200 protein-coding genes, 2 tRNA genes, 1 other RNA gene, 2 pseudogenes and 2 riboswitches (1 of these 207 running past the window's edge) are annotated in these 230,686 nt (G+C 43.9%); of the genes and pseudogenes, 57 read left to right on the plus strand and 148 right to left on the minus strand.

Features of this window, described 5'->3' with window-relative positions; all coding sequences use genetic code 11:
• The 3 genes from trxB to mtnA all read right to left on the minus strand — a co-directional run.
• Window positions 1–387: the start of a thioredoxin-disulfide reductase gene (gene trxB, locus MM817_RS01860; RefSeq protein ID WP_272879671.1), read on the minus strand. It extends 555 nt beyond the left edge of the window; only the first 387 of its 942 coding nucleotides appear in the window; its start codon is at window positions 385–387; its stop codon lies beyond the left edge, outside the window.
• Window positions 388–692: 305 nt separating this feature from the next.
• A complete protein-coding gene (locus MM817_RS01865; protein WP_241711736.1) occupies window positions 693–1,802 on the minus strand; it encodes an HD-GYP domain-containing protein in 1,110 nt (369 codons plus the stop codon).
• Between the two features lie 42 nt (window positions 1,803–1,844).
• On the minus strand, window positions 1,845–2,870 hold the full coding sequence (mtnA, locus tag MM817_RS01870; protein WP_241711737.1) for an S-methyl-5-thioribose-1-phosphate isomerase: 1,026 nt from the start codon (window positions 2,868–2,870) through the stop codon (window positions 1,845–1,847).
• A gap of 261 nt (window positions 2,871–3,131) precedes the next feature.
• Here mtnA and aceA point away from each other — a divergent pair, with 261 nt between their 5' ends.
• Window positions 3,132–4,418, plus strand: coding sequence for an isocitrate lyase (aceA, locus tag MM817_RS01875; protein ID WP_241711738.1), 1,287 nt, complete (start codon window positions 3,132–3,134; stop codon window positions 4,416–4,418).
• A gap of 169 nt (window positions 4,419–4,587) precedes the next feature.
• Here the strand turns inward: aceA and MM817_RS01880 are convergent, their stop codons facing one another.
• From MM817_RS01880 to MM817_RS01900, 5 genes are all read right to left on the minus strand, one after another.
• Window positions 4,588–4,869, minus strand: coding sequence for a ferredoxin family protein (locus MM817_RS01880; protein WP_272879672.1), 282 nt, complete (start codon window positions 4,867–4,869; stop codon window positions 4,588–4,590).
• A complete protein-coding gene (locus tag MM817_RS01885; RefSeq protein ID WP_241711740.1) occupies window positions 4,866–6,173 on the minus strand; it encodes an FAD-dependent oxidoreductase in 1,308 nt (435 codons plus the stop codon). The genes MM817_RS01880 and MM817_RS01885 overlap by 4 nt, the downstream gene beginning before the upstream one ends.
• Before the next feature lie 89 nt (window positions 6,174–6,262).
• Window positions 6,263–7,297, minus strand: a complete 1,035-nt coding sequence (locus tag MM817_RS01890) for an electron transfer flavoprotein subunit alpha/FixB family protein (RefSeq protein WP_241712261.1) — start codon at window positions 7,295–7,297, stop codon at window positions 6,263–6,265.
• A gap of 109 nt (window positions 7,298–7,406) precedes the next feature.
• Window positions 7,407–8,237, minus strand: a complete 831-nt coding sequence (locus MM817_RS01895) for an electron transfer flavoprotein subunit beta/FixA family protein (RefSeq protein ID WP_241711741.1) — start codon at window positions 8,235–8,237, stop codon at window positions 7,407–7,409.
• A 164-nt stretch (window positions 8,238–8,401) separates the two neighbouring features.
• A complete protein-coding gene (locus MM817_RS01900; RefSeq protein ID WP_241711742.1) occupies window positions 8,402–9,877 on the minus strand; it encodes a class I SAM-dependent methyltransferase in 1,476 nt (491 codons plus the stop codon).
• A 123-nt stretch (window positions 9,878–10,000) separates the two neighbouring features.
• Between MM817_RS01900 and acs the strand changes: the two genes are divergently transcribed.
• Window positions 10,001–11,953, plus strand: coding sequence for an acetate--CoA ligase (gene acs, locus MM817_RS01905; protein ID WP_241711743.1), 1,953 nt, complete (start codon window positions 10,001–10,003; stop codon window positions 11,951–11,953).
• An 8-nt stretch (window positions 11,954–11,961) separates the two neighbouring features.
• Here the strand turns inward: acs and MM817_RS01910 are convergent, their stop codons facing one another.
• Window positions 11,962–12,288, minus strand: a complete 327-nt coding sequence (locus MM817_RS01910; protein WP_241711744.1) for a hypothetical protein — start codon at window positions 12,286–12,288, stop codon at window positions 11,962–11,964.
• 92 nt (window positions 12,289–12,380) lie between these two features.
• On the opposite strand from MM817_RS01910, the gene MM817_RS01915 reads away from it, so the two are divergent.
• Window positions 12,381–14,720 carry a universal stress protein gene (locus MM817_RS01915; RefSeq protein ID WP_241711745.1) on the plus strand — a complete coding sequence of 780 codons (2,340 nt, stop codon included), beginning with the start codon at window positions 12,381–12,383 and terminating at the stop codon, window positions 14,718–14,720.
• A 198-nt stretch (window positions 14,721–14,918) separates the two neighbouring features.
• Here the strand turns inward: MM817_RS01915 and MM817_RS01920 are convergent, their stop codons facing one another.
• On the minus strand, window positions 14,919–16,043 hold the full coding sequence (locus tag MM817_RS01920) for a hypothetical protein (protein WP_241711746.1): 1,125 nt from the start codon (window positions 16,041–16,043) through the stop codon (window positions 14,919–14,921).
• 241 nt (window positions 16,044–16,284) lie between these two features.
• Between MM817_RS01920 and MM817_RS01925 the strand changes: the two genes are divergently transcribed.
• Window positions 16,285–16,614 carry a hypothetical protein gene (locus MM817_RS01925; RefSeq protein ID WP_241711747.1) on the plus strand — a complete coding sequence of 110 codons (330 nt, stop codon included), beginning with the start codon at window positions 16,285–16,287 and terminating at the stop codon, window positions 16,612–16,614.
• Window positions 16,615–16,671: 57 nt separating this feature from the next.
• Here MM817_RS01925 and MM817_RS01930 read toward each other — a convergent pair whose 3' ends face one another.
• From MM817_RS01930 to MM817_RS01940, 3 genes are all read right to left on the minus strand, one after another.
• Window positions 16,672–17,298 carry a SpoIID/LytB domain-containing protein gene (locus MM817_RS01930; protein ID WP_241711748.1) on the minus strand — a complete coding sequence of 209 codons (627 nt, stop codon included), beginning with the start codon at window positions 17,296–17,298 and terminating at the stop codon, window positions 16,672–16,674.
• 75 nt (window positions 17,299–17,373) lie between these two features.
• Window positions 17,374–17,934, minus strand: a complete 561-nt coding sequence (locus tag MM817_RS01935; RefSeq protein ID WP_241711749.1) for a hypothetical protein — start codon at window positions 17,932–17,934, stop codon at window positions 17,374–17,376.
• Window positions 17,935–18,100: 166 nt separating this feature from the next.
• The gene (locus MM817_RS01940) at window positions 18,101–19,690 is read right to left on the minus strand and encodes an APC family permease (protein WP_241711750.1); all 1,590 of its coding nucleotides are present in this window, start codon (window positions 19,688–19,690) and stop codon (window positions 18,101–18,103) included.
• A 101-nt stretch (window positions 19,691–19,791) separates the two neighbouring features.
• On the opposite strand from MM817_RS01940, the gene MM817_RS01945 reads away from it, so the two are divergent.
• A complete protein-coding gene (locus MM817_RS01945) occupies window positions 19,792–21,096 on the plus strand; it encodes an APC family permease (RefSeq protein WP_241711751.1) in 1,305 nt (434 codons plus the stop codon).
• Here MM817_RS01945 and MM817_RS01950 read toward each other — a convergent pair.
• The 3 genes from MM817_RS01950 to MM817_RS01960 all read right to left on the minus strand — a co-directional run bounded on the left by MM817_RS01950 (window position 21,093) and on the right by MM817_RS01960 (window position 25,935).
• Complete coding sequence (locus tag MM817_RS01950) at window positions 21,093–23,312, minus strand: heavy metal translocating P-type ATPase (RefSeq protein WP_241711752.1); 2,220 nt, start codon at window positions 23,310–23,312, stop codon at window positions 21,093–21,095. The genes MM817_RS01945 and MM817_RS01950 overlap by 4 nt on opposite strands.
• A 26-nt stretch (window positions 23,313–23,338) precedes the next feature.
• Window positions 23,339–23,611 (minus strand): metal-sensitive transcriptional regulator, encoded by a 273-nt coding sequence (locus tag MM817_RS01955; RefSeq protein WP_241711753.1) that lies wholly within the window; start codon window positions 23,609–23,611, stop codon window positions 23,339–23,341.
• Window positions 23,612–23,733: 122 nt separating this feature from the next.
• Complete coding sequence (locus MM817_RS01960; protein WP_241711754.1) at window positions 23,734–25,935, minus strand: EAL domain-containing protein; 2,202 nt, start codon at window positions 25,933–25,935, stop codon at window positions 23,734–23,736.
• Window positions 25,936–26,203: 268 nt separating this feature from the next.
• On the opposite strand from MM817_RS01960, the gene MM817_RS01965 reads away from it, so the two are divergent.
• The 3 genes from MM817_RS01965 to aceB all read left to right on the plus strand — a co-directional run bounded on the left by MM817_RS01965 (window position 26,204) and on the right by aceB (window position 29,785).
• Entirely contained in the window at window positions 26,204–26,638 is a 435-nt protein-coding gene (locus MM817_RS01965) for a MarR family winged helix-turn-helix transcriptional regulator (protein WP_241711755.1), read from the plus strand.
• A complete protein-coding gene (locus tag MM817_RS01970) occupies window positions 26,631–27,953 on the plus strand; it encodes an MFS transporter (protein ID WP_241711756.1) in 1,323 nt (440 codons plus the stop codon). Before MM817_RS01965 ends, MM817_RS01970 begins: the two co-directional genes overlap by 8 nt.
• Window positions 27,954–28,183: 230 nt before the next feature.
• The gene (gene aceB / locus MM817_RS01975) at window positions 28,184–29,785 is read left to right on the plus strand and encodes a malate synthase A (protein WP_241711757.1); all 1,602 of its coding nucleotides are present in this window, start codon (window positions 28,184–28,186) and stop codon (window positions 29,783–29,785) included.
• A 54-nt stretch (window positions 29,786–29,839) separates the two neighbouring features.
• Here aceB and MM817_RS01980 read toward each other — a convergent pair whose 3' ends face one another.
• The 10 genes from MM817_RS01980 to MM817_RS02025 form a co-directional block, all read right to left on the minus strand.
• Window positions 29,840–31,324, minus strand: coding sequence for an FAD-linked oxidase C-terminal domain-containing protein (locus MM817_RS01980; protein ID WP_241711758.1), 1,485 nt, complete (start codon window positions 31,322–31,324; stop codon window positions 29,840–29,842).
• Window positions 31,321–32,628, minus strand: coding sequence for a (Fe-S)-binding protein (locus MM817_RS01985; protein ID WP_241711759.1), 1,308 nt, complete (start codon window positions 32,626–32,628; stop codon window positions 31,321–31,323). The genes MM817_RS01980 and MM817_RS01985 overlap by 4 nt, the downstream gene beginning before the upstream one ends.
• A 1-nt stretch (window position 32,629) precedes the next feature.
• On the minus strand, window positions 32,630–33,937 hold the full coding sequence (locus MM817_RS01990) for an FAD-binding oxidoreductase (protein ID WP_241711760.1): 1,308 nt from the start codon (window positions 33,935–33,937) through the stop codon (window positions 32,630–32,632).
• A 23-nt stretch (window positions 33,938–33,960) separates the two neighbouring features.
• Window positions 33,961–35,610: an L-lactate permease gene (locus MM817_RS01995; protein WP_241711761.1), complete on the minus strand. Its 1,650-nt coding sequence runs from the start codon at window positions 35,608–35,610 to the stop codon at window positions 33,961–33,963.
• A 246-nt stretch (window positions 35,611–35,856) separates the two neighbouring features.
• Window positions 35,857–37,551: an ABC1 kinase family protein gene (locus MM817_RS02000; RefSeq protein WP_241711762.1), complete on the minus strand. Its 1,695-nt coding sequence runs from the start codon at window positions 37,549–37,551 to the stop codon at window positions 35,857–35,859.
• A 25-nt stretch (window positions 37,552–37,576) separates the two neighbouring features.
• The gene (locus tag MM817_RS02005; RefSeq protein ID WP_241711763.1) at window positions 37,577–37,804 is read right to left on the minus strand and encodes a hypothetical protein; all 228 of its coding nucleotides are present in this window, start codon (window positions 37,802–37,804) and stop codon (window positions 37,577–37,579) included.
• Window positions 37,805–37,929: 125 nt separating this feature from the next.
• Window positions 37,930–39,087 (minus strand): VIT1/CCC1 transporter family protein, encoded by a 1,158-nt coding sequence (locus tag MM817_RS02010; RefSeq protein ID WP_241711764.1) that lies wholly within the window; start codon window positions 39,085–39,087, stop codon window positions 37,930–37,932.
• A gap of 250 nt (window positions 39,088–39,337) precedes the next feature.
• Window positions 39,338–39,514, minus strand: coding sequence for a hypothetical protein (locus MM817_RS02015; RefSeq protein WP_241711765.1), 177 nt, complete (start codon window positions 39,512–39,514; stop codon window positions 39,338–39,340).
• Between the two features lie 18 nt (window positions 39,515–39,532).
• On the minus strand, window positions 39,533–40,894 hold the full coding sequence (locus tag MM817_RS02020) for an NRAMP family divalent metal transporter (protein ID WP_241711766.1): 1,362 nt from the start codon (window positions 40,892–40,894) through the stop codon (window positions 39,533–39,535).
• 223 nt (window positions 40,895–41,117) lie between these two features.
• Window positions 41,118–41,284, minus strand: a riboswitch (M-box (ykoK) riboswitch).
• Between the two features lie 134 nt (window positions 41,285–41,418).
• A complete protein-coding gene (locus MM817_RS02025) occupies window positions 41,419–42,021 on the minus strand; it encodes a class I SAM-dependent methyltransferase (protein WP_241711767.1) in 603 nt (200 codons plus the stop codon).
• A 111-nt stretch (window positions 42,022–42,132) separates the two neighbouring features.
• On the opposite strand from MM817_RS02025, the gene MM817_RS02030 reads away from it, so the two are divergent.
• The 3 genes from MM817_RS02030 (at window position 42,133) to MM817_RS02040 (ending at window position 45,973) form a co-directional block, all read left to right on the plus strand.
• Window positions 42,133–44,277 (plus strand): ATP-dependent helicase, encoded by a 2,145-nt coding sequence (locus tag MM817_RS02030; protein WP_241711768.1) that lies wholly within the window; start codon window positions 42,133–42,135, stop codon window positions 44,275–44,277.
• 152 nt (window positions 44,278–44,429) lie between these two features.
• Window positions 44,430–45,560, plus strand: coding sequence for an NADH-dependent flavin oxidoreductase (locus MM817_RS02035; protein ID WP_241711769.1), 1,131 nt, complete (start codon window positions 44,430–44,432; stop codon window positions 45,558–45,560).
• Between the two features lie 143 nt (window positions 45,561–45,703).
• Window positions 45,704–45,973 carry a hypothetical protein gene (locus MM817_RS02040; protein ID WP_241711770.1) on the plus strand — a complete coding sequence of 90 codons (270 nt, stop codon included), beginning with the start codon at window positions 45,704–45,706 and terminating at the stop codon, window positions 45,971–45,973.
• A 135-nt stretch (window positions 45,974–46,108) separates the two neighbouring features.
• Here MM817_RS02040 and MM817_RS02045 read toward each other — a convergent pair whose 3' ends face one another.
• From MM817_RS02045 to MM817_RS02065, 5 genes are all read right to left on the minus strand, one after another.
• Window positions 46,109–47,557, minus strand: a complete 1,449-nt coding sequence (locus tag MM817_RS02045) for an amidase family protein (RefSeq protein WP_241711771.1) — start codon at window positions 47,555–47,557, stop codon at window positions 46,109–46,111.
• A 72-nt stretch (window positions 47,558–47,629) separates the two neighbouring features.
• A complete protein-coding gene (locus tag MM817_RS02050; protein WP_241711772.1) occupies window positions 47,630–48,535 on the minus strand; it encodes an RluA family pseudouridine synthase in 906 nt (301 codons plus the stop codon).
• Complete coding sequence (locus tag MM817_RS02055) at window positions 48,536–50,134, minus strand: ATP-binding cassette domain-containing protein (RefSeq protein WP_241711773.1); 1,599 nt, start codon at window positions 50,132–50,134, stop codon at window positions 48,536–48,538. It lies immediately after the preceding gene.
• Window positions 50,135–50,222: 88 nt separating this feature from the next.
• Window positions 50,223–50,645, minus strand: coding sequence for a DUF1284 domain-containing protein (locus MM817_RS02060; RefSeq protein ID WP_241711774.1), 423 nt, complete (start codon window positions 50,643–50,645; stop codon window positions 50,223–50,225).
• A 149-nt stretch (window positions 50,646–50,794) separates the two neighbouring features.
• Window positions 50,795–51,067: a hypothetical protein gene (locus MM817_RS02065; RefSeq protein WP_241711775.1), complete on the minus strand. Its 273-nt coding sequence runs from the start codon at window positions 51,065–51,067 to the stop codon at window positions 50,795–50,797.
• A gap of 259 nt (window positions 51,068–51,326) precedes the next feature.
• On the opposite strand from MM817_RS02065, the gene MM817_RS02070 reads away from it, so the two are divergent.
• Window positions 51,327–51,872: a hypothetical protein gene (locus MM817_RS02070; protein ID WP_241711776.1), complete on the plus strand. Its 546-nt coding sequence runs from the start codon at window positions 51,327–51,329 to the stop codon at window positions 51,870–51,872.
• A 76-nt stretch (window positions 51,873–51,948) separates the two neighbouring features.
• Here MM817_RS02070 and MM817_RS02075 read toward each other — a convergent pair whose 3' ends face one another.
• From MM817_RS02075 to MM817_RS02135, 13 genes are all read right to left on the minus strand, one after another.
• Window positions 51,949–53,844: an ABC transporter ATP-binding protein gene (locus MM817_RS02075; protein WP_241711777.1), complete on the minus strand. Its 1,896-nt coding sequence runs from the start codon at window positions 53,842–53,844 to the stop codon at window positions 51,949–51,951.
• On the minus strand, window positions 53,841–55,568 hold the full coding sequence (locus tag MM817_RS02080) for an ABC transporter ATP-binding protein (protein ID WP_241711778.1): 1,728 nt from the start codon (window positions 55,566–55,568) through the stop codon (window positions 53,841–53,843). Before MM817_RS02080 ends, MM817_RS02075 begins: the two co-directional genes overlap by 4 nt.
• Window positions 55,562–56,038 carry a MarR family winged helix-turn-helix transcriptional regulator gene (locus MM817_RS02085; protein WP_241711779.1) on the minus strand — a complete coding sequence of 159 codons (477 nt, stop codon included), beginning with the start codon at window positions 56,036–56,038 and terminating at the stop codon, window positions 55,562–55,564. Before MM817_RS02085 ends, MM817_RS02080 begins: the two co-directional genes overlap by 7 nt.
• Window positions 56,039–56,184: 146 nt before the next feature.
• Window positions 56,185–56,760 carry a hypothetical protein gene (locus tag MM817_RS02090; protein WP_241711780.1) on the minus strand — a complete coding sequence of 192 codons (576 nt, stop codon included), beginning with the start codon at window positions 56,758–56,760 and terminating at the stop codon, window positions 56,185–56,187.
• 40 nt (window positions 56,761–56,800) lie between these two features.
• Window positions 56,801–56,968, minus strand: a complete 168-nt coding sequence (locus MM817_RS02095) for a hypothetical protein (protein WP_241711781.1) — start codon at window positions 56,966–56,968, stop codon at window positions 56,801–56,803.
• A gap of 15 nt (window positions 56,969–56,983) precedes the next feature.
• On the minus strand, window positions 56,984–57,559 hold the full coding sequence (locus tag MM817_RS02100) for a cytochrome c oxidase subunit 3 (RefSeq protein ID WP_241712262.1): 576 nt from the start codon (window positions 57,557–57,559) through the stop codon (window positions 56,984–56,986).
• 52 nt (window positions 57,560–57,611) lie between these two features.
• Window positions 57,612–59,486 (minus strand): cytochrome c oxidase subunit I, encoded by a 1,875-nt coding sequence (locus tag MM817_RS02105; protein WP_241711782.1) that lies wholly within the window; start codon window positions 59,484–59,486, stop codon window positions 57,612–57,614.
• Between the two features lie 26 nt (window positions 59,487–59,512).
• On the minus strand, window positions 59,513–60,328 hold the full coding sequence (locus tag MM817_RS17185; RefSeq protein ID WP_241711783.1) for a cytochrome c oxidase subunit II: 816 nt from the start codon (window positions 60,326–60,328) through the stop codon (window positions 59,513–59,515).
• A gap of 29 nt (window positions 60,329–60,357) precedes the next feature.
• On the minus strand, window positions 60,358–60,993 hold the full coding sequence (locus MM817_RS02115; RefSeq protein WP_241711784.1) for a hypothetical protein: 636 nt from the start codon (window positions 60,991–60,993) through the stop codon (window positions 60,358–60,360).
• Between the two features lie 40 nt (window positions 60,994–61,033).
• Window positions 61,034–61,564 (minus strand): sulfocyanin-like copper-binding protein, encoded by a 531-nt coding sequence (locus MM817_RS02120; protein ID WP_241711785.1) that lies wholly within the window; start codon window positions 61,562–61,564, stop codon window positions 61,034–61,036.
• A gap of 99 nt (window positions 61,565–61,663) precedes the next feature.
• Window positions 61,664–62,488 carry a cytochrome c oxidase assembly protein gene (locus tag MM817_RS02125; protein WP_241711786.1) on the minus strand — a complete coding sequence of 275 codons (825 nt, stop codon included), beginning with the start codon at window positions 62,486–62,488 and terminating at the stop codon, window positions 61,664–61,666.
• A gap of 44 nt (window positions 62,489–62,532) precedes the next feature.
• Window positions 62,533–64,995: a heavy metal translocating P-type ATPase gene (locus tag MM817_RS02130; protein WP_241711787.1), complete on the minus strand. Its 2,463-nt coding sequence runs from the start codon at window positions 64,993–64,995 to the stop codon at window positions 62,533–62,535.
• Between the two features lie 55 nt (window positions 64,996–65,050).
• A complete protein-coding gene (locus tag MM817_RS02135) occupies window positions 65,051–65,575 on the minus strand; it encodes a hypothetical protein (RefSeq protein WP_241711788.1) in 525 nt (174 codons plus the stop codon).
• Between the two features lie 199 nt (window positions 65,576–65,774).
• On the opposite strand from MM817_RS02135, the gene MM817_RS02140 reads away from it, so the two are divergent.
• A complete protein-coding gene (locus MM817_RS02140) occupies window positions 65,775–66,566 on the plus strand; it encodes an alpha/beta fold hydrolase (RefSeq protein WP_241711789.1) in 792 nt (263 codons plus the stop codon).
• An 88-nt stretch (window positions 66,567–66,654) separates the two neighbouring features.
• On the opposite strand, the gene MM817_RS02145 is transcribed toward MM817_RS02140, so the two are convergent.
• The 3 genes from MM817_RS02145 to MM817_RS02155 form a co-directional block, all read right to left on the minus strand.
• Entirely contained in the window at window positions 66,655–67,188 is a 534-nt protein-coding gene (locus MM817_RS02145; protein ID WP_241711790.1) for a YceI family protein, read from the minus strand.
• Window positions 67,189–67,323: 135 nt separating this feature from the next.
• Window positions 67,324–68,523, minus strand: a complete 1,200-nt coding sequence (locus MM817_RS02150; protein WP_241711791.1) for a thiolase family protein — start codon at window positions 68,521–68,523, stop codon at window positions 67,324–67,326.
• A gap of 28 nt (window positions 68,524–68,551) precedes the next feature.
• Complete coding sequence (locus MM817_RS02155; protein ID WP_241711792.1) at window positions 68,552–69,703, minus strand: acyl-CoA dehydrogenase family protein; 1,152 nt, start codon at window positions 69,701–69,703, stop codon at window positions 68,552–68,554.
• Between the two features lie 146 nt (window positions 69,704–69,849).
• On the opposite strand from MM817_RS02155, the gene MM817_RS02160 reads away from it, so the two are divergent.
• On the plus strand, window positions 69,850–71,070 hold the full coding sequence (locus MM817_RS02160) for an acyl-CoA dehydrogenase family protein (RefSeq protein ID WP_419723356.1): 1,221 nt from the start codon (window positions 69,850–69,852) through the stop codon (window positions 71,068–71,070).
• Window positions 71,071–71,151: 81 nt separating this feature from the next.
• A complete protein-coding gene (locus MM817_RS02165; protein ID WP_241712264.1) occupies window positions 71,152–71,967 on the plus strand; it encodes a 3-hydroxyacyl-CoA dehydrogenase NAD-binding domain-containing protein in 816 nt (271 codons plus the stop codon).
• Window positions 71,968–71,987: 20 nt separating this feature from the next.
• Here the strand turns inward: MM817_RS02165 and recQ are convergent, their stop codons facing one another.
• On the minus strand, window positions 71,988–73,802 hold the full coding sequence (recQ, locus tag MM817_RS02170) for a DNA helicase RecQ (RefSeq protein ID WP_241711793.1): 1,815 nt from the start codon (window positions 73,800–73,802) through the stop codon (window positions 71,988–71,990).
• A gap of 147 nt (window positions 73,803–73,949) precedes the next feature.
• The gene (locus MM817_RS02175; protein ID WP_241711794.1) at window positions 73,950–75,380 is read right to left on the minus strand and encodes an APC family permease; all 1,431 of its coding nucleotides are present in this window, start codon (window positions 75,378–75,380) and stop codon (window positions 73,950–73,952) included.
• 293 nt (window positions 75,381–75,673) lie between these two features.
• On the opposite strand from MM817_RS02175, the gene MM817_RS02180 reads away from it, so the two are divergent.
• Window positions 75,674–76,939 (plus strand): MFS transporter, encoded by a 1,266-nt coding sequence (locus tag MM817_RS02180; protein ID WP_241711795.1) that lies wholly within the window; start codon window positions 75,674–75,676, stop codon window positions 76,937–76,939.
• Between the two features lie 8 nt (window positions 76,940–76,947).
• On the opposite strand, the gene MM817_RS02185 is transcribed toward MM817_RS02180, so the two are convergent.
• A complete protein-coding gene (locus MM817_RS02185) occupies window positions 76,948–77,391 on the minus strand; it encodes a Fur family transcriptional regulator (RefSeq protein ID WP_241711796.1) in 444 nt (147 codons plus the stop codon).
• Window positions 77,392–77,497: 106 nt separating this feature from the next.
• On the opposite strand from MM817_RS02185, the gene MM817_RS02190 reads away from it, so the two are divergent.
• Window positions 77,498–78,154, plus strand: a complete 657-nt coding sequence (locus MM817_RS02190) for a peroxiredoxin (RefSeq protein WP_241711797.1) — start codon at window positions 77,498–77,500, stop codon at window positions 78,152–78,154.
• 131 nt (window positions 78,155–78,285) lie between these two features.
• Here the strand turns inward: MM817_RS02190 and MM817_RS02195 are convergent, their stop codons facing one another.
• Window positions 78,286–80,202 (minus strand): ABC-F family ATP-binding cassette domain-containing protein, encoded by a 1,917-nt coding sequence (locus MM817_RS02195; protein ID WP_241711798.1) that lies wholly within the window; start codon window positions 80,200–80,202, stop codon window positions 78,286–78,288.
• Window positions 80,203–80,256: 54 nt separating this feature from the next.
• Window positions 80,257–81,654 (minus strand): cytochrome P450, encoded by a 1,398-nt coding sequence (locus tag MM817_RS02200; protein WP_241711799.1) that lies wholly within the window; start codon window positions 81,652–81,654, stop codon window positions 80,257–80,259.
• Window positions 81,655–81,967: 313 nt separating this feature from the next.
• On the opposite strand from MM817_RS02200, the gene MM817_RS02205 reads away from it, so the two are divergent.
• Window positions 81,968–83,485, plus strand: coding sequence for a phosphodiester glycosidase family protein (locus MM817_RS02205; RefSeq protein WP_241711800.1), 1,518 nt, complete (start codon window positions 81,968–81,970; stop codon window positions 83,483–83,485).
• Window positions 83,486–83,534: 49 nt separating this feature from the next.
• On the opposite strand, the gene MM817_RS02210 is transcribed toward MM817_RS02205, so the two are convergent.
• On the minus strand, window positions 83,535–83,990 hold the full coding sequence (locus tag MM817_RS02210) for a thiol-disulfide oxidoreductase DCC family protein (RefSeq protein WP_241711801.1): 456 nt from the start codon (window positions 83,988–83,990) through the stop codon (window positions 83,535–83,537).
• A 54-nt stretch (window positions 83,991–84,044) separates the two neighbouring features.
• Here MM817_RS02210 and MM817_RS02215 point away from each other — a divergent pair, with 54 nt between their 5' ends.
• The gene (locus MM817_RS02215; protein WP_241711802.1) at window positions 84,045–84,827 is read left to right on the plus strand and encodes an SDR family NAD(P)-dependent oxidoreductase; all 783 of its coding nucleotides are present in this window, start codon (window positions 84,045–84,047) and stop codon (window positions 84,825–84,827) included.
• A 31-nt stretch (window positions 84,828–84,858) separates the two neighbouring features.
• Here MM817_RS02215 and codA read toward each other — a convergent pair whose 3' ends face one another.
• The 12 genes from codA to MM817_RS02275 all read right to left on the minus strand — a co-directional run bounded on the left by codA (window position 84,859) and on the right by MM817_RS02275 (window position 97,124).
• The gene (gene codA / locus MM817_RS02220) at window positions 84,859–86,145 is read right to left on the minus strand and encodes a cytosine deaminase (protein ID WP_241711803.1); all 1,287 of its coding nucleotides are present in this window, start codon (window positions 86,143–86,145) and stop codon (window positions 84,859–84,861) included.
• A gap of 2 nt (window positions 86,146–86,147) precedes the next feature.
• Complete coding sequence (gene msrA / locus MM817_RS02225) at window positions 86,148–86,693, minus strand: peptide-methionine (S)-S-oxide reductase MsrA (RefSeq protein ID WP_241711804.1); 546 nt, start codon at window positions 86,691–86,693, stop codon at window positions 86,148–86,150.
• 172 nt (window positions 86,694–86,865) lie between these two features.
• Window positions 86,866–87,528 carry a cytochrome c biogenesis protein CcdA gene (locus tag MM817_RS02230; RefSeq protein ID WP_241711805.1) on the minus strand — a complete coding sequence of 221 codons (663 nt, stop codon included), beginning with the start codon at window positions 87,526–87,528 and terminating at the stop codon, window positions 86,866–86,868.
• Between the two features lie 105 nt (window positions 87,529–87,633).
• Window positions 87,634–88,818, minus strand: a complete 1,185-nt coding sequence (locus tag MM817_RS02235) for a cobalamin-independent methionine synthase II family protein (protein WP_241711806.1) — start codon at window positions 88,816–88,818, stop codon at window positions 87,634–87,636.
• Between the two features lie 44 nt (window positions 88,819–88,862).
• On the minus strand, window positions 88,863–89,585 hold the full coding sequence (locus tag MM817_RS02240; RefSeq protein WP_241711807.1) for a sulfurtransferase TusA family protein: 723 nt from the start codon (window positions 89,583–89,585) through the stop codon (window positions 88,863–88,865).
• A gap of 16 nt (window positions 89,586–89,601) precedes the next feature.
• The gene (locus MM817_RS02245) at window positions 89,602–89,961 is read right to left on the minus strand and encodes a DsrE family protein (protein ID WP_241711808.1); all 360 of its coding nucleotides are present in this window, start codon (window positions 89,959–89,961) and stop codon (window positions 89,602–89,604) included.
• Window positions 89,962–90,143: 182 nt separating this feature from the next.
• Window positions 90,144–91,469: an MBL fold metallo-hydrolase gene (locus MM817_RS02250; protein WP_241711809.1), complete on the minus strand. Its 1,326-nt coding sequence runs from the start codon at window positions 91,467–91,469 to the stop codon at window positions 90,144–90,146.
• A gap of 13 nt (window positions 91,470–91,482) precedes the next feature.
• Window positions 91,483–92,310, minus strand: coding sequence for a carbohydrate ABC transporter permease (locus MM817_RS02255; RefSeq protein ID WP_241711810.1), 828 nt, complete (start codon window positions 92,308–92,310; stop codon window positions 91,483–91,485).
• Between the two features lie 2 nt (window positions 92,311–92,312).
• Window positions 92,313–93,686, minus strand: coding sequence for an ABC transporter substrate-binding protein (locus MM817_RS02260; RefSeq protein ID WP_241711811.1), 1,374 nt, complete (start codon window positions 93,684–93,686; stop codon window positions 92,313–92,315).
• A gap of 88 nt (window positions 93,687–93,774) precedes the next feature.
• Complete coding sequence (locus tag MM817_RS02265; RefSeq protein ID WP_241711812.1) at window positions 93,775–94,656, minus strand: carbohydrate ABC transporter permease; 882 nt, start codon at window positions 94,654–94,656, stop codon at window positions 93,775–93,777.
• A gap of 292 nt (window positions 94,657–94,948) precedes the next feature.
• Window positions 94,949–95,344: a hypothetical protein gene (locus MM817_RS02270; protein WP_241711813.1), complete on the minus strand. Its 396-nt coding sequence runs from the start codon at window positions 95,342–95,344 to the stop codon at window positions 94,949–94,951.
• A 157-nt stretch (window positions 95,345–95,501) separates the two neighbouring features.
• Window positions 95,502–97,124, minus strand: coding sequence for a long-chain fatty acid--CoA ligase (locus tag MM817_RS02275; RefSeq protein ID WP_241711814.1), 1,623 nt, complete (start codon window positions 97,122–97,124; stop codon window positions 95,502–95,504).
• A 170-nt stretch (window positions 97,125–97,294) separates the two neighbouring features.
• Here MM817_RS02275 and MM817_RS02280 point away from each other — a divergent pair, with 170 nt between their 5' ends.
• Window positions 97,295–98,752, plus strand: a complete 1,458-nt coding sequence (locus MM817_RS02280; RefSeq protein ID WP_241711815.1) for a diguanylate cyclase domain-containing protein — start codon at window positions 97,295–97,297, stop codon at window positions 98,750–98,752.
• Window positions 98,753–98,818: 66 nt separating this feature from the next.
• Window positions 98,819–99,796 (plus strand): aldo/keto reductase, encoded by a 978-nt coding sequence (locus MM817_RS02285; protein ID WP_241712265.1) that lies wholly within the window; start codon window positions 98,819–98,821, stop codon window positions 99,794–99,796.
• A gap of 74 nt (window positions 99,797–99,870) precedes the next feature.
• Here MM817_RS02285 and MM817_RS02290 read toward each other — a convergent pair whose 3' ends face one another.
• A complete protein-coding gene (locus MM817_RS02290; RefSeq protein ID WP_241711816.1) occupies window positions 99,871–100,194 on the minus strand; it encodes a DsrE family protein in 324 nt (107 codons plus the stop codon).
• A 112-nt stretch (window positions 100,195–100,306) separates the two neighbouring features.
• Here MM817_RS02290 and MM817_RS02295 point away from each other — a divergent pair, with 112 nt between their 5' ends.
• Both MM817_RS02295 and MM817_RS02300 read left to right on the plus strand, forming a co-directional pair.
• Window positions 100,307–100,915, plus strand: a complete 609-nt coding sequence (locus tag MM817_RS02295) for a YitT family protein (RefSeq protein ID WP_241711817.1) — start codon at window positions 100,307–100,309, stop codon at window positions 100,913–100,915.
• 139 nt (window positions 100,916–101,054) lie between these two features.
• Window positions 101,055–102,680, plus strand: coding sequence for a WD40/YVTN/BNR-like repeat-containing protein (locus tag MM817_RS02300; protein WP_241711818.1), 1,626 nt, complete (start codon window positions 101,055–101,057; stop codon window positions 102,678–102,680).
• 194 nt (window positions 102,681–102,874) lie between these two features.
• Here MM817_RS02300 and MM817_RS02305 read toward each other — a convergent pair whose 3' ends face one another.
• From MM817_RS02305 to MM817_RS02325, 5 genes are all read right to left on the minus strand, one after another.
• Complete coding sequence (locus MM817_RS02305) at window positions 102,875–103,831, minus strand: SPFH domain-containing protein (RefSeq protein WP_241711819.1); 957 nt, start codon at window positions 103,829–103,831, stop codon at window positions 102,875–102,877.
• A 57-nt stretch (window positions 103,832–103,888) separates the two neighbouring features.
• Window positions 103,889–104,329 (minus strand): NfeD family protein, encoded by a 441-nt coding sequence (locus MM817_RS02310; RefSeq protein WP_241711820.1) that lies wholly within the window; start codon window positions 104,327–104,329, stop codon window positions 103,889–103,891.
• A 46-nt stretch (window positions 104,330–104,375) separates the two neighbouring features.
• Complete coding sequence (locus MM817_RS02315; protein ID WP_241711821.1) at window positions 104,376–105,713, minus strand: MFS transporter; 1,338 nt, start codon at window positions 105,711–105,713, stop codon at window positions 104,376–104,378.
• A gap of 114 nt (window positions 105,714–105,827) precedes the next feature.
• Window positions 105,828–106,472 carry a DedA family protein gene (locus tag MM817_RS02320; RefSeq protein ID WP_241711822.1) on the minus strand — a complete coding sequence of 215 codons (645 nt, stop codon included), beginning with the start codon at window positions 106,470–106,472 and terminating at the stop codon, window positions 105,828–105,830.
• A gap of 46 nt (window positions 106,473–106,518) precedes the next feature.
• Complete coding sequence (locus MM817_RS02325; RefSeq protein ID WP_241711823.1) at window positions 106,519–108,189, minus strand: formate--tetrahydrofolate ligase; 1,671 nt, start codon at window positions 108,187–108,189, stop codon at window positions 106,519–106,521.
• A gap of 176 nt (window positions 108,190–108,365) precedes the next feature.
• Between MM817_RS02325 and MM817_RS02330 the strand changes: the two genes are divergently transcribed.
• A complete protein-coding gene (locus MM817_RS02330; protein WP_241711824.1) occupies window positions 108,366–109,391 on the plus strand; it encodes an NADH:flavin oxidoreductase/NADH oxidase in 1,026 nt (341 codons plus the stop codon).
• Between the two features lie 101 nt (window positions 109,392–109,492).
• On the opposite strand, the gene MM817_RS02335 is transcribed toward MM817_RS02330, so the two are convergent.
• The 6 genes and pseudogenes from MM817_RS02335 to MM817_RS02360 all read right to left on the minus strand — a co-directional run bounded on the left by MM817_RS02335 (window position 109,493) and on the right by MM817_RS02360 (window position 118,224).
• Entirely contained in the window at window positions 109,493–111,379 is a 1,887-nt protein-coding gene (locus tag MM817_RS02335) for a S9 family peptidase (protein WP_241711825.1), read from the minus strand.
• Between the two features lie 42 nt (window positions 111,380–111,421).
• Window positions 111,422–112,657, minus strand: a complete 1,236-nt coding sequence (locus MM817_RS02340; RefSeq protein ID WP_241711826.1) for a S1C family serine protease — start codon at window positions 112,655–112,657, stop codon at window positions 111,422–111,424.
• 196 nt (window positions 112,658–112,853) lie between these two features.
• A pseudogene (locus MM817_RS02345) lies at window positions 112,854–113,772 on the minus strand (aldo/keto reductase).
• 150 nt (window positions 113,773–113,922) lie between these two features.
• Complete coding sequence (gene cydB, locus MM817_RS02350; protein ID WP_241711827.1) at window positions 113,923–114,936, minus strand: cytochrome d ubiquinol oxidase subunit II; 1,014 nt, start codon at window positions 114,934–114,936, stop codon at window positions 113,923–113,925.
• A gap of 44 nt (window positions 114,937–114,980) precedes the next feature.
• A complete protein-coding gene (locus MM817_RS02355; RefSeq protein ID WP_241711828.1) occupies window positions 114,981–116,381 on the minus strand; it encodes a cytochrome ubiquinol oxidase subunit I in 1,401 nt (466 codons plus the stop codon).
• Window positions 116,382–116,544: 163 nt separating this feature from the next.
• The gene (locus MM817_RS02360) at window positions 116,545–118,224 is read right to left on the minus strand and encodes a M14 family metallopeptidase (protein WP_241711829.1); all 1,680 of its coding nucleotides are present in this window, start codon (window positions 118,222–118,224) and stop codon (window positions 116,545–116,547) included.
• Window positions 118,225–118,378: 154 nt separating this feature from the next.
• Between MM817_RS02360 and MM817_RS02365 the strand changes: the two genes are divergently transcribed.
• Both MM817_RS02365 and MM817_RS02370 read left to right on the plus strand, forming a co-directional pair.
• Entirely contained in the window at window positions 118,379–119,302 is a 924-nt protein-coding gene (locus tag MM817_RS02365; protein ID WP_241711830.1) for a ketopantoate reductase family protein, read from the plus strand.
• Between the two features lie 44 nt (window positions 119,303–119,346).
• Window positions 119,347–120,810: a trypsin-like peptidase domain-containing protein gene (locus tag MM817_RS02370; protein WP_241711831.1), complete on the plus strand. Its 1,464-nt coding sequence runs from the start codon at window positions 119,347–119,349 to the stop codon at window positions 120,808–120,810.
• A gap of 16 nt (window positions 120,811–120,826) precedes the next feature.
• Here the strand turns inward: MM817_RS02370 and MM817_RS02375 are convergent, their stop codons facing one another.
• Together MM817_RS02375 and MM817_RS02380 are read right to left on the minus strand one after the other, a co-directional pair.
• Window positions 120,827–121,783, minus strand: coding sequence for a ring-cleaving dioxygenase (locus MM817_RS02375; RefSeq protein WP_241711832.1), 957 nt, complete (start codon window positions 121,781–121,783; stop codon window positions 120,827–120,829).
• Window positions 121,784–121,808: 25 nt separating this feature from the next.
• Window positions 121,809–122,972, minus strand: a complete 1,164-nt coding sequence (locus MM817_RS02380) for an SAM-dependent methyltransferase (RefSeq protein ID WP_241711833.1) — start codon at window positions 122,970–122,972, stop codon at window positions 121,809–121,811.
• Between the two features lie 574 nt (window positions 122,973–123,546).
• Here MM817_RS02380 and MM817_RS02385 point away from each other — a divergent pair.
• A complete protein-coding gene (locus tag MM817_RS02385) occupies window positions 123,547–124,476 on the plus strand; it encodes an aldo/keto reductase (RefSeq protein ID WP_241711834.1) in 930 nt (309 codons plus the stop codon).
• A 44-nt stretch (window positions 124,477–124,520) separates the two neighbouring features.
• On the opposite strand, the gene MM817_RS02390 is transcribed toward MM817_RS02385, so the two are convergent.
• Both MM817_RS02390 and MM817_RS02395 read right to left on the minus strand, forming a co-directional pair.
• Complete coding sequence (locus tag MM817_RS02390) at window positions 124,521–125,423, minus strand: mechanosensitive ion channel family protein (protein WP_241711835.1); 903 nt, start codon at window positions 125,421–125,423, stop codon at window positions 124,521–124,523.
• A gap of 245 nt (window positions 125,424–125,668) precedes the next feature.
• A complete protein-coding gene (locus MM817_RS02395) occupies window positions 125,669–125,851 on the minus strand; it encodes a small acid-soluble spore protein H (protein WP_241711836.1) in 183 nt (60 codons plus the stop codon).
• Window positions 125,852–126,186: 335 nt separating this feature from the next.
• Here MM817_RS02395 and MM817_RS02400 point away from each other — a divergent pair, with 335 nt between their 5' ends.
• Window positions 126,187–127,155: a Gfo/Idh/MocA family protein gene (locus MM817_RS02400; RefSeq protein WP_241711837.1), complete on the plus strand. Its 969-nt coding sequence runs from the start codon at window positions 126,187–126,189 to the stop codon at window positions 127,153–127,155.
• A gap of 244 nt (window positions 127,156–127,399) precedes the next feature.
• Here MM817_RS02400 and MM817_RS02405 read toward each other — a convergent pair whose 3' ends face one another.
• From MM817_RS02405 to MM817_RS02415, 3 genes are all read right to left on the minus strand, one after another.
• Window positions 127,400–128,386, minus strand: coding sequence for a quinone oxidoreductase family protein (locus MM817_RS02405; protein ID WP_241711838.1), 987 nt, complete (start codon window positions 128,384–128,386; stop codon window positions 127,400–127,402).
• Window positions 128,387–128,403: 17 nt separating this feature from the next.
• Window positions 128,404–129,408, minus strand: coding sequence for an aldo/keto reductase (locus tag MM817_RS02410; RefSeq protein WP_241711839.1), 1,005 nt, complete (start codon window positions 129,406–129,408; stop codon window positions 128,404–128,406).
• 160 nt (window positions 129,409–129,568) lie between these two features.
• Window positions 129,569–130,804, minus strand: coding sequence for a GTP-binding protein (locus tag MM817_RS02415; RefSeq protein ID WP_241711840.1), 1,236 nt, complete (start codon window positions 130,802–130,804; stop codon window positions 129,569–129,571).
• A gap of 355 nt (window positions 130,805–131,159) precedes the next feature.
• Between MM817_RS02415 and MM817_RS02420 the strand changes: the two genes are divergently transcribed.
• A complete protein-coding gene (locus tag MM817_RS02420) occupies window positions 131,160–132,173 on the plus strand; it encodes an aromatic ring-hydroxylating oxygenase subunit alpha (protein ID WP_241711841.1) in 1,014 nt (337 codons plus the stop codon).
• A 101-nt stretch (window positions 132,174–132,274) separates the two neighbouring features.
• Here MM817_RS02420 and MM817_RS02425 read toward each other — a convergent pair whose 3' ends face one another.
• The 6 genes from MM817_RS02425 to smpB form a co-directional block, all read right to left on the minus strand.
• A complete protein-coding gene (locus tag MM817_RS02425) occupies window positions 132,275–133,000 on the minus strand; it encodes a metal-dependent hydrolase (RefSeq protein WP_241711842.1) in 726 nt (241 codons plus the stop codon).
• Window positions 133,001–133,216: 216 nt separating this feature from the next.
• The gene (locus MM817_RS02430; protein WP_241711843.1) at window positions 133,217–133,633 is read right to left on the minus strand and encodes a hypothetical protein; all 417 of its coding nucleotides are present in this window, start codon (window positions 133,631–133,633) and stop codon (window positions 133,217–133,219) included.
• A 341-nt stretch (window positions 133,634–133,974) separates the two neighbouring features.
• Window positions 133,975–134,127: riboswitch (cyclic di-AMP (ydaO/yuaA leader) on the minus strand.
• Window positions 134,128–134,450: 323 nt separating this feature from the next.
• On the minus strand, window positions 134,451–135,497 hold the full coding sequence (locus MM817_RS02435; RefSeq protein ID WP_241711844.1) for a hypothetical protein: 1,047 nt from the start codon (window positions 135,495–135,497) through the stop codon (window positions 134,451–134,453).
• Window positions 135,498–136,254: 757 nt separating this feature from the next.
• Window positions 136,255–137,991: a LysM peptidoglycan-binding domain-containing protein gene (locus MM817_RS02440; RefSeq protein WP_241711845.1), complete on the minus strand. Its 1,737-nt coding sequence runs from the start codon at window positions 137,989–137,991 to the stop codon at window positions 136,255–136,257.
• Window positions 137,992–138,737: 746 nt separating this feature from the next.
• Window positions 138,738–139,118, minus strand: a transfer-messenger RNA (tmRNA) gene (gene ssrA / locus MM817_RS02445).
• Window positions 139,119–139,276: 158 nt separating this feature from the next.
• A complete protein-coding gene (smpB, locus tag MM817_RS02450) occupies window positions 139,277–139,783 on the minus strand; it encodes an SsrA-binding protein SmpB (RefSeq protein WP_241711846.1) in 507 nt (168 codons plus the stop codon).
• Between the two features lie 401 nt (window positions 139,784–140,184).
• Here smpB and pckA point away from each other — a divergent pair, with 401 nt between their 5' ends.
• Entirely contained in the window at window positions 140,185–141,765 is a 1,581-nt protein-coding gene (pckA, locus tag MM817_RS02455) for a phosphoenolpyruvate carboxykinase (ATP) (RefSeq protein ID WP_419723365.1), read from the plus strand.
• A gap of 125 nt (window positions 141,766–141,890) precedes the next feature.
• Here pckA and MM817_RS16810 read toward each other — a convergent pair whose 3' ends face one another.
• From MM817_RS16810 to MM817_RS02470, 4 genes are all read right to left on the minus strand, one after another.
• On the minus strand, window positions 141,891–142,301 hold the full coding sequence (locus MM817_RS16810; protein ID WP_336605143.1) for a carbohydrate kinase family protein: 411 nt from the start codon (window positions 142,299–142,301) through the stop codon (window positions 141,891–141,893).
• Complete coding sequence (locus MM817_RS16815; RefSeq protein ID WP_272879600.1) at window positions 142,295–142,870, minus strand: PfkB family carbohydrate kinase; 576 nt, start codon at window positions 142,868–142,870, stop codon at window positions 142,295–142,297. Before MM817_RS16815 ends, MM817_RS16810 begins: the two co-directional genes overlap by 7 nt.
• 66 nt (window positions 142,871–142,936) lie before the next feature.
• Window positions 142,937–145,603, minus strand: coding sequence for a ribonuclease R (rnr, locus tag MM817_RS02465; RefSeq protein WP_241711848.1), 2,667 nt, complete (start codon window positions 145,601–145,603; stop codon window positions 142,937–142,939).
• Window positions 145,604–145,609: 6 nt separating this feature from the next.
• On the minus strand, window positions 145,610–146,356 hold the full coding sequence (locus tag MM817_RS02470; RefSeq protein ID WP_241711849.1) for an alpha/beta hydrolase: 747 nt from the start codon (window positions 146,354–146,356) through the stop codon (window positions 145,610–145,612).
• A gap of 101 nt (window positions 146,357–146,457) precedes the next feature.
• On the opposite strand from MM817_RS02470, the gene MM817_RS02475 reads away from it, so the two are divergent.
• Entirely contained in the window at window positions 146,458–147,126 is a 669-nt protein-coding gene (locus tag MM817_RS02475) for an LbetaH domain-containing protein (protein ID WP_241711850.1), read from the plus strand.
• A 137-nt stretch (window positions 147,127–147,263) separates the two neighbouring features.
• On the opposite strand, the gene secG is transcribed toward MM817_RS02475, so the two are convergent.
• On the minus strand, window positions 147,264–147,497 hold the full coding sequence (gene secG / locus MM817_RS02480) for a preprotein translocase subunit SecG (RefSeq protein WP_241711851.1): 234 nt from the start codon (window positions 147,495–147,497) through the stop codon (window positions 147,264–147,266).
• Between the two features lie 141 nt (window positions 147,498–147,638).
• Between secG and MM817_RS02485 the strand changes: the two genes are divergently transcribed.
• Complete coding sequence (locus MM817_RS02485; protein ID WP_241712266.1) at window positions 147,639–148,856, plus strand: MFS transporter; 1,218 nt, start codon at window positions 147,639–147,641, stop codon at window positions 148,854–148,856.
• Here the strand turns inward: MM817_RS02485 and eno are convergent.
• The 7 genes from eno to rpoN form a co-directional block, all read right to left on the minus strand.
• Entirely contained in the window at window positions 148,833–150,116 is a 1,284-nt protein-coding gene (gene eno, locus MM817_RS02490; protein ID WP_241711852.1) for a phosphopyruvate hydratase, read from the minus strand. The genes MM817_RS02485 and eno overlap by 24 nt on opposite strands.
• 47 nt (window positions 150,117–150,163) lie before the next feature.
• On the minus strand, window positions 150,164–151,705 hold the full coding sequence (gene gpmI, locus MM817_RS02495) for a 2,3-bisphosphoglycerate-independent phosphoglycerate mutase (RefSeq protein ID WP_241711853.1): 1,542 nt from the start codon (window positions 151,703–151,705) through the stop codon (window positions 150,164–150,166).
• A gap of 30 nt (window positions 151,706–151,735) precedes the next feature.
• Window positions 151,736–152,521, minus strand: a complete 786-nt coding sequence (gene tpiA, locus MM817_RS02500) for a triose-phosphate isomerase (protein ID WP_241712267.1) — start codon at window positions 152,519–152,521, stop codon at window positions 151,736–151,738.
• Window positions 152,522–152,523: 2 nt separating this feature from the next.
• On the minus strand, window positions 152,524–153,723 hold the full coding sequence (locus MM817_RS02505; protein WP_241711854.1) for a phosphoglycerate kinase: 1,200 nt from the start codon (window positions 153,721–153,723) through the stop codon (window positions 152,524–152,526).
• Window position 153,724: 1 nt separating this feature from the next.
• Window positions 153,725–154,738 (minus strand): type I glyceraldehyde-3-phosphate dehydrogenase, encoded by a 1,014-nt coding sequence (gap, locus tag MM817_RS02510; RefSeq protein ID WP_241711855.1) that lies wholly within the window; start codon window positions 154,736–154,738, stop codon window positions 153,725–153,727.
• 36 nt (window positions 154,739–154,774) lie between these two features.
• Window positions 154,775–155,809 (minus strand): sugar-binding transcriptional regulator, encoded by a 1,035-nt coding sequence (locus MM817_RS02515; RefSeq protein WP_241711856.1) that lies wholly within the window; start codon window positions 155,807–155,809, stop codon window positions 154,775–154,777.
• 157 nt (window positions 155,810–155,966) lie between these two features.
• A complete protein-coding gene (rpoN, locus tag MM817_RS02520) occupies window positions 155,967–157,319 on the minus strand; it encodes an RNA polymerase factor sigma-54 (RefSeq protein WP_241711857.1) in 1,353 nt (450 codons plus the stop codon).
• A 240-nt stretch (window positions 157,320–157,559) separates the two neighbouring features.
• On the opposite strand from rpoN, the gene MM817_RS02525 reads away from it, so the two are divergent.
• The gene (locus MM817_RS02525) at window positions 157,560–158,357 is read left to right on the plus strand and encodes a pyrroline-5-carboxylate reductase dimerization domain-containing protein (RefSeq protein WP_241711858.1); all 798 of its coding nucleotides are present in this window, start codon (window positions 157,560–157,562) and stop codon (window positions 158,355–158,357) included.
• A gap of 94 nt (window positions 158,358–158,451) precedes the next feature.
• On the opposite strand, the gene MM817_RS02530 is transcribed toward MM817_RS02525, so the two are convergent.
• Complete coding sequence (locus tag MM817_RS02530) at window positions 158,452–159,264, minus strand: L,D-transpeptidase (protein WP_241711859.1); 813 nt, start codon at window positions 159,262–159,264, stop codon at window positions 158,452–158,454.
• Between the two features lie 19 nt (window positions 159,265–159,283).
• The gene (thiD, locus tag MM817_RS02535; protein ID WP_241711860.1) at window positions 159,284–160,156 is read right to left on the minus strand and encodes a bifunctional hydroxymethylpyrimidine kinase/phosphomethylpyrimidine kinase; all 873 of its coding nucleotides are present in this window, start codon (window positions 160,154–160,156) and stop codon (window positions 159,284–159,286) included.
• 176 nt (window positions 160,157–160,332) lie between these two features.
• Here thiD and MM817_RS02540 point away from each other — a divergent pair.
• The 9 genes from MM817_RS02540 (at window position 160,333) to bshB2 (ending at window position 168,463) form a co-directional block, all read left to right on the plus strand.
• Window positions 160,333–160,404, plus strand: a tRNA-Arg gene (locus MM817_RS02540).
• Window positions 160,405–160,446: 42 nt separating this feature from the next.
• Window positions 160,447–160,518, plus strand: a tRNA-Lys gene (locus MM817_RS02545).
• Window positions 160,519–160,748: 230 nt separating this feature from the next.
• Entirely contained in the window at window positions 160,749–162,014 is a 1,266-nt protein-coding gene (locus MM817_RS02550) for a methyl-accepting chemotaxis protein (protein WP_241711861.1), read from the plus strand.
• A 249-nt stretch (window positions 162,015–162,263) separates the two neighbouring features.
• Window positions 162,264–163,247: an aldo/keto reductase gene (locus tag MM817_RS02555; RefSeq protein ID WP_241711862.1), complete on the plus strand. Its 984-nt coding sequence runs from the start codon at window positions 162,264–162,266 to the stop codon at window positions 163,245–163,247.
• A gap of 340 nt (window positions 163,248–163,587) precedes the next feature.
• Window positions 163,588–164,853: a GGDEF domain-containing protein gene (locus MM817_RS17190; protein ID WP_241711863.1), complete on the plus strand. Its 1,266-nt coding sequence runs from the start codon at window positions 163,588–163,590 to the stop codon at window positions 164,851–164,853.
• 56 nt (window positions 164,854–164,909) lie between these two features.
• Entirely contained in the window at window positions 164,910–166,013 is a 1,104-nt protein-coding gene (locus tag MM817_RS02565) for a substrate-binding domain-containing protein (RefSeq protein ID WP_241711864.1), read from the plus strand.
• Between the two features lie 30 nt (window positions 166,014–166,043).
• Complete coding sequence (locus MM817_RS02570) at window positions 166,044–167,090, plus strand: extracellular solute-binding protein (protein ID WP_241711865.1); 1,047 nt, start codon at window positions 166,044–166,046, stop codon at window positions 167,088–167,090.
• Window positions 167,091–167,239: 149 nt separating this feature from the next.
• Window positions 167,240–167,590, plus strand: coding sequence for a YojF family protein (locus MM817_RS02575; RefSeq protein WP_241711866.1), 351 nt, complete (start codon window positions 167,240–167,242; stop codon window positions 167,588–167,590).
• Window positions 167,591–167,800: 210 nt separating this feature from the next.
• Window positions 167,801–168,463: a bacillithiol biosynthesis deacetylase BshB2 gene (gene bshB2 / locus MM817_RS02580; protein WP_241712268.1), complete on the plus strand. Its 663-nt coding sequence runs from the start codon at window positions 167,801–167,803 to the stop codon at window positions 168,461–168,463.
• Between the two features lie 171 nt (window positions 168,464–168,634).
• Here bshB2 and MM817_RS02585 read toward each other — a convergent pair whose 3' ends face one another.
• The 3 genes from MM817_RS02585 to MM817_RS02595 are packed head-to-tail and all read right to left on the minus strand — an operon-like array spanning window position 168,635 to window position 172,253.
• The gene (locus tag MM817_RS02585) at window positions 168,635–169,045 is read right to left on the minus strand and encodes a DUF5684 domain-containing protein (RefSeq protein ID WP_241711867.1); all 411 of its coding nucleotides are present in this window, start codon (window positions 169,043–169,045) and stop codon (window positions 168,635–168,637) included.
• Window positions 169,046–169,052: 7 nt separating this feature from the next.
• On the minus strand, window positions 169,053–169,802 hold the full coding sequence (locus tag MM817_RS02590) for an NAD-dependent protein deacylase (protein ID WP_241711868.1): 750 nt from the start codon (window positions 169,800–169,802) through the stop codon (window positions 169,053–169,055).
• Window positions 169,803–169,844: 42 nt separating this feature from the next.
• The gene (locus MM817_RS02595) at window positions 169,845–172,253 is read right to left on the minus strand and encodes a bifunctional acetate--CoA ligase family protein/GNAT family N-acetyltransferase (protein ID WP_241711869.1); all 2,409 of its coding nucleotides are present in this window, start codon (window positions 172,251–172,253) and stop codon (window positions 169,845–169,847) included.
• Window positions 172,254–172,385: 132 nt separating this feature from the next.
• Between MM817_RS02595 and MM817_RS02600 the strand changes: the two genes are divergently transcribed.
• From MM817_RS02600 to MM817_RS02630, 7 genes are all read left to right on the plus strand, one after another.
• Window positions 172,386–172,901, plus strand: a complete 516-nt coding sequence (locus MM817_RS02600; protein ID WP_241711870.1) for a phosphatidylglycerophosphatase A family protein — start codon at window positions 172,386–172,388, stop codon at window positions 172,899–172,901.
• Window positions 172,902–173,047: 146 nt separating this feature from the next.
• Entirely contained in the window at window positions 173,048–173,848 is an 801-nt protein-coding gene (locus MM817_RS02605; protein WP_241711871.1) for a G1 family glutamic endopeptidase, read from the plus strand.
• 198 nt (window positions 173,849–174,046) lie between these two features.
• Window positions 174,047–174,463, plus strand: coding sequence for a FixH family protein (locus MM817_RS02610; RefSeq protein WP_241711872.1), 417 nt, complete (start codon window positions 174,047–174,049; stop codon window positions 174,461–174,463).
• 46 nt (window positions 174,464–174,509) lie between these two features.
• Complete coding sequence (locus MM817_RS02615) at window positions 174,510–175,049, plus strand: hypothetical protein (RefSeq protein ID WP_241711873.1); 540 nt, start codon at window positions 174,510–174,512, stop codon at window positions 175,047–175,049.
• Window positions 175,050–175,072: 23 nt separating this feature from the next.
• Window positions 175,073–175,813: a sulfite exporter TauE/SafE family protein gene (locus MM817_RS02620; protein ID WP_241711874.1), complete on the plus strand. Its 741-nt coding sequence runs from the start codon at window positions 175,073–175,075 to the stop codon at window positions 175,811–175,813.
• Window positions 175,780–178,242: a heavy metal translocating P-type ATPase gene (locus MM817_RS02625; protein WP_241711875.1), complete on the plus strand. Its 2,463-nt coding sequence runs from the start codon at window positions 175,780–175,782 to the stop codon at window positions 178,240–178,242. Before MM817_RS02620 ends, MM817_RS02625 begins: the two co-directional genes overlap by 34 nt.
• Before the next feature lie 33 nt (window positions 178,243–178,275).
• Window positions 178,276–179,082, plus strand: coding sequence for a cytochrome c oxidase assembly protein (locus tag MM817_RS02630; RefSeq protein WP_241711876.1), 807 nt, complete (start codon window positions 178,276–178,278; stop codon window positions 179,080–179,082).
• Window positions 179,083–179,094: 12 nt separating this feature from the next.
• On the opposite strand, the gene MM817_RS02635 is transcribed toward MM817_RS02630, so the two are convergent.
• From MM817_RS02635 to sor, 13 genes and pseudogenes are all read right to left on the minus strand, one after another.
• On the minus strand, window positions 179,095–180,183 hold the full coding sequence (locus MM817_RS02635; protein WP_241711877.1) for a hypothetical protein: 1,089 nt from the start codon (window positions 180,181–180,183) through the stop codon (window positions 179,095–179,097).
• Between the two features lie 15 nt (window positions 180,184–180,198).
• Window positions 180,199–181,272: a hypothetical protein gene (locus tag MM817_RS02640; RefSeq protein WP_241711878.1), complete on the minus strand. Its 1,074-nt coding sequence runs from the start codon at window positions 181,270–181,272 to the stop codon at window positions 180,199–180,201.
• 76 nt (window positions 181,273–181,348) lie between these two features.
• Window positions 181,349–182,149 carry a cytochrome c oxidase assembly protein gene (locus MM817_RS02645; RefSeq protein WP_241711879.1) on the minus strand — a complete coding sequence of 267 codons (801 nt, stop codon included), beginning with the start codon at window positions 182,147–182,149 and terminating at the stop codon, window positions 181,349–181,351.
• The gene (locus tag MM817_RS02650) at window positions 182,146–182,769 is read right to left on the minus strand and encodes a hypothetical protein (protein ID WP_241711880.1); all 624 of its coding nucleotides are present in this window, start codon (window positions 182,767–182,769) and stop codon (window positions 182,146–182,148) included. Before MM817_RS02650 ends, MM817_RS02645 begins: the two co-directional genes overlap by 4 nt.
• Window positions 182,753–183,148, minus strand: coding sequence for a hypothetical protein (locus MM817_RS02655; RefSeq protein ID WP_241711881.1), 396 nt, complete (start codon window positions 183,146–183,148; stop codon window positions 182,753–182,755). Before MM817_RS02655 ends, MM817_RS02650 begins: the two co-directional genes overlap by 17 nt.
• Window positions 183,149–183,244: 96 nt before the next feature.
• Window positions 183,245–183,454 carry a hypothetical protein gene (locus MM817_RS02660; RefSeq protein WP_241711882.1) on the minus strand — a complete coding sequence of 70 codons (210 nt, stop codon included), beginning with the start codon at window positions 183,452–183,454 and terminating at the stop codon, window positions 183,245–183,247.
• Between the two features lie 21 nt (window positions 183,455–183,475).
• Window positions 183,476–184,054, minus strand: coding sequence for a cytochrome c oxidase subunit 3 (locus MM817_RS02665; protein WP_241711883.1), 579 nt, complete (start codon window positions 184,052–184,054; stop codon window positions 183,476–183,478).
• A gap of 23 nt (window positions 184,055–184,077) precedes the next feature.
• Window positions 184,078–185,949 carry a cytochrome c oxidase subunit I gene (locus MM817_RS02670; protein WP_241711884.1) on the minus strand — a complete coding sequence of 624 codons (1,872 nt, stop codon included), beginning with the start codon at window positions 185,947–185,949 and terminating at the stop codon, window positions 184,078–184,080.
• A 15-nt stretch (window positions 185,950–185,964) separates the two neighbouring features.
• Window positions 185,965–186,768, minus strand: a complete 804-nt coding sequence (locus MM817_RS02675; protein WP_241711885.1) for a cytochrome c oxidase subunit II — start codon at window positions 186,766–186,768, stop codon at window positions 185,965–185,967.
• A 65-nt stretch (window positions 186,769–186,833) separates the two neighbouring features.
• Entirely contained in the window at window positions 186,834–187,484 is a 651-nt protein-coding gene (locus MM817_RS02680) for a cupredoxin domain-containing protein (protein ID WP_241711886.1), read from the minus strand.
• Between the two features lie 40 nt (window positions 187,485–187,524).
• The gene (locus MM817_RS02685) at window positions 187,525–188,055 is read right to left on the minus strand and encodes a sulfocyanin-like copper-binding protein (RefSeq protein WP_241711887.1); all 531 of its coding nucleotides are present in this window, start codon (window positions 188,053–188,055) and stop codon (window positions 187,525–187,527) included.
• Window positions 188,056–188,381: 326 nt separating this feature from the next.
• A pseudogene (locus MM817_RS02690) lies at window positions 188,382–189,599 on the minus strand (MFS transporter).
• A gap of 271 nt (window positions 189,600–189,870) precedes the next feature.
• Window positions 189,871–190,851: a sulfur oxygenase/reductase gene (sor, locus tag MM817_RS02700; RefSeq protein ID WP_336605148.1), complete on the minus strand. Its 981-nt coding sequence runs from the start codon at window positions 190,849–190,851 to the stop codon at window positions 189,871–189,873.
• A 320-nt stretch (window positions 190,852–191,171) separates the two neighbouring features.
• On the opposite strand from sor, the gene MM817_RS02705 reads away from it, so the two are divergent.
• A complete protein-coding gene (locus MM817_RS02705) occupies window positions 191,172–191,993 on the plus strand; it encodes an enoyl-CoA hydratase/isomerase family protein (RefSeq protein WP_241711891.1) in 822 nt (273 codons plus the stop codon).
• A 24-nt stretch (window positions 191,994–192,017) separates the two neighbouring features.
• On the opposite strand, the gene MM817_RS02710 is transcribed toward MM817_RS02705, so the two are convergent.
• Complete coding sequence (locus tag MM817_RS02710) at window positions 192,018–192,908, minus strand: DMT family transporter (RefSeq protein WP_241711892.1); 891 nt, start codon at window positions 192,906–192,908, stop codon at window positions 192,018–192,020.
• Window positions 192,909–193,015: 107 nt separating this feature from the next.
• Here MM817_RS02710 and MM817_RS02715 point away from each other — a divergent pair, with 107 nt between their 5' ends.
• Complete coding sequence (locus MM817_RS02715) at window positions 193,016–193,309, plus strand: hypothetical protein (protein WP_241711893.1); 294 nt, start codon at window positions 193,016–193,018, stop codon at window positions 193,307–193,309.
• 67 nt (window positions 193,310–193,376) lie between these two features.
• Here the strand turns inward: MM817_RS02715 and menC are convergent, their stop codons facing one another.
• Together menC and MM817_RS02725 are read right to left on the minus strand one after the other, a co-directional pair.
• Window positions 193,377–194,483: an o-succinylbenzoate synthase gene (gene menC, locus MM817_RS02720; RefSeq protein ID WP_241711894.1), complete on the minus strand. Its 1,107-nt coding sequence runs from the start codon at window positions 194,481–194,483 to the stop codon at window positions 193,377–193,379.
• Window positions 194,480–195,292: a hypothetical protein gene (locus tag MM817_RS02725; RefSeq protein ID WP_241711895.1), complete on the minus strand. Its 813-nt coding sequence runs from the start codon at window positions 195,290–195,292 to the stop codon at window positions 194,480–194,482. Before MM817_RS02725 ends, menC begins: the two co-directional genes overlap by 4 nt.
• A gap of 189 nt (window positions 195,293–195,481) precedes the next feature.
• Here MM817_RS02725 and MM817_RS02730 point away from each other — a divergent pair, with 189 nt between their 5' ends.
• The gene (locus tag MM817_RS02730) at window positions 195,482–195,940 is read left to right on the plus strand and encodes a YgaP family membrane protein (RefSeq protein ID WP_241711896.1); all 459 of its coding nucleotides are present in this window, start codon (window positions 195,482–195,484) and stop codon (window positions 195,938–195,940) included.
• Between the two features lie 85 nt (window positions 195,941–196,025).
• Here the strand turns inward: MM817_RS02730 and MM817_RS02735 are convergent, their stop codons facing one another.
• The 14 genes from MM817_RS02735 to MM817_RS02800 form a co-directional block, all read right to left on the minus strand.
• Window positions 196,026–196,373, minus strand: a complete 348-nt coding sequence (locus MM817_RS02735; RefSeq protein ID WP_241711897.1) for an ArsR/SmtB family transcription factor — start codon at window positions 196,371–196,373, stop codon at window positions 196,026–196,028.
• The gene (locus tag MM817_RS02740) at window positions 196,363–196,932 is read right to left on the minus strand and encodes an NADH-quinone oxidoreductase subunit B family protein (protein ID WP_241711898.1); all 570 of its coding nucleotides are present in this window, start codon (window positions 196,930–196,932) and stop codon (window positions 196,363–196,365) included. The genes MM817_RS02735 and MM817_RS02740 overlap by 11 nt, the downstream gene beginning before the upstream one ends.
• A gap of 12 nt (window positions 196,933–196,944) precedes the next feature.
• A complete protein-coding gene (locus tag MM817_RS02745; RefSeq protein WP_241711899.1) occupies window positions 196,945–198,471 on the minus strand; it encodes a hydrogenase large subunit in 1,527 nt (508 codons plus the stop codon).
• On the minus strand, window positions 198,471–199,943 hold the full coding sequence (locus MM817_RS02750; protein WP_241711900.1) for a hydrogenase 4 subunit F: 1,473 nt from the start codon (window positions 199,941–199,943) through the stop codon (window positions 198,471–198,473). The genes MM817_RS02745 and MM817_RS02750 overlap by 1 nt, the downstream gene beginning before the upstream one ends.
• Before the next feature lie 6 nt (window positions 199,944–199,949).
• The gene (locus MM817_RS02755) at window positions 199,950–200,588 is read right to left on the minus strand and encodes a hydrogenase (RefSeq protein WP_241711901.1); all 639 of its coding nucleotides are present in this window, start codon (window positions 200,586–200,588) and stop codon (window positions 199,950–199,952) included.
• Window positions 200,589–200,625: 37 nt separating this feature from the next.
• Window positions 200,626–201,558, minus strand: a complete 933-nt coding sequence (locus tag MM817_RS02760; RefSeq protein ID WP_241711902.1) for a respiratory chain complex I subunit 1 family protein — start codon at window positions 201,556–201,558, stop codon at window positions 200,626–200,628.
• Between the two features lie 12 nt (window positions 201,559–201,570).
• Window positions 201,571–203,430 carry a proton-conducting transporter transmembrane domain-containing protein gene (locus tag MM817_RS02765; RefSeq protein ID WP_241711903.1) on the minus strand — a complete coding sequence of 620 codons (1,860 nt, stop codon included), beginning with the start codon at window positions 203,428–203,430 and terminating at the stop codon, window positions 201,571–201,573.
• 161 nt (window positions 203,431–203,591) lie between these two features.
• On the minus strand, window positions 203,592–204,347 hold the full coding sequence (locus MM817_RS02770) for a class II aldolase/adducin family protein (RefSeq protein WP_241711904.1): 756 nt from the start codon (window positions 204,345–204,347) through the stop codon (window positions 203,592–203,594).
• Window positions 204,348–204,397: 50 nt separating this feature from the next.
• Window positions 204,398–205,183 carry a 3-hydroxybutyrate dehydrogenase gene (locus tag MM817_RS02775; protein ID WP_241711905.1) on the minus strand — a complete coding sequence of 262 codons (786 nt, stop codon included), beginning with the start codon at window positions 205,181–205,183 and terminating at the stop codon, window positions 204,398–204,400.
• Window positions 205,180–206,424, minus strand: coding sequence for a tannase/feruloyl esterase family alpha/beta hydrolase (locus MM817_RS02780; RefSeq protein ID WP_241711906.1), 1,245 nt, complete (start codon window positions 206,422–206,424; stop codon window positions 205,180–205,182). Before MM817_RS02780 ends, MM817_RS02775 begins: the two co-directional genes overlap by 4 nt.
• Window positions 206,425–206,482: 58 nt before the next feature.
• Window positions 206,483–207,904: an amidase gene (locus MM817_RS02785; protein ID WP_241711907.1), complete on the minus strand. Its 1,422-nt coding sequence runs from the start codon at window positions 207,902–207,904 to the stop codon at window positions 206,483–206,485.
• Window positions 207,905–207,940: 36 nt separating this feature from the next.
• Window positions 207,941–208,111 (minus strand): hypothetical protein, encoded by a 171-nt coding sequence (locus tag MM817_RS02790; protein WP_241711908.1) that lies wholly within the window; start codon window positions 208,109–208,111, stop codon window positions 207,941–207,943.
• A gap of 87 nt (window positions 208,112–208,198) precedes the next feature.
• On the minus strand, window positions 208,199–209,998 hold the full coding sequence (locus MM817_RS02795; protein WP_241711909.1) for an ABC transporter ATP-binding protein: 1,800 nt from the start codon (window positions 209,996–209,998) through the stop codon (window positions 208,199–208,201).
• Window positions 209,995–211,752, minus strand: a complete 1,758-nt coding sequence (locus tag MM817_RS02800; protein ID WP_241711910.1) for an ABC transporter transmembrane domain-containing protein — start codon at window positions 211,750–211,752, stop codon at window positions 209,995–209,997. The genes MM817_RS02795 and MM817_RS02800 overlap by 4 nt, the downstream gene beginning before the upstream one ends.
• A 168-nt stretch (window positions 211,753–211,920) precedes the next feature.
• On the opposite strand from MM817_RS02800, the gene MM817_RS02805 reads away from it, so the two are divergent.
• Entirely contained in the window at window positions 211,921–212,568 is a 648-nt protein-coding gene (locus tag MM817_RS02805) for a nucleotidyltransferase family protein (protein WP_241711911.1), read from the plus strand.
• Here MM817_RS02805 and MM817_RS02810 read toward each other — a convergent pair.
• From MM817_RS02810 to MM817_RS02845, 8 genes are all read right to left on the minus strand, one after another.
• Window positions 212,545–213,675 carry an XdhC family protein gene (locus tag MM817_RS02810; protein WP_241711912.1) on the minus strand — a complete coding sequence of 377 codons (1,131 nt, stop codon included), beginning with the start codon at window positions 213,673–213,675 and terminating at the stop codon, window positions 212,545–212,547. The two genes, MM817_RS02805 and MM817_RS02810, sit on opposite strands and share 24 nt — an antisense overlap.
• Before the next feature lie 9 nt (window positions 213,676–213,684).
• Window positions 213,685–214,548, minus strand: a complete 864-nt coding sequence (locus tag MM817_RS02815; RefSeq protein WP_241711913.1) for an FAD binding domain-containing protein — start codon at window positions 214,546–214,548, stop codon at window positions 213,685–213,687.
• Window positions 214,545–216,899, minus strand: coding sequence for a xanthine dehydrogenase family protein molybdopterin-binding subunit (locus MM817_RS02820; protein ID WP_241711914.1), 2,355 nt, complete (start codon window positions 216,897–216,899; stop codon window positions 214,545–214,547). Before MM817_RS02820 ends, MM817_RS02815 begins: the two co-directional genes overlap by 4 nt.
• A 4-nt stretch (window positions 216,900–216,903) precedes the next feature.
• Window positions 216,904–217,443 (minus strand): (2Fe-2S)-binding protein, encoded by a 540-nt coding sequence (locus tag MM817_RS02825; RefSeq protein ID WP_241711915.1) that lies wholly within the window; start codon window positions 217,441–217,443, stop codon window positions 216,904–216,906.
• A 69-nt stretch (window positions 217,444–217,512) separates the two neighbouring features.
• Window positions 217,513–217,953 (minus strand): SRPBCC family protein, encoded by a 441-nt coding sequence (locus tag MM817_RS02830; RefSeq protein ID WP_241712269.1) that lies wholly within the window; start codon window positions 217,951–217,953, stop codon window positions 217,513–217,515.
• 242 nt (window positions 217,954–218,195) lie between these two features.
• Window positions 218,196–218,918: an alpha-amylase family glycosyl hydrolase gene (locus MM817_RS02835; protein WP_241711916.1), complete on the minus strand. Its 723-nt coding sequence runs from the start codon at window positions 218,916–218,918 to the stop codon at window positions 218,196–218,198.
• Between the two features lie 217 nt (window positions 218,919–219,135).
• Complete coding sequence (locus MM817_RS02840) at window positions 219,136–219,588, minus strand: hypothetical protein (protein ID WP_241711917.1); 453 nt, start codon at window positions 219,586–219,588, stop codon at window positions 219,136–219,138.
• Window positions 219,589–219,720: 132 nt separating this feature from the next.
• The gene (locus MM817_RS02845) at window positions 219,721–220,200 is read right to left on the minus strand and encodes a MerR family transcriptional regulator (RefSeq protein ID WP_241711918.1); all 480 of its coding nucleotides are present in this window, start codon (window positions 220,198–220,200) and stop codon (window positions 219,721–219,723) included.
• A 165-nt stretch (window positions 220,201–220,365) separates the two neighbouring features.
• Here MM817_RS02845 and MM817_RS02850 point away from each other — a divergent pair, with 165 nt between their 5' ends.
• The 3 genes from MM817_RS02850 (at window position 220,366) to MM817_RS02860 (ending at window position 224,307) form a co-directional block, all read left to right on the plus strand.
• Window positions 220,366–220,863 (plus strand): hypothetical protein, encoded by a 498-nt coding sequence (locus MM817_RS02850; RefSeq protein ID WP_241711919.1) that lies wholly within the window; start codon window positions 220,366–220,368, stop codon window positions 220,861–220,863.
• Window positions 220,864–221,043: 180 nt separating this feature from the next.
• Complete coding sequence (locus tag MM817_RS02855) at window positions 221,044–222,708, plus strand: long-chain fatty acid--CoA ligase (protein WP_241711920.1); 1,665 nt, start codon at window positions 221,044–221,046, stop codon at window positions 222,706–222,708.
• Between the two features lie 222 nt (window positions 222,709–222,930).
• Complete coding sequence (locus tag MM817_RS02860; RefSeq protein WP_241711921.1) at window positions 222,931–224,307, plus strand: dipeptidase; 1,377 nt, start codon at window positions 222,931–222,933, stop codon at window positions 224,305–224,307.
• Window positions 224,308–224,386: 79 nt separating this feature from the next.
• On the opposite strand, the gene MM817_RS02865 is transcribed toward MM817_RS02860, so the two are convergent.
• Together MM817_RS02865 and MM817_RS02870 are read right to left on the minus strand one after the other, a co-directional pair.
• Window positions 224,387–225,823 (minus strand): APC family permease, encoded by a 1,437-nt coding sequence (locus tag MM817_RS02865; protein ID WP_241711922.1) that lies wholly within the window; start codon window positions 225,821–225,823, stop codon window positions 224,387–224,389.
• Between the two features lie 249 nt (window positions 225,824–226,072).
• Window positions 226,073–227,482 carry a hypothetical protein gene (locus tag MM817_RS02870; RefSeq protein ID WP_241711923.1) on the minus strand — a complete coding sequence of 470 codons (1,410 nt, stop codon included), beginning with the start codon at window positions 227,480–227,482 and terminating at the stop codon, window positions 226,073–226,075.
• A 472-nt stretch (window positions 227,483–227,954) separates the two neighbouring features.
• Between MM817_RS02870 and MM817_RS02875 the strand changes: the two genes are divergently transcribed.
• Window positions 227,955–228,323, plus strand: a complete 369-nt coding sequence (locus MM817_RS02875; protein ID WP_241711924.1) for a hypothetical protein — start codon at window positions 227,955–227,957, stop codon at window positions 228,321–228,323.
• Window positions 228,324–228,427: 104 nt separating this feature from the next.
• Here the strand turns inward: MM817_RS02875 and MM817_RS02880 are convergent, their stop codons facing one another.
• Window positions 228,428–230,671 carry a Tex family protein gene (locus MM817_RS02880; RefSeq protein WP_241711925.1) on the minus strand — a complete coding sequence of 748 codons (2,244 nt, stop codon included), beginning with the start codon at window positions 230,669–230,671 and terminating at the stop codon, window positions 228,428–228,430.
• Window positions 230,672–230,686: the final 15 nt, after the last annotated feature.

Here is a 230,686-nt window from a genome sequence, read left to right on the forward strand (position 1 = left end):
AGCGCAAGTAGACACTCCGTGTCCAATCATCTCTGTTTCTCCATCGATTCCAAGCAGTTTAGCCGATGCACCTGTTGAAATAATCAAGGCTTCAGCCTCAAACTTCTCCTCACCATTTACGGTAACTGTAAAGGGCCGTTTGCTTAAATCAACATCTGTAACATACCCAGTATAGAATTTCGCACCAAAACGCTGTGCTTGTCTCCTCATCTGATCCATCAAAGTAGGTCCCATAATTCCTTCTTCAAAACCTGGAAAGTTTTCAATTTCTGTTGTTAAGGTCAATTGTCCACCAGGTTCATTGCCTTCAATTACAAAAGGCTCTAAATTAGCACGCGCCGCATAAATAGCCGCTGTGAGTCCCGCAGGTCCAGTCCCTAATATCATTACGCGATGTTTTTCCACTGTCATGTCACCTCTTGATAAAATATAAGCACCATCATCTGTACATACTTAGAGAGGTTGTTCAAAAAGGGGTCAGAACTCCCCGGCGCATGGCAGCGTCAGCGCCAAGAACGCTCCCTCACGTACCCAAAACGTACGCTCAGTCCACATTCTTGGCTTGCTTCCTTGCACTGCGCGGGTCTTACCTGCCCCCTTTTTGAACAGGCTTTTAGAACGAAACCATTCATCTTTAGTATACCTTATTATATTCGATTGGCAATCACGTCAAAGAGACACTCCAGAGACATTTAATCAATCAAATCTATAACTGCAGCATTTTCTGATTGCGCAATGGTAAGATTCAATTGTTTTGTCAAGTCTACATCCTCTTGTAATGCACCTTCTTTTAACTCGTCTTGAACAATACGAACAACTGGCCGCAATGGGATTTGATCATAGATTGACACAACAATACCGCTTCTCCCATCACTCAACGTAACACTCGTTCCCAGTGGGTATAGTGCAACCCGTTTGCTAAAAATAGAGACTAAATCAAGATCAAATGCAATTCCAGCTTGACTAAACAAATACTCCATCACTTGTGCAGGGACCATACCCGCTCGATATGAGCGATGCATGACCATCGCATCATAAACATCAGCAACCGCTATAATTTTACCAAAAATATGAACTTGATCACCTTTTAATCCCCGAGGGTACCCGCTCCCATCTATCCGCTCATGGTGCTGATATGCACAATGTGCCACAAGATAAGATAGCTCATGTTGTCGACTCAGTGCCTGATGTCCCCATGTCGCATGGCTTTTCATGATCTCCCACTCTGGTTTAGTTAGTTTATCCGTCTTATTTAAGACGCTTTCAGGAACCCACAACTTCCCTATATCGTGTAACATCGCACCTGTTCCCAAATCAAGTAACATTGCGTGTGTCATGCCTAATGCATGTCCTAAAATCAAACTATAAATGGCAACATTCATCGAATGCACATATGTCCCTTGATCATAGCTTGCCACAGCAGCCAGATCTTCACGAATGATTGTTGTATTCTCGAGTACTTCCACTAACGTTCCTACATGTGCTCGCAAATCCTTTGTAAACTGCTGGCCAAGCGCAATACGATCAAATGAACTTCCTTCACTTTTCCAAAAGTTCCATCTCTCAGAAATCGTGTGAATCACCTGTGCTCTTGTTTCCTCTGAAACTATCGCTTCATAAGTGATCCCTTCAGATAATTCATCATCTATGTATATGTACGGGAATTGTTGTTTAATTTTTTCAATATATGTACTCTTAATGGATTGCCCCTGCTGCAGTAAAATGCGCCCTGTCTTATCATACAAAGTTCGTCCCAGCAACATTCCCTCTTGCAACAGGGCTGTTGAAATCTTTCTAGCCAAGCAAAAGAGCCCCCTTCAGTATCTTTGTACAGCATGTATTACTTACAAGAACTTAAAAGGAGGATGATACGTTCCTTTTTCAGTAACGATGGCTGTAATCAATTCGTGCGGTGTAACATCGAACGCTGGGTTGTATACATGTATATCTTTGGGCGCAGTCTGTATTCCTCCCCACTCAATGACCTCTTGTGCTGAGCGCTCTTCTATCGGAATATCTAAACCCGATTGAGTTTTCGGATCAATCGTTGACCATGGCGCGACCACATAGAATGGAATGTGAAAATGTTTAGCCAAGATAGCCACCTGATGTGTTCCAATTTTATTTGCTGTATCTCCATTTGCAGCTATTCGATCGGCCCCAACCATCACGGCCTGAATCTTCCCTTGAGCCATAACTGTAGCTGCCATATTGTCACAGATTAACGTGACATCAATACCAGCTCTTTGCAATTCCCATGCAGTTAACCGTGCACCTTGTAATACAGGCCGCGTCTCATCAGCGTATACATGAATGGTAATTCCTTCTTCATGTGCCACATAAAATCCCGCAAGCGCCGTCCCGTATTGACTTGTAGCAAGTGCGCCAGTATTGCAATGTGTAAGGATTCCCATGTCTTCCTTTATAAATTCAAGCAAATGTACGCCCATCGCCCTACATGCACGCTCATCTTCATCCTGAATGGACTCAGCCTCGCTCTTCAACCGTTCTAACGTCGTAGCAACCAAATCATTGGGATGTCTTTGTGCAACAGCAACCATACGGTCCACAGCCCATGCTAAGTTAACTGCCGTCGGACGAGCACTCTTCAAATATACTGATTGTACATACAACTCTTTATAAAATACTTCATGATCTTTATGTGCGTGTTTTCTAAGCCCTAAATACAGTCCATATGCTGCCGTCATTCCAATCGCCGGGGCCCCCCGCACTTTCATCGATCGAATAGCTTGAAATGCATCTTGCTCATCGTTAACCACAAGATAACAAAGTTCTGCTGGCAATTTTGTTTGGTCAATTAACTGGAGTTTCTCTCCATCAAACACAATCGTCCGAAAGCTAGAATTCATCAACCTGCAACACTTCCTCCACGTGCTCATTTCCCTACATTAAAATACTGATGTCATCATACCAGAAATCGATGAATAGTTACTCAACTTTTTATAAATAGGAATACAGAGACTACATAAATTCTTTGTCACATTTCAGACAAATTTAACTCTTGCCAATATGCCGTTTAACCGTGTTATAATACAGTTATAAAAAATAGAACATAGTAGCACACAGATCGGGTGAAATAACAGGGTGATTTTGGAGAGGGGTTAACACACATGTTACAAAAATTAGTGGCGAATTTAGAGAAAAATTGGGATGAGCAACCGAGATGGCGAGGGATTACAAGAACATATTCTGCTGAGGACGTGATGCGCTTGCGCGGATCACTATCCATCGAACACACTTTAGCACGTAAGGGTGCTGAAAAATTGTGGCATCTGTTGCATACAGAAGAGTACATTCCTGCACTCGGTGCACTTACAGGAAACCAAGCAGTACAACAAGTACGCGCAGGATTAAAAGCGATCTATCTCAGTGGATGGCAAGTCGCAGCAGACGCAAACCTTTCAGGACAGATGTATCCAGATCAGAGTCTATACCCAGCGAACAGTGTTCCTCATGTTGTCAAACGTATTAACCAAGCATTGCAACGTGCTGACCAGATTGATTGGCAAGAAGGACGATCTGAAACAGACTGGTTTGTACCAATCGTTGCAGATGGTGAAGCAGGATTTGGCGGTCCATTAAACGTCTTTGAATTAACGAAATCAATGATTGAATCTGGTGCTGCAGCTGTACATTTTGAAGATCAACTCGCATCTGAAAAGAAATGCGGTCACATGGGTGGAAAAGTGTTAATCCCTACTGCACAAGCCGTTCGTAACCTTATCGCAGCACGTTTAGCAGCAGATGTTATGGATGTTCCTACTCTGATTGTGGCTCGCACAGATGCCAATGGCGCATTCCTTATCACGAGTGATGTCGACCCAAGAGATCAGGAGTTTATTACTGGGGAGCGTACAGTAGAAGGATTTTTCCGATTGCGCGGTGGGATTGATGCAGCGATCGCACGTGGATTGGCCTATGCCCCATATGCTGATCTCATTTGGTGTGAAACCTCTGAGCCAAACTTAGATGAAGCCAAAAAGTTTGCAGATGCGATTCACCGCGAATTCCCTGGCAAGTTACTTGCCTACAACTGCTCACCTTCTTTTAACTGGAGAAAAAAATTAGATGAAGAAACTATCGCGACATTCCAACAGCAAATTGGCGCCATGGGATATAAATTTCAATTTGTAACACTTGCTGGTTTCCATGCACTCAATCACAGCATGTTTGAATTGGCCCGAACATACAAAGAAAATGGTATGGCTGCTTACTCAAAACTACAACAGGCGGAATTTGATAGTGAAGTATACGGTTACACTGCCACACGTCATCAACGAGAAGTAGGCACTGGGTATTTTGATGAAGTTTCGCAAGCCATTTCTGGTGGTATTTCTTCAACTACAGCATTGCATGGTTCTACAGAAGAAGAGCAATTTGTTGCAAATGAAGCCTAGAATATTTTTAAGTTATTATAAATACAAGAAAACTCATTAAGAAGGTGAGCGATGTTAGTAAAACTAGCATCGCTCACCTTCTGACTCATAGGCAACGGGTTTATGCATCTATGCAGACCATTTCATTCAATCTCGCTGTGAGACACGCGTTTCTCTTTAAAAGCACATATTATCCAAACTTGTAAGTAATACCATGACCACCTTTAGGATAAACCCACTCAATGTTATACGTTGGACAACCAATGCGGCACGTTCCACACTCAATGCAATTCTCAAATGCAACACTTGTCATTGACTCTTTGTCCATCCAATGGTAAACATCTGCTGGGCAAAAATCTTGACACTCCTTTGTCTCGCAATGCAAACACACATCTTGATCCTTAATAATGAGATGTGATGTTTCATCTACCTTATAGCGAATCGTGTATAATTTTTCTGCAATAGAGCTCATCCGTTCATCGCCCTCCACCCTTGCGCTCCTAGTTTGACCATATTCATCAATCCTCCAGCAGCTTGAGTTACTCCTCGCATCGCTATTTTCTGTTTATCAGACTTTGGAACTCCATCCACTAAAAGCATTTGATATGCTGCTTCATTGAGTGCCTTTGGAAGTTTATCAAAGGTCAATGAAGGATCAGAATCACTCAGAAAATGATGTAATCCCTTGTATTTTTTCAAGTCTTTATGAACAAACGATTCCTTTACTCGTCGATCATAACCAGCAAGGCCAACACGTGAAAAATCCCCCGTCTCATGCGCTTCTATGATCGCCTCTGCAGCAAATCTACCTGATGTCATCGCAAGATTTGTTCCTTCGCGATGAACAAAGTTGACTAACTGAGCTGCATCACCACAGATCATCCAACCATCCCCAGACAAAGGGGGAATGGAATGAAATCCACCTTCAGGAATAAGATGACCAGCGTATTCTTTTGTTTCTCCACCTTGTAGTAACCTGCGCAACATCGGATGCTGCTTAACACCTTCTAAAAGTTCATACGGTTTTACTCGTTTTTTCTTGAGATCACTAACCATCACACCAACACCAAAAGATAATGTATCTTGATTCGTATAAAGAAAGCCTAATCCCGCCATCCCCATGGTATTGCCGACAAATTCTGTTGTAACGCCTTCATTGCCCTCAAGATTAAAGCGATCCATAATCTTCTCTTTAGGCATAGCAATCACTTCTTTCACTGCAAGCGAAACTTCATTTGGCGACCATTCCCTATGGACGCCTAGCGCTTTACCTAGCAATGAATTTACACCATCTGCTACGACTACAACATTCGCATAGAGATCACCTTGATCGCGATCCGTGCGTACACCGACTACTTTCTCCCCTTCGCGAATTACATCGATGACTACCGTTTCGTAGATATTGAGCGATCCTGCCTGCTCAGCTTTTGTAGCAAACCACTGATCAAACTTGACTCTCAGTCCTGTCCAGCAGTTATTTGGTTCCTTAAATGCTTCGTTTCTGTGTCCTATAGTGACACCCGCTTGGTCACTCAAGATCCACAACCTCTGTTCAATGACTTGACGCTCAAGCGGTGCCTCCTTCCAAAATTCTGGAATGATGTCTTCTAACTGCTTGCGATAAATGACTCCACCAAATATATTTTTTGCTCCTGGAAATTCTCCTCGTTCAATTAAGACAACGTTTAGCCCTGCCTTTGCCATGATATATGCGGCTGCACTACCCGCTGGACCGGCACCTACAATAATTGCATCAAAATGTTCTGTCGCCACCATAATCCTCTCCCCTGAGTGACAAACCATTGCCTCGTGCTCATCGTTATTCCCTCAGATACAAATAAGACGATGATCTAAGCTATTTCCCATTACAGAGCAATCCCGACAGATTCTTGACCATCCTTCTGCGCCTTAATCGCTGTACATAAGGCAGGTACAAGTGTGAATAAATCACCCACAATCCCCAAATGGGCAACTTTAAAAATAGGGGCGTTTGGATCGCGATTGATCGCTACGATCATATCTGCGTTTTGCATACCGACTACATGTTGAACTGCACCAGAGATCCCAATGGCAAAGTACAACTTAGGACGCACCGTTGAACCTGTCTGGCCAACTTGATGATCATGTGTAATCCAACCTGCATCTACCGCCGCTCGAGAAGCACCGACCACACCCCCGAGAGCATCGGCAAGATTCTGAAGCAATGCGAATGCCTCTGGTCCACCAAGCCCTCTTCCTCCTGCAACAATAATCTCCTGATCTTCCAGACTAACGTAATCATTTTGTTCCAAAAAGTCCAGCACTCTAGTTACAATTTCATCTTCTTTCATCTGTGAAGCAATTGGAATAATGTCACCGTCTCTTGTTGGATCAAGTGGCAATGCAAGAAACACGCCAGAACGAGCAGTAGCCATCTGAGGCTTAAACTGTTTACACAGAATCGTGGCTAACATCTTCTCTGAAAATGCCGGTCGACTGGCAAGCAGTAATCGCTGCTCATCAACATCTAGCTGAGTACAGTCAGCTGTTAAACCTGTCGGTAAGTGTGTTGCAATGGCACCCGCCAAATCCCTTCCCGTATATGTTGCACCCATTAAAACAATTTCTGGCTTATACTGGCCAATAACAGTCAGGCAAACTTTGCTATATGGTCGAGTGCGGTAATCTTTTAACTCTTCTGAATCGCACAAGTACACTTGATCGGCACCCCGATAAATGGCTTCCTTGGCAAGTGCAGATACGTTTGAGCCAATCACAAGTGCCGAAAGATGTGTATTTAATTTATCAGCAAGGCGACGTCCCTCGCCAAGTAGTTGCCATGAAACTTTTTTAGCTATGCCATTTCGTTGCTCCACAACAATAAGAATCCCACGATAATCAGACCAATCTTTTTCTGGCATAACGTCTCTAGGAGAGGGGCGCCTAGACTTTGTTCCCACAGTTGTATCCGTTTTGTCTATTTCTGGAGATGTTTTTGGCAAGTCATTCATCTTTATCATTTCCCCCCATCTAGGACCATCCGAGACGTGTCGCCGTCTCGCTTTGCCACAAGCGTTTTGCTATATCGGCAGCAATGGCCTCTGGAGATACACCATCGATCATCTCTGTACTAATTTGACGTGGCTCTGGCACCCATGTTTTAGAAACAATAGTAGGCGATCCTTTCAAACCAATCTTTGAGCGATCAAGATCAGGAAAATCACTGGTAGACCAAACAATGGGTTGATACCGCGCAGCCCTCAACACCCCAGGCAAACTCGCACGGCGTGGTTTATTTAATTCCGTTAACACAGTAATGAGTGCAGGCAGTCGAGTCTCCACGACTTCGACACCATCTTCAAGATGCCGATGTACTGTCACCACACGATTTATTTCATCAATATCAATAACTTTTTCTACATAAGTTAACTGATCATAATCCAGGCGACAAGCAACACCCGGACCAACTTGACCGGTATCCCCATCTAATGTCTGTTTCCCACAAAAAACAAGATCAACTGGCCCATAAACTTGCGCCACCTTTTGTACTGTAAGCGCTATCACATATGACGTAGCTAAGGTATCTGCACCAGCAAAAGCACGATCACTTACAAGGACAGCTTCATCAGCCCCCATGGCAATACATTGTCGTAAAGATTTCTCAGCAGACGGGGGTCCCATCGAAATAATAGTCACTCTAGCTCCATGTGAATCCTTAAATCGCAATGCTTCTTCTACTCCATGCAAATCATAATAATTAACAATAGCTGGAACACCTTGCCTGATCAATGTATTAGTGTTTGGATCAATGCGAATCTCACGACTATCAGGGACCTGTTTAATACACACGACAATATGCATACAGCCACCTCCGTGAATTGCGACATTTTTCACATAACATGTTACAAAATTTTGAACGTTCCCTTAATTATTTTTAGATTACTCCGATCTGTATGATTTAGCAATACTCAATTATTCATGGTATACGATCATCTTCACATAATATATCTATAATTTTTCATTGTTCAAGGTCTAATGGCTCGAATTATTTGATTAGGAAAACGAAGTATCCTTTCCTCTTCTGTGTATTTTTCACACACTAGTAGCCCACGCTGTTTCAGTTCATCAATCATGTCTTGTCTTGCCATAAAAGGCAATGTAGCAAGCTCCTCTTGAAATAATCCCACCCCAAAGATGAAATTTTCTATGACCTTGTCCGGATCCACGTAGTGCGTATTAAATCCATAGTTCACCCACTCAACTTCCACAAAGCCTGCATCTCGAAACTGTTGCACAATCTCATCTGGTTGCTTCAAATAACTACGCGGATTATTTTCATGTCGCTTTTTAGCTGAAAGTAAAATCGGTTCAAACCATTCATAGAAAAAAGGTACGTCCCATGGTGTAAAGAAAGTTGGATGTAAACTAGCAACGGTGGCTCCTGGCCTTGCTACGCGAAAAATCTCCTCCAGTGCAACAACAGCATCTGTAAAATGAAAGAAACCTACACCAAGTACAGTATCAAATGTATGGTCAGCAAATGGAAGGTTTTCTGCAGGAGCCTTTACAAAATTAACCCAATTTGCCCCTAACCGCTGCCGCTTCGTCTCTGCACGTACAATCATACCCGCAGCAGGATCTGCGCAAAAGAGTTGCCCACCCTTTCCCACGCGATTGGCCAATCCCCCACCAAATGTAAATACACCATCGGCGCAACCTAATTCAAGTACGGTAGTATCTGGAAGCACTTTAGAAAAATCTAGAAATTCACTGCGTAATCGCTTAAAATCTGGCCATATATCGTTGGATAATGTATCGTAATCAAAATACAGATTAAATCTAGAGATATGAATCTGTCGAATACGAGTATCTAAATACCCCGTCTCGGCAAGCATCTGCTCCGCTTCACGCAATACCGTTTTACCTTTTTCTGTGATTGTTACACAACGCAACTGATCTTTCATCACCATTTCATAATTGCCAAGATAGGTACCAAACAATAATTCATCATTTAACGAATAATCAATCCATGGTCGATGCCATACTCCAGTCACAAATTCTTTTTCAGGAATACAGCCATAATATGCAAGCGCATGTTGATTTTCATAGCCAGTAACGGTAGTGAATAGTTGAATTAATGGCACAAAACCATAGTCATTCACAAATTGTTCTAGTCGTTCGCAAGCCTTCCTTGCAACATCAACTGTAATCATGGTTAGTCCCAACTCATGATGAGCGATGTACACGGCTGTAGAAGCACTTATTTCATACGTAGCCGTACGCGCGATGCGATCTGGAATTGGTACATCCTGAAATGCTCGTGTGCGTACTTCATCCGTCCAGTGAAGGGCTGCAAAAGCACTTGAAACGTCACGCAGAAACTCCATCACATCTGGCCCAAAACGCAAAGACAGATCGGTTCCAGCAAGCCATGGACTAATGACAAGTCCACGTTGTAAAAAATTGCGCGTTGGTTCTGACAAATCACTAACCTTAAACAATGAAGTGCGCCCTCCCTGCGATAACATATCTAGAGTATAAGTGAAATTCATGTGCAAGAAAATCACATATGATATACTGTGTTCAATGAATTGAAAGATAGATTGTTTCTATAGGAGGCCATCATGACAGAGCCAAATAATCTTGATACTCTATTAAAAGAAAACAGAACATTCGAACCTTCTGCTGCCTTTATCGCGCAAGCTACTGTTACCGATGAAAGCGTATACCAAAGTGCATCTGAAGATCCACAAGCATATTGGGCTCAACAAGCCTCTTATTTATCATGGAGTAAGCCGTTTTCTACCATTTTAGAATGGGATCCACCACATGCAAAGTGGTTTTCTGACGGCGTTCTCAATGTCGCTTATAACACAGTAGATCGCCATAGAGAAAATGGCAGAAAAAATAAAGCCGCCATCATTTGGGAAGGTGAACCTGGAGATAGCAAAATCCTAACCTATGATATGCTAGGACGCGAAGTAGATAAAGCTGCCCACATGCTAATTCATCTGGGCGTTAAAAAAGGCGACCGCGTCGTCATATACCTTCCTATGATTCCAGAACTTCCAATCTCTATGCTCGCCTGTGCTAAAATTGGAGCCATTCATACTGTCGTCTTTGGTGGTTTTTCTGCTTCCTCACTAAAAGACCGAATCATCGATGCAGATGCTAGACTCCTGATTACAGCAGATGCCGGTTTTCGTCGGGGTGGAATCGTCCCTTTAAAACAAAATGTCGATCAAGCCATTATCGATACCCCGATAGAGAAAGTCGTCGTTGTTCAAAGAGTTGGTGCAGACGCGCATTCTACGATGATAGATGGCCGCGATCTCTTGTGGCATAAACTGATCGAGACGATGCCAAAAACCCCTTTTGCGCCAGAGCCTATGCATGCAGAAGATACTCTATTTATCTTATATACGTCGGGAACAACTGGCAAACCCAAAGGCATTGTGCACAGCTCAGCCGGTTATCTCGTGGGTGCTAATACTTCCATGCGCACCGTATTTGACATTAAAGATGACGATGTTTTTTGGTGTACAGCAGATATTGGGTGGATCACCGGACATACGTACCTCGTTTACGGACCTCTGTCCGCAGGTGCAACTGTCGTCATGTATGAAGGAGCACCAGACGCACCCGATCGGCACCGTTTTTGGAACATCATTGAAAAATACGGGGTTAGTATATTTTATACGGCACCAACTTCCATTCGCACCTTTATGAAGTGGGGCCACGATATTCCACAGAGTCATGACCTTAGCACGCTGCGACTGATGGGCACAGTCGGTGAGCCGATCAATCCAGAAGCTTGGATGTGGTACCACGAGCACATTGGACATGGTCGATGCCCTATTGTCGATACTTGGTGGCAAACAGAGACAGGTTGCGCCATGATTGCCCCGCTACCTGGACTAATTAAAACGAAGCCTGGTTCCGCAACAAAAGCAGTCCCAGGAATTGCAGTGGACGTAGTTGACGACAATGGAACTCCAGTAACTCCCGGACACGGAGGCAATCTCGTCATTACAAAACCTTGGCCATCGATGTTGCGAACCGTATGGGGAGATGATGAGCGCTTTCGCAAGACGTACTTTGGACAATTCAGTGGCATGTATTTCCCAGGCGATGGCGCTCATCTTGATGAAGAAAAATATATATGGATCTTAGGTCGTATTGACGACGTCATGAATGTCTCTGGACATCGCATCGGCACGATGGAGGTAGAGAGCGCTTTAGTTGACCATCCAGCCGTCGCAGAAGCAGCCGTGATTGGCCGCGCACACGATGTAAAAGGGCAAGCCATTACAGCCTTTGTCACAGTTAGAGACGGAGTAAAAACATCACCTGAACTCATGACTGAATTAAAAAATCATGTCGTAGTCAAAATAGGTGCGATGGCACGTCCAGAAGAAATTCTCTTTACCGCTGAGTTACCCAAAACCAGGAGCGCTAAGATCATGCGTCGCTTACTACGTGATATCGCAGAAGGGCGTGCGCTTGGTGATACCACGACACTTGCAGATCCTAGTGTTGTCGATTCATTAAAACTTCAGTACCAAGATAAAGAGTAGACTACTATTTATGTGCTTTTTCGTATAAAAGAGGGGGACTGTGTAACACAGTTCCCCTCTTTTATACGACCATTACAACATGTTCCCCCATGCAAACGATCGTAAAATCCGGAATGATCATACCAATGCGGCGTCATATCATCGAGAGCAATATTTTGAAGATAAGCTATACTAGAGTATGTAGGAATCGGAATAGGTTGATGCGATGCACCTGCGGCTGCATCAATAAGATGCGTAGCGAGTGATACGTGATCGATGCGCAGCTGGTTTGTGGCTTCAAACAAGCAACTCAACGCATAGTGAGCCGCTTCAAAACGTGACATTTGCCATAGCAAGATCATTCTCACTCCATGTTAAACATATGATACGCTTCTATCATACCATTCAAAATAGATCAGTTAACGTTTATTTGTCAGGGGTGTCACCATTGTATAATGAACCATTTCGCCGAAAAACTCCTGAGGAGATTCTAAAGGAAATATCAGCTTTACAAAGAGGTCGTCTAAAAATCTATATTGGAGCAGGTAGCGGGACAGGTAAAACCTATCAAATGTTATCTGATGGTCAAGAATTATGCACAACAGGTCTTCGTGTGGCAGTTTCTGCCGTTCACTTTGGCGGAAACCCGGCAACAAAAGAACAAGTCGGTTCATTACAAGTCATTCCTACTTGCATGACGGATGTGGGTGAAGCACAACAAGGAGATTTGGATCTTGACGCCATCTTAGCCTATGCCCCTGATTTTCTTCTTGTGGACGACCTTGCTCACGTCAATCAACTATCAGCTACAAATCGCACACGGTTAAGCGACATTCATGTGTTGCTTGATCATCATATCCATGTCATGACCACTCTCAATATTTATGACCTTGATGAAATGCGAGAAGATATAAAAAAATTAACCGGTATAGAAAGCAATCACACCATCCCGCTTGAAGTATTGGCTAATGCTCATGAAGTTAAGTTAGTCGATGTGGAACCAGACGTTATTCTCGAGCGGCTGCAACAAAATGAACGAAATTCACTGTCTGATACACCAGATGGCTTACATGATCACTTGAGTCAAGATACGCTATCCATCTTGCGAGAACTTACACTGCGCGTAGTCGCAGATGACGTGAATGAAAAGTTAGAATCCTATCGCACATTTTACGGTCTCCCTACAAACTCATCCGTAACCGATCGAGTAATGGTTGCAGTTCAATACAATTCAAATGGCACATTACTCGTGCGAAGAGGGCAACAAATCGCCAACCGTCTCAATGCAGAACTTGATATCATCACGATTGTTGATAGGAAACGAAAACTTGGGCAAGAGGAACGCGCATTTAAAGAGGCCATCACACGACTAGCAGAAAAGATAGAAGCCAACATTACCGAGGTATGTTGTAAGAGACATTCTTCGGTTGCAGACATTCTCCAACATTATGCACAAGAAAAACACATCACACGTATTGTGATTGGTCAATCACATAGGAGTCGCTTTGAGGATCTGACCAGAGGCTCTCTTGTCAATGATCTTCTGACAAAGGCAAAACAAACAGATCTGATGGTGATTTCAGATCGTCGATCGGCTGGAGGGGAACGTCTCCTTTCTTATCGACATCGCAATCTTTCATCAGTTACCTATCCAAAACTAGATGAGCAAAGCTTTCCACAAACGATGAATCATTTAAAGCGTGGCCGCTTCAAAATTTACATTGGCGCAGCACCAGGCGTTGGGAAAACATACACCATGCTGCGCGAAGCACATGACTTAAAAGCACGACACATCGATGTCGTTGGAGGTATTATCGAAACACACCACCGCCAAGGTACGGAGGAAAAAATCGGGGACTTAACGATTATTCCACAAAAAAAGATCCATTTCCGCGGTGGAGTATTTGAAGAAATGGATATGAGTGCAATCCTTGCTCGCAATCCAGAAGTAGTACTAGTAGATGAGTTGGCACACAGCAATATAGAGGGGTGTACTCATCGCAAGCGCTATGAAGATGTTGAAGAACTTCTATCAGCTGGAATATCTGTCATCTCTACGCTCAATATTCAACATATCGAGAGCCTTAATGATACCGTTTTTGAACTGACTGGCGTCAAGGTTCGAGAGACTGTACCTGATTCCATACTACGCATGGCACAAGAAGTCGTCCTTATCGATGTGCCACCGGAAACACTACAGCAGCGCATGCGAGAAGGTAAGATTTACTCAATTGACAAGGTAGAGCAAGCGTTATCTCATTTTTTTAAGCAGGGCAATCTAATCGCATTACGCGAAATGGCCCTGCGTGAAGTGGCTGATCACATCGATGACCGCCTTGAAGCCAATGACGATCGCAGTGCACTGCGCGGACCATGGCGACGAATGGAAGTCATCTATGTATGTGTCAATACAAAGTCAAAGGCAGAGCGTCTCATTCGTCGCGGTTTCCGCACAGCACAACGCTTAAAGGCAACAATGTATGTCACTTTTGTACAGGAACAGCTCATGATTTTAGCAGAAGATAAGGCGCGACTGACACAGTTAGAGGAGTTAACCAACCGACTTGGAGGAACCTTTGTGCGCTTACAAGTTCAACAACCGAGAGATCTGGTTCGCTTGTTAGCACATGATATGGAACAAAAATTAGTCACTCAAGTCTTTTTGGGCCATTCTTCACGAACAAAATACGAAATCATTCAACGCGGGTATTTTTTGCAAAACCTGTTGCGTTCTATTCGCACGATGGACGTCGTCGTCATTGCAGATAATGATGTAGATTCAAAATAACATGCTTATCCATTAAAGTTCTTCTACAAGGGACATATAAAAGAGGGGCACCATGTTTGACGAAATCATCTCCACTGTGCTCCTCCCATACAATCTACCATCCTACTTAATACGGTCATAGATAGCAGAGTATCCTCTCACTATGCTTATAAGCTTGCTTTTAACTTGATCACCATGAAAAGTTGCCCGCGATGCTGTTTAATGCGCAAAGTATCTTTGCACAATACCACTTTTCATCTTGGCCAATGTAGCTGAAGGTCCCACATGATTTTGTAAATAAATAGTGGTAAATATCAGTAACGCAAGGATAGGCGCTGAGTTTGGATCTGTACCTACACCACCTAAAACCCCAAAATCCTGTCCTAAAACCCAAGTTGCTATCAACCAAATCCACAGTACCCACCAAGTAAAATGACTGCGCTTTCCTAAAAGAAAGGACACACTTAGATATAGCATAATCAATATCATGAATGTATTCCAAAATACAGGATGTGCTTCTAGTAATGCAGCGAATTCATTAAGGGTGCTAGCGAGAATATGCGGCTGTGGCATGGAAGCCATCGCCAGTACTGGAGCACTAATTCCTTTAGCAGTCCAAAACAGCTGACTGGGTATAGCCTGCAATACAGCTAAACCTAACCACAGAAATCCGATAAAGCGTTGCATAGGAATTCTCAATAATCCTTGTTCCCACCATGCCATAGGCAATAAAAGCAATAAACCCGCAACTATATAAAAAATAACAGAACCAGGTGTTCCAGATAACCACGTTGCACTACCACTAGCAAATAATCCTCCGACACCTTCCCCAAAGATCCAAATCACGAGTCCCCACCCTATGGATAAAATGATGCCAACTTTTGTCCACAGGCCTATACCTCCTACCAATAATAAAACTCCTATAGCTAGCTGAATCCACATGGCTAACAGATCATAAAAAAAAGGATGTTGTAGCCACAAACGAATTCCAAAAGCCATCCATTCCGTAAGAAATGCAGGTTGAGATGCTGCTGCTGGTTGTACCACTCCAGATATAAACTGGTTACTCATCGCTGGTTGCGCTTGCAATGCCCCATCTAACATCCATAATAATCCTAACCCAATGCGCAATACACGATGACTCATAACCTCTATTTTTTCGTGTTTTTTCACTTTTTCTGTATCTCTTGAAGCCGGCGACATACCGTACATTCGCCATAATACATAGATCGTACCGATCATGGCCGCTAAAGCTATCACGATAAAAAATTGTTGCAACATCATATGATAAAATGCAGCTAGTCCTGTGACGGGTGCAAGACTTGCCCCCATAGTACCCCCCATCTAGGTCATCTCCTTTCACACTATAACTGACTTTAACGATTTACCTAGTTCTACTGTACTTCGTAACTGTAGTTTAGATAAGAGCATTTTTAACTTCACTTTAAACATTTCTGTTACATCTATGGCTCCTTGATAAAGAAAAAGCACGATTTATGTATACGTATAGGAGAGACGAATGTCCAGCGCAGGAACAGCTAAGCCTCATATGGTAAGGAGAGGGAGAATGAATGGAGGATATCATATGACAGAAATGCAAAATAACGTGCAATTGCTTGAGAATTTATCTGACAATCGCACAGCTGATCCATGCTTTTTACCTTTATTTTTACTGTTTGGTCTAGGTGCTAGTAATCAGGCTAGTAGTACGCGAACTGGTGTAAATAATCCCTTTGTAGGTGGTCGCATGTCTCCAACTGTACGAAAAGGGGCACCATATACTGCTCCTCCTGTCATGCAAAGACCCATGTATCCACGTGGACAGATGCCTAATCAGGTCATGACACGTCCACCTGTCTACCCATCTACCATGTCTCCCTGGATGGCTCCAACCAATTCATTTAGAAGAGGTTAAGTGGATTGATGGCAGGAGAGTATACCTCTCCTGCCATCAATCCACGATCATGATCCACTAGGGCGCTTGTAATAACGTTCTTCCTGTAAAATAAAACGCAAGGATCTGCTGATTGTTCATGCCTGCCGTCGCCCAATATTGTGAACCCCACTGCGCCATCTTTTGCGAGTGGTTAAATGGCCAATTTGGATTATTTGGAACACCTGCACGATAATCAAGCGGTCCAATTCCACCATCTGTGTAGGCATATGCATAGGGCCATATATCTTGTATCGCCTGATCGGTTTCTGGTCGACCACTCATATATTTATACTCCTGAAAGTTGGTCGTATTGTCTACGTCAAAAGTAAATCCATCGATCGTGACAGGATGTAACGTATGGTACCAAGCAAACATTTTGACGGCCATGGCTCCCGCGCGTAATGCTTCTACATTCCATTCAGGAATCCATTCATTAGGAAGAACATCAGAGCAATATTCTTGAAATCCAACGGTCTGAACCCAAAGAATTTGACCACGCGGATTATTATTTGCCCGAATCGCAACATGAATAACACTAGGTAGTGCCGTATTATAAATCGTGTGATAGGTGTATGTTTGAGCATGTGCAGGTTCTGAACTTGTGCTTCCAGCAAAAAACAGGATCAGACATAAAGCCATTGTGGCGATCCATGGCTTTTTCATCGATAAAAACCTCCTTACGCCATCATCATCAATTAAAATCCCGTCCATGTCATGTAGAAGACTCAGATCAAAATGCTACTGCGTACGTGAACTCCACGGTGCATAGTTTTGTTCTCCAGGAATAGGTGGCTGCTTTTTTAGTTTTTGTAATTCGGCATAATAGGAAACAAGACCAATATACGTATGACGATGAATATTTCCAAGCATGATCGTCGGTTCATTGCGCTGATTTTGCACAATCGGATTTAACATCACCGGTTGCACTTGTCCAGATTGAACAGGTACATCAAATACGATAGATTCATTGTATCCATCTGCAAATAAGATCGCTGTTACAGTACCCATCTTTTTTACTGGTACAAACCGTCGATCAAGCGGTGTAGCAATGCGTGCGTCATACACTCCTTCACGATTGGTCAGTCCGGATTGGATCAATTTCCCTCGGTCATCGATAATGAGAACACGAGCGCCATCTAATCTCTTCATTTGCACATTGGATACGCGAAACTCCACCGTAGTCCCACGACCAGATACAATGCCAAGGTCCTTTGCCTGCACCTGTGCAGCACTGCTCATCCCAACTTCCCCAGTCGCCAATAAAATACCTGTTACGCATGCGATCGCCCATTTTCGCATCTAAGAGTCCCTTCTTTCTTCTGTGATCAATCATGACCTTTGTATCCTATATCGTGCCAAAGTATCCTAACATCTATCCGGTCTAGTTAATGTATCGAGCAAATTCTACAAATTTCGACACGTGCTACACGTGAAACAAATCTCGCCATTCATTGACACAAACATGTTATGCATCAGTACTGCCTGCTTTTTTTTGATACCACTGACGTGCTTCATCAAGCGCTGCTGTAGGGTACCCGCTTTTCACACCCCAGAAAAAAAATAACAACGATACCGCGGCAACGACAATCGTATCCACAGGATACGGAATTAAGTTTTGTCCACCAAACGATCCCACATAAGAGATCATAAGAATAAATAACAGATAGATAACAAGCCAAATGCCTGATTTCACATCACGTAAAAAAGACTTTCGCAAAAATGAAACGCGTGGAACAAAATAGGCATAAACCACTAATCCTAAAACCTCCATCACAATAAGTGGCCACACATTGCTCCATCCCGTCCAGTAGATAATTAAAGTTCCTACCATAAACGCCAACATAGCAATGATAGGTAATCCTCTAACAGTAAATGGACTAGCAAAATCAGTCGCCGTTTTACGAAATACCATCGCAGAAACAGGTCCTATGACATACGTGAGTACAGTGGCACCAGAGATAAACCCAACTAAACGACTCCATGTAGGAAAAGGCGCAGTCCATAATATACCTAAAACTAAAGCTAACCAGAGTGCCTTTCTAGGGACCCCAGAACGTTCATGGACTTGTCCAAATATTTGCCACCAGTAACGGTTTTCAGACATGGCCATCGTTACTCTTGAGCTAGAAGCAAAATATACATTGCCTGTTCCAGTAGGTGAAATTAATGCGTCTGCATAAAGGAAGAACGAAAACCAACCAAATCCCATAAGTGTGACCAATTGGACAAATGGTGCATTGTATTGCAATGCACCCCAGCCATGAGCCAATGCTCGTGGATCAACTCCACCTACAAATGAAAATTGTAAGAGCGTATATATGACAGTCGCCAAAAGAATAGACGTCACAATGGCACGTCCAATATCTTTCTGGGGATTGCGAGCTTCTCCCGCCAATGCACTGATCTGTCGAAAGCCAAGATATGCAAATACCACACCTGAAGTAGCCACAGCCGTAAAGATTCCATGTACTCCATATGGCATAAATCCATGACTGGAAAAATTACTATGGTGTGCTCCAATCAGGAGTAAGATGATCGTGACACTAGGCATAACAAACTTGAGAAATGTAACAATCGTATTTACTCTTGCAAAAAATTGCACGCCAAAATAATTCAACATAAAAAATAAAACGAGCAATACCACTTCAATCATCCAGCCAACGGCAGTTGGTGAACCACTTGCTTGAAACAACAAACCAGCTGGCATATACCCCCCTGCATAACTAACCACAGCCTGTGCTTCGACAGGTGGAACCGTAGAATATGCGATGATCGCTGCAAATCCCATGAGATAACTTGCAAGTGATCCATGTGAATAATTAGGGTATTTAACAATACCACCCGATTCAGGCATCCTAGCACCAAGTTCAGAATAAACAAGTCCAAGTAAAATTACTGCTATAGCGCCAATAATCCAAGCCAGAATGGCAGCAGGTCCTGCATCTTTAGCTGCTTGTTGCGATCCTAGTAACCAGCCTGATCCAATAATGCCGCCTAATCCAACCATCGTCAGATCAAGCAAGCCAAGAGATCGTTTGAGTTTCGATTGATCCATTCAATGACTGTCCCCTTTACACGACAGGAAGTCGTAGATATAGTAGAATAATAAAGCTGCATTTCATCAGGCAACTCTATGACAGTTTGCGAGTGAGTATAATGACACAAGAAACACCACCTACTTTGCGTAGATCCCTTACATGGGTTCATGGCGCAGCAATGACTACAGGCTCTGTGCTAGGATCAGGCGTTCTTATATTGCCCGCATTAACTGCAAATATCGCAGGCCCTGCCGCACTTATTGCATGGATCATCATGTCAGCACTATCATTCCCCATTGCCTTAACATTTGCGCGTTTAGCGGTTAAAATTCCACATGCAGGCGGAATTACAGCGTATGTGCGCGCGGCACTTGGCACGCGTATGAGCCGCAGTTTAAGCTGGCTATTTCTGGGCACTTTCCCGATTGGAGTGCCCATAGTAGCACTTATCGGTGCAGATTACGTCGGTAGCGTCTTTGCTTTATCCCATTGGCAAATCACCATACTTGCAGCAAGCATCATGCTGATTTCTATCGCATTAAATTTCCGCGGTATTGAACTTGCCAGTTGGATTCAGGTGATGCTGGTCATCCTGATAGCTATTTTACTTGTCACAGCTATTGCTGGTGCCTCACCACATATACACAGTGCCAACTTTCATCCCTTTGTGATTCATGGATGGTGGTCTGTGGGAACTTCTGCAGTCATGATCTTTTGGTGTTTTGTAGGGTGGGAGGCAGCGACAAATCTTACAGAAGAGTTCCGTAATCCACATCGAGATGTGGCTCTAGGTCTCATCGTAGCATCGATCGTGATTGCCATTTTGTATTTGGCACTAGCTATCGTAACAATCGGCGCTAAAGCCTATGGGGATCATTTAGGACTTGCTCCACTTAGCATACTGGTAAGTATTGGATTCGGTCGCACGGCAGGTATATTTACTTCAGTACTTGCGCTACTGATTACGTTTGGTACAGTGCATACAAATATCGCCGCTTTTTCACGAATGCTGTACGCGCAAGCGCGTGAAGGGGAAATGCCACACTTGTTTGTAACACTTCATAAAACATATCAAACACCGACAACCGCTCTTATAACCATGGGGATATTATCTGAAATTACCATTCTATATTATGGACTGTTTTCACCCAATCTAAGTATTATGATTCAACTCATCAGTGTAATGGATATGGCCACCTATATGTTATCCATGTTCTCTGCCACACGACTTCTACCACGCAATACAGGACAATGGTATACTGCATTCATTGCTTTACTCCTGTGTGCACTAATCTATCTATTTAGTGGGTGGACGATGATCTATCCACCACTTCTTATAGGACTTGGATGGATACTAGCAAAAAAGCGCCCCAGCACTACCGCTGAGACGCTACTTGAACACTCTGAGTGCACAATTGATTAGTGAGCAATGACTTTGCTTCCTTTAAAACGACGCAACATCAGTGAACTTGTCACGACGCTCACTGAACTCAACGCCATCGCTGCACCAGCAATAACAGGCGTTACAATACCAAATGCCGCAAAAGGTATTCCAAGTGAGTTATAACCAAATGACCAAAATAAGTTTTGTCTGATTTTACGCATTGTGGCTCTAGACAATTCAATCGCATCCACAATGGCCATTAAATCAGAACTCATCAGTGTGATATCTGCGGCTTCTATGGCTACGTCCGCCCCAGCACCCATGGCAAACCCAATATCTGAGCGAGCCAGCGCTGGAGCGTCGTTGATACCGTCACCAGACATCCCAACGATATGCCCCTCTTGTTGCAACTGCACGACCAGTTGTTCTTTTTGTGCTGGGAGCATCTGTGCCATGACGTGTGATTCATCGATGCCAACCATCTCTGCAATAGCTACAGCGGTTTGTCTGTTATCACCAGTGACCATATAGACATTAATCCCCATTTTTTTCATGGTTTCAAGAGCAATCTTCGAAGACATTTTAACCGTATCAGCTACAGCAATCATACCAATGAGTTCCTGTTCACGTGCGACATACATCACTGTTTTCCCCATGGCCTGTAACTCTCTGTATACATCCTCACTATCACTCGTATCAAAACCACTGCTTTGCATAAGTTCAGAAGTTCCCACATAAATCAAATCAGAGTGTGTTTTTGCTTTTACGCCAAGCCCAGGGATTGCTTCAAAGAATGCCACTTCTTGAAGCTGTTCTCCTTGGTGCTTGGCTTCTTCCATCATCGCGCGAGCAAGCGGATGTTCTGACCGTTGTTCTGCACTTGCTGCGTAATAGATAACTTCTTCTCTACGATAATTGAGTAGTCCAATCACATCCGTAATAGCAGGTTTACCATGTGTAATTGTGCCTGTTTTATCAAGCAACAATGTATCGATCTTTTGAGCACGCTCGAGTGCTTCACCACCGCGAATGAGAATACCTTGCTCAGCCCCTTTACCAGTCCCCACCATGATGGCAGTTGGTGTCGCTAAACCAAGAGAACAAGGACACGCTATTACAAGAACAGCGACCGCGTGCACAATGGCAGAATTGATATCCACCAGCCATGCATACATCATAAAGGTAATGACTGCAATGACCAGAACAATGGGTACAAAAATTCCAGACACTCGATCTGCTAATCGCTGAATGGGTGCTTTTGAACCCTGAGCCTCATCGACCATTCGAACAATTTGTGCGAGCGCAGTATCTTTTCCAACTTTAGTTGCACGAAACTGAAATGATCCTTCTTTATTCATGGTAGCCCCGATGACAAAATCTCCTACGTCCTTAGTGATAGGCATACTTTCACCCGTTAACATCGATTCATCAATCATCGACTTCCCACTGACAATCACGCCATCAACTGGTACTTTTTCTCCTGGAAGCACAACAATCTCATCACCGACCTGCACCTGTTCAAGCAATACTTCTACTTCAACATGATCACGCAAGACACGAGCAGTTTTTGCTTGTAATCGCACCAATTCACGAATGGCTTCGCCCGTTTGATATTTACTCTTGTGCTCAAGTACTTTTCCAAGCAAGATCAACGTCGTAATTAACGCAGCTGTATCAAAGTACGTATCTCCTGGAATATGCCCAAACATCAAAATTGAACTATACACATAAGCAGTAGAAGTACCTAAGGCAACCAATACATCCATATTTGGAGCTCGACTGCGCAACGCATGATAAGCACCTTGATAAAAGCGCCAGCCAACTACAAACTGTACAGGAGTAGCTAAGATAAATTGAATAAAGAGTGGCATCACAAAGGCTGCACGCGTAAAGCCAGATATCATTTGCAATAAGAGTGGCAAAGTGAGTACCGACCCGGCTACAAAGGTCCACCACAATATGTGATACGCATTTTTTTGATCTGACCGCTCCTCACTAAGTGGCTCATCGGCTACAGGACTAGCTGAATACCCAGTCTTGACAACCGTTTGTATTAATCCATCTACATCCACGATACCTGGAGCAAACTCAATGGCCGCCTTTTCACTAGCTAAATTGACATGAACATGAATGACGCCTGGAATCTTTGCTAGTTGCTTTTCAATCCGCGCCGAACATGAAGCGCATGTCATGCCGCCAATATTTAACTGTACACTCTCGCCGACTATTCTTTGATCAATTTCTTTTACCGCCATCTTATAACCCTTCCTTCACTCAATACTCACTTAAGATGCGCCTTTAACACTTGCATCAATTCCTCAATTTTTTCATCGCCCTGGTCTGTGCGAATCGCATCGGCTACGCATCCCCGCGTATGACTTTCAATCAGCGACAATTCGACTTTGCCAAGTGCCGCCTTGATGGAAGAAATCTGAGCGAGTATGTCTACACAGTAGCGGTCATCCTCTAACATTTTTTGAATGCCTCTTACTTGACCTTCAATACGACGCAACCTTATCAAAAGATCATCGCGATTTTGTTGGTACAAATGCATGCTACCACCCCTTATCCTTATAGTATACCCCGGTACCCTATAAGTCAAAGCCCAAAATAAAACCGCTTGCTCATCCAAGCAGTTTTACATGACCAGTAATGAACCGGTAATTCATTAGCAAACTATTCCAATTGAACGATAAATGTTTCTAAGTCGTTCACTGCCATCGGCCTGCTCAAAAAATATCCCTGAATCTCATCACATCCATGAAAGCGCAAAAAATCTAATTGCCACTCTGTCTCCACACCCTCTGCAATAACTCTCATTTGTAACCGATGAGCAAGAGCAATCATCAATGTGACAATCGCAGAGGTACTATCCTCCTGTACTTCGCGTATAAAAGATTGGTCAATCTTTAATGCATCCACAGGAAACCGTTTCAGATAATTTAAGGAGGAATACCCGATCCCAAAATCATCAATAGACACATGAATACCCATCTGTTTTAATAGCATTAATTTATGAATAGTCTCTTCCGTGTTATCCATGAGCGTAGATTCCGTAATTTCAATCTCCATATATAGAGGGTCCACCCCAAATTCCAAAATGATATCCTTTAATTGAGGAATAAATTGTGGATGCTGAAATTGTTTTGGTGAGACGTTTACTGCAATGCGCAAACACGAAACACCCGCTGTTTGCCACGTTTGCAGTTGTTTACACACCATGCGCAATACCCACTCACCAATTGCAATAATCTTACCTGTTTCTTCTGCAATCGGTATAAAGTGAACAGGAGGAATCGTGCCTCGCACCGGATGAAACCACCGTAAAAGTGCTTCTGCACTTGTAATCTGACCCGTAACAATATTCATCTTTGGCTGATAATAGACGGCAAATTGCTGTTCCTCCATTGCCCGTTCAAGCTCTTCTGCCATCCACATTTTTTCGTCAATCTGTGATTTCATTAAGGGTGTATAAAATTTCACAGTGTTGCGCCCGTTATCTTTTGAAACATACATAGCTGTCTCAGCGTTTTTGGTGAGAGTATAGATATCGTCTCCGTGTTCTGGGTAAATAGCTACACCCATACTAATTGTTATATGTATAGTTTGTTCATGTGACAACGCGAACGGTTTAGCCATTACATGTACCATTTCTTGTGCACAAAACACGATCTGGTCTCGAGAACTGGCCTCATTAAAAATCAGGATGAATTCATCGCCGCCCATTCTTGCTGCAAAGCGACCATCTCCACAAAATTGCACAATCCGCCCCGAAATGGCTTGCAATAATTCATCCCCTACTTCATGGCCAAGCGATTCATTAATCGTACGAAAACGATCAACGTCAAAGAAAAAAAGTGCTAACTTTAACTCTTGCGATTCCTTTACTTTCTCCATGATGTTAGTCGCCGTATCCCAATAATGTGCTCGATTAGGCAACTTCGTTATTTCATCATAAAAAGCTAACTCCTGTATCTGCTGATCTCTAGACTCCCGTTCCATGACAAGCGATGCAAGATACGCACATGATTCTACCCATGCCAATTCATCGTAAGATGGGTGCCAGCTTTCTTTGTGATGGATCGACAATAAACCCAAAACATCTTCATCACGCGATAGGATGGGGTAAGAGAAATAATTCTGTAACCCTTGTTCACACGCATAATAGTAAAAATTTTGAAATATTGGATTGCACGTCATATCTAGGGATGTAGTTTCTGCTAACTCAGAATGACCATCCGAAAAAACATCTGTAGCAATAGCAACTTGATCTAAACCACTGCTAAGCTCGCCTTGTGCCATAGGTATATTGCGTCCACCAATATAGTGCAAATGACCTTGCAAAGATTCATAACGAAATAGAGCATTCAACGTACCTGGCAACAGTGTGTCCAGTACTCGCGATAATTCTTCAACGACGAGTTCAATCTTTTCTTCTGACAAGATCATCTCAAGCAAGTGATTGTGCATACGCATCCAAACATCTGAACGCTCTTGTTGATTGACTACTTGGCAAGAGACGATTGCACCTTTATTTTTACCAGCACTCTCTATCTGCCTAATCATACAGTTCACTACAATTGGATTGCCTTGCTTGGTCCAAAAAAGCACATGGGACAATTCCTTTGAAACTACAGAACTCGTTTGACAAAGCATACAATCTGCCTCATCACGCACTACACCACTTGTCGTGCGTTCATGAAAAAGCTGGTGTGCTTGCTGGCCAATCAACTCTTCTTTTACATATCCGAGCATGGTAGCTAACTGATCGTTACAAAATTCGATCATCCCTAACGCATCTGTTCCATAGACACCAGAATCAATCACTGATAAGATCATTTCAGTATTGTATGTGAAAGGTGTTGGCCCTTTATTCATCAAGATCCCCCTGCTGTTCAATCTTGTAAATCACATCTATGATTTACATTCACATACACTTCAAAGATACAAAAACTTTATTCGACGACATTCTTGTTTTTTCGACATTTCGTTCCTTTATACATTCGTCAGAGATTAAATGAATTCCTGCTTTACTCATTCACATCTCAATTACTTTCGACAAAGTTTCTTCGGTTTCCTCCTCATTGCCCTATGCTTTGCGTCATTTTATTATATAATTAACTTACTTAAATAAATGGAGGGGCATATGAATTCGATTCAATCGATTGCGCAGTCGTTAATGACCATTCATCAACGTCTATCGGGTCGTTACGGGCCACTCACACGACCACAGCTACGCATATTAACCATGCTTGCAAAAGACCAAAGGACAGTTTCAGAACTCGCAGAACACCTAAATATCTCTTCATCAGGCGTGACACAAGCACTGGACAAACTACAGTGTAATCATTACATTATCCGCAAACCAGACGGATGCGATCAGCGTGTCGTACAAATATCCATTACACATACAGGTCTTCTCGCACTAGAAGAAGCGCAATTGCAATACGAATATCGCGTATCAGAACTACTACAACAGTTAACTAAACAACAGCAAGAGGAGCTATCTTGCCTACTACATCACATGGTGAACGATGATTTTGATCTGACACCAAGACAAACGAGGGATGGCAATGAATGAACCATCAATGACGTACAATCTAAAGGGCTGGCGCTCGCTTCACCCCGTGACGCGCCGCCTCATTGCTGCTCGCGTACTGCGCAGCATCGGGCAAGGTGCTCTTGCCGTAGACTTTACACTTTACTTACGCGCACGCTTATGGTCCGCACCAGAAATTGGTCTCTTACTGATGGCAGCAGGACTTGTCGGTGCAGCTCTTAGCCTTCTAGTCGGGGTATCGAGTGATAAAGTCGGTCGGCGCGGATTTTTACTGATGTATGAAACGGGCCTTACACTTGCGACTGCACTCCTTCTATTAGATCATAGTGCATGGGTACTCATCGTTAGCTCAGTATTGTTTGGATTTGGCCGTGGTGCAAACGGTGCCTCAGGTCCATTTGCACCAGCAGAACAAGCTTGGCTTGCAAAACACATACCAGGTACGATACGCGGCTCTGTCTTTAGCCTCAATGCAGCTTTACAATTTTGGGGGATGGGTATTGGTTCTATATTAGGAGCATTTCTTCCGCATATTTTACCAGGAGTTACAGGAGCCACAGCATATTATCCCGTTTTTGCACTTAATTTAATTATAGCCATTATTAATTACTTGCAAATTTTTACTCTATCTGAAGATCGTTCACACCATGTAGCACCTCTGACTAAGGACCAAGATAACAACAAAGAAGCATTACAAGCAGCGACGGACGCCATTCATGCTGAAAAATCAGTTCGCAAACGTGAAAATAAAGCACTATCTTTCCTTCTCATCGTCAATAGCGTTAATTCTCTTGGTGTTGGTTTAGTCGCACCACTTCTTCCTTATTGGTTCTCTGTTCGCTATGGAGTTGGTCCAGAAGCCATTGGCCCTATCTATGGCCTCACCTTTATTTTTACAGGAATCTCTTCTTTACTGGTTGGGAAACTTTCACAAAAAGTAGGGCTTACAAAATCAATTGTGCTCCCTCGACTCCTTGGTATCGTGACATTAGTCGCCATGCCATTTATGCCGAGTTTTGCTCTCGCCGCAGTACTCTATATTGTGCGTTCTATTGTCAATCGTGGTTCAGTTGGTGCAAGGCAAGCCTTTAGTGTTGGGCTTGTGCGAGATAAGAGGCGCGGATTAGCTAGTAGTTTAAATGCTGTCTCATGGAATGTCCCTGCTGCCATCGGACCTGCTATTGGCGGTTGGATGCTTGGCATGGGGTCATTATTCTGGCCATTCTTTCTTGCATCAGGATTACAGCTAGCGTATATCATTATGTTTAGCACGATGATGGGGCAATTTGACCCACAGCGGCGCAAAACGGAAACTTCACCTTCTTCACAATCGTAAGAAGGCACTGACTTTCAATCTACTTCCTCTACGACTTTACACGCTTAGGCAGAATTCGAACCTTGGATTCTGCCTTTTAGCGCAAGTTCCTGAGAAGAATGCTGTATAATTGCGCAATCAGTTCTATATTGCAGATCGCTGTTCCATAATACATAAAACTTTGCTATACTAGTAGTAGAATATTCGAACTTCACGATTGTCATTTGCTATTTATAGGAGGTATAGTACACATGGATCATTATTCATGCCCACCCGGTGTAACCATTACTGGGCCATACTCAGATGCTTATGCAGAGATCCTTACAACTGACGCTTTACAATTTGTAGCTACTCTTGTTAGAGAGTATGCTCCTATACGCGTAGCTCTTTTACAAAAACGCATAGATCGTCAACAAGCAATTGACCATGGCATCCTGCCAGACTTCTTAGATGAAACAAAATCGATTCGAGACGACCATTGGACCATAGCCCCCCTCCCAAGTGATTTACAAGATCGGCGCGTGGAAATCACTGGGCCCTCAGGAGATCGCAAGATGGTAATCAACGCCTTGAACTCTGGTGCAAAAGTATTTATGGCTGATTTTGAAGACGCTAACTCGCCTACATTTGACAACACCATTGGTGGTCAGATCAACCTGCGCGATGCGATTCAGCGCACCATTTCATTTACAAACCAAGATGGGAAACAGTATCACTTACATGATGAAGTTGCTGTTCTTATCGTACGCCCACGCGGATGGCATCTAGTAGACAAACACATTCTAGTTGATGGTGAATCTGCACCAGGAGCTATCGTTGATTTTGGTCTTTACTTTTATCACAATGCAAAAAAACTACTTAGCCTTGGATCAGGTCCCTACTTTTATTTGCCTAAACTTGAAAGCCACCTGGAAGCACGCCTTTGGAATGATATTTTTGTGAAGGCACAAGCATTATTAGAGATTCCAAAGGGAACAATCAAAGCTACTGTATTAATTGAAACAATTCTAGCCACATTTGAAATGGATGAAATTCTTTACGAACTGCGCGACCACTCAGCCGGGTTAAACTGCGGTCGCTGGGATTACATCTTTAGTTATATTAAAAAACTGCGCAATCAACCGCAGGTCATTTTACCCGACCGCTCTCTTATCACCATGACTGTCCCATTTATGCGCTCATACTCCTTATTCACCATACGCACTTGCCATCGACGCAACGCACCTGCTATCGGAGGAATGGCTGCCCAAATTCCAATTAAACATGATGAAAAAGCAAACGAAGATGCCATGAACAAAGTACGCCAAGACAAAGAGCGCGAAGCGCGCGATGGCCATGATGGAACATGGGTTGCACATCCAGCACTTGTTCCTGTTGCATTAGACATATTTAATGACATCATGCCGAGTTCCAATCAGATCGATCGCAAGCGAGAAGATATCACCGTAACTGCTTCTCAATTATTAGAAGTACCGGTTGGTCCCATTACAGAAGCTGGACTGCGCACCAATATAAGTGTTGGTATTCAGTATATTGAGGCATGGTTGCGTGGATTTGGTGCAGTGCCTATATTTAACTTAATGGAAGATGCCGCAACAGCAGAAATTTCACGCGCACAAGTCTGGCAGTGGTTACACCACCCAAAAGGTATTTTAGAAGATGGGCGAAAAGTGACGATTGATTTATTTGACCAGTTAATGCAAGAAGAGTTAGACAAAATACAACACATGATTGGCGATGAGGCATATAGCAAAGGGAAATTTGAAGAAGCTACAGCGCTATTTCGCACATTAAGTTGCTCCGATGATTTCATGGATTTTTTAACAATCCCAGGTTACGAGCAGCTCACCTAAGTGCCATTGATTGATACGCTATCATCTACTCAAACATAGCCATGGAAGCAACAGTCACATCGAGTGACTGTTGCTTCCATGGCTAGTTTTTATATAGGTTTCTAGGTGTTGACTGATCATCGTGGACGCACGCTTCACTTCTGCACATCTTCCTGGTTTTGGAATTAGCTTACCTGAATTGCATAAATCCTCTGGATTAAATACAGCTCGCACTGCGATTTGGGCTTTTAATTCAGCTTCTGTAAATAAATAGTGCATATCATTAATTTTCTCTATTCCTACTCCATGTTCCCCTGTAATAGAACCTCCGACATCTACGCATACTTTTAAAATATCTGACCCTACCATCATCGCTTTTTCCGTTTCAAAAGGAATGCTTGCATCATAGCAAATGAGTGGATGTAAATTGCCATCGCCGGCATGAAATACATTAGCAATCCGCAATCCAGAAGACACACTAATCTCCCGAATTCTCGCTAAAACTTCTGTTAATTTTGTTCGTGGAATAACACCATCTTGGACTAAGTAATTAGGTGAAATTCTCCCCATCGCGCCAAATGCCATTTTTCTACTGCTCCACCATAATGCTCGCTGTGCATCTGTTTCTGCCACTCTCACCGCCCGTACCTGGTGTTGCTTACATATATCTACGATTTGATCCGTTTCTGCTGCTACAGCCTCCACTAGCCCATCCACTTCAATCAATAATGCAGCTTCGATATCCGCGGGATACCCGACGTGATAATTACTCTTATCTACAGCTTGCATAGCTAATTGATCCATCATCTCCATAGCAGCTGGAATGATCCCTGCACCAATCACTTGGCTCACAGTATCCGATGCTTCATCGACGCGATCAAACCATGCCATAATCGTTTTCACAGCTTGTGGTTTTCGCAAGATGCGCACGGTAATCTCCGTTGCGATGCCAAGAGTTCCTTCAGACCCTATGAGCAATCCAAGTAGATCATACCCAAGTGCATCGCCGTATGTTGCACCAAGTTCGGCGATTTCCCCTGTTGGCAAAACTACTTTCGCCGCCACAATGTGATTCGTTGTCACACCATATTTTAAACAGTGCGATCCACCCGCGTTTTCTGCAAGATTGCCACCAATGGTACATGCCGATTGACTAGATGGATCTGGTGCATAATATGCGTTTTCTTTAGCTATTTGTTTGGTCAATTGTAAGTTAATAAATCCTGGTTGAACGACTGCACGCATGTTGTCATAATCAACATGCAAAAGTTGATTCATCCGCACAAGGCTGATCACAACTTCATTATTTAATGCAGTGGCACCACCGCTTAGTCCCGTACCTGCACCTCGCGGAAGAAAAGGTACCTTTTCACGATGCAACAACTGAACAATCGCTGCCACTTCTTCTGTCGTTTCAGGAAATACAACTGCTCTCGGACGACCTCGTTGCGCTACATAGCCATCACATTCATACGCATATAGCTCATTTTCTTTATGCAATACACGTTGATTCGATCCTAACACTGCAGTGAGTTTGCTCACCAATTGCATGTGATTCATTGTACCTCACGCTCCAAGCGATACGCTTCATCTAACAGTTCCACGGTATGAACCACATCCATAGTAAGCCCTTGTGCATAAAGCCCTGCTTTAATTTGCAACATGCATCCTGGGTTGCCCATAGCAACTACTTCCACATTGTGTGGAAGATCAGCCAATTTGCGCTCACGCAATTGCGCTGCCATTTCTGGATGAGTGATATTATAGATACCCGCACTACCACAGCAGCGATCAGCATCATTCATTTCAATTAAAGTGAGGCCATCGATAGCACGTAAAAGTTCCCGCGGAGCAGACCGAATGTTCTGTGCATGAGCGAGATGGCATGCATCATGATAAGTAACCGTTCGCTCCAAGCGTGACTTTGGCTTCTCATATCCTACTTCAAGTAAAATTTCAGCAATATCGCGTACTTTGCTAGAAAAAAGCTCTGCCCTTTCTCTATACACTGGATCATCATGAAATAACTCTTTATACTCCTTCATAGCTGCACCACATCCAGCAGCGTTTAACACGATATAGTCCGCACCACTTTGTAAGAACACGTCTATATTGTGTTTGGCCATCATTCTCGCTTGCTCGCGATCCCCTGCATGAATTTGCAATGCTCCACAACATATTTGATCCTTTGGTACACTCACATGAAGATGATTGCGCAGAGCAACCCGCACTGTTGCCATATGAATCTCACTAAAAAACACATCCATAACACACCCAGTAAATAGCGCAATTCTTCCCTTGGTTACCCCTTTCGTCTGTTCTGATTCTTTCGGTAGCACAGACCGTGCACTTGCTCTCGATACACTTGGTAATACGGCTTCCATCTCGCGCAAATGAGTTGGTAATAGACGCAGGGCCCCAGATCTTCTCACCACCTGTTGCACATGCGACACTTGATAGAAACGCAATAACTTTCGAATTCTTTGAAGGCGACCTGGAGAAGGAAAGATTTTGCGCAAAAATAGATCATGTAAAAATTTTTCAAGTCCACTCTGCTTTATGTGCGATAATGCCTGTCCACGTGCCTCTTCAATTAATGTCCCCACCTGTACGCCAGACGGACATACAGTTTCGCAAGCGCGACAATCCAAACAGTTAAATACAGGATCGATCACAGACTCATCGAAAGGCAAAGTACCTTCTGCCGCTGCTTTCATTAAATAAACACGCCCACGAGGAGATTCATTTTCATTTCCAAGCTGCTGATATGTCGGGCATACTTCTAAGCAAAATCCGCAATGGACACATACCGAATACAGGTCCTTAGAAATAGGATCAGAATGTAGTGACAATCCTTGGTCCACGTTAGATCCCCCCTACAAATCTGCCTGGACTTAAAATACCTCTTTGATCAATCGTTTGCTTAATACCTACAGTAAGTGTTTTTACAGCATCTTGTAATACACCTAAAGGCTCCACATCAACTAATGTCATCCTCGTTTGTGGTGCCTTTTCAATCACTGCCGATCCATCATACGTATACAATAACTCTCGACACATACGCAATACATGCAGTGTAGACGACTCGTTAAGAGGATGCACATAGAGACGCCCAGTACCTATAGGGACTGTCACAGAAATACCAATAAAAACGTTCTGATCGATGTTTACTTGCATTTCTTTAGCAATCTCCACAATGAATGTAGGTGCACATGTAAATCGAATAACTGACCGTTGTCCTGCCAAATGTGTGCGATATGAATCCCAATAATCATCGGCTGCCTTACCTGTCAAATGAGTCACTCGCAGACTCATTGCCCCACATATCGATTGAATTCTTTTCGCCTGAACCTCAGCTGCAGCAACATGTTCATCACAGCCAACTGCCAGCAAAAACTCATCACGCTCTGATAGTTCATGTACTGACATGAGTTCAAATTGACTTGTAACCATGTCTGAAGTGCGAAGTTTTGTAATTAATACAGCCAAATCGTTATACTTTACTTCAATTAAATTGACATCACTTTGTTGTGGTATCGGTTTTAATTTAAAGATGACTTCTGTAATTACACACAGCGTTCCCAAGGAGCCAATGAACAGTTTTGTCATGTCATAACCTGCTACGTTTTTAACCACCTTACCTCCTGTTCGAATCATCTGCCCATCAGGGTAGACAACTGTCAATCCAATTGTGATATCGCGCAGACTTCCATACAATGCGCGAGATGGGCCGCTGACATTTGTAGCGATCAAACCTCCTATTGTTGCTTCCTTATGGCATACTGGATCAAAGGGTAATCTCTGACCGTGAACTCGGGTAACTTCTTGCAGGGCTGTAAGCGTTATCCCAGCCCCCACAGCAATCGTCATATCCGTTGGAGAATACTCTATTACGCGATCAAGTCGTTTTAGTGAAAGAGCAATATCCACAGCTTCACTCGCAAACCCCATTTCCACTTGCGTCAAAGCACCAATCGGCATAACCTTCCATTTGTGTTCATAGGCAGTACAAAGAATATTGGTAATTTGCTCTTCATGGGTTGGTACAACAAGCACGACAGGGCTACATTGCCCTGTCAGCGCATATCCCAATTCTTCATCTATCTGTGCTTCAACGTGCAGTTTATCAGCAATATGATCTCGTATGATGCGCGCAGACTCTAAAGGAGTCATCTGAATTCACTCCCTTAAACAACTTACTTCGGTACCATAAATGATAAAACATTCGTCTGTAATACCACTAAAATACCTAAAAGTACGGTTAAAATAATGCTGTGAATAAACGTTTTACGAATAACCTTGCCTTCTTGATTTTTCAAAGAACCAGTCGACACCCCAGTTGTTACATTTTGCGGTGAAATCATTTTACTCATCACAGCACCGCTTGAGTTTGTAGCCGCCATTAATGTAGGACTTAGATGCAATTGTTTAGCAGCTACCACTTGCAAATTGCCAAACAACACATTGGAAGACGTATCTGAACCTGTAAGAAAGCATGCGATCCATCCCAGAAAACCTGAGAAAAAGGGAAAGAATGCACCCAAGGTAGCTACTGCAAGCCCTAATGTATATGCCATCCCAGAGTAATTATACAAATAGGCTAATGCCACGATTTCCATAACGGTGAGAATAGGGAATTTCAACTGCTCCCACGTATCTGCTGCAGCTAGCCAAAAAGTTTTCCACCCCGTTCGAAGAACAATCGCAGTAATAATAACCGCTACGAAAATAGGTGTGCCCGACCCTAGCGGTTGAAATGCCCATACAGCCACATATGATTTGTGGTACAGCGTCAGGTAAACCAATTTGTTGAGTCCAGGCCACTTGATGCTTTGGACACCTATGGATGCGACATTTAAAAACGTCCATATGATTACAGTAGCGGTAATCAGTATCCAAGGAGCCCAGGCTTTCCAGATTTGTACTCCATCTAATGTAATCGACTGACTAGTTATAGATGGTTCTGCCGTAGCTGCTGTCTGAATTTCTGCCTGATGAACATAAGATTGAAATTGGTCTGAATCTTTCGGTTTCCATAAACGTGTAAATAGTACGAGAACAATGAGTGCAACCATGGCTGCCAATACATCCGGCAATTGTGGACCTATATAATTAGATACTAAAAATTGCGTAGTTGCATAGGACAGTCCACCGACAAGTGCAGCAGGCCAAGCGCCTTTCAATGACTTCCAACCGCCCATGACAAGAAGTACATAAAAAGGCAAAATAAAAGCAAATAGAGGTAATTGACGTCCTACCATTTCAGACAGGTGGGCAACAGGTAGGTTGGTCACTGCACCTAATGACACGATTGGAACACCGAGCGCACCAAAAGCTACCGGAGCCGTATCAAAAATGAGAGTTAGCACAACTGCTTCAAGTACCGGAAATCCAAGACCTACTAAAAGTGCAGACGCAATAGCTACAGGTGTCCCGAAACCTGCAATGCCCTCCATGAGTGCGCCAAACGCATATGCGATAATCAGCACTTGAAGTCGGCGATCATTAGTTGCATTTTTATACATCCACTTGCGAAACAGTTCAAAAGAACCTGTTCGACGACTGATATTATATAACCACATTGCAGCAAATACGATCCACATAATCGGCCATACAGCAAATACTGCCCCCATAACCATTGCAGAAAATGCAAGGTGAACAGGTACCTGCCAAATACTTAAAGCAACGATCATACCCACGACAAGACCTGATAAAGCAGCAATCCAAGCAGGGGTGCGAATAATACCTAATAACACCAAAACGACTGCAATTGGTATGAAACCCACTAAAAATGAACTCAATAAAGAATGCCCAACAGGCGTGAGAAGTTGATCGAACAAGCGCACCCCTTCTTTCTTTACTATTAATAAAATTTAATTTTTAGATTGTTTAATAAATATTTACCTGTTTAAACCTCTAAACCTCTAAACCTCTAAACCTCTAAACCTCTAAACCTCTAGTAGTTCTACACCTACTTCCTCCTTTCCAGCTAATCGCGAAAATGAAATCGCTTTCTGTATTGTAGAACTATCGTTATTATACTCACAATCAACTTATCATGCAATTATAATTTTCAGTACATTTCACATATTTTATGATCGAATAAGATTAACAATAAAGGCAAATAACGATAAGATCGCAAATACTAGCGCAATCATTTCCTCTGTCCTAAAGGATGTTGATTGTAACCACGCAAATGCACCACTTCCTACAACAAAGAGACTAAACCAAAGGAACCGTTCCGAATGTCGATGTTGACGATCTAATCGTTTAAATACTTCACGTAATTCTAAGTGAATCGAGATATCATCTTGCTCAATTTTTTGCAAAACGCGATCTAACTCTGGTGGAATGCGCAACAAAGTTAGCCCGATTTCCCGAGCCTTAACGAGTCCTAATTCTGTAGCCGTAACTCCCTTTTCACCAAATAAATCACGCACCAAATCAATCACAAAACTTTTTACGCGATCATCTGATTCATTGGAAGACTCATTTACTTTGCTATTTAATAGAGGTAACGCTTTTTCTTCAATAATCTCCATCCAATTGATGCTAGGCCATATATTAGTAATTACCCCGCTAGCGAGACCTAAAGCACGCCCAATAAAAAGATACTTTCCTTGCATAATGAGTGGCTCATCATGCAAAAAGGATTGGAATTCTTCTAAGAACAAATCTAATTCTGGACCACGAGTCAGTTTCAATCCGCCAATGCGATCAAGCATAAAAGAAATTGCCTTTTTCAGCACTTCTCGATTCGCATGAGGTTGTAAAAATCCTAATTCATCTAAAACGCGTACAACATTCTCTAAATCGTGAAGTATAGCTCCTGTTACAAGCTGTGCAAAAAGTGTTACATCTTTCGATTCAAACTCAGCCATCATACCAAAATCGATAAAACAAATTCTACCATCCGGTAATACTAGTAAGTTGCCAGGATGCGGATCAACATGCACAAATCCATACTCTAAAACTTGTCGCAGATAAGCATCTACTAACCGGTCCACAACTGATTTAGGAGTAATTCCCCACTGTGCATACTGTTGTACATCCGTAACACGAGCACCCTCCATAAATTCCATCACAATGACACGACGGCTAATTAACGGTTGAATAACGGCTGGGACAACTAGCCAATCATCCTCTATAAATTGCTTTCGAAAACGCTGTAAATACTCTGCTTCAATTCGATAGTCTAATTCTTTCAATGTGATTCTAGAGAATTCAGTATAAATATCCCATATATTTAACCTTCGGCCAAACTTAGTGAATCTCTGCATAAAACGCGCCAATTTGCGTAAAGCGGACAAATCAATTTCAGATAAGTGCTCAATCCCCGGTCGAAGAACCTTTACAGCCACAACTTGTCCACCTGGCAAAACGGCTTTATGTACTTGCCCAAGTGAAGCAGCTGCAACGGCTGTCTGATCGAAAGAATCAAATAAGGAACTGAGTTTTGCACCAAGTTCGGATTCAATCCTGTCTTTTATCGAAGCAAAAGAATTAGGAGGAACTGCATCTTGTAATTGATTTAACTCTCTTGTAAAAGCTACAGGAAATATATCAGCACGCGCACTTAAATACTGACCGACTTTAACGATCAGCCCTTTTTTACGCAACGCAAAACGGCGAAAACGAATTCCAGCATTTGAAAAAACACGCGCTTGCGCACGAGCGCGTCGATCTCCATGTAAAAACCGACGGATCATACGCAAACGCCAATGATCAATAACAAAAGATATCGCTAAGTTAAAGATGGCAAGTGAACGAAAAAATTGTATAAACACAACATCCCTCTAACGCTTACGTCATTTACAACTCTGTAGCTTCGTGTGATGCATGAACTGGTTGTGCAACAGTCTCTGACTCATCGTCAAAAACATCAAATGCTTCGCGGATTTTTTTACGAAATGCTCGTCTTCGTGCCCTAAATTCAGTGTGGTCACACTCCGCATGCGATTTTCGATCAAGAAAACGTAAACCAAATAAAAGCAAGAATAACTTTAACACAAAACCACCACCCGATCTGCGATAGAACATCACTATCACTCCTTTACAACTAGATGTCCTCTTTGAACATAGTCCTCGAATCCTAGAAAGTCAACGACATTTAGCACATGCTATCAAACTGTAACAATTTTGATGCACATACTCACGCACATATTTCAAACATGCACTAGCATAGTTCCAAGTAATCCTATCCCATAAGAAACTACACCAACCACAATTCCAGCTGCCGTCATTTCCAATCCGCTAGCCCACCATGTACGTGCAGTAACCATACTCTTTGCTGCCCCCACTAAAAAATGAGCAATGATACTCACGATCGCAGCGGCGATCATGCCAACGACACCACCAAGGAAGATAAAAGGAATAAGAGGGATGATCCCGCCTATAAAAGTCGAGAGACTACCTACCCCAGCTGATTTCCAAGCGTTACCTTCTGAATCTTCGGCGATTCCCAGTTCTTCTTGATACATAGCTTGTGCAAACTGATCCTCATCCATGGAGAGACGTTCTGTAATTTCCTCCGCTTCCGATTGTGTAAAACCTTTTAATTGATAGAGAAGCGACAATTCTTCTCGTTCCAAAGAAGGATCATCACGTATTTCTCTTAGCTCATGTTGCATCTCACTATGGTGCAATTCGTTTTGTGAGCGTGTCGCAAGCCACGCTCCTGCACCCATAGATAGTGTGCTAGCAACAGCCCCGAAAAAGCCACTCACAAGAACTGTATGGCTATTTGCTGTGTATCCAGCCACGCCTGCAATAATGCCAAAAATTGCACCAAGTCCATCATTCACTCCATAAATAGCATCGCCTAACCAACCTGTAGATTCACGCTTATGCCACGTTTCCCTACTCAATATCCGTTGCAAAGAGTCAGCAATATGTTGTGTGGGGAGTGTAAAAAAACGGCGAATGGTTGCATCGTGATTCGATTCATCTTCGTCGATGCGGTCAATCAAATCTAAAATGTGATCATCAGGAATCAGTTGTTTTAACGAGTCATACCATTTTGCATTGCCTACCTCTATCTCATCTAACTTCCTATACACATCTTGTTTACTCATAGTGGACGAGAGTTGGCTTAACCCATCATAGTGTGCTTCAATACCGCACACTTCACTCAGTTTTGCCGCCCATATCAACGCATGCTCTCGCTCAATTTGTTCCAATTTCAATAAAATATCACGACGTTTGTCGTCTTTTTCGAGTTTTGCGGCTAGTTCATAGAAAGCAGCCGCTTCCGCTTCTTTTTTATAACTTTCAGCAAATGCTCGTTGCATCATGTCATCTTTTTGCGGCATTTGGATAGCCATACATTCCCCTCCAATCTGCATTTTCATATAGACAAATAATTTAGCTGTTTGACATTTTTTTAGCTTCAGGAAACATAATCTAGGTTTATTATATTACAAGTCAGCTGTTTTGTGTGAAGTGTTTATAGCTTTCCGAAAAAGAAATCATTCATACCCATTGGACATAGAAATACCGTGCCCATCATTCTGATGAATCCTAGGCACGGCTTCTATATTCGATATTGACTCTGTCTTCGATCGGGCATTGCCCTTACACCTGCCCCCGGGCAAATCCGATGGCAACTAGAACAACCATCGCAACAATGTATACACGCAAACCCCAAAACACAAATTTTACCCATCCGCTCACTTTAGCACGCTTCAGTTCCACAGGCTGCATGTAGTCATCAGAGCGAGATGCCACTAAATATAAGTTGTCTTTTTTCATCGTTTTTCACCCCTCTTATTAGAATAAATGTGGCATAACCACGGTTAATCCATACACGCCGTTTAAGACGACTAACAATCCAACGATCGAAAAGGCAGCGATATTTTGCCATTTTCCATTGGTGTATTTGCCCATAATACCTTTATCATTGAGTAAAAGAAGTAAGAACATCATCGCAGCAGGCATAAAGATCGATGCAATAACTTGCACAGTTAAGTTCAGAAAACCAAGTGGGGCATTTGGAATCAACACAACACCGGCTGCAACTACTGCACTCAACAAACCTGGAAGATAAAAACGCCACGCCTTGCGTGCCGGCATATTGATACTCTTTGGCCAGTGGAAAGCCTCACCCATGGCCCACGATGTACTCGCAGTAAGTGCAATCGCAGCAATCGTCCCAGCCTCTACTAAGCCAAGTGCAAACAAATCCTCGCCCATTGGACCAATCTTATTGCCAATCACAGTCAAGATCTGTTGAATATTGAAGTCAGCTGCCCCAGGCATGCCATAAACAAGGCTACCTGTCATAATCACTAAAGCAAGTGCAACGGCTACCATAGCAACCGTACCAATCGCCGTATCAATTTGGCCATGGCGAATATCTTTAACCGTCAGCCCTTTATCCACTACAGCAGATTGTTGGAAAAACAGCATCCACGGAGCAATGGTCGTGCCAAAATTAGCGAGTACGACAAACAAAAACGCAGGTGTAAAGCCACCAGGAATATGCCACGTCGACATTGCATTCGTAACAACAGCCCAATCCGGATGAGCCATCAATGCTAAAGGAACAAATACTAAGTTGCCAAGCGCAATCCAAAGCGATACGCGTTCCCATGTATAATAACGAAGAATTAGTAAAACAATTGCATCAACAACAATCGCAGCAACTGCACTGACAATATGCGGTACTCCAAATACCCCTAACCCAAGCGTAATTCCAATAAATTCAGTAATTAGCGTCAAAATGTTGGCCAGTACTAAGTCAATAAGCGAAAACCATCCCCAAAATGCCCCGTAGCGTCCCCAAATCATCTCTGCGTGACCGCGATGTGTTACGGCCCCCAACCGCACCGTCATTTCTTGTACTACATAGGCAATAAGGCCAGAAAGCAATAAAGCAGGAATAAAGAAACCAATACCATAAGTGGCACCTGTTTGCGCATAAGTAATTACGCCACCTGCATCGTTATCCGCAATCATGACAAGGACTCCTGGTCCAATTAATACGAGTCCAAGCATAATCCGAAAAAACCAGCCCTTTTTCTCTCTTAGTGCAGAAACTCTCGCCTGATCTTTTGCGCGAATTTTGTTATCTTCGTCATGATCATTCATTTGATTTTGAATCAATTGGTTGTATGCAAGTTTTTTGCTCATCACGCATCCCCTCCCAAGGGTGTAGTAGGCCGAACTTTGGCAATACAAAACTAATCCCCGTCATCAAAGCGCAACTTTCTCGTCGACTGCCCGGGTCCGAATCCAAACCTACCACCACCTTTACGAGGGAAATGTTTTCTTGTATTTTTACATAATAAATGCCCCTGAGTCATACATCAGGGGCATTGAAACACACGCACCGTAAAAAAGGTACAAGAGTTTTAGCAATCCCCCTGGTTGAGCTTTGGCACTATACGACTTAGAGCAAAATGCTCAGCCACGTTAAGTAAAGCCTTAAGCCGGCAGTACCTGTTCAACCCATTGGCGTCTTTCGACGTTTCCGGGCAGTGGCATATATTCGTATAGAAGCCTCGCCTAACGAGGACTGAGTCATATACAATTATGAAGAACACAACACTTTCTTTCTCATGAACTATACCACTGTGCACAATCTCTGTCAATGAACTTTTGACCAGATATTTCGTTGGATGATTTTTCAAAGTATTTTGTGAGACGTCTTATCTTTATGATTTTAGTGCCCTTCCAACAACCATAGGGACGAGAAAATGTTGCTTAGCTATGCGATATTCAGTCAATTCTAATGTTGACTGCTGTAGCTCTCTTACAATATCTCGATTGAGCATGCATCCGCCTGCCATCTTGCTCCACATTGGATTGAGTGCATTTTGTATGAAACGCGGGACCGTGTGATCATGTGCAACATGCTCAAAAAATAAATATTGCCCACCTGGTTTTAGTACGCGAGCAATCTCTTCCAATACAAGCCCAACTTGATCGACCGAGCAGAGAACAAGACTAGTTAAGACTGTATCAAATTGCTCACTTTCCATTGACAGATGTTCTGCCATACACTGTACTACTTGATATTTTGCATAATGTTGTTTTAAATATTCAGCCATCGCTGGATCTGGTTCGACTAAGACGAGTTCCTTCACGTTTTCACCGATATATTGTATATCAAGACCAGTCCCCGCACCAATAACTAACGTCCTCCCTGACGCACTAGAATTGTGCATCGCCCTTATAGGACCAACATATTTCTCAAGCATTCCTTGTGAAAGGATATAGAAACGCGAAAAAATTGGATGGTTTACTTCATCCTTCAAGTCATTACCACCCCTCATCTGATCTAATGATAGGATATCAAGTCTTTTTTTCCTCGTCCACCCATGCTACGCTACTCGTGCACAGTTAAGGACAATGCATGGAGGTAAGGCATGACAGCTACAAAAAAGACATCTCATATTGATATTCAAAGTATTACAACTGGACTCAATCCTGAACAACAACTAGCAGTTGAAACAACCGAAGGCCCACTGCTTATCTTAGCAGGTGCAGGTTCCGGTAAAACAAGTGTCATGACTCGTCGAATCGCCTATCTACTAGGCGTACGTCAAGTACAACCGTGGAATATCCTTGCGATTACCTTTACCAACAAATCAGCTAAAGAAATGAATGCGCGCGTGCGTACACTCGTCGGCGATCAGGCTGACGATATCTGGATGAGCACATTCCATTCCATGTGTGTAAAAATATTGCGTCGCGAAGCAGAGCATATCGGGTATGAAAATAATTTTTCGATTCTTGACGCAGAAGATCAAAGTGCAGCGATCAAGCAAAGTATGCTGGATTTAAATTATGACATGAAAAAATTTGATCCCTCTACGATACAGTGGAAAATATCCGCAGCAAAAAATGAACTACTCACACCTGCTGAAATGAAGAGCAATTCCAGTCAATCCATGATTGATTCTATTGCAGCAAAAGTTTATCAATCGTATCAGGCCAAACTCATGAATATGAATGCACTTGATTTTGATGATCTGATTTTTAAAACGGTGGAGTTATTTGAAACGAAAGGTGATGTTCTAGACCTCTATCAGGAGAAATTCCAATATATACACGTTGACGAGTATCAAGATACCAACCGCGCGCAGTACAAATTGATTAATCTTCTAGCTAAAAAGTATCGTCATTTGTGCGTCGTGGGTGATTCTGACCAAGCCATTTACAGATGGCGAGGTGCTGATATATCAAACATCATTAATTTTGAACGCGACTACAAAGAAACGACAGTCATCAAATTAGAACAAAATTATCGCTCTACCAGTACTATTCTCGATGCAGCTAATGCGGTCATTGCTCACAATTCACAGCGCAAAGAAAAGAAACTGTGGTCTGCAAATGGCGAAGGTGAAAAGATCTCGATCTACGCAGCTCTCGATCAAACGGATGAGGCTGTCTACGTTATATCAAAGGTACAAGAACATATCGGTGCAGGGGGACAATTTAGCGATTGTACGGTGTTATATCGTGCCAATGCACAGTCACGTGCGATTGAGGAGGCTTTTTTGCAAGCAGCAATGCCTTATAAAATTTTAGGCGGTATGACCTTTTACGACCGTCGAGAAATTCGCGATGTCATGGCCTATTTAAAAACTATTGCCAATCCACAAGATGAGATTTCTTTACTTCGCATCGTAAACGTACCCAAACGCAATATTGGTGACGGAACCATTCGCAAGATGCTCGACTTTGCTCATGAACAAGATACAACGTTATTAGAAGCAATGGGCCGCGTGGAAGAGGCTGAATTAGGAGCAAAATCCACAGAAGCTATCAAAAAATTTTATACACTCATTATGAAATTGCACGATATGCAAGAAGGAATCTCCGTGACTGAGTTTACGCAAGAAGTATTGTACCAATCAGGTTATCGAGAAATGTATGAGGTCAGCCATAAAGAGGAAGATCAAAACCGTTTAGAAAATATTGCTGAACTTTTAACAGTTACGCGTGCCTTTGATCGCCGTCGCCGCGGCACACTCTCAGACTTCTTAGCAGAAACATCTCTTCTCTCTGATCTAGACAAGGAATCCGGAAAAACAGAGAACGCAGTACACATGATGACTATGCATGCTTCGAAAGGTTTAGAGTTTCCAGTTGTCTTTGTGATTGGTGCCGAAGAAACCATTTTCCCACACGCACGTTCGATGGACACCATCGATGGCGTTGAGGAAGAACGCAACTTGTGTTACGTAGCTATCACGCGCGCACGCGAAAAATTGCATCTAAGCTATTGTCTAGAACGCACCCTTTTTGGACAATTGCAGATGAATGACCCATCTCGTTTTTTGTCAGAAATCCCCGATATGTTCACAGAGCGCTCAGGGAATGATACACAGATCATCCCGCGTTGGGACATCGGCCTCACAGTGCGCCATCCCCAGTACGGTATGGGCGTCATTACGGACATGGAGGGAAGTGACGATGATCTTACTCTTTCCATCACATTTCACTCAAAACATGGGACGAAATCCATAAAACCTGCACTGACAAAATTGCGAGTCATCGATCAGTAAGTATGCATGACTTACTCTTATATCTACAGTGCTGCAGATTAGAATCTTCTTCCCATTAGCTTTTCATCGAATAACAAGCTATAATAAAGTATGGTGCTATACTGAATATAGTATCATACAGATCATTTATCTTTATTTAGGAGTGGATAGGTTTGAATCCAATTTATCAACCTTTGTTTGAACACGTTACATTAGATCAACAGGTGAACATAAAAAATCGCCTTATCATGGCACCTATGACAAACTTCTCATCGAATCCAGATGGTAGTGTATCTGACGCTGAAATTGACTACTATGCAAGAAGATCGCATGGCGTAGGTATGGTGATCACAGCATGTGCTTATGTAACTGCAAATGGAAAAGGCTTCACTGATGAAATTGCAGTCGATCGCGATGATATCATCCCAAGTCTTCGTCGCTTAGCTTCGGCCATTCAGGAACAAGGTGCTAAAGCTATTTTACAAATTTTTCATGGCGGTCGTTCCTGTCCGCCAGAACTTGTACCAAATGGCGATGTTGTAAGTGCAAGCGCAGTGGCGCACAATCAACCAAATGCTATCGTTCCACGTGCTCTTAGTGAAACAGAAATTGAAGAAATCATTACAGCATTTGGCATGGCCACTCGTCGAGCAATCGAAGCAGGTTTTGATGGTGTTGAAATTCATGGAGCAAACGGTTATCTCATTCAACAATTTTTCTCGCCGCACTCTAATCAGCGAGATGATCGCTTTGGAGGAACGCTTGAAAAGCGCATGCTTTTTCCACTCTCTATCGTCGATGAGGTGCAAAAAGTAGTTAACACTCATGCGAAAAGGCCATTTCTCATAGGGTATCGTTTCTCACCCGAAGAAACAGAAACACCAGGTATTACTATGGCTGATACTTTGCAACTCGTCGATCGCTTAGCAGATAAAAAACTGTCTTATTTACACGTGTCACTCATGGATTTTTGGTCTGTCACCCGCCATTTTAAAGACAATACAAAACCGCGCATTGAACTCATTGTAGAAACAGTTAACGGTAGGGTACCTGTTATCGGAGTTGGATCAATTCATACAGCTGATGATGCAATCAAAGCGCTACAAGCAGGAGTTGCGTTTCTGGCTCTTGGTCGTGAGTTAATTATGGATCCTGACTGGGTAAAGAAAGTTGAACAAGGACAAGAAGCAGATATTCATGTAACACTTAGTAAAGATGATCAGTCTCGTCTTGTCGTTCCAGATCCGCTATGGCAAGCCATCATGCATACTCCGGGTTGGTTCCCTGTTGTGGAACAAGTCTAATCAAACGGTAAATGGTGTTTTCTCCACTATACTTTGTCCATTTCTAAAACTCTCATTTTCGCATGCTATATAAGGTACGCTACGACGTACTAACAAGCGATGGAGGTGCAGTGATGAGACACTGTAAAAGAAGGCACCATAGAGTGCACAATCCTTACAAGAAAGAAATTTACGAACTCGCCAAAATTCTTCGCGAGGCCACCGGTCGATATATTACTATTTTCACCAGAAATGGTGACGAGACAAAAGCGTACGTCTCCGATGTAAAAAGAGATGTAGTCTTTTTGGCCCAAGCAAGTATATACGCACCCGACGGGAAACTTCGTGAAACTCTTCCTATTACCATGATCCCGATTGATCAGATTACACAAATCGGTTTTATGGATCCTGTCTTTAAAACAACAACTGCTTAAATCAATACAATACGCAAAACAAAAGAGGGAGCCGCAACTTTGTGGCTCCCTCTTTTGTTTTGCGTAACTCTTCTCCCCATGATCGAACCATGAAGATAAAAACCAATTCACCTACATGATTGATTCATGAACAAGCTACATACGCGGAGGGACGCGATGCTTTGTAGCCTGTTCAAAAGCATAACCAACTTGTAATAATAACGGTTCGCTATACGCGCGACCACAAAAAGTTACTCCCAATGGAAATCCAGATTCATCATAGCCTGCTGGAACCGTTAACGATGGATAACCTGCTTTAGCCGCAATCCCTGCACCATAGTTCGCTGGAAATACTAAAATATCTACTTGATGGTCCGAAAAAAGCTGATCTAGTCCATGAATAGTAGATGATTGCACATCACGTAAACGGCTTAAAAGATACTCCGGTTCAGTCAGTGTTCCACTCGTTGCCTCTGACTCAATCAAAATGGTCTGTCCAAATCGCAAAGCCACATCGCTACGCGCTTGATTATAAGCAATCACATCAGCCAATGAATGCACGGGTACGTTTACTGCAACCTGAGCTAAATAAGCATTGAGTGCCACCTTGAATTCATAGACTAACACTTCATAACCAGCATTTTCTTTCGTATGAGTAAGACAAAGAGATTCGGTCACCGCCGCTCCGCAATTCTTCATCACTTGAATCGCAGCATTCATCAAATTAAGTTGGCTCTCTGTGAGATCTTCAAAATAAGGTGTACGCACAACGCCAATATGTTTACCGCGTAACCCAAGCTCATCTAAAACAGAAACATAATTAGTCAATGCATGCGAAACACTAGAGAATGTGGCTGCATCCCGTTCATCCACACCGGTTAAGGCTCCTAATAAATAAGCTACATCCGTTACAGTACGTCCCATCGGTCCTGCTGTATCTTGACTATGGGCAATTGGAATGATCCCTGAACGGCTAATCAAGCCAACAGTCGGTTTTAACCCCACGATGGAATTTTGACTAGCTGGACTTAAGATCGACCCCGATGTCTCCGTTCCAATCGCACATGCAGCAAAATTTGCTGCAACCGCTGCCCCCGACCCAGAACTAGAACCCCCTACATCATGCACACCTGGTCCGTATGGATTGAGTACTTGTCCACCGCGCGAACTGTATCCATTAGGCATATCTTCTGTCATAAAATTAGCCCATTCAGTCATGTTCGTTTTCCCAAGGATCACTGCACCAGCTTTTCGCAACTGTGCAGCAACAAAAGAATCTTGTACCGCGTAGGATGTGGAAAGCGCTATAGAGCCTGCACTCGTGTGTAATTTATCTCCAGTATCAATATTATCCTTTAATAACACAGGTATACCGTGAAGTGGTCCGCGCGGGCCTGTCAGCGAGCGCTCTTTATCGAGTGCATCCGCGATAAACAGCGCGTCCGGATTCACTTCAAGAACTGCATGAATACCTGGACTTTGTGAATTAAACGCAGCAATCCGTTGCAAATAAAGCCATGTGATATCAACTGCAGTTAACTCTCCAGAAGACATCGCTTGCTGCAGATCAGGAATACCCCATTCCTCAAATTGTAGTGCATCCATCAGTGATTTCACCCCTTTAGTACTTGGTCGATACACCTCATGATGCCACCTGCGCGATATCCTTTATGAAGCCTATGACTTAATGGTCACACTTGCCTTTTGATCATAAGAGAAGACACGCAAAAAAGCAGAAGGAAAATCCGTTTCAAAACGCATGACTTTATCTGTCGTAGGATGGTGAAAGCTAAGGACACTAGCATGCAATCCAAGCCGTCCAAGTGGATCTTTGATCGCCCCATAACGATCATCGCCTACCACTGGATGTCCAATACTTTGCATTTGTACGCGAATTTGATTTTTGCGACCTGTCTCTAATTGTACTTTCAAAAGTGAATATTCACCTGTCCGATGCAATACTTCATAGTGAGTAATCGCTTTTTGTCCATCGCCTTCTTTACGACTGATATACATAATCAATGTCTTGCTCTCTTTTAGCCAGGAAATGATTGTTCCTGTATCTTGTTGCACGCGTCCCTCCACTACAGCTAGATATGCGCGCTCCACGACAACATCTTTCCAAGCATTTTGTAGCTTTTGCTGTACACTTTCTCGCTTTGCAAACATCATGACACCTGATGTATCACGATCTAATCGATGGACAATAAAAATGCGCGACTTTGGGTTTTTCATTCTCATATAATCGCTAAGAATTCGATACGCTGTATGTTCTTTCTCCGTATCTGTCCCCATAGAAAGCAATCCTGCTGGCTTATCGATCACAAGCACATCGTCATCTTCAAATAAAATCTGAACGCCATCCAAATCATCTGACGAAACTTTTCTCATAGCGAGAATAGAAACTGTCTGTCCTTGCACTAATGGGTGATCATGACGCGTCACCACTTGGTCGTTTACCATCACCTGACCATGTGTCAATAACGATTTTACTTTATTGCGACCCATGGTAGACAATGCAGTGAGTAAAAAGGGAAGCAAAGTTCCATTTTCTGATACGGTCAATGTACGATTGGCCACCATCTACGCTTGCACCAGCGTTTCGCGTTTTTCTAGATATTCATCGTAAGAACCGACAAAGTCAACTAAGCCATGCGGTGTCAATTCCACGATACGCGTTGCAACATCTGTGACGAGCTGTCTGGCATGCGAGACAAAAATCACAGTACCAGTAAATTCAGCGAGAGCTTTTGACAATGCGTCAATGGATTCGAGATCTAAGTGGTTTGTAGGTTCATCTAGTACGAGCACGTTCCCTTGTAACAAAAGCATTTTTGCGATCATTAGACGTGCAGTCTCTCCCCCAGAGAGAACTTCTGTCGATTTGTGGACTTCATCTTTTGAAAACAACATGCGCCCTAAAATGCTTCGCAGTGTTTGTTGATCTGCTTCTTCATCGAAACTGCGCAACCACTCGTAAACAGTCGTATCTTTTGGAATCGTGTCGTGATGATCCTGCGTAAAGTAAGACGGTTGCGCTGATTTCCCCCATGTTACAGTACCTGAATCAGGAGATAACTCACCCATCATCACATTTAATAACGTCGTCTTTCCAATTCCGTTAACACCTAACACTGCAACCTTCTCACCAGCGCCAATCTCCAACTTGACAGACTTTAGCACGTCTAAGTCGCCAAATGATTTTGAAACGCGATCAAGCGACACCACTTGTTTTCCGAGCGGCTGCTTTGAAGTAAATTTAATATATGGAGAAACACGTGAAGAAGGACGGATCTCTTGAATCTCAATTTTTTCAATCTGTTTTTGTCGGCTTGTCGCTTGTTTAGCCTTACTTTTATTGGCGGAAAAACGAGCGACAAAGTCGCGCAACTCCGCAATCTTCTCCAGATTCCGTGTATTATCGGCAATGAGCTGTTCGCGTGCAAGTGTACTGGCCGCTATAAAATAATCATAATTACCAGAGAACATGGAAATCTGTTTGTAATCGACGTCCACCATATGCGTACACACCGTATTTAAAAAATGGCGATCGTGAGAAATAATCACCATAGTACCCTTGTGTCCTAACAAAAAGTTTTCTAACCAACGAATCGTATCCAAATCCAAATGGTTTGTCGGTTCATCAAGTAATAACACATCTGGACGACCAAAAAGCACTTGCGCTAACAAAACGCGCAACTTGAATCCACCAATCATCGAACTCATCAATTCACCGTGTTTTTCAACGGGAATACCTAATCCCTCAAGCAACTCAGCTGCAAAGTATTCTGCAGAATATCCATCCATATCTGCAAAGGCACTCTCCAACTCTCCGACACGCATACCTTCTTCATCGGTCATTTCAGGTAATGCATACATGCGCTCACGCTCGCGCATGACTTCAAACAGTTCTGGGTATCCCATTAAAACAGTCTCAAGTACTGTATACTCATCATACTGGTAGTGATCTTGGCGCAAAACACCAACACGTAAACCAGGATTAATCGTGACTGTCCCTGAACTCTGTTCAAAATCCCCGACCAAGATCTTCATGAAAGTTGATTTCCCGGATCCATTGGCTCCGATTAATCCATAGCGATTTCCAGCGTCAAAACTCAAATTAACCTCTTCAAATAATATGCGACTACCAAATGATACGGACAAATCAGATACGCGAATCATCAATTACCTGCTCCCTTAGCTCAATAATCTAATCTTATCCTTATACTATACCATGAACAGATTGCCAGAAGGGAGCGGATATCGTTGCTTACGCCCCATTTACGGGAGTCAATCCATCACCATGTCGCATGCGGTCAACACCCTCCTCACACACTCCATAAGGGAGCCATGGACATGTACTACAAAAGCGTGGTATATCCTCTCGCACTACTCTCTCAATTATCCTTTGTTCAATATCACTCCATGTGTATGTGTTCCCAATTGTTAACCCCAAATATTGAACGATGCGTTCATCTCGATCCAATACAGCGCTCTCATCACAGTGATAAGGTTCATTTTCTGGAAAGTTGCTACACAAATCATCTGGCCCATGAACAATTGTAATAAGCGTTTGTGGATCTTCTCGAAGCACTGTATGTAGTCTAGTCATCTCTTTTACATATTGATCAGAGTACCCCATTCCGCGATACCCAAGTAAACAAAACAAGTGGTGCCCCCGTAGCAAAAACACCTTTATCCCCCCATCAACAGTCATAAAAAACACACAATATATCCACTTACTCCGCACTTGCACTTACAGTATTCGTATAAGTCCATATACTACAGCAAATGTACACAGTATGTAAGATCAGGGGTACGAGACCCCTGACAGAAAATTCATTACAGAACAGGTTCTGTAACAGAAGAAATTTGTGCGAGTGGGATTGTCACTACTGCACCTACACCTGCACCAGGTGCACCAAATGCGCCTACAACCGCATCGGGTGCTTGTGCTGCAACTAGTAATAGATACAAGTTGACATCGTCAATTGCAAGGATGGTTCCTGTATAGCCACCGCCACCTGTGCCACCTGCAACGGTAAATACTGTAACTACTTGACCGACGTGCATTTGTGGAATGGTGTCTGAAATATTGAATTTATTTACAGCCATGAAAATCCTCTCCCTACTGGTTTGTATTTTGTAAGGCATTGTGAAGCGGGGGTTTCACTTTGCCTTACATCACTATTACATGCACGTACGCTGCAAACGGTATGGACAAACATAGTGGGTCATCTTTGCTATTTTTATAGATTTAGTCATAATCCACACCATATATTGCCCTGAGTAAGGATCATACAGATCAACCATCCTACGTTTGTACAGCGTCAATCAAAGCAATGACAACTAACTCCACAAGGGGGACAATCATTTGGATAAACAACAAACCAAAAGTGTCGCGAGTATCGCTGCAAAAAATGTAGCAGATACAGAGATCGCTAACGAACTAGGAAGTCTCCAATCACAACTAAGTCAACTACAAGGAATGATGAAACAGATGCAATCTTCATCCAACCAACAACCATCTGCAGGACAAGCACAATCGCAATCTTCACAGCCCACGATGCAATCTGGACAACAAGCATCACAACAATTTGCCCCGATGCTATCCTCCATCAAGAGTCAAGCACAGCAACAGCAGCAACAAGGTTTCCAACAATTACAAACCGCAATATCACAAGCCACACAAATTTTAAACTCGGCAGCGCAATCTATTCAATCCAGTCAAGTGATGGCTCAGATGAGTCAACTAATTGATCAAGCAGAACAACAAATGCAACAAATGTCCTCTGGTCAATCATCATCACAACAATCTCAACCTCAAGCTTCTTCCTATAGTGGACAAACAACAGGTGCAAGTCATTCGTCAGGTCAAAATCAATCATTCGATCAATCGCAATCCTCATTCTTACAATAAAAACACAAAAAATGGAGCAGGTTTCTCTCTGCTCCATTCAATTCATCCGATTCACGCAACCATGGATATAAAAAATCTACAATGCCATAGCCATTGCTCCATTGCCTTCAGTAAACTGACTATTGTAGAGATCTGCATAAAAGCCTTTAGCTTCAAGTAATTCCTGATGTGTCCCTTGTTCAATGACATGACCCTGATTCATGACCAAAATGAGATCAGCCTCCCGAATGGTAGAAAGTCGATGTGCAATCACGAAACTTGTACGTCCAGACATTAAAGCTTTCATCGCTTTTTGAATATATACTTCTGTTCTCGTATCCACACTACTCGTCGCTTCATCTAAAATTAAAATAGCAGGATCGGCAAGAATCGCACGTGCAATCGTTAGCAACTGTCTTTGTCCTTGTGAAATATTGGACGCTTCTTCATTTAAGACGGTGTCGTATCCATCAGGAAGCGTTCGAATAAAATGATCGGCATGCGCCGCCTTAGCTGCCATAACAATGTCTTCTTCTGTCGCGTGCTCACGACCATACAAAATATTTTCTCGTATCGTTCCATGAAATAACCATGTGTCTTGCAAAACCATGCCAAACATTTTACGCAAATTGGTTCGTTGCAACTGCATAATATCTACACCATCAATGGTGATCTTGCCATCAGACACATCGTAAAATCTCATTAATAAGTTCACCAAAGTAGTTTTGCCAGCTCCAGTAGGCCCCACGATGGCAATCGTTTGCCCTTCTCGCACATCCATATTCATATCAGTAATCAGCTCAACATCTGGTTGATACCTAAAGTTAACATGTTCAAATTGCACATCGCCCCGTGGTGAATCATTGACAACAGCACCAAGTACATCTGGTTTTTCAACAGGCTCATCCAATAACTCAAATACACGCTCCGCAGAAGCTAATGTGGATTGGATAACATTTGCGATACTCGATAATTGTGATATCGGTTGAGTAAACTGTCTGGCATACTGTATAAACGCTAAAATATCTCCAATTTGAATGACGCGACGGGTGACCAGTACTCCACCAATAACGCTCACTAACACATATCCGATATTTCCAATAAAATTCATCATAGGCATAATGATGCCTGATACAAACTGCGCTTTCCAACTAGAATCATAAAGTCTCGAATTGATCTCTTCAAATTTACGTATAGACTGTTCTTCATGGCCAAATGCCTTCACAATTTGATGTCCAGTATACATTTCTTCTACATGTCCATTTAATTCGCCAAGGCTCTTTTGTCTGGCAATAAAATGTATTTGCGACCTTGTAGCAATCATTTTTGTGACTATAAAACTAAGCGGTAACGTCAATACAATAACAAGCGTCATCAACCAATTAATCGTTAACATCATTACGATGACACCAATAAAGGTGACAACTGCAGTAATTAATTGTGTTAAGCTCTGCTGTAACGTGCTACTAATATTGTCAAAATCATTGACAAACCTACTCAAAATTTCTCCGTGCGGTCGAGAATCATAAAAGCCCACGGGCAGGTCTGAAAGTTTACCCATTACCTGTTTACGCAAATCATATACAGCAGTTTGTGCTACCCCTGCCATCACGTATTGCTGTACATAGCTAAAGATAGAACTAAATACATACAGCCCGCCTAATAGGATGAGTAAATGTAGAATTTGAGCAAAATTCACTCCTCCACCTGGCACTCCTTTTATTTTTAACAAGTACCCTTCAAATAAATCAGTGGTGACATTACCTAAAATATACGGACTTAAAATACTAAAGATCGTCCCTAAAATAGCCGCTACAAAAACGATGAGTAAACGAAAGCGGTAGGGCCGAAAGTATCCGACCAGACGAAAAAGTGTCCCTTTAAAATTTTTAGCTTTTTGCGTAGGCATAAAAGCTCCACCAGGTCCACCAGGCCCTCCAAAAACACCCGGTCCACGTCCAAATGCCGACATTTCTTTACGATCTTTACTCATGCGATCTCCTCCTCAGAAAGTTGAGATTCGACAATCTCACGGTAGACTGAGCAGCTGTTCATTAACTCTTTGTGTGTACCGATCCCCGCTAGCTTTCCATCATCAAGAACAATAATGCGATCCGCGTCCATGACTGTACTCACACGCTGTGCAACAAGTATTACCGTGGCACCTGCCACTTCCTTTTTTAACGCCGCGCGCAAATTGGCGTCCGTTTTAAAATCCAGTGCAGAAAAACTATCGTCGAAAATATACACTTCTGCTTTTCTGACTAAGGCGCGTGCGATGGCTAAGCGCTGCTTTTGACCACCTGATACATTGGCGCCACCTTGCGCAATCACAGAATCAAATCCATTCTTCATCGTTGCAATGAATTCATATGCTTGCGCTACTTCTGCTGCTTTTCGCACTTCTTCATCTGTTGAATTTTCATTGCCATAACGAATATTTTGCGCAATCGTTTCTGAGAATAGAACGGCCTTTTGTGGAACAAAACCGATCTTTGCGCGCAAGTGTGCTTGTGACATTTCGCGTACATCTACCCCATCCACCAAAATACTGCCACTATCGATATCATAAAATCTTGGTATCAAATGAATGAGTGTTGATTTTCCAGAACCGGTTCCACCGATAATTGCAGTTGTTTCACCTGCATGAATATGAAATGATAAATGCGCGAGCGCTGGCTCTTGCGCACCAGGATAACTAAAAGTGACGTCGCGAAACTCGATGTCTCCCCGTGTCTCACCGGTCATTTTCTCAGAGATAGGATCTGAAATTTCAGGTACCATCTGAAGTACTTCATGAATTCGGACGGCAGATGCTTGACCACGAGGGATCATGAAAGCCATCATAGACACCATCATGACAGAAAACATAATTTGCATAACGTATTGAATAAACGCCATGAGATTCCCAACTTGCATTGCCCCATCATTGATGCGAATACCGCCAAACCAAAGAATAGCTAGCGTCGATAAGTTAATGATGAGCATCATCATCGGCATTAAAGCGGCCATGATCTTATATACTCTGACAGATGTATCTGTCAGATCTAGATTTGCTGCATCAAATCGGTGAAGTTCATAAGGTGTGCGACCAAAAGAACGGATAACACGGATGCCCGTTAAATTTTCCCTAAGTACTCGGTTTAATATATCCACCTTCTCTTGCATAACGCGAAAAAGTGATATCCCTCTACCAAGAACTGCGTAAATGGCAAGCCCCAAAACAGGCATGACAACCACAATAATTAAAGATAATTTGGCGTCAGTATAAACCGCCATGATGATGCCACCGATGGCTGTAAGAGGGGCCATAACCATCATTCGCAGCATCATATTCACCAATTGCTGTACTTGCATAATGTCATTGTTCGTGCGAACAATGAGTGAAGATGTGCCGATTTGATCAAATTCATGTAGCGTAAAGTTTTCTACGTGAGTAAAGACTTTACTGCGAAGAATCTGCCCAAATCCAGCTGAAGCCTTAGAAGCAAACAGACCAGCGAAGATTGCACATATCCCACCAATAATCGTCACGAGGAGCATAAATCCGCCAATTTTTATGATATACGGAATATCACCTTTCACAACACCGACATCCACAATATTTGACATTAAATAGGGAAGATATAACGAAGAAAGTGACTGTAAAAAAATAAGTACAAGGACTAACGTAACAGCCGTTCGATAGGGCTTTAAATAACGTAATAGTTTTAGCATGTAGAATCATCACCACCTTGTTTTGATTGACCGTCTGTATAATAGCGAAATACTTTAGATAAGAGCACAGCCAACTGTTCACTATCTTGCTCACCTAGATACTCTGTTAACCCTTGAAATGCTTCTGAAACCACCTCCTGCGCTTTCGTCACTACATCAATCCCATCTGCTGTCAATCTGACGCGAATCACTCTGCGATCAGACTCATCCATTGCACGCTCCACTAAACCTTTGGCTTCCAACTCCTTGATTAACTGTGTTACCGTAGGGGATGTGACATGCAAACAGCTACTGATCTGTGATACCATCATTCCTTGCGGATCTGACTGTGGTTCATGATGAATACAAAATAAAACTCGAATGTCGCTTGCTTTTAGCTGTGAGTTGCTACTCCAATTAATCCAATTGATCTTTCGCAGTCTGACAAATGCTTCATATAAATTTTGGGAAGTCTCATTTTTTATAATCATCTTGATCACCTCGATAGATTTTATACTAATTTATTTGGTAACCTAATTATATGTTGAAAATAATACTTTTGCAACTCCTGTGCAAAAGGCCATATATCTGCTCACAGGAAGCATTCGATATGGCCTTTTGCGCTGTACATTTTTCTTTATACGTAATTTGGAAACACCCGTGATACATCGTCTAAAATCATGTCGCTTCCCGTTTTACGTCCCGTTGCATGATCACCTGCAAACATGTGAAAGTGGTAGGTTAACGTCTCGTCATTCGTGACGTAAATCGCTTTTGCATTAGGGACAATTTTGCGAACTGCTTGTACGACTTGTGCGGATACATTCTTTGGAATTACCGCTACAGTATGTGTGCGTCTAGGTGACAACGAATGATTCGTGTTGTCTATATGAGCCTTTTGCGCAGTCCCCGCAGTATGATAATTGTCTGCAGTCTGCAAAGTAACCCCGACGAACACACGCCCTTCACGTTCAAGTACATCGGCTGTTTCAACCTCTGGAACATCCCTTACAATCGTCTGTGACACATCCTCACGTGGAATAAACGATGTCGAAACAACGCCCGTATGATTCAATGCCGCATTATTTTGTGTCCGCGCATTTTTAAAACTTTGCGAATCCGCCTGTGGGGTGGTTGTACACCCCACAACAGGTAAAAAACCTATGAGCAATGTTGCCCCTAAAAGCCATCCCCTACCATATAACCGATTCATTTTCACTCACCTCACAAACCAGAGTGTCAATCATGCTTTGTTAATCATCAAATGGTTCACGATCTTCTCGTGTAGCCACTGTGTGAAGAGCCATCAGTAATGCTGACATGACGACTAATTGAAAGATCCACCATACAAGATCCCACCAATTGGGCATCCCTGGGCTATACGGTATATAGTACGGAATGCTTGGCCAAAATCCGCCCATATCCATCCCCCCTTTCTAGATAAAGTACACCACGATGTACAATGCTAACCAGGAAATTGTATTAAAACTCCACACCCACGCGGTCGCTTCCACGCCAAAATAGTGCTTTGGCCCAATGAGGCCTTTAGTTGAGCGAATCATCACCCCAAGCAACACAAGAAGTGATACTAAGGTAAAGAAACCACCCAGTCCTAATGAAACTAAATGAATTTCTCCAAAAGGTGAGATTGCATCATACCGGTGATCTACTATGGGCCAAACCATCGTAATCATCGCCACAATGCCAATAATGGTCACCAATTGCAATTGATGCTTCATTTGTGTCAGTGAACCTTTGGCAATAGCTTGTACAGCTCGCCATACGGGTATATTGCCAAGTAACAAAAGCAACGAGGGCAATAGTCCACCTAACAATGGATCTAACCGCGGCGATACATACGTATCAGCCAAAACGAAGCGATCATTAATTAACATAAAGTACGGCACCAACTGAGAGGTGATGAAAAACAACAAACCAAATCGATTTTGCCGCAACACCTTCGCTGACATAACAGGTCCAGTACTAACTTGTGATCCTTGTTGATCGGTCATCTCTGCCAAGCAGATACACTCCTTTCCTTCTGTGCGTAACCATCTACCTTTGCTAAGACTTCTTGTCAGAGTATGGCGTTGCAACAGCTAACTTACTGTCACTGTAATCATAAAAGCTACCAATCACTTGTGGGATTGGATCAAAGTTTGTATTTGCAGGTGGTGAAGATGTTTGCCACTCTAGTGTCTTTGAGTGCCATGGATTATTTCCGACCACAGGCCCTTTATGCCACATCCAAGCGATATGTAAAAAGTTAAATACAAACCCTAGTCCAAGAAGGAACCCAAATAACGATATTTCAAAGTTCATTGGTTGCAAGTAGCTTGGATATACAGGGACCCACCGATTCATACCTTTAAGTCCAAGCAAAAAGAGTTGAAAGAACACGCCATTGAATCCAATAAATACCCAAATGGCCCCGATTTTCCCCCAAAACTCGTTGTACATTCTTCCACTAAATTTCGGTAACCAGTAGTAAAAAGCAGCAAACCATGAAAATACCATCCCGCCGATAATCGTGTAGTGAAAGTGTGCAATGACAAAAAACGTATCATGAGCTTGTAAATTGACTACTGGATCTGCGAGTAATACACCAGTTACCCCGCCGATCAGAAAATTGAACAAGCTCATTAAAATAAACAAAGTTGGCGTATTGAGTCGCAAATTCGACTTCCACATCGTCCCTATGGCCACTAAAAATGAGAAGCCCGTCGGAATAGAGATCATCTCTGTAAAAAACGAAAAAGGAAGCATTTGACTATTGCGCATGTTGGTAAACATGTGGTGAGCCCATACTAACCCACTCAAGATCATGACGAAAACTAATCCAATAATCCCCCACTGCCTTGCAAATAGTGATTTTTGCCCCATCACCGGCAACAGTTCTTGCCACAAAGCAAATGCTGGAACGACAATGATGTATACTTCAGGATGACCAAAAAGCCAAAACATTTCCATATAGGTAAGTGGACTACCTAATTGTGAAAAGTAGGGCAATGGAATGATGGCACTTAATAAACCCATCAAAAAAGTCATTTGAATCTCTGGCAGCCAAATGAGATTCAATAAACTAACGGTCAGCATGCCCCACGCATACATAGGAATCCGATTCCAGGTCAGTCCTGGTGCTCTTTTAAAGAGAATCGTCGCCGTAAGATTAATAGACACCATCAGCGAAGAAGTAGTCAGTGCAAATACACCCAAATAATAAAACACAATGCCCGCCGGGTCTTGACCAGCCAGTGGCTCATAGCCTCGCCAGCCAGTGGTCCACTGACCAAGAATTGGACTAAGTACAACTGTCGCAATGCCAGCAGGTACGAGCCATTGACTGATACCTGACATCCTTGGATATGCGGTAGAATTGGCACCAATCATCAGTGGAACAATATAGTTGCCAAATCCGCCAATAAGCGCTACAGTCCCAACTGAAAACATCATCACTGTACCGTGGATGCCCACAGTGGATAGATAGGCTCCGGGATTATTGAAAATCCACATGTGATCTTTCATCAATTCTAACCGCATCAACATAGCTGCAAATCCAGCGATGAGAAATCCACCGAGTGAAGAAAAAATATACTGCATGCCGATCACCTTGTGATCAATGCTGTACATAAAATATTTTCTCCAATCATTTGGAACGACCCAATCTGCTGTACCGCCAAAATAGGGTTTCATAAACCCTTCCCATGCACCAACGCCAAGTAACCAGCCAATCACCGCTGCAACCCACCCTAACGTGACCGATGGTCTAGTTACATATGGGTGGTAAGGCATCCGATCAAATACTTCACTTACGAGTGTATTGACGATTAAAAATCCGATTAAGGCCCACAACAACCCGCGCACAACTGGTGGAAGCATACGTTTTACCTTCATATGCGCCGATCTCGCACCTTGCATATCGGAGACCACAGAACTCACCACAGATCCCTCCTAACCTCATCTCATTACGATTGTTGCGCTTGCAGTTGTTGCTGTTGTTTTACAAATTTCAAAAAGTCTGAGCTTGACACGATATGTACAGGAGCCTCCATAAATGGATGACCAGGTCCACATACTTCCGTGCACTGCACACGCACCATTGGGTTCACTTCAAAAGAAGTGATCTTAGTCGTATGCACATAGAGATAGCGTGTTTCACCAGGAATTACGTCTTGTTTCAAACCAAATGCAGGTATCCAAAAACCGTGAACAACACCAATATACGGATCGTACGTGTGCATTGGATCATACGAGCGCAAGACAAACTTCACTGTGCGATTTGCCGGTAAATACAGAATGCTGTTGCCATTACTATCTTGCGCTTGTGCAATATTGTATTGTGGATAGTTGAAAAACCACTGCCACTGTCTTGCAGTCACATTGACAATCAGATCGTGACTGTTATACCGTGCGCGTTCACTATTAAACATCTGCTCCACAGCTGATGCTGTGGGATGAACAAAAAACATCAGATTCAATACGATACTGATAGTGATCCAAATACTCACGAACGCCTTATTGTTATAAAACTGCTTGCGACTAGGTCTAATCTCTTGATCCCGCGCTCGAAAGCGGATCATCGAATAGATGATCATAACCACAATAAACGCAAAGACTGGCGTGAGAATTGTCAAAATAAAAGCAAACGCCGCTTCTCCATCCACCGCCTGTGTGGTCGCCGTATAGTAATAAAGGCCCTTTTGGAACAGCGCGTGTACGCCCATCTCTCCAAGAACGGATACGACGATCCACGAGATCGTAAAAGCAAGGATGTCACCCACGTACTATTTCCTCCTGTCCGCTGACCGATCTACTTGGCAGGTAAGATCGTGATTGTGCCATTCATCCCCGCCATATAATGCATGTACTGCTGCACAAAACACCCATAATCCCAATTGCCTGGTTTATTTGGAACCGTAAACGTCAAATTAATCGATCCACCCGGCTGTATTGTCGGACTAAAATCTCCGCCTGTAGCCATATTGGGTTTTGGGCCAACAAATGTTGCCTTCGCATGATTGAGAACAAGATTATCGATATGTGTTGCGTCGCTAATCGTCACTGGTACTCCATCCCAAAAATCTCTTTTGAATTGAGTGGGAATAGGTCCAAATGTAGTCGGAACGGTATCGAAACCTTGGCCAATGACCATTTCATGCCAGTGTGTAGAGCTCATATTGCGTATGGCAAGAGTGACATGATCCCCGACACGCCAAGTGAGATGTCTCGGTTCATAGTAATAATCAAACTGAAATACATGCACAGTCCCTTGCATAGGAGTTTTTTCAAATGTTCGTTGATATATCCCTTCAAGCCAATAGCGTCCAAAAAGAACGGCAATTCCTATGAGCAAAACCACCGTTAAGGTTCCAAAAAATACGCCTTTGCCCCATTCCCTCCGACCCACCGAGTCAGCACCATTGTGCGAATCTATCACCTTACTCATCTACATCATCCGCGCCTTTATCCAGTTAGTTTTTTCCATCCTACGAAACAGACACATTAGGACTGCCACCCGATACTACCCGCAGCGTATCCCACATCCCGAGTGATACATTGTTTGGATTGTGCGTTGGAAAGCGGTACAAATAACTTGCCAGATGGTAGGTTCCTGTTTGATTTGCAGTGAATGTGTACGTGACAGAATCACCTGGTACAATCCCTAGTGTAGGATTGAAGTCAAACTCCGAAATCGAGTTGCCTGCGCCCTTAAAAGCCACATGGTTGTATGCGTCGTATACGCCAATGGCGTATGGCACCCCTCCATCATTTGTGAAATGCAATCGAATACGATACCCAAGTGGAATCGTAATCATCATTTTTCCATGGGCATATCCATCATAATTTGCCCACAGATTATTGCTGTTGTACCCAGCTGTCATATAGAGATCAGCTGTTCTCGTCATCGTGTTAGCAGAGAGCACACTTGACGGATCGGCAGCAGGCGTGCTGCTACAAGAAGTGGCTAACAAGGAAATTAGCCCTGTTCCAACTAATAAAAGCGATCTTGATGACACGTCAGTTCGTCCCCCCGTTCTAAAGTGGGATGTGGAAGTTCAATCCATATCATGCGCAATCATGCCAAAGCTATACCTTGAATTTTATCTCGTCTTCATTTAGGCATACCAAATCGACTCATCCTGTTTCACATACAACCGAATAGCAATTGCCCCATAAATAACGTACATGGTTACAAGCATTACAAGACTCCCCAATTGCTGATCAGCCATCCCCTCAATAGAAAGAAAGGATAACGGCAGTCGTGTATTCGAGGCTGATAGGTAGATAGAGTACCATGGGTGGTCTGCCAAGAAGAGTAAAAAAATGATGGGCATCATGAAATTAGATGAATACGCTATGTAAAAAAGCTTTCTTCCACGAGTCAAAGGAGCCACTTCAGGTACTGGAGAAGCAATAGGCCACCAAAAAAATACTGCTGATAGAAACAAGATCATCTGCTCAAGCATATGAACCCAATTGACTGTGAGAATAAGTGAAAGGATAGGGGGAATTAAAGTTAAACTGACCAGTGCATTAAAGGTCACTAAAGCAAAAGCTGGATGTACCAAGAGATGGAATGATCGTTTACACCACTCAATCGATAGAATCGAAGTAAAGACAAATGGAGGTAAGCTAAATACAAGTAACCAAGGTAGAGCCATAGTCATCAGTAACATTTGTATAATATAGGCCGTGAATAACTTCGTTTCGGATAAATCGGCAAGTGGCCCCTGCGCCACATAAAGAAGCAAGAGTCCAAGTGCATAAGCCATGTGATGAAACCACTGATTCCTATACAACTCTGTTGTAGCGAAATGTAGAGTGTCTTTACGGCTTAATCTATGTAACAGCACATAGGCGATAGCTAAGCAGACAGTGAGAGCAACAGCGTCAGGACGGACCAACATCCACACACTATCATCGCGATTAAAGGATACCAATTAGCAACGCTTCCTCTCTTTATCGACTTGTATGCACCTATTTTTCAGAACTGATAAAGTGCAAGAAACCATAGACTTGTAGCAAATAATATGATTGTGGCTACTCGTCTGATATAGCGCAATGGTGAGAAGCCTGTCACTCGCAGCGAGTTTCCAAGCACAAAGGCACTGGATAATAGCATGGCAAGAGCCGCCATTGCAGGAGAAGCGATACCTGTCACCGCAAGCATTTGAGCGATGATATTGTAACCGATCGCCCACAATAAATTTTGGCGAATCACAGCGGTTGTCATGCGCGCAATGTAAAACGTGATGGGGATTGCGGCAATATTATTGTGTGCGAGAACTAAGTGACCAGCTTCTAGTGCAATATCCGCACTAGATCCCATGGCTATCCCAAGATCTGCGGCGACTAATGCTGGAGAATCATTGACGCCATCACCAATAAAAGCAACGTGCTTTCCATCTTCTTTCAACAAGTGAACAAGTTGCGATTTTTCAAGCGCAGTTTGTCGACCTGCATACTCTGTGATCCCGATCGCATGTGCCATTTGCGAGGTTGCCCTCTCTGAATCGCCACTGGCTATTGACACACTCATACCAGCTTTTCGAAGTTCCGCGATCACAGCATGTATGTCTTGTCGCAATTCGTCAGATAAACTAATGACCCCACAAAGGACTTCATCCATAAGAACATAGATGATCGTAAAGCCTGCATTTTGCCATTTTTCAATGCGTTCCCTCCACTGAACTGGAACTGTATCTTTTTCAACACATGCACCGACGCGAAGCACATGTCCATCGATCACAGCTTCAATACCCATACTTGTGTGAGAGACAAAAGACGTAACCTGTTTCAATGGGATGTCTAATTCACGTGCTTTTCGTACCAAAGCGTCAGCGATGGGGTGTTCTGACGGAACTTCTGCAGAAGCTACCCATTGCAATAATGCAACATTCTCTACTGCAAGATAATCCTCTACATGTAGTCTTCCTGTTGTGATGGTCCCAGTCTTATCAAAGACAACTTTCTCGATGCGCCCCGCCCGCTCCAGTGCATCTGGACTGCGCAACAATACCCCATTTGTTGAAAGCCTTTGTGACGCACCCAATATTGCAAGAGGAGTTGCGATACTGAGCGCACAGGGACAACCAATGACAAGCACTGCAATGGCCCGCAATAATGCTTGTGAAGGTGCCATATGTGCAATCAATTCCAAGTAGATCCACGTAGAAAGGGCAACCGTCAATACAAAAGGCACAAAGACACGTACGAGGCGATCGGCTAACCGATTCCAGTGTGAGTGACTCGCTTGTGCCAAGCGCACATACTGTGCAGTCTGTTCTAGTAAGGTGTCTGTTGTACGTATCACTTCTAGAATGACTCTATGTCCAAATACGCGCGTCCCCGCGTAGATGAGATCGCGCACTCCTTTTTCCACACGTTTTGCTTCTCCAGTGAGAACGGACTCATCGACTGCAACTTCACCTTTTACAATTTTTCCATCTACAGGTGACACCTCTCCGGAACTTAATACAAACTGCTCTTTACATTGCACATCGCACACGTTTTTAACGCTCTCATACCCATCTTGTAGCACTCGCATCTCCTTTGGAATGAGTCGCTTGACTACATGAAGGACGCTTTGCGCGCGCTCTCTCGTGGCATATTCAAGATTGCGGCTCAATAGTAAAAAGGTAATGAGTAGCCCCACTGTATCAAAATATAAAAATTCTTGAGTTGTGAGTAAACTGACGACACTATACCCATACGCACAAACACTTCCAATAGAAACGAGTAGATCCATGGTAGGCACACGACTCTTGATACTTGCAAAAGCACCTCGTAAAAAAGGCCAACCACTATAAAATAAAACAACTGTTGCAAGAACAAGAAGTGTGTCCATCAATACATAGCGAACAGAAACGGGGAATAGCGGTAAATCTCCTGACCATATAGGAACACTTACCATCATCATGATGGCAGTGAGTATACATGCTACGAGAAACCTTCTCATTAATAGCGCTCCAGCTAGTACGTCGCCATGCATCTGTGCAATAGGATTGGCACGGTATCCAAGTTTCCCAATGTGCGTTTGCACCTGTTCTTGTGAAATCAGGCTCGCATCAAGAGAAATTTCTGCAATACTTTGAGTAAAATCAATTTTTGCAGCCATCACCCCTGTTTTCCGTAAGAGGACTTGTTCAATTAAAATAGCGCATGAAGGGCATGTAATCCCTTCAATACGAAGTTCTACATGCCGAGGATCAAGCGCTTGTAAAACGGAACCTGTTGTGCGTTCAATATCTCCTTGCACACGATCCCAATTTAGCCCGGGTTGTTGCTTGAGAATCTCCACTTGTTCCGCTCCGAGGAAGTGATATAATTCTTTGCATCCATGACAGCAAAAGATATGATGATCGGAAGGTATCGGCAACCACGCCATTTGTCCACACAAATCGCAGGAGCGAATACTCTGCCCATTTTCCTCTATCCATTGGCTCATCGTATGACCCCCCTGTTCTGCATTCTGCTCTTCACTTGTGAGGTACGACAAATGATCAAAAGGAATAGGGACTCAAAATATTGACAACGCTCATCATCATGCCAATGACACTTATAAAAAGGCCAAACCAAGCATGTTGTTTCATCAACACTGTCCAGGATATCCCTGTTACTAATCCCATGCTATACAGCAGTACATCCGATTCAATGAGTAAAGTGCTATGTGTATCTACAAATTGATCGATCAGAATAACGCCCCAAAGCAGACTAACTGTCATCCCAAGAACAATCACGATAGATGCTAATGAACGCAATAATGACTCACATTCACCTTCCGAACGCTGCGGTAATAATATTTGGATTATCCACTTTGAACGGCTCACTGCAAGTGGACCCACAAGCAGACCTAGCAATCCTCCTGCAAGAACTAAAAGCAAGTTACAAAAAGCATGGAGTACAATCGCCATTCGTTCATCCAACGCACTGTACAAAGCTACAGTCCCACCAGACACCGCTACTACATAAAGAAGCAACGAGATGCTAAGAAGCGGGAAAATGGTTCGCTTAGATATTCCCTCCACAGTTTTAACCCTACCTTTATCAGCCATACTCTTGATTCAATCAATGGGTTATTCATCATCGTTTGTTATCATGCCCAACATTTATTCTGCTATCGTTTGCATGACATATGTAAAAAATTGTTCAAAAGGTATATGATGAAGAGTACTATAACCTTTATCCGTACATGTTAGGTGGAGTACATAGAAAGGAGAGAATCATATGCCTATTGCAAAAGTCAGAGACATGGAGATGTTTTATGAAGAACATGGTACAGGGGACCCGCTGTTGCTGATCATGGGGCTTGGCGGCAATCTTGACTGGTGGGGAGATCCATTTTTACAAGCGTTAGCGGTACATTATCGCGTCATAGCATTTGACAATCGCGGTGTAGGACGATCACAACAAGTGGAAACTGGATATACGATCGCTGAATTTGCAGATGATAGTGTGGCTTTACTCGATGCACTCCATATTCCTCAAGCACATATTCTTGGCATCTCAATGGGGGGCATGATCGCACAAGAAATCGCCCTCCAACATCCAGAACATGTAGTAAAACTCATCTTAGTCGCTACAAACTGCGGTGGACGCATGGCCATTCCTGCAGAATCACACGTTTTAGAGATGCTTGATCGCCGTAATACCACTGTTGAGGAATCCAAATCCAGACTCATGCAGGTATTATTTCCTCATGACTTCATCGAATCAAACGCAGATTTTATTCATGAAAATTGGAAACAGGTAACGAAGAAACCAACGGCTGATGTTACGTTTGGCCGACAGTTACTAGCTATACGCGCATGGAGTAGTTGTGATCGGCTCTCCCAACTGAGTATGCCCACACTCATAGTACACGGATCTGCAGATATTCTCATCCCTCCTGCCAATGCAAAGTTACTTGCACAACACATTGCGCACGCAACTTTACAACTCATAGAAGGCGCAGGACATGGCATCAATGCACAAAAACCAATAGAAACTGCTAAAGTCATCGTGGATTTTTTACAATAAAAGTAATTGTTACACCAAAACGGCACAGACTCATATAAACTGCATCTTCTGCAGTTTATATGAGTCTGTGCCGTTACTTGTTTTTCATTTACGCTTGTTTAATAAACTCCATATCGATACTCAACTTCACACTCTCACCGACCAATACTCCGCCCGTTTCAAGTACAGCATGATAATTCAATCCAAAGTCTTTACGGTTCAGGTCCCCAGTTGCTGTTACGCCAATTCTTTCATTACCCCAAGGATCGTTTGCAGGACCTACTACCTCACAATCAAGTGTTACAAGATTGCTCACGCCACAGACAGTCAGTGTACCTTGAAGTGTATATTTCCCTTTCCCGTGATCGTTTAATTCAGTGCTCTTAAAAGTAATCTCAGGGAACTTATCGGTTTGAAAAAAATCGTCAGAACGAAGATGATTATCCCGATCTGCATTGTGTGTATCTATACTTTTTGCTTCGATCGTTGCAGTGATTTCTGCATTTTTTAAGTCAGCTGGATCAGCGTCCACCGAAGCACTAAAGTTTTCAAATGTACCTCGGACGTTAGATATCATCATATGACGAACGCTAAATGCGATACTGCTGTGTGTCTGATCGAGTACCCAATGTGACTTACTCATAATATCCCCCTTATGTAGGTGTAATTTGAAAGAAGAACGTTATTTCGTTCAACCTTCACTTCACTTAGTATAGTAGCTTTATTTAATTTCGTCAATAAATTTCATTGTGCAAATTTAGCATGTGTATATTTTTAGTTATTGATCCACTCGTTCGATAATCGTAGCCACACCTTGACCGACTCCAACACACAGTGTTGCAAGACCATAGCGTCCCCCAGCATCGTGAAGTTGTTGCGCAAGAGTACCTATGATACGTGCACCTGAACATCCCAGTGGATGACCTAATGCGATCGCACCCCCGTGTGGATTCACTCGTTCTAGTGGAATTTGCAAATCGCGGATACAGGCAAGGGATTGTGCAGCAAACGCTTCATTTAACTCCACCCAATCCATATCTGTGACATCCAACCCGGCTAAACGCAACGCTTTTTTTGTAGCTGGTATCGGACCAAGTCCCATCATCCGCGGACTGACTCCAGCCGATGCCGAAACCACATACCGAGCGAGCGGACGCAAACCTAATTCCCGACCTTTTGTCTCCGATACTAGTAGCAATGCCGCTGCACCGTCGTTAATTCCAGATGCATTCCCAGCAGTCACTGTTCCTCCTTTGCGAAAAGCAGGGCGCAGTTCACTGAGCGATGCAAGCGTTGTGCTGGGACGTAAGTGCTCATCCTGTGAAACAACTGTCTCTCCTTTGCGATCTCGCACAACGACAGGTGCAATTTCTTTTGCAAATACACCTTGCGACTGTGCTTTTGCAGCCTTTTGTTGACTAGCCAAAGCAAAAGCATCTTGTTCCTCACGCGAAATGCCATAATACTCTGCGACATTTTCAGCCGTTTCACCCATGCTTTCCATTGGGAAAGGAAACTTTTCATTGCCCATGCGCCAACCGAGTGTCGTATCCCACATTGTCTGATTGCCACGGACATACTCTGTATCTGGTTTCGGCATCACAAGTGGGGCACGTGTCATACTTTCTACACCGCCTGCAATTGCCATATGCATCTCCCCTAAAGCAATGGCACGTGCAGCTTGATTGACTGCTTCAAGTCCAGATGCACAGAGTCTATTTTGCGTGACACCAGGTACATGTTCTGGTAGGCCAGCTAGCAACAAAGCCATTCGCGCAATGTTGCGATTATCTTCCCCTGCTTGATTGGCACAACCCAAAAATACTTCTTCTATTTCGGAGGAATCTACTTTTGCTCGCTCCAGAACTGCTTGTATGACGTGAGCTGCGAGATCATCCGGTCGCACTCGCTTTAGCACACCACCTTGTTTTCCAATAGGTGTCCGAACATACTCTACAATCCACACATGTTCCGCCAAGTTTATACACCCCTCATTTTCGCAATAACTACTTACTATATTCCTTGCGCAATTGTGCTGCGATAATATTCTTTTGAATTTCTGATGTACCCTCATAGATCCGCGTAATCCGCGCATCACGATAAAATCTCTCAATCGGATAATCCGCGATGTATCCAACCCCACCGTGTATCTGTACGGCCTTATCTGCAACGCGATTGTATACTTCGGATCCGTATAGTTTTAGCATGGCTGCTTCTTTAATCACATTGAATCCTTGATCAGTCATCCATGCCACTCGATAGGTCATCCAGCGTAAACTTTCGATCTCAACTGCCATATCGGCTAAATAATGTTGAATAATTTGTTGTTCAAAAATCGGTTGACCAAATTGTTCGCGTTGTAGTGCGAAGGTCGTTGTTTGATCGAGCAAGTATTGGCAGGAGCCGAGTGCACGCGCCGCAAGACCTGCGCGGCCGTTAGCTAAGATCTTTAACGCATTGACATACCCCGCCCCTACTGCACCTAACACATTCTCCTCTGGTACTATCATATCCTCAAAGTACAACTGTGCTGTATGAGACCCATGCAACCCCATTTTCTTTTCAATACTCCCGACGTGAAAGCCAGGAAAATCCCTTTCTACAATAAATGAAGTGATCCCTTTTGCCCCCATACTCGGATCAGTTACTGCCATCACGGTAAACACGTAAGCATAGGGTGCGTTTGTAATATAAATCTTTTGCCCATGTACCCGATAATGGTCTCCTTCTTTCACAGCGGTGGTCGCAATAGCCGCCGCGTTTGACCCTGCTTGCGGTTCTGTTAAGGCAAATGCACCTAGCCACTTACCGCTCGCCATGTTCGGTAAGTAACGATGTTTTTGTTCCTCATTTGCAAACTCCACAATTCCAACTGAACCTATCCCGTTATGTGCGCCAAGAATGGTCGTGTACCCGTTAATTGTTTGCCCAAGCTCTTCAAACAACGCACACTTACCTACCATCGACAGCCCCATTCCACCGTACTCTTCCGGAATACTAAGTCCAAATAAACCAAGCTCCTTAGATTTTTGCAACAGTGTGTCAGGAACTTGATTCTCTTCTTCAATCTGCATAGCTAGTGGTTCTACTTCGTGTTGAATAAAATCTCGAATCATGTCTTTCATTTTGTGTAATTCATCTGGCAACGAAAAATCCATTAGGCAACCCTCAAATCATGGTTTACTATGAAGTAGCTCAACTAAACAATACACATTGTAAGAAAACGCTGTCAACAGTACTTGTACATGACCTCGATTCGAAGTACCATTATTTATAGGTACATCGTTCCAACATGTAACGCACTATGGAAAGGGGTTACCATGCATTGTTAGATTTTTCATTAAGTCATGAGCAAACTCAATTACAATCGATGATGAAGAAATTTACGGAAACTGAAATTTTACCTTTTATTCGCACGTGGGACGAAGACCATCATTTTGAAATGCCTGTCGTCCATAAACTAGCAAAGCTTGGCCTCATGGGTGTTTGCATACCGGAGAAGTATGGTGGGGCTGGGATGGATTACAACTCACTTGCGATCGTGTGTGAAGAACTAGAGTTTGGTGACACTGCGTATAGAACAGCTGTCTCCGTACACATTGGTCTTAATAGCATGACATTGCTGCAGTGGGGATCAGAAGAACAAAAACAAAAGTACCTTTTCCCACAAGCACAAGGCAAGAAACTAGGCGCCTTTGGCCTTACAGAGCCTGACGCAGGATCAGATGCCGGATCTTTACGCACACGTGCCGTTCGTGACGGAGACTCCTATATCCTAAACGGGACAAAATTGTGGATCTCGATGGCAAGCTTCGCAGATCATTTTCTGATCTTTGCCAATGTCGATCCAACCAAAGGACATCGTGGAATTACTGCATTTATTGTCGAGCGCACTTTCCCTGGTGTAACGACGCGTCCCATACGCGGAAAACTAGGCATTCACGGGGGAGATACAGGAGAAATCATTTTAGAAGATGTGCGCGTACCACTTGCAAATCGCTTAGGTGAAGACGGCGAAGGTTTCAAGATTGCGATGTCAGCTTTGGATAATGGCAGATTTACGGTTGCTGCAGGTGCGACTGGCTTGATTCGCGCATCTCTTTTCGCCTCTGTTCGATATGCCCATGAGCGCAAAACCTTTGGCGTACCTATTGCACAACATCAACTGGTGAAGCAGATGATTGCTAAGATGGAGGCTGGGTATCAAACATCGCAACTGCTTGTCTATCGGGCTGGTTATTTAAAAAATAAAGGCGTACGCAATACGCGTGAGACATCACTTGCCAAATGGATCGCGTGTGATGCTGCCTTTGCAAGTGCCAATGATGCCATTGAAATACACGGTGCCTCTGGTTACTCCAATGAATATCCTGTGGAACGTTTTTTACGCAACGCAAAAGCACTTGTCATTTATGAGGGAACGCGGGAAATTCACACACTCATGCAGGCCGATTATGCCCTTGCATTTCGCGAAGATCAACCACTCAATCGCATGCTTCCTGCATGGCATGAACGAGATGAGTAGCATCCATTACCATACAACACTAACTCTTGCGAGGTGATTAGTACGGAGGTTACACACATTACTGTAGTTGGGTCTGGCGTGATGGGACGAGGTATTGCCTATGTGTCTGCGGTTGCCGGGTACAACACTGTATTACAAGATATCGCAGTCGAACAACTCGAACGAGCTTACGCTGAAATTGAAGCTACTGTAACTAAAGCTGTCACACGGAATCTTCTTACACAAGAAGAGGCTACGTCTGCTCTCGCAAGATTGACAACAACGACAGATCTACCAAAAGCTGTGGCCAAAGCAGATCTAGTCATCGAGGCTGTTATCGAAGAGATTGGGGTCAAAATAGATGTTTTTCGCACGGCAGATGCCTTTGCACCTGCCCATGCAATATTTGCTACAAATACTTCAACCATGAGTCCAACAGAGATTGGAGCTAGTACAGGACGACCTGAAAAAACGATCGCCATGCATTTCTTCAATCCAGTACATAAGATGAAACTGATCGAAATTGTACGTGGCCTTGACACATCTGACCAATGTTTTCAAACCATTTGCGATGTCGCAAGACAAATGGGTAAAGAAACCATTGAAGTGCATGAATTTCCTGGATTTGTTACAAGCCGCATAAACTGTGTGATCGGCAACGAAGCGATGAAGATGGTGCAAGAAGGAGTCGCATCGCCTGCAGATATTGACAAGGCACTTCGTCTAGGACTCAATCACCCGATGGGACCACTAGAAATGGTCGATCTCGTCGGACTTGATGCGAGACTTCGCAACATGCAGTATTTACACGAAAAGTTAGGTGAAGTGTATCGTCCTGCTCCTATTTTAGAGAAGTATGTTAAAGCAGGTCGACTTGGTCGAAAAAGTGGCCAAGGTTTCTATACTTACCCGCAGTAAGATGAACAAATGTCATCCACTTAAAGCTCACTTCCTGTAGTGACAGATGATCTTGTATAGGCCCTAATCATAGCCAGCACCTCATCGCCATAGCGCGCTAATTTGACCTCGCCAATTCCCTTTACTGCGCGCATGGCTTCATGCGTTGTTGGCTGCATGGCCGCTAGTTCACGAAGCGTATGATCTGAAAATATGACATATGGAGGAACGTTTTCGCGCTGTGATAATACTTTTCTCCAGGCGCGTAGTTGCTCAAATAACTGATCATCAGGCACAGCAACTTCTTTTTTTTGAAAGACCTTAATAAATACTTGCACTTCGTTTTTTAATACAGCAGCTGCCTTTGACTGAAGCATCAACACCGGGTACTGTCCTGCAGTGACTTTAATATACCCATCTGCGATTAACGTTTGAATATAGCCAATAATCTCTTTCTCCGTGATCCCGCGCATTAAACCATAGGTGGTCATTTGATCCAAACCTAATTGCATGAGGCGTTTGTCCTTAGACCCTTTAAGAATAGCCGCTATCATCGTCATGCCAAAACGCTCTTTGACTCGAAAAATGCACGAGAAAATTTGCTGCGCAATCACTGTTATATCTTGACGCAGAAAATCATCCTCACAATTGATGCAATAACCACAATGCTCTACCGTATCTTTTTCACCAAAATATCGCAAGATATATGCTCTTAAACATTGCGAAGTATGACAGTAGTCAGCCATTGCCTGTAGTTTTTGATATTCATAGCGTTTGCGATCAGGCGGTAACTCACTTTGTTCTATTAAAAATTTTTGCACCTGAATATCCTGCGCACTATATAAAAGAATACACTCTCCTGGGTCACCATCGCGACCAGCACGTCCCGCTTCTTGATAATAGGCTTCAATATTTTTAGGCATATTGTAGTGAATAACAAACCGCACATTCGATTTGTCGATGCCCATACCAAAAGCATTCGTCGCAACCATTACACGCGTTTCATCATACAAAAATTGCTCCTGACTAATACTTCGCTCATCATCACTCATCCCTGCATGATAACGTCCTACTGCGTACCCTTTCTTTTTTAGCCATTCGGAAAGCGAATCTACTTCTTTGCGCGTAGTTGCGTAGATAATCCCCGCTTCTTCGCGATGCAAAGAAAGATACTCAGAAACAAATGTCCGTTTATCTTGTCCAGTCCGCACAGAGAAGCGTAAATTGGCACGATCAAAACCTGTGACTACGATATGTGGATCGCTCATATACAGCTGCTCGCAGATATCTGTAATTACTTCTGGCGTAGCTGTCGCCGTAAATGCAGCAACGATAGGGCGTGTATCAAGTTGCTCTAAAAAAGGCGCTATCGAAAGATAACTTTTGCGAAAATCATGTCCCCATTGCGATAAGCAGTGCGCTTCATCAATAGCAACAAGCGCTGGACGTAGCGTCTGCAATAGTGAAACGAAGCCTTCTGACTCCAACCGCTCTGGCGCAATATAGAGCAGTTGATATTCTCCCCGCTCGGCATTGTACAGACGTTGCCTAACTTCCTTAATCCCAAGTGTACTATTGATAAATGTAGCAGATATGCCGACATGTTGGAGTGCATCGACCTGATCTTTCATCAGAGAGATCAAAGGAGAAATAACAAGAGTCAAGCGATCATATACAAGTGCAGGAATCTGATAACAAATCGATTTCCCTCCACCAGTTGGCATGATGGAAATCGTATCTCTCCCCTGTAGAATACTTGCAATCGTATTTTCTTGTCCTGTTCGAAACGCATCATATCCATAATATTGCTGTAACAAAGCGCGCGCTTTGTGCATCCGCGCCGCATCGCTTGACATCTCTTACACCTCACGCCTCATCCACACTCTAGTGTTTGGATTACAGTATACTCTACCGTAACTATAGCACATTGAGCTTGCGAAACATTCATTTCAATAAAAAGGCCCTTTTGCAAACTTCTACAAAAGGGCTTTAGTACGTATCGATTAAGCTGGGTCCGCACTCCGATGCCTAGTTGCCAGACCATCAGCTTCATCCAATTCCGTTTTATGGTGTCGCTGTAAATACATGATATACGCTATAACACCAGCCGCAAATACAATGAAAATCGCAGGTGAAATCCACAACGGATACACAATGGGCCACACGGATTCATATAGTACAACCCATAAGATTACAGTCGAAAGAACAGGTAAGATAAAGTGGCGCACAATATGCATCTGATGCATTTGTCGGTAGAGGCGAATAACAGATAAATTCAGTAGCGTATGCGCAGCCACCAACCCAAATAATACAGCTGTAGTCAACACATTAAACGCATTGCTAGGTCCAAGTAAAAAACCAAAGATGAGGCCGACAGCCATAGCGATCGAGGCAAGAACAATTACACCCATGCGGGGAGCAGATTGCCCGTTGACTTGAGCAAAAGAAGTGTGCGCTAAGCCATCGCGGCTAATGGCATACAATATACGCGAAGAACTTGTAATGAGTGCAATCCCATCTGCAAGCGCACTATTTAAAGCCAATACAATGAGTGCAATCGCTCCAATTGGGCCTAGATAGTGAAGAAACACGACGACTCCCGGTGCGCCATTGCTAGCGAAGCTAGCCATCTGATTCAGTCCCCATCCCACTGTTAACGCATAAGCGGACAGCGTGAGTGCAGTTCCTACTAGCGCAAGAGAGATCATAGCCGCCTTCCCAACGACTTTGCCACGTGTTTGTACCTTTCCTCGTGCCTCTTCTCCTAGCGGTGCATGGCTTCCCACACCGATAAAACTGGTGATGGCGAAAATCATGCCAAGCGCAACCCCTTTAACTCCAACAGGAAACAGCGAAAATGGCTGTAGCGGAACCGCCGGGTGCACACGCGCAATAATAATGATCGATGCGACGATGAGAAAAGCAATCTCAACGAGACTAGTGAACGCGATAAATTTAATCGTCGGTCGAATACCAGCGATTCCAAGTAACAATGGCACACCAATAAAAAAGAGGACTGAAATAATCCAAATCCAGCTAGGTAACACGATATGAATCATTGCAAAGAGTCCGGGTAAAAATACACCACCAATGTAAATGGGAATACCAGCTACACTGATAATTTGATAAAAAATAACCATAAATGCTGTAAATACTGCCGCTCGTGGACCTAATCCAGCCGCCACATATCCATAGTAACCACCAGCTGTCGTTCTGTGTTTAGAAAGATGATACAGCGTATTGACCTCAATAAACATAATGAGAAAGGCGAGCAGATAAGATAATGGGAGTGCAGCCATTGCAAACGCTGCACCTGCGGTCATAAATGCGACCACATCGCAAGATGGAGCCATCCCGCTAATACTCTGACTCACTAACCCCCAAAAGCCCACTGCATTCTCTGCTAGTTGAGTGGATGCTTCTTGCCTCTTCATACATTCGCCCCCATACCGGCTACATAAGATGCATCTTCTATGTATCCATGTAGAATAAAACAAAACGTAGTAATTACGATATAATTACCATACTACAGCGCTTTGTTTTGGTCAATAGTAACTATTACTTTTAAACGATTTTATTTCTCATGTTTACCTCTATTGAATTGTTAGGTTATACTAATATAGATCGTCAATAGTCGCTATCGTTTATCTATGGACACTTAGAAGAATTGCCTCTACCTGCACAGTTATGCCCTAAGTCAGCTAAATCATACATGTGGAGGGTACATATGACTTCATATCATACGCACACAAAACTTCGCTTCATCATCTTACTGACTGCTTGGGGAATCCTTGTGGGTACGTATGACTTAGGATCTCTTTCTATTTCATTGCCACAACTCATCATCATGTGGCATCTAGATGGCTTGCAACAGTCTTTTCTTGGTTCCTCTACATTGATTGGCATGGTTTTTGGCAGTATCGGGGCAGGCGTACTCGCTGACCGTTTTGGACGTCGAAGTATCTTATTGCTGGATTTTGCTACATTTATCATCGCAGAAGTCATCAGTGCCACAGCCCCCGACTATACCGTCTTGCTTATCGCACGTTTTATTGTAGGCATTGGCATTGGCGCAGAATTTGCAACTGCATTTCCCTATCTTTCGGAGCTAATACCGGCCAAAACTCGCGGTCGAGTCATGGCTAGTGTCATGTGGGCAGCCAATTTTGGCATGTTAGCTGCATATGGTGTAGGAGCATGGTGTTTACATGCAGGACCAAGTGGTTGGCGCTCTACATTAGCGATTGGCGCACTCCTTGCCACACCTTTATTATTTTTTCGTACCATCCTTCCAGAATCAACAGCTTGGCAAAACCATCATATAACTTCTCTGAAAGAGTTTACTTCCACATGGAAAAATAAAGCCCTACGTCGCATGTTACTTAGTAATAGCTCCAATTGGTTTTTCTACCAAATAAGTGATCAAGGATTATCTCTGTTTTTACCGACGTTTTTAATGGAACAATTAGGTTCATCTGTTGTTCGTGGGGTCTTAGCCAGTTTATTAGTTAAAGCTATCACGATCCCAGCAGCCTTACTCACAGTATTTCTCATAGACCGCACAGGCAGGCGCCCTATACAATTATGGGGATTTTTCGGCCGTACCATAGGGCTTTTTGCTCTTGCGATGCTTTCCATTTCTATACCAGGAACACATAAACTTTGGGTTATACTAGCTCTCATCGTCACCTATGCTTTTGGCGCATTTGGTCCTGATAAAACAACTGTTATTCTACCGGCAGAACAATTCCCAACAGAAATACGGGCTTCTGGTCAAGGAATTGCGGAATCCATGGGTCGTATCGGTGGTATCACTGGTGTAGTCGGCTACGCCTTACTCTCCACCACGGTGAGTAACAGTGCAGGCATTCTATTATTTGCTGTTGCAGCGCTCATCGGATGGATCATCACGATCTCTAGCACAAAAGAAACCAATCATCAATCCATTACTTTTCTACAAGAATTTGAAAGTACAACAAGCATGGGAAAGTAAGTATCGCTTCAATCCGCTTTACGCACATCTAGATCTCTGCAATTTTTACATAAGCCGCGAACCTCTATATGGTAAGACCTCATATCAAAATGATGCTCCTGCACTGCAGCACTGATATCAATCTCTGGCAAATACACATCCATCATCATTCCACATCGATCGCAGATCAGATGGTGATGGTTTACAGTATTTAAATCATATCGACTCGCCTTGTCTCCATACCGCAATTCGTGAATGATATCCGCATCAAGAAATGATTTTAGCGCATTATAAACTGTGGCAAAACTAATCGCAGGAAAATGATTCTTTAAATGACTATAGATCTCCTCAGCGGTCGGATGAACTTGGCCCATCTGCTTCATTGTTTCAAGTATTGCTACTCTCTGCGGGGTTACACGTAGCTCTGCAGCTTTCAGTATCGGTGTCGCATCCCACTCCTCTTGCATGTGCATTATCAGTTCCTCCTCTTTATATGCTGTTGCATATCAGTATAAGTGTAGTATAATTACGGCGTGAATAAACAATAATAATTCTAATTAAAACTCAGGAGGTTACCCCATGTCTACCACAGAACAGCAAACTTCACTTCCCCAATTAAATGAATTTGCTCCAGATTTCGATGCTGTATCCACGCAAGGTAAAATCAAGTTGAGTGACTTTAGGGATAAGTGGGTCGTTTTATTCTCCCACCCTTCTGATTTTACTCCTGTTTGCAGCACCGAATTCATCGGTTTTGCAACGAGAGCTGCAGAATTCGAAAAGCGCAACGTCCAGTTAATTGGATTGTCTATTGATAGCGTACACTCTCACCTAGCCTGGTTGCAAGACCTAGAACAAGTTTTCGGAACAAAAGTGCCATTTCCAGTCATCGCTGACCTTGATATGAAGGTTTCCAATCTATATGGCATGATTCACCCTAAAGCGGCTACAACAGCTGCAGTACGTGCAGTATTTATCATCGATGATAAGGGCGTTCTGCGTGCGATGCTTTACTATCCCATGAGCGCTGGTCGCAATATCTCAGAAATCTTGCGCTTAATCGATTCGCTACAAACCACTGATCAATATGGGAATTCAACACCTGCAAATTGGAAGCCTGGTGATCCAGTCATTGTTCCTGCACCAACTAGCGCAGATCACATGGAAACGAAAGAAGAATCTGAAGCCAAAGGGCTAGATTATAAAACGTGGTATTTGCGCCTAAAGACTCTTTAAAAAGCGTCTGAACTGATGTAGCACAATGTTGCCGCTACCTGTAGTAGCTGTTTTCATTGCAGTTGGGGTACACAGTCTGTGAAAAAGAAACTTCAAGTTTTTCCGTATGACGATGTGAGAAGAGCCGACATTTAACTTTGTCGACTCTTCTCAATTTCTTCAGCCCGTTCATTCAAGTACGTCCAACGTTCAATGAGATGATCTATCTCTAGCTCGAGTTTTCTTTTCTCCTTAAAGAGCTCCTCAATCTTTCCATAATCACTTGCTGCTTGCTCCATCTGCTGCAAAATCTTGTTAAGAGCCTCTTCAGCGTTTGCAACAAGCTGATCAATTTGTTCGAAGTCTTTCTGCTCTTGATACGTAAATTTCAGTGTCTTGCGCCGTTGCCGGGAATGGTCCGTCTTATCTAGCTGCTCTGATCGTTGTCCATGGCCATCGACTTGTTTAGCAAGATCCGTTAGCATCGGGCGTTTAGCAAGATAATCTGTAAAGTTGCCATTGTATGAAGTTATCTCCCCATGGCCTTCAAACGCAAATATCTTTTCAGCAACTCGATCTAAAAAGTAACGATCGTGAGAGACAACAATCACTGCACCTGCAAAATCATCAAGAAATGACTCCAAAATAGAGAGCGTAGGAATATCCAGGTCATTGGTTGGTTCATCAAGCAAAAGGACATTTGGCGCTGACATTAAGATGCGCACTAAGGCTAATCTCCGCTTCTCTCCACCTGACAATTTAGCGATAGGCGTCCACTGCATAGATGCAGGAAATAAAAAACGCTCTAATAACTGTGCAGCAGAAAGTCGTTTGCCATCTACCATATCAATCCATTCTGCCTCTTTGCGAACATAGTCGATGACACGCTCTGTCTCCGTCATGTCTTCATGTTCTTGTAAAAAGTATCCTATCTTCACTGTCGCACCAATGGTCACTGTGCCCTGATCAGGAACGAGTTGTCCTGCCATGATCTTTAAAAGTGTAGATTTTCCACTCCCATTTGGCCCCACAATCCCAAGTCTGTCATGCCGCAATACAAGGTATGTAAAATTGCGAATCAATATCTGTTCTCCAAAACCTGTATTTACATGTTCTAATTCAATCACTGTTTTACCAAGCCGTGAAGCGACCGATGATAATTCTAATACATCATGCGTAGCTGCTGGCGCTTGTTCTAATACATCGTAATAACGTTGTGTCCGTACTTTAGACTTTGTACTTCGCGCTCGAGCGCCACGCAATATCCAATTTATTTCATTGCGCAAAAAGTTTTGGCGCTTCTCTTCAGATGCTCTTTGCGATTCTTCGCGAGCAAGTTTTGCTTCAATAAATGCGTGATACCCGCCAGTGTATCGATAGATATGACCAAAATCCAATTCAAATATGCGATTGACCAAACGATCTAACAAGTAGCGATCATGTGTAACCATAAATAATGCACCTTTACGTTTTTGCAAATATTCCTCTAGCCACATCGCATGTTCATGATCGATATGATTGGTTGGCTCGTCTAATATCAACAAATCACAAGGCGAAATGAATGCGCGCGCAAGCGCAACGCGCTTACGCTCACCACCTGAAAGCGTGCCCACCACTCGTTCAAACTGCGTGATACCTAGTTTAGTAAGAATCGTCTTTGCTTCATGTTCAAGTTGCCAAGCCGATGACTGATCCAACTGTTCTTGCAATCGGATCAATTGACGCTGATAGGTTGCACCCTGATCCTCTTGCAGTAACAATGCTTCGTACTCACGCAATAAACGCATAACGGGCATATCACCTGCAAAAACCTGGTTTAAAATCGTCTCCCCCTGATCAAAAACCGGCTCTTGCGGAAGATAGTGTATCACGGCACCCTGAGACAATGCGATGTTTCCTGTCTCAGGTTTTTCTAGACCTGCAATCACTTTCAGTAGCGTGGATTTCCCCGCGCCGTTAACCCCTATGAGCCCAATGCGCTCGCCTTCTTCAATACCAAATGATACGCGATCTAATAATGTCTTGTCTCCATATGTTTTGGATACATTTTCAACTGATAGAATATTCATCTTCATACCCTCATTCGCAACACGCATTGAACATCATCTCACGCGATGATCCGTTTATTTCAACTCATTGCGCACAGTCATTTTCATCGTTAATCCACCCCGAACGCGCAAGGACACAGATGGTTCAGGATCGATTACTGCATCTTTTTGTAACTGCACATGTCTTTTCTGTAGGATAACCGCTAAAATCAACGTTGCCTCCATTTTAGCAAAAGTATTGCCAATACAGGTCCGGCTACCTCCGCCAAAAGGAATATACGCAAACTGTGGCCAAGTATGCGGTTGATCATCTGCAAATCGCTCTGGTATAAACTGTTCAGGATCATCATACCATGCAGGGTTACGATGCATGACATATGGACTAATAATAAGCGACGATCCTGCAGGGACAGTCACGCCCAATACAGTGATCGGTTCGACTGTCTCACGTAAAATGGTCCAGGCCGGTGGATACAATCGCATCGTTTCTTGCAGTACCTGGCGCATATACACAAGTTTGCGCACATCTTCAAAACCCGGGCGACGTCCCCCCAGTACATGATCCAGTTCATCATATAGTTTATCTGTCACTCTTTTGTCTAGTGCAAGCCGATAAAGCACAAAAGACAACAGGTTTGCTGTCGTTTCATGACCACCGATGATCAGCGTCGCCAATTGATCGCGAATTTCATCATCTGGTATCAAATCCTGATCTTCTGTGCGAACTGTATATAAATAATCAAGAACATTGAGCGTGCGACCACTCAACATAGTCGGCGTTCCATGTGCTGTGCGCGTACATTCATCATCCGCTAGTCGCGCGACTCGCTCCCTCCCTTGCTGCATCACCCGCAATATCACAGCATCAAATTCATGAACTAACCGTTTATGCTTGCGGTTAGCTGGAAGAGGCAACCATAGTGGAAAGGTGACCGCACTTAGCAATTTATGCGCGCTAAATTGAACACTATGTTCAATAATATCATGCAAATTTTCTCGATCTTCTCCTACTTCTACACCAAATAGTGTTTGAAATACAATGTCGAGTGTCAATTCTAAAAACTGCTGAGAAACAGGAAACCATTGATCTTTAGGCCAAGTCGCTATACGTTCTTCAGTGAGGCGCACGATGTCGTCTGCTGCCGCTGCAAGCATTCTCGTGTGAAACGCAGGTTGCATGATCCGCCTTTGCTGTGCGTGTTGCTCCCCTTCACTTGTCAACAACCCACGACCTAGAGTTAGGCCCAATATCCGCCCCGACTTTCCTTTGACAACACTTTGCTCAGAGATCGCAAGGACTTCTCGCACCCACTCTGGATGATGCAGAATATACGAAGGTTGACCGCTCACAGAAGGAATCTTTACGACATCACCAAGTGGCTGCGTGTCCATCAAAAATCCAATTGGATCCTTACGAAAGCCGATATATAGTTTCAGTGGATTACCAGAAAGTGTTGCCAACTTGCACGTCACGACAATCACCACCTCTTCTTATCCTTATTATGTTCATTCATCATCTATATAAGTAACTATAAAATCCATATTAGAGCCTGTTCAAAAAGGGGGCAGGTAAGACCCGCACAGTACAAGGAAGCAACAAGCCAAGAATGTGGACTGAGCGTACGTTTTGGGTACGTGAGGGAGCGTTCTTGGCGCTGACGCTGCCATGTGCCGGGGAGTTCTGACCCCTTTTTGAACAACCTCTATTATGAAGTTACCATCCGCAAATTCCAGATGATATACTTGAGAATAGCTTGATCACACTCTCTAGTATAAGGGGATTTATATGACACTTCGCCATAGACTGAAACAAGTTGCCCTATCTGCTTCTACTCTTGTTCTTTTATTGTCAACAGCAACAAGTACCTCCTATGCGTCATCGAGCATGACACAAGATCATATTTACTTTAACGGACAACTTGTCTCTTCTCCGTTTGGACGTATGGCCATTGATCCCAATTCACACGAGGCAACTACCTATATCCCTATTGCCTACGTCATGGCCATGCTCTTAAAGGAACTACACATTTCAAGCACTTGGAATGGTCATCTGTGGAATCTCCATGTACCGACAAACTTCACCTATGTTCCTTCTCACATTGCATCACCACATTTGAAGAACACTACGACCATCACTATTGACAATCAGCCATACATACACGTTCCATCCCTGATTGGACAAGATCCCTATACGCATAACCTTACTACATATGTGCCTATATATGATATTGAGCAGCTACTTATAAAGCTAGGCGTACCTAATAATTGGAACGGAAGCGTATGGTCTGTAGCTCCACCTGCTCATACAGCCGAAGCGTCAACGCTAAGTAACTCTGAACAAACAGCAGTCACTTACCATCAACTAACAGTCGATGGTGTTTCCGTGGCTTCTCTTTATGTTGATATAAACAATCCACACGTGATCGTTAAACCTGTCATTGCAGATAATCATTTTGGTCAAACTGCATCTCTGACTGCACTTGCACAGTCAGTCCATGCAATCGCCGCTGTAAACGGTACGTATTTTGATGCATTATCCACAATGTGGCCAGCAGGTTCGCTCTTCGTAAACGGACAGTGGATACATACAGATGGTGGAACACTCATGGGTTTTGGAGCAGGTGGTAAGGTCATCATGACAAGAGCAACCGAGTCTTTATGGATGACGATTGGCAATCGACGCGTGTGGCCATGGAAAATCAATTCGTGGCATGGTCAACCAACTGAAATCTCTATTCTTACTCGGTTGTACGGGCATTCTACCCATATTGCCAATGGAACGGCAGTTGTTGTACAACATGGCGTCGTCACAGCTATTACTTACGGCAACACCAGCATCCCGGAACATGGATACGTCGTTGAATGGGGGAATTCTCCTTACAACCAAAATTTCTTACAAAACGTTCATCTGGGCCAACTGGTTCAAAGTAACGTAACCGTCTACAATCAAAGAAAACAACCAGTCAATTTCTCAGGTATCACACAAGCCATAGGTGCTGGACCTATGCTCGTCAATCATGGTCAAATCGTCCTTGACCCAGCAAGCGAAGGATTCACAAGCACATCCCTGATAGACTCACAAACCTCGCGCACGCTGATTGGTATTACGCAGAATCATACCCTTGTCCTAGCTGTCCTATCTTCAGCTACGATGCAACAAGAAGCATTGATCGCACGAGACATGGGACTCATACAAGCGATGAATCTCGATGGCGGGGCATCAAGTGGAATTTATTTTCATGGTCAATCATTGATCGCTCCAACACGCAATTTAGCAACTGCACTCGCAGTCATTGATCAGTAGACAACGCTACAGTGCTCGGTCATCATGAAAACTAAGAAAAGAGTAAATATCACGTGAGAAACCGTTTTTTTATATCTGCAGTTGGTACAATACACGCATTGACCTTGCCAAAAATCCGATAGCGATAGCGTGCCACGACATCGTATACGAGATCACGCAATCCTTGTGGAATCCATATGAACAAAGGATAAATCAGTGGCCAAGGGCGTTTTAACTGTCTACATACACGTAGTGCTGCCGTCGATTTTGCATAGAGCTGCCCTTGTTCTAACCATAATACAGAATCAAGTTGCTGGTCTAACAACCTATCCCTATCCATCATTGTACATTTAGTCTGCATGATGCGCTGTCCAGCATCTGATTGTATGGCTGCAAAAGCAATACGTCCACTTGGATCGTGACGAATGACAAAGGTGACCGATGCAGCGCATAACTGACAGACACCATCAAACAACAACACATAGCGAGGCAATTTGTCTCCCTGATCCAGCGGCGTCAATTCCATACTCACACCTCGATTAGATGACACAGCAAGTCACGTGAAAGTAGGCGATATCCAGTGAAAACAATCGTCATTACCGGTAGCACTAAAGGACTAGGATTTGCACTAGCTACATCCTTTTTGGAAGCGGGTCATCGAGTGATCATCAGTGGGAAAAATCAACACCTACTCGATCAAGCTATGCAAAACCTTGCCTCTCATCAACACAGAGTATCCGCCAAACTTTGCGATGTTCGCAACCATCAAGATATAGTTAACTTATGGGATTTCGCCACCACAACATGGGGCGAAGTCGATATTTGGATCAACAATGCTGGTATCAATCAACAAGGTGATGCATTGTGGGAACTTTCCTTTGATGATATCGAGCGTGTCATACAAACTAATCTTCAAGGGATGATCTACGGTACAAAAGTAGCCTTACAGGGTATGTTACAACAATCGCATGGTCAAATATACAATGTAGAGGGTTTTGGTAGCGACGGCATGCAAAGACGCGGGATCAATTTGTACGGCACAACAAAGCGGGCTCTTACACACTTCACCACCGCATGTGCCAAGGAAGCAAGCGACACTCCAATCCAGGTCGGCTTGCTTTGCCCAGGCATGATGATCACTGATCTATTGCGCGATGAAACGGGACACATACGCAATGAACGGCAAACCAAGCGGATATTCAATATTCTCGGAGATCGTCCAGCTACTGTTGCTAAATTCTTTGTTCCACACATCCTACACAATAAAAAAAACGGAGCACACATCGTATGGCTAACAAAGCGCAAAATACTATGGCGCTTTGCTCGCTCAAGTTACCATCAACGCGACCTATTTGAAGACTGAGCTTCGTGGTCTACACTCATGCAACTGTGATTTAACGTGCAGGTTTAGAAAAATCAATGTGTTCTTCACGACCAGGCTCCATGAAGACAGTCGTCACAGAAGGTTGCGTAGTAGCCACCACTTTTCCTGCACTAATGACATAACGCGCTTGTGGTTGGCGTCGAATCAAGTCAAATGCATTTGTTCCAGGAAGTAAGATGATATTCGCTTTTTTCCCAACTGCAATGCCATACTCCGATTCAATATCGAGTGTTCGAGCCGCCCGCTGTGTGACCATCTCAACCGTTTCTGCAATTTCTTGCATTCCTGTCATATGCGACGTATGCACAGCCATATGCGCCACCTGCAACATACTTCCTATTCCTAGTGGGTACCATGGATCGAGCACATCATCATGCCCAAGGCTCACATTGATTCCCGCTTGCCACATCTCTTTGATGCGCGTTACACCTCTGCGCGCAGGATACCCATCAAATCTTCCTTGTAAAGTGATATTGATCAGTGGATTAGCGACCATATTGATCCCTGATTTTTTTAGCAAACGCATCAACTTATACGCATATGCACCGTTATACGAATGCATGGCGGTTGTATGACTGGCTGTCACCCGTTCACGCAAACCTGTTTCTAGAGCAAGAACTGCCATTGTCTCAATAAACCGTGATTGTTCATCATCTATTTCATCGCAGTGTACATCAACTAACTTTTGATATTTTTGAGCGAGGCGAAAGCACACATGTAAGGACTCTATTCCCATCTCACGCGTATATTCATAGTGTGGTATGGCACCTGCAGCATCTGCACCAAGACGCAGTGCTTCTTCAAGTAATTCTGCTCCCCCCGCATAGGATAAGATGCCTTCTTGGGGAAATGCGACAATCTGCAATTGTACAAAGGGCGAGACGATTTCTTTTACCTTCAGTAAGGCTTTTAGAGCTGTTAAATTAGGATCACATACATCCACATGCGTCCGCACATGCAGTATACCATTGGCTACTTGCCACTTTAAGGCGGTTAACGCGCGTTGTATCACATCTTCTTCAGTCAGCGATGGTTTGCGCTCCGTCCACACCTGAATCCCTTCAAAAAGCGTGCCACTCTCGTTATACCTTGGCTCTCCAGCAGTGAGTACGGAGTCTAGATGAATATGTGATTCGATAAAAGGCGGTAACAGTAAATCGCCTTGCCCTTCGATCTCTTCCACTGCATGCTCGCGAATCGAAGCAGCTATATTTGCAATTATCCCGTCTTGCACACCTACATCCACAGCATCATCTCTTCCAAGCATACGTACATTGCGAATGATTAAGTCGTACACTGCTATTCACCCCAATGTGCGCGAATAAACCCATCGCGCCCAGATCCTATGCGATAGCGTTGATAATGCGCTGTTTTTTTCTGATAATAATCCTGATGATACTCTTCTGCAGGATAAAAAGTGGTGGCAGGAACAATCCTTGTCACTATCGGTTTTGTAAAACGACCACTTTGCTGCAACTCTTCTTTTGATCTTTCTGCCTCTTCACGCTGTGCTGCGTCGTGATAAAAAATAGCTGTCTGATACGATGATCCGCGATCATAAAATTGACCACCTTCATCCGTTGGATCAATTTGCTTCCAAAATAGATTCAATAGCGTTCGATACGAAATCACCTTGGGATCAAAAGTAATTTCTACTGCTTCCACATGCCCCGTCGTATCCGAACACACCTCTTCATATGTAGGGTTTTCCTTGTGGCCACCTGTATATCCTGATACAACTCGAATAACGCCATCCCACTGATCAAAAGGCTTCACCATGCACCAAAAGCATCCACCTGCAAATGTTGCTTGTTGAAATTCTTGTGATTCTGTTCTTTCAGTCACTTCACTCACTCCTTTTTTATCCACCTTCAACTATACGATATCTTGTGTGTGAAGGAAACCATGATCATGGATGAGCCACATAGTACACCACACGTGTACTATGAAAACAGCAGGGTTCCTGTTGACATAGGAACCCTGCTGTTGATTGCACATTCTTCCTTCATTCTGTGTATCATAGATGTCCATGAAAAAGTGCTTTGATGATAGGGCCAGTTTTCCAATCAGCCAATGTCTTTAACGCATTATTGTCATCAAAAATCAGTAGTAATGCTACACCCATCATCAACAGTCCTGCACCACGATCCACCCAGATCATGCGACTCCCCAATGAGCGAAAAGCGCGCACAAGTGATGACGAGAATATAAATGTAATAAAAAACATCACAGAAAACCCTGCACTATATACCAGTAAAACAAGCAATGTCATCACCCATGATACATGCAAACTAGCCACCATCGTCAGTGCTACAATGAGCGTTACCTGCCACCCAAATGCAAGTGTAAAACCTGTGATGTAAGAACGAAATAGAGATGCACTTCCAGCTGCATGCTTTCCTCCTGCAAGACCACGATCATGCAACCATGGGAGATGTATCACACCAAAACGCTGTAAGCTGAGCATAAGTAATAAAAGCCCACCTACTACCCCTGAATAATCCATCCATCCATTAAATAGGCGACCAATGAGTGCCGCAATCATACCGAGTATAATAATAGTCGTTGAAAACCCTACAACAAAAGCAAGACTATGTCTCAACATCGCGCCCTTTACTTTACCGCCAACCGAGACCTCGGCTGCTGTGCCACTCAGGTATGCAACATACGCTGGTAGCATCCCGAGTAGTCAAGGGGCGCAAAATGACACCATGCCAGCTGCTGCAGAAAAAGCCAAGATGACGATATTCATTGCGTATCCCCCCTACTACAAAACGTATAACCTTTACAGAGATGCATCATTATATTTTGCACGTAACACCTGTGCAGCATCAGCGCAAGCGCGTAGTTTTTTCACGGCCTCTTGTGATGAATTCATGGGTCGTTGCGCAAATGTCCCAAATCCACAATCAGGATTTAAAAAAATGCGTTCCTTTGGTAGATATGCAAGTGAGGACTCCACTTTATTCACGATATCGGAAGCCAATTCGACAGTAGACAATCGCGGATTGACCACTCCTAGCCCCACTTCCGTATCACGCAAGGCCTGTAATGCATCGAGTTCACCAGCACGTGGTGTCGCATATTCAAGCACCAATTGATCCACTGCAAGACAGGCTAAGTAAGGCATCAATGGTTCATAGGGGCCGCGCAGCAATACATCTTCCTGTGTACTCCAATTGCCCCGGCATACGTGTACGCCAAGCCTTGATCCTCGTCCACGAAACCCTTCTACCACTTCATTGATCAAATCAGTGGCAAACTGCAATTCTGCTTGTGCATCGACTTTTGCAGTTAAAGCTCCACACATAAACGTGCGGTTAGCATTTTTCTGTGTAAAAACGAGTTCAGTCAACACGGGTTCATCCAATTGAATAAAATCCGCACCGGCATTCACTAGATCTTCTAACTCTTCTCGCAATATGCGTACCACATCTTTTGCCAACGCTTCTTTAGTAGGATAAGCAGCCTGTGACAATCCTTCAACCCACATGGAGCGCGTAAGGAGATAGGGTCCTGGTAACGCGACTTTGATCGCACGATCAGTATGCTTTCGCAAAAACAAAAACTCATCGAGCGCTAGCGGCTTTGCACGTGCAATCGGGCCCACTGCTACGGGATTAGAAAGAGAAAAGGCCGGAACATCCAACGTCCCTAAAATTTCTTCAAACCCAGCCTTATCCTCCACATAATCAAGCAACTCTGCAACGGTTAACATCTTTACATGATGAAGCTTTTCAGCCACGAAAGAGATGAAGTTATCGCGCCGTTGTTCCCCATCAGTCAAAAGATCAACACCCGCTTCCTCTTGCATGCGAACGCTCTCTAGGATGGCACCTTCCGTAATGCGTAAAAACTCCGCCTCATCCATCCGCCCCTCACGTTTATCACGCAGTGCACGCAATACTTCACGTGAACGCGGCCAACTACCGACTACCGTGACAGGAAAGAGTGGCAACTCTTTACTCACAATGGATCACTCCATTCTAATGATTCACAAAGAATGACATACCATTACAGCGAAACTTCTATACGAACGTCTATTTTTGTCGCCTTGCGCAAAGTCTGATAAAGCGGAGAACGTTCTAGTACTTTTTCAAATAGCTGCTTAATCTGTAATTCATCCGTTGCTGTCGCAACATACAAGACCACGGTAATCTGATCTATTGCCGGACTACCATCGTCCTCCAATAGCAGAGCATACAGTACATTGTTTAGCGTTGCTCGAACCGTGCACTCTACTTCATCTAGAACGACTTTAGAACGCGATGCGACTGCTTTTAATCCCACAACTAAGTCAGAACCAAGTGCACTAACTACAAAATCTAATCCTGAAGGTGCATCGACTGTTGCACCAAAGTCTGCTGATTGGCCTGCTAAAAAGCTATGGTTACGAGCATATACTTTCGCGTGTAACCCTTCGGCTCCGCGTATTCGTACAGACCATGTATATCCTCGTGCCGCTTCAAGTTCAGCTTGCAAATGAGATTCACTAGCCTTCTTTTGAATAAAGAAGGCGCGATACGTCTCATATACTTCTACCCCTAGTAATTCATGGCCAACCATTCTACACCACGCAGGTAGGTCTACCGCTACAGAGTCATCACGACTATGTACTTCTAATACCCCATGATCTTGAATAGAATCCATGGCTTTTTTTATAATTAGTAACAACCCAGATCCACAATCTAGATCTCCGCCATCGCACAGACCATCAGAATCCCATTGCTTGTGCATGGTTATTCACCCGCTTCTAATAACTGATACATGCAGCACCTTGTGCAAGGTATTCAATCAACGATGCTCCGCCAACAATGACTGCACCGGAAACCAAATCTTTTTCTACTAAATTGCGTTTCTTCGCACATGGACTGCAGACCCAAAGAGTTCCACCGGCCTCACGAAAATTAGTGAGTAAATCGATTAAAGGTGCAAATCCTTCTTCATGAATGTCATCTGCATACCCCTGTTGTGCTAAATACACACCTTCTGTGCTGAGAAAAACAACTGTTTCTTGGCCTGATGCTACAGATGCATTGGCTACTACAAAGCCAAGTGTTGCCTTATCCGTATCATTTTTTGCTGAAGTAATACTAACGACTATTTTTGCCATAGTTTTTGCCTCCTCATCTCATGTCTAATCAACTACATGAGTATACTCTAAAACAAGCAAAATAAAATATTTATTATCGATATATATTCCATAAAGTTATGATTTAGATATAGTACACAAATAAAAGTCGCCAGAAAAACTTCATGGCGACTTTTTATTGTGTACTATGAATGAAATGATGTTCAGACCGATATAGGAGCAATTGGATAGTTCCGTCCAATATGCGGTACGACTAGCAACCCAGAATGAGGTGCAGGCATTTGTTCTGGATGGAACGTGTGCGTTGCATACAACACATCTGGATTAGCCTGTTCAATACAGGCTTGCAAATACGCGGGATCAGCATGTCCTGTGCTGCGTACGGAAACCATGTCCACTCCAAAAGTCTGTAACCAATTAGTTACATTGGCATATGCCGGATCATAGGCCCCAAGTGGAACCCCATCTGAGTGAATATAGATAGCACCATTATGTGGCTGTATATCTACTAACTCAGTGAGATGTTCATAAGGCAACTCGACCAAAAACGCAGTTTGGTCGTTAGCCAGCTCTTGTGCATTCACTGTTTGCACGTCTAATCCAGTAAGATAGGAAGGCAATGACTCTGCTGCCTGAGTTGCGCATACATACACAGCTGGTCGACTCTGCTCATACTGCACTGGGGCAAGTGTACGAAAAAGATGAAGTGTCGCTGGCGTCAATACCAACTTTCGCGAAACGGCCTGTGCCGCTGCAGCAAATGCAGCGATACGCTCAATGTTGCGATGATATAGTGTAAAAAACACAGCACTCCGATTTTCCATCGTCTTAGCCAGCATGTGTGCCATATCCTTTTCAGGTACAGTATGACGACCGCTAGCTTCCCCAGCACGCGTTCCCTCACTGATGAGAGCGTGTGTTCTATGGGCTCCCAAATACTGAAAAAAGGCTTCCGTTTTATCCGGATGGTTACCGTGTCCGCGAAAATCCCCTGTATAAGCAATCGTCCCACTTAGCGTCTCCACAAAAAAACCAGTTGCACCTTGAATATCATGATCGACTTCTAGCGGCAACACGCGAAGCGATTTCCATTCGATCCATTGTCCATAAGTAAATACACGAATATCGTCATGTTGTCCAATACCTTCACCAATTACCTCAAGTTGCTGATATAACTGATAACTAGGCTCACTCATATAAATTGGAACGGAAGGATCCAACAGAAACAGTAACCCGACATGATCCAAATGAAAATGGCTAATAAACACAGGCAAATCATGTCCTTCTTTAGATCCAGCATACAGTTTAGGCAGATTTGGAATAATACCAAGCGCCATATAATCATCGACTTCTCGGCCCGGTCGCGGTCTTAAAACGGTGTCAAAACTACCAAAACCAGGTGCAAATGTAGAGCCGAAGTCAAACAACACTTCGCTCTCCCCACTTTGCACATAAAGCTTAGTTCCACCGATCACGTTAATTCCGCCATATAAGGTAAAGACAGCTTGCTTACTATCAGATTGTTTCATAACAGCCTCCCTATTAACCTTTTAATCCTCCGCCACCGGCATAGACACCCTCTAAAAATTGCCGCTGAGCTACAAGGAATAAGAGTAAGACTGGCAATGTAGTGTAAACGACGGCAGCCGATAAACCCGTCCAATCCGTCCCGTTTGTCCCAAGAAACGTAGCTAATCCCACTTCCACTGGCTGAACGGATGGACTACTAGTCATAATATAGGGCCATAAGAAACTATTCCATGAGCCAATAAAAACATACAGTGCAACGGTGATGAGAGCAGGTCGGGCTGCCGGGACACCAAATTGCCATAAATATCGAAGACGACTTGCGCCATCGATCTGTGCGGCCTCCCAGTATTCAATCGGTAGCCCCATAAAAAACTGTCGCAAAAGAAAAATCCCAAACACAGAGGCTCCCCACGGTACAATTTGTGCCCAATACGTATTTAACCAGTGAATATCCGCTAATAAGATATAGTCTGGGATCAGTAAGACAGTCTGCGGAATCATCATAATGGCGAGGAAAGCGGCAAAAATCACCGATTTCCCCGGGAATCTCATCGTAGCAAAGGCAAATCCTGCAAAAAGTGACGTGAATAACGAGAGGAGCGTAGTCACTAATGCAATAAAAATCGTATTAGCAAAGTATTGTAACCAAGGTGCTTCACTCCATGAGCGAGCATAATTAGAGAAGTGCCCATGTGGCAAAAATACAGGTGGAAATTGCATCGACTGTCCCTGAGTATTGAGCGATGTGACAATGACCCAATAGAAGGGAAGAATAAACATTAGAGCGATCACCACAATGATGGCAATTCGAATGACAGCCCAAACACGTTTTCCCACCATGATCATGCACCTTGGCTGGTCAACGCTTGCTGCGCTTTTTGTGCTGCAGCTTGAAGCGCTTGGCTAGCAGGTACATGCTGTGTTAGTACTTCTGTGATCGCGTCCCCAATATATCCAACTGCTTGTTGCATACCCGCAACTGGTGGCGTTGGTTTCGCATACTGCAGTGATTGGGTAGCTATCTGTTGGTATGGATGCGTTGAATAGTAGCTGCTCATTAAAGCTTCCGCTGATTGACGAACTGGTAAATAACCAGTAGTCTTTGCCCAATATGCGGTTTGCTGTGGTTCTGTCAACCACTTCATAAACTTCCATGCTGCTTGTTGCTGTGCAGGCGTTGCCTTGGCAAACATGACAATGTTTGTGCCCTGCATCATGTTTCCTTGTCCGGAAGGACCAGCTGGAAGTGCTGCCACATCCATTGTGAACTTCCCATTCACTGCTTGAACGTTGTATGGGTACGATGCAACTGTACTCAAGTCAAATGCTGCTCTCCCAGCACCGAGCGCTGTCTGCCCAGGATAATTGGTTCCGAGCTTTAAGGCTCCTGCTTTATACAGGTTATTAAAATAGTTCATGGTCTGAATTCCTTGTGGAGAATCAAATGCAATCTTCCCATTTTGATATAAATGTCCACCAAAGGAACGCAATACAGAGAGCCACAAATAGGTCCCATTCCCTGGAGCAGTTGGATTGCCTGGATCCATACTCATCGCCCATGTCCCTTTAGACTGCGAGGTGACTGCACTAGCTACTTGAGCAAATTGGGTCCAAGTAGTTGGAACCGCTTGGCCCATCTTTTTTAACTGATTGGCGTTATAGTACATGACAAAATCACTCTTATTAAACGGCATCATCCATATCTTACCATCCGGTAAAAATTGATCACTCCAAACACTTGGCCAAAAATCACCCTGAGCTTTAGCAGATAGTCCATTCTTCCCATTGACAAACGAAGTGAGTGGAAGAATCGCTTGAGATTGCGCAAAGTTTGCCGCCCAATCTTCATAGGCTTGCCCAATCGTCGGTGGATTTTGTGCGGCTATTGCTGCTTCTTCTTTTGTGAGTAATACGCCATAGCTTGGTTCTGGCATAAGCGTTACCGTCACGGATGGATTCTTTTGCTCAAATTGATTAACTAAGTGAGTCAGTGCAGATGCCTGTTTTCCAGAAGACATGGCTTCTGCAAATGTAATATTGACAGTACCACTAGTAGTAGCCCCTGGATTCGCTTGATTCTGCGGTGTAGCTGTCGTACTTGTCCCACAACCTGTTAATAAAAGTGCAAACGCCCCAGATAAAAGCCCAGCTGTTCGAAAAGATCGTTTCGTGATATGTACTTTTTTTGAAACATGTCCTATATGCAATGACTTCATTACAAATCCCCCTCTTTATCTATGATCACACTCTGCGTAACGCTATCTATCCTTCTGTGCTCATAAAACAGGACTTTATCTATCCCGTCTATACGTGCCGCGCTCTTGAAACTCGCATTTGTACAAATGTCAGCGCAGCCGTAATCAAAAAGATAATGACAGCTAAGGCAGCTGCATATCCTGTATGGTAAAAAACAAACGCTTGTTGATACAAATAAAAGCTCGCAGTAGTCGTTGCGTTAACCGGACCACCTCCTGTAAGCGTAAAAAACTGAGTAAATGCCTGCAGTGCACCAATGGTATTAATAACGACAACAAAAAGTGTAGTTGGCGCTAATAGCGGCCATGTGACAGCCCAAAATTCCTGCCAGGGAGTAGCTCCATCAATGCGCGCAGCTTCCCCTACATCAGATGGAATGGTTGTAAGTCCTGCCATAAAAATGACGACGTTAAACCCAATTCCATGCCATAGGGTATAGATAATGACAGAAGGCATAGCAAATCGCACCGATTGCACCCACCCAATCGTAGGGAGATGCGCCATTTGTAGCAATTCATTAAATAGCCCGAATTGGGGATTGAATAACCACAACCAAACAATCGATGTTGCGACGACTGGCGTCACATACGGAACAAAAAACACCAAACGAAATAATCCACGACCGCGAAATGGACGCATCAACAACATGGCGATCAACAGTGCCCCAAATACACCAACGGGCACCGATCCTACAACAAAATATAGAGTCATCCATAAGCTATGCCAAAAATCGGCTGATTGAAGCAATTGGGCATAGTTCCCTAACCCAACGAAGGTCGACATCATCTGATTGAGAAAATCCCAATGATATAGGCTGATATAAAGAACGAAGATCGCTGGCCCCACCGTGAATACTAGAAAAATTAGAGCGGAGGGTGAAAGGTACATGTAGGCCGCCAATGCCTCTCGTTGAGTACGCTTCAAGCTCAAAAATGATCCCTCTTTTATGATGGTGTAAGATATGGTAGATGCCAAGTAACAACCACTTACTACGATTATTCACTGTTGCAACTCAGACACAACACAATAATTCTCCCTTGTGTTGAGTATACCATCCGGTCATCAAATACATGTAAAGACACGATAACTATTTTGTAAATAACCAAAACGCAAAGCCTAAAGGTGATTATTTTTTAAAATGTGATCAACCCCTTTAGCATCATAGCAAAAGGGGTTGAAAGCCTGCAGCAAGTACACGTTAATCACTCACAACACTAGCCAATCAACTCCTAGATGGTGTTGAAACAGCTACTCTTTTTGCTTCTTTACTGCCGTTTCTCTCTGATTGGTACACTGCCAAACATACAATAGACAATACTACAGGTACGACGGTCCATAACAGCGCAGTGTGATCCTGGTAGGTCATCCCAACATAGAATACAACGACAGCTGTCAAGGCAAAGGATCCCACCGCTATTAGCGGTTTTATTAACACAAAAAATCCAGACACTAAACACAAAACGGCAAAAACGAAGTTACCTGCCCCATCCCCCTCCAATTGAGGAATGTGTTGTGTCACACCCACTTGAGCGATGACTTCCGCTTGTAGCCCTGCATACAAAGCAAAGCTAGCTGCAACGAATACGATGAGTGATTTTAGTAGTAATTTTACAGCCAATGCAAACCCCTCTCTCCTTAGACAGATGCATGTGCACACACCTTACCCCATCTCACGTGCAAAGTCTGTCGAAGAAACAGAGGAGTTCGAAAATATCAACAAAAACGCATACTACACAAAATGATCATGTAGATCGCTCTAGCAGACCATCTTCATTTTACTCTTGATGATCCCATTGCCAATCCTTAAATTGTTCACGCAGTGCTTTTTTATAAAATTTACCTGCTGACGTTCGAGGAATCTCTGCAACAAATACAAAATCGTCAGGTAGCCACCATTTTGGGAATCGCTCAGAGAGAAATTGAAGCAACTCTTCTTTAGAAACCTGTCTGCCTTCTTTGAAAACAACAGCTGCTATTGGTCGTTCCTGCCACTTCGGGTGTGTCACACCCACAACTGAAGCTTCTAATACATCAGGATGATCCATGAGTGCTCCCTCTATGTCAACGGAGCTTATCCACTCACCACCTGATTTAATTAAATCTTTGGTGCGATCGACAATCTTCATATACCCTTCTGAATCGATATTGACCACATCTCCAGTCTGAAACCAACCATCCGCGGTGAAGTTATTTTGTAGCGTCTCATCACCATAATAACTCCCTGTGATCCAGGGCCCACGGACTTGTAATTCTCCCATAGTCTCTCCATCACATGGGACAACGCCATCCTCATTGACCGCACGCATCTCTACAAATGGAACCGCCATCCCTTGCTTCGCCCTTGTTTGATAACGTTCTTTATCTGTTGCGAAAGCCATATGTGGTTTTAACCGACTGACTGTGGCAGTAGGTGTTGTTTCTGTCATACCCCAAGCGTGTATTACTTCTAAATGGAAACGATCAAACGTACGAATTAATCCTTCTGGTACAGCAGATCCACCTACAGCCATCCTAATACGCTGTAAATTAAAGCGCTGTGGCTCCTTTTCTAATAGCTGCGCAATACCAAGCCAGATCGTCGGAACACCTGCGGCAAACGTCACCTGCTCTGCTTCAAATAAGTTCAGCAAACTTTGCGGGTCCAGATGTGGTCCTGGCAGCACCTGCTTAGCACCTGCCATAACGGCCGCATACGGTACGCCCCACCCATTAGCATGAAACATGGGTACTACAGCCGTTACAACATCTCGTGAAGAAATAGCAAACGTGTCCACGTTCGTTATAGCAAAACTATGTAATACCATGGCGCGGTGAGAGTAAACGACACCTTTGGGCCGACCTGTCGTACCCGATGTATAGCACATGGCCACAGCATCGTCTTCGGATATCTCTGGATATGCAAAATCACCAGTAGCTGTAGCCAATAAATCCTCGTAGCTTTCAAACCCCTCTGGTATCGGCAATCCTGAGAGTGGAACAACAAAAATTCTTTCAAATTGTACTTGTGTGACGATTTGCTTCACAAATGGAAGTAACACATCATCAACAATAAGAAAGCGATCTTGCGCATGTTGCACGATATAAGAAATATCATTAGGATGCAAGCGGAGATTTAACGTATGCGTGACCCCACCTGAAGCCGCGATGCCAAAGTACGCCTCAAGATGCGCATAATGATTCCACATGAGTGTCGCCACTCGATCACCGCGTTTAAGCCCAGCTAGTTGCAACGATTCGGCTAATTGACGAGATCGATGATAAAAGTCAGCATAGGTGTAGCGATGGAGCGTGTGATCAGGCAACCGCGATACAACCTCAGTCTGTGGATATAACTGAACCACTCTTTCTAGTATATGGTTCAAAGTTAATGGAAAGTTCATCATCGTCGCTTGTATCATCATATAACCCCCAGTGAGAATGACTGACCTCTTATTCTAGCTAGTATGCAGCATAAATTCATACTTATCAATTGATTGCTAACTATGTTACACTTCATCATGTCAGTCTACTTTTAAGCTAAAAGTATCTCTGGTTATATCAAGAAATTTTATGACTAAAAAGGACTATCATGCTAAAAAACAAGACGTATACCCAACATGATCAACTCATTCATCGCTCGTCAAATATCACACAATCCTCCACGTTAATGGGTAAAACCTTATCAGAAAATACAATGATAAGCATGCTTGATACAAAGGCGACCACTTCCCGCATCTGGAGCATCCGTATATTTGCTATCATTTTATGTCTTATCTTCATTAGCAGTCTACCGTTTGCCACACGTATGACAATTGTCGTTAAACCCTTCTTACCTTCTGTATTATCCATTATGATTGTATCAGAATGGATAACTTCATTCCTATTTTTCGGACAATTTTTTACTACACGAAGAATCGCGTACGCTTTTCTAGCAAATGCCTATCTGTATTCTGGTTTAATTATTGTGCCACACCTTCTCACTTTCCCAGGCATTTTTTCACAAAGTGGGTGGCTAGGTGCTACTTCACAGACAGCTATCTGGCTTTGGGTATTTTGGCATGGTGGCTTTCCACTTGGACTAATGATTTTTGCACTTGCCGATCGTACTGGAAAACGCACTGCAAGTGAGAAGCGAATCTGGCATTGGATCATCTATTCCTTTGCGATCACGCTAAGTATAGTTGCACTAGAAACTCTCCTAGCCATACATTACGTTTCTTATTTACCAACACTCATTAAAGGGCGCAACTACTTTCATCTCTTCACATCAGGCGTAGGTCCTATCGTTTGGCTCATAAACGCAGCCGCAGTCTTGTCTGTCACTTATCCCCAAAAACCCCGTGGAGCATTACGGATGTGGATAGCTATCGTTGCCTTTGCCTCATGGATCGATGTGACGTTGACACTATACGCAAGTGGACGATATATGGTTGGTTGGTATGTGGCGCGGTTTACCAGTCTTATAGCCGGGCTCGTCATACTCCTCGTCCTCTTAGGGGAAATAGTGCGGTTATATCATCAATTTGCAATACAACAGGTACATATCTCCTATTTGGCTTACCACGATCCACTAACAGGACTTGCTAATCGCAGGTTGTTTTTAGAACAGTTACAACACTACCTATCCACAACATCTGAATCGACTTTTTTTGCTGTCCTCGCACTGGATTTAGATGGGTTTAAGAATGTCAATGACACATATGGACATGAAGCAGGTGATCAATTACTACAGGAGATTGCTAACCGATTAACTCTTTCTGTACAACCAGAAGACGTCGTATCACGATTCGGGGGAGATGAATTTACTCTCCTAGTAACGTCTGCAAGCAATGATGCGGATATCTTGCACATAGTAGATCAGATTCTTAACTCAGTGGTTAAAAAGGTCGTTTTGCAAGATGGTGAAGTCGTTAGCGTAACTGCAAGCATTGGCATAGCACTTTATCCCCTACAAGCCAAAACAGCCCAAACACTACTACGCTGTGCAGATCAAGCGTTATATACAGCGAAGGATCTCGGTAAAAATCAATATATATTTGGCACTTAAGTCTTAATAGGGATACACTATAGAAATATCTAAGTTAAAAGCATCTACTATGGCAAGGGGGAAATGATGGTGAAGGAAATTCCGTTGCGTCGTCGCGGTTTGCTAGCAAGTCAGCTTGTACTCGGGTGTATGGGGCTTGGCGGGGAGTGGAATCAAAATCCCATTACTGCACAGCATGTATTGCATGCACACGCTGCTGTAGATGCAGCTTTATCTATAGGTATCAACATGTTTGACCATGCTGACATTTATACGATGGGTAAGGCAGAAGAAGTATTTGGACAAGTGCTCAAAGAGCGTAAGGATCTTCGTGAACACATGCTCATTCAATCGAAGTGTGGTATTCGTTTTGCAGATCACGAAGGCAATCCAGGGCGTTATGATTTTTCTGAATCCCACATTTTACATAGTGTCGATGGTACATTATCCCGATTGGGAATCGAATATCTTGACTTTTTGCTTCTCCATCGCCCAGATCCACTAATGGATCCAGAAGAAGTCGCCAGTGCACTACATAAGCTGAAAGCATCTGGTAAGGTCCGTCATTTTGGAGTGTCCAATATGAGTGCTGGTCAGATTCGCTTATTACAAGCCTATTGTGATGAACCACTAATCGTAAACCAACTTGAGATGAGTCTAGTGAAAATCGGATGGCTTGAAACGGGTGTTCATGTAAACCAAGAGGCAGCAAGAAATAACGTGTTTCCAGAAGGTACAATGGAGTTCTGTCAACTTGAGAATATCCAGATTCAAGCATGGGGACCTCTTGCTAAAGGCGTACTTTCCGGTCGCGCTGATTCCAATCAAAGCGACTCTATTCGCGCCACTGCTGCACTGGTGTCGGACCTCGCCAAACAAAAAGAAACAACGCCTGAAGCGATTATTCTCGCTTGGCTAATGACTCATCCAGCAGGCATTCAACCGGTGATCGGCACAGCAAACCCTGATCGAATTCGCGCATGTGGAGAAGCCAACAAGATCTCACTCACTCGCGAGGAGTGGTATAAGCTATATGTCACTGCAAGGGCTAATCCACTACCCTAATCTTCGCAGCACTCTTTTATATAGCCATAGATGATCGCAGTGAACGAGAGGAGCTTGCAAAATCTCCTCTCAGTCTAAGGCCTTAAGTAGATCCAGCCGTCCGCTTGTAGTTTTACAATTTCAGCAACCCCAGAAGGAACCACTTGAATTCCAGTGATCAGTTGATCTTCACTTGTATTCGTTCCACGCATCGTGTTTTGGCAAATCCCTACCTGAACTCCAGCTGGTAATTCGATGGCTCGTTCCTTATGGAACGCAAAAATACCTGGACCAAATGAGATCACCTTAATCTCTGCCTCGGGCATTGCCTTTAGTAAATGTACAATATTATTCACCATAAGCGGCCACTTGGTTTGATCCGATTCATTCCACTGAATAACTACTCGATGTGCTGTCATACGTTTGAACCCCCTCACTTTAGTGCAAACTTCCATATAGAGCATACCAGATGTGCGCAGAGAATCCTACTATTCGTCGTACTACCCTATATAAGGAGAGATCACTGCAGTCATGCCTCCATTGCGTTATTTTATCGGATGCGTTTTAATGGCAGCTATCTCCGTCTTTCTTGAGAAAAGTTCACATATTTCTTCTGGCGGCGTGAGTGGCCTTAGCATTGGAATTGGCGATATTCTACATATCAGTACAGGATTCGTCAACCTCATCATAAAAGCTACCATATTTTGCACTGTGTTTATTTTTAGTGGCAAAAAAACTGTGATTTGGACAGCGATTGGTGCTGCTTTGACAGGTACAAGTATGTGGTTATTCGAGATGCTACCCATCGACGCAGATTGGCCTCAATGGCTCGCCTTTTGTTTAATTCTACTATTTGCAAAACTACCAATGGGTTTACTCGTGTCAAAAGGATACTCCACAGGTGGGTATACTGCCGTAGCGCAAGTATTGTTACAACGCGCTCACATCCCACTCTGGCTATCATTATTATTTTTAAATATGTTATCGATTACTGCCATGTATATTGCACATGGATCCATTTCTGGCGCTCTAAGTCTAATTGCAGGGATTGTTGCAGGCATTGCCACTGAACTATGGGCCATGTTGTCAAGCAAGATTCTTGATTCACCCAAAGTTCACATCAGACACCATCCTGCGTAAGATGAAGATGAGATGGTGAATCCGATATGGATCAAAACATCCTGTGTGATCGTACTTGACTCCGCATTGCGCTACACTATGAAACCTTTTTCTCAAGACAACGTCTAAAGAGTAGACATGACATTGAGGAGATGGGATTTTGCGCAAAAAACGGACATCCATGATCACAACACTTATGGCGATCTCCACAGTAGCCTGCTTAGCACTACCCAAACAAACGTATGCTGCAACAGGTACATCAGACTTGTCCACACAGATTGCTCTCAATGGAACAACTATTGAAACGGCCATGCACATCGCAGTAAACGACCCTTGGACACATCATCTCACTTCATGGCTCCCCATCTATTATCTAAATGAAGCCATGCAACATATGCAAGTATCTGGGACATGGAATGGAACAACACATGTATGGAATCTAACTCCTAACACCAAACGTTTTGTCTTACACATGCACTCCCTACCAACAAGCAGAACCATGGCCCAAAATGAAATGGCGATTGCTATTCATAGCGTCATCATAGAATATGCACCAAAACGTGTGGCACTTGATCCATATAGTGGCGTTATGACAACTTACGTCCCTGTATATTACATTGAGCAAGCCCTGGCACATCTGTCTGTTCAGTCTTCATGGAATGGTACCGACTGGGATATGCGTGCAACCACTGTACAAATCACTCCGTCCTTGCCGTTGCAAGGTCTCTTTATGATCAATCAAGAAGATGGCTGGGGACTATCTGGTCACCATATTTGGCGTACGACAAATGGTGGACTCACGTGGAATAATGCCAGTCCTTTACCGTTTTCAACTGTACGATTAGGAGACAATCCCATCTATAAGGTACGCGGTGGTGGTGCTGACTTCCTCACTGCATCAGATGCCTGGATAGTTCAACAAACAATGAATACACAAGGCCAATATGTAGACACGCGAGTCGATTACACCACTACAGGTGGACGCACATGGCACGCTACAACTATTCCAGTGGCCGGTTATGGTGCATCTCTTTCATTTGTCAACGCACAGGACGGATGGCTGATGGTTGATATTGGAGCAGCTGCCGGATCCGAAGGTGTTAAACTCTTTCATACAACAAACGGTGGCGTATCATGGGAGCTCTCTGCTACAGGTGATATGAATCATACCGCGATTCCATTTGGCGGCAATAAAAATGGCATTGCCTTCTCTACACCCACACATGGCTTTATGACAGGTGAAAATGCACTCTATGGATTTGCATGGTTATATCAGTCAACAAATGCAGGTATGTCATTTACTCGCCAACGATTGGCTATTCCATCATCGCAAAACCATTCACCACTCAACATATTTCCTCCGCAGTTTTTTGGACAACATGGTATTTTACCTGTTTTAAATGGGCTTGGAGGATTGATGATATACGATACTACAAATGATGGAGAATCTTGGTCGCCTACTGCTCTTTTACAACCTTCAGGCACCCATAACCAAGTGCAATTTGTTGACCCAATCAATCAACAGACAATCTACGTTCTAGACACGAAAACCAACAGACAGAGCAATGCCATGGTTTCTGGTACTCTCTATGTCACTCACAACGGTGGTAGCACATGGTCAAAAGTTCAAAGCGGTTCTGAGTTTGCGCAAGCTGAGCAAGTTGATTTCGTAAGCTCGCAAGATGGATATTTGCTCACTGGATCCCCAGGTTCAACTAGTGTTGTGTTTCACACGACAGATGGTGGTTATATGTGGACCCCTATGTCACCTACGGTTAACCGTTAGGCTGTTACACGCCCTTGTGCGCGCGCAGCAACGTATTGACCATAGTCAACGCAGCAAGATAATCCCGCACTAACTAACTAGATCATTTGATGATTGGTACTATATCCATCCATCGATACGAATGAATAGCTCAACAAGGTGTAGCGCACACGCTGTGACTGTGTGCGCTACACCTTGTTGGGTAGCTTTCAACTCTATAGCGATTCCCCACTATTTTTAGTAGCTTGAAACACCTTACTAATCGCGCCCATATTGGCTAGCACATTCACTGCATCTGCTGGGATAAAAATCGTACTAGCTGGTCCCTGCGCCATGTTGCTTAGTGCTTCAAATGACTGAAAAGCGAGTACCTGCTCATCCAATCCCGCAGCAGCCAACATTTCGATGCGATTGCGCTCTCCAGACGCGACAAGGCGAATTCCTTCTGCACGTCCTGTAGCCTCCAAAACGATCGCTTGTTTTACACCTTCTGCACGGCGAATATTGGCTTCTTTCTCCGCTTCTGCGCGTAAGATGGTCGACTGTTTTTCACCTTCTGCACGCAAGATAGCAGACTGTCGTTCCCCTTCTGCCTGAAGAATATTGGCGCGTTTTTCACGTTCTGCTTTCATTTGTTTTTCCATAGACGCTTGAATCTCTGTAGGTGGATGGATATCAATGACTTCTACTCGATCAATCCGCACACCCCAAGTCTCTGTTACTTCATCTAATGATTGCCTTAATTCAAAACTAATGCGGTCACGACCAGACAACGTTTCATCCAGTTCCATATGGCCAACTACTTGACGAATATTGGATGCCGTAATGTTCTGAATCCCCTGTACGAAATTTTGAATGTTATATGTTGCTTGCTGTGCATCAATCACCGTATAAAAAAATACCGTCTCAATCTTAATATTGACATTATCTTTTGTGATGACCTCTTGTCTTGGAACGGTCACTTGTTGTGTGCGCAAATCAAGTTTTTTCTTTACTCGATCAATAAAAGGAAAAATAATATTGAGTCCAGGACCTAATGCGCGATGGAAGCGACCAAACCGCTCCACGATAAATACTGTTTGTTGCCCTACAATACGCACCGATCGCCACACTAAAAGCAGAATCAAAAGCACAACAATCACTAAAATCACTACATTTGATAATCCTGCCATTGAGAAAGTCTCCCCACCTATTTTGTCTTACCACTTATGGTGCAAAGCTTACTCCTGTCACTCCGACACTACTCTACGCACAATCAAGAGAGAACTTTTCACTGCAACTACGAGGACTCGATCACCTCGTTCCACAATTGCCTCTGGGAATTCGCCCCGCGCACTCCACGTTTCATTGCCCACACGTACCATCCCTGTCTTTCCTTCCATTATCTTTGACACCATCACACCTTCTTCACCAACTAACCGTTGAACATTCGATTGATAAGTAGAAGTTGGTGATCCTCTCCAACGTTTAACAAGTGGTCGCGTCAGAATTAATAAAATAATGGACAAGAAGATAAACACGAGCAATTGTATGCCAAAAACATGTAGAAACAAGCTAAGGATCCCAGTTACAAATGCGGAAAGCGCAACCCATAATAAAATAAATGTCGTACTCAACAGCTCAATGACGCCAAGTATGACAGCAAGAATGATCCACACAAAGGAACTCATGTCCCACACTTCTTCCTCAAGTCATCATATAGATGACAGCAATTCTTTAGCTTCTATCATATTTTGTATTTGATACATGCGCAACCATCGGTTTCATCAAGCGATGATACTTTCCTAACATCAATAGCGCAATAAGCATAAAGAAAATAGGCAAGCCTCCAAGCAAGAAACGAAACCCAAATACAGTTCCCGCATTTTGAACTTGAAGTTGACTATTATACCCGCTAACCGAAAAGAAAATTGCCATAATTGCATACTGAACAGATAGACCCAATCGAACAATAAATCCGTTCATTCCTAGATACATACCTTCACGCCGACGTCCCGTGAGAAATGCATCATAATCAATCACATCTGCAAGCAATACATTTAACAATACGAGGAAACCAGAGATCGATATCCCCATCGAGAAACCGGTTACAATCACGCTAATCGGTGACTTATCAAATAAAAATGCGAGAATGGTTCCCATGTATAAAACGGTACTAATCATAGCCGCTTTTACAGTTGACATGCGAATTGCAATTTTAGCCCAAATAAATGATACCGGCATCGCCACTAAAAATATCCCACCTAAAAAGAGACTGCTTTGTAGCGCAGACATATCCACTACGTATTTTGTATAAAACGATGATACGGTAGTAAACATTGTTGTAGACAATTGCACTAAAAAACTGGCCACTACATACATGAGAAACCGTTTGTTTTGAAAAGTTGCTTTTAGTGCCTTACCTAATTGAAATGATTCTTGACGATAAGTCGGATTTTCAAAGGAGCCATAAAGTGAAACATAAATGGATACGACGCTAATGATTGCAAAAATAATAGCCATCGTCGACCAGCCCAATGTCTGTCCGAGTGACTTAGAAAGTGCGACGCCGATAATAAGTCCTATGATCCCAAATACTTGTTGCATGGCAGATACATACACACGAGATTTTTCCTCTTGGTACATTTCAGGGAAGAGACTCCCTACGTTAAGAGCTGTTAATGTAAATCCAATATCAAAAATAAATGTTAACAGTAAAAAATAAACCAATAATCCTTGGGGATGTAACATGGGAGGAGAAAATAAAAAGTAAAACGCAATGCAAAAAGGCAATCCAGCAGCTACGATGTAAGGAATGCGTCTTCCCCACTGCGTATGGGTGCGATCACTAAAATGCCCGGCCAATAAATTCAACCCTGCATTAATGATCCCGTACACGATCATACCAGTAGATAACTCGACACCTGATACTTTTAGTTGTGTTACATAAAAAAATACGGCAACCGTATTAAATGCATTCCACAACATATTTATGCCTAATTGATTCGCACTATACGCCATTTTCTTTCTTAATGGAACTACATCGAGCGATTCTATCTCCATACGATCTTTCATAACCTACCTTCCATCACCATATTTGCAAACTGTTCGATGATGCCTCTCCTCTCGTTACGAGATTAGACATTATGCTAGAACATACTTTGCAAATTGGCAATAGAAAAATAAGTTTTACTCATCCGTAGATTGTTGCTGTGAATCTGTCCTGACCTGCAGCTCGGCTAACGATTTCTTAATACGCCAATGAATATAGAAATACAGCAACAATAAAATCACTACAACCATGACAATAGGGATCATCTGACTCTGCCAATGTTGACTTACGTAGCCCCACGCTTTGACGATTAAACCACCAAACATCACAAAAGTGGCTGTCCATAGAAAGGAAGACACAAAAACTACGGGAGCAAAAATAACCAACTTGACTCGATTGATTCCCGCTACGTAGGGGATAATATCGCGCACAACGGCAATATAGCGAGAAATCACTAACGTAACAATCGTGTATTTTTGAAATAAAACTTCACTCTGTTCCAATCGTTTGGGCGTTAACAACACATATTTCCCGTATTTCAGGATAAATGGCCGCCCTAACAGACGACCGATACCGTAAGCAATCATAGCACCGGTAAATGTCCCAAGTCCGGCTACAATAATAATCAATCCTGGATTCAAATGATAATGTGGATTTTTTGATAAAATTCCAGCTGTCGTCAATTCTGTTTCGCCAGGAACAATTAAAATAAAATATTCGAGTGCGAGCAAGATAAAAAGTCCAACATAGCGAAAAGTCTCAATCAAATGCACAATATTCATTCACTGTTCTCCATTCATGACAAGTACTTCCTTTTAACTAGATCATTTAAAATAACCCAGTCACTTGACCACTTTCGTCGAGATCCACTTTTAATGCATGTGGATGTTTGGGTAACCCAGGCATCGTCATAATATCTCCTGTGAGACACACTAAAAACTCTGCACCAAGCGATGGGCGAATGTCGCGAATCGTAATCGTGAATTCCTGCACATCACCTATAAGACTAGGATTATCAGAAAATGAATAAGGTGTTTTAGCCATACAAATGGGCAAGTTGCTCCACCCATGACGGTCACAGTCTGCCAACTGCCGCTTCGCTACGTCAGTAAATTGCACAGTTCGCGCTCCGTATACTTTTTTACAAATAATTTCAATCTTATTAAGTAAAGATTGCTCGACATCATAAATAGGTGCAAAGCTCATCTCGGAATGGTCGATTGTTTCCATAATAGCTCTCGCCAATTCCATACCGCCTGCACCACCTTTAGCAAATACTTCGGTAAGTGCTACACGAAAACCATGTTCTGCACATAGTTTCTCGACATGAGCAAGTTCGGCATCCGTATCTGTCGGAAAGCGATTGAGTGCTATAACAAACGGTACATGATACTCCGATACAATGCGTGCATGATGTGCTAGATTGGCAAACCCGCGCGTGATCGCAGCTAGATCCTCGATCGTGAGGTCCTTTTTAGGAATGCCTCCATGGTATTTAAGAGCGCGCACAGTCGCCACAATCACAGCTGCGCTTGGTTCTAATTGACCACGTCGACACTTAATATCAAAAAATTTCTCAGCTCCTAAATCGGCTCCAAATCCAGCTTCTGTGACGACATACTCGCCTAGTTTTAACGCCATTTGCGTGGCAATCAGACTATTGCATCCATGAGCAATATTGCCAAATGGTCCACCGTGAATTATGGCCGGCGTATTTTCAATAGTCTGCACTAAGTTTGGGTGTATCGCATCTTTTAGCAATGCAGCAAGTGCACCCTGCACGCCAAGATCAGAGACAGTCACCGGAACATTTTCATAGGTATAGCCAATGAGCATACGCGCTAAGGCATCCTTTAACTCTGTCGCATTTTCCACCAAACATAACAACGCCATAATTTCCGATGCCACGGTGATGTCAAATCCAGCCTCGCGTGTCACGCCATTGCCTCGACCACCTAGACCTATAGCAACTTGCCGCAAAGACCGATCATTGATATCTAATACGCGCCGCCATGTCACCCGATCCGGATCGATATGCAGTTCGTTGCCTTGGTACAGATGATTGTCAATTAGTGCAGCGAGTAAATTATGCGCTGTGGTGATCGCGTGAAAGTCTCCAGTGAAATGTAAATTAATATCGCTCATCGGGAGCACTTGGGAATACCCCCCACCCGCAGCCCCACCTTTTAACCCGAAATTCGGTCCAAGGGAGGGTTCGCGAATGGCTGCTATCGCACGTTGCGACAATTTGTTTAGGGCTTGAGCAAGGCCAATCGTCACTGTAGATTTGCCTTCTCCAGCCGGCGTCGGACTCATCGCTGTCACAAGAATTAACTTTCCATCTGGATGATTTTTCATTTTTTCTAAAACGTCCACATGAATTTTTGCTTTATATCGTCCATAGGGTTCCCACTCTTCGTCTGCTAACCCTAACTGTTTTGCAATCATCGCAATGGGAAGCATCGTCGCTTCCTGTGCAATAGCACTGTCACTTTTCATCAAAATCTACCCACCTCATGTTTAAGTAAAGTCACTTCATGAGTTTTATGGTATCGAAATATGATGTATTGTCAAACCAAAGGTTCGGCATACTGAGCTTGTTATCTCTAATTACTTCCGTTAGTATAGTAACAGACTATACAATAGTTATAGAATCAAGAAAGGGGATTTTATTCATGGCGCAATTATTTACCCCATATTCCATAAAAGACCTACATCTAAAAAATCGAGTCGTCATGGCACCCATGTGCCAATACTCCGTAACTGCTAAAGATGGTAAACCAAATGATTGGCATTTTGTTCATTACACAAGTCGTGCTGTTGGTGGAGCCGGTCTGATCATTACAGAAATGACTGATGTAGAACCCGATGGACGCATCACAGACTATGACTTAGGACTATGGTCAGATGAACAAATTCCGGCATTTCGCCATATCGTAGACTCCTGCCACACCTATGGAGCGAAGATTGGCATTCAGATCGCCCATGCTGGTCGCAAGGCAGAAGATGCTCCTGTACCCGTCGCTCCATCAGCCATTCAGTATCCTGGAGATCGTTACAAGATGCCACGTGCCTTAACCACAGATGAGGTTAAGCGCTTAATTGAGAAGTTCGGTCAAACAGCAAAACGCGCGCTACAAGCTGGTGTCGATACTATCGAATTACACGGTGCACACGGTTACCTTATCCATCAATTTCAATCACCACTAACCAACCAGCGTTCGGACGAGTACGGAAAAGATTTATCCCGTTTTGGCGTCGAGGTCATTCAAGCAGTCAAAGCCGAATTGCCAAGCACCATGCCATTATTGTTACGCATATCAGCCATTGAATACGTTGCTGGCGGATACGGTATAGACTATAGTATCGACATGGCAAAGCAGTATCAAAAAGCAGGCGTTGATATGCTGCATGTCAGCTCTGGTGGTGAAGGCCCCATCGGTTCAGCAGGTCGCCCAGGCAGCTCACCAGGTTATCAAGTACCCCTAGCTAGAGCTTTGAAACATGCACTCACTATACCCATCATTGCTGTAGGGAGGCTGGAGGATGCAGCACTCGCTGAAGCGGTCATTGCAAATGAAGACGCAGATCTTGTTGCTATAGCGCGTGGCATGTTACGCGATCCATACTGGGCACTTCATGCAGCCACTGATCTCAAAGAAACTCCAGATGCGCCAAAACAGTACGCGCGTGCGTTTTAACCCTCCACAACAGCATGGTGGGCTTGTAACATCATAACAACACTACAGGTACAGAGTAGCTAGAAGTCTAGCTACTCTGTACCTGTATACATGTGATGCAGTTATTTTAGTCCTGATACACCCACATAGCGATCAAGAAATGTGGCAATCTCTCCAAAAACCAAGATGCGGTTATGCAATTTCACTAAACCATGTCCTTCATCTTCTAAGCGAACGTACTCTACAGGGTGATTGCGCGCTCGTAACGCAGTAACGATGCCTTCTGCTTCCCCGATTGGAACGCGTGGATCATTGGCACCGTGTGAAATGAACATCGGACACATGATATCATGAACGCGATGACTCGGTGCAATTTCATCAAAGAAATCCCCATCTTGTTCCACCGTGCCATATTCAGGCTCTCGCAAGTGTCTTCGATATGGACTGGTATTTTCCATAAACGTGCGAAAATTAGCGATTCCCACGATATCAATACCCGCTGCAAAAAGTGTCTGATAATGTGTTACCGCCGCAAGAACCATAAATCCACCGTAACTACGCCCCATAACAGCGATACGCTCCTTATGTGCGTTGCCTTCTGCCACTAACCATTCTGTAGCTTTAGCAAGATCGGCCACCGAATCCATGCGTTTTCGCACGTCGTCCAAGTGCACATATGTGCGACCATATCCTGAACTCCCGCGAACATTGGGAACGAGAACTGCGTATCCCCGATGGACGAAGTATTGTAAAATCGGATTAAATTCATTGCGACTTTGAGATTCAGGGCCACCATGCACATAGACAATGACTGACAAAGGGCCAGATGTTTCTGTCGGGCGATAATAGTAGGCTGGGATCATCCGACCATCAAAGGTAGGATAATGAATCAGCTCAGGTTCATGAAATGCAGAACGTGGAAGGCCGGAAATTGCAGCATACGTCACACGCGTAACGGCGGTTGTATGATCCTCTTTTTCTTTCACATCTACAGCCCAAACTTCTGCACCTACACGTGGACTATTGTGTGATACGGCCAAACTAGTCGTATTTGGTTTCCACGATACATGCCCAATCACACCAGAAGGTAATCCCAGGATCCTCTGCGCACTCACTCCTTTTTCTGCGATGTTCGCGAGATCCATCACATATAGTTGTGATGTTCCGTCCTCGTTTTTACTGTATGCAAGCATTGAACCATCAGATGATGGTGTGAGTGTCTCCGCATCCCAATCATCTTCTGTTAGATAGGACCATGTTTTCTTTTCTACATCCATCATCGCCACACGCGTAAATTCACTATCCTGATTGGTCGTAAAGAATATGTTTTTACCATCTTTAGAAAAGTGTAACGACCCGTAATGCGCCTCGCCATCGTGAGCAGTTAGCAAGATAAGCTCACCTGTTTCAATGTTGACGAGGTACACATCGTTATTTAAATTGGTAAATGATCTCGACATCAGAACAAAGCGTCCATCCGGTGAAAACTTGTGTGCATGGTTGGTGTACTCGCTACGATGTACAAGCGTATGTGTCTCTGTATCAAGATCGTACAGATACACATCAAAATTGCGCCCATTGCGTTTATTGCTGGAATACGAGAAACGATGACCATCTGCAGACCAACCGCCAAACTGATACATATGTGCAGGATCATTCGTCACATTTCGAACAGCTATCCCTTCATAATCTGTAAGATACAATTGAGCATTCTCTGTACCTGACATATCTGCGCTCATACATAATAGTTGTCCTTTGGGACACACATGAAAAGACATGATTCGATCCGGGAAGAAACTCAACTGACGCGGCCATGGAGCATCTGCTGACAATGTCCAAATTTGAGGTGTACCTGTGCTATTGGATAGAAAAAATAGCATCTCTCCATCTGGAGAGTACACTGCATCTGTCGCTTGCTTGACCTCGATAAAACGTTGAACTGCAATGGGCAAGCTACTTACACCGTGCGCGTCATGCTGTTCATGCTCCACAAAAAGATCGTTAGTCAAAGATATGTCTCCCTCCACCATCTGCTGCTTTACACTTCATCTTTACCCTTGCACATTGCCTGTAGACGGCGGATTAGACGGGACAGGTAGGTCCCCTAACTTCTCGCGCAACTCCAACTTCTGTTGTCCGCGGTATACAGTGATAATCACAGACTGGCCAGGTTGATAATCTTTCCACAATATCGCTTGCAGTGCAGTCACCCCTGTTACTGTATGTCCGTTGATGGCAACAATGACATCGCCGTGTTGCAAACCTGCACTTTTTGCACCTGCAGTCATCACTTTTACAATCCACACACCATCATGAACGGGGACGTTGGGTTGATACTGTTCAGGTACCGCAGAAAGCGACTCGGCCTCTATTCCAATGGCCGCATGTACAGCGTGACCAGTAGTAAGAATTTGGTGAACGATCATTTTCACTTCATTAATCGGAATGGAGAAACCCATACCTTGAAATCCGTGCGCTACAATTTTGGAATTATTAATACCTACCACTTCTCCTGCAAGATTACATAGCGGACCACCACTATTGCCCGGATTAATCACAGCATCTGTCTGCAATTCTGTCTGATCGCTGATCACGTCACCCGTAGCTTCATCAATCACAGGAACTGTACGCTGTGTCGCGCTAATCACACCCGCTGTCACAGAGTCTGCAAAATGCAGACCAGCCGGATTTCCAATTGCAAAAACCGCTTGTCCTGCTTGTAGAGTAGCTGAATTTCCTAGCTTTGCAACATTATTTGCTGAGAGATCACTGACTGGCACCTTTAGAACAGCTAAATCAGTATAAGGGTCATCGCCCACGACCGTAGCTGTTACGTGAACCTTTCTCCCAATGACAACTACAACCTTAGCTGCCCCTTGCACCACATGGTAGTTTGTTACGATATACCCTTTCTTACTAAAGATAACACCGGAACCGACACTCTCTTCTTGCAATGAAGTCATTCCAGTTGTGCTATTTTGCATCTCTTGATAGTTGAGGACACCGACTACTGCTGGCTCTACCTTTTTCACTGCCTGTACAATAGAATCATTGATCTTCACAGTAACCGGGCGTAGATTATGGTAACTCATATTTTGTAAATTCGGACTAGATAACGCTGGAGATGGCAGAATATTAGCGTGCACCATCAACGGAACAGCCACCAACGTCGTAGCCGCTCCAACTGCCATCGAAAGGACAATCTGTGCAATCCACTTGAGCGATGGGCGAACGCCAGCTGTGCGATTTTTAGTGGTGCGCTCTTGATCATCATTATAAAATCCCATTTCGGATCCCCCTTCTTTCTGCATCTTGTGGTGATGTACAGTAACTACGTCCGATTATACGAATAAGTCACACGCTAGCTCAATTGTCTCTACGTAGTTGTCATAGACTGTTACTTATTCAACCAAAATCATCCATAGAATGTGCAACTGTCCATGTACCGCACATTCTATGGATGGCAGAAACCCTTGCTACGATCTACTCCCAAGCCGATGGATGCTTTAGACTGACTACATCCAAGTCTGCCGCTTTGGCGTTTAACTCCACCTGTTCGATATTTTTGCATCCTGGGATCACAGAAGTTACCGCTGGATGTTGCAAACACCAGGCAAGTGCCCATTGTGCCATATCGATTCCCGCCGGTACTTCCTTCTGTTTGATCTCTTCTACCTGTTGCAGTTGTGAGGCGATGAGCTCTGCTGGACGCTTGCCGCGCACATCATTTTGATCAAATGAAGCCGTTGGCTGATATTTTCCACTCAAAAATCCACTCGCTAGTGGCACGCGTGCCAACACACCTAAATCCTGTGAAATACATGACGGAAATACACGCTCTTCCGGTTTTTGATCAATTCTGTTATAGACGACTTGAATAACCTTCGCGTGAATGTCACTTGCCTTATTGGTTTGATGAAGATTGTCATTATTTCCAAGCGATATCCCTAAGTGTCTAATCTTTCCGGCCAAGACTTGTTTATCAAGCAATGTCCACAAATCATCCTGATCAAAAGAACCATCACTACCAGAGTGAAATTGATAGATATCTATGTAGTCTGTTTGTAACGCACGAAGTGAATCCTCCAATTGCTGTAGCACAACTAGGAGACCATAGTTGCACACGACTCGCATGTCCACTGTACTTATGGCCAAACTTGGTTGCAATCACCCAGTCACCGCGCTCCCTGGCAATCGACTGTCCAATAAGCGATTCAGAGAGATGATCGCCATAGCACTCTGCCGTATCAATAAAATTGATTCCTAATTCTTTTGCTCGAGCTAACATGTCATCGACTTCGGATTGTGTAAAATCCTTACCCCACTCGCCCCCAAATTGCCATGTTCCTAATCCCACGACCGATACTTTTAATTCCGTTTGTCCAAGTCTCCGATATTTCACTGTGGTCACTCCCGCATGTTTATCATGATTACATCCTCTTACTAAATATAAGCATTACACTAAAATTCATTTTGAGCAAGTAGCCCCACATAAAAACCACGCTACGTGCACGAAGCGCGTAACGTGGCTTTTTATGTATTCTTCGTACGCTCAATAATCCAAATGTCCACCTGGTTGCAAGCGATGTCGAAATACCCAGTACGTCCATCCTTGATAAAGGATAATCACCGGAAGCAACGTCAAAGCAATGATCGACATCACCGTCAAAGAGTATGGACCGCTCGCGGCGTTATAGATCGTCAAGTTCCACAAGGGGCTAAGGGAACTGATCATGACGCGTGGGAAGAGATCAAAAAATACAGTCGCTACAGAAAAGGCAATAGCAGATGCACTAAAGATGAACGCCCAACCATCGTGTTCTGTATAGACAAGAAAGGGTACAGACAAAATAGACAGTGCGGCAAAGACAGGTAAGCTCCCCGGATCAAACCCAACCTTGATAAAAATATCCGTTTCAAAGTAACTATAGATGACAAATAGAAACATGCCAATGGTCGTCCACACACCGATGCTCTTTGCCGCCTGACGTGCTCTATGTTGCATATCTCCCGTAAATCTTAGTGTGATAAACAGTGCTCCATGCAATAAACACATCAAAGTCAAACTAATGCCACCTAACAAGGCATAAGGACTCAATAAATCCCAAAAGCTCCCTACATAGTTCATGTGACGATCGATGGGTACACCTCTCATCAGGTTCGCTAATGCAATCCCCCATAAGAAGGGAGGCAAAACACTCCCAGCAAATGCAGCCCAATCCCAAAAAGTTCGCCAACTTTCACGACTGAGCTTACTTCGAAATTCAAATGCCACACCACGCGCCATCAGTGCAATAAGCAGTAAAAAGAGCGCCACATAAAACCCACTAAACAATGTTGCATACCAGTTTGGAAAAGCAGCAAACATCGCTGCACCCGCTGAAACAAACCATACTTCATTGGCATCCCAGAAAGGGCCAATACTATTAATGAGTAATCTACGCTGTTCATCTGTTTTCCCAAGGAATGGTGAAATCATCCCTACTCCAAAGTCAAATCCTTCTAGCACAAAGAAACCCATAAACAGAAACGCAATGAGGATAAACCATACGGTATTTAAGTCCATGAACCTCACCCCACCAAAAACAAAATGTATTTCTTCATCACTGACTATGTTTCAAAAAGAGGTTGAACCGCGGATGTTGCATCCATTTCATCTGGACCAATTTCAGGATCAGGTCCTTTGCGAATAAACTTCACAAAAAGGAACACATCGACAACAGCAAATGCAGCATATACCGCACCAAATCCAAGAATGCTCATCAACACGAGTGGTGAACCAACAGTCGGCGAGATACTATTAGTTGTTTTTAGTAATCCAACCACCGCCCATGGTTGACGCCCCATTTCCGTCATAATCCACCCAGTGGAATTGGCGATTAACGGCAAGCCAATCATCCATGGCATCAATTTTAAGAACCATTTTTCACGTAAGATATACTTATCTTCACGCAACCCTCGCAAAGCTCCGTATAAAGCGAGTACAATCATCAAAGATCCTGCGCCCACCATTACGCGAAATGTCCAGAATTCAATCCAAACAGATGGTACATAATTACCTGGACCATATTGTTTCACATACTTTGCCTGCAGTTCTTCAATACCTGGAACACTTCCATACGTATGGTTATACGATAGAATGCTGAGGACATAGGGAATCTTGATAGACCACGTATCGCGATGATTTTTTGAATCAATCCACGCCACTAGTGTCCACGGTGCATGATAAGAACTGGTGTGCCAAAGTGACTCAGATGCTGCCATTTTCATTGGCTGAGCGTGAATTAAATGCTGCGCTTGCGCATGTCCTACGACGACTACCAACACGCTTGAGATCAATGCCGTAAAGATCCCTATGCGAAATGACTGGGCAAACATTGTTACCTCGCGTTTTCGCAACAAATAATATGCACTGACTCCTGCGACAAAGAAAGCTCCTGTAGCAATTGCCCCTAACCACACATGAGGAAATTCTATTCTCAACTGTGGGTTGATCAGCAATGAACCAAAGCTGCGCATTTCTGCACGCCCATGTGCCAACACATAGCCCACTGGCTCTTGCATAAAGGAATTTGCTGTGAGAATCCAAAAAGCAGATAAACTTGTCCCAAGAGTCACCATCCATATCGTCAATAAGTGAACTTTAGGAGATAATTTATCCCACCCAAATAACCATGCTCCAATAAAGGCTGATTCAAGAAAGAAAGCAGCCAATGCTTCAATCGCAAGCGGTGGTCCAAAAACATCGCCAACAAATCGCGAATATGTAGCCCAATTCATTCCAAATTGAAACTCCTGCATAATCCCTGTTACGACACCAATGGCAAAGTTAATCAAAAATAATTTGGCCCAAAACTGAGCCATCCTCCGATACATGCTATCTTTTTTAACGATATATAACGTCTCCATCACACTAATGAGAAAAACTAATCCGATGGTTAAAGGGACAAAGAAAAAATGATACACTGTCGTCATGCCAAACTGCCATCGGTCAAGCCATACGGTATCCACAACCACACCTCCGCTGTTCACATCCACATGAGCACCAGCATAGTATGATCTAATTTATTCCTTTTATCCCTTTTACATTGTGTAAAGGAAGGCAAAAGAGGATTGTTCACTCTTTTGCCTTCCTTTACGATCCTGCTCTTCATCCCTACGTCAGTGCAGTTGCTTACAGTTGCACATTTTGTTCGACACGCCCAGAACGTGGGCATTCAAAAATCACTGTGACACTCGATCCAGGTGAACCTTTCACCACCCACTCCACATACCCACGCTGACTTTTTGGTGGTGCATACGTCGTCTGACTCCCATACCCATCCAAATGACCGATCGGTGCAGGCGACCTTCCTGCAACCACTTCCACAGGCCCAAGTAGTCGCGCACGCAGCCCTTCTAACATGAGTTCTTTCCCTTTTTCTGTACTTGAAGTCGGAAGAAATCCTGCATTCGATACTTCTGCCACAATGCGAAATAACTCTTCTCCTTCTTGTGTCACCTGAATAGAAGGGATAGTCAGTTTTGCAGTAGACAGTCCAAGCCTCGTCAAAAATGCACTGACTCCGACACATTCATCTAAAAGCATGTGCGGTGGTGGGTTTTGTACGACAAATTTAGGGTTTAATCCACCGATTTCTACTAGTCCAAAATCTTTGTGTTCAAATGGCATCCAGTCAAAGACACCCTCTTTTCCTACTTCCCGCTCAGCCCACGCATAGATCTTCCGTTGATCTTGTGTTCTCTCTTCTGGGGATAGGGTCATAAGATGGCGCACGCCATGTTCTCCATAACCACGTGCTCCCGCCTGTTTAGCTAGATTCCAAATCTCCACTGTAAAACTAAGGACACCAAAATGGTCGTACATCCAATCGTCTGCCGCACCTGGCATCAGCACTTTTTCATGACCAGTAGCAAAAATCTGATAATTGGAGCCAGCAAAGTATCCGCTAAGTTTTGCGCCCATCTCTGCAACACGTGTAAAAAGATAACGATCCGTTTCAGATAATACCGTGTCATCCCCTGTAGATGGCTGTCGTAAGATCACGCCGCCTGTAGTATGTAGTGCCACATATGCCGCAATATTGCGATGTGCAATAATAAAATGAGCTAGGTGGTGAAGTTCTGGTTCTGACAAAGGAAAAGTTCCAGCTCCAGGTTGACCCTTCTCACCTGCCCACCGTATAGGAAAATTGCGATTGAAGTCCATCGTCGAACGCTTCGCATCAGAAGCTCTAGACCACACAGGCAATTTACCAGATTGCGAGAGAACATCAATACGACCTTCTGGAAACACATGATAGTACTGTCCTCCCATTTCTCCCGGACGCCTTGGCCTCATAATTCGCGCATCTACTTCATCAATAGCAAAACCACCATCCTCCGCCTTCACGCGCATCGAAAGAATATGCCCATCGTCATTGACATCATCCCATATATATCCTTCTGGTGGCTCAGAGTATGGATAACTGTGTGGACTCGAACGAAATCGCGCTGGAGTGGTTAGATATAATTCTGCACCATCTACAGCAATGCGTGGAACCACGTAGACAGTATGTGAGTCAAGGAGCTCAGTTGCCTCTACATCTTTCCCATAGTTATCTAAACACCACTCGATCCAATACATAGCAACTGCATTTGTCGCCACTTCCCCTGCATGGATATTGGCATCGACAAAAATGGCAGACTTACTTTCCGCTATCCCTGTCTGAAGATTGGTTAACACTACAGCTAGCATATCTCGGCCATCACGACTCTGACCAATCACCACTACATCCATAAAATTTAGATAGTCTTCCTTCAAACGATAGAGTGCATCACACATTTCCTGATAGGTCCAATACTTAGCCGTCATCGTCATTCCTCCATTTCATATAGATGATCATATACTATCCAAGCATATGCCTGCTTAGTTTCATTAGATTACGAGTGCAATAGACGCTATTGTTTGTAATTATGTTATGATAAAAAAATAGCTAAGATATACTTTTTGAGACGAGGGATTACACTTGAATATTGTCGTGCTAGGTGCGGGAGCAGTTGGAGGATATTTTGGTGCTAAACTTGCAAAAGCTGGTTACTCTGTACAGTTTCTCGTGCGCAAAAACCGCTATGAGCAGTTAAGAGAGCGCGGGTTACAGATCGAAAGTGTACATGGCAATTTTACGATACAACCGCAACTGATTCTTAGCACGTTTGACATAGAGGTGCCACAGCTCGTCATTGTCGCACTGAAAAACTACCATCTTCAAGCGGCGCTACCACAGATTTCTGCATTAGTAAGGAATGGCGCCATCGTACTTCCACTACTCAATGGCGTGCAACACATGAACATCTTACTCGATGCCTACGGCTCCTCATCTGTACTGGGCGGCACATGCTACATCGAAACTACTCTCAATCCAATGGGAGATATCATCCATACAAGCTCACTGCAACATGTTGTTTTCGGGCAAATTGGCGATGGAATTTCAGAATCATTTCTCTCCCAAGTGGAGGACGCTTTCAGAAAATCTACTGTACAAGTAACAGCGAGTTCCTCCATCATGATAGAAATGTGGAAAAAATACCTGTTTCTTTGCACGTTTAGCGCAATTACGGCAACAACGAGACAACCCATTGGAGTCGTACGCGCAGATCCAGTCACGCTCCATTTTCTAGAAGATCTAATCGCAGAGTCTGTATCAGTGGCCAACGCAAATGGGATTGAACTCCCAGAACACATACAAGAATTGCTGATGCAACAATTTCTTGCTGTTCCAGCGAGCATGACATCCTCATTGCACCGAGATCTGGAAAAAGGATTACGCTTAGAAATTGATAGTATTCAAGGGGCTATGATTGAAATGGGACGCACATACGGCATTCCTACGCCCTCATTAGCGGCTGTATTTGCACTTTTACATCCCTACAAAGATGGACTTCCTAGCTAACTTGTTATTGTTAATCGATCCCTCTACAGAAAGTAGGGCCATGGATGCCACTTTTCCTTTGCTATGAGCCTAACAAAAAAACTGCAGAACAGATCATAAAAGAAGCTCATCGGCACATGCATCGTCCTCCACTGTTAAAAGAAGCTGTTTTTGAGCTTAGCGATTCACCACAAGCCATTCCAGCTGCAATGGATGAATTTTTAAGAACGCAAACTCGCGACACATGGTTTGTAGTGTACGACGGCCACCATGCGAGTTCCTCTCATGGTCATATTTTATTTACACCTGCATCTATGATCACCTGCAAAAGCTACAAGCAAGTACTTACCATACGCAAAAATTCTGCACATGTGGACGATGAGCCAGAAGAATTGACCTATGCAGAAAAAAGGCGCTGGTTGCGAAAAGTATGGGTGCCTGCAACCATTGGTCTCACGCTAGTTGCAGGTGGGATTGCCTATGCAACAGTCCAAGCAAATGCAAGCTTACAATCACCATTTGACACTTATTCACCTAATGCAGACAGTTCATCTTCAAACACATCTACTCTATCCAGTGCACAAAAAAATGTATCTCTACCTCCTGTAGTGAACACCCACGTGGCTCCGCAACAGGTACAAATTGAACAGCTCTCTTCACACGGGTTTACGATTTCATTTACACCTGTCTCTGGTGCCACCTCTTATGACTACAACATCATCACTTCAAATGGAACTCCTACAACAATCAATGAAGTCCCTGCTACTAGTGAATCCATTCAAACAGCGGGACCAAACGAAACCTATACGTGCCAGGTACGTGCACTTTTTTCCATCAACGGCACGATCGTCAAAGGTCCATGGAGTCACAAAATCACTACCACAACGTACATCCCCTGGTCAACGATCATCCCGCAAACAGAGGGATCTGTGGTGAAGGTAGCTGGTATTCACGATTTATCCTTTCAGTATGATGACGGAACAGGATTTTTCATTCCAGGAGGGTATATCTTAACAGACTGGCATGTGGTGAAACACTATCGCACATTTCTTCATATCGATATCCATGGATTCATGTATCCAGCCATGCTCATCGCTCATTCAGAGACAGACGATCTCGCGTTACTTAAGCCGCTCTTTTATAGCGCACCTGCAGGATTAATTGCCTCACAGCAGGTACAGATAGATATGCCAATTACCTATTTCGGATATTCATTAGGACACGCACTCCATGTTTCTAACCCCCATCTAGTCACGGGCACAAACGACACCATCCAAGTCATACACTACGGAACGCTATACAACGAATTGGAGTTTACAGGTGGCGTGGAACCAGGCGATAGTGGTGGGCCTGTGCTCAATCACTATGGACAAGTGGTCGGTATTGTCGATAACGCACAAACAGCCACATCGCCTTCGACTTATGGAAAACAGGGCGTAGATGGAGCAAACTCCATGTTGACCATCGATTCATTTTTAGCATCTGCTATACCCAATGATCTTTCTTTATTGCAACAGAATGGTTATTAAATGAGTCATCAATCGCCTACTCAATAGGTTTTAGGTGAGCCACAATTTCATCGCGCTGCGACTCGAGCATCGGTGGAAGAACTACTTTTTCACCCAACGTCGCTATATCTTCATCCACACCAAACCCGGGACCATCTGTAGCAATTTCAAATAAAATGCCATTTGGCTCGCGAAAATATAAACTTTGGAACCAATAACGATCCACTTCACCACTATTGGGAATGCGACATTCACGTAGTCGATGTGTCCATTGATGATACTCCGTCTCATTAGGTGTGCGAAAAGCGACATGGTGCACGCCACCTGCACCTGGTTGTACTACAGAAAGATGGGGTTCAACCGCCACATGCACTTCAGCATGCGGACCACCTTCCCCCATCTCATACACATACACGTTAACCGATGCATCATCTATGTGGGGGTATTGACGAAGTTGTCGCATACTAAGAACCGTTTTTAACATTAGGTCAGTACCTTGCAATTCAGGCACACTTAACATAATAGGACCTTGTCCACGAATCTGATAGGCAATTGGAACGGGACTCTTTTCCCACGGATCATGACGATCTCCTTTTCCCTGATCATCCACGAGAGCAAGCCGTTGCCCCTCAGGATCTTCAAAAAGAATCGTCATACGTCCATCTAGCTCAATGACACCACTATGCGCTACTCCTTGTTGGATAAGCCAGTGATCCCACCAAGTTAAAGCTTCTGCGCCATGAACACGCAAAAACGTCCGAATAATACTGCGAGTTCCACGCTTTTCACGAGGAGCATCCCAATCAAAGAATGTTAAGTCATTGCCAGGAGCTCCCTTACGATCTCCACTGTAAAATAAATGATAGGCACTTACATCATCTTGATTAACACTCCGCTTGACTAGACGTAATCCTAAAATGGTAGTGTAAAACTGATGATTTTCACGTATGTGAGCCGAGACCGCTGTTACGTGGTGTATCCCCATTAAATCCATATAAACACTCCTTCACTATTCCGTTTCATGAATAGATATGTTGGCGAGTTAGGGCTAGATCATTGTTTATTCCTTTAGAAAACAACATTTGATGGATATGAATATTACCCGTTCGAAACGAGGCCGCACTTGCCTGAAGATAAAGCCTCCACATCCTAATGAACCGTTCGTCAAACATACTTTTTATGGTAGGCAATGATCGTTCAAATCGAGCCGACCAATGATCTAGCGTACGCGCATAATGAGTCCGTAAATTTTCAATATCCAAAACATGAAAATTATACTCTGGGAGTAACGTAACCACTTCACGCAAAGAGGGAATATAGCCGCCAGGGAAAATATACTTTTCAATCCACGGGTCGTTAGGAATTTCAAATGGCTGCGTAATCGTATGAAGCAAGATAAGTCCTTTATCTTTTGTCACTGCTTCTATCGTTGCCATAAATTCGCGATGATTTTGTTGACCTACGTGCTCAAACATGCCAACACTTGCAATCTTATCAAACGTCTCTCCTCTTTTTGCGAGTGTACGATAATCGACTAATTCTACTTCCACTTGCTGTTCGAGATGCTGTTCACGAATTCGTTCCACTGTTTTTTGATATTGCTCAGCGCTCAGCGTGATTCCTTTTGCTTTTACGCCATAGACTGTAGCCGCGCGAATGATGAGGCTTCCCCAGCCACTGCCAATGTCCAGTAACGTTTCGTTTTCCTTGAGTTGTAACTTTTTTAGTACGTGATCAATTTTTTGAAGTTGAGCTTGTTCTAACGTGTCATCTGCCGTCTGAAAATATGCACAGGAATAACTCATGCTCTCGTCTAACCACAATTTATAGAAATCATTACCAATATCATAGTGATGTGCGACATTCTGTTTTGACTTACTCGCTGAATTTTTTTGTTTCGTGGGACGAGCACCTTTTTTCCACACCAAATCTCGATGATGGTTAGCTAATTGAATCACCGCCTCAATACTTCCATCGATGTCAACAGCCCCATTCATATAGGCTTCCCCAAACGAAACGACTGGGCTTCTCATCCATGTAAGAAGATTCGGTTTTTCTCTAAAATGAAGAATGAACGTTGGGCGATCAGCCCCATAATGTGAAGAGCTTCCGTCCCAGAAATTAACCTGATAAGAGGTCGAATTCATCCCCTTAAACAGCTTGTCCATCACATATTTCTGCAACGTCATCGATCCTTTCAACAAAATTTTATTCTCTATATTACCATATTCACTTGTTAAAAGTAAGCACGAGGTTACGTCAAAAAGACGTAACCTCCATAGGCAGTTAGTTAACAGGAACTGTGTTACATACGGTTGTATAGCTTGGTACTAACAAGAAGAACAGTACAAAGATAATGAGAAAAACGACTGCCCAACGAGTATATCCACCAAAAGTACCCATGTTCGATTTCCCTCCTTCGTAGACATAATGTACTGTATTCAGATATACACCCCATCCGTATAGGCAAATTGCTAAATAATCGCAAATCCATTTGGCACAAGCTATTCATTTTAGTTATAATGACGTGAAGATCGATCATCAGTTTTCATAGAATGGACGTGAACACATGTTGCGTTTCTGGAGAGGATTATGACCCTCAAATAAACTGATGCTCCTGGCAGGAGTAGGTTTTGGAGTTTGGACATTGATTCAAACAGTGGTAGTAAACTTCCATTTTATCCTCGCATTTTTCCACTAATAGAAAGTATATATGCCCAATCATATGAGTAATGAAGAGATTAGGAGACCATCTACATGAGAAAAAGAGCATATGGAAAGACAGGTACATCTGTTTCTGAAATTGGATTTGGAGCATGGCAATTAGGCAATGCAAAGGATTGGGGGAATATGCAAACAGCCGATGCCATAGCACTTGTTCACGCTGCCATCGATCTTGGATGCAATTTTTTTGATACTGCTCCTGGCTATGGTAAAAGCGAAGCGATCCTCGGAGAAGCATTGAAAGATAGAAGACATGAAGTGGTGATCAATACAAAGGTAGGACACACAGCTGATGGTACTTCTGACTTTTCTCCAGTAGGCATACGCAACTCCGTGTTATCTAGTCTTAAACGCCTAGGAACAGATTACTTAGACTCTGTCTTATTGCATAATCCTGCAAAAGAATTGATGGACGGCGATAGCCCACAATTCAACATGCTACGCAGCTTAAAACAAGAAGGACTCATTGGCGCCTACGGTCTGTCAATCGATACAGCGCACGAGATGCTACACGTAATAGAAAACACAGATACAGAAGTGATGGAGATTTTATTTAATATTTTCCATCAAGACACAAGAGACGCCTTTACGGCAGCTCAAAACAACAGCATTGCACTGATCGTGAAAGTCCCTCTTGACTCTGGCTGGTTGTCAGGTAAATATCATGCGAATAGTCAGTTCGAGGGCATTCGTAAGCGTTGGTCACAGGCAGATGTGCAGCGGCGAGCAGAATTGGTTGAGGATATTCGATTCATCGAAAAACCCGGGGTATCGTTAACACAAAGTGCGCTTCAATTTATTCTTGCGCATCAGGAGATCTCTACGGTGATTCCAGGAATAAAAAACATAGAACAATTGCATGAAAACCTTGGAGCAGCTACAGAAATCATGCCTGAACATATCGTCGCACAGTTACATGATTTCTGGGAAAGAGAACTCAAAACCAATCCTGTTCCGTGGTAATGGATGATACACGGTAAGATCGTCTCTGTGACATCGTGTTTAACTCATGTCACAGAGCTAGCGTCATCACTTTTTGCAGCTGCCGCATGAAATTCTCCGTTCATCCACACCTCGCGATGAAACGGTAACGATAACCCTCTTGCAAGAAAACGTTCTTGCAATTTGCGATAAGCTAGCCGTTGAACGGAAAATTGACTATACGGTTTACATTGCAACGTGGCTTCTACCGTATAGGTTGAGTCATTCAGTTGATTAACTCCAAGAATTTGAATGTCGCCTATAGCATTGGGATCTTCTTCACTAACTTCTTTTAATACCTCTTTTACAATATGCAATGCCGTATCTGCATCTGTCTCATATCCCACGTTAAATGCCACAACAGCAAGATTAATATCTTTAGAATAATTGGTCACTTGTAGAATCGTACCATTTGGAATGTAAACAATCTGACCAGTCCACACTTGCACGGACGTCATACGCATGCCCACAGCAATGACTTTACCCGTAACATTATTTGCACCTGAAGCATTGTCGATCATTACCCAATCGCCTATTCCGTATTGATCCTCAAAAAGAATAAATATACCTGCAAAAAAATCTTTAATTAACGTCTGGGCGCCAAAGCCAATAGCAAGACCTGCCACACCAGCTCCAGCTAATAAAGCAGCGATATTGACGCCAAACAGCGGCAATATGGTCAGGATGATAACAAAGTACACTGTGTACTTTAAAATATTTTCAAATAACGAGTTTAGCGTCTGTCGTCGCCGTTCATCTAGTCGAGTCTGCATTCTAAGAAAGTGGTGGATCATTCGATTCCCAATTTTAATCATGATCAACGCGATAAAATAAATGAGTAACGCTAATACAATATGCCACGCGATTACCCCTAATATATTGGTATCGCGAAAAGCCATCTGTTGTACATAATGAATAATAGGTTCCAAATCGGATCCACTCCTCTCTCAGTTCTATGACTACCCTACCATTTTTCCTTTCACTTTGAAAAGTGGTTATATCCACCTATTCGCTTGTTTACCATACGAGATCCTCTATTTTTCTATTTAGCCCATTCAAATGTCAAATGTGCCTATCATTTAGTATAATATAAAAGTTACGACCACTTGATGTATTTATCAAGTGGTCGTAACTTTTCCCTCGTCATCGTATGGTAGGTACACAATCGTTCCTATCACACATGCTCTTCTAAGCTACTCACAGGAACGTCCTGTTCGTTTTCTGGTTGATCCAGCGGATAGATCCGACACGTCTCACTTTGCTCATTGACATGTTGAATATAAATCTGTGTTTGACCCATAGTAACATCGGCCATTACTGGTGAGGCGGCAATTTCTTGCGCGCGTTGTATATCCATGTAGCACCTCCGTCATTTGCGTGATGCTTATCAACATCTCCAAAAAACCATGTATTATGCAATAGCCTCTACAATCTGTCCATTGTAGTCAGGCACTTGGCCTATTGAGTAGCGATGACTTCCATACCAAGGGATGGACTTGACCATAACCACTCTACTGTATCGTAACATGAGAAAAAACAAGTTCATCACCGAGTATCCCTACGCATCTAAAATGAACAGAACTCATTACACTCTTTCCCTTGCTTACGTTTATATCGTATCATGATTCATGTCTTCTGATAACCGAGGATAACCGAGAATCACCAATACAGAATTAGAGGAGTCTTACCTATATGCATGTCGTTCATTGGGGCATTCTTGGCACAGCCAGAATTGCAGAGTCGCAATTTATTCCTGCCATTCGGGACGTTATCGATTCAGAAATCACGGCTGTAGCTAGTAGAGATGCTACCCGTGCATCTGCTTTTGCTACCCGCAATGCAATACCTACGGCTTACGACAACTATGAAGCTCTTCTTGCTGATCCGCAGATCGATGCGGTTTATATTCCACTACCTAATCATGAACATGCTCGCTTTGCTATACTCGCTGCGAAATACGGAAAACATGTGCTGTGTGAAAAGCCCCTTGCACTACATGCACAAGAAGTTAAAGAAATGCGTGACGCGGCAACTGCACAGGGAACTCTGATGATGGAGGCCTTTATGTATCCATTTCACCCACAGTGGGAACGTGTGCGCGACATCATCGAAAAAGGAGAAATTGGTGAAGTTCGAATCATCTCCTCATCGTTTAGTTTTCCCTTAAACAACGACCAAGACATTCGTATGAATCGCAGTTATGGTGGAGGCGCTTTGTACGACGTTGGAACGTACTGTGTACATGTCAGCCGTATGCTCATGCAGGATGAACCTTTTCAAGTGACGGCACTGGCTCATTTTGATGAAAAACACGGTATTGATCTTACGTTGTCTGGCATCTTGCATTTCTCTGGAGGTAGACAAGCCCATTTTGATTGTTCATTTGAAGCCATGGATCGGCAACACGTTGACATCATCGGATCTTTGGGCTCTATTGCGATTACACATCCCTTTCGTCCGGACAAAGGGAAGGCTGAGTTAATCATTCAGACCGATTCTCATACGCGCGTGGAAGCAGTCTCTACCATCAACCAATATACAAAGGAGCTTGAGTTCTTTTGTCACTGTGTGAAAACAAACTATGTGCCAAAACACTTGATGGAACAATCATTAGCTCATGCAAAAGTGCTTGATATACTGTATCAAACCGCTCGCATCTAGTTTACTCACCTACATGATGAACAGAAGGATTCGACGATCCTGATTGTACTTACAGCAAAATACCTATGTAAGCTCGGTATGGGAAACCAGATAGAAAAAGAATTATGGGAAATAATACCCTGGATTGAAAAATGAGAACGCTCATTATACACGCCCATACACAAATCGAGTAGGAGGGGGCGGCTAGCCCCCGACCTCTCACACCACCGTACATGCGGGTCCGCATACGGCGGTTCACCTTTTATTAGACTCTATCCATCGTCAGTAGGATTTTACCGGTACTTGTTCGACTCTCCAGAAATTTATGCGCTTTAGCACCTTCTTCAAATGGAAATTTGGCACTAATCGGAATCATCAACTGGTCATTTGCAGCAAGTGTTAGCACTGCTTCAACTGATGCGCGTAAGCTCTCTTTACGCAAACGACGCGTGGTGCCCATGCTGTATCCAAGAACGGATCGGCAACTGCCATGCAACTCCGTAGTTGCTACATAACCAGGTTTCCCTGAAGCGCTACCAAATGCTGCAATGCGTCCAAAATTCGCGAGACAACGCAGATTATCGCTAAAGGCATCCCCAGCGACTGAGTCTAGGATCACGTCCACACCATGACTATCTGTGGCAGCCATGACAGCATCAGCAAAAGATCCATGGCTATAATTAATGACTACGTCTGCACCATGTGCCTTTGCAACCGCCATTTTTTCATCACGCCCTACAGTTCCAATAACAAGTCCCGCACCTAGATGTTTCGCCAATTGCAGCGCAACTGTACCAATACCACCCGCTGCAGCATGAACAAGTACGCGCTCCCCAGGCAGCAAATGCGTTACCTTTGTGAGCAATTCATACGAGGTCACCGATACTGTGAGCATGGCAGCTGCTGTATCGAAAGTGATGGTTTCTGGAATGGCATAGGTGAGCGCTACGTCTGCTAGTGTGTATTCACTATAGGACCCACCACTTGGAAACGCCACCACGCGCTGTCCCGGGACAAATGTCGTAACGCCCGCCCCCACAGCATCGACTGTGCCAGCTACGTCTAGTCCTGGTACAAATGGCGGTTGTGATGCATTGTGATACCGACCTTGTCGCGCCATCACATCAGAAAAATTAACACTTGCCGCCTTTACGCGAATGCGAATCTGACCCTCACTCGGTTCTGGGATCGGTTGCTCCACGACTTGCAATACATCCGTCCCACCAAAAGCTGTCACCACTAATGCCAACACAGCACTCACCTCCTCAGTTATCGTTGTTCATTGCGCCGTGGCAATGAGTACCATAGTCCATTGAGATCTGCCAACTCTTCTTGTGTCAACAGTGGGGCTTGTGCCGCCGCCAGACTAGCATCGAGTTGCTCTGGACGGCTCGCTCCAAGAATCGCTGACGTAATACCACGCTGCTGTGTCACCCAACGTACGGCTGTAGTGACCATATTGTAGTTGCGTTCATTACACCAAGCGCGATATTGCTCCACGGCATCAAATGTTGCCGCTTGCCAGTAGCGAGTTTGATACAGGTCACCTGCCCGCGACAATCCTCCAAGTGAAAAACGCGAACCCACTTCTACACCTTGCCCTGGTTGATACCGTCCCGTAAGCATGCCCCCTGCTAAGGGATTGTAAGAGATCATTCCTATACCTTCCTCCACACACGCGGGTACCAGTTCATCTTCAATCATCCGAAATAATAAATTGTAGCGCGGTTGGACCGACTGGATGCGCACGAGATTTTTTTGTTCTGCTAGGCCAAGTGCTTTCATCACTTGCCACGCACGCCAGTTAGAGACTCCGATATAGCGTACCTTGCCTTCTTGTACGAGGCTTTCAAACGCGCGTAGCGTCTCTTCAAGTGGTGTGGTTGCATCAAAAGAGTGCGCTTGATACAAGTCTATGTAGTCTGTTTTCAAGCGACGTAAGCTATCATCCACAGCAGACATGATGTGTTTACGGCTCAATCCTTTATCGTTTGGACCAGGGCCCATCTCTCCGTGACATTTCGTAGCAAGTACAACTCTGTCTCGCTTGCCTTCTAACCAATTGCCAATGATGTTCTCTGTTTGACCGAGCATTTCATAAGTGGAACCAAGCGGATAGACGTCAGCCGTGTCGATGAAAAAAACACCTGCATCTAGTGCTTGATCTAAAATAGCATGTGCCGTTTGCTCATCAGCCTGATTGCCAAAAGTCATCGTACCAAGGCACAATTCAGACACTTTTAATCCTGAATTCCCGAGCGTGCGTATCTCCAACGTGATCCCTCCCCTATCATCATTCTCTTCTATTGTAACGCAAAGAGAATAGATAAGACCATGTTCTCTAAGAGATCGATTGCATGCGCTGTTCGTGATAGTGATGCAAAGTTGTATTAGCCACTGCAATGGTTTCCATGCGCTCAACTGCTTTCATGAATCACATTCCTCCATTCATCATCGTATCAACTGTATCAACCGGCTCTTCCATGATCCATTTCGGTAATGGATCATCAAAAAGATCCCAATCAGTTGCTAGTTCCTCCATAGTCAATAGACATGCATCCATGTGCCGCTCAATATCATTTCGATTCATATCGATCCCGATGAACACTAATTCGTTCATTCTGTCCCCGAATTCATCGTGCCACGTAGAAACCCATTCTGGATCTGCGGTCTTGATCTCTATCTGCTCTTCCTCTGACAAAGAAGCAGCAAAATAACCCATAGGGCCCATTTGAATAGAAGGCCCTGCTTGGCTAAAAGAGAACGCAACATCATTTCTCGTAGCTAACCAGATCATTCCTTTGGTACGGATCACTGTATCTGGCCAGGTTTCCATAAAAGCAGCAAATCTTCCGGGATGAAGAGGAGATTGTCTCCTATATACGAACGAATCAATTCCATACTCTTCTGTTTCAGGGACATGTCGATCCAATTGCAGTTCTCTGATCCAACCTGCAGATTGCGAGGCCATGTCAAAGTCAAAACGCTTCGTATCCAAGATTTCACGAGGATCCACTACCCCATAAGATGTGCGAATGAATTTTGCGCCCGGCTGTAGAGAGGAAAGAATACGTTCTAATATCTGCAATTGTTCTTCAGATACACAATCGCACTTATTGAGTACCAGAACGTCACAGAATTCAATTTGATCAATTAGCAAATCCACTACCTCACGTGTGTCATCCTCACCAATTGCCTGCTTGCGATCCAGTAGCGTTTCTCCGCATGCATAATCAGTAAAAAAACGACTCGCATCGACGACCGTTACCATACAATCAAGGCGACAAACCGCAGAAAGATCAATTCCCTCCTCTTCATCTACATAAACAAATGTCTGTGCAACAGGAACAGGCTCACTAATACCGGAAGATTCAATTAAAATGTAATCAAATGATTGAGCTTCTACTAGTGACATCACTTCACGCAAAAGATCTTCTCGTAGCGTGCAACAAATACATCCATTAGTCATTTCTACCAAGCGCTCTTCCGTGCGCGACAACGTCCCTTCTCGCTTGACCATAGCTGCATCGATGTTAACTTCACTCATGTCATTGACAATAACTGCAACTCGCAATCCAAGGCGATTATGTAGTACGTGGTTAAGAACTGTTGTCTTTCCTGCTCCAAGATATCCACTCAACACAGTAACTGGTATACGCTCTGCTTGCACTTCTGTACCACCCCTTTCAACGACATAATAGCGTAATGATTACTAATTGTAAATAGTAATCATTACGCTATTATGTCCAAAGAGAGCTGATCTTCAGATAGTCAACAAGTTGCAACCTTCTGTACAGCAGCAACTCTGACTTCTGCCATTTCCGCAAAACGTATGATATCAACATTAGGAAATTACCAACTGGCAGTAAAGGATACACCAGATAAGTACAAAGCTTACAATCCAATACGCCGCGCACTAATCATCCCATACCATCATGGACACAAGGAATAAAAATCACAAACCAACACACCTTTGCTATAATGAATGTAATTCGTAAAAATATATACTCATGGAGTGATCACGCATGAACATCGCATCGCACCAAAACTTCGTAGGTCTTCCTACCGACGAGCGTTTACCCAGTGATGAAACTGTGTTTCCAGTTGCCTGGTATGCGATAGCGTGGTCACGTGAACTGAAAGATAAACCGCTAAAACGCAAAATACTTGGACAAGATATAGTGATATATCGAGATGGTAAAAATCACGTTCGTGCGCTGAACGCTTATTGTTCACATCGCGGTGCAGACCTATCGCTCGGCCACTGTACTGAGCGAGGGCTCACATGTGTCTATCATGGGTGGACATTTAGTGCAGACGGAGGATGTATTTCGATCCCTGCGCATCCTGATCGTCCTATCCCTGAATTTGCACGTGTAACCGCCTATTCCGTGCAAGAACGTGCTGGACTGATCTGGCTGTATCCTACACCTTTCAAATCAGATCAGGAAATACCAGAACTCATCCTATTTCCCGAACTTGAGGATCCCCATTTTACATTGGCTGCATACGATCAGCATTGGCAGGCACATCTTACGCGCGTCGTAGAAAGCGTGCTTGATGTTGCTCATTTAGCATTTGTGCACAAGCAAACAATTGGCAAACGCGTCCCCAAAGAGATCATTCACATGCAATTCGAGGTACCTGACCGCGACACAATTATAATAAAAAATGGAGGCGGTTTGCTTTATTATCAATTTCCTCAACAGTGGATTTTGCGGCCAGCAACAACGTCCCATAGCCAGTTCATTAACTATGTGACGTTCACGCCGGTAGATCGCCAAGAAACGATCATCTTTGGTTACGCAGGACGCACCTTTGCACGATTTATCCCAGGACTAAGTGCCATTTTCTCGCGTTATAGCCTAAAAGTCTTATCAGAAGACAAGAATATCGTGGAAAGTCAGCACCCACGCCCGATCCCTGAAGCCCTCCGAATGGAAGCGCATGTCCCTGCAGACGCACCTCAAGTCAGGTTTCGCCAGCGTTGGTTTGAATTTTTGTCCAATGATCGTGAAACAAAGATCATGTTAAAATGACTTGCACACAAAAACCCACACGGTTTACACAACACCGATAGATCTACTCTTTATGTACCAATCCAAGTTCAAGTATCGGATCAGGTAAGGGGCCATCTACATCACTTCACCGTGAACCATAAAAATCCAACTAGTGCAACCAACCCAATCGCATGATCGGCCGCACTTCCCGTCTTCACAAGCCGTATGCCTTGCCGTGCAGGAAGCGGCCACAACAGAGGTACACCACCCGCAATTCCATCGGCAATCAAATGCAGCGCATATCCTGCCATCGCAGCCTCCGCACACACTGCCCACAACCCGTGTAAGCTTATCATCATGCCCATTGAAAACAACCCAATTCCAAGCACGCTATGCGTGAACATCCGATGACTCGTAAAGATAGCCCCCATACTCCAAGCAAAGAAGGCTAGTCCAGCCACTAAGGGCATCACATGAGTGACCACACCATACATAGCGAACAACCCCACAGCTCCAAGTGCGATTTTTCGCATTACATTTGCTCGCGAGAACAAAGTAAACGTAAGCAACGCATAACCTACTATGCTAAATAGAGTCAGTGGCACATGGCCTGCAAGGAGTACATATAACGCAATGAGAAGAAAGGCAATCCGTCCGACCATCTCTGCTTTCCTTGCTAACAGCGAATGCGACTCATCCAGATCCGGTACGAGCGAACCTAAGACCGCTCCTACTACCACGAGCGCCTCTGGTACAAGATTGACCGTCCTCATCGCAAAGACCGGCTCCCACGGCAAGGAAATCAATAGTGGCGTGATGACCGTTGCTCCAAGCGCTCCGATAGCCATATGTGTGCGTCCAAGCATGCCACTCATTCCTCTCTTCAATCGGTAATGCCATATGCTGATATGAGTATCCACATGCCATTTTCCAAAATACTAACGAACATAACTGACTCTTAGTTCCTTTGCCATAATTACATACATTGAGCGTGATCACAATCAGTTTTTTCATTGGACATAGATAGCGATTAGAAGGTAACCTTTATACTGTAGTCGATTTGTTGGCATAGGAACCACAAATTACGATTGATAGTGATCTTTGAATCTTTTCCAATCCATACTCCCAACAAACACTCTATTCTTGCAGATATGATCAATAGGCTTGGACAATCGATTACAGTACCAATTATATGCATTTCCAAACCACCGAATGGTAAATCGCATGATATCTCTTATGAATACTTCTCTTTGTTCAACCTCAAATCCATCTCGTGAATAATCCGTGACTATACTCGATTCCATGATTGTTTTTACATCGCTATATTGATCACTCGAAGCAATTTCTCGATAAGTTTTAAGTCTGATATGATGAAAATCATCTTTTGTTACATAGTAGAAGAGGTATTTTGGCGAATGATACAGTGTTAAGATACCGTTTACGTCCTTTTTTACTTTATAGTGCTCATTAATCCGTTTGCTGAAAATGAACTTACTCATTCATTTCATCTCCTATGCGTCAAATCAGATCCATGAGTGGATCATTGTGCATGATTCCCCATCATCTTATCTTGCATATGATGTTTGTGAGAAACCTCCAGCTAGGACTACCATTTTGTGCTGAGTATGCTTATTGCGTGCATAGACTTGCAAGATCGATCAACATCAACTTGCAAGTCCAAACCATTTCAATTGCGATCGACCTATTGAATAAGAGCCCAAGCCAAAGCGAGGCTATCTTCTATAACTGCCAACAGATAGTCCAAAACACCATGGCCATGCCTTGAATGATACAAACAAATAACCAACAGGAGTCATCATGGGAAGTAAGGAAGTATGATGACATTTCTACTATTCGCCTACGAGGTTAGCTGTCGGGTTCGGCAAAGTTTTTGCCTATGATGCATCGTGGGCACGATCACATCAATTCACCCCAAATAGTGGTTCCCCCGTTCTCTGCAATACTCACCGCAAAGATTCAGCCCGTATAAAAATGTCACGAAGGACATTGCTTTTGAGTAAAAGACACATTTTATGATAGCATCTCAAGTGAAAAGATAAAAGTAATTTTTTCAATTATTTTACATTCGACATCCAATTGAACGTGAATACATTACTTATCCAAACGTCCAACTAGACAATTCACGGTTCAATAAACTCCAAACCATTTCAGCTAAAGGATGTCCCTACGGCAATGCGCCATTAAAAGATTTGTGTCCACAATCAGTTGTGCCCACAATCAGAGCCTATCACCAAGGGGCATCTCTTCTTCATGTGTCCTCAGGAACGTCTACTGACTTATTGGTACACTTTTCGTTTACTTCGTGAACACAGTTTTCAAAACGGTCACTGGATTGCCTGTCTCCTTTAGTTCATAAACGCGTGTACCCACCTGCCATGCAATAGTGGTAGCCAGATCATCCGCGCCTTTTGAAGTTATCGATTGCCCAGCTACGATGAATCCTTTATTGTGCAGAACAGGAAGAGAATTTATGTGCAGATAGATGGCCATGTTTTTGGTGACGCTCAATGCATCTGGAGTGTTAGCCCAAAACTGCGTAATAATTGACCAACGCCCTTCCTGCCAACCATACATATTCAACCCACCGCTGGTCGAGTGTTTCGCCTTAATTCCCATTCCAAGATTACTATCTGAACCTGATGGGACAAACTGACCAGAACTATAATCTTGAAGCAACATTATTGCATTTGTTGCAGCTGTGATCGATGGATACGTCTTTTCGCTTATCCCCGAGTCGTGTTTACCGTATCCGCTAGTAGCGGCAGATACATTCCAATGATATGCCGACGGAATTGTCACACCTTTTACTGGATACACGCTGTAGTAAACTGTCCCTGATTTGTTTGTGGCAATAACGGCTTGACCGTTGGTGAAGGCCACATAGTCACCGTTCCCAATGCCAATGCACTTCGCTGGCACCAAAAGACCTACGGTCATTCCGCCTTGTTTAGTTTGCTCCAACACATTTATAGACAACGGAAATGTCTGGACAGCACTTTTTACTTGTTGATTCACTCCCATCCACGAATAACCGAAGGCATTATTTTTGCCGTGATTACTCAGGGCACCGTACCATACCTGATCCATTTGTGGATTAACGGTAACATTCGTTTCTCCATAGTTCAAAATATAGTTTGTCCCTACGGTTGGGTTAGCCCGTGCAGTGAGTTGAACATCACGCATGAACCACGCTGGAACAGATGACTGGGGTGTTGCTGCGTGCTTCACGACGGGCGATTGTGCTTGCTGTGCATCTCCGCCAGCCGCAAATGAGTGATCGCATCCAGTAAGGGTGATCCCTACGCCAATGACTAATGAAGCGATGAAAATTGAGTTCTTCATGATACGTCCCTCCTGTTACAAAGATTACTATAACAATATAGACGAGAAAGGATCCACATTGGTTACACGCATAACAGCGCCTATTTTAGCCAGGTGTCCAGCATATTATGCCGCCCGGTAACGCTACCCCTACGTCGGTAAACGGCCCGTTTACTATAACGGACTGAAAAATCCCTCTCAAGCGATATCCGCCGAGCGTCCCAACAGGGTCTCGACACACTGACATCAGGATCCCATACCCCGCAAGAAGACTCGGATCCTGCCACGACAGGTCAGTCGTTGCAGAATGGAGGCGAGGCAATTGTTCACAGTGCCGATTGACTCCGTGTTGCGTATGAAGGTTTCTTCTTCTTGGATTCGTGCGTAGTATCGCGCTGCACAAAGATCCAGGCATTCGTTGCAATGCTATGACACTTGATACAGTCGACACGGCTTCCTGCAAGATGCCACACTTGCAAGAAGATGAGCGGTGATCGAGGGCGCATTGCTCAAACGCGAGGGAAGCGAACAAGAAATGGCTCTAATGACGCTTTTCATACTTTGCGATTTCAGTTCTTTCATGACAGGCACTGCATTTGTCATCGATCGTGAATGCACGGCAGTTTGATTGGCGCGTTCAGTTGTCTATGTAGAAATCGCGGCGGGCCCGCTGCCTTAAGACAAGCAGTCGGTTCGGTCGGTAGAAGTTTAGAGTAAATGAGACAACGAAAAAATCCGTCAAAGCTCGCTTTCCGGCCTTGACGGATGAATCTATGGTTTAGTTAACAGCGTTCCAAAATGCAGAGTTTTCCTGGCCCGCCTGCCAAAATGCAATGCCACCGAGTCCATACTGTTTAACCAGTGCTATCTTGTCCTGAAGACTAGTTTGATTTTCGTAATATATAGTGTGCGACACGCCATTTGCATCGGTGAATTGCAAATATGGCACGGAATCAGTACTATCCCATTGCGGAATGAGGTTGTCCGTTTGAATCAAGTTGTCTACCTGGTTCAAAGTTACCATTTGCGCCATAGTATTGTCATTAGAGTTCCAATCGTATCCATAAGCGCCAATTCCGAGTAGCACTTTGTTAGCCGGTATCTGCGACGTTACATAGTTCATAACTTGACTATCCCATTGCAAAGGGGCAACTGCTCCAGCACTACTTCCTGCCCAATTATAATCATAGGTCATGACTGGGACAAGGTCGGCAACTTGGCCAATGGCTCTGAGATTATATCCACTGTAGTAGGACTCACCAGCGTCACCTGGGATAGTGACCGATAGCTTTTTGCCATCGGCATGTAGCTTTGCCGCCAATTCATCGACGAAGTCTGTAAACACTGCCTGATCGCTTGGGCTAACCTGCTCGATATCGAGATCGATGCCTGCGTAGTCGTCGGTTGTCGCAATATTGACCAGGTTATTCTCCAACGTTGTACGCAATACGGAAGAATTGAGTACTGAACTTGCCAATGCACTGCTTTGACTATAGTTGGAACTCCAGTTAGTGACTGTAGCGAACACATTCATGTTGTTTGCTTTGCTGTATTGAATTAAGCGGTCAACGGTGTTCGTCCCCCCGGGCGTTGTATCGGTGACGTTACCGCTCGCATCAAATGAATAATTATCATTACTGAAGTCATTAATGCTACTGTGCGCCATAGCATCGTTCATTGAAGACATACTGGTTACCCACGTATAAATGATAGGCACCGTCGGTGTCACGACTGCCGACGGAATCGTCAATACTTCACCAACCATTAAGTTAGAGGCGGTAACTGAAGGATTGGCCTGTTCGATGGCTTGTATCGATTCACCAGTCGCCTGGGAAATTTTCCACAGCGTGTCACCCGATGCGACCACCCACTGATTGGCAGGTGCCGATATTGCTGCCGGAGCCGTTGTAGCTGGCGAAACCGTTGTATCCGTTCCCGAAGTTATGGTCAGCACTTGACCGATGGTCAAGTCAGACGGGTTGCTCAAATTATTGGCCTGTTCAATGGCTTGTATCGATTCGCCAGTCGCCTGGGAAATTTTCCACAGCGTGTCACCCGATGCGACCACCCACTGATTCGCAGGTGAGTCTATCCCACTCTTAGCATACCTCGTTACTTTCGTAATCGACGTTGATGGAATGACCAGAGTTTCTCCGACTGCTAACTCAGATGATTTCGTCAATCCATTCGCCTGTTCAATTGCATACAAAGGTACTTTTGTCATTGCTGCGATTTTAAATAGCGTTTCGCCGGCAGTTACCGTCCACATCCGAGAGAGGTCTATAACCTGTCCAATCTGCAACATGTTAGGATTCGAAATAGCGTTATACTTCTCAAGCTCGGCAATCGAAACACCTGTGCTTAGTGCGATTTTTCGTAGTGTATCCCCTCGCTTGACTGTCCATACATACTGCGTAGACGCATGAACGGCGCTCGGTAGCGTAGCTGCGAAAGCAACAGAGAATGAATTGCCAAGCATTGCTGTTGCCGTTAATAATGCAAGTCCACGCCTCATTCAGTTGATTACCTCCTGTTTGTTGATGAATAAGTAATTGCATACTAGCAAAAAACTAATAACAACTTTGTTAACATAACATAGTTTCATCCATCTCGTAATGATCAGTATTTAGTGTTTACATCCAATATATAGCTCATAGTCCACACTCTTCTTTGACACCGCTCTAGTCTTGATATGAGTTCGTCGAACCTGCTTTACCCTCCAACGCCAAAACACCGACTGAGCGGGGCTGAGACCAAGCGCCCATTCGTTCTATGGAGTCAGCTTCGTCTATTACCTAGCATTCACTACATGTTACATCACTTGAACTGGCTATTCTGTTTGTTGCAGTAACGAACCAATTTCCTTTTTTTCAGCAACAATAGTCTGTGACTTACGCTTTACTGTGTTTGCATCTGTGCCTCCAACAATCATGTCGCCATGATTGTTGGAAGTGGTGAACCATTTTTCAAACAATGCTTAAAAAAGTAGAAGACGTAACCTCAAATCGGAAACCTAGTTTTAAAATTTAAGTTATAGCCGAAGTAAGCTCAACAGTTGCAAAGCCAACGCTTCCATAGTAATCATCAAGTCAATGAGGGAAATAGGAGGAATTTCAGACGTCACCGAAATGGCGCACTTTAACATGAAAACGGGACTCGATACATAACATCCTAACCCGCAAATGGATCAACAACATCAAAAAACCCAGCCTCTACAAGGAGACTGGGTTCCTGCCACGACAGGTCGGTCGTGGTTTTGCATGGTGGAGGCGAGGGGAATCGAACCCCTGTCCGAAGACCTCGCTACAATCACATCTACGGGCGTAGTCGCTGATTTAAGGTTCGCCGCTTGATGCGCGCAACGACGCGCTCATCAGGTGGCTAGCCTGCAATGTAGTTCGCTAAGAGCCCACAGGCACCTGCTCCAGCTATCCCACTAAGGTAGCGCCTTTACGCAATCATGGGAGAAAGGCGTAAAGACGTCGCTTACTGCTTATTAGGCAGCTAAAGCGAGGTTACTGCTTCTGAAGTTGTTACGTTGTGTTTTTGCGTTTGTATTTAAGTTCGCGTTTTTTACGTGGGCGCAGCCCCACGGCCCGCCGATCATGCCCGAACAATCCCCGTCGAATCCAGAACGCCCCCATGAGAGACGTCAGGTTACTGACGTATAGTGTATCATATCACATAATACATACAGATAAAAGTAACTCAATATGGCTACTAAGGATAATTGTTGCCAACTGTTCCTTGTGTAACTCTACCGATCACTTCAATAATATGCATGCCACATCCATAGCACTTTATGCGCGCTGGCGATCGCGAAAAGCTCGTTCGATCTCGCGTGAGGCGTCGCGTTTGGCAATAGATTCACGCTTGTCATAATTCTTTTTGCCACGCGCTAAAGCAATCTCGATTTTACAAAATCCTCCACGCAAATACATGCGAAGTGGAACGAGCGCATATCCTGACTCACGTGAAGCTCCAATGAGTTTGCGAATCTCTGACTTATTTAATAGCAACTTACGCGTGCGTAGTGGTTCGTGATTAAAACGATTCCCCGCTTCATATGGACTAATGTGCAGATTATGAAGAAATACTTCTCCATGCTCCACACGCGCGTAGCTATCCTTTAAATTTGCTCTCCCTAGACGAATGGACTTAATCTCCGTCCCTGTCAAAACCATACCTGCCTCAAATGTTTCTTCAATAAAATAGTCATGTGTGGCCTTCTTATTTTGCGCTACAGTCTTTACACTTCGACCCTGTTGTTCCTGGGACGATGTTCGTCGCGCCTCATGATTTGCCAAAACGATCACCCGCCTTCATCCTACATGATCCTACATTTAAAGGATAAAGATTCAACATCGTGCTGACAATAAAATCACACTGTCAAATCACCTTTATTCTACAACGACGAGCAATCCTTAGCAAAGAAATCCATACGTAGTTCTCTGCCTCAAGCTGATACTAAAAAGTGGATATTTATCATGATCAAGTTTTGAACTACGAGATCCGTTGATCAAATTGCCCAATTAGTATGTCACATTATCGAATTTAGCAAAAATGTGTTGCTTAAATGGCTGCTTGCATATAACATAATAAGTGTCTAGGACATAAGATATCACGTAACAACACGTAGCTTCTATTGTGTTAAGCTACAGTGACAACATACCCATACTGCATCATGGGACAGGAGGCTACACCCTTGATCGATTCACTACTCAATAATCGACTAGAATCTACGCTCCGCACATCTCATACTTATTATAACCTGTCTACTGCACAATTGGTGGAGGTCGCACTCGCACGCCAAGAAGGAATCTTGACTGACACTGGAGCATTTCGCGCAACCACTGGGAAATTTACAGGACGGTCACCCAAAGATAAGTTTTTTGTTCTCGACGAACAGACAGAATCGACGATTCACTGGGGACCTGTGAACGCACAGATTGATGAATCCGTTTTCCTTAGTCTATATGATCAATCACTCGATTATATTAGCCAACATGAGACGTTCGTTTTTGACGGTTTTGCTGGTGCTTCTGAAGATGCACAACTTCCTATTCGCGTCGTGACAGAGTACGCTTGGCATAGCTTATTTTCTCGCCAATTATTTATTAAACCCAGCCAAGAAGAACTCGCCATGCACACGCCAGCGTTCACATTGATCGATCTGCCATCCGTGAAAGCTGATCCAGTCAAAGATCAAACCCATTCCGATACTTTTATCATCGTTTCCTTTAAACATCGAACCGTTCTAATCGGTGGGACTGAGTATGCAGGTGAGATTAAAAAATCGATCTTCACGATATTAAATTTTCTTTTGCCGCAAAAAGATATTCTACCCATGCACTGTTCAGCTAATAAAGCGCAAAACAGCGACCATGTGGCTCTCTTTTTTGGACTCTCTGGCACAGGCAAAACCACACTATCTGCCGATCCACACCGTCAACTCATTGGCGATGATGAGCATGGTTGGGGAGTTGATGGTGTCTTTAACTTTGAGGGCGGTTGTTATGCAAAATGCATAAACTTGACAGCAGAGGCCGAACCGCAGATTTGGAATGCCATCCGTTTTGGAACTGTGCTTGAAAATGTTGACGTAGATGAGCACACGCGCAGCGCTGACTATTCATCAGCTGTTTTGACGGAAAATACTCGTGCAGCCTATCCGATTGACTACATTCCTAATGCACTCATGCCAAGCTTTGCTGGGCATCCATCAGTCATTGTCTTTTTGACCGCCGATGCATCCGGTGTGTTACCACCGATCTCACGTTTAACAAAAGAGCAAGCAATGTACCATTTCCTATCGGGCTATACAAGCAAGTTAGCAGGAACCGAACGAGGCGTCACAGAACCAGAAGCTACATTTTCATCCTGTTTTGGCGCACCTTTTCTCCCACTACATCCGATGGAGTACGCAAGTATGTTAGGCAAAAAGATTGATGAGCATCACACGTCTGTATTTCTTGTCAATACCGGATGGAGCGGTGGCCCTTACGGCGTTGGTACACGAATGAAACTGGAATATACCCGCAAAATGGTGCAAGCTGCAGTTGCAGGTGCACTCGATCATGTAGAATGCATGATCGAACCTTACTTCGGCCTTGCCATTCCAACAGAAATAGCAGGTGTACCAAGTGAGGTCTTGCAACCAGAGCGCACATGGAAAAAATCAGAAGAGTACCATCTAGCCGCACAAGCATTAGCCACGCGTTTCCATAAGAACTTCCGGAAATTTTCCAATATCCCATCGTCCATCTTACAAGCTGGACCACGCGCTTAGCTTGTATCGCGTCTATACAGAGGACACAATGTATTAGCCAAGCTCCCGCGCTCTACACCGCATCGACAGAGTAACTACCTGTTGATGCGGTTTTCATACAGGTAGCACGTGCACATACCATCTCCCTATCTCACGATTAGTAGGAGTTGATTGACCTCTTGCAGATTAGGTAACGCTGACATTGCGCCAATCTTGCCCACAGTCAAGGCAGCTGCAGCTGTCGCAAATGCACATAAGTTGAACCACTGCGCACCATCCATAGCCAACAATCCCGCGTGTGAAATGCCTTCCTTTGCCAATCCATAAAGAAGTGCACCCATAAAGGCATCACCCGCGCCTGTCGTATCTACAACTGGCACAGTGCGACTAGCCACTTCTAGCGGTTGCTCCCATCCTTGCCGATACAAAAGAACCCCGTGCGACCCAAGTGTACTTACGATCACAGCCGGAGTGCTACTCGCTAACTCCATGATCGCAGTGTGTTCATCTTCAGCAGGCATCAGCCACAGCAACTCGTCGCGATTGACCTTTAGCACATCGACAAGCGGAAGTATGGTTTGACAAATGGCGAGTGGTCTACATCATCAGACCAGAACGCTTTGCGCAAATTCACATCAAAACTAATCAATGCTTCTACCGTCTTTGCCCGTTTCAAAAGTGACTGCACAGCTTCTCGCAGCGGACCCACAGCAAGTGAATTAGATCCAACATGGACAATCATCTCTGCAGTGATTGGTACAGATGCAACGTGGGCCACATCCAATTGCGTATCCGCACCAGGGCTTCGCACAAAATAATACTGGGACTCACCGTGTGAACGTCCGACAAAAGCTAGACTAGTCGCCTGCACAACCCGCATCACGTGTTCCGTATGTACTCCGTAGGCAGTAAGCGTATCCATTAGAAAGTCTCCAAACGGATCGCTCCCAAGAGCCCCCAAATACTCCGACTGACCTCCAAGTTTGGCAACTGCAACTGCAACATTGGCCGGAGCACCACCTGCTTGCCGAGAAAAAGTACGTGCCTGTGCTACAGACTCCGTCTCTTCTGTGGCAATCAAGTCGATAAGCGCCTCTCCGATCGCAAGTACACGGTGACTTTGCATATCTCCCACTCTCCCAGCTTAAAAGACGTGACATCCTATGCTGCATCATCGATTGACCGTTTGAAACTATCGTCTCTTATCTGTTCGCGGTAACGGTTTTTTTTCACCCTTTTCCTTCACCTGAACACCATACGTATGACTAATATCCTGAAGTAGTTGACGATCCTTTCTTTTTTTCATAGCGGCCTTTTTACGCTCTTCCTGATCTCGAGTTCCGTCTTTTGTAGAAGCACCTGTTGATGCAATATGACCCGTATCGTGTTTTCGCTCCATACCTTGCCCGCCTCCTTCTCCTCTATATCCACCCTTAGCTGGTAGTAAACTACCACGCGGAGTAGACTTTGTACGCTTTGCGGCACTCTCCTCTTGCCGCTTGCCAAATGTCGAGCGAGCCCCATCACTTTTTGTATCGCGCCGTACACCATCACGATTCGCAGTTTCTGACTTGCCATACTTTCCAGCCGAGGGTGTTTCCTTTTTCTTATGATCTCGAGTAAACTTCCCAAAACTCGGACGCTCAGAGCTGACTTCTCCACGCTTGCGTGGTCGTTGTAAAGTAGCATCATGAGAATGAATTTCCTCACCAAGCGCTATAGGATCATCTTCCTGCAGTTTTTCGACTAACACAAAATCAATCGTCAAATTTTCCTTACTCGCCTTCATTACGCGAATCCGCAAGCGATCGCCAATCCGATACACTCGGTGCAAACGCTCTCCAATTAATGCGTGCAGTTTTTCCTGATAATGATAATAATCATCATCTAAGTAGCTAATATGAATGAGTCCTTCTACTGAGTTATCCAGTTGGACAAAGAGTCCAAACCCTGTCACACCTGAAATCATGCCCTCAAACTCTTCGCCTACTTTGTCTTGCATATACTCAATCTTTTTGAGCAAATCTGTCTCTCGCTCCGCGTCGACTGCCGTCCGCTCGCAACGCGATGTCTGATCAGCCACTTCTGGCATCATGGCTTGCAATCGAGCTGTGCGCTCTTCCGACAATCCACCTTCTATGATCACCTCACGTAAAATCCGATGAATCATAAGATCTGGATAGCGACGAATTGGACTCGTGAAATGAGTATAGTGCTCAGCTGCAAGCCCAAAATGCCCCATGCTTTGTGCAGCATAGCGCGCTTGCTTCATCTGTCTTAGCATCACATGGCTAATCACTGTTTCCTCTTTGCGTCCGCGCACACTCTCAAGCAAATCCTGTAATGCACGTGGATGAATATTGCCGACTGCTTTTAAATGAAATCCAAAATTATGAACAAACTCATTGAGTGCCGTCATCTTTTCCATCTCGGGTGCCTCATGCACACGATAAATAAAGGGTATATCCATCCAGAAAAAGTGTTCAGCAATCGTCTCATTGGCAGCGAGCATAAACTCCTCAATGATCATTTCTGCAATACTTCTCTCACGTTTTATCAGCGCGAGCGGATGACCCGCCTCATCGACTTTGATCTTCGTCTCAGAAAACCCAAAATCCACTGCTCCACGCTTCATACGTCTTTCGCGTAGCCCCATAGCAAACTTCGCCATCCTATGGAACATAGGTGCAACCTCTGCATAACGCTTCGCTACCTGTTCATCTTCACCTGTGACAATGTCTCGCACCTCATCATACGTCATACGCTCTGTGGTACGAATGACAGAAGCGTAAATATCGTGGCGCACCAAATGATAATCTGGCGACCATTCCATCTCACACGTCAAAGTGAGACGATCGACTTTGGGATTCAATGAACAAATGCCATTTGAAAGACGCGGTGGTAACATCGGTATCACACGATCGACTAAATATACACTCGTTCCTCGACGATATGCCTCCCGATCTAGCGCTGAACCTTCGCGAACATAATACGACACATCTGCAATATGAACTCCGAGTATATAGTTGCCATTGTCTAACACGCGCAAGTGCACCGCATCATCTAGATCCTTCGCATCAGGACCATCAATTGTGACGATCATTTCAGAACGCAGATCGCGTCTCCGTGCTATCTCATCTGCACTGACTACATGCGGTACCGCTTCCGCAGCTAGTAGCACATCGGCAGGAAAGGACTCAGCTAGACCATACTTCCTGACCACTGACATAATATCGACGCCCGGATCATTGGGGAAACCTAAAATCTCAACGACTTTAGCTGTTGCACTTTGATGGACACCTGGGTACGCGGTAATCTCGGCCACCACTTTTTGCCCATCTGCCGCCCCATCAAGCTGGTCTCCCGGGATAAAAATATCTTGGGTCAACCGTCGATCATCAGGCTTTAGAAACCCGTAGGTGCGAAAGGTAGACAACACACCGACAACCGTTTTGTGGGCACGCTTTACCACCCGGATGATCTCACCTTCGCGCTTCCCACCTGGTACTGGCTTCATTTTGCGCACCAGGACACGGTCGCCATCCATCGCCTCCCCCAAATCACCCGCTGCGATATAAAAATCAGGTAGCGTCCGATCCAGTGGAATAACAAATCCAAATCCCCGGACATTTGCCCGTAGATGTCCGACGACAAGATCCATCCGCTCAGGCACACCGTACCGATCCGTACGCGTCCGAACGATCACACCTTCCATCTCCAATTCGGCCAATAACGACCGAAACCATGCAATAGCCTCCGGTGTGGCGTCCACAGATAACGCCACGCGCAACTCATCAAATAATAGCGGGCGGTACACTTGTTCACGCATAAAATCTACAACTTGCTGCTGTCCCTCCACGTTTAGCTAGGCCTCCTCAATCTGACGAATAAACGCTACCGCGTCTGCCCATACTTCTTTGCGATCCGTATCCACTGGAAGCATGTGCCCCGATCGCTCATACCATTTAATCTGTTTGACTTCACTGTCAATATGTTCATATATATACGTGGCGCTCTCCGGTTTCACCGTAAGATCTTTGCGCGCTTGCTGAACGAGCACAGGAATATGAATCTCATGTAATTCGTCCCGTACAAAGCGGATCAACCGATTCAAACTTCGCACCGCGCGCAAAGGAACTTCACTATAGCCACCAAGATACTGCAAAATATCGTCATTGCGAGGACGCGAAGACTTATGTACTGGATATATCCAACTAATAAGCGGAACAAATCGGGCACCCATACTGGCCAAATACATAGGCGTGCACATACTGATAATCCCCGCAATATGATAGCGATTGGCAAGGTAAAAGGCGATAAGCCCCCCCATTGAATGTCCAACTACAATCACACGCTCCGTGCGAATCGCAAGCACATTGTACGCATCATAGGCTGATTGCACCCAATCCGAATATGTGGTGTCATTCATCTCATGCACCGATGTGCAATGTCCAGATAAGATAGGAACCTCTACACTATAACCTAGCCCCGCCAAATATTCTGCAAACGGACGCATTTCTCCTGGTGACCCTGTAAAACCATGGATTAATAACACGCCTGTTGGTCCACCATGATGAGAGTACGCTTCACGATTGCGTTCACGCGTTTGCATACGTTTCCTCCTTTCCTATGTATTGCGGATGAAATTCCCCAAAGTATCACAACTTACCTGTAGATGACACATCTACAATGTCGAAGCTTTGGAGGAACATGATGCGCCATACATTCGCCCATTTTTCTGTCGCATTTCTCACTGGAGCTCTCACAGCACCTATCATTAAGAGCTATATCAGCGAATTGATCTCGCGAGAAATACACACTGTTCACAGTATGGACAATCAAGCCCTGACTCAACCGAAAGAAGCCACCTTACAGAGTACTGTAGCTACACCTGCGCCGCATGACAGCTCTTGCGTACAGGCACACATCGACAAGGACGCTTTTCTTGAATCGACGGTCTTGCTTTATGGAAAAGGAGATCAGCACATTGGCATTCGAGCAGGGTGCCGCTTACAACACCTAGTAACACTTGCAGCTTTGCCAGAAGGGAGCGTGGAACCAGAAAGCAAAAACCCTGTCCGCATAGGTCATGAACGCTATGCCATCTATATTGGTGAGCGTTCGATTCTCGATCGCGGTACGCGAGTGATGAGCCCCGCCTTAATCGAGCAAGACGTTTACATCGGCCCTGACACGATCATCACACATGCTTGTGTACGCACAGGAGTCATCATCGAACAGGGCGCCATTGTAAGCGATGTGGAAATTCCTCCCTATCGCTATATACACGCCGGACAAGTCATCCGCTCTCAGTATGAAGCAGATCAGTTGCCCTTTTGTCAGGATCAACACCCACCGGTTCAAGTACAGACCCTTTTATAATCATCTTCACATGCCTCCATCTGTACAAGAATGCACAAGAAACATGTATTCTATTAAATATGAGAAAAGGTGTCGCCTCATCCGCGACACCTTTTCCTTCTAGCTTATCTCCAAATAAAAGCATCATCCATCACAAGTTAGTGCGAAACCATCCAAGCAATCCAAATTAAATCAACAAAAAACAAAAAAGCCATCACCATCGTAACACGACCGAGCATAGGATCCGTTCCGCGATTGCGGCGAGATGCACCTACTTCATTACCGCCACCTGTAATCGCACCGAGTCCTGCACTTCGCCCTGATTGGAGGAGGACCACTGTGACAATCAAAACGCTAATGATCACTAAAACGATCTTCGCTGTTGTCAACATCACACTCACCTCCACATGAATATACTTGATAAAGTATATCACAGTTTTAAAAGACTGCGCAAACACCGTCTACACGCACCCTACTTTGATCAATGTATGCTAGAATAAATCCACCTAGCGTGGAGGAAGTGGATCCTTTTGATGGTTGCAACAGGTACAGGCCGTTTTTCTGTGAGTGTATACTTTTTATTTATCGAAGCTCTTTTTATGAATATGGGTTTTTTCATGCTGATTCCAATGCTCTCTATTCACTATCTATCGCTTGGTATGACAGCCCTCTTTGTTGGCAATCTATATGCGGTTCGCATCCTCTCCCAACAAGGACTTCAACTCTTTGGGGGAGCACTAGCCGATCGTGTGCCCTATCGTTATGTCATTCTCGTAGGTTGTCTCATTCGCTCTGTCGGTTTTGCGTTATTTGCGATCATTCCTGCAGGAGCATGGCTATTTGCCGCAGCCTTCTTTTTTGGCATTGGCGGAGCTTTGTTTGGACCAGCTGGTAACGCCGCACTTGCTTCACTTGTAGCGCCTGAGTTTCAACCGCGCGCATTTACCATTCGACAAGCAACAAGTAACATTGGCACGACCGTAGGTCCTGTTCTTGGCGCCTTTCTTGTCTATGATCATTTTACTGCGATCTGTTGGATTGCAGGTGCGCTATTTGCTGTCATTGGCGTCTTAAGTGTAGTTTTGCTACCCAATCAAGAGAGGCGCGAAAAACAGCCATCCCTTTTGCGCGGTGTCAAGGTCATTGCAAGCAATCGCGCATTTCTCCAATTTGTCTTGCTCTTTATGGGCTACTATCTTATATACCAACAAATGTATATCGCCATTCCTGATCTTCTCACCATAATACATGCACCCAATTCGGCACTTGGTGAATTATTCAGTCTAGAAGCTATCTTAGAGATTGCCGCATCCTATCCCGCGATCGCCTGGATGTCTCGCCATGGCAACAAATATCCAGCACCACGTCTCATGTCTATAGGCATGTATGCGATGGCGATTAGTTGGATACCACTTGTCTTTGGCGTCAATATCGTTGGCATTCTCGCGCCTGTATTAGGCCTGTCACTCGGGTCTGTCATCACCGTTCCAAACCGTCAAACGTACATCGCACAACTTGCCGATCAACCACACCTCGCTACTTTCTTTGGCGTGGCCTCACTCTCGATGGCCATCGGTGCATCTGTGGGTGCAAGTGGAGGGGGGTTACTGATGCATATTGGTCAGCACCCCATGGGTCCAATCGCATCGCCCCCTGCACTTGTGTTTTTTGCTATCACCGTGATCTGCGCCTATTTTTTAGGACGCCTTCCAGATAGCCAACAGCGATTATCCGCGCAGATTATAGAATGATTGGAGTCCCTCAAAGCGTGCCAAGGTACCTAATTCAGCTTCGATACGCAGGAGTTGATTGTACTTCGCTACCCGATCGGTACGAGAAGGTGCTCCCGTTTTAATCTGACCCGCATTGGTCGCAACTGCAATATCTGCAATCGTGGAATCTTCCGTCTCACCAGAGCGATGCGAAATAATGGCTGTGTATCCTGCTCGTTTGGCCATTTCAATCGCGTCAAACGTCTCCGTTAACGTTCCAATTTGGTTGACTTTAACGAGTATTGAGTTGCCAATATGCTCGTCAATACCACGCCCCAAACGTGTAGTATTCGTCACAAATAAATCATCACCAACTAATTGTACCTTCTGACCTAATGACCGAGTGAGCTTGCCCCAATTCTCCCAGTCGTCTTCAGCCAATCCATCTTCAATTGAGATAATGGGGTAGTTTGCAACCAGATGCTCATAAAATGCGATCATTTCGTCTGCCGAACGCACCACTTTCTCGCCCTCAAAATGGTACATACCGTCCTTATACATTTCTGTTGCAGCTACATCAATCGCTAAACGCACATCTTTCCCTGGCTCATACCCTGCTTTTACAACTGCCTCAAGAATCATTTGAATTGCCTCTTCGTTAGAACGTAAATTGGGGGCAAAACCACCTTCATCACCAACCGAAGTAGCCAAACCCTTTTTGCCTAACACGCTTTTCAATTGATGAAAAATCTCAGCACCCATTCGCAACCCTTCGCGAAAACTAGCTGCCCCGACAGGCATAATCATAAATTCCTGGATATCAACGTTATTATCTGCATGTTTCCCACCATTGACGATATTCATCATCGGCACAGGCAGTTGCTTTGCATTAAATCCACCTAAATATTGATATAGTGGTAATAAAAGCGCAGATGACGCAGCACGCGCAACAGCAAGAGAAACCCCTAAGATCGCATTTGCACCAAGTCGCCCTTTGTTTTCCGTACCATCAAGATCGATCATCAAGCGATCGATATGAATTTGATCGCGCGCATCCACGCCAATCAATTCAGGTCCAATCACATCTTCAACATTGGCGACAGCCGTAGAAACTCCTTTACCCAGAAACCGTGCCTGATCGCCATCGCGCAACTCCACGGCTTCATGCGCACCCGTAGATGCACCAGACGGAACAATCGCTCGTCCACTATGTCCACCTTCTAAAGTCACTTCTACTTCTATTGTTGGATTGCCACGTGAATCCAGTACCTCAAGTGCAGTTATGTCTTCAATGATCATACTTTTATAACCCCCTATTTAGACAGTTCATATCACCACTTCACCGATCACTTTGCACGGATAATGGATGAACCAGTCATTTCCTTAGGCTTTTCTATGCCAAGTAGATCAAGCATGGTAGGCGCCATATCAGCTAGAACCCCATCTGCACGTAACGTAACATCGGCAATCGTAACGATGCAGGGAACAGGATTTGTCGTATGCGTTGTACAAGGAAAACCTGACGCCTCATCAATCATGACTTCCGCATTCCCGTGATCAGCGATGATGATAGCCGCACCACCTACTGCGAGCAACTGATCAACAACCAGACCAAGGCATTCATCTGCCGCCTCACACGCTTTAATAGCCGCTTCCATCACACCCGTATGCCCCACCATATCAGGATTGGCGAAATTTAAAATCATTACGTCTAACTCGCCTTTTTTGATACGCTTAACGGCCGCATCAGCAATGCCATAGGCACTCATCTCTGGTTGCAAATCATATGTGGCCACTTTTGGAGACGGGATGAGAATGCGCTCTTCTCCCTCAAATAACGCTTCACGTCCACCACTAAAAAACGATGTCACATGAGGGAACTTCTCTGTCTCCGCAATGCGCAGTTGTGTCATATGCTGTTGCGCCAATACTTCGCCAAGCGTATTGTCTAGATTGGTAGGTTGATAGGCGACGTATCCACCTACCGACTCACTAAAGTGCGTCATGCACACATAATAGGTGTGCGGCCACTTTGGCCCACGATCAAATCCGCGAAAGTCCTCATTGGTAAATGCTTGAGAGATCTGTATGGCACGATCCGGTCGAAAATTAAACATAATGACCGCATCTTCCTCTTTTATGAGTCCGACAGGTTGATCATGATCATCGACGACAACGATAGGCAAGATAAACTCATCCGTGACAGAGCGACGATAACTATCCTCAAGCCCCTCTAGTGGATCATGTGTATGCTCACCTTCACCGTAGACCATCGCGCGATACGCCTTCTCCGTTCTCTCCCAGCGCTTATCGCGGTCCATCGCATAATAGCGACCGGCAATCGTCGCTATTTGGCCTACTCCAGTTTTCTGGCAAACCTCTTGCAGTTCGCGCAAAAATGTACGTGCTGTATGAGGTAAGACGTCGCGACCATCGAGAAAAGCATGAATATACACTTGCTCAATGTTAGCGTCGCGCGCCATATCTAACAAAGCAAATAGATGCGATTTGTGACTATGAACTCCGCCATCTGACAATAATCCGTATAAATGAAGTCTCGATCCATGCGCACGCACATGAGATATCGCACCTTGAAAAACCGGATTGTGCGCAAATTCACCATCAGAGATGGATTTACTTATGCGCGTCAAATCTTGATACACAATGCGACCTGCGCCTAAATTCAAATGGCCAACTTCCGAATTGCCCATCTGCCCATCGGGCAATCCAACAGACCCGCCGCTTGCGCCAAGAGTAGTAAATGGATAGGTTGTACGCAAGCGATCAAAGTTTTCTGTACGCGCCGCAAGTACAGCATTACCCTTTGTTTCCTTTATCCAGCCAAATCCATCCATGATTATCAGTGCGAGAGGTTTTGGTGTCTTCATGCCACTCATCCCCTTTTTAATGAACGCGTTTTAACTAAGTGCGGCAACCTGTTCCACAAGCGCTACAAATGATGCCACTTGTAAACTAGCACCGCCAATGAGCGCACCGTCGATATCGGGTTGTTGCACATAGGTTTGAATATTGTCCGGTTTCACACTACCACCATATACAATGCGAACCTGCTCACCCGCTCGCTGACCAAGTGTGGCAGTGACCAAACTGCGAATCAAAGTAGCCACATCTTGCGCATCCTGTGCAGACGATGATTTGCCACTGCCAATCGCCCATACGGGTTCATAGGCAATCACAAACGCTCCATCTAACGCACCCTTTGCTTTTTGCAATTGTAGCATCTCTAACACAATCCCTAATTGACGACTCACAACCGTCTGCGTCGCCCCCGCTTCTCGTTCACTCAGTGATTCTCCAACGCACACTATGGGCACCATAGAAGCGTCCAGCGCCACACAGGTTTTCTTCGCAACCGCTTCATCTGACTCTGCAAAAAACTGACGGCGTTCCGAATGTCCAAGAATCACATACTCACAGCCGAGATCCTGTAACATCGCCGCAGAAATTTCTCCCGTCCATGCGCCTTGCTCCGCCTCATGCATGTGTTGTGCACCCAATTTTACATGCACTTGTTTCAGCTTTTCACCTAATCCACACAATGCTGTAAAAGGAGCACAAATGAGCGCATCTACAGAAGAAGGACTCAACATATCTCGATACTCAACTAATTCCTGTGCAAATGCATCTGCTTCGTGCAGTGTCTTATACATCTTCCAGTTTCCGGCGACTAGTTTTTTGCGTATCGTCACGCCTTACTCACCCCATCCATAGGCTGCAACACAGCAACTCCGGGAAGAATTTTGCCTTCGAGAAATTCTAACGACGCCCCACCACCTGTGGAAATATGCGTCATCCGCTCCGCTAAACCTGCCTTTTCAATGGCAGCTACAGAGTCACCCCCACCGATGATCGTAACACCATGCACTTCAGCCATCGCCTGAGCCACTGTATTTGTTCCTGCCGCAAACCGTTCCATTTCAAATACACCCATTGGACCGTTCCAGATCACTGTTTTTGACGTAATGACCGCTTGCGCATAGAGTCTACTTGTCTCAGGGCCAATATCAAGTGCCATCTCATGTGCTTGCACATCGTGCACCGACCCAATGCGCGCCTGTGCATCTGCTGCAAATGCAGTGGCAAGAACCAAATCCACTGGCAGCAATAGCTCTTTACCAGCCTGCTGCGCCTTTTCCATCAATGATCGAGCCACATCCATGCGATCTGTCTCGACAAGAGAGGCGCCAAGTTCATAGCCTTTAGCCGCTAAAAAGGTGTTGGCCATGCCCCCACCTATAAGCAATCGATCGACTTTTGCAAGCAAATGTTCGATCACGCCAATCTTGTCACTGACTTTAGCACCACCGATAATTGCAGTAAACGGGCGTTCAGGATGTGTTAGCGCTTCCCCCATCACCTTCAATTCACGCTCCATCAACATCCCAGCAACCCCAGGCAATAGATGGGCAATGCCTTCTGTAGTCGCATGAGCGCGATGAGCAGTCCCAAATGCATCATTGACATATACATCTGCAAGAGACGCAAAAGCGGCGGCGAGATCTTGATCATTTTTTTCTTCGCCAGGATGAAAGCGCACATTTTCAAGCAGTAGCACGTCGCCTGGCTGTAGTTTTTCTACATGCGCTTGTGCCACAGGTCCGATGCTCTCTTCGCTAAAGATCACAGGTGTCCCTACCAATTGCTCTAAACGCTTGCCAATCGGGCGCAAAGATAAGGCAGGATCGACTTTACCCTTTGGTCGCCCAAGATGACTTGCCAGGATGATGCGCGCACCTTTTGCGCGCAACTCCTGAATCGTAGGTAACGCCGCGCGGATTCTCGTATCGTCTGTGATCGTTGTCCCATCAAGCGGAACATTAAAATCCACACGCACGAAGACTCGTTTCCCGCGCACATCCATATCTCGAATTGTTTTTTTCTCCATCTTACAGTCCGCGCTCCGCCACATAGGCTGTCAAATCAACTACGCGGTTGGAATAGCCCCACTCATTGTCATACCACGAAACGACTTTCACCATCGTACCGTCAATCACCATCGTCGATAAACCATCCACAATGGAAGAAAAAGCATTGCCATTAAAGTCTTTAGAGACGAGCGGCTCATCTGTATAGTCTAAGAAACCTTTGAGCGATCCTTCTTTCGTTGCTGCGCGCAACGCTTGATTAACCTCTTCTACTGTTACAGACTGGCTTAATTCCGCATTGAGATCAACCACAGATACGTTTGGTGTTGGCACGCGCATAGAAAAGCCATTGAGCTTGCCTTTTAATTCTGGCAAAACGAGCGAAACAGCTTTAGCTGCACCCGTTGTCGTCGGGATAATGGAGAGTGCCGCTGCACGTGCGCGCCGCAAGTCACTATGTGGCAAATCGAGAATTTGTTGATCATTTGTATACGAGTGAACGGTCGTCATTAATCCGTGAACAATACCAAACTGCTCATGGATGACTTTTGCAATCGGCGCAAGACAGTTCGTTGTGCACGAGGCGTTTGAAATCACATGGTGTGCAGTTGGATCGTACTTCTCGTGATTGACCCCCATCACAACCGTAATGTCTTCATTCTTTGCCGGGGCAGAAATAATTACTTTTTTAGCTCCACCTTGCGTAATATGCACTTGTGCTTTCTCTTTGTCTGTAAAGATACCAGTCGATTCCACGACGATCTCCACACCTGCATCAGCCCACTTTAAATCCCCTGGATTGCGCTCGGCAAACACTTTCACATGACGACCATCGATCACAAGTTCTGAACCTTCTGCACTTACATCGTGTGGAAAAATACCGTGAACAGAATCGTATTTCAATAACATAGCAAGTGTTGCTGCACTCGTTAGATCATTAACTGCAACGATCTCCACATCATCGCGCGCAAATGCTGCACGAAAAACATTTCTGCCAATACGCCCAAATCCATTAATACCCACTTTAACTCCCACTAGAATCGCTCCTTTAATATCAGTGATATCTTTCAATCAATGCGTACCTACATCAGCAAATTCAAGAATCGCCCTTGCAGCACCTTCATCTGTGACTAACGCATCAATCTGGTACGCTCTTGAAGCCGCGCGAATGGCCGCACCTTTTGCACGACCTCCTGCAACTGCAATGACCGCATCGATCTCTGCAAGATCCTCTAACCGCATCCCGACGGTATTCATCGTATAGACAATCGCGCCTTGTGCGTCAAAATAATACCCAAACGCTTCAGCAACTGCTCCACTAGACTGCAAAATGGCAACCGTATCATCATCTAGTTGCCGGCGTAGTGCCATAGTTAGCGCATCGCCAATCCCATGCACCACAATATCCGCTCGGCGAATGCGTTCCGCCATCTCCTGGATGACCGGTTCTTTCGACAATCGTTCAACGGTAGCTTTGCTCAGCGACTCAGGAACATGAAACATGCGATATGTACCACCGAGCTTATCGGCAAGTTGCGACGCAATCGTGTTAGCTAACAGCTCAACACGTTCACCAAGTCCACCACGCGCAGGCAAAACTTCCACTTGTTGTGTCGATATAACCCGTGGCATCATCTCTGCCAACGTGGCCATCGTTGACCCACCTGTCACGGCAACCGTACAAGGTGGTACAATATATCCCTGCAACATCTGTGCTGCAGCATGCCCAATATCGCGCATCACCGCATCATCTTGCTCACAGTCTCCAGGAACCACCGTGACTCGTGAGATCGCAAGTACAGTCGCCAATTGCTGCTCTAATTCTCGACGACCATCCAATTTACGGATGACCTTATCCAGATCAGCCAGTAAAATTTCACCTGCATCTGTCACAGACATCCCGATCGGCCCTACGTCAATAAGACCTTGCTCTTTAAATAATTCAACATCAGCACGGAGGATCCGTTCCGTGGTTCCGAGCACTTGTGCCAGGCTACGGCGTCCGATCGGTTGGTGCAAAAAAATTCGTTGGAGAACGCGATAGCGAGAACGAAACTTTTGCGCCAATTCCGGCACTAGTCGCTGACTTGCCTGTAATAAATCCAAGTCAATCGCCCCTCACATACGTTCACGCAATCACGTATCTTCTCTTGAAGACTAGTAGGACACCATGTGTCCCACATAGACCAGGATGCGTCCCGCTATATATTGTACTATAACTTTTATCTTTCTGGAATACAAGAAAAAGCAGCGAAAGTAAACTCTACCCTTTCGCTGCCATCGTTACTGGTACTACTCGCCGCTCTGCAGAATTGGCGATGTTTAATTCTTCTCTATACTTAGCAATCGTTCGTCGTGAAATGCGAATACCACAGTGTCTAAGCTGATCGGCAAGCTGCTGATCTGTGCACGGTACCGCCTGATCTTCTTGCTCGATCAGGTGCTTTAGCTGCGCTTTCACACTCATTGCTGACACACCATCCGATTGTCCGGAAGAGAGTAACCGAGCAGAAAAAAAGTGCTTGAGCTCAAATATCCCCCGCGGAGTTTCTGCGTACTTCCCAGCAACCGCACGACTCACCGTAGATTCATGAACGCCTAATTGATCAGCCACCATTTTTAAAGTAAGCGGTTTCAATAGTGCATCCCCGAAATCTAGATAGTCCCTTTGGTATTGCACAATTACTTCAGCTACCCGTTGCACCGTGCGCTGCCGCGCTTCGATACCATGAACAAATGCCTGAGCTAAACTCGTCTGTTGCGCAACATAATCGCGCACTTCACTTTTGCGTTTCTGATGTAAAAAAGCACTGTATTCCTCACTCAATCGAAGCTTAGGAATAGCCATATCATTGGCCATCACTACATATTCTGTAGCGAGCTTAGTCACAATCACATCTGGATAAATATACTGTGTATCTTCTACAGCATACTGTAACCCAGGCCTAGGATTGAGTGATTGAATCACATCGATTGCCTTTTTTGCCTGATATTCTGTACAATGAAACTTCTGTGTCAGTTTATTTAACCGCATATGGCTAGCGCGCAATTGTGTCAAATCACCTTCCACCATACGACAAGCCAAATCACTCGTTGCACGATCTACTTGTTCTGTAGCCACGAGATCATATAATTGTAAGAGTAAGCATTCCTGTAAGTCTCGTGCCCCTACTCCTATTGGATCCAATCCCTGCAAGATACTAACTGCAACTAACACTTCGCTTTTGCCTACTCGCAAATGCGAAACAACATCGTCCACCGTGACGCTGAGATACCCTCGCTCATCTAAACAGTCAATTAGATAACTTACAAGCCTTCTTTTTCGTGTACACACATCTATCATGGCTAACTGTTCTCGTAACACATCATCTAACGTTTTGCGACGGGCGACAGCATATAAGGCTGCATCACTTTTTCGTCCAAGACCGCGCAACCGCATTCTCTCTTGTCTTTCTCTTTGCGGCCATTCTAGCATCGGATTATCAGTAATCGCTGTTGCAGCTGACTCCCATAGTTCGTGCGTAGACATCTGCAATATGGCGATCGCTTGCGCAAGCGTCTGCGTCAACGCAAGACGCTGCACCTGTTGTTGTACCAGTCGATACCCTTGTTGCACCTGCATCGCCTCCACAAGAATCTCAAACCGCAATATATTCCTTTAAGCAAGTTTCAAGCCACACACTCTCTAATTCATTATATTTCACAAGTTGTTACTAAAACAGTGATTTATAAAAATATTTTTTGGGTTAACTAATCTGTTAATTTATTCATTTACGAGATAAGCCCATCTAATTATTTATCTTTCTGCATACAATGTGATACACACCACATAGAGTCACTGAGGGAGGCGACCACTATGCATATCGGCATTATCGGCACAGGCAGTATGGGCGGAATGCTCACCACTGCATTTTGTGAGGCAGGTCACGAATCTGTGTTCATCTACAATCGAACGGCAAGTAAAGCACAACTACTAAAAGACACCTTTCCAACTGTCATTACCTTGTGTGAGAATCCTATCGAAGTCGTCTCGCAATCAGATCTTATATTCCTTTGCACCAAATTTACAGACCTCCCGCCTATCTTCGAATCCATCCGTTCAACATTACAAGATAACCAGTATGTAATTTCGATCAATAGTCACATCACACTCCGCGATCTTGAGGAAAGCCTATCTTGTAAAGTGGCTAAAGTGATACCTAGCATCACGCAAACTGCGCGCTCCGGAATCTTATTATTTATGGGTGGACGTCGGCTGAATTCACACGACGAGGACGCACTTTTTGCAATCCTACGCACGATCGGCATCCCATACGCCATCGCGGAAGATATGACGCGTGTGTACTCTGATCTGACGAGCTGTGGACCTGCTTTTATGGCAAACTTACTCTTGCAATACGTCCAAGCAGCAAAACAACATGGAGTAGAAGAGGATGTAGCAGAGCAACTGATCGCTTCCATGATGATTGGATTAGGCAAACTCATCACAGAAAAAAACATGACCTTGCAGGACGTCGTTACTCGCGTCTCTGTTCCAGGTGGAGTGACAGAAGCGGGTTTGCGCGTCCTTCAAGATGCCGATCAAGACGTCTTACTGCGCGTACTAAGTGCCACCGCACAAAAGCAAGAGGAGATGGCGCACAAAACCACGTAGTGTAAAGTTATCTACACGTACGTGGTCACTGTGCGTTTCTTTTATATTCACAGCGCGAACAGTTACACTACTACTTTGCTCTTTTCACAGTCAATTAGTTTGTCATTCCTGTTGTTTGTGCATCTTGTGGCGCAGTAGCTTGCTCAGCCAATCGCTGAACGGAGCTTGGATCGTATAACGTGTGTCCAAGCAACTGTAACGGAGCCTGCTCGACCACGACTTCTGTGCGGTATGGAATATGTCCATAAAACCACTTCGCATCTGGAATCGTTAGATGGAAGCAACCTTCAGAGGCAGGGTGGCCAAGTTTCGCTGCAACGTGAAGCAATACCTGCTCATCTTTATTCATCGGCACACTATGAAATAAGAAAATTCCATGACCGTGCCAAGATACCCAGTACTTCGCACCCATTTGATATTGGTCTGCATAAAACCAAGTACCACGCTCAGACTGAATGTGATAAACACCAAGCGGTGTACTTGAATCTGGCGCCTTATCAATTCCAGAAGATGTAATCATCGTATACAGTAAATGATCTCCTTGGAAAATATAGACAAGTTCTTGGTCGATACTCACATCAATCCACACGCGTTCATTAGGCTTTAGAACTGGATATGCTCCATCGGATGACTTATAAGGGTTATAACGCAAATATACCCCATCGATTACGACTGGGTCTGGCTTTGGCGCGTTATTTGTAGTTGGCTTTATAACAGGTTTCACATGCACTTTTGCATGATCGGATGATGTAGGTTCACTTTGCGCAAAGGCCACATGGCCTGACAGCTTGTCCACTGCAGATTCATATACATGCTGCGCGGTTGCTATAGTCGAAGCTTGGTGTGTCAACACAAATCCTGCACAAACCACTACAACTGCTCCGCCTATGATTGTCTTCAATCCCATAATAATGCCCCCTACTCACTTATTGATTGCCATTGACTTCGTGCAATTCCCCATCCATATGTCCCCAAATTTGCTTAGTTACTGTATCTTGTTGTTCCATGAGCGCCCAATGATTCGTCGGCCCATGTCCGTGACCAAGTGAAATCCCACCTGCGATAGCTGCGGTAATAAATTGCTTTGCACGTCCTACAGCCATAGTAAACTCCACACCCCGCGCGAGCCATGCCGTGAGTGCAGATGAAAAGGTGCATCCTGTTCCGTGAGTGTTTTTAGTATCTATCCGATCTGCATGAAGCTCATCAACATTTGTCCCATCATATAGGATATCTATGGAAGAACCTCCAGGTAGATGACCGCCTTTAATAATGACTCGTTGCGCTCCCATATCACATATCCGCTTTGCAGCATCTCGCATATCATCGACAGTTTCGATTCGACGCAAAAGCAAAGCCTCAGCCTCAGGAATATTTGGCGTAACTACATAGGCTATTGGTAGTAGCTGCTCACGCAATACACGTTCTGCAGCGGGCACAAGGAGACGTGCACCACCCTTTGCAACCATCACAGGGTCGACCACCAGTTTTTCAATGTGATGTTCTTTCATCGCGGCTACAACCGCCTCGATAATCTCCGGTTGAGATAACATGCCTGTCTTTGCAGCATCTATACCTATATCTGACGCAACAGAATCAATCTGTTGTCGCACAAAGTCTGGCGGCAGATCGTGTATGCCCTGCACACCCATTGTGTTTTGCGCAGTGACTGCAGTAAGAGCAGACATGCCAAACACTCCAAGCATCTGGAATGTTTTTAAATCAGCCTGAATACCTGCTCCTCCACCAGAATCAGACCCAGCAATCGTCAATGCACGCGGCAAGGATGACTGGCTCATGTTTTTTCACACCCGCTTATGATGTCAATTTTATTTCTCTAAAAAATACCGTACCATGCCTCACAAGATCATTCAAGTACTAACCTCTTGATTGCTGTAAACACTTTTGGACAGTCTATAAATGAAGGATACTTGCATAGGCTACTTATCCCATGTATACTATAAAAGTTATGAATGCGCCCGTGGTCCAATGGATAGGACGTAGGCCTCCGGAGCCTGAGGTAGGGGTTCGATTCCCTTCGGGCGCACTGTATAGAACACTTGTCTATGATGTACACGTGTTATCTATTGGGTCATTAGCTCAATGGTAGAGCATCCGACTCTTAATCGGCAGGTTGAAGGTTCGAGTCCTTCATGGCCCACTCTATACATAAACATAGTCTATTTGGATCATGTACACTTAGATAAAAACGTCTACACTACATATGAACGGCGGTTTAACAACGCTCTTCCTCATCGTCATGATAAAGAGAACCTTCCTGCAGGTTCTCTTTATTTTTTATATCATGTGAAACTAGATTAAGAATTCCCCTACAAAATAGAATAATCTATGGTATTCTACAATGAAAGCGTATGATATGGAGAGGTGAATATGAACAAAACAACTTCGTTAACTACCTATCTACTGCGCACGATCACATTAGCGGTAGTAGGAGCACTTATTTTAGTATCGATCTTTTTATTAGCAAACCATATCGTAGGCAGCGAAGCCATAACTTTTAGCTTAGAGATCGTCATCGGTGCTGTACTGATTGGATCCGCCATTAGCTTGATGAACTACCGCAGATTTTTAGCCCCTATTCCCCTTCTGATATCACAAGTAGAAGAACTGGGTCGAGGTAACTTTTCAACGCGACTTGACACGACTAAGAGTGGAGAACTAAAATCCATCGCCTATTCGCTCAATCAAACCATTGAAACACTTACTGTATTGATTGGACATGCTTTTACAACCTCCGATCAAGTTGTTGCCACTGCAGATCACTTGAATATAGCCATGGCTGAATCCGCACAAGCGACAAAGCAGATCTCTACTTCCATGTACACGATGCAAGAAAATACAAAAGAACAATTTTCACATGTCCACTCGGCAAAAAAGGCAGTTGATGCGCTAACAGACGGTGTTAAAGCCGTTCAAGATTATGCAAAACAAACTGCAGAAGCAGCCACTGCCGCTTCACATAGCGCACATCACGGTGAGGGCGTTATACAAGAAGCAATCTCGCATATGGCCACCATTCACGAAACGATTGAACAATTATCTCATTCAATCGAAAACTTAGGAACTCTATCTTTTGAAATAGGAACAATCACCAATGTAATCACGGAGATTTCTAGACAAACGAACCTACTTGCACTTAATGCAGCCATCGAGGCCGCACGGGCAGGAGAGAATGGACGAGGATTCTCTGTCGTGGCTGTAGAGGTTCGAAAATTAGCAGAACAATCCGCTGAATCAGCTCGGCAGATCAGTAAGCTCATCTCAGATATCCAAAATGATACCACAGCGACCATTCTTGCAGCCAAACGCGGTACAGAAAAAGTAGATACAGGAATTGATGCTGTGAAAGAAGCAGGATTTGCATTTGCAACCATTACAACGGCTGTTTTACAAGCTGCCGTACAAATTGAAGAAGTGTTTAAGCAAACAAATGCGCTTTCGATGCTTACAGATGAAGTCGTACATATAACTGATGTGATCAACGGTATTCAAAGAGATGCATCAGAAAATGCCCAACGCTCTGCACTCGCAACAGAAGAACAATTACACGCCTTAGGAGAAATCGCAACGACTTCTGCCAATCTTGTGTTAATGGGCGAAGAGTTACGTGGAGCCTTTGCCCAGTTTTCGTTATAAGATCATGTTTTCTTCATGGACTATGATTACACAAAAAGAGTGTGCACAGGCGACTCGATCTACGCCCAGGCACACTACAAGTGTAGTCAATAAGTCATGGGGGTACACAACTTAGCAACAGATGACTGTATATTATAACAACTAGATTATTCTATCAATATAGAAATATGAAATGATTGTGTTGAATGCAGAACTTATGTCATACTTCCAAAAGTGAAGAAAAATACGCTGTGGATTGGAGGCTTTCACGTGTTATATCGCACCTTAGGTAAGACAAACCTATCGATTAGTGAAGTGAGTTTTGGAACGTGGGCCATTGGCGGATCTTGGGGACAGGTAGATGAGCGTACCGCGTTATCAGGTCTGGCACGAGCGATGGATGCAGGAGTGAACTTTTTTGATACTGCAGATGTATACGGTGACGGACGTGCCGAGCGACTACTTGCACAAGCGACTAAAGGCCGTGAAGATTCCGTCTTTATTGCCACTAAATTTTGCCGTCAAGGAGACATTAACGATCCGTCAACCTATAGTCTCGCACAAGTCCGCGCTTATTGTGAGGCAAGCCTTTCACGGTTGCAGCGAGATGCAATTGATTTATACCAAATCCATTGCCCACCGCACGAGATCATCCAGCAAGGCGATGTATTTACTGTATTAGATCAGTTAAAGCAGGAAGGGAAAATCCGCAACTACGGCGTGAGTGTGGAGACCGTAGAAGAGGGTTTAAGTGCTATGAACTATCCAGGAGTTGCCGCGCTACAGGTGATTTTTAATTTATTTCGGCAAAAACCAGTACAGGCATTGTTTCCTCGCGCTCTAGAAAGAAATGTTGGCATACTTGTGCGTCTACCACTTGCTAGCGGTCTATTGACAGGCAAATTCACAGCAAACGCTGTGTTCGAACCAGATGACCATCGCCATTTCAATCAAGATGGTCAAGCATTTAATGTAGGTGAAACATTTGCAGGGCTCCCTTTTGCAAAAGGCGTCGAACTTGCTGAAAAGTTGCGTTTCATTGCGCAAGGAAGACATACAATGGCGCGCGCATCCATGCGTTGGATTCTCGATCATCCAGCAGTTACTTGCGTGATTCCTGGCTTTAAAACACCCCAACAAGTCGATGATAACTTAGGCACACTCGATGTCCCGTCATTTACTAAAGAAGAACTCGCCACACTACAACAATTTTACGAAACAGAAGTTCATCCCTTTATCCGCGGTGTGTATTAACGATTTGTAGACAAAACGCATCCCCTAGAAAACTACAGTGCTGGGGAATAATCTTGTTTCATCCCCTGAGAATATTTTTTATCAAACTTCCTCTTAAGAGCCTGTTCAAAAAGGGGGCAGGTAAGACCCGCGCAGTGCAAGGAAGCAAGCCAAGAATGTGGACTGAGCGTACATTTTGGGTACGTGAGGGAGCGTTCTTGGCGCTGACGCTGCCATGTGCCGTGGAGTTCTTACCCCTTTTTGAACAACCTCTCTTAAGGAATACCCCCTATTCATTTTGAAGAAACCTAGTATACTAGATTCTTAGGTTCAATTTATTTAGTTTGCTATGGAGGATATCGTGTATAAAGGACGCGTCAGTTTTCCCTTGTTTTGGATTATATGGGTTTCGTTTATTTTAATATCAGCTCTCTCTATTGCCATATCTACCTGGATGAATATGCGTAATACAGAAGCCATGTTTATCAATAACACGTACTCCCGTACCCTAGATAGGATCGAATTTAGTGCTGAACGATGGACCGTATTACCACATACAGAATATAATTTTCGCAAACTTACGCTTCCTCTTCACTTCCTAGATGGCACCCTTATCAACAATACACAAGAGTCGCTACCACTCGACTACGCCATTGTATCTACAAAAACCCACAAGATAAACTACCAGACTGTTTCACAAGCGGTTGGCCATAAAATTTACTCGCCAAATTATGCGCTATTTAAACGAAAGAAAAGTGGTTTCATAGAAGTATATACACCCCTTTTTAAAACCCAGTCCTTTTTAGTTTGGGATCATATCAATGCACATCAATTGTGGGTCGTCAATACTTCAGTTACAGGCTTACAACTCATTATTCAACAAAGTGTGATTCACAATGGAATCGTCATTGCACTATACACGTTTTCTCTTGTCACCATTCTCTCTTTCTTTTTTAGTCAACGGGCAACCACTCTTTTATATCAACTTCTCTCCATCTCAAAGTTTGCATCTAAAGAAAAACAAGAGGTTCGAAAAAAACGCACATGGATCAAAGAGTTTGACGACATTAGTCGTCTTATGTGGGAACATCAAACATTAGTTAAGCATCTTACGGAACGGGACGCATTGACTGGTGCATATAACCGCTATGCATTAGAGCGTACGATGGAACAACATTTTTCTTTACTTAAAGACATACCCACTGTTTTTGTTCTTTTTGATCTCGACCATTTTAAGGAACTCAATGACACTCAGGGCCACCAAAAAGGGGATGAAGCTTTACAAGCACTCACCCAATATCTAACTAAACTACTCTCTGATAAAGACGTTATTGCACGACTTGGCGGCGATGAGTTTGTCTTGCTTTTATTCCACACTGAGTGGTCACCTGCACTTGAACGAAAACTAGTCACGTGGGTCCACCACTCCCCACTTGCATCGTATCACTTGAAAATATCGATGGGTATCGTCGAATTGCCAAGTGAGGCCGAAGATTTTCCTGCTGTATATCGACTTGCTGATCAGCGATTATACGCTGCAAAACGCGCAGGACGTAACATGTTGACTCCACCGCACGATGCCCCGATGGTCTCTTTTACATCAAAGACTCATCATCAAGACGCCTAATAACCTGCTAGCAAATATACTTGCCTCTATGCTATTATATTTGCATAGAGGTGACTATGATGCTCGTGAACCACATCCGCTCCTTACGAATGAAAAAAGGACTTTCACAAGCTGATCTCGCAGAACAGATCGGCGTGACAAGACAGGCGATTGGCAGCATTGAGGCGTGTACCGTCGTGCCAAGCACCACGATTGCCCTTCGTCTCGCGCGCGTTTTTCATCTGCGCGTGGAGGATTTGTTTGAAGAGCCAAAAGATGAACTACTCACTATTGCAAAAGTAGATGCTACTGACGCTCTTTGGCAACCAGGTGATCGCGTCATCTTAACAGGTATTGGCTCCACTCTCACTGCGCATCAAGCGACTGTTTTAGAAGGGTATAGAATTCTTCCACTCCCTGCATCAGGTATCGTAGTGGAGTGCATCGATGCAGAGCATGTCCGTATAGAACGAGCTCCGCTTCCATCTGCCGAACAAACGCTAGTCATTGCAGGATGCGATATTGGACTGGGATTACTTGCACAACATGTCGAGCGCAAGCACCACAGTACACAAGCGATGTGGTATAACGCAGACAATCGACAGGCACTCCATAAATTACAAGTAGGACTTGCACATATGGCGGCTGTCCATTACCCAACTGGTCAACCCGATTTGCACCCACAAGTAGCTACCTTTCCTGCATTACAACGTGTGCGCTTTGCTACATGGCGCATTGGCTTTGTCGTTGCTCGTGGCAATCCTTATCCATTCAAAAGTGTGGAAGATCTATCATCAGGTCGATTGCGGCTTGTCAACCGCCCACAAGGCGCCGGTGTCCGAACCACACTAGATTCATTACTTAGAGCGCACCATATTCCTACGAGCGCAGTCAATGGATATACACGTGAAGTAACTGGCCATTTACAGGTAGTCGATGCAATTGCAACCGGAACGGCCGATGTGGGTATTACCATTGAAAGTGCTGCAGCCGTCGCTAAACTTGACTTCATTCCTATTCACGAAGAGCAATGTGATCTGCTCTTCCCACAGACATCTTCAGACGAAGGCATCGATAGAATCCTATCCCTTTTGCACTCTGACTCTTTTCGGTGGGATCTAACACGCTTTGGTCCATATGATATAGACCATACCGGAGAACTAATTTCATCTACAAAATAATAAATCCAGTAAGAAGGAGTTCATCCATTCATGAAAGCAACCACTCATTTTACAAAACGCACCACAGCCGTATGGTCCACTGCTCTAACCAGCGTTGCTCTTACAACGATTCTATCAGGGTGCGGAACACAACCTGCTTCGACAGCGGTACCCGCAGCAAAACCCTCCACACAGAGTTCCACAAACCTTGGAACTGCCAATGTAGCATACGCAGGATCATTACAACTAGTCAATGACACCGAACTTGGCCCACAATTTACACGTGCAACAGGTATACCCTACGAGGGACGCGGAGGTGGATCTTTTGGTATCGCGCACCTCATTACCAGCGGACAAATTACTCCAAATGTGTTTGAAAGTGTTGGGATTGCACCTATACAACTTTTGCAACCGCATTTATCTACTTATGCGATCGGTTTTGCAAGCTCGCCACTCGTCATTGCTTATTCACCAACTAGTCCCTATGCAAGCACCTTTAAGGCCATCGCTACAGGCGAAAAACCACTTTCCACACTTTTTACTTTAATGGAATCTAAAAATTTTCATTTAGGTCGCACAAATCCTAATACAGACCCGCAAGGCCAAGCGTTTGTCATGATGATGGAATTAGCACAAACATACTATCACTTTCCACATGGTACGGCGCAAAAGATTCTCGGAGGAGTCAATAATCCGTCTCAGATTTTTTCTGAAGAATCGATTCTCTCCCGTTTACAAGCGGGTCAATTAGATGCTTCAAGTGCCTTTTTATCAGAAGCCGTGCAACGCCACCTTCCTTATATCACGTTACCTTCTGCCATTAACTTTGGCGATCCAACAGAACAATCGGTGTATGCGACTGCTCATCTTCATCTCAGTGACGGCAAGACTGTGACGGGCGCACCACTCGAACTCTATGTCACATCTGTGCAAGGAACGCCTAATACGAAAGCTGGAGTTGCATTCATTTCTTATTTGTTATCTAAAAACGGATTAGATCTTTACGAAAAAAATGGGTACCAGTTAACTCCACCTGTGATCTATGGCAATCGAAACGCCATTCCAGCTTCGATTTTGCACGTGTTAACAAACGAGTAATTGTCTTATTTGGAGTCCATACCTGCGGTTCACCTACTCTTGCCGGCATGTACTTTACAACAGCGGTATAATAGATCTAAGATGGCAAATGAACTGTGCATGAAGCAGTCAGACATCATTGAAACCATGATTTTTGGGGGATTTTACACATGGAAGCCATTCAACGCGAAGCGATACAACATGTATTAGATCAGTGGAAAGACAAGCCATTGTACTTGCACCTAGAAACGACAAACGGCGCCTATGCAGCCCATCGTGCCGAATCTTCGATGGCAGTATGCGCTTATATTCGAAACGGGAAGATCAGTTATGAGCGTGGATCAATCACTGGTTCTGGCCCCTATCGCGTCGGCCTAAAAATGAGTGATGGATGGATTTATGCTGAGGGATTAACCGATTGGGAACTCGATCTTCAAGGTCGCCTTCTGATCGCTGGAAACGACAGCGAAGGTCGCCTTGCAGTCGCACTAGAGCTGAGCGAAACACCTTTTCCCTTATAGAGGTTGTTCAAAAAGGGGTCAGAACTCCCCGGCGCATGGCAGCGTTAGCGCCAAGAACGCTCCCTCACGTGCCCAAAACGTACGCTCAGTCCACATTCTTGGCTTGCTTTCTTGCACTGCGCGGGTCTTACCTGCCCCCTTTTTGAACAGGCTCTTATAGAATCATGGAGTACGCAACTGTTGATAGTTACACAAGAAAGGAAGACACCGATGGAACACATGTTAGTGGTCTTCCCGCATCCAGATGATGAGACATTTGGCAAAGCGGGCACGATCGCACGCTATACGAAAGCGGGAACGAAAGTGACCTTGATTTGCGGAACGCTAGGTCAATTAGGGCGAAATATGGGAAAGCCTTTTTTTGCAAATCGTGAAACGCTGCCAACTATTCGCGAAAAAGAACTACGTGATGCTTGTCGAGTTCTTGGCATTGAAGACCTGCGGTTATTAGGTTTGCGCGATAAAACGGTCGAATTTGAAGATCCAGAAAAGATCGCTGATCAGATTGAAGCAGTCATTCGAGAAGTACATCCAACGATTGTGATGACCTACTATCCAGAACATGGCGTGCATCCAGATCACGATGGTCTTTCTGCTGCGACAGTGATTGCTGTGAAACGCATCCCACCTGAACAAAGACCTGTCATCTATGGCTCTGCTGTCACCAATCACGCAGAAGAATTTCTTGGAAAACCAGATATTGTCAATGACATAACCGATGTATTAGATATTAAACTGGATGCTATGCGTGCACACCGTTCACAATCTGAAGCCATGATGGCACAGATGGAGAAAGACATGGAAGATCCAGAAACCAAGAAAAAGATTGAAAAAATGCTGACGACTGAACGTTTTTGGATTTACTCTGTCTAAGTGTCTGCATTCTGCTGATGACCACCATCTACGTTAATGAATGGTGAATAGAGCAACTCCCTGACTGGAGTTGTCTCACATGAAAAAACTAGTCGGCTACAGGACATTGTTAGAATACTGAAGTGTGGCCGACTAGTCTTTTTTACATACATATACATTTTCCATACAGGACTACCTGCGATAGGAAGATGTCCAAGTGATCCGTTGCGAACTGTAATAATAAGCAGGAGAAAAGGCCATTACAGACAAAATGACAAGAAAAATCAATGGACCGATGGTGGGAATAAAGAATAATAGCAAGACCCATGGATTCATGCCAAATACTCGTAAAAATCGTGAGGTCCATAGTAAATAAAATATGATATTAACGATAGGAATAAATGTCCATAAGATATTCCACCCACTCTTTCCAATCGTCCATAGCAGTGGGATCAAGGAAAGAAAAGGAATGTAGGCAAACCACGCAAGTTCAACTTGTGCCTTACGAAATAAAATAAAACTCACAGTACTGGTATAAAGATACAATAGCACATACACCGTACTTGGCACTGCTGATTGATAATACGCGTGCTCAATAAACATATGGGAATCACCTCATTTTTAGTGCTGCCGAAAGCGTTGCTCCTACTTTAGCATGAATGGTGAGATCTGCTTTCTCATCAATATATGTTTCATCCAAATTAACGACCACTAACTGATGATGTCCTTTAATGATATATTGTGGTAAACTCGCCACCGGATCTACTGTTAAAGATGTACCTAGAACCAGCAATACATCAGAACGTACAATACCGTAAAATGCCTCCTCAAATCCCTTAACCATTTGGCCAAATAAAACGACATCCGGTTCAAGTACTGCATCACACATATCGCCATTTTGTTCTACATAGTCACATCGAGGAATGGCGTTTTCGAGTATATATTGTATGCCATATCTGCGATGGCCGCGTGGACATTGTGCAAAATGAATACTACCGTGTAGCTCATGCACTTGCTTGCTCCCTGCAGCCTGATGGAGTCCATCTACGTTTTGTGTAAATATCACTACTTCTTTACCCGCTCTTTCAAGTGCCGCTAAAGACTCATGACCGATATTTGGTTTTGCTGCACGATATTGTTCATTCATAAAAACTCGCTTAAATGCCAGCCAAAATTCCTCTGGATGCCCATGCAAATATTCTTCAGTCATCATCGCAACCACATGGGGATCTTTCCACAATCCGTTTTCCGATCGAAAATCCGGTATTCCTGACTCTGTGCTCATCCCTGCTCCAGAAAGAACAGCAATACGCCGACTTTGATCCAAAATATCCCGTAACTGCTTGATTCCTTCTTCCATAAGTCACTCCCCCACACGTATCTGCTATACCAACTAGTCTATCTAAAGCGAAGGCACAGCCTGGACAAAAATCTCGAAGTCAACTAAGTATGCTTTCTCTTGATCAAATTCAATTCTTCTGCAAATCACAGAGAATATCTCCGGAGCTGATTCGATGAGCACAGAGAGCCGTAGCAAAATACCCATTAATGCACGAGCACTTACTAATTGAAGTTGAACATGACTCAATACAGCTTCTACCATCTCGCGTGCATCCAAATCTGTAAGAGGCATCATGCGCGTTCCAGATTTGATTTGTGGTACATCTTCACTGCTCAACTCATAATCGTGAAAAGCATATAAAGTAATGAGCGGTCCAAACAGCGAGTCAACTTTCATTTCAAGCCACATTGTCCGAATGTCCGTATGTTGTTTTTTTGCAGTTGCAACGCCCAGGATCGACAACAATTGTTCCGCCTGTTCACGAGGTAGCAACGCTAGTTCTGGTTGTAAATTTTGACGTACTAAACTACGTATTTGATCACTATCAATGTCTTCAAATACGGGCAAATCACCAGGCTCCGTGCGACAAAATGAAGCGTAATCAGCAACTTTTGCTAAAGCGCGTACAGCATGCTCTGGAAATGGATACACAGGAATACGAAGCGTTCCTGCACAAATATAATGCACAAAATCATCACCAGGAGTTAAAAAGTTTGCAACAATGGGCTTTACTTCATGAGTGTGACCCTGCTTTTCATAGTCCTGCTGTACCTCTTCGACCGCTTGTGCAATGGCTTTCATGACCCCTTCTTGGTCGGTGGCACTCACTGGTGTAAAGATCACCATGACAGCATCGACTGAGTCATCGCGCAATACTTGCGGCAACACATCCCGATAACTTTGTGCAAGCGCCTCGAACCCCAAGTTAATGACTGGCCCTACAAACTCCAATCCTTCACGAATAATTGTGTCCACAGTGATGACCGCACCACCTGCTGTATTGGTGACCACCGCTACCCGTCTTCCGCGCGGTAAAGGTGCATAGCTGAGGATGGCTGCTGCATCAAATAGTTCTAGTAAAGTATTCACTCGAATAATTCCTGCTTGCCGAAACAGAGCATCCACAGCCGTATCAGGCGCTGCAAGCGTGCTTTGGCGCGTCTTAGAAAGTGAAAATGCACTGGCGGTACGTGCACTCTTTACCACAATGATCGGTTTTTGACGTGCAATGCGCCGCGTGATGCTCCAAAACTTGCGAGGATTGCCAAATGACTCTAGGTAAAGAACAATAATTTTTGTAGCTGCATCATCTTCCCAATACTGCAGTAAATCATTACCTGACACATCTACACGATTGCCAAGACTTACAAAGCTAGACACCCCTACGCCAATGCGACTAGCGTACTCCAGCACGGCAATCCCTAGTGCACCTGAATGACTTGCGATAGCAATGCTTCCGCTAATCGGAAGTACGGGCGAAAAGCTAGCATTCATATGCACCTCTTCAGTCAAATGCAATAATCCCAAACTACTTGGTCCTATCATTCGCCTACCCGCACCGCGAATCTTGCGAAAGATCTCTTTCTCAAGCATGCTACCTTCTGGATCGCGATCGGAAAAACCGGATGCCACGATAATAATGGCGCCCACTTCTGCACGTAAACAATCATCGACAACAGCGTTTACTTGTGCAGCAGGTACGGCTATCATTGCAAGGTCAACTGTCTCCGGTACCGACAATACACTTTTATACGCTCGAACCGCTGATACTGATGTTGCCGTCGGATTAACTGGATATACGGTTCCTCTATAGTCACTTTGTAAAATATTGCGCAATAATACATGGCCCAAATGAGTAGGATCTTTCGATGCTCCAATCACTGCAATGCTATTGGGTTCAAAAAATGGTTTTAATGAGGCCACAGTAGCGCGTTTATCGCGCATCGCTCGCAAGGTGCGGAGCTTTTCAGTGTGAGATAACGAAAGGTGTAAATGGATGGTATCGGATTCATATGTACTCATAAGCTCGTATCCACTTGCTCGAAAGACATTGAGCATTGGGGTATTATCTCGCAGAACATACGCTTCAAACTGTTGAATACCGTGATTCCACGCTGATTCTGCAAGATATTCAAGTAACAATGTGCCGATACCCTTTTGCTGTATCTTATCGTCGACTAAGAAAGCCACTTCCGCTGTAGTTCCTGCATCGACTCGAACATAATTGCCGATGGCGATCAGTTCTTCTCCAGCCATACAGAGCAGGCCTAGCGAGTTTGGACCGCCATCGCCAATCATAGCTGTGATGAGATCCTCGCGCACTTCTTTGACCACATGCATAAAACGAAAGTAAAGACTTTCTGCAGATACGCGTGAGCTCAAATCCCGTATAAGCACGCGATCGGCTTCCACATCTTTAGCCATTCGCAACTCAGCAACACGCCCGTCGCGAAGTATGATCGGCTGCATGTGTCATTCCTCCTACAATCGCTTTTAAGCACAACCGATAAACTGAAATTCGATAGACATGCAAACATTTCCTGCACAATTACGATACAATAAAAAGGTGCTTACACTGCATGAAGAAAGGCGGAAATGAACATGGAATCATTCGTCCCAAGTCAAACAATTCATGAGGCCACACTGAATATACTTGCAGAACGCGGTGTGTCTATCCATGCCATCGCGCAAATCACAAAGCACCTCCAAGATCCTTATATACCTAATCTCACCATTGCCATGTGTGAAGAAAGTATTCACCATGTCCTTAGCAAACGAGAAGTTCAAAATGCCATTTTGACTGGTGTAGAACTTGATATTTTAGCGGAAGAAAAACGCCTATCTACGCCTATTCAAGCGATTATTGAATCGGATGAAAGTTTGTATGGAGTGGATGAAATCCTTGCTCTCTCCATCTTAAACATCTACGGCAGTATTGGCTATACAAACTATGGCTATGTAGATAAGATTAAGTACGGAATCTTAGCCGATCTTAATGATCATTCGTCAAAACGCGTCCACACGTTCATGGATGATCTAGTGGGCGCAGTGGCAGCGGCTGCCGCAAGTAGACTTGCTCATCGCCATCGCACAGACTTAGAAGAACAACAAAGTTAATCATTTTGTCATCGATGAGACTCTCATCGATGACAATGTGTCTTTTGACATGACAATCGTGCAAACCATTCTTTCCTTGTCCCCATACGATAAGATGTCTGCACTTTAACTAAGTAAGTACAGATATCACGTTAGGAGAAGGGAGCATGATCATGCTACACAGTTTTCGCAAACCGCTTGCTGATCTACCTGTTGCCAATGCCTCAAACACAACCTACGGCTGGAGTTCTGAAAATTGGTCTGGTTATGCACTCACATCAGATACTCAAGGAACGTATACAAGCATCTCTGGTACATGGGTGGTTCCAGAAGTCAGCGTACCAGCATCTCCAAACCCGAATTCAGAAGATAACTTTTGGACTTGGATTGCTGATATTTTTGATGGAGATGGCTTAACACAATCTTCATCATCTTACTCCGCTACTTGGATTGGCATTGATGGCTTTACTAATAGCCAACTCATCCAAACTGGTACAGCACAAAATATCGTCGATGGGCAAGCCCAATACTTTGCTTGGTGGGAAATACTACCTAACCCTGAAACACAACTTAGCACATCCCAATACCCTGTATCTCCTGGCGACGAAATGCAGGCGCAGATTGCACAACAGGCAGATGGTACTTGGAGTATTATATTAACAGATATGACACAAAATTGGACCTTCACTGAAAATGGCATTGAGTACACTGGTCCGCAAACTTCTGCAGAGTGGATTGAGGAAGCTCCCGCGTTAAATGGTGCTATCACAACACTCGCCAATTATGGGTCGATATCTTTTGAATCGACGCAAACCAATAATCAAAATCCAGAATTTACGTTATATGATGCAGGTGTCATGATACAAAATGGTCAATGGATATCTACTCCTTCACAGCCGAATGCAAATGGCAATGGATTTATCATCGGTTATGGGAGTTCCATTCCACCTGCACCAACCACAAACTAATATTCATCCTCCATCATGTAAAAGAGGACGCATAGGATTAAGTTGTGGTTCAACACATGTCGAATTGCATAGAGAGATAGGATTCTCTATGCAATTCGACATGACAGCTATATAAATCTCCGCTACAATATAAAGGGTAGCGACAGATAATGAAATCGATCTGCGCATAATGATCTCTTAGAGAGGATGCGCATGTACATGAAGCGATTGCCTATGTTGTTCTTATCCCTTTTTTGCAGTATGACTATGCTTTCTGGATGCGCAACACAGCAAACACCATCAGCAACCAACACACGTACGTTGACTGCTTCTTCTGGCACACAAAAAGTATCAATGACGTTGTCTCCAGCCCATTTTCTAGCGCTTCATCCCGTTTCAATACACGTACATATTACATCAACAGATCACGCGAGCATTGTGCAATCTGTACAAGTAAAGGAAACCATGCCTGATATGAGTATGCCTGTTCCAGCCATTCAACTCACAAAAAATGCATCTGACACCTATAGTGGAACGCTTGTGTTTGTCATGACTGGACCTTGGACAATAACGCTTCACGAAAAAACAACGACAGGAAGTTTCACTATTCCTTTTCACGTCCAAGTACAATCGTGATATGTAACGATTTAACATGCATATATTCTATGGAAAAGAGCCACCTATGAAAAGTCAACCTCATGCCATGGTACCAGCCAACAGACATAGCTGGCGCTATATTTTATCTGCCGTTCTTTTTATGGCAATGGTATCACCACCTGTGAAACAATGGCTAATTTTAAGTGAAGAAGATCATCTAAGCTCCCTGCAGGCCATCGTCTATTTGATTATTTCGATTGCGGGCATGCTTCCTGGATTTTCCTTGCAACCAAAAATTCTAGAATTTGCTACAGGTTTTAGCCAAGCATTATTGCAAAATGACTCAGATGAACGCAGAGTTGCGTATTTACATCGCACAGCAGTCATCATTCTGATCATCAGTATGATTGCCAGTCTACTTTGGACTAACTCTGCACTCAATCAATTTGTTGATCTTCATCGGGGCCTTTACGTGGAGGCCAACCTACTTGTCTATATTATGGGCTTTGTCACCTCAATTGCATGGATTTTATTGTTAAAACGCTATGCGCTTTACGGTATACTTTTTACTTCAACCATGATGATGATGATGATTGCAAATTTACTTGCCAGTCATAGTTTCTAGAGATCTTAAGGAGCGAATAACGATTGAATGGTTTACCCTTATTACTTACTGCGCTTGGCATCGGTTTACTACAAGGATTTGTCCATTGTGCCGGTATGTGCGGACCTTTTGTACTCGCGTATAGTCTCTCCCTTGGGAGTGCTACTGCTGGACAAGAAAAACAATCGTTTCGCACCATTCTAATTCGCGCACACCTCCCACACAACATCGGTCGCATTCTCATGTTCACAGTACTTGGTGCCGTCTTTGGAGCCATTGGCTCATTTGTCAATGTCGCTGCCAGAACATCAGGAATCCAAGCGATCGCCGCTTTTGTGGGTGGATCGCTTATGGTACTATGGGCGATTGATGAGTGGAGAACAGGGCACGGAGCTGGATTTCTTGAGCGCTATTCGTTACTTCGCAACAAAGGGATGCAGTCTCGCTTGCGAATATGGATGGATCGACGCGATCCCCTTGGAGCCTTTCTCGCAGGAGTCCTACTTGGTTTGCATCCGTGTGGCCTTTTGTTTGCCATGCTCATCACAGCCGCTGCCACAGGATCAGCGATCAAAGGTGCCATGTTGATGCTCGTATTTGGCATAGGCACGATTCCGTCTTTGTTGACAGTCGCTACGGCTGGTTTCTACGGGCGTAAGCGTCTGCAAGGACGCCTTTTTTCAAATATCGCAGCAACTCTCATCGCTCTTAGTGGCATTTTGTTTATTTTACGAGGAATGGTGATCAACGATTGGATACCGAGCGTGAATCCATGGCTATTTTAACTTGTCATTTATGTGAGCAACCAGCCACTACACCTATTCTGGATTCAGGATATACTTTTTGTTGTCATGGGTGTAAGGAACTTTGGCATGTACTTGGCGAAGACGAATTGCAACGACTCAAAGCCACACCAGGGATTAATTGGATAGAAGCCCGTGGGTTAGAACGACCTGGTGATTTTTTTGCACAAGAAGCAACCGATGCACATACTGTCACGCTTTCCTTAGATGGCATTTGGTGTGCGTCATGCACATTACTGATCGAACATGTTGTACAACAAACACCTGGTGTATTTGCAGCTAAAGTAGACTTTTCAACAAGTACTGCACAGATCGCCTATGATCGAGAAACGGTCTCGCCTACTGCTTTGTGTGACACCATTGGAAAATTAGGGTATAACGCAACGGCCGATGATGATGGAGATGGCAATTTGCACACGGCCGATGTCATTTTATTGCGTCGCTTTAGTGTGGCTGCTCTTCTTAGCCTTGTGATGATGATGCTCAGTGTTCCCGTATGGACCGGATATCTACCGCTTTTACCACAAGGGATGCGCCTACTTCTTAGTTATTCATTGTGGATATTATCTACACCCGTTATTTTTTGGAGTGGTTGGCCTTTTTTGCGTGGAGCCTGGTCCTCTATCCGCCATTTCGTTCCAACCATGGACTTACTGATTGCCATTGGCAGTGTTTCGGCTTATGCCTACAGTGTAGTGAGTGTATTACAAAGTGGCCAATTCGTATATTTCGATACCGCAAGTCTGCTTGTGAGCTTTTTGCTATTTAGTCGGACACTCGAAGCTCAAACAAAGCGAAAAGCAAGTCAAGTGGTTTCTCTACTCGGCCGGTTAGCACCTAAAGAAGCTCGCGTAGTCAAAGATAGTCACGTTATGTTACTACCTATTGCTGATGTAATGGTTGGCGATGTCGTTCGCATTGAGACAGGTGAGACCATTCCTGTCGATGGAACAGTCATCTCAGGTCAGTCTGCAGTCGATGAATCTATGCTCACTGGCGAATCACTGTGGGTAGATAAGCACTTAAAAGATCCAGTATATGCAGGAACTACAAACCACTCTGGTCTGTTAGAAGTCGCTGTTTCACGAGTGACCGATACGCTTTTAAAGCAGACCACGGATTTTGTCCGCAATGCGGAGAATCACACATTACGCTACCAACGTCTAGCAGACCGCATTTTAAAGATTTTTGTTCCCTTTGTACTGTTCACGGCTACAGGTACTTTTGCTGTTTTAGTGTGGGGATTGCACACTTCTATGGCCACTGCATTACTTCGATCTGTCGCAGTCCTTGTGATCGGTTGTCCTTGCGCACTTAGTATAGCTACACCTCTTGCTGTCCTAGGTGGTGTTCGCCGCCTGAATGATTTTGGGATTTTGCTTAGAAAGCACGAGGCGTTTGAACGCGCCGCCACGATTGATACACTCATCGTAGACAAAACAGGGACGATGACGCTTGGCCAATTGGCTGTAAAAGCAGCCATTTTTCATCCCGATTACCCAGATGCCCTACTGTACTCACTATCTACTGAATTTTCGTCAGATCATCCGATGAGCAAAGCGATCGTACGCTATGCAAGTGATAGGGGACTTACTCCTCTACCGGTACGGGAGTTCCGTCCAATCCCTGGGTTTGGTGTCTACGCAAATGTCTGTGATCACGATGTGACGATTGGTTCTACAGTAGGTGATGCGATTGCATCACCTGAATTTGAACAGACGGTTACAGAGTGGAAACAGGCAGGATATTCCGTTTCATATGTAGTCATCGATGACATGGTGAGCGGCGCGTACGCTTTTGCAGACACCGTGCGCCCTGAAGCATACCGTGTCGTTGCACAGCTACAGCAATCGAATATTCGTGTGATCATGGCTAGTGGTGATCACCAACGGGCAGTCCAAACCATTGCAGATGAGATCGGTATCCATGAGTACTACGCTCATTTAAGCCCTACGGATAAAGCGGCTCTTGTTTTAGATATGCAAAAACAAGGTCATCAAGTAGCCTTTCTAGGCGATGGAATCAATGACGCTGCAGCCCTCGTCCAATCAACGATTGGTCTTGCTATGGGAAGTGGTGCGGATCTTGCCATTCAATCAGGTCACTTCATCCTTGCAAAGCAAGATTTAAGAGGTATCCCCAACTTACTTGATCTAGGCAAAAAGGTCACTGGAACCATCCGCTTTAATCTTGGGTGGGCTATTATCTATAACTTTATTGCCTTATGTGTTGCCGTTGCAGGTTTTGCAAGTCCTGCCATGGCGGCATTGGCCATGCTTATTTCCAGTGCTTTTGTTCTAGGTAATTCTCTACGTATTTTCGGGTGGTCTCCTTTGCGCTATGCAAGAGGGGGGCTTATCATCGCTTCTACACTTGTTGCACTCGGTGCATTATCTTGGTTTACTTTTTAGTATATCAACTGATTTAAAAAAGGAGGGATATTCATGCATTCCATTTTATTTGCTTATCTACTAGTCAGTTGGCGACCCGCCGTCTTTCTGTTTGCCATCCTTCTTGCGATCTCATACGCTGTGGTTACAGGACCCATGGGGAAAAATCTCATCGCTTCATCATCGTATAAAAAGCCAACGCACTCGGAATACGCGGCATTTATATCCCTTTTACTTGTCTTTATCATAGCCACAGGAACGCCATTAGACTTACGTGCTCAAACACAGTCATTTGTAGCTTATATTATACAAATGTTGCTCATGACTATGGTCATGCCTTGGCTACTATTACTGAGCGTACCACAGTGGCTCACAGATGCGCTTTTGTCGTTACATGGCGTACATCAATGGACAGTAAGGTCGACCAACCCTATTGTAGCTAGTTTTACATATAATCTGATTGCAACGCTCTCACTTTTACCATTTATTTTAGACCTCAATCTAGCAACCAATTGGATCCATATCGTGATTCAAACAGCCATCATGATCTCAGCTGTGTTCTTTTGGTGGCCTTTTGCTAGTAAAAGCAAAACGCTTTCTCGAATAACTGGACTTCGCGAGTTTTTTTATATCGCGTATTCCATTGTTTTCATGTTACCGATCGTCATCGTCCTTCTCCTCGTACGCTCACCCTGGTACGATGCGTTTCATTCTTCTGGCATATCTGTCGCTACAACGATAACGATTCAACAAGATGGCGCTAAACTCATGCTAATCGGTATGCTTTTTGTATTTGGCACGTTAGGTATTCGCGTTTTACGACATTTGGATCGTTCATTTTGGTACAATACGCCATCGTGACTCGGATCAATTCTATACATGATTTGCTGGTTGCCACTTACGTTTTGATTTCATGACTACTGACAGGATTAACAAAAAGACAACTGGACTGGAATTCGGATCTGTTCCAAGTCCACCTAATACCCCAAAATCTTGACCAATCACCCAAGTCAGGGCAATCCAAACCAATGTTATAGGTACGACAAAGGGGAGCTTGGATTGCCATAACCAAGCAATTCCTAATGTGCCCATCCAAATGATAAAGATGGCATTCCAAAGGACAGGATGCGCACTTAATACATGAACAATCGCGTATAATATCGCTACAAGTGAAGCTGGTTGCGGCATCTCTGCCATACTTAGCGTAGTACTGCTAAGCCCTTGCGGACTCCAAAATCCAAAAGCAGGAATCGCCTGTACGATAGCAGACCACATCCAAAGAATGGCCATGATTCTCTGCAAATATTTCAATACATACTGTTCACGCCAACGTTTTGCAGGTAATAAGAGAAATGCGGCTCCAATCATATAAAAAAGTACGGAACCCGGATCACCCGCTAACCATGTAGCGCCATTTGAAAAAACACCACCAAAATCCTCTCCAATAACCCAAACAGCCATGCCCCACAGAATAGAAAACCAAAGTGTCAAGCGAATCAATCCGCTATTTCCGCCAAAAAGTAGTAGAATACCTATACCTACTTGAATCCAAATGGCTAATATATCAAATTGCACTGGGCTCTGACTCCAAAGCACAACAAGTGGTTCAACAAGGTTATAGAGGAACGGAGGAAGCGAGGAGATACTAGGATTGACGATATTAGGTATGAATTCAGAACTCATATCTGGTTGGGCTTGTAGCAATCCATCGAGCACCCACAATAATCCAAGCCCAACTCGCAAGGTACGACGTCGATAAAAAACTTCTCGATCTAATGGATCTGTCAACTGTTCTGAGGGTATCCATCCTTCTTTAACAAGCGAACGTACCGGTTGATGTTTTCGTAACGTAATGACAAAAAAAAGAATGACAATCACAGCTATAAAAATAGGTAGTTGCCATAGCAAACTCACATAAAAATAATGAAGAATGAGTGGGCTAGGATTATTGGTCATATCCATAATCAATGACTCTCCTTACGTATCCATGGAACCTTTACTTCTAGCACTTTGAAATGCAAAAAGAAGAATCAACAGCCCAGGTATCATTCCTGTATGTACGAGATAATGCAGTCCAAGACCAAATCCTTCGATAAGCCACCATTCCACAAGTAGTAAAAGTGTTACGAGCCAGGCCCAGAGTGGATGTTGTAAAAGCTGACGAAACGCAGTCCATGCAACAAACAACCAAATGATGATGAGCACAATCATCGTCGAATCTGCATGCGAGAACAACCAGTGGTTCAGCCATACGTGGCCCGCTAAAAGGTCCCTAGCGATGGGATCGTGCCTAAACGTAATAGTCTCTATAAGAGGGGATGCTTGTTTATATAAAAATAATCCCAGTAGTTGCCACGCCGCCGCTAAGAGAAAAAATATACCTAACGTTCTCGTTCCCCAAGTATTCATATTGACTGTATCCCATAATCTTGTAGGAATTAACAAAAGAATAGAAATGACAATGATCAGTACAGACCCACCTGGAAACAAACTAATAGGCACATGTCCAGCCGCAAAAAGTTGTCCCACACCTCCACCAAAAATCCAATCGATAATTCCAAATACTAATGAAACCCACACGCCAATCTTCCCTATGAAATGTCCTCGACCTAAATATAAGGTAAGTACAATAGAGATTTGTACTAAAATCGTAATGATATTGCACGCAGTTGGATCCCAAAACCAGATTCCACTAAAAAATCGGACGAGTTGCTGCAACCACATGGGATCAAAAGAAGAAGTGGCTTTTAGATATTGCGCTTTCGTTACTACAACCATGATTGGAAGGACTTGTACCAACGTGCTAAATGTCCATAAACCAGATAAACCCAAGAAAAGGATACGTCGTTCTACGGGCATGCGAGCTGTCGACTCTACTAAAGTAGTGGAATGAGAATCTTCCTTTTCATGATCTACTGTAGGTTGATCCCGCAATATTTTCATCATTGCATTCATTACATATCCAAAAACAACTTTAATACCAACTAGACATCCAAAGGCAAACATTACTTCGCCAAGGGATAAATAATAGTTGTCTATTAGCTGACTCATCACATGCTTCCTTTCCCATCTTTAAACCATGGTCTTATCAAAATACATCTTTTCTTTCACTGCGATCACTAAACTCTTAGCGATACAGCAATGCATTGTCGTAGCGAGAATAAGCATAAACACCAAGACTAAAGAATGGAATCAACATACCGACTAACATCACAATCAAACCTAATTGTTGATCTCCTAACACGGTTGTTCCAAATACTCTAGGTACCTGCAGATAAAAACTGTAAAAAGGATACTGTGTGAACAACAATAAGATAATCAGTGGCATCAACAGGTTGCCTGCAAAGAAAATATACACTACTTGTGCTGCCGGTCTTAATCTAGCAACAAGTGGCGTTTGACTGACAATGGGCATCCATAGGAAAATAGCTATTAAAAAAAATACGAAGTGTTCAAACACATGTAGTCCTGGATGTAACAAAGTCTGATTAAATACTGGTGGAAGGTGAAATACAACAAAAACCACGTTAAATGTAAGCGCACGGATAAATGGTTTGGATACCAGTTTATACGTTTTTGTTTGAACAATCGGTTGTACGATCGGTTCCATTAACCAAGCAGGCAATCCTGATAAAAGAAGTGGTGTCATCGCGATCATTTCTAAAATATTTTGCAGCATATAATTGCTAAAAAGCAAATGATCAGCTAAATAATCAATCGGACTACCAAAAGCAAGATAAAAAATCCACATCCCTGCCAAAAAACGCGTGATTTGTCCAGGGCTCGCAGCTTGACTATGCGTAAAAAAACGTCTACCTGAACCAACGACTATCCATATATATAAAGCTTGAATAACGAGTGATTCAACCAAAACGACTGGATGCCAAAGAGTAACTATACCAAGCCCAAAAAATTGCTGGGCAGTCATCCGCTTACACCTCCATCAACTGCATTTTTATGTGAAATTGCGATAAGTTCCTGCGGAATGGCATTAGGTGAACATTGTACAAGCGTGTTGTTATCTGCTAGTGTATCGACATGTAATAATCCGTCACTTAACTGTTGATATGGAACACTGCCAGGCTTAACATCTGGTCCTCCAAATTGATCTGGATTAATGTGCTCTTTAGCTAATTGTTTCAGAAATGAAACTGTATACGCTACTGGATAGTGAGGAAAAATATTTGTGATCGAAGCAATATTGCCGTTTGTACCTAAAATTCCTTCAACAAGACCTGGATTTTGTTTATATAACCATCCTAAAATAGCAGGGCTATCTATTGTTGTTCCAGCAGTATCAGACGATAGAGAGAGGTTAAACCACGACTTTGGAACAGAAGAAAGTGGCAAATCCAAATTAGGATCACCTTCATACTTAATCACTAAAGACATTTGCCCCGTCTTAAGGTGTTCAACCCCTTGCCACGAGAGTAACTTGCGTTCGTGGATCCCTTGAGCGAGACTTGTTGTCATAGGAATAATAAGACATAGAACAAATAACACACTTGCCGCACCGATTTGAGTAGGCAAACTATTTAAAAGCTTCATCAGGTATACCCTCCGATGTATTTGCTTGTAATCCCATATAAATCTGGTCATCATGCATACCAATCTGTGTAATCACAAGTAAGATGAGCCCTGCAAATAAGAATGTACCAGGAATCTCCCATACTGTTAATGCGCCAGCAACACCACCAACGATTGCAATGGTGAGTAAAGTCATTGCTATACGCGTCCCTTTCCAAATAAAAAAAACGGAGATCAAAGCAAGAGAAGAACAGGCAACTGTCACCCAATCCATCCATACTGCAGAACGTATTTGAGGAAAATAAAAATCACCATTATACTTTGCACCCGTTTCTGCTAATGCAACTAAAAATCCGATCACCACTCCAAAAAGAGTCAGGATCATTGAAGTAATCCGCACATGAATCCCCCCCTATATAACAAATGGGAGCAGGCGGTTCAATCCTGGTTGCAATGCATACCTGGATTGAACCGCCACTCTCACACTTTTATTATGCTATCTACCTTTTTTTGAAGGTATCGTAGCATCTAATGAATCTTCTTGTTCGCGAATATGATCAATTCGCGTGGCCCATCGGATAAGCAGTAAAACAAGAGTCGTCATTACTACTGCCTGAAAAATCCAAAACACAATGTCCCACCACAGTGGCATACCCTCACTGTAAGGAATCTTGATTGGAAGTGTCGGCCAAAAGTTATTTCCCATATCTTACGCCTCCTCTTCAACCTACAGGAAGTACAAATCAATATACATTGCAAGCCATGTAATAACGGTGAAAATCCAAAACCAAGAAACCATCTCGTAACCTAACTGGTTTTCTTCCGTAATTCCAATGCGCTTTATACGTTCACGTCCAGCATATAAAACGAGTAAGCCGATTAACCCCATCACCATCGAGAGACCAATCGTAGCAAGAAATGTTTCGCCATAGTGAGACATCGGATTCATCGGATGATACCATAATTCGTACACCTGCATAAGTGTGCCAATCCCACCGAATAACAACGTTGCATCCGTCAGACGCTTGTAGCCTAATGCGTCGCCATTTTTAACACGACGAGCGGCGCCTACAGCGGTTAGTAGACTGATAATAAGCAAAGCTGTTTCAATGCCGCCTGTCATTTGATCAAGTGCAGGCGGGACAAAGCCACCTATCATAATGTACCGCACATTAATCATCATGAAGTAAGGAACACTCATGCTAAACAAAAAGATTGCAAACGCAGATCGCATCTTACGATGCTCGATAATCTTGTCTATATTAGATAACGTCTGCGGTGTAGCTGATGCGGTTTTTGCCGCCATAAAATCACCTCCATCTCGTTTGGTTACATGGATACGGGACCGGGCGTCGTAGGAACCGTAAACGTTTCATCATTGTCGTCGTAATCATAAAATGATCCAGTAACGACAGGTTCTGCTGCAAACGATTCTTCATTCGGAGGTGAAGCAGTTTGCCATTCTAACGTCTTTGACTGCCAAGGATTTTCCTGTACTTTCTTACCTGATTTCATTGCCCAAGCAATATGAATGAGGTTAAACAGGAATCCTAGTCCCAGTATAAAGGCGAAAATTGAAATGATGATGTTCATTCCCTGCAAATATTGTGGATATACAGGCACCCAACGATTCATGCCCCGCAATCCCTGAATAAACATCAAACCAAACGCACCGTCAAATCCGATGAATACCCAAATGGCACCGAGAACACCCATTTTAGCGTTGTAAATGCGTCCTGAAAATTTAGGAAGCCAATAGTACATCGCCGCAAGCCACGTAAACACCATTCCACCAATAATCGTAAAGTGAAAGTGGGCAACGACAAAAAATGTATCGTGCAACTGTAAGTTGATCACTGGATCGGCGAGAAAAACGCCTGTTAATCCACCAATCAAAAAGTTAAACATACTCATAAGAACAAAGAGTGACGGCACAGTCATGCGAAACCGCGAACGCCAGATCGTTCCAACTACTACCATATAGGTAAACCCGGTCGGAATCGAGATCATTTCTGTAAAGAAGGAGAACGGCAACATTTCAGTAAGCCGCATATTCGTAAACATGTGGTGAGCCCATACAAAACCACTAAGCATCATGACGAAAATGAGTCCAATAATACCCCATTCTCGAGCAAACAATGGTTTGCGTGACATCACTGGCATGATCTCCATCCAGATAGCAAAAGCGGGAACAACGATAATATATACTTCGGGATGTCCAAACAACCAGAATAACTCTAGATAGGTTAGCGGACTCCCTACTGCAGTAAAGAAAGGAAGAGGTACAACGCGGTCTAGTAAACCTAGTACAAAGGTAATTTCAATCTCTGGAAGCCAAATGATGTTTAAAAGGCTAACAGCTAAAATACCCCACGCATACATTGGTAAGCGATTCCACGTAAGACCCTTTGCACGTTTGAATAAGATCGTCGTAGTCAAATTTAAAGAGACCATGAGCGATGATAATGTAAGAGCTAAAACACCTAGATAATAAAACAAGATACCGTTTGGATCATTTTGACCGAGTGGTTCGTATCCCCGCCAACCAGTTGTCCATTGTCCAAGTAACGGACTTAAAACAACAGTCATAATACCCACCGGTACAAGCCATACACTCAATGCTGACATCCGTGGGAACGCTGACGAATTAGAACCGATCATCATAGGAATCAAGTAGTTACCAAGACCACCCACAAGAGCTACTGTTCCAACTGAAAACATCATGATTGTTCCGTGAATGCCTACAGTCTCAAGATATTGTCCAGGATAGGAGAAGAACCACATATGGTCTCCCATCAACTGAATTCTCATCAACATCGCTGCTAATCCAGCGATAAAGAATCCACCAGTCGAAGACACAAGATATTGAATGCCAATGACCTTATGATTCGTATTGTACGCAAAATATTTGCGCCAACCTTTAACAACTACATTGGGAACTTCAAAACCGAAAGCCGGTAACAAAACGTTTTCCAATCCACCAATTCCGAGTAGCCAACCAACTAACGCAGCAGTCCAGCCCAGTACAACAGATGGTTGCGTGATAAATGGCGTACCGTACTGAGGATCAATCACATATGCAACGAGACAATTAACGAACAGAAATGCAAGACCTGCCCACAATAAACCGCGAATGACAGGTGGCATTATCTGTTTTTTTCGAAGTGGTAGGGGCGCATCGCCAATCCTTGCCACACTCATGCGCATCTTCCTCCCTTAATTCCCAGCTTTGAGTTGCTGCGTAACCCATTGTTTAAATGCGGATGCAGATACGATATGTACTGTTGAGTACATGTATGGATGTCCTGGTCCACATACTTCTGCACATTGTACGCGCACCTCAGGGTTCGTCTCAGTAGACGCAATCTTCGTCGGCGTTGCCACCATATACCGCGTTTCACCTGGAATGACATCCATTTTCTCGCCAAAGGCAGGAATCCAGAAAGAATGAATCACATCTAATCCAAGTGCATACGGATGATTAGGATCATACGAGCGTAAGACAAATTCTACTGGCTGATTGACTGGCAAATAGAGAACATTGTTCCCATTTGCATTTAAGGCATTTTTAATTCCGTACTGCGGATAAGAAAAGTACCACTCCCATTGTCGCGCAACAACATCTACAACAAGATCATGCTGTTCAGCTTTGGGACTCATTTCATGAAATAGTTGCTCTGCTGCAGAAGTTGTCGGATGAATAAAGAACAACAGGTTAATTACTAATGACAGCGATACCCAGATAGTCACATACGTTGCATTAAATCTTGCGCCTTTTCCGCGAAGAATACTTTCTTTTGGACGTCTGATTGCACGGATAGGAATATAAACAAGCATGAGTACAACAAACACAAAAATTGGCGTGAGCACGCGAAATAAAAATAAACTTGCGTTTAATCCATCTAAAGCTTGTGTCGATGCCGTATAGTAATAGAAATTATGCCCCCATGCGCTGACCCCTAACTCCCCCAGCACAGAAAACACTATCCATAACACGCCATACATCAGCAGATCGGCCACTGCTGGAGACCTCCTCTATACCTGCATTAATAAAGTAGCGCAATCGAGGTAATGCCTTTCCATGATTACGCAGGTAAAATATTAATCGTGCCCTTCATCCCATCTGCGTAGTGAATAAACCCTTGTACAAAGCAACCGTATTCCCATACTCCAGGCTTGTTTGGAACTGTGAATTTAAGAGAAACACTGCCACCTGGTCGTAACGTTGGACTAAAGTTACCATTTCCAGGAGCTGTAATAAGCCATGGACCAGGTTTCGGAAGAGATGTCACAATTGCTTTGTTCGTCACGAGATTATCAACCCAGTGCTCTTCGAGGATCGTAACTGGAACGCCATCCCAAAAGTCTTGATTGAATTGAATGCGCAAATCTGTAAACGCATTTGGATCGCGTTGAAATCCTCCACGACCGATCTGCATTTCATGGAAATGTGTAGGGCTTAAGTTGTGAATATGTAATGTCATGGGAGTACCTACACGCCATGTCATTTGATTAGGAATATAATAGTAATCTTGTTGAAAGACTTTCGTCATCCCTGAGTCTACTTGTAATCCGTTCAAAGCTGAAAATGCCTTTGCTACATTGGAAGATTCAAACAATGCAATAGCACTTGCCGCTAAAACGGTACTTGTGCCAATCAGGAAACTGCGACGACTCCAATCTACTTCTATCGTTTCTGACCCTTCTGGGCCATGTACGCGATCTTCTCCATCCATCGTGCAAACTCCCCTCCTGCGTCCATATTGTACCTGCTGACTAGGAGTTTGACACCACGACTTGCGGTGTTCCTCCGTTCGTGACGTCAAACCAATCCCACATGCCAAAGTTTTCTGGCCTTGATTGATCATCGATCCGCAATAACAAATCTTCCATTCGATAATTACCTACTTGCGAAGCAACGAATTGGAAGTTTTTAGAGCTACCAGGAAATACTCCTGCACCTGCATTATTGACCATAGACGATACAGATGCGCCTGCTCCTGGAAATGCGAGTTTGTCTACTGAATTATACACTCCTATGTCAAACGGAATGCCTCCATCATTAACAAAATGCACTTGCACCGTATAACCCACAGGGATATCCACAGTCATTTGACCATTAGCATATCCATTAAAATTAGCATACCCATTGGTAGAATCCGTTCCTGCCGCAATGGTTAGATTGACCGTTTGAGTTGCGTTATTGACAGAGAACCATGATGGGCTCACTGCTTCTGTCGTGCCGCAACCGGTCAAAGCAATACTTGACAATACAATGGCGCTAAGAAAGATCGTTTTGAATCTCACCGAGCTGCAACCCCCCTTGCAAAATGATGCAGTTGATACCACGACATATAAACCTTCAAATAATTATTCACATCACCTTTTTCTGAATCTATTATTATTTTGTTTTTGCTTGTTACTACAACAAATGATAGTCTGCGAATGGCGCTGTGTCAACATTTAGCCATATATCAGACTTCTTTTTGACACCCAAGGTGTTAAAATCATACTACTTATTCAGACTTTATGCAGATAAACACCTTAAACATGCTTACTCTGTTCGATTTTAACAAAAAGAAGCTGAGTCAACCTCAGCTTCTTTTTGTTAAAATCGTATGTGATGGATCCTATTATTCTCCAGATGCTGACTCAAGTGTAGCTCCCTTACCCGTCTCGACACCCGCAAAGTACCATGCAACTGCCCCTGCTAATCCAATAATCCAGATCACCATGTTAAATAGCATATATTCATGTAATCCGTAATTTTGAGATAAATAAATCGTCGCGATATACAGTCCGATACTAATAAAACGTACAAGAGCCGTATAAGTTCCACGCGTACTCGTAGGCCATACTTCGCTTTTTAACGTATCTTCAGTGAGATACGCGATATTGACAAAAATATTTAACAAGACTAGCAAAATCCAAAATAGTGTTAGATCTTTAGACCATACACTTATCGTAAGATAAATAATCAGCGTCATAATAAATGTTCCGCCGTATCCTAGTAAAAGTAATGTTTTACGGCTAATGAGATCTGCCCATATCCCTAAGAAGCCAGAGATAAATCCCGTTCCAGTGGCCACCAAAATAATTGCAGCCGTTAATGATTTAAAGTAATTAGGACCGAGCACATAAGTCATCAATCCAAACCCAGCAGTTCCTGCAAACGCCGTAGTAATTGTTACAAACAGGCGCAGAGCAACGCTTGTTCTGCGTTTTGTGGAAACAGCTACTGCATCGCTCACAACCTTTTCTCGTCGCGCATACTCTTGTATTCCATAAAATTTCGCTATCTCTACATTTGCTCTTTCTGTATATCCCTTTCCCTGAAGCCAACGAATGGATTCGGGTGTTTTATTGCGAGCCAACAATAAAATAAACAATACCACAATAAATGTAACTGCCACCATACCGCGTTGGAACGTAATGGAGTTATATACGCTAAGCAGCGATACACCCGCTAACAAAAATCCACCAAGATTAATAAAGTTTAATTATAAAAACATTGTTTTACTGCGATGGCGTGTGGGCATCATCTCATGTGATGCTGCCATAATGGTATTCATCTCGCCACCTGCAGCAAACAGCAACACAGCCAAAAAGATTAAGATCGTTAAGTACGTATGACTAAAAGCGATGCCAATCGCTCCAATACCGTAAAGACCCATCGTGCTATAAAAAGTATTTTTTCTTCCAATACGGTCTGATAAGGGTCCTGCAACGATAATACCAATGATTAGCCATAGAGGCGCCCAAGCTAGCAACAATGACTGTAATGACTTTGGCATAGCCACCCAGTTTGTAGCGATCGAGGCCATTCCAAAAATATATGACTCTAATAACATTCCAAGGCCAAATGACCAAAAGGCCCATGTATCAGTACGCGTCCAGCTTTCAGATCGTTCACTAAACGGCGATTCATCTCTAACCACCTACTCTCCTCCTTCTATTTTCATAATAAGCAGAGTGTAACTTGTCCACAAGAGAATATCAAGAAATGATTCAGTTGCTTTTCAGACAAAAATCGCGGTTATAGGAGATGTATTCCCCCTTAACCGCGATATCCTCAACAAGCTTACTGTGCCCCTGACTTTCTAAAGAGGATGATGTGGGTGATTAGGACTGACTTACACTTTCGTCCACTTTAACCGTTCCATCTTCATTGAGATACTCACGCCATGAGGTATCTTCCATTAAAGGATTCCACAGTGTAATATAAGGACCTTGTACAACAGTTGCCAAAACTTTATCATGTACTGCTTTGACATGATGATTTACAACAACACGCGAGATGCCAAACATCGCTGATTTCATATCTGCCCATTCCATATGGACAATGTACTCGGTCGGTTTCTTTTCTGCTTGCATCAATTGGAAATTGCCATCGCGTGCACTTGGAGGATTGTCCCCTAAAGTTTGTAATGCCTGATGAATACCATCTGGTTCTAGCTGGAAGCTACCTACAGCAGAAGCTCCAATTTGACGCATGATCATATATCCAAGAAAACCTGGAGCTTTTTTGAATTGTTCCATCACTTTGACTACTGCTTGTTCAAATTCTTCTTCTCTACCTTGAATGACTGAGTGATCACCAATGGCAATAATGCGTTGTCCATATGGTAAAGAGACAGGAGGAACTTCTTCACCAGCCATGAAGCTTGCGCCAAGTACAGCGGGAACATCCGTCATACCAACGTTTTGCGGCATGTCATGAGCCACAATCTCGTACACATCTTCCCAAGGGCCTTCAACAACCATGCCAAGACACTTAGAGCACAAACGGAAAATGCTATCAAACTGTTCCATGTGCATTTCTTCATGGTCTTCCCAACGCTTCCACATCGTATATTGTGCTAATCCAATTGGGTTTAGCTCGCGGTGCATATCCATCTTAGCTCCACCGAAGCGCCCTCCCATTGGAAATACCCCAACTTGAATGTGGTTTTGAAATCCTAGAAATCCACCGTGATTAGCAGTTACCATACAAACCTTCGGTCCAACACTTTCAAAAGCTGCAAAACTTTCAGGTGCATTGACCACTTTTGCTTTACTAATTGCAATGTATGGATTTGGAATTGCTAAACCCCTCCCAGGTATCGTGGTTCAAACTATGTACCTGCTTGAAATAACAGGTGCAAGAAAGCCCTTTCAACATATACCCGCAACGGTATATGTGTCAATAGTGTGTACACACCCTGAAAATATGAACAAATCTATTGTTATTGTGGCTATTCAACATCTTTTCTCTGACAATCTCGCGTTTTCAAATTGAAATAATAATTTTAAATATAATATCTATAACTACTCATATCATGAGACTTCTATAGATAGCCCATCGACCTTAGCTAATCATGCACAACCATTAGTGTATAATAGGAGTTACCATAATATAGTCATTATCTGAACGGAGGCATTTCATGTCTTTCATCATAATGCAAGATCATCCGCAATGGCGTTCTGTCCGGTTACTCATGATCAATCGTCCGGAGAAACACAATGCTTTGACACTCGCCATGTGGGAACAACTTCTAGAATACCTCTTACAATGTGATGCTGATCCATCGGTAAGACTTGTCATTTTACGTGGAGTAGACGACACTGCTTTTTGCTCTGGTGCAGATATCAGTGAATTTCCAACATATCGCGCCAATAAAGAGCAAGCAAAGCTACATAAACAGATCACCGATCGGACCACGCAACGGTTGGCCACGCTTCGTCCATTAACGCTTGCAGCCATCTCTGGCGCTTGCTTTGGGGGTGGATTACAACTAGCTACCGCATGCGACATACGCCTTGCACATGAATCTGCACGTTTTGCTATCACTCCAGTCAAATTGGGGTTCGTATATGGACCTTATGAAACCAATCTATTAAAGCGAATTGTCGGAGAGGCAACAGCGAAGGAATTACTTTATACAGGGGCATCTATCACCGCGCAAGAAGCCTTACGGGTGGGTCTCATTACAAAAATATGTCCAAACTCTACAAATCTTGAACAGTTCACCAATCAAATGATTCATTCACTATTGCAGGCTGCACCTGAGGCACAACAGATCACAAAAAAGATGTTTGAACACCTTGCTTCGGATGATGCTATCACTCACTATACAGCACTTGAACACATGGCAAACCGTACGCTTGATCGTCCAGAGTATCGCGAGGGTATTCAGGCATTTTTAGAGAAACGACAACCACATTATGCACAACAGCAAAAGTCAACTCAACATAATAGAGAATGACTACGTATATACAGCAGTGATTGCTCAGGTACCTGGTGGAACGATAGAACGCACACGCCGTTCACTCATATAGAGAGCCAAGAAAATGAAAATGGCACCTATAAAAAAGCTTGGTGATGGTTTTGCCCGCACAATAAGAAAGGACAAGATGACCCCTAGAATGGGTTGCATATAGAGAAATAAGGATACTTTAGATGCAGAAAACATCGTAAGTGCAAATAACCACAAAAAATATGCTCCTGCAGTAGCAAGCAATGCAAGATAAAAAACAGAGAGTAACTCAGGGCGTGCAATGACATGAGGTATTGGAGCGCCTTTAGCTATCCAGAGTGGGATAGAACCGATAAATCCACCAAGTAACGTTAAAGAAGTAGCTGAAAGAACGGATACACGCGTAATAAGTCGCTTAGAAAAGGCATTGTATAATGCATAGCACAAAACTGCTGCCACAAGTAACAGATCGCCTTCCAGATAGCCAAGGTCGCCTGGACGAGGTAACCCTGCGATAATCCAGGTACCTATCATAGCGACGAACAGTGCTACTTTGCGACGTGTAGTCAATGTTTCTCGCAACCACAAAGTAGCTACAATGGCAGTAAACACTGGTTCAAGCGCCATCATCACAGCTGCAATAGCAGGCGTTGATAAACCTAATCCTTTTGTTTCAAAATACACAGGAAGAGAAAATCCAACGCATCCCAATATCAGCGAAAGAAGGATCGCGTGTAGCGTAACCTGTTTGCGTTCCCGCCACAAAGCGGGTGATAGAACCAGAGCACCAGTTCCCAAGCGTACAACCGTAAGTAAGCTCGGTGGTACTTGAGTCAGTGCAATCGCAGTTGCCGGGAAACTACCTGACCAAATCACATTGGCGAGAACGACGCCGAGCAACCCCATCATCGGCTTACTTCTCATTGTGCACGTCCCTTACGATTATTATTGTAACCACTATGCAACATTGGTCGTCAAATACTGTAAGATAAGCATAAGACAAGATATTACAAGTGAACGGAGAATGGTCGATGATTAAAGGGAGATGGAGTGCACACCCCATAAGTGCAACAGATGAGGCGTCAGATCAGGAGAATCTTGTTCTTTATGCAGTTCGCCTCTTGCGAGATCCACAAAATGGATTTGTGAGTGAAATTACAAATCTTCAAGAATATATGGATAAACACCATGTGCTTGACGAAACAGTTGCTATTGACCGCTTACAACGTGATCTTAGACACCAAGAAAAGTCTAACCGCATTTATCTTGTAAAAGCACAAACCCCGGCACATGCAGTACGTAGTGCAAGCCAGAAGGCGCATTGACAAGCAATACTGTCTCTGCGCTTTCTAAAAAGAGAAGTCACCGTCTCGCATTGCATGAACAGTGCGACTAGCGTAACTCTATGCGATCAACCGTATATCTCTCTACCCGATCTTCTCTCACTACAGCACCAATACCTGGTTGCGAGGGTACAGCAAGAACGCCTGGCTTTGCAAAAGTTACTGGTGGATCAATGATATCCTCATCAAAATATCTCGCACTTGGAGCCGTATCACCGGGTAATACAAAACCAGGAAGCGATGTAACAGCCATGTTAGTAAGTCTGCCAACTCCAGCTTCTAGCATTCCACCACACCACACGGGCACATGATGTTCAATGCATAGCTGCTGTAATTCTCTGGATTCTGTTAGCCCTCCCAGACGGCCTATCTTTACATTGATCACTTTACATGCGCCGATCGAAATTGCTTTTCTTGCATCTTCTGTCGAATGAATACTTTCATCTAGACAAATTGGAGTCCTAAGTTGCGCCTGCAGAACTGCATGATCAATCATATCATCGTGGCCAAGTGGCTGTTCAATCATCATGAGATCATAATCATCAAATGTTAACAGATGCGGCAAATCTTCTAGTCGATAAGCACTATTGGCATCAGCCATCATCGGTATATCTGGAAACTCCTTACGGACAGCACGAAAGATGTCAATATCTAAACCAGGCCTTATCTTCACTTTTATTCGTTTATATCCTTGTACAAGATATCCTTCAATTTTTCTTAACAGGTGCATCGTCGTAGGCTGTATCCCAATGCTAATACCAACGTCAATCTCCTCTTTCAAACCACCAAGTGCATGGGACAATGATATCCCTTGTTCTTTAGCAAACGCATCCCAGATGGCAGTCTCTAGTGCGGACTTCGCCATCTGATTGCGGCGAAAATGCCCAAGTAAGGTACGAATCTCATCTGGATGTGTGATTTCTTTACCTAAGACAGCAGGAACGAAAAATGTGGATAGCATACTCCACGCTGTATCAGTCGTTTCCTCACTATAAAGCGGTTCAAATGATGCCGTACACTCACCATACCCTTGCACGTGCCCCGTATCGACTCGTATTAAAAGAAAATCTTTGTCTTCTTCTCGACCAAAGCTTGTTTCAAACGGTTCTTTCATTCGCATCTGAAGTCGCCTTATGGAGACACTTTTGATCTTCATTCCACACGCCCCCATATGTAGCATCCCACGTTACGAGATGGCTGATAAGTAAACTGAACGATTCGATAATTGGCAGCCTGCAAAGTCACTACCGCCTTGCGCATCGCGTCTACCCACTTCACTCGTGTAAGCATATCCGGTAACCGTTTCAAATCACCTGGAATCTCAACAAGGATCGTATCCGCAAACTCATCGATTCTATGAGAGACAGGTTGCTGCTCTCCTGTACAAGTGATTGCAAATACTGATTTCCCTCCTAGATTCTGCTCCGCTTTTTCGTTTGCGTCACAAGATCGATCAATGCCATCGATCCCCTTGGACCATTCCCATAATACGAGAAAGCGGTCTGACTCTACTCCTTCATTTAACTGATCACCTGTCATCACACCATAGCAATTCGGAATAAAATCCGCTACTTTTGCTTTTAACTTATTTACATTAAAATGGGCATTGCGACTCACAAGTGGATCAAACGTCCATACGATCGACGAATATCCAAGCGCATCTGCACGTGCTCGTTGAGCCAGTTTCAGACGATATCCAATTCCCTGATGAATCGCTTGATCAATGACAGCAGTTTCATGCGACCAAAGAACCCATCTTCCCTTCCAAAGAGCAGGAAAACTTAAACTAAACCCAATCGCCATCTCATCTTCAAATGCTAATAAAACAACTCCTCCATTGCGTGCATGTACGCTCATTTGCGCAACAGAACAACTACTATCCTGACCCCATACGGCCGTTGCCATGTGTTTACATTGCTCCAAATCCTTTAATGACAAAGCCTCGCGAATCCTATGTTTACTCATGAACTCCTCCGCAGATGCAACCCAATATACTCCAAAAGATCGTTAGTATAGATAAAACGTAAAAGGTATGTCGCATGACTCTTACTCCGACATGTTCTACGTTACCCTTATTTTACTGTACCACGAAAGACATTAGATCGCATCATTCAAATCACCTGAGGGCACTTTAAATGACGTGGAGGGATGCTCATGGAAAATGAAATGGCAGTTTTACCGCCGACAACAAAACGGGTACAGTTTCACACAAACCGAGCAGTCAATCGCGATATCGAGGCTCGCACGGTTGCAAATATTGCACGCTACACAGGCCGATCCCATGAAGCGATTAGCGATCGCTTGAAACAACTTGAGCATGAATGGGATACAGACCGTACCATTGAAACCATAGCTGGCACATTTACTACAGTTGGCACAATTCTTGGCCTTACAGTAAGCAAACGCTGGTTTATCCTCCCTACACTAGTTGGAGGATTCCTCGTTCAGCATTCTATTCAAGGATGGTGTCCACCCCTTGCCGTCATTCGTAGGATGGGAGTTCGCACTGCTGAGGAAATCACAGAAGAACGAATGGCGCTAAAAGCCATGCGGGGAGATTTTCAAACAACAGATAATGTCCATGAAGCACTCGCAGAGACACGAATGGCATAAGTCCACAGATTTTTTCATTAGAATAATGATTGCGAGAGCCGTCGCAATATGGCGGCTCTGTTTTCACTCTAGATTGAATGGTACGTTAGCTATCTTCATTAAAACTATTCTCTTTCCCGATTTGTTCCAACATAGTAATAGTATCTGTTAAATGGTTATTAAATATGCGACGTGCAACATCTAACAATTCGAAGATCAAAGGATCTGTAACAGAATAGGTGACTTTTGTTCCATCTTTTTTACCTATCACGACGTTTTTATTGCGCAATAATGCTAATTGCTGAGATACGACTGAACTATCTACACCTAACTCAGCTTGTAGTTCATTGACAAACTTATCTCCATCGCGAAGGAGTTCTAAGATACGAATGCGAAGAGGATGCGATAATGTTTTAAAAAAGTCTGCTTTAAATTGTTGCAACTTAAGATCCATTCTTTTTCACCTCTTCTTGTAAATATTCCATAGCATATAGTAAGCCCTTCATAATATCTTGTGGACGTGGTGGACAACCAGGTACGTTAATATGCAAGGGGGCAAAGGGAGTGATGGATCCTTCTTGTGCGTACGTTTTTCCAATAATACCATCCCCTATTGCGCATCCGCCAATTGCGATGATAGCTTTTGGAGAGGGCGTCGCTTCATACGTTTTTCGCAACGCTTCAAGTAAATTGCGCGTTACTCCCCCTGTTACTGCAAGTACATCCGCATGCCTTGGAGATGCCACAAAATCAATCCGCAACCTTGTAATATCATACACTGGATTCAGTAATGCATTGAGTTCCCATTCACACGCATTACAAGATCCTGTATCGACATGGCGTACGTGAAGGGCTCCCCCAAATGTTGTTGACGCTAATCGATTAAATCGATTTAATAGGTCCTCCTTAGAATACAGCCGATCATCTACAATCTCTGATGACTCCTCCATGAGTTCTTGGACAGAACGAGTCGCAACCGCCGTTTGTAATCGTTTCTTTACAAGACTCCACATCAGTTATCCCTCCTAGCGATCACAGCAAGCATAACAAAGTTCAAAACTCTTATTAATTAGCGGAAAATCAGGAATAATATTACCCGGGACTGCATAAGGTACCGCCGGCCAATTAGCATAAGAAGCAGAGCGAATGCGCAAGCGTGCAATTTGTTGATTAACTCCAATCATAACAAAGTGCACATTCTCCCCTCGTGCAGATTCACTCATCCCAATGGTATAACTACCAGGTTGAATAGGTGGTAGCTTTTTTACCCACGCTATACTTACCGGATTGTTTCCAAAAGAAAATAACCGTGCAATGATTTGTTCGATCAACTTGGCGGATTCTGTGACTTCAGCAATCCTCTGCTGCAATCTCGCCATGACGTCTCCTGCATGAAAAACAGGTACACTCCAAAGTAACTCTCCATACGCTGCATATGGAAAGTTCAAACGCACATCCCGCCTTACTCCAGAAGCACGTGCAGCAGGGCCTACGACACTTAGCTTTTCAACAATATCGCGATGTAACATTCCCGTTTGAAGCAACCGATCACATACGATCTCATCACTGAGCATCACGCTTGTGATGACACCCACTTCTTGTACAACTGCGCTCACTGTTACATCTATGCGCTCTAGTAGTGCATGGTTTATCGCTTTCGCAACGCCTCCTACGACAACCATTCCGCGTAAATATCGATGTCCAGTGACATCATCATTGAGCTGCTGTAGTTGCTCTTTTAAACGTGCGCCTTGCATCGTTCCAAAACTAAATCCTATACCCGCGCAAAGATTGCCAATATCGCCGACGTGATTATACAGTCGCTCCATTTCAGCAAGCAATGTACGTGTCCACTTTGCAAGCGATGGTATCTCAATCTGCGCCAATGTCTCTACCGCTTGTGCATAAGCGAGTGCATGTGAGACACTGCATACTCCGCATGTCTGTTCCACAAGTGTCATTGCTTCATCCACACGCATTCCCTCTGCCTTTTTCTCAAGACCACGATGCGTATAAAATAACTGTGCATCTAGGGATTCTACATTTTCACCTTCCACTAAAAATCGGAAGTGACCTGGTTCTATAACACCTGCATGAATTGGTCCTACGGGTACAATAAACTGCCCCTCTTTTAACTCCGGTGCTCGGATGTCCCGAATAACTTCAGGTAGCGGTTGATCGATCGTATAATCCCGTCGCAACGGATACACGCTCAGCCTTTGACCATGTAGCACGAGTGGACGCACATCAGGGTGACCCAGTGGTTCAATGCCAAGCAAGTCATAAACTTCACGTTCATACCACTGTGCTGCACTTACTACTGCTGAAACTGAGGGATATGTTGGATCATGTTCTGGAATATTCACCATAAGCAGCATGATGGTAGAATCAATGTCATGTGCAAAATAATATCGCAATACATACTGCCCGCTTTCCTCCCGTTCATCCGTCCCAACCATGGTGAGTAAGCGAAACCCCGCTTCAAGGTATTTCTTACAAGTATCAATAAGATCCCTATGTTCAACCACCATTTCTGTGATTGCAAGAGCCATTACTGTGCCCTCCCTTCAATGATCAAGGCTGCATGTTGTAAAACTTCTATCACAGAGTGTGGAATAAATAATCCAAACACAAGCACAAACGAAAGTGGTAGCAGAAGTGGAATAGTTGTCCAACCGACGCGCTCTTTCATCATCTCTTTGTGTGGAGTAGATCCCAGCAATACTCTCCCCGATTGGTAAACCATAACCCCAAAAATTGCAGCAAGGACAATAAGAAATAAGGCAGTACCAAACCAATGCCCTGTAGCAAAAGCGTTTGCGGATATTGCAAATTCACTTGTAAAGAGAGAAAACGGTGGCGCACCAGAAACAGCAAAAACGGCGATAAGAAAAAGTGGTCCTGTATAGGGCATGGATTGCAACGCGCCGCGCATTCTGCCCATATTTTTTGTTCTATAGTACTGAGTCATATTGCCCGCAGTCATAAAGAGGGTCGATTTTGCCATTGCATGATTGAACATCTGCAAGAGCGCAGCTACTAACCCCACTTCACCTCCGATTCCAATCGCAAAAGCAATGATCCCCATCTGTTCTACACTAGAAAAAGCTAACATGCGCTTTATATCTTGTTGAAGTAAGATAAATGGGAAAGCAACTAACAGTGACAAGATGCCAAAAATTAATACGAGATGGGAGACAAATACGGATCCCTCCATACGCATAACAATCGCAAACATACGTAAAATAGCGAAAAAAGCTGTATTGAGTAATGCTCCAGAAAGTAACGCCGAAGCTGGAGAAGGTGCCTGACTATGTGCATCTGGTAACCAGAAGTGCATCGGAGCAAGGCCAACTTTTGTTCCATAACCAACAAGTAAGAGAACAAATGACAGCAGGAGAAGATGTGCAGGTAAGGGTTGAGCTACGCGACTTAAGAACGTCCAATTTAGTCGATTCTCCGCAGGCCCATAAACTTGAACCGATGAACTATAGAGCACAACTAAGCCAAGCAATGCAAATGCAATACCAACGCTACATAGTATCAGATACTTCCACGCTGCTTCTAAAGCTTCTGCCGTGCGATAGAGTGCAACAAGAAACGCCGAAACAACTGTGGTCGCCTCAATTCCAACCCACATCATTCCTAAATTATTGACCACAGGTACAAATAGCATCGTTGCAATGAAAAGATGGAGTAACAAATAGTAACTACGCAATTGATTCACTTTTATATGTCCATCCGATACCTCATGTTGCATATATCCAATGGAATGCAATGAGGCTGTAAAGCTAACAATGCCTACAATAGAGAGAATAATTGCACTTACATCATCTGCATAGAAAAACTGATTGAACGCCTCCATCGAACCATGTTGCGCTAAATCCCATACAACATACAAAACGAACGCAAAAGTAACCACACTACCTATAACATGAAATAAAATACGAAGTGTCCTTTGAACAGTTATTACACATGCGAGACCTGTTAACACAGGAACAAGTACCATCCACAAGAGGATCATGACGAATCAACCCTTCAACCGTTTAAGTTTTTCTATACTCATACTTGATAAAAGTTCGTCCATGCGAAAAGATAGCGCCGATATCAATACCACAATGACAAGAACGTCCATAAAAATACCAATGTCGACCAAAAACGGCATTCCAAAGCTCGTAGACAGCGCAGCAAGAAACAAACTATTTTCTATCACAATAAGCCCAACTCCTTGCATAAGGGCTTTTTTATGCGTAATCATGATCAACACACCGCTAAGTAACATGCCAATGGCAATCGATAAATACACGTTATGTCCGTTACCTTGACCAAAATCCGGGGTCACATAATAGCCAATAGCCCACATCGCTAACACTGCAATCATCAATCGATCTCGGCCAAATGATTTTTCTGCTTGGCGCTCTACACCCACAGCCTGTAATGTCCGAAATAAAATATAGGGAATAATGATTGCTTTGATGATGAGCGTTAACACAGCGATGACAAAAAGATCTGTACGCCCAGTCTCAATCGCTAGTGCACCTGTCAGAAAGGACAACATCAACGATTGAAAGGATAACCACTTAATTCCTGACGAAATATAGCGAATGGCGATAATTAAACTTGTGCTAATCATTAGCGCAATTGCAGTCACATCAAGCCACACATTCACTTTATTGCATCCCCCTCACAGATTCTGACCATTCGATTTATGCACCTACATAATTAGTAAGCAAAGCGAAAATAGCTAAAGATAGCGCTAATGTTAAGAACCTCGGTACAGCGAATAGCCGCATCTTTGCAGTTACACTCTCAATAGCTGCAAGTAATCCAGCAAATAAAAGCACTTTTATGATCCAAAATGCAAATCCTTGAATCAGTCCAAATACATCCGTCCCAGTGGCCATTCCATAAGGAAAACATGTATCAATAAAAACGGTCATCCATAGAAGTTGTCTCATCCAGGCACCTAATGTCATTAAAGCAAGATGTCTGCCAGATAGATCGAGAACGGCTGCCTCATGGATCATGGTAAGTTCAAGATGTGTGTCAGGATTATCGATTGGTAAACGTCCCACTTCTGTGATGACAATCATCAAGAGCGATACCCCAGCCAACAGGTTAGTTAAGGTATAACCTGCGAACGGATGCAACAACAGAAGGAGTGAATGAGCGGCAAAGCTAAACACACCAGATGCAAGTCCTACAGCCACAATGGCAAGAAAAACTGTTGGTTCAACTAACAGTGAAATAAATAAATCTCGACTGATCCCCATGCCGCCAAAAGCACTACCCGAATCCATGCCAATCACTGCTGTTAAGAGCCGTGCAAACCCAAGCAAATAAAGAAACAGAAAAATATTTGAAGATCCTAAAAGCATATGTGATGACGCTGTAAACAGCGGAAGAGTCATAGCTGCTGTAAACACCAAAGCGATTTGTACAAATGGAACGGTACGTGTCACAAACGATGACTGATCGGAAAGAATGGTTCCCTTGCGAAAGTACTTCCTTAGTTCGCGGTAGGGTTGCCATATAGAAGGTCCTACCCTACCCTGCATCCAAGCCTTCCATCGTTTTATAACACCTTGAATGAAAGGCGCAAAGATGACTATGCCGCATGCCTGAATAACACTCACCATTTCATTTGCCTCCTAACGCACCACAATAAGTAAAATAATTACTGTAATAAATAAATAAAGTAAATACGATCGTACGCTTCCATTTTGGATTCTCCGAAAATTCTTTGCGGTACGCAACACAAGAGCCCACGCAGGATGGTATATATATCCACGCGCAACTGGTATCCTAAATGCTCGGAAAGTACGTTTAGGAGGTTGCGAAAACCCTGTTGCGCTATAGGACATATAGGCCATACGGCTGCCGCCGCAAGTCCACGTAGGCGCCAACAATCGTCGCTCCTTCCCTGCAAAAAAACGTACAAGTAACCAAACAATCCCTCCACCACCCACAAAAAGTAGCAACAACATAATCGGCAAGAGCGACATGTTAATGGCGCTATGCGCATACCACAATTGAGCTGTAGAGAAACGTGTATCCACAGGTATAGTGCGCTCTAAGATATTTACAATTGCTACCGGAAAAACACCTAGTAGTATAGGCAATACGATTCCGAGGAGCAGCGCAAACCGCATCGTAAGTGGTGCTTCATGAGCGTGTCTTGCACCTTCAGACCTTCCTTCACCCTGAAAAGCGATGCCAAAGATCCGTGCAGACATCAAGGCAACAAGTGCACCAGTAAATAATAAAGCAACCATTGTAATCATTGGAAATAGCCCAAGCAGGTGATGTAGTGTGAGGTGTGCAAACTGAACAGTATCGGTAAACAACAACCATTCACTCATAAATCCATTGAGTGGCGGAATAGCCGTAACAGCCAATAATCCAATCCCCATAGCACTTGCTGTTATCGGCATTTTGCGCAGTAACCCTCCTAAGTGATTGAGGGAACGTTCCTGCGTACCATGAATGACTGATCCTGCTCCATGGAAAAGCAAGCTTTTGAAGGCTGCGTGATTCACTGCTTGATAAAGGGTCGCTACTAACGCAATCCCTTCAATCGACCACAAATGAAAGGCAGCCGCCAAGAGAGCTAGACCACTCCCCATAAATAAGAGACCCATATTTTCAATGCTGCTATACGCGAGTATGCGCTTAATATCGACTTCCAAGGTAGAGTGAAATGCTCCCAATATCGCACTACTTGCTCCAACTATAATCAGTAGTACGCCCCACCAAGTCTGTGGATGGAGCCAATAAAAATCGATCATGAGTAACCCATACAATGCTGTTTTTAACATGATTCCAGACATAAGTGCTGACACGTGACTAGGCGCAGCAGGATGGGCTCGAGGTAGCCAGATATGTAGCGGCATAATTCCTGCTTTCAAAGAAAATCCAATAAATGTAAATATAAAAATAAAGCTTTGTAACACAGGGGGCAGTGATATGACCATTTTAGAGAAATCGATAAAGTTATAACTTCCTGTATACTGATGCAATAAATAAAATGCCAATATAATAAACACCGTTCCTAGTTGCGTCATGGCGATATATAGTAGACCAGCTGTCGTGACCCCTTTGCGTTCTGACTCATAGATGACGAGTAGATAAGACACAAACGACATCGTTTCCCAACCTATTAAGAATGTAAATACATTCGCTGCTAAAAAAACACTTGCCATAGCAGCAATAAACAAGAGCACCCCGATATCAAGCCATGTACCATAATTTCTTTCTCGATATCCTCCTCCATATCCAATCCCATATAAAGAAGATAATGCACCTAGTGCACCAAGGATCATCAAAAACACACTAGACAATGGAGTCGTCATTAGATTAAGTACAAGAAATGGTATAGAGATATAGTCTGTAGATATCGGATAATCAACAAGAACCACTATGTGATATAGACCAAACCATCCAATAAATACAAGTGCTATTGAAAAAGCTATCGTCAGTAAGTTGATCAATACATGTGCAACTCGATACATGCCTTTCATCTCCGGATCATTATATATTACAATATTATAAGATATGCATATTATAATATATGATTTATTGTAACGTCAAGACAAAAAGAACTGCCAAGAGAAAATCCTTGGCAGTTCTGTCCAAAAGTGTTCAACAGCAGTATGGATTATTTGAAGGAAAGCTAGTCTAAGAAATCAGGCTGTAACTGTGAAATCATACTCCACAGCGGTTGAAAACTAAACCACCCTGCTATCTCTGACCCCACTTGAGTACGCGTTAATGCAGCATGTTCTGGATCAATCAGGATCGGTTGACCAGCAGCTTCTGCAAGCAATTGAGCTTGACAAGACCGATCCATGGCAATAAACCACCACGCAGTCTCTTCAACCGAATGACCCACTGTCAGTAGTCCATGGTTGCGCAAGATGACGGCCTTGCGAGATCCCAGTACTTTGCCAATTCGCTGCCCTTCTTCCACATCTAGAACTACACCTGTATAGTCGTCAAATAACGCATGATCATCATAAAAAGCGCACGCATCTTGAGTAATAGGATCTAGTAATCGCCCAAGTGTCGACCATGCCTTTCCATACATAGAATGAGCGTGAGCCGCCGCGATGACATCAGGACGTGCCTGATGAACCTGTGAGTGAATAGCAAACGCTGCGGCATTGACCATAGCATCGCCTTCAACTACTTTACCCGCATGATTGACGAGAATGAGATCAGAAACTTTGATCTGTGAGAAGTGCATGCCAAACGGATTTACCCAGAATTGGTCTACGTGTTCAGGATCGCGTACTGTGATATGACCTGCTACACCCTCGTCGAATCCAAATAAAGCAAAGAGGCGAAATGCCCCTGCAAGACGTTCTTTGCGGTATCTGCGCTCTTCCTCTACATTTTTAAATGTGGGTATCATCGGTATTCCCTTCATTTTTTCACATCCTCCTCACTTATCTATGTGTTCTGCCATACCTCATACCACTATTGCGCCACATATCCACCATCTATGACTACTGCCTGCCCTGTAACGCTGCGCGCTTGATGTGATGCTAAAAACAGCGCATAGTCAGCAATCTCTTCCGTCTCTAGTAATCTTCTTTGTGGTACGAGCGGATAGATCACTTCTTCTAAAACTCTGTCGAGTTCCACTCCACGTGTCTTTGCTATATCCCCCAATTGCTTTCGTACCAAAGGGGTATCGACATAGCCTGGACATAAAGCATTGACAGTGATTCCATCTAACGCGCCTTCTAGAGCAGCTACTTTAGTCAGTCCAATGATACCGTGTTTTGCAGAGTTATAGGCTGCTTTCCCTGCAAATCCGATGAGACCATTCACAGATGCCATATTGATAATCCGTCCAAATTGTTGTCTCTTCATGATTGGAAATGCATATTTCGTCGCAATAAAGGGGCCAACTAGCATGAGGTCAATCAACAAGCGAAATTTTTCTATTGGAAACTCCTCAAGCGTCGAAACATGTTGCATTCCCGCATTATTGATCAGGAGATGGACGCCACCCAGTTCATCCGCCTTTTCTATTAAGGTTTGGATATCCTGTTCGTTTGTCATATCGGCGGCTACTGCGTGCGCATCTAACGACTGTTCTCGAAGTGCTAAAGCAGCTTCTTGCGCAGCTTCCAAGCGTATATCAGAAATAACTACACGTGCACCCTCATTTGCAAATCGCTGTGCAATTGCAAGTCCAATACCACTTGCGGCTCCAGTTACCACCGCCACTTTACCTTGTAATGAATTCCCCGTCATGTCATACAGCTCCCTTCAATGGACTCTTCATTAGTAACGAAAGACATTACATTCATATCTCCAGCAAAACTTTGGATAGAGGAAAATGAGCCTGCTGTTGGAGGTTCCTGTTTATCTTCTACCCATTGTTCGAGATATCGCACCGCTGCCTCAAAATAAGGAAGAACAGGTTCTTGCCGTTGGCGATCTTGGATCAATAATCCATCCACATGATTTCCATGCATAATCTCGTACAATCTATGTAAGTGACCAGAACCAGCTACTCTCACCATCTTTTCGTAGCCCTTAGCGTGAAAGGCAAATGGAACAAGACAATCCCAATTTCCCGCAACAGAGAGCAATGGTTTAGAAATGTGTCCAGTCAATTCAATAGGTGTAATTCTTTCATTCACGATCTCTATCCGCTCATGAAAAGGGTACTCTCCAAGTGGTCTAGGATCTTTTAACCAATCGTTATTCCACGTGGCTTGAAAAGCAGGCCAGTCTGGATCTAAACTGTGTCCGTATAGCCATAAAGATACAATCCAATAGGATGACATATACACGTCCCAATGAGGAGATGACTGTGGATTAAGCCCTGCATCAAGTAACTTTTCACGCGCCTTATGGCGTTCATCTTTCGTACAATCTCCTCGCCAATTCATGAGAATCGGATACGCATCTATGTAAGTTGGAAGTGTTGTTAACAGATGCCTAACACCTGTATTCCATAATACGCCTTCCCATTCAACCCCGCCATCAAATTTTTCAGGGTAGCGCTCAAGCATCGCTCGCACGATATAACCACCATTACTAACGCCTGCTATGTATGTCTTTTTAGGGGTCTCTCCGTAACATTCCAAAACAAGATCATGCGCCATATCCGTAAGTAACTTATAATTTATAAGCCATTCAGACATTTGTCGACTGGAATCGCGCAATGTAAGTCCTGGAGTTCCTTTATCACAAGCTGCATATGCATACCCTTTGGACAATGCATCATCACCTAGCAAGAGATCAAGTGAATACTCACTGCGAACAGCAGGTGTGGCGCCTATCATGATTTTCCCATTCCACATGCCTTGCTCGGGAAATCGAAAGATCGCCTGTGCCGTCCCGATCTGCGTATGCCACTCACGTCCCGGAACCTGATGATCAATGCGAGGTCTCTTGTATACGAGCGCTACAGAATCAGGATTGGCTCCAACTCCCTGTGTAGTCAGATCAGGTAACCACTGCGATCGCTTCAAAAACTCACTCACGACTTGCCCCACCTACTCTCTTTCCTGCTCTATACGACGAGCCGTTTAAGCACAGCACTTACACATAGCGAGCGACACTCTCGATGTACTTTGCCACAGCAAAAACTCGTTGCTCTTGTCTATATCCACCTACTACTTGAATGCCAAAGGGCAATCCCATCTTCGTTCGTCCGATGGGCACAGACATACTCGGATATCCCAATACATTGACAAATACAAGATACGGAAGAACACGACTGCCCATATTATTATATACATACTGCGTGATTTTCCCATGAAACGGTGCTGCTGTAGGGTAGGTTGGCATAATCAAAATACCATGATTGCCTATCACATCATGAAATCGACTCCGCATTTCTTCGATTTGTCGGGGGATTGATTGAATCGTTTGCTCACTAGGGGGAAACAGTCGTGCCCCTAATAGTAATCGCAAGATCCACTTATGATACACACTCTTGCCACGTCCAGACTTCAGAAGTTCTGAAAATAAATGAAAAGTAGGTCCTTCTTGTATTTCATCAATCGTCTCTTTGCCTCGATCTTCTAAGATGATATTTTGCCACAATGCGGTAGAGCCCGAAAGTAAATTGCCATCTACTTCCTCTATCTGTACACTCGCATCACGTAAAATATCGGCCAATCTCAGCATACCATTCTCAAGTTCTTCATCTAACGGTGCCTTTTCCGAAGAAGATAACCACTTGATTGGAGTGTCTTCCATGTCGTAGTTCATGATGACGTGATCACTCAAAACTTCGTATAAAAGTTGGACATCCTCCACGTTTCGCGCTAAAACTCCTGCGGAATTCATATGGAGGTGATGGTGATAAGCCGGATATTCACCAGCGGATGAAATCCGATCATAAGTCGGTCTGATTCCTACCAATCCACATAAATGAGCTGGAAGTCTAATCGATCCGCCCAAATCACTGCCAATGCCCCACGGAGAAGCAAAAGAAGAAATGAGCGCAGCCTCTCCCCCGCTCGATCCACCGGGTGTGCGTAAAGGATCGAGCGGATGGTTCGTGCGTCCAAAAAGTACATTATCCGTTTCATGAGCCATGGTCAATGTGGACATGTTGGTCTTTGCTAAAATGATCGCGCCTGCTGCTTTGACTCGTGAAACAACAGCAGCGTCCTCCTCTGCCATGCGGTTGCGATGCTTATGCACGCCACCTGTGATGGGCAGACCTTGGACGCTGTACATTTCTTTGACCGTGATTGGCATACCTTGCAAACGAGGAGTATCCGTACAATAAGATCTCGACAACCGCTCTTGATCTGAAGTTTCTGCTTCCTTTAGAGCAAGTTCATAACGTTCATATGCTACTGCGTTTAACTTAGGATTCACAGTTTCCATACGAGTTACGTGCGCTTGCACGAGTTCCACTGAACTAAATAATTTTTGTTCCAACCCTTTTATCATCTCAGTTGCAGTTAAATGAGTCAGTTCGCTTGCTAGGTCTTTCTCTGCCATCATGGTCTTATCACCCCTATAGCAATCAGACTCAGAATATTAGTGAATTAAATTGACTGCCATCCCAATCGTTCCGATAATAAAACATGCAATCGCCAAAACAAGTGCATATCGCCGCGTCGGCTTTGCGACAAATAGAATCAAAAACAAAAAGGCTATACCAACAAGAATCCCCGAGAAAGAAGCATATAAAAACTGGTACGATGTCATCTGTAAACCCCCTGCTACATGATCAGTCAGTTGATGCTAGCAACCAATCTTTATCTATCATACCTGAAATGTCTCCAAAAAACAGGACTACGCTCCCATGTAATTTTCGGGCACCGCTCTTCCACCTTGTTGTAACAAATACATTTTGTGATAAAGACCTTGATGCACAAGTAATTCTTGATGCGTACCTCGCTCCACTACCTCCCCATTATGCAAAACTAATATAAGATCGGCATCTTGAATGGTAGAAAGTCGATGCGCAATGGCAATCGTCGTTCTTCCTTGCCGCATGCGCAATAAGGCATCTTGAATCGCTTCCTCTGTCTCCGTATCCACGCTTGCTGTCGCCTCATCAAGAACGAGAATCTTAGGATCGCGGGCCATCGTCCGTGCAAAAGCGAGCAATTGTCGCTGGCCTGATGATAAAGTGGCACCGCGTTCCCCCAATGGTTCTTCATATTTGTTCGCTAGTTTTTCGATAAAAGTATCAGCTTGAACAAACTGTGCTGCTTGCCTCACTTTTTCATCCGTTATATCAGTATTACCCAAACGAATATTTGATGTGATATCTCCTACAAATACAAATGGATCTTGCAATACAAGACCTATCTTTTTTCGCAATTCTTCATCTGAGAATTGCCTTAAATCCACTCCATCTACAGTAATTCGACCGCGCACCACAGGATAAAACCTCATTAATAAGTTAGCCGTCGAACTTTTTCCGCTCCCTGTGTGACCTACAAGGGCAATTGTTTGTCCTGGCTTTGCAGAAAAAGAAATATGTTTTAGCACATCTGTCTTGCCGTCGTAGGAAAAAGATACATCCTCAAAACAAATTTCCCCTTCTGTAATTGATGGCAGTTGATCCCCTTCTTTTACAGGTGCAAGTTCATCTTCATCAAGTAAATGAAATACCCGATGCGATGACACCATGGCTTGCTGGAACGAATTGAGTCGAAACATCATTTGATTGACAGGCTCGAAAAACTGATCAAGATAACTAATAAAAGCATATAAAACGCCAAGATTCACACGCGCAACGAAGGAATGAAGTCCGAAAAATCCTAAAACTAGTATAAGCGCAAGCAAATACAACGAATCTATCAATGGACGTAAAAGTAGACTATTGAATTTAATATTACGAATGCGCGCACTCCGATATGCGTGATTAATTTTTTCAAACTCCGCTCGCAATCGATTTTCTTGACTCATGGCCTGCACGACATACATCCCCTGTAATGACTCACTCAATTTAGCATTTAACAGGCTCAGGCGATGACGAGCTAGATGAAAAATACGCGAACTAAAATGTCGGTACAAAGCCATAATGGCCACAATAATTGGAGCAAGCACCACGCAAAACAACGCTAATTGCCTATTTAAAAAAAACATAGATATATAAATTCCGATAAGCAACACAATATTTTGTACAAACGTCGACATGACGCTCACATACATATCTTTAATGGACTCCGTATCATTGGTAATCCGTGATACAAGCATACCACTTGGCGTGCGATCAAAATAAGAAAGACCTAATTGTTGCACCTTGTTAAACACGTCAATCCGGAGTTGCGAAATGATGAGTAGAGCAACTTTTTGAAAAAGCAGTAGTTGTGTGAAATTAAACAGAGCAGTTGCAATGTTTAATCCCAAATAGGTTGCTCCTAACAAAAGCAATGGGACGTAGGGAAATCTGTGCAAAACAAGATAGTTATCAATAAAAACTTTAATTAAAATTGGGCCAAGTACATTTGCGCCTGTAGCTAAAATTAAAACAAAAAATGCAACTATTAAAATCTTAGTGTGCGGTTTTACATAGCGGAGCATCCGCATCAAGATAGAGCCCTCAATAGGCATCACTTGAACATCATCGATATCCATCATGCGCGGACACCCCCATGCTCGACCAGATCTTCTAACTGCTGACTTCGATACATCGTTGCATAGAGCCCATCTACCTTCATCAAATCCTCATGCGTCCCTGATTCTGCAATGCGTCCGTCATCCAAAACGATGATGAGATTGGCATGCTCTACAGCACTTAACCGGTGAGCAGAAATAATCGTTGTCCTCCCTTGCCTTTTATCTTTAAGCTCATCCAAAATGTGCGCCTCTGTTCGCGCATCAACAGCAGATAGAGAGTCATCTAGTATGAGGATTTCAGCGTCTAAAAGTAGTGCTCGCGCAATAGAAAGACGCTGTTTTTGACCGCCTGAAAGCGTCACACCGCGCTCACCGACTACCGTGTCATAACCCTTTGGAAATCGCAATATATCCTCATGAATTGAAGCAATTCTAGCCGCCTCTGCAATTTCTGATTGTGTAGCCATGGGCCTTGCAAAAGCAATATTTTCCGCAATAGTGGCTGAGAAAAGAAAATGATCTTGAGGCACATAAGCTATCGTTTTTCGCAATGAACTCTTTTCCACTCTGTAAATTGAATGCATGCCGATACTTACGTCACCATCTTCAACATCAAATTCCCTCAAAAAGAGTCGTAATAGCGTAGTCTTCCCACTGCCTGTTCGACCGACGACACCGAGTGTGTATCCTTGTTTCACTTTAAAATGGACAGATCGCAAACTCTCCTTTGTCGCCATTGGATACGTAAAATGATTAATGTGCACATCAATATCCCCACTGATATCTGCAGCATAAGCATCTACTCGATCTGAGACATCCTCTTTTATCGCAAGTAACTTTTGGATCCGATCATAAGAGGCGTGACCACGTTCAACAATATTAAATAACCACCCAAATGCCAACATCGGCCATATTAATTGACCAAGATACATGGAAAAAGTAGTCAGACTACCGATTGTTAATCGTCCATGTGCCACTTCATATCCTCCGACTGCAATGCTCAAAAAGTACGACAGTCCTACAATGATTTGAATCGTCGGATCAAATAATGAATCAATCTTTGCTACCGAGTAGTTTTTTGCTACCACATCTTTAGACAATGAAACAAAATTCTCTTGTTCTACATGTTCTTGACCAAATGCCTTGATGACACGCATGCCAGAGATATTTTCTTGCACGCGATCGTTGAGATCAGAAAAAGCAGCCTGAGCCTTATCAAAGCGATTATGCAATATTTTCCCATATCGACTCGTGGCATATGCCATAATTGGCATGGGAAGTAAGGCGACAATCGTGAGCTTTAAACTGATCGTAGAAATCATGGTGATCATGACCACTGCACCAGTTGTCATGGAATCGACGAGTGTTAAAATACCATCCATGGCTGTCTGTTCTACCGCTGATATATCATTGGTTGAATGCGCCATTAGATCGCCTACACGTTTTGTTTGGTAAAATTGCGGTGACATTTTTGTAAAATGATCAAATAATTGCTCGCGCAATTTTGTGGATAACTCAATAGCCGCTCCAAACAATAACCATCGCCACGCATAGCGCAAAAGATAGGTAGACACAGCCACGGCAAGAATGATACCTAGCCATAGTAAGAGATGTGCCATCGTCAAATCTTTACGTTCTATAGAATCAATGACTAACCCGACAAGTTGCGGCGGAATCAAGTTCAGTACTGCAACAACAACCAGTGTTGCAACGGCAGAGATATACCGCCATTTCTTACTCCGGAAATACCACATAAGATCAAGAAATACTCGCAAAAGATCATCTTCCCTTAAAGTGTAATCAAATGAATGTAGTAGAAGTGCAGCAACCGAGGATATGAAGAAGAAAGAATCATGAAATAAAGCCATGACATGTAGAGTCAATATATACTATATTATAAAAACTACGCAACTACTTTCGACCATACATAGGGGGCACCATTGATGACAACTGTCATATCCAGTTCTCACGCCCATTCAATTGCAGGTATTATTCTTGCCGCAGGGCAATCGACGCGCATGGGTCGCCCTAAAGCTCTTCTTGAGGTGGACGGTCGCCCTATGATTCGCTTTGCAGTCGAGGCTGCTATACAAGCAGATGTGTCTCCAATCTGGGTCATTGCGGGGCAATGGCATCAGGCCATGGCCTCTGCTTTGAGTGATCTTCCGGTAACTGTTATCTATAACAAAGACTTTCGAGAAGGAATGTCTACATCATTACGCCTTGGTATCTTGCAAGCCAAGGATGCTTTTGTACAAGGTGCTATGATTTTACTTGCAGATCAACCATTCATATCAAGCTCACTACTTTCAACATTACTTTACACCTATAAAAAACAAAAGCAGCAAGGCATATTGATTGTGCGCCCCACACACAATCATGTGCCTAACCACCCAGTCATATTTGATGCATCACTATTCCCCGAATTTTCGTCTCTTCGAGGCGATGAAGGAGCACGTTCTATCATCGCAGCACACGCCTCTCATACGCTCTTCGTGCCATGCCAAGAGCCCATGTGGCATCTTGACATCGACACGAACGATGAATGGGAACGTCTAAAGCCTGATTTACAAAAGCTTTGCGACAGGTAAACAACACCTAGAGTTGCGATGCTGTACTACTTGTGCCACTATGCTCACAGCGATCTCCTCAGGCCCTTGTGCTAAGATAGGCAAGCCAATCGGTGAATACACATAATTAGGTACTGAATCCGGAGCAAACAAGCGCTCCGTACGTGCCATGGGGCCGAGTATTCCGAGATATCGCACCGGCTGTTCCCGCAAAAATTGAACCCACGCGACATCCCATGTAAAACTATGCGTCATGACAAAAGCGTACGTTCCTTCAGGTACTACAAGTTGTTCTCTTGCTTGCGTTGGTTGCATCATAAGGAGCTCAGAAGCTTGCGAGAAGTACTGTTCCTGCAGATACGCACTGCGCGGATCCACTACAGTCACCCGAAATCCCACTTGTGCAAGCAACGCGACGAGCGGGCGCGCATCGGGACCTGCACCAAATACAAAAGCAGCATACTTCGGTTGTAGTCTATCCAGAAAGTAAAGCATCTGCGGCCCCACTTCTGTAGGCTGAGTAGCTTCATTCTTTGAAAAAGACAACAACTGTTGCGTCCACTCTTCATCGAGATGTACATCACCAACTGAACCGATCACCTGTTGATTGGCGCTTAATGCCATGGTGCTAACGTGCACGTTAACACCATGACCATCACATAGATGTTGACTTTGCATATCTATACGCCGCACCAAAAAAACAGGCTGACCCTCTTCGATTTCCTTTACAATTTTTATCCAGGTATTGCTCTCTTGTGCGTTACCACCCCAGTCAAGACGTTCAAGTAAAACATCAATTACTCCATTGCAACCTGACCCTTTACCCCAGCCTTCGTCACTTTGTGCAGCCAGGTTATACGTATACATGTACGCTTTACCATGAGTGAATACTTCTTTTGCACGATGCATCACATCTTCTTCTAAACAACCTGCGCTAAGCGTACCAAACAGTTGCCCATCCTGTCCGATCAACATCTTAGCGCCCTCTTTGCGATAGGCAGATCCTTTTACTCTTACAATCGTTGCAAGGACCATAGCCTGCCCTTGTCGCATACACTCCACTAGCTGTTCTGCAACTCCATCCATGTTTGTGCCAAGCTCAAGGGCCGGCTCCCCCCTTTTATCCACAAGTGGTCATTACTCATTCAAACCCGCTACTCGCAACAGCGCTCTTTTTACATACACAGAACATAGATGCGCTCGATACTGCGCACTGGCAAATAAATCGTCTGCCATCATACCATCCTTTGCCGCAAACATTGCAGCTGCCGCGATGTGTTCGCGGGTCAGTGGTTTACCAGTTAACGCTTCCTCTACCGCTTGCGCACGATAAGGCATGTCACCTGCACCTGTTATCGCTACGCGAATATCCTCTACAACTCCATCGCTAACCGTCACGACTGCTGCAACTCCAACGACTGCATACCCTGAAGCTGGATGAGCAAACTTTTCATATGCTCCCCTTGCGTGTGCAGACGGTATGTGAAATGACACGCTAGTAAGAACACTATTCTCAGGAAGCGCCGTGATGAGTGGGCCAAGGAAAAAATCCTCCGAGGAGAATGTCTCAGTACCTTGTGCACTCATGACTTGAAATTGCGCATCCAGCGCCAGTGCTACTGCAGGAAGATCAGATGCCGGATCTGCATGTGCGAGATTTCCTCCAATCGTCCCGCGATTACGGACTTGAAGATCTCCAATTTGGCTAGCCGTTTCAGCAAGAATAGGGAGTCGCTCACGCACTAAAGGATTCGTCATGATTTGATAGTGTGTGAGCAAAGCACCTACAGAAAGCCGATCTCCCGTAACTTTCACGGCGCGTAACCCTTCAATACCAGAAATGTCTATCAATGTTCCAGGACTTGTCAAACGCAACTTCATCATGGGAAGCAAACTATGTCCACCTGCAATTAGCTTTCCTTCTCCATCAGATGCTCGTAACAGTTCAATCGCCTCTTGTACCGATGAGGCTCGTTCGTAGGCAAATGCACTTGGAATCATGCAGATTCGCCCCCCTTCTCCATAGCTCTCCATACTTTTTCCGGCGTAAGAGGCATATCGAGATCGCGCACGCCAAACGGACGAAGTGCATCAACTACTGCATTAACCACAGTCGGTGTTGATGCAATCGTGCCCGTCTCTCCAATCCCTTTTACACCCAGTAGATTTTGCGGTGCAGGCGTTTCTGTAAACGCAGTCTCAAATTCAGGGAAAAAGTGCGCCTTAGGCATCGCGTAATCCATAAATGTCCCTGTCAATAATTGTCCTTGATCATCGTAAATAGCACCTTCCCACAGTGCCTGACCGATACCTTGAGCAATCCCACCATGAACTTGCCCTTCTGCAATCATGGGATTAATCACACGACCGCAGTCATCTACTGCCACATAACGCAATATTTTTATTTCGCCTGTCTCTCGATCCACTTCAACCATGCAAAAATGCGTGCCAAAAGGATAGACGAAGTTCACTGGATCATAAAACGAGTGTCCCTCTAACCCAGGTTCCACACCAGATGGTAGATTCCAAGCAAGATAGGCTTGCAACACCACTTCTTGAAAAGTCGCTTGCCTTACTGCTCCATCCTCATTGTTTGTGTAAAATATCCCCTTATCAAACTCAACATTTTCTTCTACTGTCAACAACATATGAGCTGCAATTTTGCGGGCTTTGTCGATCACTCGATCTACAGCAATAGCAAGTGCATTCCCACCCACAGGTGTCGTACGCGATCCATACGTTCCCCATCCCATAGCGATGCGATCCGTATCGCCATGCACAATCTCCACGTCATCGATAGGAATTCCCAGACGATCACCAACAATCTGAGCAAACGTTGTTTCTTCACCTTGTCCGTGTGGAGATGCACCAGTAAACACAGTTACCTTGCCAGTTGGATGCACTCGAACCGTCGAACTCTCCCAAAGTCCGCCTTGGAATCCCACTGCACCTGCCACCTGTGAAGGGCCAAGTCCACAGATTTCGACGTAGGTTGTACATCCGATCCCAACGTAACGGCCTTGACTTCGCAGCTCTTCTTGTTCCTTGCGAAATGTCTCATAGCCAATCATACCTATCGCCTTATCCAATGCTTGTTGATAGTTTCCGCTATCATACTCAAGCCCAAGCGCAGAGTGATAAGGGAATTCATCGGCACCAATTAAGTTCTTACGGCGAACTTCAACTGGATCCATCGAAAGTTCCATTGCAAATAGATCAACCATACGTTCCAAGAGATACGTTGCCTCTGGTCGACCTGCACCGCGATATGCATCTGTTGGAGTCGTATTAGTGAATACACCATATACATCCACTTTCGCATGAGCAAAACGGTATGCCCCTGGGACTATCAGTCCAAATAGGATGGTCGGTACACCGGGTCCCGCCGTTGAGAGATAGGCCCCCATGTTGGCCATATTGCGCACGCGAATCGCCGTCAATGTACCATCTTTTTCTCCAGCGAGATCCACATCAAGAATCATATCGCGCCCATGTGTAGTCACGAGAAAGTTCTCGCGCCGTTCTTCTGTCCATTTCACTGGAATGCCAAGCTCCATCGCAGCAAATCCAACTAGTGCCTCATCGGGATAGCAAGCAATCTTTGATCCAAATCCGCCACCTACATCAATCGCTAAGATACGGATTTTATGCTCTGGCAATCCTAAAATTCCCGATAGTAACAGTCGATGAATATGTGGATTTTGCGTTGTCACCCACATCGTTAAGCTACCAGTACTCTTGTTATACTGCGCAACTGAGGAACGAGGTTCCATCGCGTTTGGAATTAAGCGCTGCTGTACAAATCGATGACTGACATGAACAGGTGCAGATTCAAACATTTCATCGGTTGCATCCCCTGCCTGCCAATGAAAGGCAATATTATGCGGTGCATCACTGTGTACGAGTGGCGCTGCATCATCCATTGCGGCTTCTTGATTGACGACAGCTGGTAAAACCTCATATTCAACAGCAATGAGTTCCAGTGCATCTTTTGCCGCGTATAGATCATCTGCTACAACCATCGCCACTCCGTCACCCACATAGCGAACCCGATCCAACGCAAGTGCAGGGTGGGCAGTTGCTTTGATGTCAGAGTCCGGTGGAAGCCACGCAGTAGGAATCGGACCCACCCTTTGTTCAATGTCCTTCCCAGTAAATACTGCGATCACTGACGGGTGCTCTAACGCCTTAGAAACATCTATGTTTTTGATCAGGGCATGCGCATACGGGCTTCTCAAAATAGCCGCATGTGCCAGATTCTGAAGTTTGACATCATCTGTGTATGTGCCCTGTCCTGTGATTAACCGGGGATCCTCTTTTCGTTTTACAGTACCTCCAAAGACGCCACTCATTCACCTATCTCCCTTCGTACGCTTCACGATGAATGTTCGACGCAGCCACTTCACTTTCAACCGCAGAACTTTCTGTGAGATTGGCCGCATATTGAACAGCACGAACGATATTTTGATAGCCGGTACATCGACAAATCACGCCTTCTAGTCCGTGTCTAATTTCTTCTTCCGTGGGATGCGGATTTTGTTCAAGTATGCCTACAGCAGCCATCATGACGCCTGGCGTGCAAAAACCACATTGCAACCCATGCTTCTCCCAAAATCCTTCTTGGACTGGATGCAAATGATCAATCGTCCCTAAACCCTCTACTGTTGTAATCGTTTGTTTATCTGTCTGAACAGCTAGTACTGTGCAAGACTTGACTGCCTGACCATCCAATAACACAGTACATGCCCCACACTGACTAGTGTCACATCCTACATGGGTTCCACATAGTCCAAGCTTTTCTCGCAACAAATGCACGAGTAACAATCGCGGCTCAACATCTAGGGAATGCAGCATTCCGTTTATAGTTATTTCCACAGACGTGTTCGTTATCGCCATGTCCGGTCCTCCCCACATTCATGAGATACACTTAATCACACAAACCATGTAAACTACCTGTGCACTTCCCTATAACGCATGTTGTTTCATATCATCATCCACATTTTTGAAAAAACGACCCAATAACAGACGAGCAACGCTACCCATAACTCGTTGCCCCACTGATGCGAGTAACCCAGTCACTTGAATATCTGCAAGACACACAATATCTGTACCCGTATCAGTTTCGATTAAAGAAACGGGTGAATCTGCATGCAATTCTCCTGGCTTTCCATTACCATTAAGTAGTAGGCGATAAAATGAAGGTTCTACCTGTTCTAATAAACGTACTTCTCCAGTAAACAACCCTTTAATTGGCCCAACATCTAGTCCTAATTCCGCATCAAATGCGCCATCTTCTCTTGCCTGCAATCGCTTACACCCAGGTAAAGTGCGACGTAATACGTCCTCATTTTGTAGATAATCCCAAACTTTATTGCGCGGTTGTTGGAATGAATAACGAAACTCCATTTTCAAAAGTAGCTCCACCCCTCCCGTCTCACATATATGAGAAAATCACTAAAATAGAACAGTGGCGGAGAGTTTTCTCCACCTGTTCTTTCTATGCTAGCACTCTATCTTATATCTGACAATTATCATTTTATTAAGTATTCTATTTGTTATAAAAAAGCACAAGATCTAAGGAGGTTCATTTTTCCTCCCTTATCTTGTGCTTATCTGCATTCTACATAATTCTCTCCAAAGTAGTTACTTTAGTTCAATCGATACACTCGACACTCGTAGGGTTGTAACACAAACTGCTTAGGTGTTTCAGTTGCATGAACCTCATAGTTAGCCATGATTAGATCAAAAGACGTATAAGAAAGATGTTCTGGTAAAGTAAACATAGGTTGTCCATCAAAAAAGTTATTGACAACTAACCACACTTCATCATGTAGTGTTCGCGTATAGGCATAGATTTCTTTGTGATCCTCAAGAATCAAATCATACTTGCCATAAACGACGACCTCGTGTGTCTTGCGCAACTCGATTAACTTGCGATAATAGTGAAAGATCGAATCAGCATCTTGTAGTGCTTGCTCCACATTAATCTGCGTAAAATTAGGATTAACCTGTATCCACGGTTCACCCGTCGTAAACTCCGCATGTTTTCCGGGGCCCCACTGCATAGGTGTGCGCGCATTATCGCGTCCTCGCACCTGAATAATACGCATCAGCTTCTCCGGATCTTCACCGCCTGCTATGACGCGGTCTGCCCATAAGTTGTGAATCTCTACATCCTTATAGTATTCAATTCGTTCAAACGCGACGTTTGTCATTCCAATTTCTTCACCTTGATAAATATAAGGTGTACCTTGTTGCATGTGAAGAAAAGTAGCTAGCATTTGCAAATTGAACAGGCGCTGTACTAGTAGACCTGGATGTTGTACTCGGTGCAGGTGAACTAGCCTGATTGGATCCAGAATTAGTCCCACATCCAGCCACCAATCCCCATAAACCAAGCATTGCTACAGCTACAAGAGCTCCATGATGCATTTTTTCATCTATTTATATCTATTTTGAGTAAACAAGAATATTATCCCTTCCCTTTGTCCAAAAAAAAATTTGAATGGCAAGTGCCACTCAAACTAGGATGCGTACATTATGTACTTTTATATAATGTAAGTGATATAAGTATATTAAGCAGATATATTAAGCAGATGACTGCATAAATACCCCAAGCCCGTATATAAAGAGCGAGATAACGAAGCCAATAGCCATATATAGTGAGTTTACTGCCTTTTGTCCATCCAGTAAAAATAATAGACCATTTAGTGATGAAAATAAAAACAACACGACCCCAAGCCAACCTATGATGATCCATTTGGCAGAATGAGAACGATGTGCACGGTATAGAAAAATCATCGAAAGAGCAATGAGTAATACCCCAAGCCCCGAATGCCCCTCAAGAATAGGATTGCTAAATGATAATGACCAATTGAGTGCAATAAGTAATTTTTCCCAATAAGGTAGCGACTGTGTCCCGGGAATGACAGCAGGTATTGCTACATATAGGTTCATCATCATCCCTACCACGAATTGAATCAGCAATAAGATTGAAATCATCGCTGCAAAGTGATCGAGCCTTCGCATTACACTTCGCACACTCTCCCCCTCCTTTTACCACACTGCTATCCTATCACAGCTAGTCGTAGAGAGCGAGAGTGCGCATACTAGTCGATTCCATATCATGCACATAGGTATATACGGGAAAACCGTCACTTTCTCCTGGCTCTCCTATAAACTGAACACACGCGAAAATACAGATCGTTGCTTCATACGCGTGGGACGAGACTGTTGCATCTGACTTAGAATTTCACTTTGAATATAACTTACTGTCCGTAACCGCTCATCAATGTAGTCCTTCATCTCTTGTGCTTGGCGCTTGGCAAGTTCCTCTAGTTGGAGAGCAAATGCACTGCTGATCGCCTCCACATTTACTGCAGGTGCATCTACATTCACGTCTTCCTGGTCAGTCACAGCCACCTGATAAAACGTTGAAAAAACTTCGCGGATCACCGCCAAAGATAATCCTTGTGCGCGCAATTGATTGACTTTTTCAAGTCGGGATACAAGTTCCTCTGTATAGACCCTACATCCATTTTCATCACGCTCGATGGCCATGTAATCGACAAGTTCCTTCTCCCAGTTACGAACGGTTCCTTGTGATACACCAATACTTTCTGCCACTTCAGAGATGCTATACGTACGCTTCATATAGAATGGATACCCCCTGTAATATGATAAATAAGATATTCGCGCCTCCTTCTGTCGAATCCTTTGACGAACCAAGAGAGCTTTTGTCGAGTGAGCGTCGAGTCATGACTTATTTAATTTAGTGAATAAATATAGTACTATTATTCTATTGGAGGTATCTACACTTTGTCACTTTTAGATTGGACCTATCTATTTTTATTTATCACTTCATTATTTGGCGCGGTGCTTTTTTTTGGTTTTACGTTTCGATTGCGCATTTCATATCCACTAGTATTCGTCGTATCCCATGTAACCTTAGCCTCAGTGACTTGGGTTTTATTTAGCATTACATTGATTAGGCATTTGATCGGCTGGTCAGAACACCAAGTACAAAATAGTACCATAATCTATTTATTGCTTGGGTATCTTGTATTTACTTTTACATACGTGATCGGCATCTATTTCTTCTTTCGCTATGATGCAAAAAGAAAGCACCCTGGATTACAATCCATTGCGCTACATCTAGCGCTAGCAGGTCTTACTTTTGTATTCGTCACTTCCTCCTACGTTGTTGTTACTGTGACTCAAAATCACTCTGTAGTCGATCATACACTGGGTGCAAAAAGTCCTGTATGGTTCCTCGTCCATCGAGATCAAGTCATTCATAGTCATCAAAAACAATAAAGACACTCATACAGTGTATACATTAGCGTTCATCTAGCTTTTGTATGGCTGTATGAACACAATTTTTAAAAATCAGACTTGTTTATTTTTAATCAGGAGATTAGACTAAGAGTACTTTCTTTTCAAGTACATTGTAAGCGGTCCCAGATAGAATGACCTGCAGGAGGGACGGTTCTTATCATGACGATCACTAAGCACCTTGATTTTTGGCCACGCCACTTACCCACATGGCTAGAAGTTCCACACACCTCTCTTTATCATAATTTACAAGTATCTGCTATGCGTTACCCTACACGGACAGCCATTTTTTACTATGGTACAAAGGTATCCTATGAAACTCTACTTCTTCAAGTTGATAGGTTAGCCGCCTATTTACACATCGAGTGCCATGTCAATCAAGGAGACTCTGTACTGCTATACATGCAAAATTCCCCACAGTATGTCATCTCCTTTTATGCCATAGTTAGTCTTGGCGCAGTAGTCATACCCATTAATCCAATGAGTGTCACGGAAGATCTTATGTTTTATGAACAGGATAGCAAAGCAAAGATCGCCATAATCGGTCAAGAATTATACGCCAATGTAGCTCCCCTCATTAGCTCTGATTTACTATCACAAGTGATTGTAGCTACCTACTCAGATTTTATAGACTTTCAAGATGAATTTGAGATGCCAAAAGTAGTAACTACCCTTTCTCACATACCTGCATCACCAACAGTCATCCTTTGGAAGGAAGCGCTCGCAAACTCGCTTGACATACTTCCGATTGCCGTTCTTCCATCTGATATTGCTGTACTACCTTATACTTCTGGGACTACTGGAAAACCAAAAGGTTGTATTCATACACACGAAACAGTTCAAACAAACGCAGTTGGTGGTGCGTTATGGTCATATATGACAAGCAGTTCTGTCATTCTTGCTACACTTCCATTGTTTCACGTAACTGGCATGGAACACAGCATGAACGCACCCATCTATGTTGGCGCTACAATGGTCATCATGACGCGGTGGAATCGAGATACTGCTGCACAATTAATTGAAAAAACAGGTTGCACACACTGGACCAATATCGCCACGATGGTCGTCGACTTTCTCTCTAACCCTAAGCTATCTATGTATAATATATCTACGTTAAAGGGGATAGGAGGAGGCGGTGCAACATTACCTGCCGCTGTTGGAAACCAGTTACTCGCTTTAACAGGAGTTGCCTATGCAGAAGGTTATGGTCTCTCTGAAACGATGTCACAAACGCATTTCAATCCTCCTGATCGACCCAAGATGCAATGTATGGGCATCCCCTCATTTAATGTGGACGCCCGTATTATCGATCCAATGACCTTAGAAGAACTCGGACCCAATGCGGAAGGTGAAATCATTGTCCATGGTCCACAAATTTGTAAAGGCTATTTTCACCGGCCAGAAGAAACGCAAAAAGCATTTATAGAATTTGAAGGGAAAACATTTTTTCGCACCGGAGATATTGGGAAATACGATGAAGAAGGCTATTTTTTCATGGTTGATCGCATGAAACGAATGATTAATGCAGCTGGATTTAAGGTGTGGCCTTCAGAAGTGGAATCACTCCTTTATCGCCATCCTGCAATCTTACAAGCCTGTGTTATTGGCGTACCTGATCCACGCAGAGGTGAAACAGTGAAGGCATACATCATCCCCAAAAAAGAATATCGAGACACTGTAACGGAGCTAGAAGTGATGGAATGGTCCAAAGAGCATATGGCAGCTTATAAGATTCCAAGAATCGTAGAATTTGTAGAAAAACTCCCCACATCTGCTACAGGAAAAGTACTATGGAGGGAACTTCAGGAACAAGAAAAAAATAAGTAGTCTGCTGATTGGCTATAAACTTCATCTGGTGCGTAACGTATGTGTGCGACCGAAGGGAAGCGTCACGCATCCGGGCACGAAGGTGAAGCGCATGCCGTGACGCTTCGCGAGGATCCAGTGACCACATGGAAAAAGGTTCACTAGTCATTGTCAATGCTAGGATGGACTACTTATGCTACGATATATGCAATCTTTCAACGTTATGGGAGTGAAGCAAAGCATATGTCGACATTTTCACAATCATTGCATCGTTATTTCGAAGCACATGAAGATGAGCATCTTAAAGAACTCATTGAATTTCTACGAATCCCAAGCATTAGTACTCTTGAGGAACATCACAAAGACATCAACGCAGCCTGTTCTTGGTTGATTAACAAACTCACTATTGCTGGCCTAGAAAATGTGCAAGCAATTGAAACGGATGGTTATCCGTTCGTATACGCAGACTGGCTACATGCACCAGGAAAACCAACCGTATTAATCTATGGCCACTATGATGTACAACCTGTAGATCCTATTGAACTGTGGGAATCACCCCCTTTTTCTCCTGTTGTGCAAGATGACAAGATCTATGCTAGAGGTGCTACTGATGACAAAGGGCAAGTTTTTTTACACATTAAGGCGATTGAGGCTCTATTAGCACTCACCGGGGAACTCCCTATCAATATCAAATGTTGCATCGAAGGAGAAGAAGAGGTGGGCAGTTTTGGTCTTACGAAGTGGCTTGAAAATAACCAAGAGTTACTCGCCGCAGACTTCATTGTCATCTCTGATACTCCGCTCATGCAACAAGGAATCCCAGCTATTTGCTATGCTGTACGTGGTCTATGCGCGCTACAAATCGATGTACAAGGGCCACAGATGGACCTTCATTCCGGTGGTTACGGCGGTGCAGTCAGTAATCCAATCCATGCACTTGCGAAAATCATTCAATCATTTCATGATGAATCCGGTAAAATTGCCATTGATGGTTTTTATGATGATGTCCTGCACATTGACGTTGAAGAGCGCAATCAGTTTTCCACAGTTGCTCCCCCTGATGAATACCTCATGAATCAATTAGGTGTACCTCATTTATACGGCGAGCCCGGGTACACAGCCATCGAGCGAACGTGGATTCGTCCAGCCATTGATACTAACGGAATCTACGGAGGATTTTCAGGAGAAGGAACAAAAACCATTATCCCGAGTAGTGCACATGCGAAAGTATCCATTCGCCTTGTCCCCGATCAAAAACCAAAGCAGGTATTTGAACAGCTAGAGGCGCACATACAGTTACATGCAATGCCTGGTGTTATCGTGACAACAACAAGAGTAGATGAGGGTTTACCTTATGTGGCATCTCTCGATCATGTAGCAGTACAAGCTGCTCATTATGCCTATCAAGAAGCATATCAAGTAGAACCTGTCTATATACGTATGGGTGGCTCAATTCCTATCGTATCCACGTTCTCTGAGCAATTAAACGCACCCATCATCCTGATGGGTTTTGGATTGCCAGATGAACAGGCTCATGCGCCAAATGAGCATTTTCACCTAGATAACTTTAGAAAAGGGCTATTAACACTTGCTCTCTTTTTCACCCAACTTGCACAATAATATGGATGTCTCCATGACGGGCAGCACAAATCAACCTCTAGGCACTCGCCTAGAGGTTGATTTGATGCAGCGTGTATCTCTACTTATGCATACTTTGTTCGGTAGAAGCGACAGGTATGGTTCCTACCACATCTTCTTTTAGCATAGGTGGAACATCTTTTGCCCTCCATCCGATGATAATACCCACTAGAGCATACGCAATCGTTACGTAGATCACCAGATTCAAGGGCCATGCAGGCATAGGTACAACGCTTGCAACTAGAGGAATAAACATGATGATTGCACCAAGTACTGATGGAATGACCCCTCGAATGAATCCGATATGAAAATGATTTCGTTCTCTCATCCATAGTCTGATCCAACCGATGTTAATGAGAATATACAAGCTCAAACCAAGCAGATCTGCACCAGCTGCGATTGCACTAAACCCATTTGGATAGGGTCGCATGAATAATCCAAAAACTAATACAAGAACTACAGAAACGGAAAAAATTAACCAAGTAGCATAACTAGGCGTGGCATATTTTTTGTGTAGACGGCCGATCCAAGAATAAATTACACCTTCACGACCCATCGCATACATGACACGTGCACTAGCATTGGAACTCGCCAGTGCAATGCCAAATGCCGAGATCATTCCCGCAAGATTGACCGCTGCTCCCATCCAGGACCCCACATAATGATCTGCTAGTAAACTTAGCGGTAAGTTAGCAACTGCAAGCGCATGACCATTGCCAATCCCATAACCTATCGCGATGGCATACGCCACTAAAATATAAAAGAGCCCTCCGATCGTCAGGGTTACAATAATAGATAACGGAATATTGCGATAGCGATTGCGTGTCTCTTCAGCCACAGTTGCAGAAGCCTCAAATCCTGAGAATGCTCCTACGCCATATAACATTCCAAATAAGATACCCACCCAACCATTATGTGAACCTTTTGTAGAAAAAACCTCCATCGTATTGCCGTGTGCGCCACCATGAATCACGATCACAACTGCTAACACAAAAATGATCACTGATTCGACCACAAGCAATACAAGATCTACACGAGCAGACGTTTTAATCCCTCTGATCACCATAAATACAACAAGAAGCATAGCTGCTGCAGCAAATACTAACCAAGAGATGGTTAACCCGAAAACCTGACTGAAAAAACCGGAAGCAAAATAACCAAACACCAGCATATTAGCAGGGAAGTTTAACCCATATGCTAAAAACAACATCCACCCAGAGGAGAAACCAATCACCTTATTAAATGCGATGCGGTTGAATGTATAGGCTGCACCCGCGGAAGCAAATCGCCTTGCAAAATAAATAATGGAGGAAGCTGTAAAAAATGCGCCCACCATGGCAAACACAAAAGCAAGTGGCACCCTTGTCCCAGTAAATTGTGCAATAGCTTGTGGAAGAAAGATGACGCTAGCAGCCGGTGCCATATTGCCAAAGGAGATGGCTAAGGCACCCCAAAATGATATAGATCCATCCTTTAACTGTGTTGAAGTCTCTGCCATCGCATCCATTCCTTTTGTTTGAGTAGTGTACATGCTATGAAAGGGTTTGCATTTACTCTGTATATCACACTTATTTCAAATTTTCCTTTTCTATGAGATATGCCTATTTTACTCATATACTCGTTCATTTCAAACAAGTTTATTATTCCAATTTTAGTATGGACACCTGAAGTAGCATTGGATGCGATGTTGATAACCTATGTAACGATCGCACCCATTACTATTTCAGGGAATATCGCCTACTTTGATCTACATATTGCTACTTGTCATATTGCTACTTGTCATAGGAAGAATAGTCCATACGCCATCATGCATAGTCCATCTCAACTTCATTTCACTTAAAATATGACTCACAGCTTTTGCTGATACAAACGTCGTAAATGTTCCAGACAGCGGATTTTTTGCTACATAACTCATCATTTTACCTTCCATTTTCCCATTGATCCAAATGCCCGCATTCCCTTTCATCATCATAGGTGTTGTACTATGATTAACTTGCAAACTCGTCAACGCCAACTCATGCCCGTTCCACTTACTGGTTACACCAAGCTCATGCAGTTGTTGCATCACATACCATAACGGCACATCGATAGATTTTTGCATGGAAGTTCCCATACGCATCATGCTAACACTAACTGGCATTTTCATGGAATGATTGCCTGCTACCAAGTCGATGGTAGATACACCGAGCGGCATTTTACTTTTCATCCCCATGGTATCTGTGTTACTCCCTGCAAATACCTGAAGATTAGAAAATACAGCTTTTTGACCATGTAAGGTAACTGTAATCGTATAGTCGCCTTTTTTCATGTACACGTTATTGCCATAGTGATAATCCGCCAACTGTAACCGCGTTCCATACATCGCTACGGCTGAGCTCAGCGCCTGCCAATGTGTACTCCCAGCAGGTTGAATACTAATCGTAGGCATCTCATTTTCTACAACTGCTCCTGTCATGCGATTGAATATATGCGCTTCTAAATGATGGTTCACCATATGTCCGTCAAACATCATCGACATGCTAGGCATACTCATCCCAGGAATCGGAACCATAATTTCTCCATGCATGCCTTGCTTTGCTTGCGCTTCGGAAATCATCTTTGCTAATGGACCGATCTGTAAACTAATCAAATAGTCTTTGGTTTCAGCTGTGGCTACTGCAACAGTTGAAGGAAGTGCCACGCCAATGTTTCCATGTGCAACAGTCGTCCATTTGATACCCGTACCCGTTCCCGCAGCATCTGCCACACGAATATACCATCCGTTTTCTGGGATCGCCTGCAGTTTAGGAAGTGTCATGGTCACACTAGCTACTCCACTTGCATTCGCATGTAACATCGGTAACTTCCAAGCTAGAGGCCCCATCGTTCCAGCCATGCCATAATGAATACTATCCGAGTAGCTTTTACCAGGTTGTAATCCTGACATGCTTAGCGAAAGCATAACGCCCTTTCCAGCAACTACTTGCAATTGCGCTTGCCCTTTGATCCCCGTTCCAGGAAGCCCACTAATGGTCACCATATCTTGCGTTAAGCCCGTTTGTCCCACAGTAAACGGCTGTGCTGCAAAACTTGTGCCAGGCATAGCTGCCATCGTCAGTGCAACGGCTGCTGCACCTAGTATTTTTCCTGCTCGTTGTACATGATATTTACCTTTCATAACAATCACTCCTTATACCATCTATGAAATACTTCCATTTCCCATTCGTAGTATACCAAATACTTCTTTATAAAACTCCATTTTATGAGAATATTAGATTTAGATTTTCTCCGCTCACAAAATGGGCGTTTTAGAAGACATACGCCCCCACACTCAGCATACTTTGCGCGTATGTTAAACAGTGTCAAACGATAAGGGGTGAAATCATGGGCGTCTTTGGAGATTACACACGTTGGGCAGTCGTTTTTCTGATTATTTTCGTCTTATTCTTCCTCTTAGTACCAGGTTATGGGGCAACCGCTGGTTACTAACCTCACCTTGCTTTACTTGAAAGAGTGAACCCTACACTATATAAAAATTGAAGATTACCCTTTCAAACAGTAAACTGCGCGGGATACAACTATGTGTCTACTTGCGCAGTTTTCCTTCTTAGAGCAATTCAGATCGTAGAACGATTCAGGAGGTGAACACCATGTGCACAAGAACTATGGCAGAAAGCCACATTGGCCAGTTCGTTCACTTTAGGACGCAATATGGCTATCATCAAGGCATCATTGAAAAAGTGACGAACAATCAAGCCATTATTGTGTCGCCAAAGCAATATGTGCCTGCACAACTAGTTTCATCAACGTTAGATTCTAATGACATGGAGAAATTAGATATGGCGTTGGCATTTTGGGGTGGACCCGGCATGGGTGGTTATCCAGGTGCTGCAGCAAGAAGAGGGTATGCTGGCGCCCCCGGTGGATATGGCATGGGTTATGGCATGGGCGGCTACGGTTGGGCGCGCTGGGCTGTGTCCTTCCTCGCTATCTATGTTTTATTTGGATTATTTTGGTAAATTATGCTTCGTAAAAAAGGGTCAGAGCTACTTACTCTGACCCTTTTCATGTTGTCCAGTCGCTACATGCTTACACAAACTACATCCGTGATTGATTTCGTTCGTTATTTGGCAACCGATTTCATGGATAAACCTAATCGTCCTTTTTGCACGTCAATTTGAATCACGCTCACCTGTACAATATCGCCTACCGCCACGACATCCATGGGATGTTTCACAAATTGATCAGCCATTTGGGAGATATGCACTAGCCCATCATTTTTCACACCAACATCTACAAATGCTCCGAAATCCACGACATTACGCACGGTCCCCGTCAATACCATGCCAATTTCTAAATCCTCCACTGTTAATACATCCGTTCGTAATAGCGGAGGATCTACATCTTCTCGCGGATCACGTCCTGGCCGTTCGAGGGCATCGAGAATATCTTTTACGGTAGGGATCCCCTGCCCTAACTCATCTGACAATCTAGCTATAGGCATGGATCGCAGTTCCTGCATCACTGTAGCATGTGTTTGTGGATTTGCAAAAATGGCCTTTGCTCCCCCAAAACGCGCTAATAAAGCATGTACTGCAGGATACGATTCAGGATGAATGGATGTTGCATCGAGCGGTTCTTCTCCATCTGGTATCCGCAAAAATCCCACACACTGCTCAAGTGTCTTAGGACCAAGTCGAGGGACTTTTGCTAGCTTGCTACGACTAGTAAACCGACCATTTTCTTCTCGGTAATGAACGATATTTTTTACAGCCGTTTTATTAAGACCTGCCACATAGGAAAGCAAACTTGCGGAAGCCGTATTGACGTCCACACCCACTTGATTGACAGCTGACTCTACAACAGCACTCAATTGTCCATCTAATTTTTTTTGTGCAACATCATGTTGATATTGGCCCACTCCCACCGACTTTGGATCAATTTTGACTAACTCCGCTAGTGGATCTTGGAGCCTTCGCGCAATGGAAATCGCACTGCGTTCAGATACATCCAAATCAGGAAACTCTTCTCCTGCAAGTACTGATGCCGAATATACACTAGCGCCCGCTTCTGACACTATCGCATAAGGTACCAGCCGCGCAGTTTGTTCTTGATACTCTTTGACACATTGTGAAATAAAAGTTTCCGTCTCGCGCGAAGCGGTACCATTACCAATTGCAATGAGATCGATCTCATACTGTTTCAACATGTCTAGCACTGTTTTTTTTGCAGCTTCCACTTTGTTTTGCGGAGGCGTGGGATAAATGACTGCTGTCTCAAGCAATTTCCCTGTATCATCCACAACCGCCAACTTGCAACCCGTACGATAGGCTGGATCTACACCAAGTACCTTTTTCCCCCGAAGCGGAGGTTGCATGAGTAAATTGCGTAAATTCGCACCAAAAATCTCAATCGCTCGATCTTCTCCACGATCAGTCAATTCATTTCTAATCTCTCTCTCGATAGAAGGAGCCAACAGCCGTTTATACGCATCAACTACCACATCAGTTAGCCACAACCAGATCCATGACTCTTGTGCCTCTATAGAGTTCTGCCCATACCGCGTGGCCACATGCCGTTGAATCAACTGAGATCGCACTTCTTCTTGCTGTATAGTTATAGAGATGCGCAAAAAACCTTCGCGCTCACCGCGATTTAACGCTAAGATGTGATGCGGCAATATTTTATGAAGAAGCACTTCAAATGCATAGTACACTTCATATACACTTTCTACTACCGCATCTGTGGCAACACTGTGCAAAACTCCATGAGCAAAAGTCCACTGACGCAACCAACTGCGGGTGTCTGCATCATCTGCTATCATTTCTGCGATGATATCTGCCGCACCCGACATAGCTTCTTCTGCCGTTTCAATACCAAGGTCTACATTCACAAACTGATCTGCATACCTTACAATCGTCTCCCTATCATCGTGGATTCGCTCTTTTTGAATGAACCAAGCTGAAAGAGGCTCTAGTCCCCGTTCTTTTGCCACGGATGCTCTTGTCTTGCGTTTGGGACGATAGGGGCGATAGATATCCTCGACTTCTGCCATCGTTGTTGCTGCAGTGATCGCTAACGTTACTTGTTTTTCAACTTGCTCATCTGTAAAAATACCCTGCTCCTCCAAAAGCCGTATCACATCACATTTACGCTGATATAATGTCGTTTGTAAATGAAACTGAGCTTGAATGTCCCTAAGTTGATTTTCATCGAGTTCTCCAGTCATTTCCTTGCGATAACGTGCAATAAATGGAATCGTATTGCCTTGTTCAAATAATTGAATGGCTGAACTCACTTGACTTTTTTTCATATTCAACTGAAGCGCTATCCCATGTGCATAATCAGGTTCCACTAATGTTGTCATGATATGATCCCCTTC

The organism is Sulfoacidibacillus ferrooxidans, from assembly GCF_022606465.1.
GTDB classification, from domain to species: Bacteria; Bacillota; Bacilli; order Alicyclobacillales; family SLC66; genus Sulfoacidibacillus; species Sulfoacidibacillus ferrooxidans.

Bases quoted from the DNA above. Each gene is read 5' to 3' on its own strand.
- mtnA (WP_241711737.1), bottom strand. From the start codon at position 2,870: ATGAATTCTAGCTTTCGGACGATTGTGTTTGATGGAGAGAAACTCCAG.
- aceA (WP_241711738.1), top strand. From the start codon at position 3,132: ATGTTACAAAAATTAGTGGCGAATTTAGAGAAAAATTGGGATGAGCAA.
- MM817_RS01880 (WP_272879672.1), bottom strand. From the start codon at position 4,869: ATGAGCTCTATTGCAGAAAAATTATACACGATTCGCTATAAGGTAGAT.
- MM817_RS01885 (WP_241711740.1), bottom strand. From the start codon at position 6,173: ATGGTGGCGACAGAACATTTTGATGCAATTATTGTAGGTGCCGGTCCA.
- MM817_RS01890 (WP_241712261.1), bottom strand. From the start codon at position 7,297: ATGCCAGAAAAAGATTGGTCTGATTATCGTGGGATTCTTATTGTTGTG.
- MM817_RS01895 (WP_241711741.1), bottom strand. From the start codon at position 8,237: ATGCATATTGTCGTGTGTATTAAACAGGTCCCTGATAGTCGTGAGATT.
- acs (WP_241711743.1), top strand. From the start codon at position 10,001: ATGACAGAGCCAAATAATCTTGATACTCTATTAAAAGAAAACAGAACA.
- MM817_RS01920 (WP_241711746.1), bottom strand. From the start codon at position 16,043: ATGGGGGGTACTATGGGGGCAAGTCTTGCACCCGTCACAGGACTAGCT.
- MM817_RS01925 (WP_241711747.1), top strand. From the start codon at position 16,285: ATGACAGAAATGCAAAATAACGTGCAATTGCTTGAGAATTTATCTGAC.
- MM817_RS01930 (WP_241711748.1), bottom strand. From the start codon at position 17,298: ATGAAAAAGCCATGGATCGCCACAATGGCTTTATGTCTGATCCTGTTT.
- MM817_RS01935 (WP_241711749.1), bottom strand. From the start codon at position 17,934: ATGCGAAAATGGGCGATCGCATGCGTAACAGGTATTTTATTGGCGACT.
- MM817_RS01940 (WP_241711750.1), bottom strand. From the start codon at position 19,690: ATGGATCAATCGAAACTCAAACGATCTCTTGGCTTGCTTGATCTGACG.
- MM817_RS01945 (WP_241711751.1), top strand. From the start codon at position 19,792: ATGACACAAGAAACACCACCTACTTTGCGTAGATCCCTTACATGGGTT.
- MM817_RS01950 (WP_241711752.1), bottom strand. From the start codon at position 23,312: ATGGCGGTAAAAGAAATTGATCAAAGAATAGTCGGCGAGAGTGTACAG.
- MM817_RS01955 (WP_241711753.1), bottom strand. From the start codon at position 23,611: ATGCATTTGTACCAACAAAATCGCGATGATCTTTTGATAAGGTTGCGT.
- MM817_RS01960 (WP_241711754.1), bottom strand. From the start codon at position 25,935: ATGAATAAAGGGCCAACACCTTTCACATACAATACTGAAATGATCTTA.
- MM817_RS01965 (WP_241711755.1), top strand. From the start codon at position 26,204: ATGAATTCGATTCAATCGATTGCGCAGTCGTTAATGACCATTCATCAA.
- MM817_RS01970 (WP_241711756.1), top strand. From the start codon at position 26,631: ATGAATGAACCATCAATGACGTACAATCTAAAGGGCTGGCGCTCGCTT.
- aceB (WP_241711757.1), top strand. From the start codon at position 28,184: ATGGATCATTATTCATGCCCACCCGGTGTAACCATTACTGGGCCATAC.
- MM817_RS01980 (WP_241711758.1), bottom strand. From the start codon at position 31,324: ATGAATCACATGCAATTGGTGAGCAAACTCACTGCAGTGTTAGGATCG.
- MM817_RS01990 (WP_241711760.1), bottom strand. From the start codon at position 33,937: ATGACTCCTTTAGAGTCTGCGCGCATCATACGAGATCATATTGCTGAT.
- MM817_RS02005 (WP_241711763.1), bottom strand. From the start codon at position 37,804: ATGTTCTATCGCAGATCGGGTGGTGGTTTTGTGTTAAAGTTATTCTTG.
- MM817_RS02010 (WP_241711764.1), bottom strand. From the start codon at position 39,087: ATGGCTATCCAAATGCCGCAAAAAGATGACATGATGCAACGAGCATTT.
- MM817_RS02015 (WP_241711765.1), bottom strand. From the start codon at position 39,514: ATGAAAAAAGACAACTTATATTTAGTGGCATCTCGCTCTGATGACTAC.
- MM817_RS02020 (WP_241711766.1), bottom strand. From the start codon at position 40,894: ATGAGCAAAAAACTTGCATACAACCAATTGATTCAAAATCAAATGAAT.
- MM817_RS02030 (WP_241711768.1), top strand. From the start codon at position 42,133: ATGACAGCTACAAAAAAGACATCTCATATTGATATTCAAAGTATTACA.
- MM817_RS02045 (WP_241711771.1), bottom strand. From the start codon at position 47,557: ATGGATGCACTACAATTTGAGGAATGGGGTATTCCTGATCTGCAGCAA.
- MM817_RS02050 (WP_241711772.1), bottom strand. From the start codon at position 48,535: ATGGTGGCCAATCGTACATTGACCGTATCAGAAAATGGAACTTTGCTT.
- MM817_RS02055 (WP_241711773.1), bottom strand. From the start codon at position 50,134: ATGATTCGCGTATCTGATTTGTCCGTATCATTTGGTAGTCGCATATTA.
- MM817_RS02065 (WP_241711775.1), bottom strand. From the start codon at position 51,067: ATGGCTGTAAATAAATTCAATATTTCAGACACCATTCCACAAATGCAC.
- MM817_RS02075 (WP_241711777.1), bottom strand. From the start codon at position 53,844: ATGAGTAAAGATCGTAAAGAAATGTCGGCATTTGGACGTGGACCGGGT.
- MM817_RS02080 (WP_241711778.1), bottom strand. From the start codon at position 55,568: ATGCTAAAACTATTACGTTATTTAAAGCCCTATCGAACGGCTGTTACG.
- MM817_RS02085 (WP_241711779.1), bottom strand. From the start codon at position 56,038: ATGATTATAAAAAATGAGACTTCCCAAAATTTATATGAAGCATTTGTC.
- MM817_RS02090 (WP_241711780.1), bottom strand. From the start codon at position 56,760: ATGAATCGGTTATATGGTAGGGGATGGCTTTTAGGGGCAACATTGCTC.
- MM817_RS02095 (WP_241711781.1), bottom strand. From the start codon at position 56,968: ATGGGCGGATTTTGGCCAAGCATTCCGTACTATATACCGTATAGCCCA.
- MM817_RS02100 (WP_241712262.1), bottom strand. From the start codon at position 57,559: ATGACCGATCAACAAGGATCACAAGTTAGTACTGGACCTGTTATGTCA.
- MM817_RS02115 (WP_241711784.1), bottom strand. From the start codon at position 60,993: ATGAGTAAGGTGATAGATTCGCACAATGGTGCTGACTCGGTGGGTCGG.
- MM817_RS02130 (WP_241711787.1), bottom strand. From the start codon at position 64,995: ATGAGCCAATGGATAGAGGAAAATGGGCAGAGTATTCGCTCCTGCGAT.
- MM817_RS02140 (WP_241711789.1), top strand. From the start codon at position 65,775: ATGCCTATTGCAAAAGTCAGAGACATGGAGATGTTTTATGAAGAACAT.
- MM817_RS02145 (WP_241711790.1), bottom strand. From the start codon at position 67,188: ATGAGTAAGTCACATTGGGTACTCGATCAGACACACAGCAGTATCGCA.
- MM817_RS02155 (WP_241711792.1), bottom strand. From the start codon at position 69,703: ATGGATTTTTCGTTGCCAGATGAATTACACAAAATGAAAGACATGATT.
- MM817_RS02160 (WP_419723356.1), top strand. From the start codon at position 69,850: ATGGAAAGGGGTTACCATGCATTGTTAGATTTTTCATTAAGTCATGAG.
- MM817_RS02165 (WP_241712264.1), top strand. From the start codon at position 71,152: ATGGGACGAGGTATTGCCTATGTGTCTGCGGTTGCCGGGTACAACACT.
- recQ (WP_241711793.1), bottom strand. From the start codon at position 73,802: ATGTCAAGCGATGCGGCGCGGATGCACAAAGCGCGCGCTTTGTTACAG.
- MM817_RS02175 (WP_241711794.1), bottom strand. From the start codon at position 75,380: ATGAAGAGGCAAGAAGCATCCACTCAACTAGCAGAGAATGCAGTGGGC.
- MM817_RS02180 (WP_241711795.1), top strand. From the start codon at position 75,674: ATGACTTCATATCATACGCACACAAAACTTCGCTTCATCATCTTACTG.
- MM817_RS02185 (WP_241711796.1), bottom strand. From the start codon at position 77,391: ATGCACATGCAAGAGGAGTGGGATGCGACACCGATACTGAAAGCTGCA.
- MM817_RS02190 (WP_241711797.1), top strand. From the start codon at position 77,498: ATGTCTACCACAGAACAGCAAACTTCACTTCCCCAATTAAATGAATTT.
- MM817_RS02195 (WP_241711798.1), bottom strand. From the start codon at position 80,202: ATGAATATTCTATCAGTTGAAAATGTATCCAAAACATATGGAGACAAG.
- MM817_RS02205 (WP_241711800.1), top strand. From the start codon at position 81,968: ATGACACTTCGCCATAGACTGAAACAAGTTGCCCTATCTGCTTCTACT.
- MM817_RS02210 (WP_241711801.1), bottom strand. From the start codon at position 83,990: ATGGAATTGACGCCGCTGGATCAGGGAGACAAATTGCCTCGCTATGTG.
- MM817_RS02230 (WP_241711805.1), bottom strand. From the start codon at position 87,528: ATGCTACCAGCGTATGTTGCATACCTGAGTGGCACAGCAGCCGAGGTC.
- MM817_RS02240 (WP_241711807.1), bottom strand. From the start codon at position 89,585: ATGCACAAGCAATGGGATTCTGATGGTCTGTGCGATGGCGGAGATCTA.
- MM817_RS02245 (WP_241711808.1), bottom strand. From the start codon at position 89,961: ATGGCAAAAATAGTCGTTAGTATTACTTCAGCAAAAAATGATACGGAT.
- MM817_RS02250 (WP_241711809.1), bottom strand. From the start codon at position 91,469: ATGAAACAATCTGATAGTAAGCAAGCTGTCTTTACCTTATATGGCGGA.
- MM817_RS02255 (WP_241711810.1), bottom strand. From the start codon at position 92,310: ATGGTGGGAAAACGTGTTTGGGCTGTCATTCGAATTGCCATCATTGTG.
- MM817_RS02260 (WP_241711811.1), bottom strand. From the start codon at position 93,686: ATGAAGTCATTGCATATAGGACATGTTTCAAAAAAAGTACATATCACG.
- MM817_RS02275 (WP_241711814.1), bottom strand. From the start codon at position 97,124: ATGATACAAGCGACGATGATGAACTTTCCATTAACTTTGAACCATATA.
- MM817_RS02280 (WP_241711815.1), top strand. From the start codon at position 97,295: ATGCTAAAAAACAAGACGTATACCCAACATGATCAACTCATTCATCGC.
- MM817_RS02285 (WP_241712265.1), top strand. From the start codon at position 98,819: ATGGTGAAGGAAATTCCGTTGCGTCGTCGCGGTTTGCTAGCAAGTCAG.
- MM817_RS02290 (WP_241711816.1), bottom strand. From the start codon at position 100,194: ATGACAGCACATCGAGTAGTTATTCAGTGGAATGAATCGGATCAAACC.
- MM817_RS02295 (WP_241711817.1), top strand. From the start codon at position 100,307: ATGCCTCCATTGCGTTATTTTATCGGATGCGTTTTAATGGCAGCTATC.
- MM817_RS02305 (WP_241711819.1), bottom strand. From the start codon at position 103,831: ATGGCAGGATTATCAAATGTAGTGATTTTAGTGATTGTTGTGCTTTTG.
- MM817_RS02310 (WP_241711820.1), bottom strand. From the start codon at position 104,329: ATGAGTTCCTTTGTGTGGATCATTCTTGCTGTCATACTTGGCGTCATT.
- MM817_RS02315 (WP_241711821.1), bottom strand. From the start codon at position 105,713: ATGAAAGATCGTATGGAGATAGAATCGCTCGATGTAGTTCCATTAAGA.
- MM817_RS02320 (WP_241711822.1), bottom strand. From the start codon at position 106,472: ATGAATATTGTGCATTTGATTGAGACTTTTCGCTATGTTGGACTTTTT.
- MM817_RS02325 (WP_241711823.1), bottom strand. From the start codon at position 108,189: ATGAAAAGTGACAGTGCTATTGCACAGGAAGCGACGATGCTTCCCATT.
- MM817_RS02330 (WP_241711824.1), top strand. From the start codon at position 108,366: ATGGCGCAATTATTTACCCCATATTCCATAAAAGACCTACATCTAAAA.
- MM817_RS02340 (WP_241711826.1), bottom strand. From the start codon at position 112,657: ATGGGATTTTATAATGATGATCAAGAGCGCACCACTAAAAATCGCACA.
- cydB (WP_241711827.1), bottom strand. From the start codon at position 114,936: ATGGACTTAAATACCGTATGGTTTATCCTCATTGCGTTTCTGTTTATG.
- MM817_RS02360 (WP_241711829.1), bottom strand. From the start codon at position 118,224: ATGACGGCTAAGTATTGGACCTATCAGGAAATGTGTGATGCACTCTAT.
- MM817_RS02370 (WP_241711831.1), top strand. From the start codon at position 119,347: ATGCCACTTTTCCTTTGCTATGAGCCTAACAAAAAAACTGCAGAACAG.
- MM817_RS02375 (WP_241711832.1), bottom strand. From the start codon at position 121,783: ATGGATTTAATGGGGATACACCACGTAACAGCGGTCTCGGCTCACATA.
- MM817_RS02385 (WP_241711834.1), top strand. From the start codon at position 123,547: ATGAGAAAAAGAGCATATGGAAAGACAGGTACATCTGTTTCTGAAATT.
- MM817_RS02395 (WP_241711836.1), bottom strand. From the start codon at position 125,851: ATGGATATACAACGCGCGCAAGAAATTGCCGCCTCACCAGTAATGGCC.
- MM817_RS02400 (WP_241711837.1), top strand. From the start codon at position 126,187: ATGCATGTCGTTCATTGGGGCATTCTTGGCACAGCCAGAATTGCAGAG.
- MM817_RS02420 (WP_241711841.1), top strand. From the start codon at position 131,160: ATGAACATCGCATCGCACCAAAACTTCGTAGGTCTTCCTACCGACGAG.
- MM817_RS02425 (WP_241711842.1), bottom strand. From the start codon at position 133,000: ATGCTTGGACGCACACATATGGCTATCGGAGCGCTTGGAGCAACGGTC.
- MM817_RS02430 (WP_241711843.1), bottom strand. From the start codon at position 133,633: ATGAGTAAGTTCATTTTCAGCAAACGGATTAATGAGCACTATAAAGTA.
- MM817_RS02435 (WP_241711844.1), bottom strand. From the start codon at position 135,497: ATGAAGAACTCAATTTTCATCGCTTCATTAGTCATTGGCGTAGGGATC.
- MM817_RS02440 (WP_241711845.1), bottom strand. From the start codon at position 137,991: ATGAGGCGTGGACTTGCATTATTAACGGCAACAGCAATGCTTGGCAAT.
- MM817_RS16815 (WP_272879600.1), bottom strand. From the start codon at position 142,870: ATGCAAAGTCACCGTGTACTTGCGATCGGAGAGGCGCTTATCGACTTG.
- MM817_RS02470 (WP_241711849.1), bottom strand. From the start codon at position 146,356: ATGCAAACGCGTGAACGCAATCGTGAAGCGTACTCTCATCATGGTGGA.
- MM817_RS02475 (WP_241711850.1), top strand. From the start codon at position 146,458: ATGCGCCATACATTCGCCCATTTTTCTGTCGCATTTCTCACTGGAGCT.
- secG (WP_241711851.1), bottom strand. From the start codon at position 147,497: ATGTTGACAACAGCGAAGATCGTTTTAGTGATCATTAGCGTTTTGATT.
- MM817_RS02485 (WP_241712266.1), top strand. From the start codon at position 147,639: ATGGTTGCAACAGGTACAGGCCGTTTTTCTGTGAGTGTATACTTTTTA.
- eno (WP_241711852.1), bottom strand. From the start codon at position 150,116: ATGATCATTGAAGACATAACTGCACTTGAGGTACTGGATTCACGTGGC.
- gpmI (WP_241711853.1), bottom strand. From the start codon at position 151,705: ATGAAGACACCAAAACCTCTCGCACTGATAATCATGGATGGATTTGGC.
- MM817_RS02505 (WP_241711854.1), bottom strand. From the start codon at position 153,723: ATGGAGAAAAAAACAATTCGAGATATGGATGTGCGCGGGAAACGAGTC.
- MM817_RS02525 (WP_241711858.1), top strand. From the start codon at position 157,560: ATGCATATCGGCATTATCGGCACAGGCAGTATGGGCGGAATGCTCACC.
- MM817_RS02530 (WP_241711859.1), bottom strand. From the start codon at position 159,264: ATGGGATTGAAGACAATCATAGGCGGAGCAGTTGTAGTGGTTTGTGCA.
- thiD (WP_241711860.1), bottom strand. From the start codon at position 160,156: ATGAGCCAGTCATCCTTGCCGCGTGCATTGACGATTGCTGGGTCTGAT.
- MM817_RS02550 (WP_241711861.1), top strand. From the start codon at position 160,749: ATGAACAAAACAACTTCGTTAACTACCTATCTACTGCGCACGATCACA.
- MM817_RS02565 (WP_241711864.1), top strand. From the start codon at position 164,910: ATGATGCTCGTGAACCACATCCGCTCCTTACGAATGAAAAAAGGACTT.
- MM817_RS02570 (WP_241711865.1), top strand. From the start codon at position 166,044: ATGAAAGCAACCACTCATTTTACAAAACGCACCACAGCCGTATGGTCC.
- MM817_RS02575 (WP_241711866.1), top strand. From the start codon at position 167,240: ATGGAAGCCATTCAACGCGAAGCGATACAACATGTATTAGATCAGTGG.
- bshB2 (WP_241712268.1), top strand. From the start codon at position 167,801: ATGGAACACATGTTAGTGGTCTTCCCGCATCCAGATGATGAGACATTT.
- MM817_RS02585 (WP_241711867.1), bottom strand. From the start codon at position 169,045: ATGTTTATTGAGCACGCGTATTATCAATCAGCAGTGCCAAGTACGGTG.
- MM817_RS02590 (WP_241711868.1), bottom strand. From the start codon at position 169,802: ATGGAAGAAGGAATCAAGCAGTTACGGGATATTTTGGATCAAAGTCGG.
- MM817_RS02595 (WP_241711869.1), bottom strand. From the start codon at position 172,253: ATGCAGCCGATCATACTTCGCGACGGGCGTGTTGCTGAGTTGCGAATG.
- MM817_RS02600 (WP_241711870.1), top strand. From the start codon at position 172,386: ATGGAATCATTCGTCCCAAGTCAAACAATTCATGAGGCCACACTGAAT.
- MM817_RS02605 (WP_241711871.1), top strand. From the start codon at position 173,048: ATGATCATGCTACACAGTTTTCGCAAACCGCTTGCTGATCTACCTGTT.
- MM817_RS02610 (WP_241711872.1), top strand. From the start codon at position 174,047: ATGAAGCGATTGCCTATGTTGTTCTTATCCCTTTTTTGCAGTATGACT.
- MM817_RS02615 (WP_241711873.1), top strand. From the start codon at position 174,510: ATGAAAAGTCAACCTCATGCCATGGTACCAGCCAACAGACATAGCTGG.
- MM817_RS02630 (WP_241711876.1), top strand. From the start codon at position 178,276: ATGCATTCCATTTTATTTGCTTATCTACTAGTCAGTTGGCGACCCGCC.
- MM817_RS02635 (WP_241711877.1), bottom strand. From the start codon at position 180,183: ATGGATATGACCAATAATCCTAGCCCACTCATTCTTCATTATTTTTAT.
- MM817_RS02640 (WP_241711878.1), bottom strand. From the start codon at position 181,272: ATGAGTCAGCTAATAGACAACTATTATTTATCCCTTGGCGAAGTAATG.
- MM817_RS02645 (WP_241711879.1), bottom strand. From the start codon at position 182,149: ATGACTGCCCAGCAATTTTTTGGGCTTGGTATAGTTACTCTTTGGCAT.
- MM817_RS02650 (WP_241711880.1), bottom strand. From the start codon at position 182,769: ATGAAGCTTTTAAATAGTTTGCCTACTCAAATCGGTGCGGCAAGTGTG.
- MM817_RS02660 (WP_241711882.1), bottom strand. From the start codon at position 183,454: ATGGGAAATAACTTTTGGCCGACACTTCCAATCAAGATTCCTTACAGT.
- MM817_RS02665 (WP_241711883.1), bottom strand. From the start codon at position 184,054: ATGGCGGCAAAAACCGCATCAGCTACACCGCAGACGTTATCTAATATA.
- MM817_RS02670 (WP_241711884.1), bottom strand. From the start codon at position 185,949: ATGAGTGTGGCAAGGATTGGCGATGCGCCCCTACCACTTCGAAAAAAA.
- MM817_RS02680 (WP_241711886.1), bottom strand. From the start codon at position 187,484: ATGGATGGAGAAGATCGCGTACATGGCCCAGAAGGGTCAGAAACGATA.
- MM817_RS02705 (WP_241711891.1), top strand. From the start codon at position 191,172: ATGTCTTTCATCATAATGCAAGATCATCCGCAATGGCGTTCTGTCCGG.
- MM817_RS02710 (WP_241711892.1), bottom strand. From the start codon at position 192,908: ATGAGAAGTAAGCCGATGATGGGGTTGCTCGGCGTCGTTCTCGCCAAT.
- MM817_RS02715 (WP_241711893.1), top strand. From the start codon at position 193,016: ATGATTAAAGGGAGATGGAGTGCACACCCCATAAGTGCAACAGATGAG.
- menC (WP_241711894.1), bottom strand. From the start codon at position 194,483: ATGAAGATCAAAAGTGTCTCCATAAGGCGACTTCAGATGCGAATGAAA.
- MM817_RS02725 (WP_241711895.1), bottom strand. From the start codon at position 195,292: ATGAGTAAACATAGGATTCGCGAGGCTTTGTCATTAAAGGATTTGGAG.
- MM817_RS02730 (WP_241711896.1), top strand. From the start codon at position 195,482: ATGGAAAATGAAATGGCAGTTTTACCGCCGACAACAAAACGGGTACAG.
- MM817_RS02735 (WP_241711897.1), bottom strand. From the start codon at position 196,373: ATGGATCTTAAGTTGCAACAATTTAAAGCAGACTTTTTTAAAACATTA.
- MM817_RS02740 (WP_241711898.1), bottom strand. From the start codon at position 196,932: ATGTGGAGTCTTGTAAAGAAACGATTACAAACGGCGGTTGCGACTCGT.
- MM817_RS02745 (WP_241711899.1), bottom strand. From the start codon at position 198,471: ATGGCTCTTGCAATCACAGAAATGGTGGTTGAACATAGGGATCTTATT.
- MM817_RS02750 (WP_241711900.1), bottom strand. From the start codon at position 199,943: ATGATCCTCTTGTGGATGGTACTTGTTCCTGTGTTAACAGGTCTCGCA.
- MM817_RS02760 (WP_241711902.1), bottom strand. From the start codon at position 201,558: ATGGTGAGTGTTATTCAGGCATGCGGCATAGTCATCTTTGCGCCTTTC.
- MM817_RS02765 (WP_241711903.1), bottom strand. From the start codon at position 203,430: ATGTATCGAGTTGCACATGTATTGATCAACTTACTGACGATAGCTTTT.
- MM817_RS02770 (WP_241711904.1), bottom strand. From the start codon at position 204,347: ATGAAGGGAATACCGATGATACCCACATTTAAAAATGTAGAGGAAGAG.
- MM817_RS02775 (WP_241711905.1), bottom strand. From the start codon at position 205,183: ATGACGGGGAATTCATTACAAGGTAAAGTGGCGGTGGTAACTGGAGCC.
- MM817_RS02785 (WP_241711907.1), bottom strand. From the start codon at position 207,904: ATGATGGCAGAGAAAGACCTAGCAAGCGAACTGACTCATTTAACTGCA.
- MM817_RS02790 (WP_241711908.1), bottom strand. From the start codon at position 208,111: ATGACATCGTACCAGTTTTTATATGCTTCTTTCTCGGGGATTCTTGTT.
- MM817_RS02795 (WP_241711909.1), bottom strand. From the start codon at position 209,998: ATGATGGATATCGATGATGTTCAAGTGATGCCTATTGAGGGCTCTATC.
- MM817_RS02805 (WP_241711911.1), top strand. From the start codon at position 211,921: ATGACAACTGTCATATCCAGTTCTCACGCCCATTCAATTGCAGGTATT.
- MM817_RS02815 (WP_241711913.1), bottom strand. From the start codon at position 214,548: ATGATTCCAAGTGCATTTGCCTACGAACGAGCCTCATCGGTACAAGAG.
- MM817_RS02820 (WP_241711914.1), bottom strand. From the start codon at position 216,899: ATGAGTGGCGTCTTTGGAGGTACTGTAAAACGAAAAGAGGATCCCCGG.
- MM817_RS02825 (WP_241711915.1), bottom strand. From the start codon at position 217,443: ATGGCGATAACGAACACGTCTGTGGAAATAACTATAAACGGAATGCTG.
- MM817_RS02830 (WP_241712269.1), bottom strand. From the start codon at position 217,953: ATGGAGTTTCGTTATTCATTCCAACAACCGCGCAATAAAGTTTGGGAT.
- MM817_RS02845 (WP_241711918.1), bottom strand. From the start codon at position 220,200: ATGAAGCGTACGTATAGCATCTCTGAAGTGGCAGAAAGTATTGGTGTA.
- MM817_RS02855 (WP_241711920.1), top strand. From the start codon at position 221,044: ATGACGATCACTAAGCACCTTGATTTTTGGCCACGCCACTTACCCACA.
- MM817_RS02860 (WP_241711921.1), top strand. From the start codon at position 222,931: ATGTCGACATTTTCACAATCATTGCATCGTTATTTCGAAGCACATGAA.
- MM817_RS02865 (WP_241711922.1), bottom strand. From the start codon at position 225,823: ATGGCAGAGACTTCAACACAGTTAAAGGATGGATCTATATCATTTTGG.
- MM817_RS02870 (WP_241711923.1), bottom strand. From the start codon at position 227,482: ATGAAAGGTAAATATCATGTACAACGAGCAGGAAAAATACTAGGTGCA.
- MM817_RS02875 (WP_241711924.1), top strand. From the start codon at position 227,955: ATGTGCACAAGAACTATGGCAGAAAGCCACATTGGCCAGTTCGTTCAC.
- MM817_RS02880 (WP_241711925.1), bottom strand. From the start codon at position 230,671: ATGACAACATTAGTGGAACCTGATTATGCACATGGGATAGCGCTTCAG.